This window comes from Mechercharimyces sp. CAU 1602 (assembly GCF_024753565.1).
Classification (GTDB): Bacteria; Bacillota; Bacilli; order Thermoactinomycetales; family JANTPT01; genus Mechercharimyces.
This window is the reverse complement of sequence record NZ_JANTPT010000001.1, coordinates 1,323,861-1,554,546: the sequence shown is the minus strand read 5'-3', so window position 1 is coordinate 1,554,546 and position 230,686 is coordinate 1,323,861. Positions and strand designations below refer to the sequence as shown.

Annotated in this window: 227 protein-coding genes, 1 tRNA gene, 3 pseudogenes and 2 other annotated features (2 of these 233 only partly in view); of the genes and pseudogenes, 177 read left to right on the top strand and 54 right to left on the bottom strand. The window is 43.8% G+C overall.

Annotated features, from left to right (window positions below; genetic code table 11):
* The 6 genes from NXZ84_RS08090 to trxA all read left to right on the top strand — a co-directional run.
* On the top strand, positions 1–831 hold the 3' portion of the coding sequence (locus NXZ84_RS08090; protein WP_258840366.1) for a spore germination protein. It extends 612 nt beyond the left edge of the window; only the last 831 of its 1,443 coding nucleotides appear in the window; its start codon lies beyond the left edge, outside the window; its stop codon occupies positions 829–831.
* 223 nt (positions 832–1,054) lie between these two features.
* The gene (locus NXZ84_RS08085) at positions 1,055–2,791 is read left to right on the top strand and encodes an AMP-binding protein (RefSeq protein WP_309495813.1); all 1,737 of its coding nucleotides are present in this window, start codon (positions 1,055–1,057) and stop codon (positions 2,789–2,791) included.
* Between the two features lie 155 nt (positions 2,792–2,946).
* Complete coding sequence (locus NXZ84_RS08080) at positions 2,947–3,573, top strand: fatty acid metabolism transcriptional regulator FadR (RefSeq protein ID WP_258839756.1); 627 nt, start codon at positions 2,947–2,949, stop codon at positions 3,571–3,573.
* A complete protein-coding gene (locus NXZ84_RS08075) occupies positions 3,570–4,343 on the top strand; it encodes an electron transfer flavoprotein subunit beta/FixA family protein (protein WP_258839755.1) in 774 nt (257 codons plus the stop codon). The genes NXZ84_RS08080 and NXZ84_RS08075 overlap by 4 nt, the downstream gene beginning before the upstream one ends.
* A gap of 20 nt (positions 4,344–4,363) precedes the next feature.
* Positions 4,364–5,347, top strand: coding sequence for an electron transfer flavoprotein subunit alpha/FixB family protein (locus NXZ84_RS08070; protein ID WP_258839754.1), 984 nt, complete (start codon positions 4,364–4,366; stop codon positions 5,345–5,347).
* Positions 5,348–5,516: 169 nt separating this feature from the next.
* Complete coding sequence (gene trxA / locus NXZ84_RS08065; protein ID WP_258839753.1) at positions 5,517–5,840, top strand: thioredoxin; 324 nt, start codon at positions 5,517–5,519, stop codon at positions 5,838–5,840.
* 61 nt (positions 5,841–5,901) lie between these two features.
* On the opposite strand, the gene NXZ84_RS08060 is transcribed toward trxA, so the two are convergent.
* Positions 5,902–6,789 carry a hypothetical protein gene (locus tag NXZ84_RS08060; protein ID WP_258839752.1) on the bottom strand — a complete coding sequence of 296 codons (888 nt, stop codon included), beginning with the start codon at positions 6,787–6,789 and terminating at the stop codon, positions 5,902–5,904.
* 66 nt (positions 6,790–6,855) lie between these two features.
* Positions 6,856–8,199, bottom strand: a complete 1,344-nt coding sequence (locus tag NXZ84_RS08055) for a hypothetical protein (RefSeq protein WP_258839751.1) — start codon at positions 8,197–8,199, stop codon at positions 6,856–6,858.
* Between the two features lie 119 nt (positions 8,200–8,318).
* Here NXZ84_RS08055 and uvrC point away from each other — a divergent pair, with 119 nt between their 5' ends.
* Positions 8,319–10,091 (top strand): excinuclease ABC subunit UvrC, encoded by a 1,773-nt coding sequence (gene uvrC, locus NXZ84_RS08050; RefSeq protein ID WP_258839750.1) that lies wholly within the window; start codon positions 8,319–8,321, stop codon positions 10,089–10,091.
* 39 nt (positions 10,092–10,130) lie between these two features.
* On the opposite strand, the gene NXZ84_RS08045 is transcribed toward uvrC, so the two are convergent.
* Positions 10,131–10,325, bottom strand: coding sequence for a twin-arginine translocase TatA/TatE family subunit (locus tag NXZ84_RS08045; protein ID WP_258839749.1), 195 nt, complete (start codon positions 10,323–10,325; stop codon positions 10,131–10,133).
* A 309-nt stretch (positions 10,326–10,634) separates the two neighbouring features.
* Here NXZ84_RS08045 and NXZ84_RS08040 point away from each other — a divergent pair, with 309 nt between their 5' ends.
* The 4 genes from NXZ84_RS08040 to sdhB all read left to right on the top strand — a co-directional run bounded on the left by NXZ84_RS08040 (position 10,635) and on the right by sdhB (position 14,472).
* A complete protein-coding gene (locus NXZ84_RS08040; protein WP_258839748.1) occupies positions 10,635–10,994 on the top strand; it encodes an SCP2 sterol-binding domain-containing protein in 360 nt (119 codons plus the stop codon).
* Between the two features lie 303 nt (positions 10,995–11,297).
* Positions 11,298–11,948: a succinate dehydrogenase cytochrome b558 subunit gene (locus tag NXZ84_RS08035; RefSeq protein WP_258839747.1), complete on the top strand. Its 651-nt coding sequence runs from the start codon at positions 11,298–11,300 to the stop codon at positions 11,946–11,948.
* Between the two features lie 17 nt (positions 11,949–11,965).
* Positions 11,966–13,726: a succinate dehydrogenase flavoprotein subunit gene (gene sdhA, locus NXZ84_RS08030; protein ID WP_258839746.1), complete on the top strand. Its 1,761-nt coding sequence runs from the start codon at positions 11,966–11,968 to the stop codon at positions 13,724–13,726.
* Positions 13,723–14,472, top strand: a complete 750-nt coding sequence (gene sdhB / locus NXZ84_RS08025; RefSeq protein WP_258839745.1) for a succinate dehydrogenase iron-sulfur subunit — start codon at positions 13,723–13,725, stop codon at positions 14,470–14,472. Before sdhA ends, sdhB begins: the two co-directional genes overlap by 4 nt.
* A 104-nt stretch (positions 14,473–14,576) precedes the next feature.
* Here the strand turns inward: sdhB and NXZ84_RS08020 are convergent, their stop codons facing one another.
* The 3 genes from NXZ84_RS08020 to NXZ84_RS08010 all read right to left on the bottom strand — a co-directional run bounded on the left by NXZ84_RS08020 (position 14,577) and on the right by NXZ84_RS08010 (position 18,063).
* The gene (locus tag NXZ84_RS08020; protein ID WP_258839744.1) at positions 14,577–15,458 is read right to left on the bottom strand and encodes a DUF1002 domain-containing protein; all 882 of its coding nucleotides are present in this window, start codon (positions 15,456–15,458) and stop codon (positions 14,577–14,579) included.
* Between the two features lie 56 nt (positions 15,459–15,514).
* Positions 15,515–17,512, bottom strand: a complete 1,998-nt coding sequence (locus NXZ84_RS08015; RefSeq protein WP_258839743.1) for a penicillin-binding transpeptidase domain-containing protein — start codon at positions 17,510–17,512, stop codon at positions 15,515–15,517.
* A 293-nt stretch (positions 17,513–17,805) separates the two neighbouring features.
* Positions 17,806–18,063: a DNA alkylation repair protein gene (locus tag NXZ84_RS08010; RefSeq protein WP_258839742.1), complete on the bottom strand. Its 258-nt coding sequence runs from the start codon at positions 18,061–18,063 to the stop codon at positions 17,806–17,808.
* A gap of 165 nt (positions 18,064–18,228) precedes the next feature.
* On the opposite strand from NXZ84_RS08010, the gene NXZ84_RS08005 reads away from it, so the two are divergent.
* On the top strand, positions 18,229–19,869 hold the full coding sequence (locus NXZ84_RS08005) for a M2 family metallopeptidase (RefSeq protein WP_258839741.1): 1,641 nt from the start codon (positions 18,229–18,231) through the stop codon (positions 19,867–19,869).
* A gap of 7 nt (positions 19,870–19,876) precedes the next feature.
* On the opposite strand, the gene NXZ84_RS08000 is transcribed toward NXZ84_RS08005, so the two are convergent.
* Entirely contained in the window at positions 19,877–20,629 is a 753-nt protein-coding gene (locus tag NXZ84_RS08000; protein ID WP_258839740.1) for a hypothetical protein, read from the bottom strand.
* A 125-nt stretch (positions 20,630–20,754) separates the two neighbouring features.
* The gene (locus NXZ84_RS07995; RefSeq protein ID WP_258839739.1) at positions 20,755–21,411 is read right to left on the bottom strand and encodes a CAP domain-containing protein; all 657 of its coding nucleotides are present in this window, start codon (positions 21,409–21,411) and stop codon (positions 20,755–20,757) included.
* Between the two features lie 726 nt (positions 21,412–22,137).
* Here NXZ84_RS07995 and NXZ84_RS07990 point away from each other — a divergent pair.
* Positions 22,138–22,575: a peptidylprolyl isomerase gene (locus tag NXZ84_RS07990; RefSeq protein WP_258839738.1), complete on the top strand. Its 438-nt coding sequence runs from the start codon at positions 22,138–22,140 to the stop codon at positions 22,573–22,575.
* A 315-nt stretch (positions 22,576–22,890) separates the two neighbouring features.
* Positions 22,891–23,058 carry a helix-turn-helix domain-containing protein gene (locus NXZ84_RS07985; RefSeq protein ID WP_258839737.1) on the top strand — a complete coding sequence of 56 codons (168 nt, stop codon included), beginning with the start codon at positions 22,891–22,893 and terminating at the stop codon, positions 23,056–23,058.
* Positions 23,059–23,370: 312 nt separating this feature from the next.
* Here the strand turns inward: NXZ84_RS07985 and NXZ84_RS07980 are convergent, their stop codons facing one another.
* The gene (locus tag NXZ84_RS07980; RefSeq protein WP_258839736.1) at positions 23,371–23,931 is read right to left on the bottom strand and encodes a hypothetical protein; all 561 of its coding nucleotides are present in this window, start codon (positions 23,929–23,931) and stop codon (positions 23,371–23,373) included.
* Between the two features lie 377 nt (positions 23,932–24,308).
* Here NXZ84_RS07980 and NXZ84_RS07975 point away from each other — a divergent pair, with 377 nt between their 5' ends.
* The gene (locus NXZ84_RS07975; protein ID WP_258839735.1) at positions 24,309–24,686 is read left to right on the top strand and encodes a hypothetical protein; all 378 of its coding nucleotides are present in this window, start codon (positions 24,309–24,311) and stop codon (positions 24,684–24,686) included.
* A 327-nt stretch (positions 24,687–25,013) separates the two neighbouring features.
* Positions 25,014–26,609, top strand: coding sequence for a DUF3238 domain-containing protein (locus NXZ84_RS07970; protein ID WP_309495811.1), 1,596 nt, complete (start codon positions 25,014–25,016; stop codon positions 26,607–26,609).
* A 1,595-nt stretch (positions 26,610–28,204) separates the two neighbouring features.
* Here the strand turns inward: NXZ84_RS07970 and NXZ84_RS07965 are convergent.
* Together NXZ84_RS07965 and NXZ84_RS07960 are read right to left on the bottom strand one after the other, a co-directional pair.
* Positions 28,205–29,328, bottom strand: a protein-coding gene (locus NXZ84_RS07965; RefSeq protein WP_258839734.1) for an IS3 family transposase whose coding sequence is annotated in 2 segments (ribosomal slippage) — positions 28,205–29,079 and positions 29,079–29,328 — 1,125 coding nt in all. Because the reading frame shifts where the segments join, the coding sequence is not laid out codon by codon here.
* A 198-nt stretch (positions 29,329–29,526) separates the two neighbouring features.
* A complete protein-coding gene (locus NXZ84_RS07960) occupies positions 29,527–29,946 on the bottom strand; it encodes a hypothetical protein (protein ID WP_258839733.1) in 420 nt (139 codons plus the stop codon).
* Between the two features lie 255 nt (positions 29,947–30,201).
* Between NXZ84_RS07960 and NXZ84_RS07955 the strand changes: the two genes are divergently transcribed.
* The 4 genes from NXZ84_RS07955 to NXZ84_RS07940 all read left to right on the top strand — a co-directional run bounded on the left by NXZ84_RS07955 (position 30,202) and on the right by NXZ84_RS07940 (position 32,013).
* On the top strand, positions 30,202–30,885 hold the full coding sequence (locus NXZ84_RS07955; RefSeq protein ID WP_258839732.1) for an IS3 family transposase: 684 nt from the start codon (positions 30,202–30,204) through the stop codon (positions 30,883–30,885).
* Positions 30,855–31,247 carry a DDE-type integrase/transposase/recombinase gene (locus NXZ84_RS07950; protein WP_258839731.1) on the top strand — a complete coding sequence of 131 codons (393 nt, stop codon included), beginning with the start codon at positions 30,855–30,857 and terminating at the stop codon, positions 31,245–31,247. The genes NXZ84_RS07955 and NXZ84_RS07950 overlap by 31 nt, the downstream gene beginning before the upstream one ends.
* A 104-nt stretch (positions 31,248–31,351) precedes the next feature.
* Entirely contained in the window at positions 31,352–31,525 is a 174-nt protein-coding gene (locus tag NXZ84_RS07945; protein ID WP_258839730.1) for a hypothetical protein, read from the top strand.
* A gap of 239 nt (positions 31,526–31,764) precedes the next feature.
* A complete protein-coding gene (locus NXZ84_RS07940) occupies positions 31,765–32,013 on the top strand; it encodes a hypothetical protein (RefSeq protein WP_258839729.1) in 249 nt (82 codons plus the stop codon).
* A gap of 1,243 nt (positions 32,014–33,256) precedes the next feature.
* Here NXZ84_RS07940 and NXZ84_RS15280 read toward each other — a convergent pair.
* Positions 33,257–33,669 (bottom strand): annotated as a pseudogene (locus tag NXZ84_RS15280) (IS3 family transposase); the annotation flags it as partial.
* 58 nt (positions 33,670–33,727) lie between these two features.
* Between NXZ84_RS15280 and NXZ84_RS07930 the strand changes: the two are divergent.
* From NXZ84_RS07930 to NXZ84_RS07870, 13 genes and pseudogenes are all read left to right on the top strand, one after another.
* A complete protein-coding gene (locus tag NXZ84_RS07930; RefSeq protein ID WP_396654014.1) occupies positions 33,728–34,615 on the top strand; it encodes a hypothetical protein in 888 nt (295 codons plus the stop codon).
* Between the two features lie 3 nt (positions 34,616–34,618).
* Positions 34,619–35,284 (top strand): VanZ family protein, encoded by a 666-nt coding sequence (locus NXZ84_RS07925; protein WP_258839726.1) that lies wholly within the window; start codon positions 34,619–34,621, stop codon positions 35,282–35,284.
* A gap of 521 nt (positions 35,285–35,805) precedes the next feature.
* On the top strand, positions 35,806–36,021 hold the full coding sequence (locus NXZ84_RS07920) for a hypothetical protein (protein ID WP_258839725.1): 216 nt from the start codon (positions 35,806–35,808) through the stop codon (positions 36,019–36,021).
* 118 nt (positions 36,022–36,139) lie between these two features.
* Positions 36,140–37,615 carry a recombinase family protein gene (locus NXZ84_RS07915; RefSeq protein WP_258839724.1) on the top strand — a complete coding sequence of 492 codons (1,476 nt, stop codon included), beginning with the start codon at positions 36,140–36,142 and terminating at the stop codon, positions 37,613–37,615.
* Positions 37,616–37,696: 81 nt separating this feature from the next.
* Positions 37,697–37,783 (top strand): annotated as a pseudogene (locus NXZ84_RS07910) (helix-turn-helix domain-containing protein); the annotation flags it as partial.
* Positions 37,784–38,281: 498 nt separating this feature from the next.
* On the top strand, positions 38,282–38,596 hold the full coding sequence (locus NXZ84_RS07905; protein ID WP_258839723.1) for an antibiotic biosynthesis monooxygenase family protein: 315 nt from the start codon (positions 38,282–38,284) through the stop codon (positions 38,594–38,596).
* A gap of 312 nt (positions 38,597–38,908) precedes the next feature.
* Positions 38,909–39,460: an alpha/beta fold hydrolase gene (locus NXZ84_RS07900; RefSeq protein WP_258839722.1), complete on the top strand. Its 552-nt coding sequence runs from the start codon at positions 38,909–38,911 to the stop codon at positions 39,458–39,460.
* Between the two features lie 126 nt (positions 39,461–39,586).
* Positions 39,587–40,021 (top strand): SRPBCC family protein, encoded by a 435-nt coding sequence (locus NXZ84_RS07895; RefSeq protein WP_258839721.1) that lies wholly within the window; start codon positions 39,587–39,589, stop codon positions 40,019–40,021.
* A 406-nt stretch (positions 40,022–40,427) separates the two neighbouring features.
* Entirely contained in the window at positions 40,428–40,904 is a 477-nt protein-coding gene (locus NXZ84_RS07890) for a GNAT family N-acetyltransferase (protein ID WP_258839720.1), read from the top strand.
* Between the two features lie 84 nt (positions 40,905–40,988).
* Entirely contained in the window at positions 40,989–41,639 is a 651-nt protein-coding gene (locus tag NXZ84_RS07885) for a Dph6-related ATP pyrophosphatase (protein WP_258839719.1), read from the top strand.
* Between the two features lie 231 nt (positions 41,640–41,870).
* Complete coding sequence (locus tag NXZ84_RS07880; RefSeq protein WP_258839718.1) at positions 41,871–42,164, top strand: metal-sensitive transcriptional regulator; 294 nt, start codon at positions 41,871–41,873, stop codon at positions 42,162–42,164.
* Positions 42,165–42,181: 17 nt separating this feature from the next.
* Positions 42,182–42,388, top strand: a complete 207-nt coding sequence (copZ, locus tag NXZ84_RS07875; protein ID WP_258839717.1) for a copper chaperone CopZ — start codon at positions 42,182–42,184, stop codon at positions 42,386–42,388.
* An 87-nt stretch (positions 42,389–42,475) separates the two neighbouring features.
* A complete protein-coding gene (locus NXZ84_RS07870; protein WP_258839716.1) occupies positions 42,476–44,893 on the top strand; it encodes a heavy metal translocating P-type ATPase in 2,418 nt (805 codons plus the stop codon).
* Positions 44,894–45,321: 428 nt separating this feature from the next.
* On the opposite strand, the gene NXZ84_RS07865 is transcribed toward NXZ84_RS07870, so the two are convergent.
* Both NXZ84_RS07865 and NXZ84_RS07860 read right to left on the bottom strand, forming a co-directional pair.
* Positions 45,322–45,864, bottom strand: coding sequence for a DUF6143 family protein (locus tag NXZ84_RS07865; protein WP_258839715.1), 543 nt, complete (start codon positions 45,862–45,864; stop codon positions 45,322–45,324).
* Positions 45,865–46,186: 322 nt separating this feature from the next.
* Positions 46,187–47,053, bottom strand: coding sequence for a glycerophosphodiester phosphodiesterase (locus tag NXZ84_RS07860; protein WP_258839714.1), 867 nt, complete (start codon positions 47,051–47,053; stop codon positions 46,187–46,189).
* Positions 47,054–47,305: 252 nt separating this feature from the next.
* Between NXZ84_RS07860 and NXZ84_RS07855 the strand changes: the two genes are divergently transcribed.
* Positions 47,306–48,076, top strand: coding sequence for an NAD-dependent epimerase/dehydratase family protein (locus tag NXZ84_RS07855; protein ID WP_258839713.1), 771 nt, complete (start codon positions 47,306–47,308; stop codon positions 48,074–48,076).
* A gap of 93 nt (positions 48,077–48,169) precedes the next feature.
* Positions 48,170–48,982 carry a YwqG family protein gene (locus tag NXZ84_RS07850; RefSeq protein WP_258840364.1) on the top strand — a complete coding sequence of 271 codons (813 nt, stop codon included), beginning with the start codon at positions 48,170–48,172 and terminating at the stop codon, positions 48,980–48,982.
* A gap of 77 nt (positions 48,983–49,059) precedes the next feature.
* Here NXZ84_RS07850 and NXZ84_RS07845 read toward each other — a convergent pair whose 3' ends face one another.
* Entirely contained in the window at positions 49,060–49,485 is a 426-nt protein-coding gene (locus tag NXZ84_RS07845) for a VOC family protein (RefSeq protein WP_258839712.1), read from the bottom strand.
* Between the two features lie 166 nt (positions 49,486–49,651).
* On the opposite strand from NXZ84_RS07845, the gene rarD reads away from it, so the two are divergent.
* A complete protein-coding gene (gene rarD / locus NXZ84_RS07840) occupies positions 49,652–50,572 on the top strand; it encodes an EamA family transporter RarD (RefSeq protein WP_396654013.1) in 921 nt (306 codons plus the stop codon).
* A 46-nt stretch (positions 50,573–50,618) separates the two neighbouring features.
* Here the strand turns inward: rarD and NXZ84_RS07835 are convergent, their stop codons facing one another.
* From NXZ84_RS07835 to NXZ84_RS07825, 3 genes are all read right to left on the bottom strand, one after another.
* Complete coding sequence (locus NXZ84_RS07835) at positions 50,619–51,833, bottom strand: MDR family MFS transporter (RefSeq protein WP_258839710.1); 1,215 nt, start codon at positions 51,831–51,833, stop codon at positions 50,619–50,621.
* Between the two features lie 290 nt (positions 51,834–52,123).
* Positions 52,124–52,624: a DinB family protein gene (locus NXZ84_RS07830; RefSeq protein ID WP_258839709.1), complete on the bottom strand. Its 501-nt coding sequence runs from the start codon at positions 52,622–52,624 to the stop codon at positions 52,124–52,126.
* A 147-nt stretch (positions 52,625–52,771) separates the two neighbouring features.
* The gene (locus NXZ84_RS07825; RefSeq protein ID WP_258839708.1) at positions 52,772–53,719 is read right to left on the bottom strand and encodes a helix-turn-helix transcriptional regulator; all 948 of its coding nucleotides are present in this window, start codon (positions 53,717–53,719) and stop codon (positions 52,772–52,774) included.
* A gap of 36 nt (positions 53,720–53,755) precedes the next feature.
* Here NXZ84_RS07825 and NXZ84_RS15225 point away from each other — a divergent pair, with 36 nt between their 5' ends.
* Complete coding sequence (locus NXZ84_RS15225; protein WP_396654012.1) at positions 53,756–53,986, top strand: cysteine-rich CWC family protein; 231 nt, start codon at positions 53,756–53,758, stop codon at positions 53,984–53,986.
* 45 nt (positions 53,987–54,031) lie between these two features.
* On the opposite strand, the gene NXZ84_RS07820 is transcribed toward NXZ84_RS15225, so the two are convergent.
* Positions 54,032–54,580 carry a DinB family protein gene (locus NXZ84_RS07820; protein WP_258839707.1) on the bottom strand — a complete coding sequence of 183 codons (549 nt, stop codon included), beginning with the start codon at positions 54,578–54,580 and terminating at the stop codon, positions 54,032–54,034.
* A 324-nt stretch (positions 54,581–54,904) separates the two neighbouring features.
* Between NXZ84_RS07820 and NXZ84_RS07815 the strand changes: the two genes are divergently transcribed.
* The 15 genes from NXZ84_RS07815 (at position 54,905) to NXZ84_RS07745 (ending at position 70,237) form a co-directional block, all read left to right on the top strand.
* The gene (locus tag NXZ84_RS07815) at positions 54,905–55,354 is read left to right on the top strand and encodes a MarR family winged helix-turn-helix transcriptional regulator (protein ID WP_258839706.1); all 450 of its coding nucleotides are present in this window, start codon (positions 54,905–54,907) and stop codon (positions 55,352–55,354) included.
* Between the two features lie 277 nt (positions 55,355–55,631).
* Positions 55,632–56,471 carry a glutamate racemase gene (gene racE, locus NXZ84_RS07810; protein ID WP_258839705.1) on the top strand — a complete coding sequence of 280 codons (840 nt, stop codon included), beginning with the start codon at positions 55,632–55,634 and terminating at the stop codon, positions 56,469–56,471.
* A gap of 212 nt (positions 56,472–56,683) precedes the next feature.
* Positions 56,684–57,736, top strand: a complete 1,053-nt coding sequence (locus NXZ84_RS07805) for a GerMN domain-containing protein (protein ID WP_258839704.1) — start codon at positions 56,684–56,686, stop codon at positions 57,734–57,736.
* A 109-nt stretch (positions 57,737–57,845) separates the two neighbouring features.
* Positions 57,846–58,637, top strand: coding sequence for a ribonuclease PH (gene rph / locus NXZ84_RS07800; RefSeq protein ID WP_258839703.1), 792 nt, complete (start codon positions 57,846–57,848; stop codon positions 58,635–58,637).
* Positions 58,588–59,211, top strand: a complete 624-nt coding sequence (locus tag NXZ84_RS07795) for an XTP/dITP diphosphatase (RefSeq protein ID WP_258839702.1) — start codon at positions 58,588–58,590, stop codon at positions 59,209–59,211. Before rph ends, NXZ84_RS07795 begins: the two co-directional genes overlap by 50 nt.
* A 20-nt stretch (positions 59,212–59,231) precedes the next feature.
* A complete protein-coding gene (locus NXZ84_RS07790; RefSeq protein WP_258839701.1) occupies positions 59,232–59,738 on the top strand; it encodes a metallophosphoesterase family protein in 507 nt (168 codons plus the stop codon).
* A 95-nt stretch (positions 59,739–59,833) separates the two neighbouring features.
* Positions 59,834–59,909, top strand: a tRNA-Arg gene (locus NXZ84_RS07785).
* A 94-nt stretch (positions 59,910–60,003) separates the two neighbouring features.
* Positions 60,004–61,296 carry a trigger factor gene (gene tig, locus NXZ84_RS07780; RefSeq protein ID WP_258839700.1) on the top strand — a complete coding sequence of 431 codons (1,293 nt, stop codon included), beginning with the start codon at positions 60,004–60,006 and terminating at the stop codon, positions 61,294–61,296.
* Between the two features lie 102 nt (positions 61,297–61,398).
* On the top strand, positions 61,399–61,602 hold the full coding sequence (locus NXZ84_RS07775) for a hypothetical protein (protein WP_258839699.1): 204 nt from the start codon (positions 61,399–61,401) through the stop codon (positions 61,600–61,602).
* A gap of 37 nt (positions 61,603–61,639) precedes the next feature.
* A complete protein-coding gene (clpX, locus tag NXZ84_RS07770; protein ID WP_258839698.1) occupies positions 61,640–62,905 on the top strand; it encodes an ATP-dependent protease ATP-binding subunit ClpX in 1,266 nt (421 codons plus the stop codon).
* A gap of 209 nt (positions 62,906–63,114) precedes the next feature.
* On the top strand, positions 63,115–64,236 hold the full coding sequence (locus NXZ84_RS07765) for a lipid II:glycine glycyltransferase FemX (RefSeq protein ID WP_258839697.1): 1,122 nt from the start codon (positions 63,115–63,117) through the stop codon (positions 64,234–64,236).
* Between the two features lie 116 nt (positions 64,237–64,352).
* Positions 64,353–66,041, top strand: coding sequence for an ATP-dependent protease LonB (gene lonB / locus NXZ84_RS07760; RefSeq protein ID WP_258839696.1), 1,689 nt, complete (start codon positions 64,353–64,355; stop codon positions 66,039–66,041).
* Between the two features lie 131 nt (positions 66,042–66,172).
* Positions 66,173–68,518, top strand: a complete 2,346-nt coding sequence (gene lon, locus NXZ84_RS07755; protein WP_258839695.1) for an endopeptidase La — start codon at positions 66,173–66,175, stop codon at positions 68,516–68,518.
* Complete coding sequence (gene yihA, locus NXZ84_RS07750; RefSeq protein ID WP_258839694.1) at positions 68,499–69,092, top strand: ribosome biogenesis GTP-binding protein YihA/YsxC; 594 nt, start codon at positions 68,499–68,501, stop codon at positions 69,090–69,092. The genes lon and yihA overlap by 20 nt, the downstream gene beginning before the upstream one ends.
* A gap of 35 nt (positions 69,093–69,127) precedes the next feature.
* Complete coding sequence (locus NXZ84_RS07745; RefSeq protein WP_258839693.1) at positions 69,128–70,237, top strand: D-alanine--D-alanine ligase; 1,110 nt, start codon at positions 69,128–69,130, stop codon at positions 70,235–70,237.
* A gap of 57 nt (positions 70,238–70,294) precedes the next feature.
* On the opposite strand, the gene NXZ84_RS07740 is transcribed toward NXZ84_RS07745, so the two are convergent.
* From NXZ84_RS07740 to NXZ84_RS07715, 6 genes are all read right to left on the bottom strand, one after another.
* Positions 70,295–70,642, bottom strand: coding sequence for a ribonuclease G (locus NXZ84_RS07740; protein WP_258839692.1), 348 nt, complete (start codon positions 70,640–70,642; stop codon positions 70,295–70,297).
* 131 nt (positions 70,643–70,773) lie between these two features.
* On the bottom strand, positions 70,774–71,526 hold the full coding sequence (gene map / locus NXZ84_RS07735; RefSeq protein WP_258839691.1) for a type I methionyl aminopeptidase: 753 nt from the start codon (positions 71,524–71,526) through the stop codon (positions 70,774–70,776).
* Positions 71,527–71,542: 16 nt separating this feature from the next.
* The gene (locus tag NXZ84_RS07730) at positions 71,543–72,016 is read right to left on the bottom strand and encodes a hypothetical protein (RefSeq protein WP_258839690.1); all 474 of its coding nucleotides are present in this window, start codon (positions 72,014–72,016) and stop codon (positions 71,543–71,545) included.
* A gap of 67 nt (positions 72,017–72,083) precedes the next feature.
* Positions 72,084–72,905 (bottom strand): ABC transporter permease, encoded by an 822-nt coding sequence (locus tag NXZ84_RS07725; RefSeq protein WP_258839689.1) that lies wholly within the window; start codon positions 72,903–72,905, stop codon positions 72,084–72,086.
* On the bottom strand, positions 72,902–73,681 hold the full coding sequence (locus tag NXZ84_RS07720; protein WP_258839688.1) for an ABC transporter ATP-binding protein: 780 nt from the start codon (positions 73,679–73,681) through the stop codon (positions 72,902–72,904). Before NXZ84_RS07720 ends, NXZ84_RS07725 begins: the two co-directional genes overlap by 4 nt.
* A 38-nt stretch (positions 73,682–73,719) precedes the next feature.
* Positions 73,720–74,730: an ABC transporter substrate-binding protein gene (locus NXZ84_RS07715; RefSeq protein WP_258839687.1), complete on the bottom strand. Its 1,011-nt coding sequence runs from the start codon at positions 74,728–74,730 to the stop codon at positions 73,720–73,722.
* A 294-nt stretch (positions 74,731–75,024) separates the two neighbouring features.
* Here NXZ84_RS07715 and hemA point away from each other — a divergent pair, with 294 nt between their 5' ends.
* From hemA to hemB, 5 genes are read left to right on the top strand one after another with little or no spacing between them, the layout of a single operon-like run.
* A complete protein-coding gene (gene hemA / locus NXZ84_RS07710) occupies positions 75,025–76,392 on the top strand; it encodes a glutamyl-tRNA reductase (RefSeq protein WP_258840362.1) in 1,368 nt (455 codons plus the stop codon).
* A gap of 20 nt (positions 76,393–76,412) precedes the next feature.
* Positions 76,413–77,219 (top strand): cytochrome C assembly family protein, encoded by an 807-nt coding sequence (locus NXZ84_RS07705; RefSeq protein WP_258839686.1) that lies wholly within the window; start codon positions 76,413–76,415, stop codon positions 77,217–77,219.
* Between the two features lie 36 nt (positions 77,220–77,255).
* Positions 77,256–78,182, top strand: a complete 927-nt coding sequence (hemC, locus tag NXZ84_RS07700; RefSeq protein ID WP_258839685.1) for a hydroxymethylbilane synthase — start codon at positions 77,256–77,258, stop codon at positions 78,180–78,182.
* Positions 78,179–78,979: a uroporphyrinogen-III synthase gene (locus NXZ84_RS07695; protein WP_258839684.1), complete on the top strand. Its 801-nt coding sequence runs from the start codon at positions 78,179–78,181 to the stop codon at positions 78,977–78,979. Before hemC ends, NXZ84_RS07695 begins: the two co-directional genes overlap by 4 nt.
* Positions 78,980–78,999: 20 nt before the next feature.
* A complete protein-coding gene (gene hemB / locus NXZ84_RS07690) occupies positions 79,000–79,971 on the top strand; it encodes a porphobilinogen synthase (RefSeq protein WP_258839683.1) in 972 nt (323 codons plus the stop codon).
* A 138-nt stretch (positions 79,972–80,109) separates the two neighbouring features.
* On the opposite strand, the gene NXZ84_RS07685 is transcribed toward hemB, so the two are convergent.
* Together NXZ84_RS07685 and NXZ84_RS07680 are read right to left on the bottom strand one after the other, a co-directional pair.
* Positions 80,110–80,496, bottom strand: a complete 387-nt coding sequence (locus NXZ84_RS07685; protein WP_258839682.1) for a VOC family protein — start codon at positions 80,494–80,496, stop codon at positions 80,110–80,112.
* 118 nt (positions 80,497–80,614) lie between these two features.
* Positions 80,615–81,916, bottom strand: a complete 1,302-nt coding sequence (locus NXZ84_RS07680) for an amidohydrolase (protein ID WP_258839681.1) — start codon at positions 81,914–81,916, stop codon at positions 80,615–80,617.
* Positions 81,917–82,182: 266 nt separating this feature from the next.
* On the opposite strand from NXZ84_RS07680, the gene hemL reads away from it, so the two are divergent.
* The 7 genes from hemL to murC all read left to right on the top strand — a co-directional run bounded on the left by hemL (position 82,183) and on the right by murC (position 92,323).
* Entirely contained in the window at positions 82,183–83,472 is a 1,290-nt protein-coding gene (gene hemL, locus NXZ84_RS07675) for a glutamate-1-semialdehyde 2,1-aminomutase (RefSeq protein ID WP_258839680.1), read from the top strand.
* A 282-nt stretch (positions 83,473–83,754) separates the two neighbouring features.
* A complete protein-coding gene (locus tag NXZ84_RS07670; protein WP_258839679.1) occupies positions 83,755–84,924 on the top strand; it encodes a LysM peptidoglycan-binding domain-containing protein in 1,170 nt (389 codons plus the stop codon).
* A gap of 104 nt (positions 84,925–85,028) precedes the next feature.
* A complete protein-coding gene (locus tag NXZ84_RS07665; protein WP_258839678.1) occupies positions 85,029–86,153 on the top strand; it encodes a phosphotransferase in 1,125 nt (374 codons plus the stop codon).
* A gap of 173 nt (positions 86,154–86,326) precedes the next feature.
* Complete coding sequence (locus NXZ84_RS07660; RefSeq protein ID WP_258839677.1) at positions 86,327–86,485, top strand: hypothetical protein; 159 nt, start codon at positions 86,327–86,329, stop codon at positions 86,483–86,485.
* A gap of 105 nt (positions 86,486–86,590) precedes the next feature.
* Positions 86,591–86,822, top strand: a binding site (T-box leader).
* Positions 86,823–86,862: 40 nt separating this feature from the next.
* Positions 86,863–89,523 carry a valine--tRNA ligase gene (locus NXZ84_RS07655; RefSeq protein WP_258839676.1) on the top strand — a complete coding sequence of 887 codons (2,661 nt, stop codon included), beginning with the start codon at positions 86,863–86,865 and terminating at the stop codon, positions 89,521–89,523.
* A gap of 81 nt (positions 89,524–89,604) precedes the next feature.
* A complete protein-coding gene (locus NXZ84_RS07650; protein WP_258839675.1) occupies positions 89,605–90,909 on the top strand; it encodes a bifunctional folylpolyglutamate synthase/dihydrofolate synthase in 1,305 nt (434 codons plus the stop codon).
* Between the two features lie 34 nt (positions 90,910–90,943).
* The gene (murC, locus tag NXZ84_RS07645; RefSeq protein ID WP_258839674.1) at positions 90,944–92,323 is read left to right on the top strand and encodes a UDP-N-acetylmuramate--L-alanine ligase; all 1,380 of its coding nucleotides are present in this window, start codon (positions 90,944–90,946) and stop codon (positions 92,321–92,323) included.
* Positions 92,324–92,392: 69 nt separating this feature from the next.
* On the opposite strand, the gene NXZ84_RS07640 is transcribed toward murC, so the two are convergent.
* Genes NXZ84_RS07640 through NXZ84_RS07630 form a run of 3 tightly spaced genes read right to left on the bottom strand, consistent with a single transcriptional unit; the run spans position 92,393 to position 95,249 of the window.
* Positions 92,393–93,235: an SDR family oxidoreductase gene (locus NXZ84_RS07640; protein ID WP_258839673.1), complete on the bottom strand. Its 843-nt coding sequence runs from the start codon at positions 93,233–93,235 to the stop codon at positions 92,393–92,395.
* A gap of 59 nt (positions 93,236–93,294) precedes the next feature.
* Positions 93,295–94,509, bottom strand: a complete 1,215-nt coding sequence (locus NXZ84_RS07635) for an ABC transporter permease (RefSeq protein WP_258839672.1) — start codon at positions 94,507–94,509, stop codon at positions 93,295–93,297.
* 8 nt (positions 94,510–94,517) lie between these two features.
* Positions 94,518–95,249: an ABC transporter ATP-binding protein gene (locus tag NXZ84_RS07630; protein WP_258839671.1), complete on the bottom strand. Its 732-nt coding sequence runs from the start codon at positions 95,247–95,249 to the stop codon at positions 94,518–94,520.
* A gap of 205 nt (positions 95,250–95,454) precedes the next feature.
* Between NXZ84_RS07630 and NXZ84_RS07625 the strand changes: the two genes are divergently transcribed.
* Complete coding sequence (locus tag NXZ84_RS07625; RefSeq protein WP_258839670.1) at positions 95,455–96,225, top strand: TSUP family transporter; 771 nt, start codon at positions 95,455–95,457, stop codon at positions 96,223–96,225.
* Positions 96,226–96,265: 40 nt separating this feature from the next.
* Here NXZ84_RS07625 and NXZ84_RS07620 read toward each other — a convergent pair whose 3' ends face one another.
* Positions 96,266–96,739 (bottom strand): DinB family protein, encoded by a 474-nt coding sequence (locus tag NXZ84_RS07620; RefSeq protein WP_258839669.1) that lies wholly within the window; start codon positions 96,737–96,739, stop codon positions 96,266–96,268.
* A 69-nt stretch (positions 96,740–96,808) separates the two neighbouring features.
* Here NXZ84_RS07620 and NXZ84_RS07615 point away from each other — a divergent pair, with 69 nt between their 5' ends.
* Positions 96,809–97,498 carry an ArsR/SmtB family transcription factor gene (locus tag NXZ84_RS07615; RefSeq protein ID WP_258839668.1) on the top strand — a complete coding sequence of 230 codons (690 nt, stop codon included), beginning with the start codon at positions 96,809–96,811 and terminating at the stop codon, positions 97,496–97,498.
* Positions 97,499–97,592: 94 nt separating this feature from the next.
* On the opposite strand, the gene NXZ84_RS07610 is transcribed toward NXZ84_RS07615, so the two are convergent.
* The gene (locus NXZ84_RS07610) at positions 97,593–98,621 is read right to left on the bottom strand and encodes a ketopantoate reductase family protein (RefSeq protein WP_258839667.1); all 1,029 of its coding nucleotides are present in this window, start codon (positions 98,619–98,621) and stop codon (positions 97,593–97,595) included.
* 488 nt (positions 98,622–99,109) lie between these two features.
* Here NXZ84_RS07610 and NXZ84_RS07605 point away from each other — a divergent pair, with 488 nt between their 5' ends.
* From NXZ84_RS07605 to NXZ84_RS07495, 23 genes and pseudogenes are all read left to right on the top strand, one after another.
* A complete protein-coding gene (locus NXZ84_RS07605; RefSeq protein ID WP_258839666.1) occupies positions 99,110–99,631 on the top strand; it encodes a prepilin peptidase in 522 nt (173 codons plus the stop codon).
* 39 nt (positions 99,632–99,670) lie between these two features.
* Positions 99,671–100,672, top strand: a complete 1,002-nt coding sequence (gene pilM / locus NXZ84_RS07600; RefSeq protein WP_258839665.1) for a type IV pilus biogenesis protein PilM — start codon at positions 99,671–99,673, stop codon at positions 100,670–100,672.
* Positions 100,672–101,262 (top strand): hypothetical protein, encoded by a 591-nt coding sequence (locus tag NXZ84_RS07595; protein WP_258839664.1) that lies wholly within the window; start codon positions 100,672–100,674, stop codon positions 101,260–101,262. The genes pilM and NXZ84_RS07595 overlap by 1 nt, the downstream gene beginning before the upstream one ends.
* Positions 101,262–102,119 carry a hypothetical protein gene (locus NXZ84_RS07590; protein WP_258839663.1) on the top strand — a complete coding sequence of 286 codons (858 nt, stop codon included), beginning with the start codon at positions 101,262–101,264 and terminating at the stop codon, positions 102,117–102,119. Before NXZ84_RS07595 ends, NXZ84_RS07590 begins: the two co-directional genes overlap by 1 nt.
* Positions 102,120–102,219: 100 nt before the next feature.
* Complete coding sequence (locus NXZ84_RS07585; RefSeq protein WP_258839662.1) at positions 102,220–103,284, top strand: hypothetical protein; 1,065 nt, start codon at positions 102,220–102,222, stop codon at positions 103,282–103,284.
* Between the two features lie 253 nt (positions 103,285–103,537).
* A pseudogene (locus NXZ84_RS15275) lies at positions 103,538–103,687 on the top strand (IS200/IS605 family element RNA-guided endonuclease TnpB); the annotation flags it as partial.
* Positions 103,688–103,737: 50 nt separating this feature from the next.
* Entirely contained in the window at positions 103,738–103,932 is a 195-nt protein-coding gene (locus NXZ84_RS15270) for a zinc ribbon domain-containing protein (RefSeq protein WP_483869632.1), read from the top strand.
* Positions 103,933–104,112: 180 nt separating this feature from the next.
* Complete coding sequence (gene radC, locus NXZ84_RS07570; protein ID WP_258840361.1) at positions 104,113–104,790, top strand: RadC family protein; 678 nt, start codon at positions 104,113–104,115, stop codon at positions 104,788–104,790.
* A gap of 106 nt (positions 104,791–104,896) precedes the next feature.
* Positions 104,897–105,571, top strand: coding sequence for a septum site-determining protein MinC (locus NXZ84_RS07565; protein ID WP_258839660.1), 675 nt, complete (start codon positions 104,897–104,899; stop codon positions 105,569–105,571).
* A gap of 20 nt (positions 105,572–105,591) precedes the next feature.
* Complete coding sequence (gene minD / locus NXZ84_RS07560; protein WP_258839659.1) at positions 105,592–106,386, top strand: septum site-determining protein MinD; 795 nt, start codon at positions 105,592–105,594, stop codon at positions 106,384–106,386.
* Positions 106,387–106,567: 181 nt separating this feature from the next.
* On the top strand, positions 106,568–107,350 hold the full coding sequence (locus NXZ84_RS07555; protein WP_258839658.1) for a M23 family metallopeptidase: 783 nt from the start codon (positions 106,568–106,570) through the stop codon (positions 107,348–107,350).
* Positions 107,340–108,212, top strand: coding sequence for a M50 family metallopeptidase (locus tag NXZ84_RS07550; RefSeq protein WP_258839657.1), 873 nt, complete (start codon positions 107,340–107,342; stop codon positions 108,210–108,212). Before NXZ84_RS07555 ends, NXZ84_RS07550 begins: the two co-directional genes overlap by 11 nt.
* Before the next feature lie 113 nt (positions 108,213–108,325).
* Positions 108,326–108,403 (top strand) — a sequence feature (ribosomal protein L21 leader region).
* A gap of 14 nt (positions 108,404–108,417) precedes the next feature.
* Positions 108,418–108,729: a 50S ribosomal protein L21 gene (rplU, locus tag NXZ84_RS07545; protein WP_258839656.1), complete on the top strand. Its 312-nt coding sequence runs from the start codon at positions 108,418–108,420 to the stop codon at positions 108,727–108,729.
* 6 nt (positions 108,730–108,735) lie between these two features.
* Positions 108,736–109,071 carry a ribosomal-processing cysteine protease Prp gene (locus NXZ84_RS07540; protein WP_258839655.1) on the top strand — a complete coding sequence of 112 codons (336 nt, stop codon included), beginning with the start codon at positions 108,736–108,738 and terminating at the stop codon, positions 109,069–109,071.
* A gap of 12 nt (positions 109,072–109,083) precedes the next feature.
* Complete coding sequence (gene rpmA, locus NXZ84_RS07535; RefSeq protein ID WP_258839654.1) at positions 109,084–109,374, top strand: 50S ribosomal protein L27; 291 nt, start codon at positions 109,084–109,086, stop codon at positions 109,372–109,374.
* A gap of 81 nt (positions 109,375–109,455) precedes the next feature.
* The gene (locus tag NXZ84_RS07530) at positions 109,456–110,205 is read left to right on the top strand and encodes a Spo0B domain-containing protein (RefSeq protein WP_258839653.1); all 750 of its coding nucleotides are present in this window, start codon (positions 109,456–109,458) and stop codon (positions 110,203–110,205) included.
* A 24-nt stretch (positions 110,206–110,229) separates the two neighbouring features.
* Complete coding sequence (gene obgE / locus NXZ84_RS07525; protein WP_258839652.1) at positions 110,230–111,507, top strand: GTPase ObgE; 1,278 nt, start codon at positions 110,230–110,232, stop codon at positions 111,505–111,507.
* Positions 111,508–111,840: 333 nt separating this feature from the next.
* A complete protein-coding gene (locus NXZ84_RS07520) occupies positions 111,841–112,293 on the top strand; it encodes an ACT domain-containing protein (RefSeq protein ID WP_258839651.1) in 453 nt (150 codons plus the stop codon).
* A 94-nt stretch (positions 112,294–112,387) separates the two neighbouring features.
* A complete protein-coding gene (locus NXZ84_RS07515; protein WP_258839650.1) occupies positions 112,388–113,605 on the top strand; it encodes a LysM peptidoglycan-binding domain-containing protein in 1,218 nt (405 codons plus the stop codon).
* 3 nt (positions 113,606–113,608) lie between these two features.
* Positions 113,609–114,556: a phosphotransferase gene (locus tag NXZ84_RS07510; protein ID WP_258839649.1), complete on the top strand. Its 948-nt coding sequence runs from the start codon at positions 113,609–113,611 to the stop codon at positions 114,554–114,556.
* 138 nt (positions 114,557–114,694) lie between these two features.
* On the top strand, positions 114,695–115,546 hold the full coding sequence (locus tag NXZ84_RS07505) for an NAD+ synthase (protein WP_258839648.1): 852 nt from the start codon (positions 114,695–114,697) through the stop codon (positions 115,544–115,546).
* 135 nt (positions 115,547–115,681) lie between these two features.
* Positions 115,682–116,425: a YebC/PmpR family DNA-binding transcriptional regulator gene (locus tag NXZ84_RS07500; protein ID WP_258839647.1), complete on the top strand. Its 744-nt coding sequence runs from the start codon at positions 115,682–115,684 to the stop codon at positions 116,423–116,425.
* A 1-nt stretch (position 116,426) separates the two neighbouring features.
* On the top strand, positions 116,427–116,969 hold the full coding sequence (locus NXZ84_RS07495; RefSeq protein WP_258839646.1) for a GNAT family N-acetyltransferase: 543 nt from the start codon (positions 116,427–116,429) through the stop codon (positions 116,967–116,969).
* A gap of 51 nt (positions 116,970–117,020) precedes the next feature.
* Here the strand turns inward: NXZ84_RS07495 and NXZ84_RS07490 are convergent, their stop codons facing one another.
* Complete coding sequence (locus tag NXZ84_RS07490) at positions 117,021–117,494, bottom strand: DUF1499 domain-containing protein (RefSeq protein ID WP_258839645.1); 474 nt, start codon at positions 117,492–117,494, stop codon at positions 117,021–117,023.
* A complete protein-coding gene (locus tag NXZ84_RS07485; protein ID WP_258839644.1) occupies positions 117,494–119,137 on the bottom strand; it encodes a peptide ABC transporter substrate-binding protein in 1,644 nt (547 codons plus the stop codon). Before NXZ84_RS07485 ends, NXZ84_RS07490 begins: the two co-directional genes overlap by 1 nt.
* 270 nt (positions 119,138–119,407) lie before the next feature.
* On the opposite strand from NXZ84_RS07485, the gene NXZ84_RS07480 reads away from it, so the two are divergent.
* Positions 119,408–120,400 (top strand): polysaccharide deacetylase family protein, encoded by a 993-nt coding sequence (locus NXZ84_RS07480; protein ID WP_258839643.1) that lies wholly within the window; start codon positions 119,408–119,410, stop codon positions 120,398–120,400.
* A gap of 42 nt (positions 120,401–120,442) precedes the next feature.
* On the opposite strand, the gene NXZ84_RS07475 is transcribed toward NXZ84_RS07480, so the two are convergent.
* From NXZ84_RS07475 to NXZ84_RS07460, 4 genes are all read right to left on the bottom strand, one after another.
* Entirely contained in the window at positions 120,443–120,928 is a 486-nt protein-coding gene (locus tag NXZ84_RS07475; protein ID WP_258839642.1) for a hypothetical protein, read from the bottom strand.
* Between the two features lie 46 nt (positions 120,929–120,974).
* The gene (locus tag NXZ84_RS07470) at positions 120,975–122,081 is read right to left on the bottom strand and encodes a GerAB/ArcD/ProY family transporter (protein WP_258839641.1); all 1,107 of its coding nucleotides are present in this window, start codon (positions 122,079–122,081) and stop codon (positions 120,975–120,977) included.
* Between the two features lie 175 nt (positions 122,082–122,256).
* Positions 122,257–123,507: a Ger(x)C family spore germination protein gene (locus NXZ84_RS07465; RefSeq protein ID WP_258839640.1), complete on the bottom strand. Its 1,251-nt coding sequence runs from the start codon at positions 123,505–123,507 to the stop codon at positions 122,257–122,259.
* Positions 123,507–125,024: a spore germination protein gene (locus NXZ84_RS07460; protein WP_258839639.1), complete on the bottom strand. Its 1,518-nt coding sequence runs from the start codon at positions 125,022–125,024 to the stop codon at positions 123,507–123,509. Before NXZ84_RS07460 ends, NXZ84_RS07465 begins: the two co-directional genes overlap by 1 nt.
* A gap of 218 nt (positions 125,025–125,242) precedes the next feature.
* On the opposite strand from NXZ84_RS07460, the gene ruvC reads away from it, so the two are divergent.
* From ruvC to NXZ84_RS07410, 10 genes are all read left to right on the top strand, one after another.
* Complete coding sequence (gene ruvC / locus NXZ84_RS07455; protein WP_258839638.1) at positions 125,243–125,755, top strand: crossover junction endodeoxyribonuclease RuvC; 513 nt, start codon at positions 125,243–125,245, stop codon at positions 125,753–125,755.
* On the top strand, positions 125,752–126,369 hold the full coding sequence (ruvA, locus tag NXZ84_RS07450) for a Holliday junction branch migration protein RuvA (protein ID WP_258839637.1): 618 nt from the start codon (positions 125,752–125,754) through the stop codon (positions 126,367–126,369). The genes ruvC and ruvA overlap by 4 nt, the downstream gene beginning before the upstream one ends.
* Positions 126,370–126,381: 12 nt before the next feature.
* Positions 126,382–127,380, top strand: a complete 999-nt coding sequence (ruvB, locus tag NXZ84_RS07445; RefSeq protein ID WP_258839636.1) for a Holliday junction branch migration DNA helicase RuvB — start codon at positions 126,382–126,384, stop codon at positions 127,378–127,380.
* Positions 127,377–127,589: a DUF2905 domain-containing protein gene (locus NXZ84_RS07440; protein ID WP_258840360.1), complete on the top strand. Its 213-nt coding sequence runs from the start codon at positions 127,377–127,379 to the stop codon at positions 127,587–127,589. Before ruvB ends, NXZ84_RS07440 begins: the two co-directional genes overlap by 4 nt.
* Positions 127,590–127,627: 38 nt before the next feature.
* A complete protein-coding gene (queA, locus tag NXZ84_RS07435) occupies positions 127,628–128,659 on the top strand; it encodes a tRNA preQ1(34) S-adenosylmethionine ribosyltransferase-isomerase QueA (RefSeq protein WP_258839635.1) in 1,032 nt (343 codons plus the stop codon).
* 1,030 nt (positions 128,660–129,689) lie between these two features.
* Positions 129,690–129,815, top strand: coding sequence for a hypothetical protein (locus NXZ84_RS07430; RefSeq protein WP_258839634.1), 126 nt, complete (start codon positions 129,690–129,692; stop codon positions 129,813–129,815).
* On the top strand, positions 129,779–130,249 hold the full coding sequence (locus NXZ84_RS07425) for an SMI1/KNR4 family protein (protein WP_258839633.1): 471 nt from the start codon (positions 129,779–129,781) through the stop codon (positions 130,247–130,249). The genes NXZ84_RS07430 and NXZ84_RS07425 overlap by 37 nt, the downstream gene beginning before the upstream one ends.
* A gap of 706 nt (positions 130,250–130,955) precedes the next feature.
* On the top strand, positions 130,956–131,213 hold the full coding sequence (locus NXZ84_RS07420; RefSeq protein WP_258839632.1) for a hypothetical protein: 258 nt from the start codon (positions 130,956–130,958) through the stop codon (positions 131,211–131,213).
* 748 nt (positions 131,214–131,961) lie between these two features.
* The gene (locus NXZ84_RS07415; RefSeq protein WP_258839631.1) at positions 131,962–132,255 is read left to right on the top strand and encodes a hypothetical protein; all 294 of its coding nucleotides are present in this window, start codon (positions 131,962–131,964) and stop codon (positions 132,253–132,255) included.
* Between the two features lie 333 nt (positions 132,256–132,588).
* Positions 132,589–134,682, top strand: a complete 2,094-nt coding sequence (locus tag NXZ84_RS07410) for an SBBP repeat-containing protein (protein WP_309495676.1) — start codon at positions 132,589–132,591, stop codon at positions 134,680–134,682.
* A gap of 225 nt (positions 134,683–134,907) precedes the next feature.
* Here the strand turns inward: NXZ84_RS07410 and NXZ84_RS07400 are convergent, their stop codons facing one another.
* On the bottom strand, positions 134,908–136,566 hold the full coding sequence (locus tag NXZ84_RS07400) for a putative polysaccharide biosynthesis protein (RefSeq protein WP_258839630.1): 1,659 nt from the start codon (positions 136,564–136,566) through the stop codon (positions 134,908–134,910).
* A gap of 158 nt (positions 136,567–136,724) precedes the next feature.
* On the opposite strand from NXZ84_RS07400, the gene NXZ84_RS07395 reads away from it, so the two are divergent.
* From NXZ84_RS07395 to spoVM, 19 genes are all read left to right on the top strand, one after another.
* A complete protein-coding gene (locus NXZ84_RS07395; RefSeq protein ID WP_258839629.1) occupies positions 136,725–137,609 on the top strand; it encodes a YicC/YloC family endoribonuclease in 885 nt (294 codons plus the stop codon).
* 111 nt (positions 137,610–137,720) lie between these two features.
* Positions 137,721–138,314, top strand: coding sequence for a guanylate kinase (gene gmk / locus NXZ84_RS07390; RefSeq protein WP_258839628.1), 594 nt, complete (start codon positions 137,721–137,723; stop codon positions 138,312–138,314).
* 54 nt (positions 138,315–138,368) lie between these two features.
* Entirely contained in the window at positions 138,369–138,578 is a 210-nt protein-coding gene (gene rpoZ, locus NXZ84_RS07385) for a DNA-directed RNA polymerase subunit omega (RefSeq protein ID WP_258839627.1), read from the top strand.
* Between the two features lie 44 nt (positions 138,579–138,622).
* A complete protein-coding gene (gene coaBC / locus NXZ84_RS07380; protein ID WP_258839626.1) occupies positions 138,623–139,816 on the top strand; it encodes a bifunctional phosphopantothenoylcysteine decarboxylase/phosphopantothenate--cysteine ligase CoaBC in 1,194 nt (397 codons plus the stop codon).
* On the top strand, positions 139,813–142,257 hold the full coding sequence (priA, locus tag NXZ84_RS07375) for a primosomal protein N' (protein WP_258839625.1): 2,445 nt from the start codon (positions 139,813–139,815) through the stop codon (positions 142,255–142,257). The genes coaBC and priA overlap by 4 nt, the downstream gene beginning before the upstream one ends.
* Positions 142,258–142,281: 24 nt before the next feature.
* On the top strand, positions 142,282–142,746 hold the full coding sequence (gene def / locus NXZ84_RS07370) for a peptide deformylase (RefSeq protein ID WP_258839624.1): 465 nt from the start codon (positions 142,282–142,284) through the stop codon (positions 142,744–142,746).
* Between the two features lie 2 nt (positions 142,747–142,748).
* On the top strand, positions 142,749–143,699 hold the full coding sequence (fmt, locus tag NXZ84_RS07365; RefSeq protein WP_258839623.1) for a methionyl-tRNA formyltransferase: 951 nt from the start codon (positions 142,749–142,751) through the stop codon (positions 143,697–143,699).
* Entirely contained in the window at positions 143,700–145,064 is a 1,365-nt protein-coding gene (rsmB, locus tag NXZ84_RS07360; protein WP_258839622.1) for a 16S rRNA (cytosine(967)-C(5))-methyltransferase RsmB, read from the top strand.
* Positions 145,065–145,186: 122 nt separating this feature from the next.
* Positions 145,187–147,211, top strand: coding sequence for a DUF7948 domain-containing protein (locus tag NXZ84_RS07355; protein WP_258839621.1), 2,025 nt, complete (start codon positions 145,187–145,189; stop codon positions 147,209–147,211).
* Positions 147,212–147,317: 106 nt separating this feature from the next.
* Positions 147,318–148,895 (top strand): spore germination protein, encoded by a 1,578-nt coding sequence (locus tag NXZ84_RS07350; protein WP_258839620.1) that lies wholly within the window; start codon positions 147,318–147,320, stop codon positions 148,893–148,895.
* Positions 148,892–150,067, top strand: a complete 1,176-nt coding sequence (locus NXZ84_RS07345; RefSeq protein WP_258839619.1) for a GerAB/ArcD/ProY family transporter — start codon at positions 148,892–148,894, stop codon at positions 150,065–150,067. Before NXZ84_RS07350 ends, NXZ84_RS07345 begins: the two co-directional genes overlap by 4 nt.
* Positions 150,051–151,160, top strand: a complete 1,110-nt coding sequence (locus NXZ84_RS07340; RefSeq protein WP_258839618.1) for a Ger(x)C family spore germination protein — start codon at positions 150,051–150,053, stop codon at positions 151,158–151,160. Before NXZ84_RS07345 ends, NXZ84_RS07340 begins: the two co-directional genes overlap by 17 nt.
* 115 nt (positions 151,161–151,275) lie before the next feature.
* The gene (gene rlmN, locus NXZ84_RS07335) at positions 151,276–152,331 is read left to right on the top strand and encodes a dual-specificity RNA methyltransferase RlmN (protein WP_258840359.1); all 1,056 of its coding nucleotides are present in this window, start codon (positions 151,276–151,278) and stop codon (positions 152,329–152,331) included.
* A 248-nt stretch (positions 152,332–152,579) separates the two neighbouring features.
* Positions 152,580–153,335: a Stp1/IreP family PP2C-type Ser/Thr phosphatase gene (locus NXZ84_RS07330; RefSeq protein WP_258839617.1), complete on the top strand. Its 756-nt coding sequence runs from the start codon at positions 152,580–152,582 to the stop codon at positions 153,333–153,335.
* A gap of 5 nt (positions 153,336–153,340) precedes the next feature.
* Positions 153,341–155,032 (top strand): Stk1 family PASTA domain-containing Ser/Thr kinase, encoded by a 1,692-nt coding sequence (gene pknB / locus NXZ84_RS07325; RefSeq protein ID WP_258839616.1) that lies wholly within the window; start codon positions 153,341–153,343, stop codon positions 155,030–155,032.
* Positions 155,033–155,080: 48 nt separating this feature from the next.
* Complete coding sequence (gene rsgA / locus NXZ84_RS07320) at positions 155,081–155,971, top strand: ribosome small subunit-dependent GTPase A (protein WP_258839615.1); 891 nt, start codon at positions 155,081–155,083, stop codon at positions 155,969–155,971.
* Positions 155,965–156,630: a ribulose-phosphate 3-epimerase gene (rpe, locus tag NXZ84_RS07315; protein ID WP_258839614.1), complete on the top strand. Its 666-nt coding sequence runs from the start codon at positions 155,965–155,967 to the stop codon at positions 156,628–156,630. The genes rsgA and rpe overlap by 7 nt, the downstream gene beginning before the upstream one ends.
* A complete protein-coding gene (locus NXZ84_RS07310; protein WP_258839613.1) occupies positions 156,630–157,322 on the top strand; it encodes a thiamine diphosphokinase in 693 nt (230 codons plus the stop codon). The genes rpe and NXZ84_RS07310 overlap by 1 nt, the downstream gene beginning before the upstream one ends.
* A 150-nt stretch (positions 157,323–157,472) precedes the next feature.
* Entirely contained in the window at positions 157,473–157,583 is a 111-nt protein-coding gene (gene spoVM, locus NXZ84_RS07305; protein ID WP_258839612.1) for a stage V sporulation protein SpoVM, read from the top strand.
* A 27-nt stretch (positions 157,584–157,610) separates the two neighbouring features.
* Here the strand turns inward: spoVM and rpmB are convergent, their stop codons facing one another.
* Positions 157,611–157,799 (bottom strand): 50S ribosomal protein L28, encoded by a 189-nt coding sequence (rpmB, locus tag NXZ84_RS07300; RefSeq protein WP_258839611.1) that lies wholly within the window; start codon positions 157,797–157,799, stop codon positions 157,611–157,613.
* A 217-nt stretch (positions 157,800–158,016) separates the two neighbouring features.
* On the opposite strand from rpmB, the gene NXZ84_RS07295 reads away from it, so the two are divergent.
* The 9 genes from NXZ84_RS07295 (at position 158,017) to coaD (ending at position 166,911) form a co-directional block, all read left to right on the top strand.
* On the top strand, positions 158,017–158,382 hold the full coding sequence (locus NXZ84_RS07295) for an Asp23/Gls24 family envelope stress response protein (RefSeq protein WP_258839610.1): 366 nt from the start codon (positions 158,017–158,019) through the stop codon (positions 158,380–158,382).
* 12 nt (positions 158,383–158,394) lie between these two features.
* Positions 158,395–160,095: a DAK2 domain-containing protein gene (locus NXZ84_RS07290; RefSeq protein WP_258839609.1), complete on the top strand. Its 1,701-nt coding sequence runs from the start codon at positions 158,395–158,397 to the stop codon at positions 160,093–160,095.
* Between the two features lie 13 nt (positions 160,096–160,108).
* Positions 160,109–160,975 (top strand): DegV family protein, encoded by an 867-nt coding sequence (locus NXZ84_RS07285; protein WP_258839608.1) that lies wholly within the window; start codon positions 160,109–160,111, stop codon positions 160,973–160,975.
* A 4-nt stretch (positions 160,976–160,979) separates the two neighbouring features.
* Positions 160,980–161,636 (top strand): L-serine ammonia-lyase, iron-sulfur-dependent subunit beta, encoded by a 657-nt coding sequence (sdaAB, locus tag NXZ84_RS07280; protein WP_258839607.1) that lies wholly within the window; start codon positions 160,980–160,982, stop codon positions 161,634–161,636.
* A gap of 18 nt (positions 161,637–161,654) precedes the next feature.
* Positions 161,655–162,557, top strand: a complete 903-nt coding sequence (gene sdaAA / locus NXZ84_RS07275) for an L-serine ammonia-lyase, iron-sulfur-dependent, subunit alpha (protein WP_258839606.1) — start codon at positions 161,655–161,657, stop codon at positions 162,555–162,557.
* Positions 162,547–164,595, top strand: coding sequence for an ATP-dependent DNA helicase RecG (gene recG / locus NXZ84_RS07270; RefSeq protein WP_258839605.1), 2,049 nt, complete (start codon positions 162,547–162,549; stop codon positions 164,593–164,595). The genes sdaAA and recG overlap by 11 nt, the downstream gene beginning before the upstream one ends.
* A 647-nt stretch (positions 164,596–165,242) precedes the next feature.
* Positions 165,243–165,554, top strand: coding sequence for a hypothetical protein (locus tag NXZ84_RS07265; RefSeq protein ID WP_258839604.1), 312 nt, complete (start codon positions 165,243–165,245; stop codon positions 165,552–165,554).
* Between the two features lie 304 nt (positions 165,555–165,858).
* Positions 165,859–166,422, top strand: a complete 564-nt coding sequence (gene rsmD, locus NXZ84_RS07260; RefSeq protein WP_258839603.1) for a 16S rRNA (guanine(966)-N(2))-methyltransferase RsmD — start codon at positions 165,859–165,861, stop codon at positions 166,420–166,422.
* A 3-nt stretch (positions 166,423–166,425) separates the two neighbouring features.
* Positions 166,426–166,911, top strand: a complete 486-nt coding sequence (gene coaD / locus NXZ84_RS07255) for a pantetheine-phosphate adenylyltransferase (protein ID WP_258839602.1) — start codon at positions 166,426–166,428, stop codon at positions 166,909–166,911.
* Between the two features lie 26 nt (positions 166,912–166,937).
* On the opposite strand, the gene ylbJ is transcribed toward coaD, so the two are convergent.
* Entirely contained in the window at positions 166,938–168,206 is a 1,269-nt protein-coding gene (ylbJ, locus tag NXZ84_RS07250) for a sporulation integral membrane protein YlbJ (protein ID WP_258839601.1), read from the bottom strand.
* 165 nt (positions 168,207–168,371) lie between these two features.
* Between ylbJ and NXZ84_RS07245 the strand changes: the two genes are divergently transcribed.
* The 24 genes from NXZ84_RS07245 (at position 168,372) to NXZ84_RS07130 (ending at position 189,609) form a co-directional block, all read left to right on the top strand.
* The gene (locus tag NXZ84_RS07245) at positions 168,372–169,184 is read left to right on the top strand and encodes a patatin-like phospholipase family protein (RefSeq protein ID WP_258839600.1); all 813 of its coding nucleotides are present in this window, start codon (positions 168,372–168,374) and stop codon (positions 169,182–169,184) included.
* Positions 169,185–169,209: 25 nt separating this feature from the next.
* Positions 169,210–170,238, top strand: coding sequence for a YlbL family protein (locus tag NXZ84_RS07240; RefSeq protein WP_258839599.1), 1,029 nt, complete (start codon positions 169,210–169,212; stop codon positions 170,236–170,238).
* A gap of 28 nt (positions 170,239–170,266) precedes the next feature.
* The gene (locus NXZ84_RS07235) at positions 170,267–170,794 is read left to right on the top strand and encodes a YceD family protein (protein WP_258839598.1); all 528 of its coding nucleotides are present in this window, start codon (positions 170,267–170,269) and stop codon (positions 170,792–170,794) included.
* A gap of 250 nt (positions 170,795–171,044) precedes the next feature.
* A complete protein-coding gene (gene rpmF / locus NXZ84_RS07230; protein WP_258839597.1) occupies positions 171,045–171,221 on the top strand; it encodes a 50S ribosomal protein L32 in 177 nt (58 codons plus the stop codon).
* A gap of 144 nt (positions 171,222–171,365) precedes the next feature.
* Positions 171,366–171,953 carry a transcription factor FapR gene (gene fapR / locus NXZ84_RS07225; RefSeq protein WP_258839596.1) on the top strand — a complete coding sequence of 196 codons (588 nt, stop codon included), beginning with the start codon at positions 171,366–171,368 and terminating at the stop codon, positions 171,951–171,953.
* Positions 171,950–172,939 (top strand): phosphate acyltransferase PlsX, encoded by a 990-nt coding sequence (plsX, locus tag NXZ84_RS07220; protein ID WP_258839595.1) that lies wholly within the window; start codon positions 171,950–171,952, stop codon positions 172,937–172,939. Before fapR ends, plsX begins: the two co-directional genes overlap by 4 nt.
* 17 nt (positions 172,940–172,956) lie before the next feature.
* Complete coding sequence (locus NXZ84_RS07215; protein WP_258839594.1) at positions 172,957–173,955, top strand: beta-ketoacyl-ACP synthase III; 999 nt, start codon at positions 172,957–172,959, stop codon at positions 173,953–173,955.
* The gene (fabD, locus tag NXZ84_RS07210) at positions 173,955–174,914 is read left to right on the top strand and encodes an ACP S-malonyltransferase (RefSeq protein WP_258839593.1); all 960 of its coding nucleotides are present in this window, start codon (positions 173,955–173,957) and stop codon (positions 174,912–174,914) included. The genes NXZ84_RS07215 and fabD overlap by 1 nt, the downstream gene beginning before the upstream one ends.
* A 7-nt stretch (positions 174,915–174,921) precedes the next feature.
* Positions 174,922–175,665, top strand: coding sequence for a 3-oxoacyl-[acyl-carrier-protein] reductase (gene fabG / locus NXZ84_RS07205; RefSeq protein WP_258840358.1), 744 nt, complete (start codon positions 174,922–174,924; stop codon positions 175,663–175,665).
* A gap of 93 nt (positions 175,666–175,758) precedes the next feature.
* Positions 175,759–175,995: an acyl carrier protein gene (acpP, locus tag NXZ84_RS07200; RefSeq protein WP_258839592.1), complete on the top strand. Its 237-nt coding sequence runs from the start codon at positions 175,759–175,761 to the stop codon at positions 175,993–175,995.
* Between the two features lie 87 nt (positions 175,996–176,082).
* Positions 176,083–177,342 carry a beta-ketoacyl-ACP synthase II gene (gene fabF / locus NXZ84_RS07195; RefSeq protein WP_258839591.1) on the top strand — a complete coding sequence of 420 codons (1,260 nt, stop codon included), beginning with the start codon at positions 176,083–176,085 and terminating at the stop codon, positions 177,340–177,342.
* Positions 177,343–177,348: 6 nt separating this feature from the next.
* The gene (rnc, locus tag NXZ84_RS07190) at positions 177,349–178,044 is read left to right on the top strand and encodes a ribonuclease III (protein WP_258839590.1); all 696 of its coding nucleotides are present in this window, start codon (positions 177,349–177,351) and stop codon (positions 178,042–178,044) included.
* 157 nt (positions 178,045–178,201) lie between these two features.
* The gene (gene smc, locus NXZ84_RS07185) at positions 178,202–181,792 is read left to right on the top strand and encodes a chromosome segregation protein SMC (RefSeq protein ID WP_258839589.1); all 3,591 of its coding nucleotides are present in this window, start codon (positions 178,202–178,204) and stop codon (positions 181,790–181,792) included.
* Positions 181,793–181,805: 13 nt separating this feature from the next.
* Positions 181,806–182,789 (top strand): signal recognition particle-docking protein FtsY, encoded by a 984-nt coding sequence (gene ftsY, locus NXZ84_RS07180; protein ID WP_258839588.1) that lies wholly within the window; start codon positions 181,806–181,808, stop codon positions 182,787–182,789.
* 98 nt (positions 182,790–182,887) lie between these two features.
* Positions 182,888–183,220: a putative DNA-binding protein gene (locus NXZ84_RS07175; protein WP_258839587.1), complete on the top strand. Its 333-nt coding sequence runs from the start codon at positions 182,888–182,890 to the stop codon at positions 183,218–183,220.
* Positions 183,221–183,272: 52 nt separating this feature from the next.
* Positions 183,273–184,628: a signal recognition particle protein gene (ffh, locus tag NXZ84_RS07170; protein WP_258839586.1), complete on the top strand. Its 1,356-nt coding sequence runs from the start codon at positions 183,273–183,275 to the stop codon at positions 184,626–184,628.
* A gap of 51 nt (positions 184,629–184,679) precedes the next feature.
* Positions 184,680–184,952, top strand: coding sequence for a 30S ribosomal protein S16 (rpsP, locus tag NXZ84_RS07165; protein WP_258839585.1), 273 nt, complete (start codon positions 184,680–184,682; stop codon positions 184,950–184,952).
* 77 nt (positions 184,953–185,029) lie between these two features.
* On the top strand, positions 185,030–185,554 hold the full coding sequence (gene rimM, locus NXZ84_RS07160; RefSeq protein WP_258839584.1) for a ribosome maturation factor RimM: 525 nt from the start codon (positions 185,030–185,032) through the stop codon (positions 185,552–185,554).
* Between the two features lie 11 nt (positions 185,555–185,565).
* Positions 185,566–186,315 (top strand): tRNA (guanosine(37)-N1)-methyltransferase TrmD, encoded by a 750-nt coding sequence (gene trmD / locus NXZ84_RS07155; protein ID WP_258839583.1) that lies wholly within the window; start codon positions 185,566–185,568, stop codon positions 186,313–186,315.
* Between the two features lie 96 nt (positions 186,316–186,411).
* Positions 186,412–186,762, top strand: coding sequence for a 50S ribosomal protein L19 (gene rplS, locus NXZ84_RS07150; protein ID WP_258839582.1), 351 nt, complete (start codon positions 186,412–186,414; stop codon positions 186,760–186,762).
* 59 nt (positions 186,763–186,821) lie between these two features.
* Positions 186,822–187,379 carry a signal peptidase I gene (gene lepB / locus NXZ84_RS07145; RefSeq protein WP_258839581.1) on the top strand — a complete coding sequence of 186 codons (558 nt, stop codon included), beginning with the start codon at positions 186,822–186,824 and terminating at the stop codon, positions 187,377–187,379.
* A 14-nt stretch (positions 187,380–187,393) separates the two neighbouring features.
* On the top strand, positions 187,394–188,263 hold the full coding sequence (ylqF, locus tag NXZ84_RS07140) for a ribosome biogenesis GTPase YlqF (protein ID WP_258839580.1): 870 nt from the start codon (positions 187,394–187,396) through the stop codon (positions 188,261–188,263).
* Positions 188,263–189,075, top strand: a complete 813-nt coding sequence (locus tag NXZ84_RS07135; protein WP_258839579.1) for a ribonuclease HII — start codon at positions 188,263–188,265, stop codon at positions 189,073–189,075. The genes ylqF and NXZ84_RS07135 overlap by 1 nt, the downstream gene beginning before the upstream one ends.
* A gap of 159 nt (positions 189,076–189,234) precedes the next feature.
* Positions 189,235–189,609, top strand: a complete 375-nt coding sequence (locus NXZ84_RS07130; RefSeq protein ID WP_258839578.1) for a YraN family protein — start codon at positions 189,235–189,237, stop codon at positions 189,607–189,609.
* An 88-nt stretch (positions 189,610–189,697) separates the two neighbouring features.
* Here NXZ84_RS07130 and NXZ84_RS07125 read toward each other — a convergent pair whose 3' ends face one another.
* A complete protein-coding gene (locus NXZ84_RS07125) occupies positions 189,698–190,327 on the bottom strand; it encodes a type 1 glutamine amidotransferase family protein (RefSeq protein WP_258839577.1) in 630 nt (209 codons plus the stop codon).
* A gap of 251 nt (positions 190,328–190,578) precedes the next feature.
* Here NXZ84_RS07125 and NXZ84_RS07120 point away from each other — a divergent pair, with 251 nt between their 5' ends.
* Positions 190,579–191,487: an alpha/beta fold hydrolase gene (locus tag NXZ84_RS07120; protein WP_258839576.1), complete on the top strand. Its 909-nt coding sequence runs from the start codon at positions 190,579–190,581 to the stop codon at positions 191,485–191,487.
* A 52-nt stretch (positions 191,488–191,539) separates the two neighbouring features.
* Here the strand turns inward: NXZ84_RS07120 and NXZ84_RS07115 are convergent, their stop codons facing one another.
* The gene (locus NXZ84_RS07115; RefSeq protein ID WP_258839575.1) at positions 191,540–191,962 is read right to left on the bottom strand and encodes a PH domain-containing protein; all 423 of its coding nucleotides are present in this window, start codon (positions 191,960–191,962) and stop codon (positions 191,540–191,542) included.
* Positions 191,963–192,067: 105 nt separating this feature from the next.
* Positions 192,068–194,050, bottom strand: a complete 1,983-nt coding sequence (locus NXZ84_RS07110) for an SBBP repeat-containing protein (protein WP_258839574.1) — start codon at positions 194,048–194,050, stop codon at positions 192,068–192,070.
* A gap of 279 nt (positions 194,051–194,329) precedes the next feature.
* On the opposite strand from NXZ84_RS07110, the gene NXZ84_RS07105 reads away from it, so the two are divergent.
* A complete protein-coding gene (locus NXZ84_RS07105; protein ID WP_258839573.1) occupies positions 194,330–195,085 on the top strand; it encodes a M10 family metallopeptidase domain-containing protein in 756 nt (251 codons plus the stop codon).
* Positions 195,086–195,931: 846 nt separating this feature from the next.
* On the opposite strand, the gene NXZ84_RS07100 is transcribed toward NXZ84_RS07105, so the two are convergent.
* The gene (locus NXZ84_RS07100; RefSeq protein WP_258839572.1) at positions 195,932–196,492 is read right to left on the bottom strand and encodes a hypothetical protein; all 561 of its coding nucleotides are present in this window, start codon (positions 196,490–196,492) and stop codon (positions 195,932–195,934) included.
* 255 nt (positions 196,493–196,747) lie between these two features.
* Here NXZ84_RS07100 and NXZ84_RS07095 point away from each other — a divergent pair, with 255 nt between their 5' ends.
* Positions 196,748–198,277 carry a YifB family Mg chelatase-like AAA ATPase gene (locus NXZ84_RS07095; RefSeq protein WP_258839571.1) on the top strand — a complete coding sequence of 510 codons (1,530 nt, stop codon included), beginning with the start codon at positions 196,748–196,750 and terminating at the stop codon, positions 198,275–198,277.
* Between the two features lie 134 nt (positions 198,278–198,411).
* Positions 198,412–199,221, top strand: coding sequence for an IS3 family transposase (locus tag NXZ84_RS07090; RefSeq protein WP_258839570.1), 810 nt, complete (start codon positions 198,412–198,414; stop codon positions 199,219–199,221).
* A gap of 308 nt (positions 199,222–199,529) precedes the next feature.
* On the opposite strand, the gene NXZ84_RS07085 is transcribed toward NXZ84_RS07090, so the two are convergent.
* Complete coding sequence (locus NXZ84_RS07085; protein ID WP_258839569.1) at positions 199,530–199,775, bottom strand: hypothetical protein; 246 nt, start codon at positions 199,773–199,775, stop codon at positions 199,530–199,532.
* A 16-nt stretch (positions 199,776–199,791) separates the two neighbouring features.
* Between NXZ84_RS07085 and NXZ84_RS07080 the strand changes: the two genes are divergently transcribed.
* The 3 genes from NXZ84_RS07080 to NXZ84_RS07070 all read left to right on the top strand — a co-directional run bounded on the left by NXZ84_RS07080 (position 199,792) and on the right by NXZ84_RS07070 (position 202,905).
* On the top strand, positions 199,792–200,040 hold the full coding sequence (locus tag NXZ84_RS07080; RefSeq protein WP_258839568.1) for a hypothetical protein: 249 nt from the start codon (positions 199,792–199,794) through the stop codon (positions 200,038–200,040).
* Between the two features lie 119 nt (positions 200,041–200,159).
* Positions 200,160–200,702 (top strand): hypothetical protein, encoded by a 543-nt coding sequence (locus tag NXZ84_RS07075; RefSeq protein ID WP_258839567.1) that lies wholly within the window; start codon positions 200,160–200,162, stop codon positions 200,700–200,702.
* A 181-nt stretch (positions 200,703–200,883) separates the two neighbouring features.
* Entirely contained in the window at positions 200,884–202,905 is a 2,022-nt protein-coding gene (locus tag NXZ84_RS07070) for a DUF7948 domain-containing protein (protein WP_258839566.1), read from the top strand.
* Between the two features lie 580 nt (positions 202,906–203,485).
* Here NXZ84_RS07070 and NXZ84_RS07065 read toward each other — a convergent pair.
* Positions 203,486–204,316, bottom strand: a complete 831-nt coding sequence (locus NXZ84_RS07065; protein ID WP_258839565.1) for a DUF1259 domain-containing protein — start codon at positions 204,314–204,316, stop codon at positions 203,486–203,488.
* Positions 204,317–204,715: 399 nt separating this feature from the next.
* Here NXZ84_RS07065 and NXZ84_RS07060 point away from each other — a divergent pair, with 399 nt between their 5' ends.
* The 6 genes from NXZ84_RS07060 (at position 204,716) to NXZ84_RS07035 (ending at position 208,867) form a co-directional block, all read left to right on the top strand.
* Positions 204,716–204,904, top strand: a complete 189-nt coding sequence (locus NXZ84_RS07060; protein WP_258839564.1) for a DUF7948 domain-containing protein — start codon at positions 204,716–204,718, stop codon at positions 204,902–204,904.
* A 34-nt stretch (positions 204,905–204,938) separates the two neighbouring features.
* Complete coding sequence (locus NXZ84_RS15100) at positions 204,939–205,121, top strand: hypothetical protein (RefSeq protein WP_309495662.1); 183 nt, start codon at positions 204,939–204,941, stop codon at positions 205,119–205,121.
* Between the two features lie 220 nt (positions 205,122–205,341).
* A complete protein-coding gene (locus tag NXZ84_RS07050) occupies positions 205,342–206,559 on the top strand; it encodes a stalk domain-containing protein (protein ID WP_258839563.1) in 1,218 nt (405 codons plus the stop codon).
* A gap of 225 nt (positions 206,560–206,784) precedes the next feature.
* Entirely contained in the window at positions 206,785–207,003 is a 219-nt protein-coding gene (locus NXZ84_RS07045) for a hypothetical protein (protein ID WP_258839562.1), read from the top strand.
* 55 nt (positions 207,004–207,058) lie between these two features.
* The gene (locus NXZ84_RS07040; RefSeq protein ID WP_258839561.1) at positions 207,059–207,814 is read left to right on the top strand and encodes an amidohydrolase family protein; all 756 of its coding nucleotides are present in this window, start codon (positions 207,059–207,061) and stop codon (positions 207,812–207,814) included.
* A gap of 183 nt (positions 207,815–207,997) precedes the next feature.
* Positions 207,998–208,867: a hypothetical protein gene (locus tag NXZ84_RS07035; protein ID WP_258839560.1), complete on the top strand. Its 870-nt coding sequence runs from the start codon at positions 207,998–208,000 to the stop codon at positions 208,865–208,867.
* A 61-nt stretch (positions 208,868–208,928) separates the two neighbouring features.
* On the opposite strand, the gene NXZ84_RS07030 is transcribed toward NXZ84_RS07035, so the two are convergent.
* Complete coding sequence (locus NXZ84_RS07030; RefSeq protein ID WP_258839559.1) at positions 208,929–209,489, bottom strand: GNAT family N-acetyltransferase; 561 nt, start codon at positions 209,487–209,489, stop codon at positions 208,929–208,931.
* A gap of 61 nt (positions 209,490–209,550) precedes the next feature.
* On the opposite strand from NXZ84_RS07030, the gene NXZ84_RS07025 reads away from it, so the two are divergent.
* Both NXZ84_RS07025 and NXZ84_RS07020 read left to right on the top strand, forming a co-directional pair.
* Positions 209,551–210,534, top strand: a complete 984-nt coding sequence (locus NXZ84_RS07025; RefSeq protein WP_258839558.1) for a quinone oxidoreductase family protein — start codon at positions 209,551–209,553, stop codon at positions 210,532–210,534.
* Positions 210,535–210,548: 14 nt separating this feature from the next.
* Positions 210,549–210,713, top strand: coding sequence for a hypothetical protein (locus tag NXZ84_RS07020; protein WP_258839557.1), 165 nt, complete (start codon positions 210,549–210,551; stop codon positions 210,711–210,713).
* 6 nt (positions 210,714–210,719) lie between these two features.
* On the opposite strand, the gene NXZ84_RS07015 is transcribed toward NXZ84_RS07020, so the two are convergent.
* From NXZ84_RS07015 to NXZ84_RS07005, 3 genes are all read right to left on the bottom strand, one after another.
* On the bottom strand, positions 210,720–212,354 hold the full coding sequence (locus NXZ84_RS07015; RefSeq protein WP_258839556.1) for an esterase/lipase family protein: 1,635 nt from the start codon (positions 212,352–212,354) through the stop codon (positions 210,720–210,722).
* A 286-nt stretch (positions 212,355–212,640) separates the two neighbouring features.
* Positions 212,641–213,528: a MerR family transcriptional regulator gene (locus NXZ84_RS07010; RefSeq protein WP_258839555.1), complete on the bottom strand. Its 888-nt coding sequence runs from the start codon at positions 213,526–213,528 to the stop codon at positions 212,641–212,643.
* A 99-nt stretch (positions 213,529–213,627) separates the two neighbouring features.
* Positions 213,628–214,446 (bottom strand): DUF1295 domain-containing protein, encoded by an 819-nt coding sequence (locus NXZ84_RS07005; protein ID WP_258839554.1) that lies wholly within the window; start codon positions 214,444–214,446, stop codon positions 213,628–213,630.
* A 202-nt stretch (positions 214,447–214,648) separates the two neighbouring features.
* Between NXZ84_RS07005 and NXZ84_RS07000 the strand changes: the two genes are divergently transcribed.
* From NXZ84_RS07000 to NXZ84_RS06965, 8 genes are all read left to right on the top strand, one after another.
* A complete protein-coding gene (locus NXZ84_RS07000) occupies positions 214,649–215,494 on the top strand; it encodes a DegV family protein (RefSeq protein ID WP_258839553.1) in 846 nt (281 codons plus the stop codon).
* Positions 215,495–215,592: 98 nt separating this feature from the next.
* Positions 215,593–216,246 (top strand): PAQR family membrane homeostasis protein TrhA, encoded by a 654-nt coding sequence (gene trhA / locus NXZ84_RS06995; RefSeq protein ID WP_258839552.1) that lies wholly within the window; start codon positions 215,593–215,595, stop codon positions 216,244–216,246.
* A gap of 136 nt (positions 216,247–216,382) precedes the next feature.
* Positions 216,383–217,699 (top strand): anti-phage deoxyguanosine triphosphatase, encoded by a 1,317-nt coding sequence (locus NXZ84_RS06990; RefSeq protein ID WP_258839551.1) that lies wholly within the window; start codon positions 216,383–216,385, stop codon positions 217,697–217,699.
* 41 nt (positions 217,700–217,740) lie between these two features.
* Positions 217,741–221,388: a dynamin family protein gene (locus tag NXZ84_RS06985; protein WP_258839550.1), complete on the top strand. Its 3,648-nt coding sequence runs from the start codon at positions 217,741–217,743 to the stop codon at positions 221,386–221,388.
* 354 nt (positions 221,389–221,742) lie between these two features.
* The gene (locus NXZ84_RS06980) at positions 221,743–224,178 is read left to right on the top strand and encodes a M4 family metallopeptidase (RefSeq protein ID WP_258839549.1); all 2,436 of its coding nucleotides are present in this window, start codon (positions 221,743–221,745) and stop codon (positions 224,176–224,178) included.
* Positions 224,179–224,384: 206 nt separating this feature from the next.
* Positions 224,385–226,106, top strand: coding sequence for an esterase/lipase family protein (locus NXZ84_RS06975; RefSeq protein ID WP_258839548.1), 1,722 nt, complete (start codon positions 224,385–224,387; stop codon positions 226,104–226,106).
* A 128-nt stretch (positions 226,107–226,234) separates the two neighbouring features.
* On the top strand, positions 226,235–226,471 hold the full coding sequence (locus tag NXZ84_RS06970; protein WP_258839547.1) for a hypothetical protein: 237 nt from the start codon (positions 226,235–226,237) through the stop codon (positions 226,469–226,471).
* 93 nt (positions 226,472–226,564) lie between these two features.
* Positions 226,565–227,209 (top strand): SDR family oxidoreductase, encoded by a 645-nt coding sequence (locus tag NXZ84_RS06965; protein ID WP_258839546.1) that lies wholly within the window; start codon positions 226,565–226,567, stop codon positions 227,207–227,209.
* A 47-nt stretch (positions 227,210–227,256) separates the two neighbouring features.
* Here NXZ84_RS06965 and NXZ84_RS06960 read toward each other — a convergent pair whose 3' ends face one another.
* The 3 genes from NXZ84_RS06960 to NXZ84_RS06950 form a co-directional block, all read right to left on the bottom strand.
* The gene (locus tag NXZ84_RS06960) at positions 227,257–228,537 is read right to left on the bottom strand and encodes a glycoside hydrolase family 18 protein (RefSeq protein ID WP_258839545.1); all 1,281 of its coding nucleotides are present in this window, start codon (positions 228,535–228,537) and stop codon (positions 227,257–227,259) included.
* A gap of 82 nt (positions 228,538–228,619) precedes the next feature.
* The gene (locus tag NXZ84_RS06955; protein ID WP_258839544.1) at positions 228,620–229,036 is read right to left on the bottom strand and encodes a hypothetical protein; all 417 of its coding nucleotides are present in this window, start codon (positions 229,034–229,036) and stop codon (positions 228,620–228,622) included.
* Positions 229,037–229,173: 137 nt separating this feature from the next.
* Positions 229,174–229,644, bottom strand: coding sequence for a cupredoxin domain-containing protein (locus NXZ84_RS06950; RefSeq protein WP_258839543.1), 471 nt, complete (start codon positions 229,642–229,644; stop codon positions 229,174–229,176).
* A 212-nt stretch (positions 229,645–229,856) separates the two neighbouring features.
* Here NXZ84_RS06950 and NXZ84_RS06945 point away from each other — a divergent pair, with 212 nt between their 5' ends.
* Complete coding sequence (locus tag NXZ84_RS06945; protein WP_258839542.1) at positions 229,857–229,988, top strand: hypothetical protein; 132 nt, start codon at positions 229,857–229,859, stop codon at positions 229,986–229,988.
* Between the two features lie 74 nt (positions 229,989–230,062).
* Positions 230,063–230,686: the 5' portion of a hypothetical protein gene (locus NXZ84_RS06940; protein WP_258839541.1), read on the top strand. Its footprint extends 480 nt past the window's final position; 624 of the gene's 1,104 nt are visible here — the first part of the coding sequence; the start codon lies at positions 230,063–230,065; its stop codon lies beyond the right edge, outside the window.

The following is a 230,686-nucleotide window of genomic DNA, read 5'->3' as shown; positions in this document are numbered from 1 at the left end:
GGGTTGCCGATGGCCGAAAAAAGTGTGGAAGAGTATTTGTTTGGGCATTATTGGAATCCATATCCGATGGTTCGTTATACAGAGCGTCCGGATGTGGCAGCTGTGCACCTGTTTGAAGGGCACGTGCTGGTCTATGTAGATACCTCTCCCAGCGTTATGATCACACCAACTACTTTTTTTCATCATGTTCAGCATGCAGAGGAATATCGACAGAAGCCGGCAGTAGGTGCATTTTTACGATGGGTGCGGTTTCTGGCTATGTTTGCCTCTCTTTTTTTGTTACCACTTTGGTATTTGCTCGCTATTCAGCCTGATTTGACCCCTGGTGCACTGCAATTTTTAGGACCTGAGAAAATGGGCCAGCTTCCACTAATCGTACAAATTATTATTGCTGAGTTGGGTATTGAAATATTGCGGATGGCCTCTGTTCACACTCCTTCCGCTTTGGCGACGGCTTTGGGGTTAATTGCTGCTATCTTACTAGGGGAAATGGCGATCAAAGTAGGGTTGTTTATACCAGAGGTGATTTTATATATTTCGGTGGCGGCGATCGGTACGTTTGCGACGCCCAGTTATGAGCTAGGATTGGCAAATAAGATGATGCGACTCCTATTTTTGCTGGCGGTAGCCATCTTTAAAACACCTGGATTAATAGTAGCGGTATTAGCATGGTTTATCTATTTGGCTCGTGCCAAATCAATAAATACGCCGTATCTGTGGCCACTTATTCCATTTAACGGAAAAGCATTAATCGATGTGTTGGTTCGTTCCCCTATCCCCATTAAAGACAAACGACCACAAGCATTATCTACGCAAGATCCAGATCGCTAAACGTGATTATGAAGATTTGATGAAAATATTTTTTCGTTTTTGTGTCGCGAAAAGCCGATCTTATCAAGGGTTTCCTTGATTTGCATCGGCTTTTCTTACAGTGAGGAAGAAAAAAGTGATTTAAAAACGGAAGAAAGTTCGTTAAAATAGCGAAGAGGGAACCTAGATTAAATGATCGAATCATAGATTGCGAGACTATGGTTTGAAATACGGTTATAACGGAATGGTGCATATATTTCTCAAGGGGGAACAGATATTGGTGAATAAGGAAAAGAAGTGGCTTGCCTCATATCCTGCGGAGGTGCCAGCAGAACTGGACATTCCAGATGTACCACTTACCCGCTTTTTAGAAGATGCTGTACGCGACTTTCCAGATCGTGAAGTCATTCATTTTATGGGAAAACGCATGACATATAGCCAATTGCAAGATCATGTATATCGGTTGGCTAATGCATTGCGAGGGTTAGGTATTAAGAAAGGGGATCGTATCTCTTTGATGCTACCCAACTCTCCACAAGCAGTGATCGCCTACTATGCCAGCCTATATTTGGGTGCTGTCGTCGTACAAACAAATCCGCTGTATATGGAGCGCGAGTTGGAGCACCAGTTAAATGATTCTGAGGCGGAGACAATCATCTGCTTGGACCTGGTCTATCCGAAAGTGGCCAACGTAAAGGCACAGACGAAGTTGAAGCAAGTGATTGTCACTAGTATAAAGGATTACCTTCCATTCCCGAAAAACGTGGCGTATCCGCTAAAAGTAAAATTTGTTGACAAGATTAAGGTAAACATACCTTATGAAGATAAAAATATATACCGTTTCTCTGACCTAATTAAGAAAGCGCTTGCAGATCCAGTGGAGTCTGCAGTGGAGTCTCCAGAAGAATTGGCACTGTTGCAATACACAGGGGGGACGACAGGTCTTGCGAAAGGGGCGATGCTCACACATCGTAACTTGGCAACCAACGCGGCTCAATGTGCAGCCTGGGTATATAAAACGGAGCGCGGTAAAGAAAAAGTGCTTGGGTTATTGCCGTTTTTTCACGTATATGGGATGACCACAGTAATGAATTACTCTATTTACATGGCGTCAACGATGATTTTAATTCCAAAATTTGATGCAGATCAACTTTTGAAAACCTTTGCTAAAGAGAAACCGACGATGTTTCCCGGGGCACCTACCATGTACGTCGCACTGATTAATCATCCAAAGGCGGCGATGCACGATTTATCATCGGTGGATGCGTGTATTAGTGGATCAGCTCCGCTTCCGGTCGATGTGCAAAAAACTTTTGAAGAACTGACTGGTGGGAACTTAGTCGAAGGGTACGGCTTAACAGAGGCTTCACCTGTTACGCACTGTAATATTGTGTGGGGAGAGCGCACTCCCGGAAGCATTGGTCTACCATGGCCCAATACAGACTGCCGGATCGTAAACCCGGAAACGGGTGAAGAGGTGGCTGCGGGCGAGATCGGTGAGATGCAGGTAAAAGGCCCACAGGTGATGACAGGTTATTGGAATCGTCCAGAGGAAACAGCGAAGGTATTAAAAGATGGTTGGCTCTCCACTGGAGATATGGCACGCATGGATGAAAAAGGCGCCTTTTACATTATGGATCGTAAAAAGGATATGATCATCGCTAGTGGTTACAATATTTATCCACGCGAAGTAGAAGAAGTCTTGTATACACATGAGGCAATTCAAGAAGCAGCTGTAGTAGGTGTTCAACATGCTTATCGGGGCGAGACCGTAAAGGCATATGTGGTCTTAAAAGAAGGAGCTACTTTGTCGGAAGAAGAGCTTGATCAGTTTTGTCGGGGGCAAATGGCTAAATATAAAGTACCTCGCTTGTATGAGTTCCGGACAGACTTACCAAAGAGTTCTGTAGGAAAAATCTTGCGCCGCGAATTGGTACGGGAAGAGAAAGAGAAACTTGAACGAGAAGCCGTCACACAATAACGATGAGCGACTTTAAAGAAACGACTCAGTGGGTCGTTTCTTTAATGCGGTGTTCACTAGTTGACAGAGGGTAAAAAGCGTACTAAACTAGAGGTTGAATGAATGACCATTCATTTTTGTTTGTGCGCACTGGATGAGGGAAAGGAAGCGAATCTATGGCCAAACGAACTGGAGGGAAATACGAAGCGATTCTTGACGCAGCTGTGCGTGTGATCGCTCAATACGGGTACCATAATACACAAGTCTCCAAAATTGCTCGTGAGGCCAAAGTGGCTGATGGGACGATCTATCTCTATTTTAAAAATAAAGATGATGTATTGATCTCTGTTTTTAATGAGAAGATGGGCGCGTTTATTAACGATGTAGAGAAAGCGCTTTCCGTTATCGAAGATCCATCGAACCAGTTGAGGGAACTGATTCGGCTTCACTTTGCTCACTTGGAGCGCGATCATCAACTCGCTATGGTGACACAGATTGAACTTCGTCAATCTAATCCTGAAGTGCGACAAGGGATCGCCCAAATATTAAAACGGTACCTCGATGTTATGGATGCAGTGGTAGATGCAGGTATTAAAAATGGGGTGTTTCGCTCCGATATCGCTCATCGAATCACACGGAAGATGATTTTTGGTACCATAGATGAGACTGTCTCATCTTGGATTATGAATGATTTTAAGTACAACTTACTGGACCAGGTGGATTCGATCCACAGTCTCTTCTTGCGAGGCATTGGTAATGCAGTAACAGAGAATTCCCATTCGAAGGAGGAAATCGGTACATGAATATTTTGGTGTGCTTAAAGCAAACGTTTGACACCGAAGAACAGATTGTCATTGAAGACGGTAAGATCAGTGAGGAAGGTGCCGAGTTTGTCATCAATCCTTACGACGAGTATGCCGTTGAGGAAGCCATTAAGTTGAAAGAGGAGCACGGTGGTGAAGTAACGGTTATCACTATTGGTCCTGAGCGCGCAGAGCAGGCATTGCGTACTGCGATGGCAATGGGAGCAGACAAAGGGTTTATCGTTGATACCGATGATTTCGTAGGTGATGAATTCTCGTATGCTCACTTGATTAAAGGGTTAATCGAGGAAGAAGATTTAGAATATGATATGATTCTCTGCGGTTATATGGCTGTTGACGACGGTTCAGCCCAAGTAGGTCCTCGTTTGGCTGAATTGCTAGATATTCCTCATATCTCAACAATTACCAAGTTGACTGTTTCGGGTGACAAAGTAGAAGTGGAGAAAGACGTAGAAGGCGATATTGAATATGTTGAGTCGACACTTCCGATTTTGTTGACAGCACAACAAGGATTAAACGATCCTCGTTACCCTTCTTTGCAAGGGATTATGAAAGCGAAAAAGAAACCGCTTGAAAGTGTCGATTGGGATGAATTAGATCTTGATGAAGACGAAGTGGCGGCTAAAACGGAAATCCTGGAAATTTCATTACCACCAGAAAAAGGCGAAGGAAAGATACTGGAAGGTGAATTGAACGATCAAGTAAATGAATTGGTTCAATTGTTGCGCACGGAAGCAAAAGTGATATAAAAATAGGGGGACCAGAACCGATGAGCAAAAACGTACTGGTATTAGCAGATGTTCGTGATGGGGGCTTACGGAACGTAACCCTAGAATCTTTGGCGGCCGCAACGCAAGCAGCAGCGGGCGGAACCGTAACCGCTACTGTATTTGGTACCAAAGGTAAAGAATTAGTTGACCAACTGGCACATTACGGTGCAGATAAAGTGGTTGTAGTTGAAAATGAAATTCTTGATCAGTATACGACGGATGCATATTTTCAAGCTTTGCGCGAAGTGATTGAGCATGTGAAGCCAGATATGATTTTGACTGGACATACCGCAGTTGGTCGTGACGTGAGTCCACGGATCGCAGCTCGTCTTAACTTGGGATTGATGTCCGACTGCACAGGAATGGAAGTGGAGGGAGACAAAGTTGTCTTCACTCGTCCAATCTATGCTGGGAAAGCATTCATGAAGAAAGCAGCGAAAGAAGGAATCATTTTCGCTACGTTGCGCCCTAACAATATCGCCGCTGGCGAACCAGACACGAGCCGTAGCGCAGAAGTGGAAGAGCTATCTGTCACGATCGCTGCAGAATCTCTTCGTACCATCGTGAAAGAGGTTGTGCGTAAGTCTACCGATGGTGTAGATCTTTCCGAAGCGCGTGTGATCGTCTCGGGTGGTCGTGGGGTAAAAAGCGAAGATGGTTTTAAGCCACTACAAGAGTTAGCAGATGTACTGGGTGGCGCTGTAGGTGCATCCCGTGGTGCAGCTGACGCTGGTTATTGTGACTATGCCTTGCAAATTGGACAAACAGGGAAAGTAGTTACCCCGGATCTTTATATAGCTTGCGGAATTTCCGGTGCGATTCAACACTTGGCAGGGATGTCCAATTCGAAAATTATTGTTGCCATCAACAAAGATCCAGAAGCTACTATCTTCAATGTAGCTGACTACGGGATTGTAGGTGACCTTTTCGATGTAGTGCCTATGCTGACTGAAGAGCTAAAAAAAGTATTAGCAGATAGCTAAGTCCATAAGGATTGATTCTCTTCGATGAAGGGAAAAACGAAGGGGCACCATTTTGCTCCTTCGTTTTTTTGATTACCTATTATTTCGTGTCACGAAGTACTTGGAACTTTTATGTTATCAGTGGTATACTGAGGATGCGGTAAGCGATTGACTTGAAGGAGGATGGAGAATGGCTATTATTGAAGTGACAGATCAATCCTTTAATGAACAAGTTGAATCGGCAGGTACAGGTGCTGTGCTCGTCGATTTTTGGGCACCATGGTGTGGTCCGTGTAAGATGTTGGCGCCAGTCTTGGAAGAACTGGATGCTGAGATGGGGAATCAATTAACCATCGCTAAGATCAATGTGGATGAAAACCCAGATATTTCTGGTCGTTATGGTGTGATGAGCATTCCAACCTTGATGCTCTTTAAAGACGGTCAAATGGTTAATAAAATGTCCGGTTTCCTACCAAAAGAGCAGCTGCAAGAATGGATTAACGATCATATCTAAATATAGTTGTTACGTTTAAGGCTACAAAAAGACGCTTCCAGAGTGAGGAAGCGTCTTTTTGTTAGGATTTAGTCAGATATAATTTGTAGCGGAGAACGATAGCGAGGGTAGTCATCACCTGCATGAAAGGGATGACAGTATATTGATAAAGCATGGAGATCATTTGTATGAGTAAATTACCTATGCCCATCGCTTCCTCAGAGGAAGTGCTCAATAGAATGGATAAAACAACGGTGATGATAAGAAGCGGAAGCATAAATAGCACGGAAATCCCGATGACTGAAAGAACGGAGCCGAAAACTTTACCCATCGAGCGGAAAAAAAGAGAGAATGAGCCTTTGATAGCTGTCCATGGAGATACGTCTTCCGCTATCATCATAATGGGCGCATGCATAAGCCCGATCCACATCATTAGCTGGATGAAAAAAATCATTAAGAAGAGAAGGATAGGGGCGGCGATGGCTCCTCCGATAATAAGAAAGATGGGAACAAGTGAGAACAAAAACAAGGGAAGATATAATAGAAAAATTAGTAGCCCTTGTAGCACCATGTGCCAAACCCATTTTATTCCTTGAGCAAAAAAAGTGTTTATATTTGCTTTCTCCCCGTTTACAGTCTTGTTGACCAAGCCATACATTCCAGCCTTTAAAAAGCTGGAAGGGATGAGCGAGATCGCACTTAATACCAGGATGAAAATAATAATCGTGATTATAAATGAGGGGGTACTTACAAGAAAGTTAACCAATGCATCTATGGTGAGGCGAAGATCTGAGTTATTGAAGATCTCTTCAAAATCAGAAGCATAGGCGAAGCCGATTGTCATGACTCCTAAAACACCGATGAAAATGAATGCAATACTGAGGATCACCTGCGTAGCAATGCTCCCTAGTAGGAAGCTGAGCCATAAATGAAGGCCCTGGCGGCGTAGTAGATTAAAATAAGTGTTCATTAGAGCATATCTCCTTCTTAAAGTGTAATGCTTATTATAGTACGTATGAGAGGTTTTTAAATCGTGTTAGTCATTTTGATTCTCCTCCTTACTGGCAGCAGACTCATCGTATGAAAAGGTGGGAAAGGATGTTTCAGCTGAGGTTGACTCTCTTTTCTCCACCGGTTTATTTGGGTGTACGGGTGCTTGCTCCACCTCTTTTTTAACGTGCGCTTCATTCTCATCTGGATAATGGAAGTGCTGGAATGTAGGAATGTTAGGCTGTGATGATCCTTGCGCTTGTTCGGAATGATTTTCTTTCCGTTGTTGCTGCGGTGCGGGAGCTGGTGGAACTGGAGTTTGTGGTGAAGGGCTTCCCGACCGTTCGTCCGCACTTTGTATTCTGATGTGAGGAGAAAAGGAAGGAGCTGCTTCTTGATCCTGTATAAATCCTTGTACAGGAGGTGCGACAGGCTCTCGTTGTTGTAATGATGGTGTTGATGGTGTTGATGGTGTTGATGGATTTGACGGTGTTTGTAGAGGGACCTGTACCTGAGAGGTATTCGGTCCATTTGTTGGACCGCTGATAATGGGGCTCAATTTATAACGGTAGCGGTAAATGAGTGCCATATAAGCGGCCACATGGAAGAATAGCAAGACCAATAGTTGAGTAAAAGCAATTAGAAAAACAATTGCTAGCGCGTCTTTAAGGAGAGTGGCGATAAGTTCAAATAGGAATGATACAATAAATGCACATAGTGCTATTGCGAGCATGGTAAGATAGGAAAGGAATACCTGACCAAAAGAGTTGAAAAAGAGGCGGCTAGATAATACGATTGACTGCCACATTCCTTTCCGATCTGCCATCATAATAATGGGTGCATGCATGATCATCAAAACATATAAGAAAATGACAATCGTAAAGATGAACGTGACGAGTATAGCCAGCATAGTAGGACCTTGCCACGTTAAAGTAACGATTATATAAAATAGAAATATGGGCAAGGAGATAAGGATATTCTGGAATAATATTTTAAAAAAGTAGCGGAATCCATACGAAAAATAGGCTCCAAAGCGAGATTGATTGGTATAGACGGGCTCTGTGATCATCCCAATAGTGCCAGCTGAGTTAAAGGTAGATACAATAGTGATCCCCAGTGCTGCAAAGAGGATGAATACGAGCAAACCAGTGATAAATCCTGGACTTACACTTTGTGTGAGTGCAAGCGTATCTAAATTTTGTCCTGTGCTAGTAGCGGTATTAATAGCCTCTCCTAATTCAACCGCCGTGGTAGCAGCACCTGCTCCAAATGCTAATCCTCCAATGAGTAAAAAAATGGCTAATATGATGCCACCAATGATAGAGCCGACAAATAAGCTAGCCCATATTTTAAAACCATGCTTTCCTAACAATCGAAAGTATGTAGACATTGAGAGAATCTCCTCCTCGTTTATGTAAAATAGACAAAAAACAGTTTTTCCTGTTTCCATGGTATAGAATAAATAGGGGTTTGTAAACGCATATACGTTCGGTTAAGGAGGAATTTACGATGGTTGACCAATTGAAGCATAAATTGTCACTACTACCTGATCAGCCAGGGTGTTATTTAATGAAAAATAAGGAACGGGAGATCATTTATGTGGGGAAAGCGAAATCGTTACGTAGCCGTGTTCGTTCCTATTTTACAGGCAGCCATGATGCGAAGACACAGCGGATGGTGATAGATATTGTCGATTTTGAATATATTGTTACTGCTAGTAACTTAGATGCGCTTCTTTTAGAGTGTAATTTAATTAAAAAACATCGACCCCGATATAACGTGATGCTAAAAGATGATAAATCGTATCCGTATATTCGATTAACCAAAGAAAAACATCCCCGTTTAGAAGTGACCCGTAAAGTAAAAAAAGATGGCTCGCGATATTTTGGACCATACCCGAACGCCGGGGCAGCACAACAGACAAAAAAGTTACTAGACCGCTTGTATCCTCTACGCAAATGCCGCACATTACCGAAGCGAGTTTGTTTGTATTATCATCTGGAGCAATGTGTGGCCCCATGTGAATTTCCTGTGGCAGAGGAAACCTATGAAGAGATGACAAGTCAAATTATTCGCTTCCTTAATGGTGGTTATAAAGAGGTACAGCAAGATTTACAAACCAAAATGGAGGAAGCCGCTGCAGGGTTGCAGTATGAACAGGCAAAGGAGTATCGTGATACGATTTCGCATATTGAAGCGATTATGCATAAGCAACACATGGATTTTGCTGATCGAGTGGATCGGGATGCATTTGGGTATGCTTCAGCCAAAGGGTGGATGTGTGTACAAGTTTTTTTCAGTAGACAGGGGAAATTGATCGAGCGTGATGTTTCTATCTTCCCGCACTACAATGAGCCGGAGGAAGATTTTCTTTCTTATGTTACACAGTTTTATCATAGTGCTCCCTCATTACCTCGAGAAATTCATCTTCCGCAAGGGGTAGATCATTCGTTGCTCTCAGCGTGGTTAGACACGGTGAAAGTGCATGTCCCTCAACGAGGTCTAAAGAAACAACTGGTGGAAATGGCGACGCAAAATGCCCAAATCGCGCTTGAAGAGCGTTTTCAACTGATGGAGAAAGATCAAGCACGAACAGAGCAAGCGATGCAGGAATTGGCGGAGTCAATCAGCATTGGTCTACCTCGTCGGATTGAGGCTTTTGACAACTCCAATATCCAAGGAACATCGCCGGTGTCTGCGATGATTACTTTTTTAGATGGGAAGCCAGCTAAAAAAGAATATCGGAAATTTAAAATCCGTTCAGAAAGAAAAGCGGATGATGTAGATACGATGAGGGAAGTGATTCGCCGGCGTTACACACGTGTTTTGAAAGAAGACCTTCCCTTGCCTGATTTGATATTGATTGATGGAGGAAAAGGACAGATGGGGGCAGCGTTAGATGTATTGGAAAATGAACTTGGTTTATACATTCCGGTTGGGGGCATGGTAAAGGATGATCGCCATCAGACGGCACGTCTTCTCTTTGGGGATCCTCCAGAGCCTGTAGCATTAAAGCGGGGGTCACAAGGGTTTTATTTGCTGCAACGAGTGCAGGAAGAAGTACATCGGTTTGCTATATCTTTCCACCGTCAAACCCGCAGCAAAGCGATGATCACCTCTCAATTAGACTCCATTCCAGGTATAGGGGAAAAACGAAAGCGCCTCCTCTTTCAACACTTTGGTTCTATTGAAAAGATGGCTAAAGGGAGTATAAACGAGTATCGCGAAGCTGGAATCGGAGATAAATTAGCACGTGAGATTATTGCGACACTTAATAAATAAAAAACACCCACAGCCCTTTTAAAGCTGTGGGTGCTTGTTTTATGATTTGACTTTCTTCGTATCGTCTGCTTGACTCTCAGATTTATCTTCAGAGAGTCCGGAGACGGAGTCTTTAAACTCTTTTAATGTCCGACCTGTAGCACGACCCAATTCAGGGAGCTTACTGGGACCGAAAATGATGAGGGCAACGACCAAGATAAGGATCAGCCCTGGTACTCCAATGTTTGGTAACATATAAAAGACCTCCTACATAGCATCTGATCTCATATTTGTAGATGAGATTCATGATTTACCTGCTATTGTACCCATTATATCGGGAACTTCTTGCAAATGCTAGTTAAGATTTGATGGATAAGGTTTGAAGAACGGTTGGGCGTAAAATCACTCTCACTAAAAATGAAGTGCAATCAGACCGAATTTTTAGTATAATGGTTGTGGGTTCGGTTTGTCTTTATAATGGATCCGATGGGCGTTGATCCTTGACAACGAGGATTTTTTCGCCATATCATTAGTTGAAGTGAAGGACGGTTCATTGCTTTGGGGATGGACGAAGTCCAAGCTAAGGGAGGATACATAGATATGGAGATTAGCAGTGTATTTGCTGAACTGACACAAAAAGTAAACGAAAATCCAGAAGGTATTCAAGGGGTAAATGCAATTTATCAATTTGATCTGGATGAGGGAGGTACCTATCAAATCCAATTTGCCGACGGTAAGGCAGAGCAATATGAAGGAACTCCCCTCGATGCGCAGTGTACGATGCGTTTATCGGAGAAGAACTTTGCTAAGTTGGTGCAAGGAGAGTTAAACCCAACGATGGCATTTATGAGTGGAAAGCTGAAGATTGATGGTGACTTGTCATTGGCCATGAAATTGCAATCTATCTTGAAAAATTACCAGTAGTTCATATGCGAAACTGGCAAAAAGCTGAGATCAAACCTGATCTCAGCTTTTTGCTGAGGAGAAGAATCAAGAAAAGAATAGAAAGGATACGGTTCGAACAGGCTAGAAACAAGTACTTTTTAAGGGTGTGGGAACTGCTTTGTCGATGCTTGACGCTTTTGTCGAATTGGGAGTACAATTGATGTTGTGGAATATAGTAGTCTCCCTTGTAGTACAGTGGAATCCTGTAACAAGTGGATATGGACGGGTTTCGCTTATGAGGGTATAACGATGACATTTTAATTGGGTTATGGGGGGCGTTTCATGAGTAAGCAAGTTAGTTTTTTTAGTCGTCGGCTACATTCATTGTTGGGTGTGATTCCGGTCGGCTTTTTTTTGGTGGAGCATTTACTGACGAACTGGTATGCAACCCGTGGTGCGGACGTGTTCGTAGAGAAGGTGAATAGCCTGTGGGAAATTCCTTTTTTATGGGTGTTTGAGGTCTTTTTCATCTTTTTACCATTGTTGTATCATGGGGTATATGGGCTTTATATCGCATTTACAGCGAAAAACAACGTTACCAATTACGGATACTTTCGCAATGTAATGTTTATGTTGCAACGGGTAACAGGCGTTATTACCTTGGTTTTTGTGAGTTGGCACGTCTGGGAGACACGCATACAATTACTACTCCAAGGTTTTACAGCGAGTGAATTGGCAGGACATACAGCAGAGCTTTTAAGTAATGATCTCACATTTATTTTATACATTATTGGTTTGATCGCGGCTGTCTTCCACTTTAGTAATGGCATGTGGTCATTCTTAGTTAGCTGGGGCATTACAGTGGGACCGCGTTCGCAACGGGTTTCGACCTTCGTATGGATTGCGGTATTTTTCGTTGTCTCCTACTTAGGGGTGAGCGCCCTGTTTGCCTTCGTCGATCCAGAATTCACAAAACAATTGGCGCAGCGATAAAAGGAGGGCACTGCTAGATGAGTGAAAAAATTATTGTCGTCGGTGGCGGACTCGCCGGCTTGATGGCAACAGTGAAAGCAGCCGAGGCAGGTGCAGATGTAGAGCTATTTTCCTTGGTGCCCGTACGACGCTCACACTCAGTGTGTGCACAAGGCGGCATCAATGGAGCGGTTAATACCAAAGGAGAAGGAGATTCTCCTTGGGAACATTTTGACGATACCATATATGGTGGAGACTTTCTTGCAAACCAACCGCCTGTTAAAGCGATGGCAGAGGCGGCACCTGGTATTATCTATTTGATGGATCGTATGGGTGTACCTTTTAGCCGTACACCTGAGGGATTGCTTGATTTTCGACGTTTTGGTGGAACAAAGCATCATCGCACCGCTTTTGCAGGTGCTACGACCGGACAACAACTCCTGTATGCATTGGACGAGCAAGCCCGCCGCTGGGAAGTAGAGGGGCGTGTGACGAAATATGAACATTGGGATTTCCTTGAAGCTATTTTAGACGATGAAGGTCGCTGTCGTGGGATTTTGGCGCAAGATATGCGTTCAAGCGAAATTCATTCATTCCCTGCGGATGCGGTTATCATGGCTACAGGTGGACCAGGGATTATTTTCGGTAAGACAACCAACTCTATGATTAACACAGGGACGGCAGCGAGTGCACTTTATCAGCAAGGAGTGTACTATGCTAACGGTGAATTTATTCAGGTTCATCCTACAGCTATTCCTGGTGATGATAAGCTTCGTCTCATGTCAGAGTCAGCTCGGGGTGAAGGTGGACGAGTTTGGACATATAAAGATGGAAAACCATGGTACTTCCTAGAGGAGATGTATCCATCCTATGGAAACCTGGTTCCTCGTGATATCGCCACACGTGCTATCTTTAGCGTTTGTGTGGATCAAAAATTAGGGGTAAACGGAGAAAATGTGGTTTTCCTCGACCTTTCACATAAGGATCCAAAAGAGCTAGACATCAAGTTAGGTGGCATTATTGAGATTTATGAAAAATTCATGGGTGAAGATCCCCGGAAAGTACCGATGAAAATCTTCCCTGCTGTACATTACTCCATGGGTGGTCTGTGGGTAGACTACGATCAGCAAACCAATATTCCAGGGCTGTTTGCAGCTGGAGAGTGTGAGTACCAGTACCATGGTGGGAACCGCCTTGGTGCCAACTCGCTGCTTTCTTGTATATATGGTGGGATGGTAGCAGGGCCGAAAGCGATCGAATACGCGCGTGGGCTAGATAAATCTTCACAAGATCTCCCATCTACTCTTTTTGAAGGGAAAGCAAAAGAGCATCAAGCTAAATTTGCAGACCTCTTGAAGATGGACGGAGATGAAAATGCTTATAAAATTCATAAAGAGCTAGGCGAATGGATGACGGATAATGTGACGGTTGTGCGTCATAATGACCGCTTACAGAAGACGGATGAAAAGATTCAAGAGTTGATGCAACGGTATAAGCGTATCAATATGACTGATACCACTCGCTGGAGCAACCAAGGGGCCCAGTTTACACGCCACTTATGGAATATGTTAGAGTTGGCTCGTGTGGTTACGTTGGGTGCGCTTAATCGAAATGAAAGTCGTGGTGCACACTATAAGCCAGAATTCCCAGAGCGCGATGACGAAAACTTCCTCAAGACGACGAAAGCGAAGTGGACTGCTGCGGGACCAGACCTTTCTTATGAAGATGTAGATACGTCGCTCATCAAACCACGTCCACGTCGTTATGATGTGGCGAAAGAGGGGGCGAAAACAAAATGAGCACGCAAACCGTAGAAGTGATCATTACTCGTCAAGATGAACCGGAACAAAAGCCATACCAAGAGCGCTTTGTGCTCCCCTATCGACAAAACATGAACGTGATTTCGGCTCTAATGGAGATTCAGCGCAATCCTGTGACGGCTGATGGGAAAGAGACGACGCCGATAGCATGGGAATCTAACTGCTTGGAAGAAGTTTGTGGTGCTTGTTCGATGGTAATCAATGGGAAGCCACGCCAGGCGTGTTCCGCTTTGATCGATCAATTAGAACAACCAGTGCGGGTAGAGCCGATGAAAACTTTTCCTGTGTTACGTGACCTCATTATTGATCGCAGTCAAATGTTTGATACGCTGAAGCGCGTGAAAGCATGGATTCCGATTGATGGTACGTATGATTTAGGTCCAGGACCACGATTACCGGAGAATAAACGGCAATGGCGTTATGAGCTCTCCAAATGTATGACTTGTGGAGTATGCTTACAAGCATGTCCAAATGTAAATTCTAATTCTAACTTTGTGGGTCCATTTGCTGCTGGTCAAGTTAACCTTTTTAATGAGCATCCAACGGGCGCGATGAATAGAGACGAACGCCTGGAAGCGATCTTTGACGATGGCGGAGTTCAGGAGTGCGGAAACTCACAAAACTGCGTGCAGTCTTGTCCTAAAGGAATTCCGCTCACGACTGCGATCGGTGCTCTTAACTGGGAAGGAACAAAGTATATCTTCCGCAAGTGGTTGAAAAAATAAGAGTGCAAAGATGATTGTTGATTATATAAAAAGAGCGCGGCCATTACGGCCGCGCTCTTTTTTCTGTGAAAACGAAAGCGCCCTTTAGTAAAGGGCGCTTAGTGTTATGAAAATATACTCGTCAAGGAATCCAAGAGGTTAGAGAGCCAGTTGATTAATTTATCAAAGAACCCTTTAGCTTCTTCAGCGGACTGGAGCGCATCGCCCCATTTCTCTTTAAATTGATCCAACTGGGAGGAGAGCTGATCCCAGTCAATATCAAGTTGGGAGAACTTATCCATTAAGTTTGTAAGGTCATTAATATTTTGTTCTGTCAGATTGATATTCAAGTCACCTGCGACATTAATGATAATCTGCTTAATTTCTTCGGGAGATTGGGGTTGTTGTTCAGCAATCTCCTCTTTGACGCGCATGATGAGTTCAGCTGCTTTTTCAGTATCTCCGATTTGTTCCCCAATTTCTGAGGTGCGAACCATCTCTTCATTCGCCACTTGTTTCTGTTCTTCACTAATCTTTTTATCTGTTGCGGATTCAAATGCTTTAATGACACCGGTAAGTCCTGCGGTTCCCGATACGGGGAACGGGGCTGTAACATAAACATCAGCATCTTTTACACCAGCAGTAATCAGAGCGTTCGAATACATCATTTCAGTGATGGTGCTGATGTTTTTTGTTTCTACCGTAATTCCTGTACCTGTTTCAGCTAATGTAATTTTGGCGGAGGAGAGCGCTCTTGTTCCGATTGTAGCCTTGCTCATGTAGTCACCTAAATATTGATGTTCTTCAGCATTGGTAACCTCAATCACTTGGACATCTTTTTCATTCACACCCATCTCTTGGAGCATGGCACTTCTTTGCTCTTGCGTTAAGTTTTGTCCCAAGGTTACAACGGTTTCACCTACAACTGCATCAGCATGTACAATTGTGGGAACAAAAGTGAAGACCATAGCTAGGGTGAGTAAAGCTGAAATCCATTTCTTCTTCATAAGATGTTAGCCTCCCTTAGAGTAGGCGGATGGAAGTGAAGATCGCTTATTTCATATTATTGGTACCGTTTTTGTAATAGTGGTCTCAATTTGGATGAATTATAGTGACTTCCACCGCGATTTTGCACGCCTTCAAACATGGTTGTAATGAGGAGATCCGGCTCCTTATCCTTCTTACCTGCAATTACGGTTAACCACCCATATTCTATCGAATTTTTGTCGTCGCGACTAGCTTTTAATTCAGCGGTGCCTGTTTTAGCAGCGATGGTGGCTCCTGATATATTTAAATCGTGTGCAGTTCCAGAAGGTTTGGTAACGACTTCTTTTAAAGCGGAGTAGACTGAAGCTGCATTCTCTTTTGAGATTAGTTGTTCCTGCCAAGCTTGCGGCTCAATTTGTTCATTCTCTCCTTCTATTAATACTTGTGGTTTGAGCAGATTTCCTTCGTTTACGAAGGGTGTATAAGTAAGCGCAAGATGATAGGGGCTTATGAGCAATTGTCCTTGTCCATAAGAGGTGTCAGCTAATAAGATTTCATTATCTAGTTGTCCACTATTGGAGAACTGTGATTGATCAACAAAAAGATCAGAAGGGATTTTTTGTCCAAAGCCAAACAGTCGTAGATATTTCTCCATTTCTTCTGCTCCTACTTTGACGCCTGTGCGTGCAAAGTAGATATTATCAGACCAAGCCATACCTTCGTTTAAGTCGACACCACCGCCAGGATTGGATACACGCCGAATGAAATATCCGCCCCAAGATGAGTCTTTTTGCCACTTACCTGCATTTGTATTAAACGTGGTATCTGGCTTTATCGCTTCCGTCTCTAAACCGATGGCGGCGGTTAAGGGTTTCATAGTAGAGCCAGGTACGGCTGCCGCGGCAAAGCGACGACGTTGGTTCCAATTACGTATTTCTACGTTCGGATCAAACGAAGGGTAACTGACGGCAGCAAGTAAAGCACCCGTCTTAGGATGGAAGGCGACAGCAGAAGCTGCGTCTCCTTTAATCATGTTGTAAAGCTCTTTTTGTAACTTTAAATCGAGTGTGACGACAACATCTTCTCCATCTTTAGGTGTGGTGGCAGCCAGCTCCTTCTTACTTCTTCCTTCATGATCTAATATTAAAAGTCGTGTGGAAGCCACACCACGCAGACGGGCGTCAGTAGATTCTTCCAAGCCAGAATGTCCGACCCAGTCGCCTTCACGGTATCCTTTTTCTTTCCAAGTTTTTAGCTGTTCATCGGTAATTGTGTCCATATAGCCTGTAAAGTGAGCAGTAACTTCGGCATAAGGGTAATGACGCTTGCTACTCTCTCGTGCGCTTACCCCTGAAATAGCGATGGCATTTTCGATCGTTTTACTATCTTCAGCATCCACCTGTGCGATTGGAATGAAATGATAAGGTTTTACCCACTTAGCTTCCAGCTTCTCTTTAATGTCCTCTTTTTTAAGAGAGAATTGGGTGGCAAGCTGTTTAAGCAGGTCATCTTCTTTTTCAATTTGTTGGGGAATTACTCCGATTTGGGTAATTTTTTTATTATCAGCCAAGATCTCGCCAGCACTCGTTCGTATTTGTCCACGTTCTCCCCATACACCGCGGACTTCTTCAACGGAATCATCAGCGGTTAGATCAGGGAAGAGGAGGGAGTGTTTCCATTGGATGCGCCATCCTTCTTCGCTTTCCGTAAAAGTGACCTTACCTGAGAAGGATAGCTCTTTATATGTGGTGGATGATATGTTCCACTCGTAAGGGATGCCCTCAGTCGGCTCGTACTGTTTATCATCTTCCTCTGTTTTTAATGTAAGTGCAACGGAGGTTAGTTTCACTTTATCCACTATCATTTTGTGTTTTTGAATAAAGTCTTTCTTTTTTATATGTTGTTTTGATTCGGGGCTAATGAGACCATACATTTCTTCGTAGTTTTGCTTATTCCAGTGTGTGAAGTAAGTGGTAAGTACTTCTTCCGCTGTAGGTTTTGATTCACAAGCGGGTAAAAATAAAAACGTACACACAAGTATAAGTGGGATCACCCAGCGGAGATAAACTTTCATTTCTCCCATCCTTCTCTAAATAGATTATGTCGGAACAACCTTTATCTTACACTAGTAAACGTTCTTTTGTCGATGAGAAGGTTCATTCTACGAGTACTTAAAATGTAATGATGTAGTTTTAGTAGATTAATATTGTTGGTCAGTATCGCACCTGTTAAAAATATTGGAGACGTAATGAGATTTTTGAAAGAAGATTAAGATATTTATAGCAATCCCTTGTGCCGGACGAGGAATTTGTAGTCGTTCATCCGGCAACAATGGCACATGGTGTAATACTGGAGAGCTATGTGGAGCTAGGAGTAGAGAAAAGGCATGGGTTGGGCTTGGGCTGATTTAATGAATCGTTCCTCTGTTTCCACTTGTCCACATACTCCACATTGGACAAGATAAGAAGCCCCTTGATAAAAGATATGAAGTGGATCTGGAGCTATGATCGTTTCTGTGATATCCCCGGTTTGAGGATCTTTTTTAACCGACTGGGCTACTTGTTCGATAAGATTAAAGCGAGTACGGTTGGTTCCACAAGTGGGGCATAGGTAGGGTGTTGCCATCAACTACTCAACTCCTTGTTTATGTTGTTAGATGATAGTGTATCCTTTCTTAAGTAGATCATGTGTCGAGAGTGGTTTGATGAAGGAGCAGGAGTGAGAACAGATAAGGCGAAAGGTGTAAGGGATAACCGAAAAACTTTTATAGGGTGCAAAGGAGAGGATGAGATGGATGAACAGGCACAATTGTTTATAGATGAAGTGATTCCTAAAGTGGCTACTTTGGAGCGAGAACTTGCGGAAGCGAATTGGGAAGCAATTACCAGCGGTAAAAAGAAATATGGGGAGAAAGTTGCACGTAAGCGTGAAGCATTGATTCAGTTATTTGCTGATCCTAAGCGTTATGAGCAGTTTTGTGCCATTGAGTGGGAGAAGATAGAAGATCACTTACTTAAGCGGCAGTTTCAATTATTAGAGCTGAGGTTTTTGCGTTATCAAATGAATGAAGAAGATCGGACCGAATGGGTAGCGTTGGAGATGGAAATCAAAGAGATATTTGCTCACTTCCGTGCACAGGTGGGAGGAAAATCATATACAGATAATGATCTTAAAGAAGCGCTAAAGCTGGAAAAGACGAATAAGAAACGTAAAGAGCTGTGGCGTGCGAGCAAGCAGATCGGAGTAGAAGTAGAAAAGAAACTATTAAAGTTGGTGAAGGTGCGTAATCGGATTGCGCAGGCAAAAGGATATCGGGATTATTATCAGCTATCACTGGCAGTTGGAGAGATGGAAGAAGATCAGTTATTTGCAGTACTGCAAGAGGTGAAGGATTTTACTGATGAGCCTTATCTGAAGATGAAGAAAGAGATGGATAAGCGAATTGCGAAGGAGTATCCTCATCTGCGTCCTGAAGGGGTGCGTTCATGGCATTATGACGATTTCTTCTTTCAGGAGGTGCCCACGAGCGCAGCAGTAGATGTCAATTCGCTGTTTGCAGAAGAGAATCTGGTTGCATTAGCGGAAAAGACGTTTTTAGAAATGGGCTGGGATGTTACACAGATCTTATCTAAAAGTGATTTGTATGAGCGAGAAGGCAAGAGCCAACATGCCTATTCTTTTGATATTGATCGTGAACGAGATGTACGCATTTTGTGTAATCTACGCTCAAATCAGTACTGGATGCACACCTTATTGCACGAATTGGGGCATGCAGTATATGATACCTATCGAGATGACGGCTTGCCCTATTTATTAAGGACTCACGCTCATATATGTATGACGGAAGCGATGGCGATGACAATGGGCCGACTCGCTTCAGATCCTGCTTGGTTATTACATGTATTGAAGGTTTCCAATGAGGAGATGGATGAGTACAAGGAAATGTTAAAAAAACAACAAGCACATGCCATGCTTATTCTTGCACGTTGGTGCTTAGTAATGACACACTTTGAGCGTGACCTTTATGCTGATCCAGAACAAGATTTAAACTCCTTATGGTGGGAATATGTAGAGAGGTTTCAGTATGTACCGAAGCCTGAAGGGCGTGATGCTCCCGATTGGGCAGCTAAAATTCATTTTAGTATCGCCCCCGCATATTACCATAATTACTTGTTAGGAGAGTTAATTGTATCGCAATGGTGGTCTTATTTGGAGCATCATACCGAGGGACATCCACTTATCTTAAATCAAAGAGCGGGAGAGTTCTTTAATAAGGAGATCTTTTCAATGGGTGCAGCATTACCCTGGCAGGACTTGTTACAAAGGGCGACCGGTGAAAAGTTAAATCCAATATATTTTTACCAACAATTCTGCGTGTCAAAAGAAGAGGAGTCAGCTGACTCCACAAATAAATCATCTGCTAATGTTTAGCAGGTGATTAGGATGGCTCCTCCTCTATTTTCGGCACGATCAAAGCATAATGAGCCTCTATTTGTGTGCGAATTTGCTGAAAATGTTCTCGAATACGACCATTACTCCATCCCTTTTCTTCATAATGAAGAAGATGATCTAATAGTGAGGGATACCAAGAAATTCCCAAAGCGTGCTGAGTAAAGGCATGAGCGGCAATTTCTCTCGTTCGTTCAACATAGGCGCGCTGCTTGAAGGGTCCCCACTTGTGTACGATTATTTTGGGTAAAGAGCGATCGGTACGTCCTAATCGAGTTACTTCGAGGTGATGGAACCATTCATGATATAAGTGAAGAGCGATCAGGTCATCGGGAGAAACATTAAAATGTGCTCGCGCAAAAAATTGTCGCAACTGTTCTAATGAAGAGCGGTATATGACAATCTGCTTCTCCTTCGGTTTATACTGTGCTCGAACCCAATGTGACTGAGAGGAAGTTCCATCATCGAAACGAACTGCTGCCCCTGATCGGAGCACGACATTTAGCAGTTCATCTAACCCTGATGAAGTGGGAAGAGCGATTTTCTGAGCGGCTTGTTTTCCGTAGTGAAGTGATCGATCGATATATGTTGTAATATCAGCTGAGGAAAAAAGAGAGAAGTAAGAATCTTGTTCTAATTCCATATAGGCTAGGCTCACCTCATCTAAGGTAGGCCATGTACGAGCAAAAGAGAGTGCAGTTAATCTGAGTGGGGGAGAAGAGCCTTTGTGGATACGAGTCACTGTGGCGTCCTCCTTCCCTGAGCAATTGATATACCCCATCCTATGTCTATGTCAGCTTGACCCATTCGTATCCAATAAAAAGAGCCTTCTACTATTCTTAGTAGAAGGCAGGTGTTAAATATAATTTAACGAGTAATAAACATTTGAGTCCACATCGTTCCCCAGCTGCCACCTTCTACATACCCTACTCCAATCGTTGTTAAGTTAGGATCCAGAATATTTTTACGGTGGCCGTCACTATTCATCCAGCTTTTCATAACACTTTGTGCACTTTGTTGACCAGCGGCAATATTTTCTGCTGCTTTGCTATAGGAAACCCCAAATTGGGTCATCATATCGAATGGAGAGCCATAGGTGGGGGAATCATGGGAAAAATATTCTTTGTCCCGCATGTCAGCAGATTTTGTACGTGCAACTTTACTTAACTTGGAGTCACCTTGTAACGGTTGAAGCCCACGTTGGGTACGTTCTTTATTAACAAGTTGGATCACTTCCTGTTCTATAGGAAGGATGCCCTCCTGTTTTTTCTTGGAGGAATCATCGTTATTTTCATTTGCGGGAGGTGTAGTAGTCTCTGCTTGGGCAGATTCTTTTTCTTTTTTCGCTTTTACTAAGCGTTCGTGCTCATCTTGGACGAAGGCGAGCTGTACGCCAAACAAATAACTGGAGGCGTGCTCGTCTAGTGTCATAGGCTGAATTTCTTCACTTGCTAAACTATCGGATAAGGGGAAGAAAAGAGATGCAAACAGGGTAATCACAACCCCTATGCGGATTAATTTCATTAAGATTCCTCCATTGAATAGGATGAACATTCTTCTACAATTATATCAAATGAGGTAACAATTCGCTATATTCCTGAAGTGATGATACAGCTTTCTATAAGATGAAGTGCAGGGAGGTAGAGAAGTGTATTTTCATGGAATTCCTTTTATCCATCTCAAACGACAATATCCCGTCTTCCAATCTACTGATGAGTGTTGGCAACGGACTCGTCTGCAACGAAAGGACGCACGACATCTGATGAAGAAAGTAGGCTTTGAACCTGTACACTTACTGAAATCCTCACCATCATATCCGATAAGAACGTGCCTAGACGAATGCCTTCATTATGGTGATGTGGTCTTTGCTTTTCCTACTTTGCCGTTTCCAAGAATTCAATTAAGTCCGCATGAGTGGGGAGTAAGGAGCCTTCCAATGGACACGGCCCGCTGGGTTTTTTGCAATCAATCGTTACATGTGGCTTGGCTAAACGATCATTTTCCCCTGATACCCATCGTAACCCCTCCCTACAAAAGTAATAGGAAAAGGGGAGTAATATATAGGAATAAAAATGATGGAGAGACTTACAACAATTATTAATGAAGTGAGTTTTGTTATATGAAGGCTTTTTGCGACCAATATCATAGACTGGTATGGAGAAAGGGATTGTGGTAAATTGGACATGGTGCTTTCCTAAGGGACTAAGGACGATGGAAAGCGTGATACATACCTAAAGGAGCTGAATGAAGATGTCTAAAAAAGGACAGATCGTAATGGAAAACGGAGAAACCATTCATTTTGAGCTTTATCCCAACGAAGCCCCTAACACAGTTGCTAACTTTGAGAAACTAGCAAATGAAGGCTTCTATAACGGTGTTACTTTCCACCGTGTGATTCCTGGTTTTGTTAGCCAAGGTGGGGATCCCACTGGAACGGGAGCCGGAGGAAGCGGGACGACGATCAAGTGTGAAACAGCGGGCAACCCACATAAACATGAAGCAGGAACTTTCTCTATGGCTCATGCGGGTAAAGATACGGGCTCTAGCCAATTCTTTATCGTACATGAACCTCAACCTCATCTCGATGGTGTACACACTGTTTTTGGCAAAGTAACATCTGGTTTAGAAGCAGTTCGTGCAATGAAGAATGGTGATGTGATGAAAGAGGTACGTGTAGATAGCGAGTAGAGATGGGAAACAACCCCTACTCACTCCTATTAATCTGAAGGAATGAATTGAAAAACCTTATTTCGACCGTTAAATCGAAATAAGGTTTTTGTTTGGAAATAGACCTTGCTGATTTAGGGCTGTTATTGTACAAGTCACACCTTCTTTTACTTCATCATAAGATAACCCGAGTCACGAGTCACTCATGCACCTGAACATCATCGATCGCCTATTTTCCCCTCTAAAGCTCACCGATAAAAAAGCCCGTTCATACAATAATCTGACTGAGTCCCTGACCCTTGTGCACTAAGAGCTCGAGCAAGGAGGGGTAGACATTTGACTCACAAACAGAATGGGAAGCCCTTGTTGACGAATAGGGAGAGGGAAGTATTTGAATTACTAGTACAGGATAAGACCACCAAAGAAATTGCTCAGGATTTATTCATCAGCGAAAAAACCGTTCGCAATCATATTTCAAATGTGATGCGTACCTTTTGCAAATAGGTGGAGTTAATTCAGGGGGAGCGGATTTGTATTACTTCATTTCCGCTCCCCCAACTCGTTTATCACATACTCAAATTAAATTTGGAATTATGATATAATTCAAGTCAGAACAATCGGATATGGGTCTGAGGCGGCGACTGGCCCCCGAAAGGGGGTGACGCTATGACAGTCGGAGAAACAATTATGCTTTTCATGCTAATTGTTACCGTCGGCTACTACGCGTACAATGTCGGGCCAGGCACGGTGTTATAATTGCCTGGCCTGTTAGGTATATTTTAGTTCATCGCAGTTTAACGTGGCTCTTAATGCCACTTAACTCCTGTTGAATATCTTAATAAGAAGACAATCTGTTAGCCAAAAAAACAAAGCCCCTGTAATGTTATAAAGAACTAAAAATATAATTGGGGAATACTCAGTGGGATCTATAAGCATGAATACTAAACTGGGGATAAGAATCACTAAAAAGGGGATGAACCAAAAGAAAATCCATACTCTTTTTTTTGCAATAAGTCTTTTTTTTGTTATTACTGTTACCGCAATCCCATAGATCATGATACTCCCGATTAAAATTAAAAAAAGATCAAGCTGCTCTAGGGCAATGGCTTCTACTAAAATGAATGCTAGATAGAAAATAAACATTGACCCGAAGATATGTAACAAGAAAGATTTCCACTGATCACCTTGAGATATTCGTTCAGTTAAATAAGAAGCTCCTACTCCGTAAATTAAAAAGATCGGAGTGAAAACACAAACATAAAAGAGAAAATCTTCATATGAATTAAAAAAATAGAAATCGTTAATCAACGAAATGCACAAAGTGAAAAAAATGAAAGATAAAGATCCTGCAATGAATTTTCTTTTAATAACACTCATTTTTTATCCCCCTATTTATTATCATACTGATGACATTGATAAGGCTTTAATATATTCTATAATAAGTAAAATATTGAATTAAAAAGTTAAATTGAAAATAAATAACTAGATAATGTTTACGGTTTATCCAATAATTATATACTATATCAGTATATTTGAAAATCATTTTCAACACAGGAAAATTAGTGTGTTAGTATCGGTTTTCAGTGATTCATGATTTTTATTAAGAAAAAGAAAGGTAGATGTTCTAGCATGAAAAAACGTTCTCTAAAACTTTTTTTTATGTCTCTTGTACTGGTCTTTGTCCTTCCAGCTAACTTAAGTTATAGCTTCGCGGAAGGAGAAACTTCAAGCAAAGATGAAGTAGCAAAGATGAAATGGACATAGGAATAGAATCAGATACTAGTTCCATTAGTGTGACCTGGAGCGATATTGGAGAAATTTATGTACATAAATTAATTGAAAAAAATCATGATAAAAACATTATATATACTGGTGTTGCGAACAAGTATGAAATAGGAGATTTGGAGGCAGGGCAATCTTATAAATATCAATTAATTGTGTATGATATTGAAGGAAATGTCATAGAATATCAAATATCAATACTTCAACAAAAAAGTCGAAGGAGCAGATTTCCGAAAGAAAGGAAAGTGATAACAACGAGAAGGGAGAAAGGGAAGGTATTGCATCAGAGGAAATACAGTATTCAATGCAAGAGAGTCGAATCAACTCTATTATCACAGAGGATAAAATAATCCTTGAATGGTTTGATCTACCTGATGATGATAATAATTACGATATATATAAAAATGAGGAATTAATCGGGGAGGTTGAAGGGAATATTTATGTGATAATGATATAGAAAATAATAAGAGTGATAAACAAACAAAGTACAGCATCCACGCAAAAAAGAGGCTATCTTCTGAAATTGTTAGCATTAAAAAGAATGAACTTGAAGAAAGTGGAATTGAAGTATCTGCTGAAATGGAGCAGGAGCTTTCATATGAAAAGAAAGAATTAGAAACAATTATTCTCAATTCATCTGAGGAAGGTACACAAACAAACAGTAGTGAAAAAATGTCATAGAAAAATCTCCTGAACTAACCCCCCCAGATATAAGTGGAGAGGGATGGCTAATAAGATATACTACATTTATTCCGTTAGAGACCGCTCCTAATCCTTGGTGTGATTGGTTGGGTGTTTGCGAATTTGATAGTTTTCATGGCGATAACAGGGAGTTTGACATGTGGTCGGATGATTTTCGAACAAGATCAGACGTCTATGTAACATGGGATTATAGAAGTGGTGAGCCTAATGGTCTGCATCATGACCCCCAGACAGGGGTAACGATCGGTTATCTAGATGGTGAGGAAGTTGCTACAGATAAAGCGCCAACATCCGATATGAAAATTGAAAATGAGGAGTTTCACACAGATTGGATCTCATATAGTATGGACTTAGCGTCCAATATCCCAATATTGAAGGCATTTGATAAACCGATTGCACCAGCCATAGACGCGGAGTATGACGCTAAAGTTTATAAGAATGGAGATTTTGAATTTTCAGGTACTCACGACCAAGCCCCTTCCCATGAAATGTATATGATGCAATATAGTTCGGATTGGGGATTTCCTATCCATCAGCATGAACACCAAGATTTCAAATATTTATTCCCACCATTTCCTAATTGCGAATGGAAGATCAGTGTAATTAATAATGAATTGGTAGAGAATACTCAATCTATTAGTGATGATGGAGAATGGGAAAGGATTGGTGAAGATCTGAAGTTTACACACATAAGTGATCAAGTTAGTTATTCAGGTGGCGATTTTAAGGCGCAAATTTGGGGATTATCAGCAAATGATACCAATAAAACGTTCAAGCTATACGAATATGATCCAGATAACGATGATGATTATGTAGGAGAATGTACTGTAACGACTAATGCGTATGATTGCATATGGGAAGGAATAGATGATGCGACAGATGGACCAAATGAAAAGGCAGAACTTTATTTGAAAACAGAAGCTGGTACAAATGTTTTTGCGGCGGTCTTTTATGAGGATGGATGGAGTAAAGTTGGCTCTAGCTCAGAGTTCACTGATGAAAGTGACCGAATTAGTGTAGCTGAGGGACAGCTTAAAGCCAGTATCTCTGGTAATCTTTCTGGTAAGAAAACGACATTCTACTTGTACGAATATGATCCAGATAATAGTGACGATTATGTTGGTCGATGTACAGTTTCAAATGACCCCTACGAGTGTGTATGGGAAATAAATGATAGCAATACAGATGGACCTAATGAACTTGCAGAATTGTATCTTCTAACATACTCTACAGATGGACCCTTCTCAGTCTCATTCCAACAAAAAGGAGACTCGTGGGAGAAGATTGGCGAAGACTTGGAATTCACCACTACAAGTGATCGTGTGAGTTCCAATGGAGGAAACGTTAAAGTGAACTTTTCGGGTTATGATGCATCCAGCACGATAACCTTCCAGTTATATGAGTATGATCCAGATAACGGGGATGACCATATTGGCGAATGTACTGTAACTGGCACTAAAAATAGCTGTAATTGGAAAGGTATTGACGTCGATGGATCCAATAACAAAGCAGAACTTTACATTCTGACGAACTCTACAGATTGTCCGTTCTCAGCGGTGTTTTTCGACTAAGACTTCAATAAAAAGTGACATCAGATGACATTATATGATAATCGTAGAATAGTTTATGTTACTAACTATTCTACGATTATTCCTTTTTACCCCATACTCTTCCCGCGAGAAGATACAAGCTTGTTCTACAACAATCTTCCGCAAACCGCCCCTAAAGAATGTAATGCATACCTTTTGAAAAGGGGTGGGATTACTTAAGAGTGAATGGACTTATTTCCTTCAATTCCGCTCACCCAGCTTTTTTATCATACACTCTATTAAATTTGGAATTATGATATAATTCAAGTCAGGACAATCGGATAAGGGCCAGAGGCGGCGACTAGCCCCCGAAAGGGGGTGACGCTATGACAGTCGGAGAAACAATTATGCTCTTCATGCTAATTGTTACCGTCGGCTACTACGCGTACAACGTCGGAAAGAAAAAGTAATCCGCCTGGTCCCCAAAACCTAGTGGCGGATTACTTTTGAGATCTTAAACTGGGATTAGTCAGTCGTTTTGACGGTTGACCATCCGATTGTTCCGTATCTACGGCGGGTGTTAATGCACCTGCTACTTCTTATTATATGACTCTTGCCTCAATTGTATACAAATGATGGAGAGGGTGCAAGTACCCGATCTGTCCTCGATCTTCAGTAGTGTCGTAATTCGGGGGATCGACGACATTGAGGTGGATTTTTGAAGATTTTAAGTATGTTCTTTCTATAGAGAAAGCAAAAAAAAGCCCAATTGGATATCGACAAGAGATCCTAGAGTAAAAAAAGCCGCCCGTGGGTGACTTTTTTACTCACTCTTTTTGTACAGTACCCTAGATAATAGATATGCAGCCACGATAGTAAAAATAAAAGTAGCAGCTAAAATTATTTGGAAAATAGTTGTTCCCATTTTCATCACCTCTTGTTTTCACCAATTATCAGTAACCCAGGCTTGATTACCTCCAATTATATATTTTTTTTGTTTATTGAATGATAGATTGTAAAATAGATGTTTTTGCACAACCCCCCTTCGAAAAGGAATCGAGTGTGTCATACTCAGTGTTATTTTCCTTTTTGTCCATATAGCAGGATGGATATATATATTTATATTACATTTAAGAAGCAAACGTGAAATGCTAGTGCAAAATACGATATTTCATTAGTTTATACCTACTATTGCATTTTATAACGGTTTGATACTCTATTTAATAACCATGAATTGTATTATATAGACTAAGATGATGATCGATATCTGAAATATGGATAAAAAACAGGCTGGGTTGTGAATCAGTCAGTAACGAATTAAATTTCGCTGGGAGGAGTTCTAAGATGTATGACTGGCTTTTTCACAATAATTTTGGGAACATGTTTCTCATAGATTTGTCTACTCTAACTCTTATCAACCTTGGCTGTATTACTGTAATTTATATATGGAAGAAACAATTTATCTACATTCCTAATATCGTTCTACTATTAATTATGTTCCATATGATATTATGGATGGCTATGGAAGAAAAATGCTTTGAACTAGCAGTGATAGGCTGTTTTATGATTGTATTATCTTTTATTCTAGCTCAAGTAATCGGATGGATATACGTAGGTATTGGATTGTCAACAGCAAACTAGACAGATTTTTTAAGGTGTCTCTGTTTGTACTCTACCGGTGTTAAATAATCGAGAGTACTGTGGATTCGAATGTGATTAAACCAGTGAACATAATCGAATAATTCTAACTCTAGTTGTTGCAGGCTTTCAAAATGCGCAGATTTAACAAACTCTGTCTTAATCACCTTGAACATGGCCTCGGCTACGGCATTGTCATAAGGGGACCCTTTTAGACTCAAGGATCGCTGAATCTCAAAGGTTTCAAGAGCTTCGTCAATCAGCCTATTCTTAAATTCATTTCCCCGGTCAGTATGAAAGAGTTCGATTTTCGATAGGTCTTGTTGAATGGAAGAAAGGGCACGGTATACCAGCAGGGCGTCCTTTTTCGCTCCGGTACTATATCCAATGATCTCACGGTTAAAGAGGTCGACAAAAACACAGATGTAATGCCACTTTTGCTGAACACGTACGTAAGTTAAGTCGCTTACAACCACTTTCAGCTCTTGATCTTGATGAAACTCACGATTGAGTCGATTGGCTAGATTGGACTCATTACACGTGCTTTTACTCGGTCGAAACTGAGCAACGGTGTACTTGGATACCAGACCTTGCTCTTTCATGATTCGTCCAATTCGCCTTCTAGATACCGTCCAGCCTGCTTTCCTTAATTCCACTTTAATTTTCCGTGTACCGTAGGTTTGACGGCTTTTATGAAAGATCTCTTCGATAATCACCGCAAGCTCTTCCTCTTGTGATGGCTCACTTTTCTTCTCATAGTAGTACGAACTTCTTGGGATCTGTAGGACGTCACACATTGCTGATACCGAGTATTTGTGCCGATTATTTCGGATCACATTTACTTTCGTCCCATGATCAGCGCGGCTTGCTTTAAAATATCATTCTCCATCAGGAGACGTTGGTTTTCTTTTCTTAGTCGGACTAACTCCGTTTCCTCAGGACTTCGGTTATCCTTTTCTTTAAACGAACCGCTACTCTGGCTTTGTCTTACCCACTTGTCGAAGGCGGATGCTGTCATCTCATATTCTTCAATGATTTCTCTTCTCGGCTTTCCATTCTCGTGCAGTCGCACCATCTGCTGTTTAAATTCGTGAGTAAACGTACGTCGCTTTCTTTTCGTCATGATCGGTTCGCCCCTCTTCAGTAATTGAACTCAGTCTACCTGACCTTAATTTTTCTGTCCAATCTACTGTAGCCGATCCATATTTTATATAAAAGGATGCGGGGTTAATTTGCCCCACATCCTTTCAACTATTATAGAGTATAATATCCGGGAAACAGTGGATGAATTCTTAGAACTCACCTGTAGACCATTTCTTCATTAACGTTTTTTCGAACCTTCAAAGCTTATCTTTTCACCTTCTGCAGAATAGTAATCACTTTGAATGTACAACTCCGCTTTACCATTGCCACCATCTGCGAAGGCATCTACATTAGTCCAATAACAATGGGTTGATGTGGTTCCTACCTTACAAGACCCTACATATTCATCCTCATTACTAGGATCATACTCATACATTTTTATTGTATATTCCTTGTTGGTCGGGCTTGCAATTGTAGCTACATGCGGGCTAGATGTACTTATTTGATCATTTGAAGACTCCGCCTCACCTATGGTATCCCAATTAATATTTTCTTTGAATTGGACATCAAATGTAACATCTGAATCCCCTTTTAAATATATTTCAGCCTTCTGGGGTTTTCCTGAGGGTCCATCTGTAAACTCATGAATATTGGACATATAGCAACTTCGACTTTTCAAATTCACAATACATTCCCCTACATAATCATCAGGGTCAGAAGGATCGTATTCATATACATCGAATGACAATTCTCTTTCGGGAGAAATTGACATGATATAGTGAAGTTGTAACACCACGTAGAATAAAAACGATATACTAGAGAAAGAAAGTGGTGTTGCAAAATGGGAAGAAAGCATGATGATTCGTCGTTCAAAGAAAAGCTTATTCGTTTACATTTGGAAGAGGGACGATCGATGAGCAGTTTGATAAAAGAATATCGCTTGGGACAAGGAAGCTTAAATCATTGGGTGAAGCAGTACCGCGAAGAATGCCGAAAATCGAATGCAAATAACGGATCTATCATAGGAGACAAAGATGTCTACGATCAACTTGCTCGCCTCCGAAAGGAAAAAAGAGGAGTTAGAAAAGGAGAACCGTTTTTTAAAAAAGGCAGCAGCATTCTTTGCGAAGGAAACCAAAAAGTAATGTACTCATTCATAGAAGAGCATGCCTTCGAGTTCGGTGTTCGATGGCTTCTCAAGCGGTTTCAATTATCCCCTCATGCGTACTACAACAACCGAAAAAAACGAAAAGCGAGCTACTATAAGCGAAAAGAAGCTGTGCTTGGCGTAATCAAAGACATTTATCATCGTTATCAAGGCAAGATGGGTTACCGGATGATTCAACAGCAATTGACGTATGAAGGGTATCGGTATAGCCGTTTAACGGTGTATAAATACATGAAAGAGCTGGGTCTCCGTTCGATTGTATATAAAAGGAAACCACCGCACCTGAAAGGAAAGCCTCATAAGACCTTTCCTAATATTCTTAACAGAGACTTTTCTGCTAAGGGATCAACCAGCGGTGGTGTACCGATTTCACCTACGTTCCTTTATCGAATGGGCGAATGCGTTACAATTGCTCCATCTTGGATTTAAGCGACCGAAGCATTGTAGCAACGAAAACGGCTTCTTATATGACAGCGGAGTTAGCGATCAAAACCCTTCAAGAGGCCCTAAACCAACACTCTCCAAGGGAAGGGTTGATTTTACATAGTGATCAAGGAGTCCAGTTCACTTCAAAAGCCTTTATTCAATTCTGTGAGCAAAACGGGATTCAACAAAGTATGAGCAAAGCTGGCTCTCCTTTTGATAATGCTCCGATGGAATCCTTTTTTGGTAAGTTAAAGAATGAACAGCTACATTCTCTAATTACCGATTATATTTTTCTATACTACCATCATGTAAGACCTCATAGTGCTCTAGATGGGAAAATTCCGATGGAAGCAAGGTATCTTTAATATATTCTACTATCCGTTACAACTTTGCTTGACCAGGTCAGTGTTTTCTTCGCTCAGAATGGTGGCAAAGACAGATTAAGTAGTCAGCAGAGACATTAAATAGATTGCAAATTGATTTTATTGTATTATTTCGGGTTCATAAATGTTTGGATGCCATCACTGAAATTGCTGCTACCCTTATTTCCTGTACCGTAGGTCAAAAAACAGCGGCTGTCTTTGAAAAGATGACCACAAGTCGTTATCAGGCAGAGAATCTTCGAATCGGGAAAGAGAAGTAAATGCGTCTTCACAATCATCGGCAAGCGCATTGAATACCCAGCGACCGCAAACCTTTCGTTTTGCAGGGAAACTAGATGGGATAGAAAAAGGAAGGTAAGACCGATCGGGCAAGGTACCAAGAATTACGGACGATCATCCACCCCGATGCGAAACTAGTGCTGGAAGGTCAACGTACTGGATCGAATATGATGACAAGTCTGAGCGAGAGAAGAGACTGAGAAAAAAATTAAGTAACTATGTGTACACCTTTGCTCCCTTCCCAGAAGATGCTGGGGTCCGTGCTCCTATTGTCTGGATAGCGCCGGATTCGAAAAGAACACAAAGGCTGAGCGAGATTTGGCGAATGGTCGAATGGGAACCAGAGGTGCAAGAAACTGTGAAGTATCAAGGATATATGCCAGAGATGCTCTTCTTCACGGCTGGTGAAGAGACTTCGTATTTGTTATCCCGAAATGGATGGCCTCAAGCGGAAAAAATGTTGGTGTAAGCGTCGGTTTAGATTTCGGTCTAATTGTCGGCGTTACTGTCGTAGTAAGTGGTGGTATAGCAGTCGTGTAGCAAAGTCGTAATACAATTTATTACAAATGAAGAGAAACACCTTGATAATAATACCTTAAATAAATACACTCAAAGTGCAACTTGATAGTTACGGAGGTACTTCCTCCGTCCTATCATCTTCACCGCACCCCGGATGGCTTTCGGTCGATCGGCCGGTGTTCTTAACTCTTTATATTAACTTAGGTTCATTTTTTTAGGGAGAGGGGTCAGTTGCTAACGGGCTTCAATTCCAAGATGGATGCAAGTGAAACCGGATAGCGGTGAGAGCGGGACATGAGGTGTGGTATAGTTATTTATGAAAGGTTTCTGCACTTATTTTGATAGGTGAGCTGTTCAACGGAGATGCTTTTTTATCGCAGGGGTGTGTTTTCATGGGAATTTAGGATTTAGAATGGTACAATAAAATTGTTTTTAGGAATTCTGAGTCATATGAAAGATGGAGAGTATATAATGTATGATTTCATTTTTGAAGTTTTAGGTGATAAAATTGATGGATCACTATCGGGATCAATGTTTGTATTCTTTACTTCATTAGCTGTTCTTCTTATTTTCATCACTCTATCTTTTTTATGGAAAAAAGAGTATATGTACATAGCTAATGCATTATTTTTTCTATTTATAATTACCTTTACCTTTTGGGAAGCCTGGTCGGGGAGATGTTTAGATATAGCAGGAATTAGGTGTGTCATACTCAGTGTTATTTTCCTTTTTGTCCATATAGTAGGATGGATATATATATTTATATTACATTTAAGAAGTAAAGAAAGGTGAAGAGTTAGTGAAAGTAGCTTATGCTTACTTTTTTCATTTTAAAACTATTCATTCTCCTATTGAAAAACCATGCAATGTACAATCTGGTTAAAGATGATGACTAAGACTAACCGTTGTTTGCTCTTTCTTATCAACCTTAGCTTTAGTACTTATTTGCATATGGAACAAGTCATTTATCTACACTCTTAACATCGTTCTGCTATTAACCCCGCTTCATACTATATCAAGAATTACAGTGGAAGAGATATGTTTTGAACTATCAGGAATGGAGAGTTTTATGATTATGTTATCTTAAACTCTCGTTCAATTAATTGGATGGATATACGTAGGTATTATATACAAAAGGATGTGGGGTTAATTTGGTATTAGGTCAATAGATTGGACACAAGAAATCTAGAATGTTATGCGACTGGGGACAGAGATTCGTAGAAAAGTTGTTCATACTCACATGGTGTACAATAGTCAATCGATGAGTGAACCCTCCTCTTGTTATAGAAACATTCGATATATTTAAAGATGCTTTGTTGAGCCTGTTTTCGGGTTTCGAAGCGAGAAAGATAAACGAGCTCTCGTTTGATGATGCTATGGAAGGACTCAATACAAGCGTTGTCGTAGCAGTTTCCCTTTCGGCTCATGCTCCCTTGCATCGCGTATTGTTTGAGTCGGCTTGGTATTCATGAGAAGCGTACTGGCCCCCGCGATCGGAGTGATGAAGAACGGATTCTTTCGGTCTTTGTTGGTCATAAGCGCGATCTAAGGCTTTCAGGACAAGTTCTTTGGTCATCCGACAATCTGTATACCATGATATTGGACGAAAAGTAGGACAAGGTTCTCTATACTTTGTAAGCCCTACATTCTCTACAAAGTTATTAATGATAAATGAAGACATTTTAAAGGATGCTCATATAAAAAAGCCAGAGAAAGACCTTAACTGGGAAGATTTCGAAAATTTAGCGGAGAAAGTAGATCACTATATTGTACAGAATGATTCTAAAGAAGACTTATACGCTATATCTTTGGGGCCAGGTGGTAAAGAAGGGTTATTTATGGATGCTGAACTCTTAACTCTTGCTAAAGAGCGACCTTTTGTGGAGTCTGGGGAAGTTTTCTCAGACAAAGAACTACTTAATTCATGGACCTTCTTCATTGAAATGTATAAGAAGTACGGGATCAAAGAGGAGGAATCACTGGAATACGAGGCTTTTTATCAAGGTAAGATTCCGTTAAGAATAAGTCAAGGGCATGAATTAGATTTCATCTATAATAAAAAAGGTGGTGAGGAAATTCTCGGAACGAAGATAAAAGACTTTGATTTTTCTATCTCACCTATCCCTGTTTTCTCAGAAAATGATGAATTAGCAAATATAGATGTTAATATGAGTAACATTGCAATTTCTACCAGCTCGCGCAAAAAGGATACAGCTTTAAAAGTTATTGAATATGCAATGAGTAAAAGCTATGCTGAGCATATGATAAAAACAGATCGTAAATCATTCGAGGGTAACTTTGTGACTTACTATGATAAAGATACCCTAAACTCATATGAACACAAATACCCAGGCATTGATATTGAAAAAGTTTTTTATTTTGGGAGCACAGGACCATACAATGGGTATGCATTCCAAAAAGAAAGCGACTACGCATTGTTCCACGAGCTTTGTAGAAAATATTTCCCTTTAATATTGGATGGTGACTTGTCAGTCGAAGAGGGGCTAAGGAAAATCAAACATGACCATATTAAAGGATCAAAAGGTGATTAAAGTATGAAGCGTATAATTTTGCTATTCATCTCAGTTATCCCATTTTTCTTTTTTCTATCTCGTGATGCATTTGATAATTACAGTTATCGAGTTGATGTGGGAAATATTATAGAGTTATTGCTAAATATATCACCAATTATTATTTATGTTTTATGGGATGCTATGAGGAAGAAGGAATCAACAATAAAGATTTATCTAATCAAATCTTTGTACTATGTGTATATATATCATGTTTTATTTTATGTGCTACTATATATACCGTTTTATCAATTTATTTCACAGCCCTTACTCCCTGAATTAGATCAAGAGCCAATTAGATATAATCTTGTTTTATTCCAGACAATTTCCGGAAGTATCACCTTTATAAATATATATGGTAACCTACTTCTCATGCTTCCTCTAGGGATACTATTACCTTTAATTTACGATGGGAAGTTGAACAAAAGTAAAAAAACTATACCTATATTATTTTTCATCATTTTATCAATAGAGGTAATCCAGTTGATTGTCTCTTATATAGATGCTAAATTTAGTGAATGGCCGTACTCCCGCAGCTTTGATGTTGATGATTTAATGTTGAATTTCGCCGGAGCGATATTAGGATATTTCATATACAGAGTCATTATAGTCCCTGTTTCTAATAAGGTTAAACGGAGACGTGTGAAATAAAAAAACCAGGATAACTAAAGCATACTTCAATCCCCATTTGACTAATAGGTGGGTATTATTTGACGAGCTAGTGAAAACTAGAAATTAACCAGACTAAACAAAGTATTATTGTGTGGGTCGTTGGCACAGTCTTGACCTCCAGTGCTGTAATTGTTGGAATCATTAAAGTTATATCGGAACCTATTTTTTACTGTAGTGCATTATCATGCATGCTCTTTCATGACATACGGTAAACAGTTTTAGTCAGGGTATATTCTGCCGATTCTCTGCGCGAATAACGTCGACGGCAATGTAGCTCATTAAAGTTCTCTTTTTCAAGGCAGTCTCTAGCCGGAAAAACTCCGGAAAACCTATAGACCACTTATCTTCTTCTCACGGAACATTAATAGTAGGTAGCAATTAAGCAACATGAATTACTCTTCTTAAGACATCCATCTCACATAGTTGGGTGTCTTTTCATTTCCACTCATAAGACAACCTGACAGACGAATAAGGTGAAATACGATCTGGAGTTGATGGAGATGGAGAGAGTGGCAATGGACGAGCGAACGGCTCTGAGGTTAGGTCAATTAACTTATGGAGAGAAGGACAGAGAGAAAGCTTTCCAAGAAGCATTTGCTCCATACTTTCATCAAATGACTGACACAACAACTGGGAAAGAAAAAGAGAGTAAATCCTCTCAGGAAGTACTAAAGGTAATCCCTTGGCAGGGACGAAATATCGATGGATCAAGATAACCTCACAATGGCTGCTAGGAGAAAACAGACTATGGAGCGTACAGAGCCACCACATGGTGGCTATTTCATTTGAACATAACAAAGTGCTAACAACGGGCTATAGAGAGGTGGTGCCAGGATGAACTACGGGGTATATGTACGTGTGTCCACCGATCGGGATGAACAAATATCCTCGGTGGAAAACCAAATCGATATCTGTCGTAATTGGCTGGAGCGCAGCGGCTTTGAATGGAATGAGACGAGAGTATATAAGGACGAAGGCATCAGTGGGACTCTCCTATTAGATCGTCCAGCCATCCAACTTATATTAACTAAAGCGAAAAACAAGGAAATAGATACAGTGATATTTAAATCAATCAGCCGTTTGGCTCGAGATCTGAAAGATTCCTTAGAGATTCGTGAGATTTTCCTCTCACACAATGTCCGCATTATTTCGGTGGAAGAAGGATATGATTCGAACAAAGCGGGGAAGAATGACATGGCCTTTGAACTATGGTCGCTCTTTTCCGCACAATATAGTCGTACCCTTTCAGCCGGTATATCTGCTGCATTAGCCGCCAAGGTGCGGCGGGGGGAGCATATTGGAAAAACTCCTTATGGATATGAGAAAAAAGAAGGATTATTAGTGCCCCTTCAGGAAGAAGCAGATATCGTACGTCAAATCTATCAATGGTATAACCAAGGCTGGGGATTTAAACGGATTACATTAGAGCTCAATTCCCGAGGTTGCAAGCCGAAAATGAAGAGTAAGTGGCAGGTAACCTCAGTACAGCGTTTGATCCGTAACCCGATATACTGCGGAGATTTTGTGATGAACAAGTACACCAATATCAAAGTGAGTGGGAAGAAGAAGCAGATTCAGAATCCAGAAGAAAAGTGGATTTATTTTCGTGACCATCACCCAGCAATTGTTTCAAGAGAGGTTTGGGATATGGCGAATAAAAAAAAGACAACACAGGGGAAAACGAAGATTACTCCATGGAATGAGTTCCGAGGATTATTAAAATGTAGTGTCTGTGGATTTAATATGGTTATCCTGCAAAGCTGGAATAAGCGCAAAGATGGGACAAAGAAGAGCTGGAAGTACTTGAAATGTAGTAGTCGGCGTCGGGCTGGGGAGTATGGGTGTGTCAACCATGAGCCGATTACATATGAAGAGCTACGTGCCTTCGTCTTGGATCAGTTAATGAAAGAAGGAGAGACGATTGCTCCTTTTCACTATCTTAATCAGTTTGAGGAGCAACGGCAGAAGGAAGTGTGCCAATACGAAAAGGGTATTACCCAGCTTAAAAAGAAGAAAGAAGGGCTCGTCGATCTTTATTTGGATGAGTTGATTAGCAAGCAGGAATTTGAGGAGAAGAGAGAGGAACTGGAGAATGAGATTAGAGAAGGAGAGGACCACTTATTTCTCATACAGCGGAAGGAGCACATAGGGAAGAAGGTAGAGACGGTGAGAGAAGCATTTGCATCACTCAGCGATCAAAATCAAGATTTGTTTCAGGCTTTGAATACTTTGATTGACAGAATCGTCATCCATCCCGATCGCACGATCGATATTCATTTAGCCATTCAGGCACCTGTAGATGAGAAATGACGAGAAAATATAGTCCTGAATTACGAAGACACGAGTCTGTATAGACTTCCTGTACCTGATGATGATTTGCAAAAGGTACGCATTACAAATGTGATGCAGAAGCTGAATGTAAAAGGACGGTCACAAGCAGTCGTTGAACTTGTTCGTCTTGAAGAGCTTAAAATCTGACCTTATCCGTGAAAAACCCTACTATTTCGGTAGGGTTTTTTGTGTGAGAGGAGTGGGGATATAAGTAGGAATTAGAAGAGATAGTGGTCATGATAGAGACTTAGGTTGGGAGACGAGATAGCCAATATGAAATATCGAAAATGACCCTTTACAAAATGTGCGAGTGAGAAAATCTACTCCCGTCTGTCTGAAATGAAGCGAGCATTGCAAGGTATCGCCTGAAATAATCCCTATTCCTATAAATGGGATTTTATTTTTGGGAATGCGTTTAAGTACCGAGAGGATAGGGAAGGAACGAAGATATAAGTGCTTAGTGGCAGTTTCATAAACGATTGTTTTCGGTTTTTTCTTAAATAGGGGAAGCAGAAGTGAAAGGGGAGTGGATGGAACGGATAATTGGGCTAAATGACGTTAGGGAAATGGTTGCAATGCCGGAGGATCAGGGAACTTTGGAGTTGGTCAAGTTTTATACGTCGTTAGATCAAAGGGGTAATTTGAATGAAATCTAATCAATCCATTGTATGGATTAATATATTTACTGCGAAACCAGGCAAACTAGATGAATTGGTCGATATTCAAGCTGAAGAATTACTTAATTTTAAGGATAGTGACGTTCCTGGTTGGATAAGTAGTCGTTGGCATCGTTCTGTAGATAATAACAAAGCAATTATGCTAACTACTTTTGAGAATGCGGAATTTCATAAAAGTTGGTTAGAAAAAACTGATTTCTCAGAACATCTAAACAAGATTCAACATCTAATCGAAGAGGCAGAGGGTGGGTATTACACGTTGGTGACAAGCATTGACAACTAATAAATCGCTAGTTTCTGAATAGAGAAAAGGGGCCTCTTATGCTCCGCAAAAGGGCGCTTTTTTCATTAAAGCGTCCAAGAACGGAAGACTCGTTCTATGATCTTTGATGAACCTCCCTCTAATAGATCAAGAAACACTTATGATGAAAGATAAAGATGGTGGGGATCTGTTCATATTCACTCTCTGGTATCGAAGGGCTACATCAAGGAGTTATCAAGCAATCATACGAACTTTAATGAAATGATTTCAGATTATTCATGAGGTAAGGTGGCTTCTTTTCAAACGTATCTAGAAGAAAAGGGAGTTTATAATATGAGGAAACAAGTATTATTTATTCATAGTGCGGGCTCCCAGAACCTTCACCAAGGAAGTAGCGATCTAAAGGCATATTTACAAAAGGCGTTCAGTGATGAATACATCTTATTAGACCCCGATATGCCTGATCCAGAAAACCCTAAGTACACGCTTTGGAAAGATCAACTTGATAAAGTATTCGCTTCATTGGACAGTGGAGTAATTCTTATCGGCCATTCTTTGGGTGGTTCGGTTTTGTTGAAATATCTCTCTGAGGAAGTATGTACACAAACCGTGGCCGGTTTGTTTATGATTGCAGCACCATACTGGGGAGAGGATAATGATTGGTTGGCTGAGGAGTATACTTTGTCGGAAGATTTCGCCTTAAAACTTCCTCCGATATCGCAGATCTTTCTTTATCACAGCTGTTACGATGAAATAGTGCCGCCTGTACACCTTGAACACTATATGAGAAAACTTCCACAGGCAAATATTCGCATGCTCGATGGATCTGAGCATGCATTTAGTGATGGAGTTCCTGAACTTATAGATGATATCAAAGAATTGTAACTTGTTGGTTTGTAAGGTTGACTAGCATCAGCTTGGGTTGAGAAGCACCACCGCGAGTGGAACCAGTGCTTCGATGTATTGGAAGACCACCTTAAGACTATAACAAATAGAAGGAGGATGATGAATATGACGACACCTGTGCCGGAGTTTACCATTACTCGCACCCTGAACGCCAGTCGCGAACTCGTGTGGTGTGCCTGGACCGAGGAGAAAGAACTCTGTAACTGGTTGCCTTCTACACCTCTGGAGTCCATCTCTTTCGATGTCCAAAAGGGCGGTCGCTATTGTTACACGATGGTCAACAATGAGACCAGCGAGGAGTATCCTACCGGAGGTGTGTTCCTCGACGTGGTACCTTTCGAACGGCTCGTTTTCACCTGGGGATACCCCAACGATCCCATTGAAAAATCCCCTGTTGTAACTTTAACTCTTACGGGTCACGGTGATTGCACTGAGATGATTTTCCACCTACGCGGATTCGCCGGTCACCCCGGTGATAAGTATGTGTATGATGGCTGGTCTGGCGCATTTGACGATCTGATGAAGCACTTGCGCGACTGAGATATTAACTAAGTGGTTAATTAGTAGGTTTTTTTGTGTACACATTTCCACTAACTCCATTTTGAGGAGTGACTCGATTTAGAGTAGATAGTACTTTAATGAGGCGTTAAATCACGTGTACTCCATAACCCAGATTTAAATATATTATTTGATTATTACATAATTTAATCAAGAGAATCGGACAGGGTCTAGGGAGCGATTAACTTCCTGAAGGGCAGATGCTATGACAGTCGTAGAAATAATTTTTGGTTCAGTTTAACATGGAGTAAGGGTCACTATGACTATATGAAAAAGTGGAAGGAGAAGGCAGTTCTATGCTGTCGTTGTTTAAAATCCTCTGCAAGGGATGCTGTTTATTTTTCTGACAAGAATTAGTCTCGGTGTTTCGAGTATTGGAGGAGTATCCATGATAAATCTAGTTCGAATGAATGAAGAACAATTTTCAAGTTTCTTCGAAGAGACAGTGAGAGAGTATGCCGAAGAATATGTAAAGGAAGGTAGATGGACACCATCGGAATCGATTGAACGAGCGACCAAAGAAGCAAATGAACTATTACCTAAAGGGATTCAAACGAATGGACATTTTCTGTGTTCATTGCATCACGAAGTAGTAGGTATAATAGGCACGCTTTGGTATGCAGTCAAAACAAACATGGACGAGATATCAGCTTTTATATACAGCATTCAGATAAACGAAGAATTTCAAGGTAAGGGATATGGAAAGCAGGCACTTATTGCACTTGAAACTGAACTGGCTCCGATGAATGTAAGTTCAATCGGGCTACATGTTTTCGGGCACAACAAACGTGCGCATCAGTTATATACCAAGATGGGGTATATCCCAACAAGCATTAAGATGAAAAAACATCTTAGAGGCATGTGAAAGCTAACTCGTATCTCTTGTCTTTAATAGAATGATAGATGGGATGAATACCATTATAATAGGCGCAAAAAAGGAGCACCCGAAATGAAAGAAAAGATTGTTGTCGCCTTTAGTGGTGGCAAAGATTCTGTGATGATGCTACACCGTTTGCAGAATCAGCACTTTGAAGTTGCCTACCTTCTCGTCACCATGACAGCAGATGGGCGAGCAACCAGCCATCAAATTCGAATCGAATTAATTGAACGACAAGCACGTGCTCTTGGCATCCCGCTGAAGAAGCTAGTCTTTTCCCATTTTACGGTGAAGCAATTTGAGGATGGCTTTAAAGAGATGATGAAAGAATTGAAGCAAGAAGGGATTACAAAAATCGCTTATGGTGATCTGTTCCTTGAAGAAGTTAAAGAGTACAAAGAGCAACTGTTTCAAACAGAGGGTTTTCAAATGCTACTACCTCTTTGGCAAGAGAGTAGTGAAACCTTGTATCAAGAGTTTGTTAGCTTGGGCTATCGAGCAATCGTCATCTGTGTAAGAACAACGGATTTGCCTGCTTCCTTTTTAGGTCGAGTGCTGGATAAAGAGTTCATATATGATCTAGGAACATCAGATGCCTGTGGCGAATATGGGGAATACCATACCTTCGTTTATGACGGTCCATTATTTTCTAACCACGTCTCCTTTCTTCTCGGGGAAAAGTATACGATTCAAGAACACTGGTACTATCAAGATCTCCTCTAGTTCTTTACTTACAAACAATCTCTAGGGATTTTTGGTCGAAGGTCTCCCGTGAATGAAGGGGTAAGTCCCCGATCTTCTTCACTCCAACCGGGATTTTTCGATCCTCTGCCTGTGATATTGTGTGTCTGCACAGCTATCTATGTTTTAGGGATAAGCCTATTTTTTATTCAATAAACCACACTTGACATACCCAAGGGGGGTATAATATGATGTGAACAAGGAGGGCTCAATATGGATTCAATACACGAGAGGAAAAGTCACCATTCAGCTGAAATTAAAAATAATTTAGTTACCCGATTGAATAGGATCGAGGGGCAGATTAGAGGAGTAAAAGGATTAATAGAAAAAGACACCTACTGTGATGATGTCTTGACCCAAATCTCTGCGATCCAATCTGCTCTAAACAGTGTAGGAAGAATTCTACTAGAGGGACACATGAAAAGTTGTGTTGTAGAACGTATTCAAGAGGGTGAAACAGAAGTAATCGATGAATTACTAATTACAGTTAAGAAAATGATGAAATAAAATAAGGGGGGATTTACATGGAAAAAGCAACCTTAAATGTGGTTGGGATGTCTTGCAACCATTGTGTAAAAGCGATTGAAGAGAGCGTAGGTAAATTAGAAGGTGTCGACCAAGTGAAGGTTCATCTAAGTGAAAAGAAAGTAGACGTTGAATTTGACTCTAATAAAGTAACTTTGAAACAAATCAAAGAAACCATAGACGAACAAGGATATGAGGCTGTTTAACTGTTTATAACCAAATAATGTGCTTACAATTGCACATTATTTTTCTTAAAAATATACCCTATATAGGTATATGAGGAGGGGATCATTATGAGTGGAAAAATAAGAGAAGCAACGATGCAAATATCAGGTATGACTTGTGCTTCCTGCGCGATTCGCACTGAGAAAGGTCTTAAAAAGGTTAATGGGGTTCAAGATGTCAGCGTTAACTTTGCTTTAGAAAACGCTAAAATTACTTACGACTCTTCTTTAACTAGTGAAGGGGAATTTCAAAAAGAGATAGAAGGTTTAGGGTATGAGGTTGTTACGGAAAAGAAAGAATTCGATATTACTGGCATGACATGTGCTGCATGTGCCACTAGAATTGAAAAAGGGCTAAATCAACTATCAGGGACAACAAAAGTAAATGTTAATTTTGCAGTAGAAAAAGCAACAGTCGAATACCAACCGAGTGAGGTCAGTGTGTTAGATATAGCGAATAAAGTAAAAAGTTTAGGGTATGAAGCCGTATTGCAGGAGGATCTTGTAGAAGAGACAGATGATATTCGCTCCAGAGAGATGAATAATCAGAAACGAAGATTCTTCATTTCACTTATCCTTTCGCTTCCATTATTGTGGTCCATGGTAAGCCACTTTGAATTTATGTCCTTCATTTATTTGCCCAATATTTTGATGAATCCTTGGGTTCAGATGGCACTAGCAACCCCAGTTCAATTTATTATAGGGAAACCTTTTTATGTCGGTGCATTCAAAGCATTAAAAAATAAAAGTGCCAATATGGATGTTCTTGTGGCACTTGGAACATCAGCAGCTTATTTTTATAGTGTGTACTTGTCTTTTAAAACCATTGGTTCTAATGCTCACATGGTCGATCTATATTTTGAGACGTCGGCTGTCTTGATTACCTTGATCATCTTAGGAAAACTGTTTGAAGCTAGAGCTAAGGGACGTTCATCAGAGGCGATCAAGAAGTTAATCGGTTTACAATCTAAGACAGCTATCGTAGATCGTGATGGTATGGAAAAAGAAATATCCATTGAAGAGGTTTTGGTTGGAGATATCGTATATATTAAACCTGGAGAAAAAGTACCTGTTGATGGTGAGATCATAGAAGGTCGATCTAGCATTGATGAATCCATGATTACAGGGGAGAGTATACCTAATGATAAAACTATTGGGGATTTAGTCATAGGTGCTTCTATCAATAAAAATGGATTTTTGAAAGTTAGAGCTACGAAAGTTGGAAAAGATACGGCTCTCGCTCAAATCATTAAAGTAGTTGAAGAGGCTCAAGGATTAAAAGCACCTATTCAGCGACTGGCGGATCGTATTTCAGCTGTGTTTGTTCCCATTGTTATTGGGATTGCTATCGTAACTTTCTTGATTTGGTATCTAGTCGTTAGTCCAGAAGAATTTCCAGTGGCTTTAGAAAAACTCATTGCTGTTCTGGTTATTGCCTGCCCGTGTGCATTAGGTTTGGCTACTCCTACTTCGATCATGGCGGGCTCTGGACGATCTGCTGAATTTGGTATTTTATTCAAAGGCGGCGAACATATAGAAGTTACACACCTTATTGATACTGTTGTATTAGATAAAACAGGGACGGTTACACATGGTACTCCTACACTTACAGATGTTATTTTACATGAAAGGATAGATGAAGATTCATTTTTACGATGGGTTGGTTCTTCAGAAAGAAATTCTGAACATCCCTTAGCCCAGGCTATTGTAGAAGGTGTAGTAGAAAAAGGGATCGAACTATCCAAGCCTACTGACTTTGAAGCTATACCTGGCTATGGAATTAAAGCTGTAGTGAATAATAAAACAATCTTGATAGGGACAAGGAAGTTGATGTTAGAAAATCAAATCCATATCGACCCATATATGCCCCAGATGACTCAGCTGGAGCAAGATGGGAAAACTGCCATGTTGGTTGCCGTAGATCATCAATATGCTGGGATCATTGCGGTTGCGGATACATTGAAAGATACATCGAAAACAGCGATTTCTCGCTTGAAGGATATGGGTATTAACGTCATCATGATTACAGGCGACAATGAACAGACGGCCAAGGCTATAGCAAGTCAAGTTGGTATTGATCATGTCATAGCTGAAGTATTACCAGAAGGTAAAGCCGATGAAGTGAAGAGATTGCAGAAACAAGGGAATAAAGTGACCATGGTTGGGGATGGGATTAACGATGCACCAGCTCTCGCGGTTGCAGATATTGGTATGGCCATTGGAACAGGAACGGATATTGCCATGGAAACAGCAGACATTACCCTTATCCGTGGGGATTTAAATAGCATAGCAGATGCCATCTACATGAGTAAGAAAACGATTCGTAACATTAAGCAGAACTTGTTCTGGGCATTTGCCTACAATACTTTGGGAATCCCGATTGCTGCATTTGGATTTCTCGCTCCCTGGTTAGCAGGAGCAGCGATGGCATTTAGTTCGGTTTCTGTTGTTTTAAATTCACTTCGACTACAAAAGGTGAAGTTGTAGTTAGGAGTGATTGATTGTGATGGATTTGTCCAATGTCTCTACACACATTCGGACATTGATTAACACACCCGAGGATTAATAAACCAAATTCACACCTTCCTTGCCTAACAATGATCTAAAGATGGGTCTGCTGTTGTTGTATACTCTAAAGGAGATTGGAATCAAAAAATGTGATACCCCACTTAGGTTCTAAGAATCACCGTTTCCATACTTATCTGGAGAATAATAGTTATATTTAATACACGCAATACCCTTGGTGGTATTCACGGGTATTGCGTGTATAGCGTCAGGAAACAGTTGTCCATACAACAAACCCTACCGGATTAGTAGAGTTTGTTGTATAAGGAGCGTGAGGGTACTTTGATGAGTCTGTAGAAACATTGAATTCAATTGAATTCTCTGATAGCCATCGGAAGAGAAACAGTTAGTTATAGTTTAGAAGAGATAGGACTTTCCCACCAAACAAATTCTACTGAGGCTCTAGTCAGAGACTGATTTATTAAAAAGAACAGAAATGATTTTCCAGGGGTGATTAATACATTTCCTTCCAGTGAAATATCAAATGTATTATTTGGAGGGACCCTTCTAAGCGCAACCAGTGATCCTCCAACGGGAATTCTAGTAACAAACGAACTAAACTGAACTTTTCCTACTGGTATGTTTGTTGAATTTAATTTTAAATTACCCGTAAGGGGAGAGGTGAATACTTTTCCTGGAGGAAATGGGTTCAAAAATAATCTTGCTGTACACGGAGTTGGGGAAAAATTAGCGATGGAAAATAATTGCACAGTTAAGTTTCTATTAGATCCCAAAGGGTTGAACAGGCGTCCCCACGCAAATCGACCCTCTCCAAATAATAACGTTCCTGTTGTGCCTATAAAAAGGTTTCCTCGTGATGCTCGAAATGCACTTTGAGTGACTTCAACGACGGATGCTAAACTTTTCCCAATAATTATTGAGTCAACCTCCAATCCAGAGGGTTCTTAAGCTATAGGTATAGTATTCTAATCGTTATTTAATGTGATAGTTATAAGTGGAATCTTAAAGTGGATATGGAAGATGGTAAATTTTGGATCATAACAGCAGGAGTGGTAAATTAAGAGTGGGAGTGAGGTTGTAAGGTAGATCAGATTTTTTCACTTCCTTTACTGCTTTGTTCTTTAAATGGTGTAAACGGTAGATATGTAAGTTATATTGTTATATCTACCGTTTTCTTTGGAAATATATGTTCTAACGAATTGGTCTAATATCTTTAGTTGTAGCTGGGTTTGGTCGAGCAGTGAGATACACGCATCAATAATTTTCGGCGCTAAGTAGGTCTGGAAAGTTGGTGAAGATTCCTGTTGCCCCCCATTGAAGCATCTTGTCAATTTCATCTTTTTTGTTGACGGTATAGGCATGAACCCATAATTGATGATCTCGCGCCTTTTGGATATAAGACTGATCAACCAGATCATAGTTCATTCCAATACCGATAGCGTACTGTTTAATATTGACTAGCTCTTGATTCGAAATTTTAGCGGGTTCCGTGTACCAGAGGAGCTGGATAAGAGAAATATCCGGATCTAGTTGATGGACTTTCTGCAAGCTCTCTTTGCTAAAGGACTGGATTAAGAGCTGATCTTTGCGTGCTTGGGGACCAGTCAGATCGTGACGAGCTAGGATTTGTAATAGTTTTTCTTCCATTCCGGGATAAACCTCTGGAGACTTTGTTTCAATGTAATAGTTGGCCTCACTTCCGAACTTGTCTAGTACTTCATTAAGTGTAGGCACCTGTAGACCCTGAAACTGGGACTTTGCTTTCTCAGGGTTTTCTTGGTTAAACCAAGAGCCTGCATCTAACTTCTTAATCTCGGCTAGTGTATGGTCTTTGACCAAACCGGATCCATTGGTGGTACGGTCGAGTGTTTCATCATGAAAAGCAATTAGCTCCCCATCTTTTGTCATCTGCAAATCAATTTCAATATAGTCAGCACCTAGCTCTTGCCCTAAAGTGTACGAGATCATGGTATGTTCCGGTGCATACCCTGATGCTCCTCGATGAGCGATATTTAAAATAGGATAGGCGATGTCTGGCTGCGAAAGAGTAGTATCTGTTCCAGTAAGGGCAGACCCTGTTAGTAGTAAAATGGTGAGAACGGTTGATTTCCAAAGTTTCATTATAAAACACCTTCTTACTCTTATATTTATCTAGCTTAATAAAATAATCTATCCATTTATAACTTAAATATCCATTCGTTTTATGATAAGCATACTAGCAGATATACCAAAATACTCTTTGGTGATTGTATAGGGTTTCTTGGGTTAACTATCTATATCTTATGCTTATGTAAATATATTTAAACTAATTTATATATGTGATATAATCTGAACAATCGTTCGTATGATTATATAAATATAGGGAGGGGTTTGATGAGGAAAATTCTAGTGACTGGGGCGGCAGGAAAGATAGGAAGAGATGTTGTATCGGTGTTGGGGAGGATGGAAGAGTACCAATTAAGGTTAGCCGACATTAACTACCCAGGCTTGGAACCATTTAGAGGTACTCACGAAGTTATTGAGCTAGATGTTGCGGATATGAAAGGGTGTCAGGCGGTGTGTGAGGGTGTTGATGTGGTGATTCATCTTGCAGGTGACCCTTCACCAGATGGGGATTTTTATAGCTCACTTTTAGATGGCCATATAAAAGGAACATACAATATCTTACGATCAGCTAAAGATAACCGTGTGTCAAGAGTGATCGTAGCCTCGAGTGCGCAAACGATAGAAAATTATCCACTCGATCATCAGATACAGCATCAATCACCTGTTAGGCCGAAAAATATGTATGGGGTAAGCAAGTGCTTTGTGGAAGCGGTAGCTTCTTACTTTGGTTATTCAGAGGGCTTACAAACCATTGCACTGCGTATTGGAGCATATGATGATCTTGATGCGCAAGAGGGGAAGCTATCAGCCCGTGATATGAGTGCTTACTTAAGCCCAGCTGATTTTGCTGATTTACTGCTCAAGACAATCACAGCTGAGCAATTGCCTCCCTTTTGCACTTTGCACGCTATCTCAGATAACCGCTTTAAACGTTTAAACCTTGATGAAACGAAAAAGTTGGTTGGCTACGAGCCGACGGCGGATGCATTTGCTTTGAGTGAGATCCCACTTTTTGACCGAGAGGAAACCGTTAAGTAGTATGAAAGACGAACCCGGGATATGAAGTCATTTGGATTCACTATATTTATAAAATTATAATACTACTATCAAGGGGGGAGTTAATTGTCAGATATGATGAAAATTCCTGATGTCCTTAAACCACTTGAGAAGGAAATATTAAGTTCAATAAGGCCTTACATATCTATCTCACTTGATACCAGCCAGTCACCAATGATTTATCAAAGTAAGGTAGGTGGAAATCCTTATTTACCCATAGGAGCAACATTTCCAACCGATGAAAAGGGGAAGCCAATGAAGTTATTAGCGCAAATCAATTTTGCTGAAGTGCCATTCTTGGAAGATTTCCCTCAAACTGGAATTTTGCAATTTTATTTATCTATGCGGGATGATTTATATGGATGTGATTTTGACGATCCTTGTGCACAAAGAAACTTTCGTATCATGTATCATCCAGAAGTGATAACCAGGATTACTGAGCTCACGTCTGACTTTCCTGATCCACAAATGGAGCAAGGTGAAGAGTATCTTTTTCCACTGGGGGAAGATGATGAAATGAGGATGATGTTTACGGCCACTCATGGAGTACTTTCTTATTCAGATTATCGTTATGATGAATTTGAGGAAGAATATGATTTAGATAGAAATAAAGATGGAGATGAAAATAACAGCCTGGATGAGGTGTATAGAAGTAACTTTAGTGGTGAGGGGCATAAGATTGGTGGGTATGCTTTTTTTACACAAACTGATCCCCGGATGGATGAGGAAGAAAGGCAAAAATATGATGTACTGTTGTTTCAATTAGATTCTGACTCCGCTTTTAATGTTATGTGGGGGGATATGGGTGTTGGTAACTTCTTTATCACGAAAGAGGATCTTCAACAGTGTAACTTTGCAAATGTCATGTATAATTGGGATTGCGGTTAATGCCTATAAGAAAAAGACCCTACCTTAGCACTAAGGCCAGTGGGGTCTTTTTCTTAAGTAAAATACTCTTCATTACTCTACTTCGCACCCTCGGTATATATTTGGAAAGTAACGCCGAACTTATCGACCACGATACCATAGGCGGGGCTGAAAAAAGTTTCTTGTAGGGGCATTTCTACTTCGCCCTCTTCTTGCAAAGTGGCAAATATTTTTTCTGATTTCTCTTTATCAGTTGACGAGATACAGAGGGTGACTTGGTTTCCTATCTGATGGGGCAGTCCAGGAAAAGTATCAGAGAACATTAAGTTGGTATCACCTACTTCGAGGGTAGCATGGGAGATCCGTTCTTTCGCTTCTGCAGGGATAGGGTGATCAGGGTCTTCCGGCATTTCTCCAAACGTTTGTGAGAAGGTGCACTTCGCTTGTAAAGCTTCTTCATAAAACTGAATGGCTTCTTTGCAGTTTCCATCCATCACTAGGTACGGGAATATTTTCGAAGACATCTTCACCAGCTCCATATCATAAATTGTCAGTCAGAAATAGTTTACCATAATTATCTTCAAAATTATATGAATTAGCAGAGTATAAATCCTACATTTATACTAAATTTCCTGTATCCACATCATGAGGGGTATGGTAGCTTAGTAGGGGAACGGGAGGTAGGCTATGATGGGGATTGATCGACGAGGTGCTATAAATACAGCTTTAGCTTATGTGTTATGGGGATTATTGCCGGTTTATTGGAAATTGATCGAACACGTTTCCTCAACCGAGATATTGCTTCACCGTGTAATCTGGTCGTTTTTGTTTGTGCTTCTTCTACTTGGATTCACCAGTGGACTTCCTCAGTTTTTAAGTGAGGCGCGTCAATATATGAAAGTGGGGCGCACTTGGATCTATTTAGCACTGGCATCCACCTTGATATCAATAAACTGGTTTGTTTTCATCTATGCAGTTAATCATGAGGCGATATTACAAACGAGCTTGGGATATTATATGAATCCACTGATTGCGGTTTTATTAGGATATATATTTTTGAAAGAAAGAATGACGTTGTTACAGTCGATTGCTACGATAGTAGCGGCGTTGGCTGTACTGTACTCCACCCTCTCACATGGTCAAATCCCATGGATTGCACTCATATTAGCGTTCTCCTTTGGATTGTATGCACTAACAAAGAAACTCCTTCAAATCAAGCCTTTATATGGGTTAGCATTGGAAACGCTCTTTATGCTCCCCTGCGCTCTTATCTATTGGTTCTACCTCATGGTGGGAGGGAATAGTTCGTTTGTAGGGGTGAGCTGGTTTACTACTTTGGTGCTGTGTGGAGCGGGGGTGATTACAGCAGTGCCGCTCCTTCTGTTTGCTAGAGGGGCACAGCGTATTCCGTTGTACATGATTGGATTTTTACAATACATCGCACCGTCGCTCGCTTTTATTCTTGGAGTTTTTGTATATGATGAGTCGTTTAGCAGAACACAGGTAATCACGTTTAGTTTGATCTGGATAGCCCTCTTTTTGTTTTCGTTTAGTTATACTAAATGGGGAAGTAAGGTTCGAATGCGGCAAGTAGCACTAAAAAAATATTAAAGCAAAAAAGAAGGAACCACTCTCTTTGGTGGTTCCTTTTTGTTGATTAACTGGCTATTTTTAATGACTGATTATCCCGAGCGCGACTTCCTAGAGAGAAGAAAAGGATGCCTGTCAATGAAAGCAGACTGACTGCCAGAAATAAGAACTGGCCATCAATAAATTGAAGCAGTGATCCACCGGCGATGGGGCCGATGAAGAAACCGAGAGAGCGGAAGGAGCTTGCTCCAAAGTAGGCGCCACGTAAATGGGAGGGTGCTAGTTGGTCGATATAGACACTACTTAAGGGAAACAACAGAATCTCTCCTAAGGTGACCAACGTGATGCCGACTAAAAATATAGACCAATGACTGCCGATGGAAAAGCTGAGAAAGCCAGAGGAGAAGAGAATAAGCCCTATATTCATACTTGATGTAATCGTCTTTTTCTCTGCCCAACGTGTGAGTGGTAATTGTAAGGCGACGACAAGAAGGGCGTTCCCTGTCAAAATGGCAGGATATAGCCATGTTGCCTCGGATAAGTTTTCACCTATGTAAAGGGGTAAATTGGAGGTAATTTGTGCATAAGCCACATTGACTAAAGTCATACCCAAAAGAAAATAGAGCAAAGCTGCATCTTGGCGGATGACGGTAAAAGAAGAACGTAACGTGGCAGGAGGAGTGACTGCGTTAGCCTCTTCTTCGATGGGATACAGTAATACTAGGCTGAGTAAGACGATGAAATATAGGATGTAGATGATACCAGTGATAAAGAAAGCGATCGTTCCAGAGGTAAGTGCGAGATAGGCCCCTAAAATAGGTCCGAGGGAAGCCCCTACATTTAGAGCGAAGTAGCGATAACTAAACACAAGCATGCGTTGCTCGGGCGGAGTAATATCTGCGATAAAGGCTTGACTGATCGGTTCGAAAAAGGAGCGACACATTCCGTTTAAAGCATTGAGGAAAACGAAAAGGAGCATATGTTGCGCGAACGAAAAACTGATGAAGACGAAGGACCAAAGGAGAAGGGTGGAGAGCATTACAACTTTTCTCCCCCAACGGTCTGATAAATGTCCCCCTAAGAAACCTGTAAAAGAGCCAGTTAATGGGCCCATGCCAATGATAAGCCCGATCATGAGAGGAGAGAGATCAGCTTGTTGATGCAAGTATATGACTAAGAATGGCAAGCTCATAAAGGAGGCAGCACGTGAAAACATGCTACCGAATAAAATACCCCATACTAAAGGGTGATATTGTTTGAATAACAGTCTAACTCGATTCATTTTTTGTTCCTTCTTCCGTCAGTAGTTGATAGCGCTCAGTTTTTGTTCATAGTTAAATCATAAGAGATGAGATAGATGGGTACGACGATAACAAGGATGATTTTAGTCTCATACTTTGGTCGGAGAGGCAAAAAAGTACCCTCAACTATTAGACCTAATAGTTGAGGGTAGTGGGAAATTATCTACCTCTTCTAGAGTGGGTTTATCCCCTTATTTCTAGAAGAGCTTTTCCTATTAGGGGTGTCAAAGCTCCACCCCTTCAATTTAAATCGAACCGAGTTAGATTGGGATTACCGATGGGGCTCCATTCCTCCTGCAATCCAACTATCTCGGGTAGGTCCGAAGATGTCGGGAACGGGTAACCCTGCCTGGCGCATTAAGATTGACAATTGACCGCGGTGGTGAATTTCATGTTGGATCAGAATGCGCAATGTTAATCCATTTGTCCACTGTTGACCATACATATTTACTTCTTTCAAAAGAGTTTGGTCGCTCCATTGTGATTGAATGGCTTCCAACATAGCGTGGACACTTTCATTATAAGTGGTATGGATGAGCTTGGCAGACGAAGGGAAAGCATCGTGCGGAAGCGAGATTGAAAAGGAGAGTCCTGTATTTGATAGCATCTCGTGTCCAGAGATTGCGATATGCCAAGCGATGTCACCTAGTGAGCGCTGATTGGTGCTCACTTTTTGTTTTAATGACTCATCGGTTAAGGTTTCTAATACACTGTTGGTGATACCGGCTTGGGTTTGATATTCTGTGACAAAATCCTCGATTCTTGTAAACATCTAAATCTCCTCCTTAAGTGTGTGTGAAGTGATGTACAATTCTTATTGTAGTCAACGCTTACTGACAACATTATGTCAGTGAGAATGCGAAACAATTATATTGAATAAGAGAGGATTATCTTCTATTCATTCTCCCAATGATATTTTTTATTTTAATTTGTGGTCGTAGTGGTGCACAATCTCTTGTGCCGTGCTTCGTAGCTGAAGGGCTACTTCACGAGGAGCGAGGACAGTCACATTGGTGCCAAAGCTAAGGAGATGGTGATAGAGCGAAGGCTCATTGGGATGATTTACACGGACATGCAAGTAACCATCGGGTTGAATCTCGATGTGTTCCTCTTGGTACTGATCCATTACTCTTACTTTGACTTGAGGATGGAAGCGGAGCTCTAGGGAAAAGAATTGCTCGTTCTCAGTGGGAAAGATAGAGAAGTCTAGTTTTTCGAGAGTGAATGGGCGGCGAGCAAACGTTTTTTGTTCAACTCGTAGATCGCGAATGCGGGATAGACGAAATAGGCGTAAGTTTTCACGCAGATGACAGTACCCATACATATACCAGATCTGTTCTTTTAAAATAAGCTGCATCGGTTCACATGTCCGTGTATGTTCCTGCCCAGTAGTATTGGTGTAGGAAAACGTGACAAGAAAAGAGTCTTGAATTGCTCGTCGTAGATCGCTCAGTCGCTCTTTGATCTCTGCACGGTTGCTCCATGCTTGATGGTCAATTAACACATGTTGAGTAAAGCTATGAGGAGAGTTTTGCTCAGAGTTTGTTAGTAATGCTCCTACTTTATCGAGAATGCTTGTAATACTTTCATCCTCCCAGGATTGATGAATGCCCTTTAAAGCGACTAATATCGATTGGATTTCCTCCGGTGATAAGTATTGTCGATCAAGACGAAATTGCTCCATGACTTCATAGCCACCATCTACGCCTGCATAGGATACAATAGGAATTCCGGCGGCGTTGATCGCCTCCATATCGCGATAGATCGTGCGGAGGGATACTTCAAACCGATCCGCCAACTCTTGTGCTCCTATACGTTTTCGATTGAGTAAAATCATGGTGATGGCGAGTAAGCGTACTAATTTCATGGATACCCCCAGTAGTGAGATTCTTACTTTATTGTAATGGATATAAGCATCATTTTTAAGAGAGGAGAGAAAATTTTGGAAGGTAACCACTGTCCACTGTGTGGGCAAGAAAATCAATGCACGAAAGCACAGGGAGAGGAAGAAGGGCTTTCTTGTTGGTGTTACCACGTGCAATTTTCGTCTGAATTGCTAGAAAAGATACCAGAGAAAAGGAGAGGACGAGCCTGTATATGTAAAGCGTGTTGGCAGAAGTGGTGTGATAAATGAGTATAGGGAGGGGTGTTAGCAGTTGCTGTATCTGATTTTTCCACTCTATTCGCGTGGGTGAATAGAGTGGAAATCTTCCCGTACAGATCCATATAGCCCGGGTACACGAAGCCCTGCTTGTCTCATCAGGATGAGAACTTGTCCGCGGTGATGGATTTCATGTTGAATAAGAATACGAAGAGTGAGAGCGTGAGGCCATTTTTCTCCATAGGGGGAGGAGGTATGGGAAAGTGAATGATCATCCCATGTATTCTTAACAGCGTCATACACAGATTGAGCTGTTTTAAGATATGTGTCTAGAATATTACTAGCAGTATGGGGAAGGTCATGGGGAGAATCAACAAAGTCGATTTTTAGTCCAGTTGGGGTTAACATTTCATGCATGGTATAGGGGAGATGCCAAGCGATATCTCCTAGAGACCAATGTAAAGGAGCTACTTGTTGGGTTAAGGACTCATCGGTTAATCTTTTTAACACACTGGCCGTACGATGAAATTCACGCCGCCATTCCAATAGAAAATCCTCTACTTTGTAAAACATATTGATTCCTCCAGTTGATAATGATTGTTCACTATTCTCATTCCCTATTACCAAGAAATATCCTGCTCACAGTACAGTTTTACGATCGATGGATTACAATTTGTTATCAGGATACGTCAATTTGACAAAAAACCCGCCTTGATTAGGTGGTTCCTATATTTTTACTAAACTAATACTATGATATATTGCAAAGAAGTAATAGCCAATATAAAATTTAGAATTGAACAAAAGGATATCTAAAATTTTACAGGTGTGAGTAAGTATGGCGTCAGTGATAAGGATTAAGTGGTTGTCGCATAATTGAAATAACGATAAAATGATCACAATTGATAAGACTAGGGGAGAAGGAATGTTTACAATAGAAGGAGCGCACTTAACATGACTAATGAGTCTACAATACCATCTACGGCATGGGTGGGGGAAATTGAACAATTGCTGCGGGAAGTAAGTGTGATTGTAAAGCGAAAAGGACGAGAAATTCTGCATCACTTTCCAATCACTCCGCCTCAATTTACAGCATTACTGTGGCTGGATGAAAACGGTGATATGACGATTGGAGAACTTAGTCAAAAAATGTTTTTGGCGTGTAGTACCATGACCGATCTCATCGACCGCATGGAGAATAATGGGTTGGTAGAGCGTGTGCGGGACAGTCGTGACCGTCGAGTTGTTCGGATTCATTTATTAGATGAAGGGTCGAAAATCATTAAAGAGGTGATGGAAGCGCGCAGAGGCTACCTTGCTGAAATTTTGTCTCACTTAGACAAAACGGAGATTGATCAAATTCGTAAAAGCTTAACTATCCTTAATGAAGAGATGAAGAAATAAGGGGAGATCCTTACGCTTATAGCAAAAAGCTATTCATGGGCTGCCTACTCTGGTACAATAGCAACAAAAATAATTTGGGTAATACCAAATGCTTGACCGCAACATAAGATATTGAGACAAATACAAGTAGCAACCACCAGCTGCGCATACTATCTCATACTCTGGGCACGCGTGGTTGTAGATAGTGTTTTTGCATGTTAGCATAGTCCAACGGCAGTTTCATAATGAAAGCAATAGAATAATGAAAAGAAAATAAAGGACTGGGTACGCTGTGATCATGAATCGGGAGAGTCGTAAAGCGATTGGAATTTTAGATTCTGGTGTGGGTGGTTTAACCGTTGCTAAAGAAGTGATTCGTCAATTACCGCGGGAACATATTTTATACTTTGGTGATACGAAGCGTTGTCCATATGGACCACGTGAGCCACAAGAAGTGATCGCCTTCACCAAGCAAATTGTAGATTTTTTATCGCGGTTTCCGTTAAAAGCATTGGTGATTGCATGTAACACGGCAACGGCAGTGGCATTAGATATCGTTAAAGAGGAATTAAACATCCCTGTGTTAGGAGTAGTTGATCCAGGAGCTCGTGCAGCTATCAATATGTCACGACATGGACGTATTGGTGTGATCGGTACACAGGGTACGATTAAGAGTGCGGCTTATGAACGGGCTCTCAAGTCGATTCATCCCGGAGTGTCCGTTTACTCACATGCGTGTCCTACGCTAGTTCCGCTGGCAGAGGGCGGATTTAAAGATCCACTGGCAGCGCGTCAAATAGTACGTGCAGCTCTAGATCCAATGAAAAGTAAAGATCTGGATTCTTTGATTTTAGGATGTACGCATTATCCGCTTTTATCAAATTATATTGGCGAAGTGATGGGTTCATCTGTAAAGCTCATCAGCTCAGCAGAAGAGACAGCGCGTGAACTTAGTACCATTCTTCATCATAAGGGATTATTAGATCGGGAAATCGGAAATCTTCATATCATCCGCCACCGCTTTTTTACCAGCGGAAATCCCCGTGTTTTTCATGAGATCGCGGAAGATTGGTTGGATCATCCGCTGGAAGTGGAACGTGTAAATTTAGAGCAAACACTAACACGAGTTACAGGCTAAATCACAAAAGAGGAGCTACTCTATGGGGTAGCTCCTCTTTTGTGTTTAGCTGTTTGCAATGTAGAGGATATAACGATGTGTCGACCTTTTTATTTTCTTTAAGAAGTAGAGAGGGCCAGCATACTTTTTATCTCTAAACATAATTGAGAGTGATAAATTTTGTGACGGCTCGTATACATATAAAGAAAAAGTTGTCCAAGGAGGGGAAAGGGATGGGTGCATATTTACGATCACTACGAATGATCACGTTGTTGATCGCTCTAGCAATGGTGTTCGTCGGTTGTTCGTTAGGAGCAGATACAGGAGAGAATAAGTCAATTGATCCACCACCGGAGAAGATGGAGTCAGAACAAAAAGAAGAGAGTGAAGCAAAATCTGATGAAGAGAAAGAGGAGAAGAAAACCACAAGTGGTATTGAATTATACTATTTAGATGAGTATGGGTACTTGGTTCCCTATGCGATGGGTATTCCTAAAGTTGAAGGGATCGCAAAAGAAGCATTGATGTATATGGTGGAATCAGGTCCTGCTGCTGATAGTATCCCAGCAGGGTTTCGTGCGATTCTTCCCAAAGGCACACAAGTGAAAGGATTAAACATCGATGGCCGGGTAGCGACTGTCGACTTATCAAAAGAGTTTTTAACGTATGATGCTGAGATGGAAGAGAAGATTTTGAACGCGATTACATGGACATTAACAGGATTTGAATCAGTAGAAGAAGTTAATATTTGGGTTGAAGGAAAGCCTCTAGCGGCTATGCCAGAGAAGAAAAGTCCAGCTCAAAAATTGTCCCGTTCCAGTGGGATCAATGTAGAAGTGAGCAGAGGGATCGATGTGACAAAAAGTATGCCTGTGACGCTTTATTTCCTCGGACAAACGAGTGAGGATCAAGTCTATTATGTGCCAGTGACGAGGATGATTGACCGGAAAGAAAAAGTGGCTGAAGCGGCATTAGCCGAGTTGATACAAGGACCTACTCACGGAGATGCTTTGGTTAGTGCATTATCCGATACAACCAAGGTGAATAGTGTTGATGTAAGCAAAGATCTGATTTCCGCTGACTTTAGTAAAGAGCTGCTCGATTACGCTGAGAGTAAATCGGCATCCAAGGAAGCGATTCAAGCGATTGTCCTCTCCTTAACGGAGAATGCAGAGGCTAAAAAAGTGAAAATAACGGTAGATGGTGAGGCGCAAGTGAAGGCGGATGGAGAATTGCTCGGTAAGCCCGTATCTAGACCTAAGCAGGTTAATCCCAATTCATTATAGAATCATAATGCCACCAAATAGTGCCCTCCTGCCTTAATGGAAGGAGGAATTTTTTCTTTTTCGCTTCTATGTTATCATTAGGGAATGAAAGAAAATGGAGGGTAGCGATATGCGAGTAGATGGACGAGGATATGATGAACTGCGCCCTATTGAGATGGTGCGTCATTTTACGAAGCATGCAGAAGGATCGGTATACATAAAAGTAGGCGACACTCATGTGTTATGTAATGCTTCCGTCGAGGAGCGCGTGCCCCCCTTTCTGCGAGGAAGTGGGAAGGGATGGATTACAGCAGAGTATTCCATGCTGCCTCGTGCGACACAGACAAGAACAATCCGTGAAGCGAGTAAAGGGAAATTAGGCGGAAGGACGATGGAAATCCAACGGCTAATTGGGCGTGCCCTCCGCTCGGTTGTCGATTTGAATCAACTTGGAGAACGTACGTTGTGGGTTGACTGTGATGTGATCCAGGCGGATGGCGGAACACGAACGGCATCGATTACGGGTGCATTTGTGGCTGTGGTGGATGCTCTGTATGATTTGGCCAAAAAGAAAGGCTTTCCTGCCATCCCGATCCATGATTATTTGGCCGCAACTAGCGTAGGTATTTTAGACGGTACACCGATGTTAGATTTGTGCTATCGAGAGGATTCATCTGCGCAAGTGGATATGAACATCGTGATGACAGGTGCGGGTAAATTTGTAGAATTACAGGGGACAGGGGAGGAAGCGCCTTTTTCACCACAAGAATTGACTCAGTTAATTCAACTGGGAGAGCAAGGGGTGTCTCAGCTAATTGCTATCCAGCGTGAAGTACTACAAGAAGCAGGAGCAAATATTGGAGGAGGAACGAATGTCGAAACAGCGGTGGATGGGCAAACAAGTCGTTCTAGCCACACGTAATAAAAATAAGGTTCGTGAATTAAATACGCTTTTGCAACAGGAGTTGGGTCTATCTGTTATTGGATTGGATTCGTTTCCGTCTCTTCCAGAAGTAGTGGAGGATCGGGATACCTTTCAAGGTAATGCAGAAAAGAAGGCAGAGGTGATTGCTCAACTTTTGCATATTCCTGTTATGGCAGACGATTCAGGCTTAGAAGTGAGAGCGTTGGCAGGTGCGCCGGGAGTATATTCTGCGCGCTATGCAGGCGAAAAGGCGAACGATCGTATGAATGTGGAGAAGTTACTAATGGAATTGCAGGGAGTCCCACTGGAGGAGCGTTCTGCTCGATTTGTGTGTGTACTCTCATTGGCTGTCCCTGGGGTAGAGACGATTTCAGTAGAGGGTACATGTGCAGGAGTGATTGCGGAACAACCCCAAGGTGAAGGTGGATTTGGTTATGACCCCATTTTTTATCTTCCCGATATGAAAAAAACAATGGCTCAAGTGGGGACAGAAGTGAAAAATAAACGAAGCCATCGCGCAGAGGCTGCACGGAAAATGGTTGCTCAGCTTTATGAGAGGTTTACTTTTTAGGCAGGGGTGGAGTAGACGAAATGCGAATCCTGGTGGTTAGTGATTCACATGGAAACCAACAACTTTTATCTGAAGTGGTTGGAAGGGAAGCTTGTGATGAAGTGATCCATTGTGGAGATTTTTGCACGGATGAAAATGCTTTGCCTGCAGTTAACTTGACGGCAGTTCGTGGGAATTGCGATTGGGAACTAGTGCCGGAGGAACGAACGGTAGTGATAGATGAGGAGATGCGCATTCTGGTCACACATGGGCATCGTTATCATGTGGAGCGCTCTTTGCTCATGCTTAGATATCGAGCTCAGGAGATGGGAGTCCACATAGTTTGCTTTGGTCATACGCACCGTCCTTTGTGTATGCTAAATTCGGATCTCCTATTGCTTAATCCGGGTAGTTTAACCCAACCCCGTGGAGTTCGATATCCTAGTTACGCGATTGTTACGACGAGGGCGAAACGAACAGTCGAAGTTGCTTTTTATGAGCCAAATGGAGAGGAAATAGTTGAGCATGGAGGACGTTTCCAGTTGTAGTGCCTGTTATACCGGAAACGTCCCACCAATTCGACGAATCCCTTGACAGTTCATCGAGGTTCAGCATATAATATGCTAAGTGTTTTGCCCTATATGTCCCAGTAGCACAGTGGATAGTGCAACGGTCTTCTAAACCGTAGGTCGGGGGTTCAAATCCCTCCTGGGACGCCATGATTGTCTTAATGGACATGATGAAGAAAAAGATAAAGTGACCATCCAGCCGGATGGTCAGATTTATGTAAATAGAGCTTGGAGGGAACGTGTAATGAGCGCCAAATGGGAAAAAACAGAAACAAATAAAGGAATATTAACGGTAGAAGTCGAAGCTGAAAAAGTAAATGAAGCTTTGGATCAAGCTTTTACTAAAGTGATTAAGAAAGTAAGTGTACCAGGTTTCCGTAAAGGGAAAGTTCCACGTCCAATTTTTGAAAAGCGTTTCGGTGTGGAATCTCTTTATCAAGATGCACTTGATATCTTGTTGCCAGAAGCATACGGCTCCGCTGTTGAAGAAGCTGGGATCGAACCAGTGGATCAACCAGAGATTGATTTAGAGCAGATCGAAAAAGGCGCTCCACTTATCTTCAAAGCTACGGTTACGGTGAAACCAGAAGTGAAGCTGGGACAATATAAAGAGCTAGAGATCGAAGAAAAAGACTTTAGTGTAAGTGATGAAGATATTGAGGCGGAACTGAAGAAGATGCAAGAACAACAAGGTCAGCTCGAAGTAGTAGAAGAGGGCGAAGTTGCCGAAGGCGATCGCGTCATTTTAGACTTTGATGGGATGATCGACGGAGAGCGCTTTGAAGGCGGTCAAGCAGAACAGTACAACCTCGAAGTAGGATCTGGTCAGTTCATTCCTGGATTTGAAGAACAGTTGGTAGGCATGAAAGTAGGAGATGAGAAAGATGTACTAGTATCTTTTCCAGAGGAGTACCACGCAGAAAACTTGGCGGGTAAAGAAGCTACTTTCCATGTGAAGATGCATGAAATCAAGCGTCTGTCTCTACCTGTTCTAGATGATGAATTTGCACAAGATGTGAGTGACTTTGATACACTTGCTGAGCTACAAGCAGATACTCGTAAGAATTTAGAAGAGAAAGCAAAGCGTGAGCAAGAAGATTATATTCGTAATTCGCTTGTTGAAAAAGCAACAGAAAATGCTGAAATTGAACTGCCAGCAGTAATGATTGAAAGCCAAGTAGATCACATGGTGCAACAATTTGAACAACAACTTCGCTATCAAGGGATTACATTAGAGCAATATCAGCAACTATTGGGTCAAGATGATGACGCTATCCGCTCTCAATTCCGCGAAGATGCGGAGAAGAAAGTGCGCGCTGATTTAGTTCTTGAACAAATCGGTATTGAAGAGAGCATTGAGGTCTCTGATGAAGATTTGGAAGCGGAATTGAAAGAATTGGCAAGTGAAATGGATCGCGACTTAGAAGAAGTTCGTCAAATCCTAAATAGCCAAGGGAATATTGAGGCATTTAAAGATCAAGTGAAAGTAAAGAAAACGGTTGACCTACTTGTATCCAACAGCAAAAATGCGGCATAATGGAAGTAAGAAGAGAAACAAGGCACGTGTGCTTATCGCGTGCCTTCTTTTTCAAAGTATCGGAGGAGGTGTTGTTCTTCCGCTTACAGCTGGAATGAAACCATGTTCACCGAACCGATTGTACATATCCGTTTGCGGTTGGGCTGCGAGTATGGACGTCACCTACTTGCGGCTGAGGCGATAGGTGTTAGATTGAGCCTTGACGGAGACAGGCCAACCGCTAGCATGATCTTGAAGTGCGATGAAATCGCGCAAGCTGTTTTATGGGTGCACGGAAAACCAAAGCGTATGGCTTGGTCGATGTAGTGATCACCCGGCCAGACCTTCACAAGGGGTGATTCGCATGTTTAAGTTTAATGAAGAAAAAGGGCAATTAAAGTGCTCGTTTTGTGGAAAGTCGCAGGATCAAGTGAGAAAGTTAGTCGCAGGTCCTGGCGTATACATTTGCGACGAATGTATTGAACTATGTAATGAAATTGTTGAAGAAGAGCTTGGTGGCGACGAGGAGATGGATCTGCAAAGTCTTCCAAAACCTCATGAGATAAATGAGGTGCTCAATGAATATGTCATCGGGCAGGAAACAGCGAAAAAATCTCTATCTGTTGCAGTATACAATCACTATAAACGAATTAATTCTGCCATCAAGACAGAAGAAGTGGAACTATCTAAGAGTAACATCATCATGATTGGACCGACGGGTAGCGGAAAGACATTGCTCGCTCAGACGTTGGCGCGGATTCTTAACGTTCCGTTTGCAATTGCAGATGCTACTTCACTTACAGAGGCAGGGTATGTGGGTGAAGATGTAGAAAACATCTTACTTAAATTGATTCAAGCAGCAGATTATGATGTAGAGAAGGCAGAACGTGGCATTATCTACATTGATGAAATTGATAAAGTAGCCCGCAAATCAGAAAACCCATCCATTACGCGTGACGTCTCTGGTGAAGGGGTACAGCAAGCGCTATTGAAAATATTAGAAGGTAGCGTTGCAAGTGTTCCTCCGCAAGGAGGACGGAAACACCCACATCAAGAGTTCATCCAGATTGATACGGGTAACATCCTGTTTATCTGTGGTGGAGCCTTTGATGGCCTGGAGCAGATTATTAAGCGCCGCATAGGGAAAAAAGTGATCGGATTTGGAACCGAAAGCGAAAGCGGTACTGATTTGAAAGCAGGCGAGTATCTAAAATTGGCTTTACCGGAGGATTTACTACGCTTTGGACTCATACCTGAGTTTGTGGGTCGATTACCGGTAGTTTCAACGCTGGAGCCTTTAGATGAAGAAGCGCTTGTTCGGATCTTGACAGAACCTAAAAATGCTTTGATGAAACAATATCAGAAGCTGTTTGAGATGGATGATGTGGAGCTAGTCTTTGAAGAAGATGCGCTCAAAGCGATTGCAAGCGAAGCCATTCGCCGGAAGACAGGGGCTCGTGGATTACGTGCAATTATTGAGTCGATCATGTTGGATGTGATGTATGACTTACCGTCCCGTGATGATGTGACGAAGTGCGTAGTTACGGAAGACACCGTTTTGAAAAGAGTAGCACCTCGTCTTAATACACGTAAAGGTCGCAGTCGCGATAAGAAAGAAGAAAGTGCATAAAAGATCTCTCCTCTCTAACACTTACTACTTTTAAAGTAGTAAGTGTTTTTTTCGACTCGTCTAGATGTGTCAAAACAGTAGATTATGTTTTCCTGTGTGATGGATAAAAAGTTATGATAGAATAGTAGCGTTGCTCGACTTAGATGTTCCTTGTGTAAGTGTGAATGTAAGAATGAAGAAAATTTATAAAAAGTGGAGTGTACGAGAGAATGTTACAGCTAGCTCAAGTGGACCAAGTCACCTATCAGTCGTACTTAAAGCAGCATGCAGCCAGTTTTATGCAAGCCCCTGTTTGGGCGCAGGTAAAACCTGAATGGTCTTCAGAATATGTAGGTTGGTATTCACAAGAAAGCCAACTTGTAGGTGTAGCCATGATCTTGTATCGTAAGATGCCAGGTTTGAAGAAACATTTGGCATACATACCTCGTGGTCCTGTTATCGACTGGAATTCACGACAATTGGAACAGTGGTTCCAGCCATTATTCGCATATTTGTTAAAGCAAGATGCTTTTACAGTTAAGATGGACCCCCCAGTTCCGCTAGCGCATTGGAGGGCGGCCGCAATTGAGGCGTATTTGGATAAAGTTCAAGAGTATGGATTAAGAAATAAAGAGTTGCGCGACATTGCTATGGATCAAGTGGATCCGCAGTCAGAGTATATACAACAAGCACTAACGGAGATGGGTTGGAGTAGAAAGGAAAGGGAAGAGGAGAATACGGTTCAACCTCAGTATACTTTCCGCATACCGCTACAAGGACGAACAGCGAAGCAGTTGCGACAGGGGTTATCGCCCTCGTGGGAGAAAAATTTACAGATAGCTTCCCAACAAGGAGTCCTCGTCCGTTCAGGAAACGCATCCGACTTGCCAACTTTTTATAGTTTACTGAAAGAGAAAGCAGAAAAGGAAGGAAAAGGGATACGTGAGTTTGCTTATTTTGAGAGGATGTTTCGAGCATTATCTGCTGAAAGTGAAGCGGACTCTCCACTCCAGCTAGCGGAGCAAGAGGGAATCATTCAGGCAGGGGCGATAAAAGTGAGCATGGGTGAGCAGGTATGGAGTTTGTACGCTGCGAGTAAGGTAAATCCGGTTCATCTACCTGCGAAGGTTCTTCTTTTCTGGGAGATGATATCCGATGCACATGAGAAGGGGGCAACTGTATTTGATTTTCGCAGTATGTCACCTGTTCTAGATCCAGCTACTTCCTCTTACGACGAATTAACCTTTCTATTGGGTGCTGGGGGCGTTGCGTGTGAGTATATCGGGGAGTGGGATTATCCACTTCATCCAATGTTACATTGGGCCTTTGAAATGTATATGAAGAAACGGTAGGCTCTTTTCATTACCTCCAGGCTTGTCAGATAAGGAAAGCGATTCCTTGATTAGTGCTGTCTGTCCTCGGTCATACTTTGATTAAACGGAATCAAGGGGTATGGGAGGACGAACAGATGAACATCACAGGATTGTTACTTCTGCTACAAATATTTTTTTCAATGGTTATTGGACTTTATTTTTGGAACTTGTTTCGTAATCAACAATCGAGTCGGCATGCAGTCGATCGTGAATCGAAGAAAGAACTAGAAAAGCTTAATAAACTGCGGATGATTTCACTGACAGAACCATTAGCTGAGAAGACGCGTCCTACTTCTTTTGCTGATATCGTCGGACAAGAAGAAGGGTTACGAGCGCTAAAAGCGGCACTATGCGGTCCAAACCCCCAACATGTTATTATTTATGGCCCTCCGGGAGTGGGAAAGACAGCGGCGGCACGTGTAGTGTTAGAGGAGGCAAAACGAAATTCTGATTCGCCCTTTAACGCGGCCTCCCGTTTCGTAGAACTGGATGCGACCACAGCCCGTTTCGATGAACGTGGCATTGCGGATCCATTGATTGGCTCTGTTCATGATCCTATTTATCAAGGGGCAGGGGCAATGGGGGTAGCAGGAATTCCTCAGCCAAAACAAGGAGCAGTTACAAAAGCTCACGGTGGTTTGCTCTTCATCGATGAGATAGGCGAGTTACATTCCATTCAGATGAACAAGCTGTTAAAAGTGTTAGAAGATCGTAAGGTGTTTTTGGAAAGTGCCTATTATAGCGCAGAAGATCCGCAGACACCAAAGCATATTCACGATATATTTCAAAATGGCTTGCCGGCTGACTTTCGCTTGGTAGGGGCGACAACAAGAACTGCAGATGAAATTCCGCCTGCGATTCGATCGCGTTGTATGGAAATTTTTTTCCGTCCATTACTACCGCGCGAAATTAGTTTGGTTGCGCAGCGAGCACTTAGCCGGATTGGTTTTAAATATGCTGAAGGTGCCTTAGAAGTGATAAAGCGTTATGCCACCAATGGACGAGAAGCGATTAATATTGTGCAGACGGCCGTGGGAATTGCTATCACGGAAAAGCGGGAGTGCATGGAAGTGGCCGATGTGGAATGGGTCATTCATAGCAGTCAATTAACACCTAGACCGGATAAACAAATTCCAACATCTCCACAGGTGGGGCTAGCCAACGGACTTGCAGTGTATGGTCCCAACATTGGGGCGTTACTGGAGATTGAAGTGACGGCTATACCTACTCGTGAGCACGGCAAAGGAAAGTTGACGATTACAGGTTTGGTGGAGGAAGAGGAGTTGGGCTCTGCCAGTCGAAAATTGCGCCGTAAAAGTATGGCGCGGGGCTCAATCGAAAATGTACTCACTGTATTAGCTCGTACAAATCTCAATCCGTATGACTACGATCTTCATGTCAATTTCCCCGGAGGAATTCCTCTGGATGGACCTTCTGCAGGAATTACAATGGCAACAGCAATATACTCGGCCATTCGAGATGAGCCGATAGACAATCGGGTAGCAATGACAGGTGAAGTAGGTATCCATGGCTCAGTAAAACCTGTAGGTGGTGTTATTGCTAAAGTAAAAGCAGCCAAACAGGCAGGAGCTACCCGAGTGATAATCCCACATGATAATATGCAACGAGCGCTTGAAGATATTGAGGGGATTCAAGTGATTCCCGTCGAACATGTAAAAGATGTTTTTCACGCAGCGATTATTGGTTTGGAGGAAGAAAAGAGTGGAGAGCAGATCATCCCTTCACCTGTGGAGATATTGTCCGCTTCTTCCGCACCTGTATAATAGCTGGTTAAATGTTTTAGACCGGTAGCCAATTGGCTACCGGTCTACGATCATGGACAAAAGGAAGCGAATAAGATAAAATCGTACAAAGTTAAAAGGAAATTCAAGCAGCAAGTATTGGAGGTGGATTCATGGCAATAAAAGAAGAGACTCGTCAACTTCCTCTTCTTCCGCTTCGGGGAATCTTGGTTTACCCCAGTATGGTAATCCATCTTGATGTGGGGCGAGAACGCTCTATTCAAGCGTTGGATCAGGCCATGATTGATGACAACCTGATCATGCTTTCTACACAAAAAGAAGTGGATATTGAGGAGCCTAAAGAAGAGGAGATCTATTCACTCGGAACCATTGCGAAAGTAAGGCAAATGCTAAAATTGCCCAATGGGACTATTCGCGTATTGGTAGAGGGTTTACATCGAGCGCGTATCGTAGAGTATGAAGATTCCGATTCGCATTATAGTGTGCGGGTAGAGGAACTAAGCCATGAAGAAGAAGATGTAGAGTTAGACTTGGAAGCATTGATGCGTACAGTATTAGATCATTTTGAAGAATATTTACGCCTGTCAAAGAAAGTATCGCCGGAGACATATTCGGCTGTTTCGGATATAGATGAGCCAGGACGATTAGCAGATGTGATTGCAGCTCACTTGCCGCTTAAAATACCTGAAAAGCAGAAGCTCTTAGAGACACTGGATATTGAGAAGAGATTGGAACTTTTGTTAGATACATTAAATGATGAACGCGAAGTGTTGGAACTAGAGAAAAAGATTAGTCAGCGTGTAAAGAAGCAGATGGAGAAAACACAAAAGGAATATTATCTGCGGGAACAGATGAAAGCGATCCAACGGGAGTTGGGTGATAAAGAAGGCCGTACAGGCGAGGCAGAGGAATTAAGAAAACAATTGGCTGAGCTTGAAGCTCCAGACGCAGTTAAAGAAAAAGTGGAGAAAGAGATTGTTCGATTGGAGAAAACACCAACCTCCTCAGCTGAAGGTGGTGTGATTCGTAGTTATGTAGAATGGCTTCTCAGTCTGCCATGGTCGGAAGAAACGAAAGACGATCTAGATCTGAAGAAAGCGGAGCAGATCTTAGATGAGGATCACTATGGTTTGGAAAAAGCAAAAGAACGGGTACTCGAATATCTGGCTGTGCAAAGCATGGTTAAACAACAAAAAGGGCCGATCTTATGTTTAGTCGGACCTCCTGGAGTGGGGAAAACGTCCCTAGCACGTTCGATAGCGCGTTCTCTTAATCGTGAGTTTGTCCGTATCTCACTAGGTGGTGTGCGGGATGAAGCTGAAATTAGAGGACACAGACGGACGTATGTTGGAGCCATGCCAGGACGAATTATCCAAGGAATGAAGACTGCCGGTAAAGCAAATCCGGTCTTCTTGTTGGATGAAATTGATAAGATGGCGATGGACTTTCGCGGAGACCCTGCGTCAGCGTTATTAGAAGTACTAGATCCAGAGCAGAATAAAACCTTCAGTGATCACTATATTGAGACACCATTTGACTTGTCAAAAGTGATGTTCATCACGACAGCCAATGTAGTGCATAACATTCCTCGCCCACTTTTGGATCGGATGGAAGTGTTGTCGATTTCCGGATATACGGAATTGGAAAAAGAGAAGATTGCTAAGGAATACTTATTGCCTAAACAGCTAGCCGAACATGGTTTGACGAAAGAGAAGTTTCAGTTGCAAGCGGAAGCGATATTAAAAGTGATCAGGCGCTATACCCGGGAAGCGGGAGTACGTAATTTGGAACGCACTATTGGTAAATTGTGCCGCAAAGGCGTGAAATTGCTTGTTTCGGGAGAAAAGAAACGTGTGGTTGTTACAGCCAAAAATCTCTCCCAATTCTTAGGGCCAGAAAAATATCGTTACGGTCGAGCTGAAGAGAGTGATCAAACTGGGATGGCGACGGGCTTAGCCTGGACGGAAGTAGGAGGGGATACGCTTAGCATAGAGGTATCTTTGCTCCCCGGAAAAGGAAAGCTGACGTTGACCGGAAAATTGGGCGATGTGATGAAGGAGTCAGCGCAAGCTGCTTTTAGTTATATACGTTCGCGTTCAGATCGCCTCAAATTGGAAAAAGATTTTCATGAGAAGCAAGATATTCATATTCATGTACCCGAAGGAGCTATACCAAAAGATGGTCCTTCAGCGGGGATTACCATGGCTACTGCTTTGCTATCTGCACTTACAGATATTCCAGTAAGTAAAGACGTGGCGATGACTGGCGAGATTACTTTACGTGGTCGTGTCCTGCCTATTGGTGGTTTGAAAGAGAAATCATTAAGTGCTCATCGGGCAGGAATTCGACGTGTGATTATCCCGAAAGAAAATGAAAAAGACTTGGTTGACATACCAGAAAGTGTACGTAATGATCTCACCTTCTTCCCAGTGAGCCATATGGATGAAGTTCTCGAGATCGCGTTGGTGGAGGACCCTTATGAGCAAAGTAAAAGCTGAATTTATTATAAGTGCAGTAGGTCCCGATCAATATCCAGATGATGCCCTGCCAGAAATAGCTCTGGCTGGGCGTTCCAATGTGGGGAAATCGTCGCTAATTAACCGACTGATCCATCGCAAAAATCTGGCGCGGACAAGTTCTAGACCGGGAAAGACTCAAACCATTAATTTTTATCTTATCGAAGAGCAGATACAATTTTATTTTGCCGATATGCCTGGTTACGGATTTGCAAAAGTGTCGAAATCGATTCGGGCACAATGGGGTAAGATGGTGGAGCGATACTTACATGAACGACAAGAGTGCCAAGCGGTTATTCAGCTTATTGATGTGCGTCACCCGCCAACCCGTGATGATAAGCAGATGTATGAGTGGTTAAAGCATTATGAAAAGCCGACGATTGTGGTAGCAACGAAAGCTGATAAGATCTCGCGAAACCACCGACAGAAGCATTTGAAAGTGATTCGTCAAGAGCTGGACATAGCAGCAGGAGATGAATTGATCTTGTTCTCAGCGGAAACCGGTGAGGGAAAAGACCAACTTTGGCACGCAATTAAAGAGAAGGCTGTAAAATAAGATATCGGTTCTTTTAATAAAGGTGGGAGTAGGAAGTGAACAAGAAAATTCGCGTAGCTGTACTGTTCGGTGGAAAATCTGGAGAGCATGAGGTTTCGTTGCATTCTGCGGCTTCTGTTTTACAAGCGATTGACCGTGATCGGTTTGAGGTTGTACCGATTGCGATTACGCAAACAGGTGAATGGCATAGGGGGAGTGAAGCATTACCCTTGTTAGAAAAGTCGCTGAATCGTGGTGCTTTAAAAGAGATGAAAGAGGTGCTTGAGCGCGAGACAGCCATTAGTGCATCTTCAATATCGGGTGATATTACTGGATTAAAAGAACAGGTGGATGTGGTTTTTCCTGTTTTGCATGGCACCTTTGGAGAAGATGGTACAATGCAAGGATTATTGGAAATTGCAGACATTCCTTATGTGGGAGCAGGTGTGCTCGCTTCCGCAGTTGGGATGGATAAGGTGATGATGAAGAAGGTATTTGCCCACGAAGGGTTGCCACAGGGAGACTTCACCTATTATATGCGCTTTCAGATTGAAAAAGATTTGGAACAGGTGATGGATGAAGTTGAGGCACGCTTTGGCTATCCATGCTTCATTAAACCAGCCAATCTAGGCTCTAGTGTTGGGATTTCCAAAGCAGATGATCGTGATCGTTTACACAAAGGTCTCAAGGAGGCAGCTCGCTTCGATCGTAAGGTTGTCGTAGAGGAATATATTAACGCTCGTGAAGTGGAAGTGGCGGTGTTGGGTAACGATGAGCCAGAAGCTTCCGTACCTGGCGAAATCGTCTCTTCCAATGATTTTTATGATTATCGTGCTAAATATATTGATGGCAAATCAGAAATGCAGATCCCCGCACAACTACCAGCAGAAACGTTAGAAGAGATACGTCACTTGGCGCTTCAATGTTACCGTGCGATCGACTGCACTGGCTTATCACGGGTCGATTTTTTTGTGCGTCATGATGATCGTAAAATCTTTGTTAATGAAATAAATACGATGCCAGGATTTACACCGTACAGCATGTACGCAAATCTATGGAAACACTCTGGACTTACGTATGCAAGTGTGGTTACTAAATTAATCGAGTTAGCAATGCAGCGATACGAAGAAAAGAAAAAGACAATCACGACGTTTGAAGTTAATTAATAAAGAGCCGGCCCTTCATAAAGAGGAGCCGGCTCTTTAAATTGTTGTTACGATGGTTTACATAGATGAACCAGTGTTAGCAGCCGCGATCATGGCAAATATCATTAAGATAAATACAAGAGCTAAGAACACGATCGAGATCAGAAAAATTACTAGACCCCAAATCGCCCACTTTTTTTGTACTCGCTTAAAGTGATCTACACTCTCCCACGATTTATTTTGCCACGCCCACTCGCTTCCTTTATATCCTAGAACGAAAGGCATAGCGATATTTACAAACGGGACAAAGCATAATAATGAGATCCAGACGCTATTACCTATTCCCCAGATCCAGCCCAGAAAAAAAGCGCCCCAGTTCCATTTTTTAATTTCTGCAGGCGTTGCGTAAACCGATTCCTGTTCCATATGTGATTGCATAAAAATTAAACAACTCCCTAATAGAATATATAAGCACGTTTTGTACAGGGTAATTATATAATAGGAAACTGGTATGTTAAAGAGGAATGTGAAAAAATATTGAAATAGTGTATGTTGGTTTATGATAGCCGAGTTAAAAGGAGCGGTTCGTTGGAGGTGATTGCGATCGTGTGCTCATATTGAGCGCCTAAACTCCCATCAACAGTTCGCGCGCTCCAGCCATCTTTTTTATCTATCTTTATTTGATCACTCCCTAAAGTGAGGATCGGTTCAATCGTGATGACCATCCCTTCTTTCAGAAGCTCTCCCTTTCCTGCGGGTCCAGTATGAGGAACAGCGGGATCTTCGTGAATGCGTTGACCGATCCCATGGCCCACGAAATGCTGTACGATACTATATCCTTTTTGTTGCGCAAACGATTGAATGGCATGGGAGATATCTCCGATACGATTCCCTGCATATGCCTGCTCAATCCCGATGTACAATGCTTTTTTAGTGTCCTGAAGTAGTTTTTTAGCAGCAGACGAAACAGGTTTAATCTCATAAGACCAGGCGGAGTCTGCCAACCAGCCGTCTAGGTTTACCACCATATCAATGGTGAAGATATCTCCTTCTTGTAAAGGAGTGGCCGTAGGGAAACCGTGGCATACGCATTCATTAACTGAAGCACAAGTGGCATAAGGATACCCTAAAAATCCTTTCTGTTCGGGAGTGGCACCATGCTGGTGTAGATATCGTTCGACAAAGCGATCTATCTCTAGCGTGGATACACCGGGACGAAGGCGACGTGCAATTTCTTGATGACAGCGGGCTAAAAGTTGACCTGCTTTATACATCTTGCCGATTTCTTTTGCCGACTTGATGATACTCATCACATCATCACACTTTCTACTTTTTTCTCCAGAGCAAGAAGATCCCAATAGCTATGAGAGCTAGGGGCCAATATTCGAGGAACACGTATCGGATTTTAGCGATGAGCGAGAAGGATGGAGCGAGCGGCCACCATATAAATCCAAAAGCGAGGGCAGCGATCCCGCTTCCTATATAAAATTTCATTTTTTGTAAAATGCCGACTATAAAGATGGCGCTTCCTAATATTACAACATAGTTGCTCCAATGATTGGGCCAGTAATGCAAGTGAGATTCTCCCCAGAGCTGTAGTCCAATGGCAGTTACGATTGCACCATGTAACATCATTTTGCGATAAGGGGAGCGTAAAGATATAGCAATGATCATGATGCCGGAGAGGAGCACGATCAGTTCCCAGGATAGCCATCCTTGAAATAATTCCCATTGTTCCTGATAGGAAAAGAACATGAATCCCGCGAAGATGAGTACAATTCCTAGTACTTTAGTGCGCATGGAAACCTCCTGTACCTTTCGATAGTAGATCGTTCGATGTAATGTTTATCCTAGTTTATCATATAACTTATTTCGATTGATGGTGCTGGAGGCGGTTTTCTAGCCAAGCGATTGCTTGGTACATGATTGTTGCCAGGATTGCAACCAGGATGAGACTAAGCATGACGAGGCTGAGATGAAAAACCTGAAAGCCATAGATCATCAAATGTCCTAATCCAGATTCAGAAACGAGGAATTCACCTACTATAACACCTACCCAGGCTAAACCTACATTTACTTTTAAAGTGGAGATCATGTCGGGGACAGCATGGGGGAAGATAATGAGACGAAAAATGGTAAGACGGGAGGCACCCAGACTTTTGGCTAATTGAATAGGTTGCTGGGGTGTACTCTGAAAACGGGTATAGATGACGAGTGTAGTAATAATAATGGTGATGGCGACTGCCATTGCTACAATCGATAGAAATCCGGCACCCATGGTAACAATAAATAGAGGTCCGAGAGCGACTTTGGGCATGCTATTTGCGATTACAAGATAGGGGTCAAGAACGCGCGCGAGGAAAGGAGACCACCAGATGAGAGTAGCTAAAAAGATTCCTCCGCATGTACCGAGAATGAAGCCTGTAATGGTTTCTAAGGAAGTAACTCCCATATGATAAAACAAATCCCCGGAGGCACTCATCTCTAAGAAAAGGGAGTAGATACGACTGGGACTGCTAAAGAGAAAGGGATCAATGGTTCGAGTACGAGCCCCCCACTCCCATCCGCCTATCAGTGTGAGGAGAAGGAGCAACTGCATGAAATGAACCGTTATGTTCTTCAGACGCTCTTTACGTAAATATTCACCGTGTTCTTGGGATTTAGCTCCACGAGCAAGCCATTTTCTCACTCTTTTCCCCCCTTTAGTTCCCGCCATAATTCTTCAAACAGCGAACGGAATTGAGGATGTCCTCGTGCTTGTAAGGGAGCTGTTTGGCGCAAGTCGTCAGGGAGGTTTATTTCTTTCGTTATGCGGCTAGGTTGACCACCCATAATAAGGATACGATCAGAGACTGCAAGCGCTTCTTCAAGATCATGAGTAACGAGTAAGGCTGTCTGTCCTTGTTGTTGGAGGACAGCAGTAAGTAGCTCTTCTAATTCGCATTTCGTCTGAAAATCGACGGCAGAAAAAGGTTCATCTAATAACAGGACGGAAGGACGCAGAACGAGGGTACGAACGAGAGCTACACGTTGACGCATCCCTCCAGAGAGTTGTGCAGGATAACGGAAGCGCACATGACTTAATCCAAGCTCATGGAGCAGTTGCTGTGCCAGCTCTTTGTTTTCGGTCGTAAGTTGTTTGCGAATTTCTAAACCCAGCATGATATTTTCATCGACGGTTCGCCATGGAAGGAGGCAATCACGCTGTAACATATAGCCGAGGGAGCGTGAAGGAGTAGCCACTTTCTTTCCATGGACAAAGATATTACCTGAACTTGGCTGAATGAGACCGGCGATGAGCGAGAGGATTGTACTTTTTCCGCATCCACTCGGTCCGATTAAACTGACAAACTCCCTCGGAGCAATCGTAAAGTTAATCCCAGCAATCGCTTGTTCAACGTCGCTTCGTTGTAAGTATGTTTTGCTTACCTTTACTAACTGAAGTGCTGGGACATGGTTCTCCATAGATGGTGCCTCCTTTCTTCAGTACCAGGAAGTGTAAGTTATTTTTTAATCACTTCTTCTGCAATTTCAGAGTTAGTTACAGATTCATATGGAACCGCCTTTGGAAGTTCACCAGCTTCATTCATTATCTTAATCATATGATCATACTCTTCTTTTTCGATGACGGGTGTTGGCGCCCATACATCTTGAAGCTTGTATCGTTGGATCACTTTTTCTACAATGGTTGGATCCGTTTCAGGGAATTGAGGAGCAACGATATCTGCTATCTCTTCAGCGGAGTGTTTTGTCATCCATTGTTGGGCGCGATAAAGGGCTCGAGTAAAGCCAACGGCAAGTTCTCGCTCGCTCTGTAGCCAGGATTGTTTGCTCAAATATACAGTGTACGGTAGATATTGGGTCTCCTCTCCGAAGGAGGCGACTACATATCCTTTGCCTTCTTCTTCAAGCTGAGAGGCGATGGGTTCAAATAGTTGTACGTAATCGCCTGTACCGGAAGCAAAGGCAGTTCCTAGATGTTGAAACTCTATATTTTGGATGATGGAAACATCTTTGTGTGGATGAAGTCCATTTATTCGTTGGACATGTTCACTAACCATTTGTGGCATGCCGCCTTTTCGTTGACCCAATAAGGTTTGATTTCGCAGATCACTCCAATTGAAAGTGGATGTCTGTGTGCGGGCGACAAGAAAGCTACCGTCACGTTGGGTTAGTTGGGCAAAAGCGACAATAGGCTCATTCGCTTCACGAGCGGTAACATAGACAGCTCCTTCCTGACCCATTAAAATAATATCGGCCTCTCCTGAGAGAAGGGTTGTCATTGTCTTATCTCCACCCGCACCATTAAGAAGCTCAATCTGTATGCCCTCATCTTGAAAAAATCCTTTTTCCATAGCAATATATTGTGGTGCATAAAACAAAGAGTGTGTCACTTCAACTACTCGAATCGTTTGAATTTCATCTTGATCGGTGGGAGAGCAGGCAAAGAGTGAAAGCGCGAGTAGACAAAGAATAGTAAGGGTGATTGCCCAGCGTAATGGTCTTGTTATCATTTGAGATAGGGGCAGGATTGCTTGTGCATCCGTCCCTGCCCGTGCCTCCTTTCATATTAAGGATTCTTGGGGTTTCTTTTCACGGGAAAGCGTAGAACTGGGGTTTGAAGTTGAAAGTTCAGGGTAGGATATTTAACAGAAGAAAGAAGAGGATAGGAGCCCAATTACCTCCTGTATCGTATGCATGAACTTCAAATTCTGTTCACAGGAGTGTCAGTCTTAGGGGACAAGGAGTTATGTTATAATGGGATGGAGATTTTAGTGAGTGGTCCTAGGTAGATCGGGGTGAAGACGATGCATATCATGGTAGCAGGGATCAATCATCAAACAGCTCCTGTTGAACTTCGTGAACGGATGGCATTTTCTGCCGATGAAATCAGCGAAGCAGTCACGCGGTTGCAAGCACAAAAGGGCGTCTTGGAGTGTGTGGTATTGAGCACGTGCAATCGTATGGAGTTGTATGCGGTCTGTGATCAATTGCACACAGGAGCTTATTATCTGCGTTCATTTCTCGCAGACTGGTTTAACATACCTTTCGATGATTTTATTGATCACCTATACATTAAGCAGCAAGATGAGGCTGTTGACCATCTCATGCAGGTTGTCTGTGGACTCGATTCGCTTGTTCCAGGAGAAACACAGATCTTAGGACAGGTGAAATCAGCTTTCTTTACGGCACAAGCTGAGAAGACGACCGGCACGCTCTTTAATCACTTGTTTAAGCAGGCGATTACGTTCGGAAAGCGTGTGCATGCAGAGACGGAAATTGGACAAAACGCCGTATCAGTTAGCTATGCGGCAGTTGAATTAGGGAAGAAGATGTTTACCACTTTTACCAACAAAACAGTGCTGTTGGTGGGAGCGGGAAAGACGGGGGAACTTACAGCTCAACATTTACAGGCTAACGGAGCCAAGCAGATGATCGTTCTCAATCGTACATTGGAGAAAGCACAGAGCTTAGCGGATCGCTTTCAAGGCGAGGCAGGGACGTTGTGTGAGTTACCAATGCGATTGGCGCAAGCTGATATTGTAATTAGTTCTACGGGTGCATCGGGCACAGTAATCACATGTGAAATGGTAGAGCCCATTATAAAGACGAGATCGTTTCCACTCTTCTTTATCGATATTGCTGTGCCACGGGATATTGATGCGGGTGTGCATCAACTGGAGAATGCTTATCTTTATGATATCGATGACTTAAAGGATATTGTGGAGAGCAATGTACGTTTGCGACGGCAGGAAGCAGAGAAGGTTGAGGCTTGGATTCATGACGAAGTTGAACAGTTTTTGGAGTGGATGGGTACGCTGGGCGTGGTGCCAGTCATTAGTGCTTTGCGGGGAAAAGCGCTGACGATTCAAGAAGAAGCTATGGATCGAATTGAGCGCAAACTACCAGATTTGAGTGATTACGAAAAACGATTGATCCGAAAACAGACGAAAAGTATTATCAATCAGATGATTCGTGACCCGATTACGCGTATTAAAGAATCAGCGGCAGATTCCAAACGGGATGAGTATCTTGATATGTTTGTCCACCTGTTTGCGTTGGAAGATGAAGTGGAAGCGCTGCAACAACAACAAATGCAGAGTGTGAAGCGTTGTCCGACTGCGGTGTCCTTTCAAGCAAAATGGGTTTCAAAAGATGTTTCGGTTCGATCATAGTGTGAAGGGGGCTTTGCACCGTGTTTGCAGAGCATTGGGTATCTGACTTTATTATCTATTCCTATGCTTTAAGTCTCTTGTTTGCATTTGCAAATCTTATGCATAAAAACCCTCTTTCCAAGCGAATGGCTCAGGGATTACTCGTGTTGGTATGGTTCATGCAGGCCAGTTTCTTTGCTGTGCGTGTGTTTACCTCCCCTGTATTAACGCCGTTTGACTCGCTCTTCTTTTATTCGTGGGCGTTGGTCACTTTTACTCTAGTGATCAATGCCCTTTATAAAATGGATTTGCTCGTTTTTTTGACAAATGTGATCGGGTTTGCAGTGGCATCGTCTAGTCTCTTTTTTGTCAGTGACGATACAGGACTTTCCGGTCCACTTTTAACTGAACTAGTTTTTGTTCATGTTTCGATGGCACTTGTTTCGTATGCGGCTTTTTCGCTCTCTGCAGTTTCTGCAGGATTATACTTATTGGTTAGCTACCTGTTGAAGCGTAAGAAGTGGAATTTACTACGGGGACTACCCAGCTTGGATCAATTACAATCTTTTTCTAATCGCCTTGTTGTTATTGGCGTTCCTTTTTTATTGACGGCGCTCATACTGGGTTCTCTCTGGGCATATCAGACATTAGGGGCGCTCTTTTGGGTGGATGCTAAGATATTTGGCTCGCTCCTCGTATTATTGGTGTATAGTTTCCATCTGTATCAACGCTATTCCAATCGTTGGCCTGCACGGCAATTAGCATGGTGGAATTTAGCTGTTTTTATGACGATCTGGATCAATTATTTTATTTCTAATACGGGCTTATCGTTTCATCAGTGGTTGTAGTAATAAATAGAACAAGAGTTTAAAGGAGTTTTCATGGTGCGGACAGTGATTGCAGGGACACGTAAGAGTGCACTCGCTCTTACACAGACTGAATGGGTGATGGAAAAATTAAAGCCGTATGTATCGACATGGCAGATGGAGACGGAGAAAATTGTCACCAAGGGCGATAAGATTTTACATGTGACTTTATCCAAGGTGGGCGGTAAGGGCTTATTTGTTAAAGAGATCGAGCAAGCCCTCTTAGATAAGCGTGTTGATTTTGCCGTCCATAGTATGAAAGACTTACCCGGTGTGATGCCAGAAGGTTTACAGATTGCGGCTGTTACGAAACGTGAAGATCCTCATGATGTGATGGTATCTGAGAAGTATCGTACGATAAAAGAACTACCGAGCGGAGCACGTGTGGGGACAAGTAGTTTGCGTCGCCAAGCTCAATTATTAGCCTTGCGTCCGGATGTGGTGGTAGAACCGGTACGCGGAAATATCAATACGCGGTTGGCCAAGCTTGAGGACGGTCAGTTTGATGCCATTTTATTAGCGGCGGCAGGAATGCGACGGATGGGATGGAATGAGCGGATTCAGGAAGTGATCTCTACTGATATGATGTTACCAGCAGTGGGACAAGGTGCTCTCGCTATACAATGCCGCACGGATGATATAGAAGTGAGGGATAAATTACAAAACTTGAACGATGAGTCAACAGCACGTTGTGTACGTGCGGAACGTGCATTTCTACATGCTTTTGAAGGCGGCTGTCATCTACCGATCGCAGGTTATGCCGTTGAGGTAGGGGATCAAATTAGATTAGTAGGGTTGGTTACTTCACCAGATGGGAAAACGATCTTCAAAGGTGAACGACTAGGGAGAGATGAGATAGAGATGGGTCAGCAATTAGCGTTACAGTTGAAGGAAGAAGGAGCTGGCGCATTGTTAAATGATGTTCGTAAGGAGCTTGACAAGTGAATTCCTTATCTCCGCTCGCAGGTGTACACATTTTAGTTACACAACCGGAGGAGAAGAATCAAGCATTTATAGGAAAAATAGAAGCGCATGGAGGGACGGCTTTCACGTACCCTGCTATTTGTGTGAAACCCACACGAAATATGGAACCGCTCGATCATGCCTTGCAAGAGTTGCCTCACTATGATTGGTTAATTTTTACTAGTTCTAATGGTGTTCGCTTTTTCGCACAGCGCTTAGAGCAGCTGGGGATAAAGTGGAAAACCGAAGTGGAAGGGCCTAAAATCGCTGTGGTAGGCCCTCAGACAAAAGCAGCAGTGGAACAGCGGGGTTGGAAAGTATCCCTCGCGCCGAGGAAGGAATATCGTCAAGAGGGGTTGTTTCAAATACTCTCCTCACAGGCACAAGTAGGGGAACGCCTGCTGTTCCCCCGCTCGCAGTTGGCACGACCTTGGCTAATAGAAGAACTAGCTGGAGCGGGTTTTCAAGTGACGGATGTGATTGCTTACGAGACAGTGCCAGCTCCTGGTGATATTACTGAGGTCATTCGCTTGTTAGAAACAGGTCAATTACATATTGTCACCTTTACCAGCCCCTCTTCCGTTCATCATGTTGTACATGCGCTTCGCTCCTCGACAAGGGAGGCGGATCGGTTGTTGGAACAAGTGAGTCTCGCCTGCATTGGTCCTGTTACAGCCGCCGCTGTGGAACAAGCAGGATTGACGGCGGAGTTGGTTGCGGAAGAGTCAACCTTAGATGGTTTGATAGCCGCTATGTCGAAGTATCAAAGAAATAGCTGAAGAGGAGAGGAGTGCTCGAGATGGAAAATTTTAAACGGCACCGCCGTTTACGAGCAAATAGTGCGATTCGTCAAATGGTGCGTGAACATGAACTTCAACTGACTGATCTCATTTATCCGCTTTTTGTGGTAGAAGGGAAGCAGGTGAAAAAAGAGATTCCTTCGATGCCAGGTGTATATCATTATTCGCTCGATCAATTAGAGGAAGAAATCGACGAAATTGTGGGTTTAGGGATACGCTCCATCATCTTATTTGGGGTACCGTCTGAAAAGGATGCTGTAGGAAAATGCGCGGATGATGAGTTTGGTATCGTGCAACGGGCGACGGCTCTAGTAAAAGAACGGCACCCTGCATTGTATGTGATTGCTGATACGTGTTTGTGCCAATATACTGATCATGGTCACTGTGGCGTAGTGGAAGAGGGGATTGTCCTCAACGATGCCTCACTAGAGAGATTAGCACAGACGGCAGTGTCGCAGGCACGTGCAGGAGCTGATATGATTGCACCTTCGAATATGATGGACGGATTTGTTACAGCGATTCGGCGGGGGTTGGATGAGGAAGGATTTAGTCATATTCCTATTATGTCGTATGCGGTCAAGTATGCTTCGGCTTTTTATGGGCCATTCCGTGATGCGGCTGATTCCTCGCCGCAGTTTGGTGATCGACGGACGTATCAGATGGATCCAGCTAATGCGCGTGAAGCACTGCGTGAAGCCGCTTCTGATGTGGACGAGGGTGCCGATATGCTGATGGTAAAGCCAGGACTGGCTTATATGGATATTATTGTGCGCTTGAAACAACAGTTTGATCTTCCGCTGGCGGTGTATAACGTAAGTGGGGAGTACTCGATGATAAAAGCAGCAGCACAAAACGGATGGATCGACGAGCAAGCGGTAGTTATGGAGATGCTAACAGGAATGAAGCGAGCCGGAGTTGATTTAATTCTTACCTATCACGCAAAAGATGCCGCGCGGTGGTTAAAGAATTAAAAGGCGGATCAAGCCTGTGCTCAAGCTGTAACATCAGGAAATCAGATGTAGCCACCATCTGAAAGTTGACTTTATAAAAAGTGGGCTAGATATACAGGCAGGCGGACTTCTATATAATGAGAAGTCCGCCTGCCTGTGTTATTGTTCATTTTGAATTTGAATAATGTTTCCTACAGTATCATCAAATCTTGCGTAAGTTCCCCAGGCTTCGTTTGTGGGAGCTATCGTAAATTTGACTCCAGCCTTTTCTAATCTTTGGCACTTATGTTGGACATCTTCGACAAAAAAAGTTGTGAAGGGTATTCCTTGTTCATATAGAGCTTGTTGATATGTTTTGGCTGCAGGGTTATCGTTAGGTTCAAGAAGTAACTCAATCTCCCCTGCTCCATTAGGAGATACTAGAGTTAGCCATTTGAACTGGCCTACGGGAATGTCATGTTTTTTTGTAAAGCCAAGTTTACCGGTATAGAAATTAAGAGCCTTCTCTTGATTATCGACCAAAACACTCGTTAGTTTTATTTTCATGAATGATCCTCCTTTATAATCGAAAATTCTACTCCATCGTCTTTATTGAATAACCCCAGTGAAATTAGCTTCTCTCCTTTGTTCTAACTATCCTTCTTAAGCAGTTCGAATCGTTACATTAAATAGTGACTAGTCTTTGTGCTCGTTCCTGAACCTCTTGTAATAGTCCTTCTTCATCTATCGTTTGCAACTTTCGTCCACGCATAAGAATTTGTCCATTTACGATGGAAGTATCGACGTCGGCACCAGTAGCAGCATAGGCGAGTAAGGAGTAGAGATCATGCTGGGGTGTAAGGTGGGGTTGGTTAAGGTTAATAAGGATGAGATCTGCCTTTTTACCTGTTTCTAACTTGCCAATTTGATGTTCCAGACCGAGTACACGTGCCCCATTCACGGTTGCCATTGAAAGGATATCGAAGGCACTGACAGCAAGAGGATCTGATGCTTGTGCTTTTTGTAAGCCCGCAGCTATTTTCATTTCCTTAAAAAGGTCAAGAGAAGAAGCGCTCCCCGCTCCATCGGTTCCCAGCGCAACAGTGATGTGCTGTTCCCGAAAGTGTGTGATAGGAGCAAATCCACATCCTAGTTTGAGGTTACTCATAGGATTGTGAGCGATGCCTCCCTTGATCTTAGTCAATAGAGGAATCTCATTTTCATTCACGTGAACGCAGTGAGCGAGTAGAAGATGATGGGTCCCGTCTAACATTCCGAGTTGATGTAGATATTGAGTAGATGAGCGTTTATATCGGTGTTGCATCCATTCGCTTTCTTCCAAGGTTTCGGCTAGGTGAATATGGATGGCAACATCCAGGTCCGTTGCATACTGCATCACCCGTTTTAGCGAAGTGGGATCGCAGGTATAGGGAGCGTGCGGACCCAGCATAGTAGTGATTCGACCATCTGCTTTTCCAGACCAGTGGTGAATAAGCTCTAATCCTTCTTGAAGGCGTTTCTCGCTCTGTAAATCATTGTTAAAGACGAGTCCACGTGTTAAGGATGCTCGAATTCCAGATAATGAAGCGGCGGCGGCTACCTGATCCATATGAATGTACATATCGGCAAATGTAGTTGTACCAGAACGAATCATTTCTGCAATTCCAAGTAAGGAGCCATAATAGATATCTTCTTCCGTCATACGAGCTTCAGCTGGCAAAATCTTTTGTCGTAGCCAATCCATCAATCTGAGGTCATCGTTATATGAGCGAAATAATGACATAGGTGAGTGTTGATGAGTATTGATGAGACCGGGGAGGGCAATCATGCCGGTAGCATCGATTAGGGTAGTATGCAAAGGGATAGGTTTATATGAGCCGCGGCTAATGGCTACAATCTCTTCATTTTCAATAAAGATATCTCCTTGAAAAGGCATTTCTTCTTTTATCATCGTTATAATGGTTGCATTTTGAATGAGTAGACTCATATGAATCATTCCCTCTTGTTTGGTAGATAGTTTGAAATAGCTTTCATGATCGATGATAAGGGTTTACGTAGCGAGAAGGTCAAGGGGGAGGTATAACGGATGACAGCACGGATTAAACTTATGCGGCAACGTTGTGAGGGAAGAATAGGTCCCTGATGCAGTATGGTGCTATACTTCTCCGCAAAGTTGTCACTTCATTGGGTGTGTACGATTTTTATCGATTTGCGGTACAATACGAAGGAAGGTTGAACGAAGGGGTGAATTAGATGCATAAAGGATTTGAACAATCTGCACGCAATTTTACGGAAGCGCGCAAAGTGATTCCTGGGGGGGTGAATAGTCCCGTCCGAGCTTTTAAATCTGTGGGAATGACTCCGGTATACATAGAGCGTGGTGAAGGGTCTCGTGTCTTTGATGTGGATGGGAACCAATATATTGATTATGTAGGATCTTGGGGACCACTAATCTTAGGGCATGCTCATCCACGTGTCGTACAAGCTGTACAAGAGATGGCAGCCAAAGGAACAAGTTTTGGTGCGCCGACGGAGATGGAGACGAGATTGGCACAGTTGGTTACCGAACGGGTAGACTCGGTCGATGTGGTGCGGATGGTAAACTCAGGTACAGAGGCGACGATGAGTGCACTGCGGTTGGCTCGTGCCTACACGAAGCGTAATAAGATATTAAAGTTTGAAGGCTGCTATCACGGTCATTCAGATAGCTTGCTTATCAAAGCGGGTTCCGGTGTGGCGACATTAGGTCTACCCGATAGTCCTGGTGTCCCTGAAAACACAGGGCAGCATACGTTGACGGTGCCGTATAACGATGTAGAAAGTTTGCGCCTCGCCTTCCAGAAATATGGGCATGATATCGCTGCGGTAATTATGGAACCTGTAGCGGGGAATATGGGGGTTGTGCCTCCTCAGGCAGGTTATTTGGAGGAAGTGCGTCACTTGTGTACGCATCATGAAACCGTGCTCATCTTCGACGAAGTAATGACGGGCTTTCGTGTACATAAACACTGCGCACAAGGCTTATATGGCGTACAACCTGACCTAACCACCTTTGGTAAAGTGATCGGGGGTGGGCTTCCGGTCGGAGCTTATGGAGGGAAACGTGAAATCATGTCTCTCATGGCACCTGAAGGCCCTGTATACCAAGCAGGAACTTTATCGGGGAATCCGCTTGCGATGGCAGCTGGATATACAACATTGGCTGAACTGGGACAAGAAGGTGTATATGAACAGCTGGATGAACGGGCACAGCGCTTAGAGAGTGGTCTGCGGAAAAACGCTGAGGAAGCAGGTATTCCTTATCATATAAACCGCGTGGGTTCGATGGTTTGTCTCTTTTTCACAGGAGATGAAGTGATCTCATATGAGCAAGCGAGCGGGGCAGATCGTGAACGATTTGCAGCTTACTTTAAATTGATGTTGGAGCAGGGGATATCGCTCCCGCCGTCTCAATTTGAAGGGATGTTTGTGTCTACTGCCCACTCTATTGAAGATATTGATCGTACGATTGAAGCGAACCGCATTGCACTAGCACAATTATAAGGATTAGGGGATTCACCTTAAACAAGGGGTGAGTCCTTTTTTTATGGCACATGGAACCCAGCTAGAAGGAACATTTCGTTCTCTTTCATTTCCCGCGTGTAACATTGTAAGTCTGCCAGTTCTCCCATTCGGACAGGGTTATATCCGTCGAAAGAGCGCATATAGATACAGTACAGTCGAAAATCTGTGATGTTAAGTGCGTAGGATCGACGTTCGGCGTTTCTCTCGCATTATACCCACCCAGGTTTTCGGATGATATTTTCGATGCGAGGAGGGAGCACAGTGGCGGACAACGAGTATAAACAGTTACGTTTCGATATTTCTGAAAAGGTGCGACTTCATCCCCATCAGCCGGGAATGGATACCCTCCTGGAGCTGGACCTTTACCCGGATGTCGAGATTGAAGAACAAGATACTCATCTAAAAATTCATGGCTACTTGCGTCTTAATGGTGCTTATCGCAGCAATGATCAAGCGACATCGGCTCAGATGCAAGCGGAGGTGAATGAAGAGAAGCAAGAAGAGATCGCTTACGTCATCCCGGTTGAGATCTCTTTACCCACAGACAAAGCCGATCTAGAATTGTTAGCTGCCGAGGTGGAGGCATTTGATTATCAAGTATTATCACCATTCGAACTGCAAATTGAGGCTTTGCTCACTATTGATGGGTTAATTGATGACGGCAATCAGGCTCCAGCGACAAGGGAGGAAGCTCCGGAAGCCTCATTTGCAGGAGCGCGTGCGCAAGAAGATGAGGGGAGAGAAGAGCTTACTACTTCACAAACGGAAGAGGCTGAGGAAGCAGACAGTGTGTCAGCAGAGTCTGACTTACCACGATCGGAAGCACAGGAGTTAATGATGGCAACATCTCAGCTCGATTCACAAGAAAGAGATGTACCTGATTCATATGAATTTAGAGCTGAACAAGATCATGAGTATGATAAAAAAGATACAGAACGCCTGGAAGAAGAGGAAAGGGAAATCCGGGCGAGCCATTTAGAAAAGAAGCGGCAGAGACTGACACCATCTGATATTGCTGATTATGGAGAAGAGGAATTTGAATCATCAACGGAACTAATTGGAAATAAGTATGAAAGAAGTAATGTTCATCCAATTCGCCCGGAAATAGAAGAGGTTTCCCTATCCTCCGTTTCTGCTGATTCTTCGGCAGAAGAAAGCAGTTCGACGACAACTGAAGTAGCAGCGGAAGCTAGAGCGGGGACAAGAGCAGAGAAATCAAGTGGGACTTCATTGGAATGGGCACGGCGCTTGGTTCGTGAAGAAGAACCAAGCTTTGTCCGTATGCGCATGGTGATTGCTCAAAAAAATGATTCCGTGGATACGATAGCCGACCGTTACAATTTGGCTTCGAGTAGAATTATGAAGCTAAATAGCCTAGATAGTCATGCGCTGGAAGAAGGACAGATCGTCTATATTCCACGTGAAGCGTAACCGTGGTGATAACCGTTGAAGAAGGAGTAAGCGTAACGGGGATGGCCGCTTTCTGTATAGAGGTCGTTCCCTTATCCTCTTCATAACGAAGGGAGGAAAGCATAGTGAAGCAACAAAATATGAGCCGGCAAGAATTACAACAAGTTTTCACTCAGTATGGATTTACTCCCCATAAAGTGACACAGATCAATAGAATCTTTCGTGTGGAAACAGACCAGGGTACATATGCGCTAAAGTGGACGAAGCAACCGGCAGAAAAACTAATGATGATATATGATATCCTACAGCATGCGTGTGAAAAAGGATATCGGCATGTAATTCCATGGGTGAAGACCGAGTCGGATGAAGCATATGTAATGACAACAAGTGGGAATTGGTATGCGACTCCATGGATAGAGTCAGCCGAACAAGAGTTGTTTGCACCATCAACAGATGCGTTGCTTGAATCACTGGCTCAGTTGCATCAATTATCGGCACCCCTTGTTAAGCGATACCCTAAGTTTAAGAATCAACTAAATGAACCCTTTATTGAAAGGTGGAAGGAAAGGAAAGAGAAGACGGCGGAGTATTTTCATTTTGCTAGAAAACGCGACATCCCATCGCCATTGGATCATTCTTTTCTAGAGCAAGCATCTTATTTAGAAAAAGCGTTTGACTTTTCCATTCGTGGGGTTGAGCGCTTTCTACAAGCAGAGCGGGGCAAAGCTCCTCGTTACACCTTATGCCATGCTCGTATTCATCCAAAGCACGTCCTAATCAGTGAAAGTGGCTGGTATTGGATTGATTTTGACCATGCCGTGATTGATACTCCTGTACGTGATATAGCGACGTTTTATCGTCAATTTGGTGATCCGGATCGGGAAGATATTTCTACTTACCTTAGTCACTATGAAGAAGAATCATCGTTAAAACGGATCGAAGAGAAGTTATTAGCAGTATACTTGGCTTACCCCCTGCGACCTTATCAAGTGTTAAAATCGTATTACGGTGATGAATCATCTGTAAACGAATCGTATTCGGTCGGAGAATTTGATCGTGCGATAGCACAGTTGGGCCGGTTTCAAGAAGTGATTCAAACTTTGTGGCAGAAAAGAGATAAAGTGCAGTTACAAGAAAGAAAGAATAAGCGGTTTAGTCGTGAGCAGGAAGGGTTGCAGGAGACTGAGCTGGGGCTAGCTGACGAGCCTGTCCAATTTCCCATCTTCCCTCATAGCCCTCCTGATTCGTAACCATACCTCATTGTAAGAAATAAAGCTGATGAGGAGAACAGCTTCCTCATCAGCTTTTTATGTGCGATTAATGACCGGATCATTCCATATTTTTTGATAGAGACTGGACAAGCAGAAAAGAAAAGAGCAAAATAGAGAAGAGACTTTTTTGAAACGACAGGAGGTTTTTGCCTGTGAGTGCAGTAAAATCAATGGCGAAAAGCATGTATCGTGGTTTTTTCTTTCTGTTATTATTAAGTTTATTATTATTGGGGGCCACGTTACTATTGGCTGTATTAGCTGACCCGCCTTTGATGTATGAAAGTGTGCAAAAAGCGTTTGGAATGAACTGATGAGAAAAACGGTATGGAACGAACAAGAAGAGGCGACGGGTGCATTCATATTTGACCTGTTGCCTTTTCCATTGTACAATATGAAAAACATGACATGGTCGCGTCAGTGAGGCTGTGAGAGGGAAGAGTTGTTGGGTATTTCACTATAAAGAGAATAGCACCCATAGGCTGAAAGGTGCTTTAGTTGAATCCAATGACGGGTCGCCCTGGAGCTATCTGCCTGAACAGTGGAGTAAGGTAGGTCGTCTGCCCGCGTTAAGGGTTGTAAGGGCACGAATCGGGACAGTGGGTTTGTGAACAAAGGTGGTACCGCGAAGATGCTTCTTTCGTCCTTTGGATGAGAGGGCTTTTTTTATGTGCTAAAGGAGATGAAAATTATGGTTAAATCAGAAATGCCATCCGCTTATGATCCTAAAAAAGCGGAAGAGAAATGGTACGATTTTTGGATGGAAAAAGGATTTTTTACCGCTGGTCAAGACCAGAGTAAGAAGCCGTATACAATTGTAATCCCGCCGCCAAATGTAACAGGGAACTTACACATTGGTCATGCATTAAATAACGCATTGCAAGATCTACTCATTCGTTTTAAACGGATGCAAGGGTACGATGCATTATGGCTCCCAGGTACGGACCATGCTGGGATTGCGACGCAGACAAAAGTAGAAGAGCGTTTGCGTGAAGAAGGGTTGACGCGCCATGATCTAGGAAGGGAGAAATTTTTAGAGCAAGTATGGGAATGGAAAGAAAAATATGCAAATGTGATTCATAGTCAATGGAAAAAGATGGGCTTGTCGCTCGATTATTCGCGAGAACGCTTTACGATGGATGAAGGGTTATCGAAAGCCGTGCGAGAAGTTTTTGTACGTCTGTACGAAAAAGGGTTTATCTATCGCGGGAAGTATATTATTAACTGGGATCCGGCGGCACGGACCGCTCTTTCAGATATTGAGGTTATCTATAAAGACGTACAGGGAGCGCTTTATCATTTAGAGTATCCGCTACAGGATGGATCAGGCTCAATTCGGGTGGCGACGACTCGCCCAGAGACGATGCTAGGGGATACAGGCATTGCCGTTCATCCCGAAGATGAGCGCTATAAGTCATTGATCGGAAAAAGAGCGATTCTCCCTATTATTGGACGTGAAATTCCAATTGTAGCAGATGAGCATGTAGATCCTGAGTTTGGAAGTGGCGCGGTAAAAATAACACCAGCGCACGATCCAAATGATTTTGAAATTGGTCAGCGTCATCAATTGCCTCAGGTATTAATCATGGATGAGAGCGGTGTGATGAATAAAGAGGCAGGTCCATATCAGGGACTGGATCGATTCCAATGTCGTAAACAGATTGTAAAAGATCTGCAGGATGCAGGGGTACTAATTGAAATTGAAGAACATATGCATTCAGTGGGGCATAGTGAACGGTCGGGAGCTGTTGTAGAACCGTATTTGTCTACGCAATGGTTTGTACGGATGGAGCCATTAGCGGAACAAGCGATAAAAGATACGAAAAGTGGAGAAAGTGCTCAGTTTGTACCCGATCGCTTTGAGAAGATTTACTTGCATTGGATTGAAAATATCCGTGATTGGTGTATTTCACGGCAGCTTTGGTGGGGGCACCGTATCCCAGCATGGTATTGTGAGGACTGTGGAGAAGTAACCGTGAAGCGTGAAGATGCTACTTCCTGTGAGCATTGTCAAAGTGATAAAATCAAGCAGGATAACGATGTATTGGATACGTGGTTTAGTTCAGCGCTATGGCCATTTTCTACTCTGGGGTGGCCTGCGGAAAGTGAAGATTTTAAGCGCTATTTCCCAACAGACGTATTGATAACTGGCTATGACATCATCTATTTCTGGGTTGCACGCATGATTTTCACCTCTCTTGAATTTACAGAGCAAAAGCCTTTTCAAGATGTGCTGATTACAGGATTGATTCGCGACGCTGAGGGCCGGAAAATGTCTAAGTCACTGGGGAACGGAATTGATCCACTGGAAGTGATTGAAAAGTACGGAGTTGATGCGATGCGCTTTATGCTATCGACTGGCTGTACTCCGGGGAATGATCAACGCTTCCGCTGGGAGCGTGTGGAAGCGGCACGCAATTTCTCTAATAAGATTTGGAATGCATCCCGCTTTGCTCTTATGCATGTAGAGTCCCAACAGCCAGCAGATTTACAACTGACAGCAGAGCGTATAAAGCAGCTATCGACGGCGGATCGTTGGATCTTACACCGCCTAAACGAAACGATTGCCGATGTGACACGTCTTTTAGAGCGCTACGACTTCGGTGAAGTGGGTCGCCTTCTTTACAATTTCGTATGGGACGATGTGTGTGATTGGTATATTGAATTCGCCAAGTTACCTCTTTACGGTGAAAATGAAGAGGCCAAACAGCGCACCCGCGCGGTGCTCGTATACGTATTGGATCAGTCGCTCCGTCTTCTTCACCCGTTTATGCCATTTGTGACAGAGGAGATATGGCAACACTTACCGCTAGAAGAAGGGGAAAGCATTACAATTGCTAGCTGGCCGACAGCAAGGGAGTCATTTTCCTTCTCTGATGCGGAAGGGGAGATGAATCTTCTTATCGATTTGATCCGCTCAGTACGTAATATTCGTGCGGAAGAGGAAGTGGAGCCAGGTCATAAAGTGGATCTTCTAATTAAGGCAGATGAGAGTGCGATTGAGACGATTGAAAACAGTCGCGAAGCGATTCAACGCTTGTGTCAAACGAAAAAATTGGAAATCGGGACACAGATCGAGCAACCTGCTCGTGCTATGAGTGCTGTTGTAACAGGTGCGGAGATATTCTTACCTCTGGAAGGGCTGATCGATATTTCACAAACGATCGCCCGTTTGGAGGCTGAGAAGAAGAAGTTGGATCAAGAGGTTTTGCGTGTAGAAAAGAAACTGAGCAATAAAGGGTTTGTCAGCAAAGCACCTGCTCATGTTGTGGAGGAAGAGAAACGAAAAGGGGAAGAATATGCGGAAAAGCGGAGTAAGGTAATCGCTCGCCTGCAAGAGTTACAAGACTAAAGTTGTAGATGGCCCGCTCAGATTTGGAGGGGGGCCATCTCTCACGGTGTTTAAAGATAAAGTGGAGGGAATAGATCAATCATGAGTGAACAGCAACGATTTCATTCAGCAGATGAGGTCTTAACATGGATGGATTCATATTGTGCCAAAAAAATACAACCGGGCTTGGAACGAATGCAGAGCGTTCTTACCCAATTGGATCATCCGGAACGAAGATTAAAATGCATTCATATCGCTGGAACCAACGGGAAAGGTTCCACAGCAGCGATGATAGCTAGTTCATTGCAACATGCGGGGTATCCGGTGGGTTTATTTACTTCACCCTATATTCAACACTGGAGTGAGCGTATCGTGGTGGATGGAGAGCCTATCGCGGACGCCTCCTTGGTTAACTGGGCGAACCATCTCTATCCTTACGTTATACAGTTAGAAAAGGAAACAGGTGAGCGCGTTTCACCGTTTGAATGGTGGACGTTGATTGCTATTTGTTATTTTGTTTATGAAGCCTCCCCTTGGTTTGTCGTGTGGGAGACGGGTATGGGAGGACGACTGGATTCGACGAATGTGGTGTATCCGCTCGTGTCGGTTATTCCTCATATCGGTATAGACCATACTCAATTCCTAGGCTCATCATTAACAGAAATCGCCCATGAAAAAGCGGGGATTATTAAGCGGGGCGTACCTACTGTTATCGGTGAAATGGATGAAGAGGCGTTGGTGGAAATTGCACACGTAGCGCAAGCGCAAAAGAGTCGACTCTATCAGTGGGATAAAGAGTACACGATGACAGGGCAAGGAGATCAGTATGATTTTGTGAGCCCGTTTCGCACCATTGCTGGAGTGAAGATTCCGCTGTTGGGTGAGCATCAGGTTAGAAACGCAGCGACAGCATTGATGACGTTGGAAGTGTTACGCCAATTTTATGCAACTGTCTTGGAGGAGGATGAAGTGCGAGTGGGTTTAGAAAAGACTTCATGGCCAGGGCGCTGTGAAGTGATTTCTTCGCAACCGCCTATTCTCTTAGATGGTGCTCATAATGAAACAGGCGCCCGTGCACTTGCTCATACGATTCATAAGCACTTTCCAAATCGACGCATCGCCATGTTGATCGCTATGATGAAAGAGAAAGAGGTTGAAGCTATTTTACAGCCGATATTACCGTTTGTAGAGAAGGTAGTCGTGACACAAGTGGACGATGTACGTGCACTTCCTCCATCAGTCTTAAAAGATAAGATAACTTCTTTGGCACCCGAGCTTATGGTAACAGTAGCTGGAAACGCAGAAGAGGGGATGGCAGAGTTGCGCACATCAGGGACGCCTGAGGAGTTGATCTTGGTGACGGGATCGCTCTACCTAGTAGCGGAAGTTAGAAGGATGATACAGTAATAGGATTTATCAATAAAGGAAGTGGGTGCATCCGATGAAAGCGAACGAACATATTCATTTTATTGGGATAGGTGGCTATGGCATGAGTGCTATCGCCCGTGTATTGGTAGAGATGGGTCATCCTGTGACGGGCTCTGACTTATCTGCAAATAAGTTGACGGAAAGTTTGGCAGCACGAGGCGCAACAGTACATTATAAACATGATGCAAAATGGGTGGAGGGAGCAGACCGGGTAGTTTATTCCTCCAGTATTCCTGAGCACAATGTAGAGATGATGGCGGCTCGTGAATGGGGGATTCCTGTGATGCATCGCTCTGAGATGTTGGCGTTATTGTTAAATGATAAACAGGGAATAGCAGTAGCAGGTGCCCATGGTAAGACAACGACCTCTTCTATGATTGCCCAAGTGATGGAGCTGGGTGAGGCTGATCCCACTTATATTATTGGTGGAGAAGTGGTAGGGTTAGACGGTAATGCTAAGGCAGGGAGTAGTCCTTATGTTGTGGCCGAAGCAGATGAAAGTGATGGCACATTCTTGGAGTATTTTCCTTACATAGGTATTGTGACCAATATCGAACCGGATCATTTAGAAAACTACGATGGTGACTTTAAAAATCTGAAACAAGCATATAAGCAATTCTTATCCCAAATTCAGAGCGAAGGCTCAGCTATTTTGTCTGTTGATGATCCCTATCTACGCGAGATGAAGGAAGAGGTGGATGCAAATGTCATTACCTATGGCCTGCATCCAGAGGCTGATTACCGTGCAATCAATATTCGTGCGCAGGAGCGGGAAGTACGGTTTGAGATCCAGTATCGTGGGGAGGTGCTAGGAGAAATCCATCTGTTTGTACCGGGTCATCATAATGTTTCTAATGCTTTAGCCGCAGTAATCACTTGTTTACAAGTAGGTTTATCTTTTGCACAAATTGCAGATGCGCTTACCCATTTTCGTGGTGCGAAGCGCCGCTTTCAAGTGATCGGTGAGGTGAACGGAATCATGGTAGTAGATGATTATGCTCATCACCCGACTGAAATCCGTTCCACAATTGAAGGTGTAAAGGCGATGAACAAGCGGATCGTTACGGTGTTCCAACCACAACGCTATTCACGGACACACTTGTTGATGCAGGAGTTTAGCGAGGCTTTTGCTGATGCGGATGAAGTTGTTATTACCAGTATTTACTCGCCAGCAGGTGAGAAACCAATCGAAGGCGTTACATCGGAGCGTTTAACACAAATGGTTAAAGAGAGTGGACAGCTAAATGTCCAATTTTGTAACACGCAAGAAGAGGCGAAGGCATATTTGCTGGAGATGTTACGACAAGATGATCTTGTGCTGACGATGGGAGCAGGAGACATCTGGCAGTTGGCTCATAGTCTCGTGCCAGCATTGGAAAAAAGGGAAGCATAATAATAGAAGGCGATAAAAACCCCTAAATGGTTGTCTTAACCATTTAGGGGTTTTGTTTACAAGGTAGTATTACATTTTCAGATATTTTTTTATCACATAGCGTTCGATCCATGCCCAAGGGAGGAGGGATTTTAGGCGCAGGGTGGATTTTGCCTCTTTTCCGATAGGATAGCGTAGCTTAGGATTAGGGTGCTGGGCAACTCGGACGATAAGGTCAGCCACATCTTGAGGGTCAGCAGCGTGTTGTTTGATTTGAATCGCTTCATTCATAATCATTTCCATCTCTTTGGGATAGTTGCTATTTCTTTTACCTTGGTCCGTTTGGGCAAAGCTTTTATCCCAGATAGAAGTTTGATATGAACCTGGCTCAATCAACGAGACATAGACCCCATAAGGGAGCATTTCAAGACGGAGTGATTCGCTAAACCCTTCGACAGCATATTTAGAGGAAGAATAAGGGCTGAGAGCAGGGAAGGCGATGCGACCGCTCACACTACTCATATTGATAATTCGTCCCTGTTGGCGTTGGCGCATGGAAGGAAGGACTGCTTGTGTAACAGCGATGAGTCCAAAAAAGTTTGTCTCAAATTGTTCGCGAAAAGTAGTTAATGATAGATCCTCTACGTATCCATTGGCAGCATAACCAGCGTTATTGATGAGCAGATCAATCTGTCCATATCGTTCGAGGACAGATTGAATCGTCGTAGAGATGGAATCATGATCGGTTACATCCAGTGGAAGGATCTCGATCGAAGTGAGCTTCTCCTTTTCGATCGCTTTTTCTAAGGCAGTCTTTTTTTCTAAAGCACGCATGGTGGCAATGACCTGATAGCCTTCTTTGGCTAGTGATAAAGCGGTAAGAAGACCAAATCCGCTAGACGATCCCGTAATCAGTGCAATTTCTTTACTCATCATAACCATCCTTTCTAAAGCTGCTAGCTAAAAAAGAGAGAAGAGGAGACAAGGATGTGTTAGGGTCGAGCATCTTGTAGATGACGTTTAGGCAACCAGTGAAAACTGAGTACATAGCTTAACGCGAGTCCAATGCCACCAAGGGCAGCTACGTGCAGAAGAGGTAGCTTGCCTTCGAACAATTGAAAAAGAGCTAACACGAGTGCTTGCCCACCGAGTGCGAGATAGGAAAACCATGCAAAACTGTTGCGCTTTTCCGTTGTTAGTACAGGGTAGAGGTGGATCATGATCTGTTCTCGATAAGGACGAATGACGGTAGGAAGTTGTAAGCTAGTCGCATACAGACTGAGGAGATAGATCGTAATTACTAAATACGGATGATCTAACCACCACAAGAGTAGACCGGTCACAATAACAAGACGTAGATACATGTCCCATAGTTCATTAGTACGGAAAAACGTACGTAGGTAGAGATATAGAAAAGGTCGTTTAAATAGAGGTAGCCATCCGATAAGGGCAATCAGCCATTTTCGGTGCTTTACTTTTGCATGTACGTGCGGGATGTCAACAAAGAGAGCAGCAAGACTATAGTTACGAGCTGTCATCTTCTCCTCTTTTTGTAACAATGTACGCCAGGGAAAACGTTTTTTGCGATTTCGCAGCTCAAGCCAAATGGTGAGGGCGAGTAGCGGAATCGAAACAATGAGACCTAGATAGATTTGATAAAAAAGAAGGGCGGTAAAGAGTAGATTGATAACCACTCTGTGTGGACGAAACCATGGAGAATGAAGGTGTTGTAAGTCTTCTCCATACTGATAAAAATTCCACCCTTTTAAGAGCAAGATCCATAAGAGAACAAACCACATATTTATGGTATCGCTGATGTATTGTAGGTAAAGTGGGGAGAGCAATAAGCTGATGACAACCGTTACAATCATATGTATGGTTGCACTATAAGTAATACTGGAACGGTAGTAGTGACGCATACGATCTTCTGCAGGCAATAAGAAAGTAAGATCTGGTTGGAGCAGGAAAGTACGGATAGGAACATAGCTTAACCATAAAGTATAAAGCAGTGTAAGGAAGAGCGGTACGGTTAAGAAAGGTGGAAAAACGTCCGGTAGATAAAGGAGTGGATGTTTTTCAGGTAGGGTGAACAGTAGCATAGCACCTAAGAGAAGGACGCCGAGTCCTTGTGCGATCAAGCGAAAGTAGCCAAGCCGCTTATTCCAAGCTTGGAGGAGTCGTTGGCGGTAAAGAGCGTTAATATTCATGGTTGCGTTCACCCCTCACCCTGTGTGACCATGCGAAAGAGCTCGTCTAAGCTTGCATTAGTTCGGCCGGCTTGAGCTTGCATTTGAGCTAATGTTCCATGCAACTGAACCCGACCCTCATGCAGGAGAACGAAGCGATCACAATATTTTTCTGCTGTAGAAAGGATGTGAGTGGAAAGAAGAATTCCTGCTCCGGCTTCTTTCATCGCGACAAAATGATCGAGCAGAGCTTGTGTCGCCAGGGGATCTAGTCCGACAAAAGGTTCATCGGCAATTAGGAGTGAAGGTTGTACAAGAAATGCACACAAGATCATAACTTTTTGCTGCATGCCTTTTGAAAAAACTCCTGGGAACCATTTGGCTTGCTTGGTCATGCGAAAGGTTTCAAGGAGAGCAGGGATACGCTCAGCAAAAGCTTGTTGATCTATTTGATATGCTTGAGCTGTTAGTTCCAAGTGTTCCATCAAGGTGAGCTCGTCATATAGTTGGGGCGTTTCAGGTATATAGGCCATGCTGGAGCGATATCGTACAGGATCTTCTCCAAGCGCCACATTGTCGAGGGTTATTTCTCCAGAAGAAGGATTGAGAAGTCCCAATATGTGTTTGATCGTTGTACTTTTACCGGCACCATTAAGACCGATGATTCCGACCATTTCATGGGGACGTACTGTAAATGAAATGTCATGAATTACAGGCTTATGTAATTGGTAGCCTCCTACCAATTGATTTACGTGTAACATCAGATGCACCCTTTCTCTCTCTGTGTGGGAACAGATTCCATACTGTGTTTATTGTATGCGATGAAAGGAGGGCTTGTCTAGGGAGGTTCAAATCATAGATTATAACCTAGTGGGCAAACAGCAACTAGGTTATAATCTAACCATATTTAGACTAACTGAGAGAATACAACAAACTTGGATTTCAACTAGAGAGGAAGCAGCATAAATGGAAAATATGAGCCTGGAGATTTTACTGTTTCTTATTGCCGCAGGGTTTTTAGCCGCCTTTGTGGATTCGGTCGTGGGGGGTGGTGGGCTCGTGTCTATTCCCGCTTTACTTTTTACCGGTCTGCCGCCATCTCTTGCTTTAGGAACCAATAAGTTAGCGAGTACGATGGGGGCATTAACGAGTACCCTCTCATTCTTAAAATCAGGAAAGATTAATAAAAAATTGGTTCTTATGCTTTTTCCACTGGCTGTGGTCGGCTCTGCAGTCGGTGTTTATGTTGTTCAATTAATCTCTTCTGCAGTTTTAAAGCCATTAATTTTGGTTCTGCTAGTAGGTGTCACTATTTATACAGTGATGAGCAAGCGCTGGGGGAGTGAATCTACCTTTACAGTGATGACGAGGAAACTAGCCATCTTTATCGGCTTGGCAGCAATGATAATCGGATTTTATGATGGTTTTTTGGGGGCCGGAACAGGTTCATTTTTGATTTTTTCTTTTTTGTTACTCGGGTTTGACTTTGTAGAAGCGGCGGGGAATGCAAAGGTTTTAAACTTTGGTAGTAACCTGGCAGCGTTGATCGCTTTTATCTACTTTGATTCGGTTCATTTCGGTTATGGCGTTCCCATGGGGATAGCGATGGTGATAGGAGCAGCGATTGGTTCCAATCTTGCCATTCGAAAGGGTGCGGCATATGTGAAAGCGTTGTTTGTCTCGGTAACAGTCATTTTTATTGGAAAAGGCTTATGGGATTATCTAACAAGCATGTAAAGCGTGAGAGGGTTTAGAATTAAACTCTCCCACGCTAATATTAATCCCAAATGCGGGGGCGCTCTAAACCAGCCATCCGGAGGTATTGTAAAAACTGTCCTGTATGAACAGAATCATGATAAGCAATACGTAATATCATATCGCCGAGGTGACGTTCATAACCTGCGTCTTCACGTTTGATTAGGATACTGTTTAGGTCGCTTTCAGAGAGTGAACGAACATAGGTAAGAAATTCTTGAAAATAAGGTTGTGACAGGGCGATTTCTCCCTCGACAGATTGAATCGGCTGCTGATCAAAGGGAGGGTCGCCCGCATTTATAGGTGAGCCGCCATGAAGCAAGATACGATGATAATTATAACTGGCTCGCCATACATGACGGATCATCTCTCCAAAAGAGAAGGCACCTTGATCAGGTCTCCAGCCAAGCCATTCATCAGGTAACGAGCGCCATAGTTTGTGTGATCTCCTTCTCGTTTCCTCCAGATTCAGTATACATACATCGATAGCATTCATACTCATTCTCCTTTGTTAAGTGGCTATAAGTAAATTGTAGATCAAGTTGATTTAGGGTATCATCGAAATATGAATGTATATCCTGATATTGCTTATATAGCAAAATTAATTGCTGAACCGACACGAGCTATCATCTTGGATTGTTTATTAGACGGGAGATCATTACCAGCCAGTCAACTGGCCTATCATGCGCGCGTTTCACATCCTACAATGAGCTCTCATTTATCTAAATTGGTTGAAGGTAAATTATTGAGAGTGGAAAAGAGGGGGAGGCATCGCTATTATTCTCTCGCGGGAATTGAGATTGCAGAAGTGTTAGAGAAATTGGGGACGATTGCACCACCTGTAGAAATCCGCTCCTTGCATCAATCGGACAAAATGAAAAAAATTTGCTATGCCAGGACATGTTATGACCATCTTGCAGGTGAATTAGGAGTGAAGATTTTCGATTCTCTGTTAGGTCTAAAAAGGATAGAGAGAAGGGAAGAAGAGTACGTTTTGACCCCGGCGGGAACAAAGTGGTGTTTACAGCTCGGGATCCAGTGGGAAGAAGGGCACAAGAGCAGGCGTATATTTTTAAAGCCGTGCTTGGATTGGAGTGAACGTCGTGAACATATGGCAGGATGGTTCGGATGGGCAATAGCTGAACACTGCTTTTCACAAAAGTGGTTGGTTAAATGTGAAAACACTCGAGCAGTAGTGGTGACAGAGAGAGGGAAGATAGAGTTGCAGCGCTTCTTTCATATTGAAACCAACTGACCAAAAGAAGAGAGACCAACCAGCTAGTGATGTGGGGCTGATTGGTCTCTCTTTGAAGAGGTGCTCATCTTAATGAAAGCGGTTTCTATTTTTCTTATGCCTTCTGAAAGCTTTGGAGATACTCCCATACTTGTTCTTCGCTCAGTGGTTTAAAGGAAGGCTTACTAAACTCTTCTTTACAAAGTGCATAGATGGCGCGATTATAGGGAGCCGCCAACTGTTTGCGATCGGCGAGTTGAATCATGTAGCCATTGATAGACTCTAACTCGGAATCTGAGTTGCCACGCACGAGGATATCTTGTCCCATACTACTAATAACCATTTTTTTCATGTTCCTACGAAAGATTCCGTTAGTCAATATTTGTGGAAGTTGTACGGTTGCCTTCATCTTTCGCCACGAAGGCATATCGCCAAGCTGACATTCTTTGTAGCCATTCGCTTGAACAATTTCAATTCCTTCAACGAGAATGTTTGTTAGTATTTTCTTAAAAAGTTTAAAATCAGATATTTCTCTATGTTTATGGCCAACTAGGGTAGTGAAGGAATTGGTTAAGTTGAGTATGATTTTAGAGTGGACAGCATCTTGTAAATGTGTGGTAATGATCGTTTCGACACCTTGATTAAAAAGGGTAGAGACTTCATTCAGCTCGAGTCGTAGGTCATTGGTAGGGGTACCGAGAATGAAAGGTCCCTTATGCTGATAGCCGATGGTGCCGGGCTGATCTAACCATGCGTTATAACCGATTACTCCGTATAGGATGCGCTTAAAGTAGCGTGGAAGAATGTCCTGATTTTCTATCCCATTTTGGAGGGCAACTACAATAGGCTCCCCTTCGATTTTTTCTCTAATAGCTTGACAGACAGCCTCCAAGCTGTAGGTTTTGACGGCGATGATGAGAATATCAATCGCTTCTATCTGTGAAAGATCATCGATGCTGTTTACCCGTACGGTCTGTTTTTCAGCTTCTTTTCCACCCAGATAAGTGGTGATACCATTTGTTTTGATTGCTTCTGCCACAACTCCGCGGTCTAATACATAGGTAGAGGGATGGTGTGGACTGATCCAAGCTGCTAATGTACCTCCGATAGCACCTGCTCCCACGATAACAACATTTTTATTCATAGGTTTAGTCTCTACACTCCTTTATAACGAATGTGATCATTGCGATATGGGTTGATTATATCGCAATGATCACACTCTTGCATTAGACACGAATAAATGAATATAGGAATTTGCAACTTTTGGAGGGAGGTATACGTCAGTAAAGATATGAGGTTAAAATATTTATTTTTCGTGTCCTATTTTCCTGCACACCCTTTTTTAGTAAAGTAGAGAGAGAGGATGACACAACAGTTTCCAACGTATGGTATGAACCAAAATGGATGCGAAGGGGTGTGATTGTGTCTATCACCACTTTATACTTCGGTTTACTATGGGGAGTGATTGTGGGAGTTTTTCTTCCATCTCTTTCATTCATTATGTTACAATCACGAGAGTATGGAGGGGTCTGCCGTCACTGTAATGTTAGTTTGGGGGAGAGTAAACATTTGCTCGTATCGACCCGGTGTGCAAAGTGTGTACATGTTCGATCTCCCAGTGGAGGCATGATCATGATACTAATGGTGGGTAGTAGTATGATGGTCTCTTATTATACAACCTCCATTTATGAATTAGTGATCTCATTATGCTTTGTTACTTTTTTAATGACATGTGTATGTACGGATTGTTGGTCGGGTTTCATTCCTAACCGGCTTACAGCGAGTGGGTTGTTAGTATTAATAAGTGTTCGTCTTCTCTATCCCGAATCTACCTGGGGATCCTATCTACTAGGAATGCTTGCAGGGTTCTGCATCATTGTGATCATTATTGTACTCAGTGATGGAGGAATGGGATGGGGGGATGCGAAAATGATGGGGGTAGCAGGGTTTGCTATTGGATGGCCATCTATCACTGTAGCGATAATGACTGCTGTAATATGCGGAGGGTTGTGGAGTATTTATCTGATGATAGGGAGCGTGCACGAAGCTCCCCGCACTATTCCTTTTGCCCCCCATCTCGCCGCAGGCTCTCTACTTGCTTATATATGGGGAGAGTTTTTGTTGCAAGCTTATTGGCGCTTATTAGTGGGGTAATAGAATGAAAGATAATTTTACGAAAGAAGGAGTATGAGCATGGGGTGGTTTACACGCAACATGCTAGCGATGGAGCTTTCAGATTCGTTGGTTAAAATTGTAGAAGTGAAAGTAAAGAGAAAACGCTTAAAATCTCGGATGATCGAGTATATGGCACACCCATTTCCATCTACATGGATAGATGGGGGCGATTTGCAAGAACGTGAAGCATTCATTCAGACAATGCGTGAAGGGATGAAAGAGAAAAAGTTTCGCACGCGCAAAGCAGTGCTTTCTCTTAATTGTTCGGATGTATATATAGTGAAGCAAAGCATTCCAGAGTTGCGAAACCGACGTTTGCGTAAATGGTTCCAAAATGAAATATTACCAGAATTATCTCTTCCTTTTGATAACCCTACCTTTGATTTTCATCGGATTGGACATGTATGGGAAGATGGTGGTGAGCAGGAAGCGATCTTTGTAATGACATCGAAAGAGAAAGTAGAGCAGTGGGTAGAAGTGGCGGGCTGGTTAGGTTTAGAACCAGTAGGTGTGCAGTTAGCGCCACTAGGTCTTTATCGCTGGTTAGATCTACATATGCAACTGGCGGAAAATGTCATGTTACTGCAGATCGCTAAGACTAGAGTAGAAATAAGTCTGGTCATACAGGGTAATTTGATCGAATGGAAGTCAATCCCTCTTTCGGTGAGCATGGACGATGACCAGATTTATCGTCCACAAATGGATTCGCTTAAACCTGTGGTAAGAGATGAGGAAGAGATCTCAGTTTATGGAGAAAGATTATTGATTCAACTGGAAGAGATAGTGGATGGGTGGAAGGCGAATCATAGTATAGACATAATGGAATGGGTTCTTAGCGGAGAAGGAATTGATTTTTCTCTACTGCAACAATACCTGAATGAACAGGTGGATACAAAGGTATCGGTCAGTCCGTCACCAGAAAATATGATGAGTAAAAGAGTAGCGAAGAAAGCCTCGCAGTGGATCGGACCAACACTGTCGGTCCCGCTGGGATTGGCGCTGGGAAGGAGGAAGCGATAATGAGGATCGATCTAATGCCCCCTATTCCTTTGGCGCGGCGTTGGTATAAGTTATGGATCAGCCTCATCGTCCTCTTCCTAGCTACGATTCTTGTCTTGAGCGGCTGGATTTATTATAAACAAATGGTAGCTATACAAGAAGTAGAGGCGGAGAATAAAGTGATCGAAGCTGACTATAAAGTTGTGCGAGAGATCGTCAATGATGAAGAGATGATTACCAGTGATCCTTCGTATCTCTATGGTGAGCGAGTAGAGCAATTGATGAAAGAGCGCATAGATTGGACAGAAGGTCTTGAATTGATTGATTCTGCCCTTCCATCAGGAGCAAATCTCTTTCAGCTGCAGGTTGTGGAGAATGAATTGAAAGGATGGGCTGCTTTTCATTCCTATTCGGATGCCGCTTCTTTTACAGAGAAGATGAAGTTAAATAATACTGTGACATCTTTCTCTCTTGAGGCAGTTGAGTCAGCAGAAGTGTACAAACATCTAAAATTAGATCCAGAAGATGTGAAAATTGTACGTTTCCACTTTCGTTTTCAACCTTTGATCGATGAGCTTCAGGGAGTATCGACAGAGGGGGAGGGTGAATGATGATGAAGCGCTGGCGTAATCGACATCCACTTTGGTGGAAGTCTAGTGGATTCTTATTCTGCTTTTTTTTCTTTAGTACGCTTGTTGTGCTAGGAGTATCCCTCTTTTTCTTATATGAACAACGAATGGTGCTTGATCAAGCTAAGGATAATTATCACAAGAGGAGTCGTTTCATTCAAACCCACCAAGAGGTGTTGTCAGCTAGCTATAGCGATGCGCCGCAAAAGTTAGGGGAAAGCGAATTGGAACGCTTACAAACTCAGGTGCCCTTAGAGGAGCAAGTATCTTACTTCTTGGTGGAGTTAGAGCAGCGAACAGCAGCAGCTGGTGTGACGATGACAGGTGTTCGGTTTGCAGATTCTCCAGAAGAGCTAGAAGAGATGCGTTTTTCTGCACAAGAAGCAAAAGAAAAGGGTGACAAAAGGACAGAGGATCTCATTCGTCTCCCTCTATTACCCAAGGGGATGAAGGCGCTATGGGCAGATATGTTTATAGAGGCGGATGAGGAAGAGCTAGATGATCTTTTTCAGCAACTACATTATTCTATGGATCGTCTTGTAACGGTAAGAGGTTGGGATTATCTTGTATCCAGTGAAGAAGAAGGTCATGGAAGCATGCGGATTCGCCTCACTTTTTATGTGTACAAAGATGATCAATTACTTGATCTACCTAAGTTAGAATTGCAGGAGATTGAGACGGAAGCGGGAAAAAAGATTGAGGTAGAGGAGAAAGAAAAGCAGATAGAAAGAGATGAGGATAAGAAAGAGAAAAAAGAGAAAGATGTGTCTTCATCTGACCTTGATGTGTCTGCTACCGAGGAAAAAGAGGATTTGACAGATGAAAAAGATGAAGACTAGGGGGCTGTACCCAAGGTACAGCTTCTTTTTTTTGGTTCTAGCTCCTCTATTAAATCATATAGTAATAGAGAATAGCTGATAGAAGGGGAGAGAGGAACAAATGGCTCAACCAAGAGTAACAGTTGGCACGAAGAAAAAACGGGAACAGAAGGAAAGAGAGAGACGACCGATTCAAACACCATCCCCAAAAATAGTGAAGAGAATAGATAATGATAAAAGAGATGTAAAGAAATCTCCTTCATCCGTTTCAAAGCAAAAGAAACCGCCGTTTCCATTGGTATATCAGCAACAAACTGAGGAGGCGGATAGTGTAGAGTGGGGAGGGCCACGACACTCACTTTCGTATCCCAAGAAACAAGCAGTGACACAACGTCCGTTTGTTACGTTACTGCTCGCTGTAGTGAGTGCTATTTTGTTGGGGGTAGTATTAGGTTATTCCATTTTGGTTCTTTTTTTTACTGACTCTTCCTCTTCCTCATCTCAGAGTATCGATGCTCACTTGCAAAATGAGCCTAAGAATATAACAACGGATAAGAAAGAGGCGGGGGGAGCCATGGCCTCACTCCCTACTTTTCAAGTGACGCTATTACAGGCGGGGTCATTTAATGAAGTTGCGGGAGCGCAGGAGAAAGTAGAAGATTATCGCAGTCGTGGACGGGCAGCGGTGATGACGGATCAAAAACCATATCGTATCTATCTGGGGGTTTCAGTGAAGCGTGATGATGCGCTAAAACTTTCAGCATATTATCAGAAAGATGAAGTCGATGTTTATCTAAAGGATTTATCTTTGAAAGGCTCTGCTACGAAAGAGTTGACACAAAAAGTAGAGCCGGTGCTCCTTACTGGAATTGAATTGTTTACGATGTTAGAAGAGGTTACCGTAGCTGGGATGGGGGGGAGAGAGGAAGCGGTTGCGAGCAAATTAGCAGAAGAGAAGTTACAAAAGGGTTATCAATCTCTGATCCAACAACAAGAAGATACTCTTAAGGCATTAAATGAGGAACAGACGGAGTATATGAAGACGATGACACAAGCATTGGATCAAGCGGTTCAGTCCGCTTTTGTATTAAAAAAATCGCCCAGTGAGGCAATCTTATGGCAGATGCAAGAGGGTTTATTACGGTATGCGATTGCTTATAATCAATTTGTCAGCTCTGTGAAGTAATGTGGTAAGTTGCTTGTTTCACACGATGGAAATTGATAAAATGACGCTAGAAGCTCATTTTCTACTCATCTACATGAATGGAGCATCTAGCATACATAAAAATGATCTATTCGTTGTAGATGTTGTGAGAACCTTTATATCTTTGCGAGCAGGAAAACCTCTGGCTTTAGCTGTGGGGATGAAAGCGAGCGTCAGACAAGGGAGGATTCATCCCTCTCGCAAGTCCGACCCACCCCGTATATAATAGTGGCAAAAGGGGCTTTCCTATCCCGCCTGCTCGCGTCAATTGACGCAATTGAAAAAAGAGTTGGAATGGCTAAGGGAAGTGGATTCAACCTTTCTGCAAAGATCCCTTAAGAACCTAGCGGATGCCTTTTCCCGCTACTTCAAAAAGCAAACGGATCGACTGTCACCCTGCTCGGGTATCAAGCCAAGTGGTATGGGAGAAGCGTTGTGAAGGTGGGGAAATCCTATCCTTCGAGTCAGCTATGCTCTTCCTGTGGTTACCGAAACAAAGAGGTGAAGAACCTCAATGTAAGGGAGTGGACTTGTCCAGAATGTCGCGCTCATCATGACCGAGACATTAACGCCTCCCTGAACATTTTGAAAGAAGGACTGCGATTAACTGCGGTCGGGCAGACCGTCTAAGCTTGGAGTCGATCCTATTACTAGACGGGAGCTTCCAAGAATCCCCCGCATACATGCGTGGGGAGTGTCAAATAATTTCGTGGTCATGGGAGCCGCACAACTTAAGGAACACCCACCTACGACTGGAACCTAGAGGGCCTTCAAGGAGGAGCATTGTCAGTGTATGAACACGATCCGATCATGGTGCGTGATCTCCCAATGGAAGAACGTCCGCGTGAGCGTATCTTAGCAATAGGAACGAGTCAAGCCTCCCATGCGGACTTGATTGCGATTCTCTTACGTACCGGCACAACAAATGAATCTGTGCTGAGTCTGGCGGATCGAGTGTTGGTGCAAACGGGAGGAATTCGGGGATTGGCAGAGATGACGCTAGATGAACTGATAGGGATTCATGGGATTGGTCCAGCTAAAGCAGTTCAGCTTTTAGCCGGTGTTGAGTTGGGTCGTCGCATTGCACGTATTCAACCGGAAGAGCGTTATAAAATTCGCTGCCCACACGATGCGGCAGATTATGTGATGGAAGAGATGAGGTATCTTAAGCAGGAGCATTTCGTCTGTTTGTTACTAGATACCAAGCATCAGATATTGGGAAAGAAGACCATTTTCGTAGGAACATTAAATGCATCCATTGTGCACCCGCGTGAAGTTTTTCGAGAAGGGATACGCCGCGGTGTAGCAGCTGTGATCTGTTTGCATAATCATCCTAGTGGTGATCCCACTCCCAGTCGCGAGGATATTCAGATTACACACCGCTTGGCGGAGGCAGGGGAGGTATTGGGAATACCCTTGTTGGACCATGTGGTTATTGGAGATCAAACTTATTATAGTATGAAAGAAAAAGGGATATTATCCTCATAAGGGGTGCCACCCTTTTATTTTTTTGTACGAATCGGCTGAGAGAAGCGTTTGTGGCAGGAAAAAAGGTAGAGATAGAGAATTTATTGGGTGAGACGAGGTGACGCGTATGGGACAAGTGTTAAAACCAGCAGTAGTGATAAAGGGAACAAAAGATGGTCTTCATTTTCTGCTGGATGATTCACGACCTTTCCCTGCGATATTAGAGGAAATCAAATATAAATTAGAGCAAAGTGCCAATTTATGGAACGGACCCGATATGCATGTGATGTTAAAATTAGGTCGACGTCAAATTACGAAGGAAGAAGAAATAGAGCTACGCTCTCTGTTTGCCATTAGAAAAAATTTAATCATCCGCTCGATTGAAGCGATCGGCCGCCCATATCTATTAGAGCCGGGAGCAGGCCTTCACATTTTGACGGGAACAGTGCGTTCTGGTCAGTTATTGCAACATCACGGGGATGTGATGTTACTCGGGGATGTGAACCCTGGGGGAAGCATTAAAGCTGAAGGTAGTATTTATGTTATGGGTGCTTTGAGGGGATTGGCTCATGCAGGAACGATAGGTGATGGAACAAGCATTATTGCCGCCTCACAATTACGACCGACACAATTACGAATTGCCGATGTGATTTCAAGACCCCCAGACCAATGGGAGGATACAGAGACAGGGATGCACTTCGCACATCTGCAGGATCAGCAGATTGCCGTTGATAAGATGCCACAATTGGCTCGATTGCGACCCGACTGGGAATGGAAGGAAAGTCGTTATCGACAATTATGATGAGAGGGAGGGAGGGAATGATGGGAGAAGCGATCGTTATTACGTCTGGCAAAGGTGGTGTAGGTAAATCTACCACGACGGCAAACATCGGGACGGCATTAGCGTTAACGGGCAAAAGCGTCTGTTTGGTAGATACGGATATCGGTCTACGTAATTTAGATGTCTTGATGGGTTTGGAGAATCGGATTATCTACGACCTGGTTGATGTATTAGAGAAAAAATGTACAGCAGAGCAAGCGCTGATTCGGGACAAGCGCTGTGAAAATCTTTACTTGTTGCCGGCGGCACAATCGAAGGACAAGTCGGCGATTACATCTAGCCAATTGCGTTGGCTAAATGGAGAATTAAAAGAACAGTTTGATTATGTACTAGTCGACTGTCCCGCCGGCATTGAAAATGGCTTTAAAAGCGCTGTATCTGGTGTCGACCAAGCGATTGTAGTGGCAACTCCTGAGAATGCCTCTGTGCGAGATGCAGATCGAGTGATCGGGCTACTGGAGAAAGAGTCGATTCAACCTCCAAAGTTGATCATTAATCGTTATCGGGAACATATGGCAAAAGATGGAGGCATGATGAGTGTCGATGAAGTGGTTTCTGTACTTGCCGTTGATCTTTTAGGGGTTGTGCCTGATGATGAGAATATCATTCGAGCTGGTAATGTAGGAGAACCGGTTGTATTAAAAAATGGAAGTGTGTCCGCACGTGCCTATCATAATATCGCGCGCCGGATCCAGGGAGAAACCGTACCTTTACTCATGATGGAGAAACGAAAAAAAATGATGTCCCGTATGAAGCGATGGTTTGGGTTTGCTTGAAAAGAGCGACCATAAATGATCTAAGATAAAAAGTACCCGTTTAAGGGTGCTTTTTTTTATGGTTCCAATGTGAGCGGATGGGAGTGTCTTGCTTCACCTGTTAACCGTAGTAGAGTCCAAGTCATACCTTTATTCGTACAAGCATAAGTTTGTACAAATGAAGGACAGGCAGGTGATAAAGATGAGTGAATTTAAAGAAAGTATTCGAAAACGGAGAGAACAGCGAATTCAACAGATACAACAAGGGCGTCATCATCGTTTTATAGAAGATAAACCAGACCGTGGCTGGGAGTCTACAGGGAAAAGAAATGAGATTGCACCCTGGAATCAAGGGGTGCGTCCGCCAAATCATGGAAGATCAAAAGTATACAAACGGTTCTTTATACAAGTCGTGCTTTCGTCGATGTTGTTTCTATTAACGTATATGATTTTCACTACTTCTACGACTGCGAGTATGCAGGCGCAGATGGCGATTGAGAAGACGATGGAGCGCCCTTTTGACTTTACTGGCGTGGCTAGATGGTATCATGAGAATTTGGAAGGAAATTCTGCGCTAATCCCCGCTTTTTCAGGGGGAGATCAGAAAGAGCAACCACAGGGATTAGCTTGGGGGAAGCCATTAAATGGAGAGATCGAAGTGGTTCGCCCCTTTGCATCTGATGAGCCGATGCTCGTTTTGCGTGCACAATCAATAGAGTCAGTGATTGCAGTTGAAAGAGGGTGGGTCATTTTTGCTGGTGAGAAGGAGGGTTTGGGTAAAACCGTCATTTTACGTCATTTAGATGGACAAGAGACATGGTATGCACATTTAGAAGAGATTGTTGTTGAAGAACGGGATTGGATACAAAAGGAAGAGAAGGTGGGTGTGATAGGGGAAAAGGAGGGTGACTCCCTTCTGTATTTTGGATATCGAAAAGAAGACCAGTTTCAAAACCCATCGGGTGTGATCCCTTTTGAACAATAAATGGCCCTGGTCCAATGTGCGGATACGTATTCACTTTTTATTTTGGGTGGTCATCCTGTCTGCAGTGGTGACGGGTCGATTTCTCGAGATTATCACCTTATTTGTGCTTGTAATTATCCATGAGATGGGTCATATTACGGCGGCGTGGTCATTTGGCTGGCGCGTGGAGTCATTGGAATTACTTCCATTTGGCGGAGTAGCGAAGACAGATGAGTGGGGGACGGTTTCGACTCAAGAAGAGCTAATTGTGGCTTTAGCGGGTCCATTTCACAATGTAATGATGATCTTGGTCGGGTTTATCTTTTATTATGCCAGTTGGTGGTCGGCAGAGTGGACTTCTTACTTTATCTACTGTAATGCTCTCATAGCAGGGTTTAATCTTTTGCCGATTTATCCGTTGGATGGGGGGCGTGTTTTCCAGGGAGTGCTCAGTTATTATCTACCTTATCGCAAATCAATCGTCTATTCGATTCTGATTGGCTTTGCTCTCTCTGTTGCTTTGCTCGGTGTTAGTGTGATGATAGGAGGGATTCATCTCAATTTGCTAGTAATTGCATTATTCCTCGGTCTCTCCAACTGGATGGCATACAGACAAAAGGATTTTCAATTTATCCGTCACTTGATGCACCGCTACAATTGTCGTCGCAGCAAACGAACGCCTTTGGTGTGGGTAGATGTGAAACAAGATGAGAAGTTGCTTTCGGTGGTGAAAAGATGGAAAAAAGAAGGGTATCATTGTATGCGAATTACAGATGGAGACGATCCCGGCAAAGTGACGATACCAGAGGAAGTACTTTTAACACATTATTTTCAAGAGAAAAATCCGCGGGCGACGATGAAAGATTTGATTTTTCTCCGTTAGTGAAGAGATAGTTTTACCTCTGTTTTTTTGACATTTTCCGTGCTATATGCTAAAATTCATTTGTTATTGCTGCTTGATGCTCTCAAGGTATCATAAGCAGTCAACCAGGGGTTACCCGGCAATAACCGCTCAGTCAAGGTTGTAAGAGGAGACAAACTCCCACCTGGAGGCTGGCGAGACTGAAGATGAAGGAGGGACCCGGACGATGTATGCACTGATTCAAACTGGCGGAAAACAGTACCGTGTTCAAGAAGGTGACACACTGTATATTGAAAAATTAACCGCAGACGCAGAAGAATCCGTAGTTTTTGACCATGTATTGCTTGTAAATAAAGATGGTGAAACGACAGTAGGTAGCCCGCTCGTAGAAGGCGCTAAAGTTTCAGCGAAAGTGATCGAGCATGGCAAAGGTAAGAAAATTACGGTATTTAAGTATAAGCCGAAAAAAAATTACAAACGTAAAAAAGGCCATCGCCAACCGTTCACCAAAGTACGGATTGAATCGATTGAGGCTTAATTTGCGATGATACACATTACGGTGTATCGCGATCGTCAGGAGCGTTTACAGCGCGTGTTGGTTACAGGACATGCTGAGTATGCCGAGTACGGAAGTGATATTGTGTGTGCAGCTGTGTCAGCTGTCACCATTGGATTGGCTAATGCGTGCGAGGAGTTGCTGGGGGTTCCTGTTCACCAAGACGATGATGGTGATGGTCATGTCGATTGTCGAATACCGCAAACGGTGGATGAAGAAGTGGTGGATTCTGTTCGATTACTGATGGAGGCGATGGTTTCATCCCTTGTTTCCATTGCAGAATCGTATCCAACATACATTCAACTTTCTAATGAACGATGGTAGGAGGTGGATACCATGCTAAAAATGAATCTTCAATTGTTCGCACAGAAAAAAGGAGTTGGCTCGACAAAGAACGGTCGGGATAGTATCTCCAAACGTCTAGGTGTGAAGCGTGCAGATGGACAAACTGTAACTGCAGGTAGCATTTTGGTTCGTCAGCGCGGAACCAAGATTCACCCAGGTGTGGGTGTAGGTCGCGGTGGTGACGATACGTTATATGCGAAAGCGGACGGTGTTGTACGCTTTGAACGTCTCGGCAGCAAGAAAAAACAAGTGAGCATCTACCCAGTTAGCGTAGAAGCTTAAATGGTAGGATGAATGGAAATCCCCGGTTCGTTTCCGGGGATTTTTTATTAATAGAGAAATTGGGAGGAAGGGAGCGTTTCGATGGGGATAGGGTGGAAAAAATGGACGTATGTGAGTGGTCCAGCTTGGTTCTTCCTCGTTCTTTTTTGTATCAGAGACTGGAACTTGACAGGACAAGCGTTGATTGCGGTCGCATTATTATTCAGTTTTCTCAATGGTGCGTGGCTATTGAGTCGATACATAAGAAATGACCAAGCGGTAAAGCAAGCAGAACAGGCGGTAAATCTTATTCGGAGAATGCGGCATGATTGGATGAATCATGTACAGGTGTTGATGGGATATGCATCTTTAAAGAAGATGGAACGCATTCTTCCCTATCTGCAGCGACTGGCTGGACTTGCGATGGAAGAACGTGAAGTGCGCCGTGCTACCTATCCCCCCTTGGTTCTTTTTCTGATGGGGATGTGTGAGCAATACTCACAATTTCGTTGGAGTGTGGAGATTGACCCTCATTTCCGTCTAACAGAAGAGAAGCAAGGAACGTGGTTACTTGAAGTAATCGAAGAAACGATCTCTTTTTTATCACATTCATCGTCAATCGAGAGCGAGACACCAAGAATTTTCTTGCATATAAAAGAGGTGGCTAAAGGGAGTGGTCAGCTTGTGATTCTCTTCTCACTACATGAGACCAATTTTGCAGAATTGGGCTTGTCGGATGCGGAGTGGAGGAGATTGAGGCAGATATTACGCAGAAAGAAAGCAAAGATGGAAATTATAAACGGGGCAACAGATATTCGTATATGCTCTATTAAGGCGAGAAGTTATGGATAAAATAGATAGAGGCAGGTGAAGTAAATGTTTGTCGATAAGGTAAAGGTATTTGTGCGTGCCGGTTCCGGGGGAAACGGGATGGTAGGCTTTCGGCGAGAAAAATATGTCCCAAACGGCGGTCCTGCAGGTGGTGACGGGGGTCGTGGGGCTGATGTGATATTTCGTGTAGAAGAAGGCTTACGTACATTGATGGATTTTCGCTATCAAAAACACTTTAAAGCTGCACACGGTGAACATGGACGTGGGAAATCCCAGCATGGAAAAGGGGCGGAACCATTGGTTGTGCTCGTTCCACCAGGTACTGTGGTGCGAGATGCAGAGACAGGGGAAAAAGTGGCTGACTTGACGAAACAAGGAGAGCAACGCGTTGTTGCTCGCGGAGGGAAAGGTGGACGAGGAAATATCCACTTTGCGACTCCAAGTAATCCAGCCCCCGAAATATCAGAAAATGGGGAGCCGGGACAAGAACGATGGCTGGAGTTGGAACTGAAATTACTAGCAGATATTGGATTAGTCGGCTACCCGAGTGTGGGTAAATCGACCTTGCTAGCAGCGGTTTCGGCAGCAAAACCGAAGATTGGAGCATATCATTTTACGACGTTGGCTCCCAATTTGGGTGTAGTGGAAGTAGAAGATGGCCGTAGCTTTGTGATGGCAGACCTACCAGGTTTGATCGAAGGAGCTCATGAGGGGATAGGATTGGGCCATCAATTTTTGCGCCATGTGGAGCGAACGAGGGTAATCATCCATGTGATCGATATGTCAGGCATGGAGGGACGCGATCCCTTTGAGGATTATGAGCAGATTAATAAGGAATTACGACTATATAACGAAAAGCTAGCACAGCGACCGCAAATTATCGCCGCAAATAAAATGGATTTGCCGGATGCAGAAGATCAATTGGAATTGTTTCGTGAGCAGATAGGAGAAGATGTATCCATTATCCCGATCTCGTCGGCGACACGACAAGGTTTGCGTGAACTATTATATCGCGCAGCTGATTTATTAGATCAGGCACCACAGATCGAACTGGAAGAAGAGGGTGTGGATCATAAGCTGTATCAGACTCGTCCAGATGAAGATGATTCCTTCACCATTCATCGTGACAATGAAGTATACGTGGTTGAGGGTGAGAAGGTAGAGCGATTGCTTCTGCGTACCAACTTTCATTATTACGATGCACAACTGCGGTTTGCACGAATTTTAAAGAGCATGGGTGTTGATGATGCGCTCCGGGAAAAAGGAGCGCAGGAAGGTGATACGGTTCGTATCGGTGAGATGGAGTTTGAGTTCTACAGTTAAGGAGTAAGGGAGATTGCCGACTGCGGTAATCTCCCTTATTCAAAGTTCAATTTACTCCATTTGTGACCAAAATTATCTCGTGGAGGAACGGTTGTGCCAGACGAAGCAGATTTTCCAAAACGTACATTATCACGCTAGGCACCTCATTTCTTTCTTTTTTCGAAACGTCGCGTAATCTATCAGATCACTCTACCCTCTCATGTATAACATTGGCAAAATTAACGGTGTGGCTTCCCTGAGGGATAACAGATAAATTATGATATAATGACGGCGGGTTGTGAAAGATGGAGCGGCTTAGGTTATCAAATTTGCAAAAGAGAAGGGGTGAAGCGAATGAGTGGGCATGATGAGACGTATTATTTAGTACGGGCGGACTGTTTGCCTGAAGCTTTAAAAAAAACAGCCGAGGTGAAACAGCAACTACTTACTGATGAGACTCTCTCTGTGCAAGAGGCCGTGAATAAGGCAGGAATGAGCCGTAGTTCGTTTTATAAGTATCGCGATGCAATCTTCCCCTTTAATGCCATGATGAAGGAAAAAATCTTAACACTTTCCTTACGGCTGGAGCATCGGTCTGGTTTGTTATCGCAAGTGTTAGCGTCAATCGCACAGGTAGGGGCAAATGTACTTACTATTCATCAGACGATTCCCTTGCAGGGAATGGCAAGCATTGTTTTATCCATGGATACGTCTTCGCTTCATAAAGAAACCATGGAATTCCTCCATATGCTACAACAGATTGACGGCGTGGTACGTGTAGAGTTACTAGGACGAAGTGATCGGTAAAATGGATTTTATGGGTCTTTTTTGCGAAGAAAGGAAGCAAATATTTATCATATGCATACGATAAGGTAAGTGCTTCTATTGAGGAGGGAAAAAAGTGAAAATTCACATTGCAAAAGAGAAGGAAACGATGTGGAAAATTGCTGATAAGTACGATATTTCCGTACAAAAGTTGATGGAAGCTAACCCCAATATAGAGGATCCAGATGAACTTGGAGAAGGAGTAAAAATTCGTGTTCCTAGCGGTAAGGTAAGAATTAATGTAGCACGGGAGAAAGATGAGAATGCCGGGGACGGTTACCCTCAATATCATTCATTCCAACCACAAGGACCAACATTTCCTACTCAACCTTATAGCCAATTACCCCCGATTCCAGATATGCCAATTCCACAACCACCTACTCATTATTATAGTGAGCCCCCAGCACAACCACCGATTCAACCAGCTTACGAAGAAGTCCAATCTTCCGCATTGGCAGGTTCTCCTTACTCGCCTTCTCCTGAGTATGGATATCCCGTACCGCCCTCTGATTGCTGTGGGGATTCTTATTATTCAGCTTCCACATCCAGATGGATGGAACAGCCGTATTCTCCTGTTGCCACACAGCAGTTTCCGATTCCAGGGATGCCGGGGATGCCAGGAATGCCAGGAATGCCAGGAATGCCGGTAGCACCAGGAATGCCAGGAGCACCAGGAGGGTATTCGTGGGGATATGATGGTTTTGGTGCTCAAGGAAGGCCGCCTTGGAACGGGTACTCCGATTATGGCCCAGTGCCGGGCAGGGGAGGAGCCCCTTTCTATGGCGAAATGCCTGGAGGGAATTTTTATGGTAATTATCCGCAAGTTCCTGGAGGATTTGGCGGTTATGGAATGCCCGGGATGGGCTTTGGGGGATATGGCATGGGATACGGAGCGCCGACAATGCCAGCACCCTCATATTATCCAAATAGCACGAACACAGCGAGTATAGCGGGAAACTATGAGGGACATGAGATGAGGCCGTGGGAGAATTCAAATCAATACAGCAGGCAGGATTACAATGGGCAGGAATACAATGGACAGGAATACAATGGACATGGATATAATGGGCAGAGTCAATATGATACTTACGCTGATGAAGCCTATGCAAGGCAAGAGACGGCAGGGGATGAAAGAGAGGAAGTGAGTGAAGTATCGGAAGGAAACCAGCATTTATCCATGTATCCTCAATGGCACCAGGCCCCATCAGCCGAAGAGCATGAGCAAGATGATGGTTCATTCACCTTAGATATTCAGAGTGATTGGGAGAGCAGCTCAACGGTAGATGAGTGGTAGGAAATGGCCAAAGAGGATAGAAAACACTGGGGTAAGATGGTGGGGTCGCCCGTTATACGTGTGCAGCGGTTGGGGTCTTATCGGACCATAATTACGGAAAATGGAAAATGGATGGTTAAGGAGATTCATAGCTTAGATCGAAGTAAGTGGTGGATTAACGTAGATCAGGAGATGCGGAAACGTGGATATCGATGGATGCCTCGGATCGTATCTGATCATGATCGCTGGATACTTACCCATTGGATAGAGGGACGAAAAGCCGATTATCGAAATAAAAGAGATGCAGAAGACTGTATTCGGATGTTAGCGCTTTTTCATCGATTGGGTCAAAAGTTGCCGGTTCATTGGCAGGGGAGAGAGGCAGACTTATTTCATCAGCGCTTAACTCGCCGCTTGAAAAAATTTCACACCGTGGTGATGGAACGTGAAGATGTATCGGGGAAAGCAGGTGAAATTTTAAAAAAGTATGGTCCTTCTCTTTATGTGCAGGGGCTACATGTCTTACACCAATTAGAAGATGTGGGGTTGGCAAAATATACGGCTGCTGCACGAGCGGAAAGGAAAGTAGCACACCGTGATTTGGCTAATCACAATTGGGTGGTGGATAAACGAAGTGTTCCCTGGTTGATTGACTTTGAAACGGCTAGTTATGATTGTCAATTAGGCGATTTGTGGCAGTTCCTGGCACGTGTTATGTCCGAGAATAAGTGGGATGTACATTTTTGGTATCGCTTGCTGAAGATGTACGATGCCATTCATCCTTTGACGAAATATGAAAAGGAAGTGCTCCGTCTATTATTTGCTTTCCCAAATGAGTTTTATCGTGAGATGATCGGTGTAGTCACAATGAAGTCTGGATACAAACCAGAGTATACGCTCCCTTATATAAAGCAGTTGGTAGGTACTTTCCCCCAATGGCGCCACTTTCTCCGTACGGTTGCTAAGTGGTAACGAACTTAAGGCTTGTGGTATGATAAAGATATACTAGAGTTACTTTTGTAGCAGGTAATGCAACTAAACATGATCCATCCTAATCTACGTCAATCATCATAGTACATATCATTTAGCGATGGAAGATGAGGGGTATATATGCGAATAATTGAAGAAATGTTGGAACAGGCTCCTTTTTTGCGTCTTGATGCAAACCAGACAGTAAGCCATCTCTCGAATAAATTGAAACAGGCGATAAAAGCAGCAGGGTTCGATAAAGCGATTGTCGGGTTATCTGGTGGTATTGATTCAGCACTTACGTTATATTTGTCGGTACACGCCTTGGGAAAAGATAATGTAGTTGCTGTCAAGATGCCATATAAACACAGCAGCCCCTCAAGTTTAGAAGATGCGCAGAAAGCCATCGATGCTCTGGGGGTTGAGTCATTAACAGTAGACATTACTCCTCAAATCGATGCGTATTTTAAACGTTTTCCCGACGCGACAGCATTGCGTAAAGGGAACAAAATGGCACGTGAACGTATGAGTATTTTATATGATCTATCGGCACAGCACGATGCGCTCGTGATTGGAACAGGTAACAAATCAGAGATGTTCCTAGGATATGGCACGCAGTTTGGAGATCTCGCCTGTGCAATTAATCCGGTAGCTGATCTCTATAAGACCCAAGTACGCCAGTTGTCAGCACACCTGGGGATTCCAGAGTCTATCATCACTAAAGCACCCAGTGCTGACTTGTGGCAAGATCAAACAGATGAAGGTGAGTTAGGATACACGTACCTTGAAGCTGATGTGCTTTTGCACTATATGGTAGATCGTCGATTTACGCGTGCAGAGCTGATACAACAGGGATTTGCTCCTGAATTTATCGATTCTGTTATTCGTCGGATTCAGCAAAATCACTTTAAGAGACACTTACCGGTGACATTCCCGATCAGCGAACGTAGTATGACGATTGATTATGAGTACCTACGCGGGTTAGGATTGTAACGGCAGGAAAGAGAGTAGTAGTGGATGTTGTTTCCGGCATGGGCTCCATCATTTGTAGTATTGAGATGATGGATAGCCTTCATGCCGGTTTGTTGTTTAGGCAAGGGATAATGAAGAGGACGAGGTGAAACGATCATGGCTGGTCACTCCAAGTGGAAAAATATTCAACATAGGAAAGGTCGTCAAGATGCGATTCGGGGAAAAATATTTGCTAAGTTAGCTCGAGAAATCTATGTTGCTGCACGTATGGGAGGAATAGATCCAGAGACCAATCATTCATTGCGGCTGGCGATCAGTCGGGCGAAAGCAAATAATATGCCGAATGATAATATTGATCGTGCCCTTAAAAAGGCAGCGGGAACGCAGGGTGGACAAGAGTACGAGCGTATCGTATACGAGGGATATTCTCCAGGTGGAGCAGCAGTATTAGTTGAAACCCTGACAGACAATCGTAATCGAACGGCTGCTGATATGCGCCATCTCTTCTCAAAGAGGGGTGGCAATCTGGGGGAAGCAGGATGTGTAGCATGGATGTTTGAACGCAAAGGGCGCTTCACAATTAAACGAGATGAGACGGGGATGGATGAAGAAGAAGTAATGCTATTGGCGATTGAACTGGGAGCTGAAGATGTGGTTACGACAGAGGAGATGTTTGAGATCACAACTTCGCCTGAGCTTTTTTTGGAAGTGAAAAGTGGGCTCGAACAAGCGGATCTAAATTTATATGAGCAGGAAGTTACGATGGTTCCAGAAAGCATGATTTTGCTGTCGGGGGATGAAGCGGTAAAAAGTATAGAATTAATGGAAGCATTAGAAGAGCATGATGACGTACAACAGGTATATGCCAACTTTGATTTGGAGGATGGGGAGCTGGAATAGGTTGAGTGATGTAAGGCAGTTATTACGTGGGGAGAGAGTTCGCCTGGCAGCGATGGAGGAAAAGGATGCTAAGGTTATTGCTAGCTGGTACGATGATCCTCGTTTTTGGAGGTACTACGATGCGATTGCTTACCCCCGCACGGAAGAACAGTGTCGGAGGTGGCTGTTATCGCAACAGGAACAGAATAACGCTTTTTTATTTGCTATCCGCACACAAGCTGAGGATCAACTGATCGGGATGGTGGAATTAAGTGGGATCTTGTGGCCCCATCGAAGTTCGTGGATCGCGATTGGAATCGGTGAGCAAGCGGAACATCATCGTGGCTTAGGAACAGAAGCGCTACAACTTCTGATAGATTTTGCTTTTCAGGAGTGTAATTTGTATCGGTTGCAACTTAATGTATTTTCATATAATAAACGTGCTATAGCATTATATGAAAGATTGGGCTTTCAGCGTGAAGGAACATACCGCGGTTTTATTGAACGAGATGGACAACGCTATGATGCTTATTTATACGGTTTGTTACGTGATGACCGCGAATAAGAATAAAGAGCTGAGAGAAGAAGGATCCTTCTTCTCTCAGCTCTTTTACGTTTAGTTCTTTACAAACTCAGCTCGAATCGATTCCATTCGTTTGCGATTGACGCCCATGTCGGAATAGCCGACACGGGAGGCAGAGCGAAAGTGAATCACTTTGGTATCATCATCAAAGTAAAATTCCAGATCATCTACGTATCGCATCAGGAGGCTGGTTGATTCGACATGGACATATCCCTGCTGGTGAGTAATAATCTCCATTCGTTTCATGGCATGCAAGACTTTGAGCAGTCGTTCTTCCGCCTCTTGCTGTGAGGAGGAATATGGGATTGGTTTGATAGCATGGGAATCCTCCTCTGCTTGGGTAGAAACGCAGTTTGGCTTGTTGGGACATGGTGCAAGTTGCCCATTTTTAACACCCAAGTTCGGAGGGCGTTTTCCTAAGCCTGTCTGATACAGGATTAGCCAACCGATCGCGAGCAGTACGAGGAGAGTGACGATAACAGTAAGCACTTTGTTTCCTCCTCTCATCATTTGATCTCTTTGGCGATATACCCCCACTTGAGTGAGTAGGCGGAGCCAAAGGGATGCCGAATGATCTTCATTACATTGCGGCGAACAACATAAGATTCACCTACATAATATAAGGGAATGACAGCAGAATCCTCTTTGATCAACTTGGTTTCTGCCTTTTTGATTAACTCTACTTGTTTCTCATCTGTACTTTGATAAGCTTGGCCAATCAAGCTATTAAACTCATCACTTTTGTAATGGCCAAAGTTCATTGTGCTGTTGCTCGTCCAAATATCCAAGAAGGTCATCGGGTTGTTATAGAAGGCAAACCACCCGGATAGGGTAAGGTCAAATTCTCCCCGTGCTTCTTTTTCAATCTTTTGTTCACGCGGTAAGGCATTTAGTTGGACTTCTAAACCTAGATTTTTCTTTAGCATTCCTTTGATGCCGACGCACATCTCTTTGCGTTCATCATCATAACAAAGCATCTCAATACGTGTAGGGATATCGTCTGCACGCATATTAAGCTCATTCATCCCTTTTTCTAGATATTCACGAGCTTTTTGGCTTGAATCTTCGGGGATTAGTTTCTCATTTGCAAAGGAGCGGTAGCTTTTACCGTTATACATGGTTACGGTGGGAGGTACAAGTCCATAAGCAGCTTGCGAGCCGTTGGACATGGCAGCGACCAGCTGTTGACGGTCAATGGCATAGCTAATTGCTTTACGGATGTTTGCGTTTTGGAAAAATGGCTTACTGCTATGGTTTACTTGTAAAAACTCAGTAGCAGCAATTTGTGTTGAGTCAAATTCATCGGAATCCTCATATGCTTCAACGAAATCACTGTTTAATCGTGTAACGTCGACTTCGCCGGAGTTAAACTGATTAATTCCTAATGCTGTATCCTTTACTACTTGAATGTCGACACTATCTAGCTGGACATTATCTTTATCCCAATATTGCTCATTCTTTCTCAGTTTAACCACTTGGTTTTCGGAGACATCGGTAAGCGTAAAAGGTCCGTTGTAGATCATCGTTTCTGCACTTTGTCCATATTCTTTTCCGTGCTCTTCTATTATGTCCTGACGCAAGGGTGAAAAAGTAGGTAGAGTAATTCGGCTTAAGAAATCGGAAACGGGCCGCTCTAATTCTACTTGAAATGTTTTATCGTCCAGTGCTTTAATGCCGACATCATCTGCAGTAGCTTTATCTGTGTGGTAATCACGAGCATTTTTGATAGGGAAGAAGACAAAGGCGGTATGTGATCCGATTTTAGGATTTAATGCCCGCTTCCAAGCGTATTCAAAGTCATGTGCGGTAACTTCTTTGCCATCACTCCATTTGCTATCGCGCAATTTAAAAGTATAAGTAAGCTTGTCGACATTGTAGGATTCAGCCATGCCGAGTGTTGGTTTATTATCTTCATCTAAGCGAAGTAAACCCTCAAATGCATTGTTTAAAATGCTTATGGATAAGGTGTCGCGTGCTGTAGAGAGATCCAGATCGGAAATAGCGGCAGGCACGTTGATAACGACATGATCGGGTGAATCGTCTCCTTCACCTTTTTTTCCTTCTTCTTCTCCAAATAATCCACACGCTGTCGTAGTAAACGCAAGTGCGAACACGAGCATAAGTGTGAGAAATTTACGTGAAAACAACATACTATATCCTCCCTAAGTAACATATGAGATAATTCCAGTGCTATTTTTTCTTTTCAACTAGCTTTATTATAGCATATTGTCAATGAAAGAAGGGATAAAGGCTGAGGAGCGCTAAATAATGGGTTTATTCGACAATGATTCTATTTTTACTGTCAATTTTCGCGGGAAATATGGTAGAATGGTGCGTATAAGTTACATATTCCTTATGGACGGTTTAAAAAGAAGAGCAGTGTTTGATGATTGAAGTTGGGAAGGGCGGAGGGAAACAGAGTGAAATGGTTAAAAATAACAGGAGCGATGCTATTAACACCTGCTCTACTATATGGTTGTCAGACAGAACAAATTCAACGTCAAGTTGAGATACAGGCAGATGAAGTAAAGAAAAAAGAAGCTAGTACAGTGGTAGGCCAAGAAGAGAAGGTGAGTAGCCCACTATTAAAAGAAGAGGCTAGAATAACAGAAGAGCGCAATGAGCAGGTAGAAGCAGCCAAAGTAGCTGAAAAGACACAACAAGAAGCGATAGAGGCCAAGGAAAAACGGAATAAACTAGCTAGTAAAGAGAAGACGACACCCGCTGAAGAACAAAAACCTCCTGCTACAGACGTAAAAGAGGAGGCCACTAATCAAAATCAGCAAGAAGAAGGACAAAAACCGAAAAAAACGTTGATACATTATAACGGACATTCTGAGCAGATGGAGGTTGCGCTTACCTTTGATGATGGACCAGATGAAATATATACACCGCAAATTTTAAAGATCTTACGGGATAATGGGGTGCGGGCTACCTTTTATATCGTTGGCAGTGAGGCGCGTCGGCACCCTGAGATGGTAAAGCTTATCAAGGCTGAAGGACATGTAATTGCAAACCATTCATGGAATCACACTGATTTTCGTAAACTCTCTAATGAACAGTTATTGAAACAGATCAAAAAGACAGACAAATTGCTCCAGGAGATTGTAGGAGGAGAAGTATCCCCTTATTTCCGCCCACCCTACGGTGCACTTCGTCCCGAGCAGGCGGAAGTGATTCGTCAACACGGATACATTGTTACCAATTGGAGCGTGGATACACGTGATTGGTCCGGAATATCGAGTAATCAGATCGTGCAAAAAGTGAGAGAACAGACAGCACCGGGTGGGATCGTACTTCAACACTTTGCAGGTGGTGACCGCTCAGCTACAGTAAGAGCACTACCAGAAATCATAAGTTACTTGCAGGAAAAGGGATACAACTTAACCACAGTAGAAGAAGTACTGAGGTGATCCTTATTACATGGTGAACGGCGCTGGTGTAGTGCCGTTTTTTTATGGATTTTCTATTGTTTTCCATTTCATTTTTCCGGAATTCTCTTGACTGAGACGTTCGTAATTTTCCTTGCTAATATAGCCGCCTTTTTTGAGACTATATGTTTGCTTATAATCTTTTACCTTCCACTTCCTATCGTTGTACTGCATGCTCACTTTGTAATCACGCTTATCAGGGCGATGAATGAGAAAGGTTTTACTATAACCTGTTTGTACATCGAGAGGAGAGATAGCAATTTGAATAGAGGTATTGGTAGGGGGATCTTTCTTGGTTTCCTCTACTCGCCACGATAATTTTTCGCTTTGATTGGCATCGAGTAACATCGAGCTTGCTCTCTCAAAATCGCCTTCTACCCAAGTAGATTTATAAAACTGAATGGCTGCTTCTTCCGCGTTCGATTCATCCCCGCCGCAACCTGCGCTCAGGCCGAGGAAGAGGGTAAAGATGAGGATAGGGGTTACGCGTCGATACACATATGCGTACATACAAGTTATCATCCTCTCAAAAAAGTAATGTTACGTCTAGGGTTAGCTATTTTGAACGGATTGATACCTTTTGTTGATGTTTCTTTCTCCCTATTCCCCAGAGTAGGATACATACGATGATGACATACATGGTAAAGGCGACAAGAGTCCAGACCGTACTAGCAAAATAGATCACTTCAACAATGTTCTCATTGAGGAAGTTGCTCATCGCCCAGATCCAGACAGCTAAAGGGATAAGGATAGCATGGTAGTTGGAGCGCTTGCTAATATGCTGGAGCCCGTGACATCCAACTAGAAAGCAGATCGTAATTTTGACGAAAATACCCACCATAAACAGGAGACCAAAAAATACTTCCGTCCGTTCAAAAACGCGTCCGATCGAAATGTCCCGCATAACTGTGTAAGTGGGAAATGTATAGCGCTGGATCATAAACGCACCCTCTTCTCCAATCGCCGCAATGACAGCGATGATAAGAATGACACCGGCAAAGAAGAGTCCAACAAAAAAGGAGCGGACTACTTTTTTCGTCGGTTTGACATAGGTAATCAGTGCACTTAAGACAAGGACTTCTAAAAAGGGAAAGCCGATCGGAGCATATGTTCCTTTCCATACAGGTGACCAACCTTGCTCAAGAACAGGTTGAAGATTGGACAAATCTATTTTGTCGAGTAGTAAGGCGGTACCACCGAGGAAGGCAAAGACGAGGAGAGGAGTCATGAACTCGTTCACCCGACCAATATTGGTTAATCCTTTGCTAGCAGAATAGACGACCAGTAATAGAATCATGCTCTGCGATAGCCAAGGATGGGTTTCCTCGATCATATACGTGATGAGAAAGTCACTGATATCGCGTACTACCAGGGCACAAATATAAGAGCTGTAGAAGACGAGCAAGAGGTTTAAGATGGTGCCGATCCATTTTCCGCAAACCTTCTCCACCACCGAGTAAATGGAAAGGTAATGGTACTTACTTAAAAGAAATAACCAGACCCCATTGAGGAGCAGACCACATCCGGTTGCTATCGCCATCGAGATCCAAGCATCTTGGTTGGCTTCAACCGAAACCATTGCGGGTGCGATTAACAGGGAGCTGCCGATGGTAAAGGTGAAAATGAGTAAAGTAAACTGCTTAATGGTTAATGACTGCTCCATGAGATCCTCCTCTCTTTACGATGTACTTCCTCCACCCATCAGCCATTGATAGAGAGGAAGATAAAGCTGTTCTAGAGCTTTGGAAAAGTTGAAGATCGTAATATTATTAAGATAGGCATAGGCGTAAAAGAAAGAAAAGGCCCAGAAAATATATAGAAAACAAGTGGAGTAGAAGTTATTTCTCTTCTTTTTCGCGCTCTTCCTCTGTGACACTCTGCATGCGCTCCTCTGTAGATTCAAGTTCCATGTTCAAATTGATGCTGATTTTGGCCTCTACAAAAGCTTCACCCCAGTTCTCTTCATAGCGGCGCCATAAGGAGGGTTTTTCTTTATGTAAAATTTCTCCAAAGCCAAAGACATCGCTTTTCACTTCCTGTGCTTTCGAGATCGCACTTTCAACCTGTTCTTTTAATTGCGCAGAAACAAGCTGTTCTATCTGGTGAATCACTTGTGGGTCTTCAATTTTAGCAGGGCAAGTAGATTCTTTTAGATTGATGCGGCCTTTAGCATCAACCTGAAACCGAGGAGTTCCCATGCTTTCAAGTGGCGTAATTTTTGCAGAAATACTTTTGATCAGCACACCGATACTGCCTTGATCATCGGATTGGTTGGGCTGCCCAGGGCATTGGTTAATATTGTAAACAAATTCTTTGTCCATTTGATTGGTTAGAATGGACCATCCCTGTGATTGAGGGAGATCAAACCAGGCGACGAGTCGATCCTGACAGAAAAGAGGAAATCCAGTTAATTGATAACTGGAGGGATTGGCGTTCATTTTTCCTGATACTTGATCGATAAACGAGTTGTCGGCTTGTGGTTCTAGTGGCGTCATACCTAGTGCGACTGCTTCTCTTCCTTTGGCAAACTGCCACTTGATCAGATCGGTTAAGGTGATACCTTCAATGTTACCCATTGAACCAGAAGTGATACGGGAACGGTTGCGAACAGCATACCCCGGATTTTTTTCTAATGGATCATAGGAAAGGAGCAGTTTTTTAGCTTTGCTCTCTTTGGTGACGTAGACCAAGGTGCCGCTTCTCATCTCAGGATCGCGTTCCATCACATCGTACAAAAGGCTTAGTCCACGTTCACGGGCAAATTCTTCGCTGACAGCAATATAAAAAAGATGTGAGAAAAAAAGCTTGCGCGGGATGATGTTGCGGGCATGTTCATATGCCTCCAACAAGGTGTGTCCCGAGGTGGAGTATGTATAAGTAGCACTTTTTTCTGTTCCTGATCCTCCTCCTTGCTGCGAGGAGCTGCCTCCAGGATTGACGATTTGAAAATGAACCGTAATCTTATCCTCGTCTTTCTTATCTACACCAATCGCAGTTACAATTGCTAACTCATTAATTTCATTTTTGCCGGCACAGCCACAGAGGAGGAGCAGAAGTAGAGCTATTGCGATATGCATACCTATTTTCATCAGGGCACCAGCTTTCTCAACGATTTGAGGGGATGGATGTTCTGCCACCACAGGGGAAAGCGAAGTAAGGTATCCTTCTGCTGCTTGATATGGAAAGGGGCCATGGGTGAAAAATATGGTTGACCAAAGGATTGAAGAGAGCAAAGATGAATCAATAAGCCGAGCATAAAAAACATCATCCCAAAGAGGCCGATTGTGGCGGCAAATCCAAGCATGGCAAAACGGAGGAGACGAGCCGCATTGGAGATCTCGTAATAGGGAGAGACAAAACTAGCGATTGCGGTGAGAGCGACCACCATGACCATCGCAGGCGAAACTAGACCAGCGTTTACCGCAGACTCACCGATTACAATTGCCCCGACGATAGAGATTGCAGGTCCGATGGGGCGTGGCATGCGTACACCAGCCTCGCGCAGCATTTCGAAGATGATCTCCATCAATACTGCTTCCATCAGGGCAGGGAAAGGCACTCCTTCACGTTGCGCAGCTAAATTGATTAGCAATCCCGTTTCAATGACTTCCTGATGATAGGTGGTAATTGCGACATAAAAGGATGGCAACGAGAGCGTGACAAAGAAAGCAGCAATCCGTAGGAATCGAACAAAGGTAGACATGTCAAAGTGCTGATAGTAATCCTCAGCTGCTTGAAAAAAAGAAAAGAAAGTAACAGGTAAGATGATGCAAAAAGGACTGCCTTCTAACATGATGACAATCCTTCCTTCCATGAGCGCAGCGGCACTTACATCAGGGCGTTCGGTTGCTCGTGAGCGCGGGAAGGGGCTATAGCCACCTGTATGTAATAATTCTTCTACCATGTTGCTTTCCAGCACGTTATGTGACTGAATCTGTTTCAGGCGATCCTTCACTTCGCTTAGGATATGGGGATGAACTTGACCCTCAATATAAAGGAGGCGCAACTCGACTTCGGATAACCTTCCCATGCGGTATGCTTGGATACGTAAAGAAGGATTTTTGATTCGTTCGCGCACCAGAGATAAATTGGTATTCAAATTCTCTACAAATCCATCGCGGGGTCCGCGAATCATGGTTTGTGTCTGTGGTTCATTTACAGAGCGTGAAGCGCCGTTAAAGAGGGGGAGCAGGTATGCCTTCGTAGAACCTTCGAGAAAGAGTACTGCGCTCCCACCTGTTAAGCCGCTGGCAATGTGATCGAAACTGGTGGCTGTTTTGATTTGAGAGAGCTCAAGGTGATTTATTACATCAGGTAAGGGTAAGGATTCTGTTGAAACGTCTATTTTCGTTTGCCAGTCGAGCAGAGGGGAGATGACTGCTCGATTTAACTGTTTTTCATCTGTTAGAGTATCGAGATAAAAGAGTGTGAACGGAAAAGAGAGCTCTGTAAAGGTGCGTTCCACCAAGTCACTGCTTTTTCCTAAGATCGTGTAGACGTGCTCACTGTTAACGGTAAGTGACGAGGAGACAGCAATCTGCTTAAACGACGTAAATCCAGCTTGATTTTTATTGGGTTGGGCGTGTGGGGAGTGCAACGATGGCATCGGTTTCCTCCTAAGGATGGGCACATCCCTGGCATATGAGATTGCAATTATATTATTGGAAAAAACAAGGGTACTTATGTATCATTTCCAAAATAGATAGGAAGAAAGGTTCTTACGCATGTCGAGATCGCGTCGTCCTTGAGAGAAGATGTAGTTCTTAGTCAATACGCATGTGATATAATCGAGTAGAATAAATGTTCGAATGGGGAGAGAAAGATATGCGGGTATGTGGGATTGACCCTGGATTTGCAATCGTAGGTTTTGGCATTGTTGACCAAGAGGGAAGTCAACTAAAGCCGATTCAATATGGAAGTATTGAGACAGAGGCAGGGCTTCCAGTGCCAACGAGGCTAAAGCAGATTTACGATGCTTGTCAAACATTATTTTCTAACTATCAACCGGATGTGGTGGCAATTGAAAAATTATTTTTTAACCGTAATGTGACGACGGCGTTTACCGTAGCCGAAGCGAGGGGGGTGATGATGCTCGCAGCTGAAGAGGCAGGAGTAGAGATTCGTGAGTATACACCTTTACAAGTAAAGATGGCGGTTGTAGGGTATGGACAGGCGGAGAAACGGCAAGTGCAGGAAATGGTGAAGATGTTGCTATCCTTACCGAAGGTTCCAAAGCCTGATGATGTAGCGGATGCGCTGGCGATTGCTATTTGTGAAGCCCATTCTGCTACACCCATACAGATTAAAGGAGAAGAAGGAGGGAGAAGAGGACGATGATTGAATTTGTACGTGGGACGATTGCTTACATAAAAGAGGAATACGTAGCGGTGGCAACTGGTTCACTTGGATATCAGGTATACTGCAAAAATCCTTATCGCTATGAAGAGCGTGAAGACGTTCTCTTCTATACTCATTTTGTCGTACGGGAAGATGCTCACCTTCTTTATGGTTTTAGCGAACAAGAAGAACGTGACCTCTTTCGTCTGCTCTTAGCTGTCTCACGCGTAGGGCCGAAGGCAGCACTCGGGATTTTGTCGGGAGGCTCTCCCCAAGAGGTAGTGGCGGCCATTGAAAATGAAGACATCGCTTTTCTAACACGCTTACCTGGGATTGGGAAGAAGACAGCGCAACGCATGATTCTCGACTTAAAGGATAAGTTGGAGAAAGAGGGATGGAATACGTTGTTCCCGCCAGACACTTATGAACAGGCGGAGAATGTGTCGCAACCACCCCATGAGCGGACCAAGAGCGATGCCATTGAAGCGTTGGTGGCACTGGGATATAATGAGGGGGAAGCGAAGCAGGCGGTTACTCAAGTAAGCCGCGAACGGACAGATCAGGCAGTCGATGAATGGATTAAGCAGGCACTCACCCTGCTGATGAAAGGATAAGGAGGTCTGCAAGTGGAGGATAGAATTATATCCGCCCAGATGGCAACAGAAGATGAGGCGGTCGAATTTAGCTTGCGCCCTCGCTATCTACGAGAATATATTGGACAATCGCAAGTAAAAGAGAACCTACATATTTATATAGAGGCGGCAAAAGGACGAGGGGAAGCGTTGGATCATGTATTGCTATATGGTCCTCCAGGACTGGGGAAAACCACTCTTTCCTGTATTATTGCCAACGAACTAGGGGTAAGCATACGTACCACATCAGGTCCTGCGATTGAACGAGCGGGTGATCTCGCAGCGATTTTAACCAATTTGCAGGAGGGGGATCTCTTATTTATTGATGAGATTCATCGCCTTAGTCGTTCGGTGGAAGAAGTCTTATACTCTGCAATGGAGGATTTTGCGCTCGATATTATGATAGGGAAGGGACCTAGTGCACGCTCGGTGCGACTTGATCTTCCTCCCTTTACGTTAGTGGGTGCTACTACGCGAGCCGGGTCACTCTCCTCACCTTTGCGCGATCGATTTGGCGTGGTTAGTCGATTAGAGTATTACACGACGGAAGAGCTAATCTTGATTGTGCAACGAGCGGCAGACTTGTTGCAAGTGACCATCTTTGAAGAGGGAGCGGTGGAAATCGCTTCACGGGCACGTGGCACCCCCCGAGTGGCTAACCGCTTATTAAAACGGGTAAGGGACTTTGTACAAGTACAAGGTGATGGTGTGATTACAGCAGAGGCGGCACGGGATGCATTGGATCGCATCCAAGTGGATAAACTGGGCTTGGATCAGGTAGACCAACAGTTGCTGTATGCGATAAAGGAAAACTACCAAGGTGGACCGGTCGGCTTAGAGACGATTGCAGCTACCATCGGGGAAGAAGCTCATACAGTAGAAGATGTATATGAACCTTACCTATTGCAGATGGGCTTTTTACAGCGGACTCCGCGAGGGCGACAGTTGACACAGCGATGTTACGATCACTTTGGTTGGGAGCGACGGACATGAATCCGATGGCAAAGCTACTTGTTATCGCAGGAGTGATTTTGATTGTGGTGGGAGTGATGTGGCAAGTAGGTGGCCGCTGGCTTGGCCGTTTGCCTGGGGATATTTTGATCGAACGTGAAAATATGAAGATTTATTTTCCGCTAGTTACCTCATTATTGATCAGTGTAGTCATATCGTTATTGTTTTATGTGATCAACCTGTTCCGCTAGGGAACGGGTTCTTTTTACCGAGAAATGGAGAGAAGAACATGGATGTATCACTATTTGATTTTCAACTACCAGAAGAACTGATTGCTCAAACCCCGATTGCAGATCGATCGCGTGCGCGCATGATGGTATTAAACCGAGAAAGTGGAGCTATTGAACATAAGCATTTTACCGACCTTCTCTCATACTTACAGGCAGGTGATGTGCTCGTCCTAAACGATTCCCGGGTGCGTCCAGCACGGCTGCTTGGGATAAAGGCGGAAACAGGCGCACAGATGGAGGTGCTTCTTCTTAAACCATTAGGCGATGATCGCTGGGAAGCTTTGGTGAAGCCTGCCAAACGTGTGAAGCCGGGCACTGTCATTCACTTTGGGGAAGGGTTGTTACGCGCAGTAGCGGAAGCAACGGCAGATATGCCAGGAGGGTGGCACTTTCAATTGCAGTATGAAGCTGAGAATTTGGATCACCTTTTGGAAGAGTTGGGTGAAATGCCGCTTCCGCCCTATATTCGAGAGCGGCTCGACGATGCTGATCGTTACCAGACAGTGTATGCCCGCCAGATAGGATCAGCTGCGGCCCCCACAGCAGGCCTTCACTTTACTCCGGACATCTTACAACAGATTGAGCAAAAAGGAGTTAAAATCGCTCCGCTCACCTTACATGTGGGTTTAGGCACCTTTCGTCCGGTAACAGCTGGTAAAGTGGAGGAGCATACCATGCATGCCGAGTATTATGAACTAGGTGAAGAGTCAGCTGCTATGATCCAAGAGGCACAAGCGACAGGAGGACGAATTATTGCAGTGGGTACCACATCTGTCCGCACCCTTGAAAGTGTAGTACAGCAACGGGGAAAGATCGAGCCATCTTCAGGCTGGACAGATATCTTTATCTACCCTGGATATAACTTTCAAGCTGTCGACGCAATGGTAACCAACTTCCATCTCCCTCGTTCGAGTCTCTTGATGCTGATCAGTGCTTTCGCCTCACGGGAACACGTGTTATCTGCCTACCAAGCGGCTGTAGAAGAACAGTATCGCTTTTTTAGCTTTGGCGATGCGATGTTGATATTGTAAGTGGAGGCAGGCTTGTTGATTAACCATAATATGTAAATATGAAGACGGCACTATACAATTTATTTACGGATTGAAAAAACCGATCTCCCTATAGAATGATTTGTGACTAGCAAACTTCTAAAGGAGAGAGCGATCCTATGACAAATACTACACGATTCAACTCCATCCACACCGTCAACTACTCCACCTTTTCCACTGTTTGCTCACTGGGAGTACTAAGATGACTGAACGATAAGAGTCGTATGACGAGAGATTGTCATGTAGGGATCCGTGAGAGCATAGGGGTGAAACTCCCCTGTGCTACTCGATTGGGCGCGTTCTATAGGGTGAAAGTCCTGAACGAGGAAGGTAGCAGTAGTCGTTATCCTAAGGCAAGGGTGTCCACCGCGAGATGGAATCTGAAGGAAGCCGGCGGCAAACCTCCGGCCTGACGAACAGAAACCTCATAGGGGTAGAACCAGCAACTGACGACTGAGGGCAACGCACCCATATAATGTAATCATAAGCCCTGGGGGATACAACATTATTCCAAATTAGCTTCTACACTTTTGTTTTTGTGTTTCTTAGAAGAGCGAACTTTGACAGAAATAAAGTAAATGCTATTTCTGTGAATGTAAATAATATAATCGAATAATATTAATATTTTCATTCCAAATCAAATCGAACCTTATAAGGGAGCTATAGCACAGGAGAGGCATTGCATTTCTACAGCTGGGGAAAGGAATAGGTGGTTTGAGATATGATCTACCTCGAATCTCCTCTTTCTTTTTTACCTGAAAAGAGCAACTGTCCCTTGGTATGTAGTCGGAGGGGGTTGCTCTATGAATTTGTAGAAAACCCGTTCTCTTTGGGATGAAAATGCTTCTCCCCCACCTCATTAAGTTTACTTGTCTTCCTATCCTCTCTGTAGGGTTTATTATATGGGAACGATCTTAGTTATCGAAGACAGTCCACTTTCGTTTATCCGCACAAAAATTGTCTGGCGCCATAGGATAAAATAACATAGGCACGTTCAATGGAGGGATATGGAGTGAAACATGTGTCCAACGAAGTACCACCATTGCGATGGTTTCAACCCGATGAAGCAAGGGCAAGGGAAGTAGAAATGGAGGCATTTTCATGGAACTACTCGAAGGAAAAAAAGGTAAAGTTTTGAGGTTAATTAGTCGTGCAAAAGGGGATTGTGATTTTGGAGGAGAAGTTGGGGGGAAATGGATTTTATTTATAGAAAAACAATTGGATGTAAGTTTATCTGAGGGTTACAAGTGGTATGTTCGTAAGTTTGGGTCAGGAGGAATAGGTGGTATAGACATTTTAGGAATAGATCCATACTACGAAGTTTCTACGTGTGTGCGTGAGACTGAACGTGTAAGGAAAAGTGGACTTCCTAAACACTATGTAGTGATACAAAGTCTAGATGAATCTAGGGTATGTTTAGACACAAGCAAAATGAAGAATGGGGAATGTCCAGTTGTTTTTTGGGACGGGATAGAAGGAAGTCATGATGGATTTGATGATTTCTTAGATTTCTTGATTGTATCATTTGAAAGTATTCTCGAAGATATAGAATATGAAAATGAGATCAATTGACGGATAAACCCGCGTTGCTTCTTTTAAAGAGAGTGGACAAAGTGTAGCCAATTGGTGCAAAATTCACGAGATCGGGTGATATTGATTTCTATAAAGAAACTCGTTTGATTTTACGAAACCCTATTTAGAAGGGTGAAAATAAGTAGGAAGTACGCCTGGTATTGAAGAGATGAGCATTGGATCTGAGCCTATAGATTGGATATAGATGCTCTTGGGTCACGGGCCAATCGGTTCGAAAATGAAGTAGCGAATATGGACTATCGGAAGTGACCATTTACCATTGAATCAAAGCATTTACTCCTATGGAATGAGCAGGAAGGAGAAAATGACACCCGTAGACTACCAGCAGATGGAAGGAAATGTTGAGGCTAACGGAAGATAACGAAATCCTAAAAAAGGCTATGGCCATAATCGCAAAAAAGTAGACCAGAACGATATTTTAACGGTTATTCAAGAAATTAAGAAGCAACATGCTGTACAAACAGTGTGTGAGACTCTCGACGTGCCAAGAAGTACCGTACTACCTATTGTTGGATCAAAAGCCATCCTCTCATGACCGAGAGGTAATAACCTATTAAACCATGAGTATAGTATTTTGAATCGAGATTTGAAAGTCTGTTTAAAACATCTTATGAAGATGCACACGATGCAGTAGTGAGATCTGGGTGTGACTAGAATTCATTCGATTAAAAATTGGGGGAGAGACATGGCTATTTCAGTAGCTCTTGTAAAAGAGAAAGAAGATGAAGAAGTGGTAATCTATAGGTATGGACCGTTTGATCGAGTGCAGGGCCGATTAGAATATAATAAAAAAAGCCGCTTGCTATATCAACTAAATCCTGTATCTGAAAAAAATGAAGAAGATCATTTTTATTATAGAAGGGCGGGACAGCGTTTAGCGAGAGAACTTAGAGAAATGAAAGATGGTAGTAACTTTCCTGATGAAATGGTTCATTTTGCATGAGTGGAATATAAACAGAGGGAGTTTGGATGAATAGTGAAAAATTATCTGAATCTACGAATAGTAAAAAGATTGATCCTCGAGAGAGAATCCACAGTGAAGAATGAAGGGACAAATCCATGAAAACTTATGATGATAAAAAACGGATGATTTTAAACTTCATTGATCAAGCGAGGGAGAGGAGGATTTTGCTGGAGGGGTCGAGGGAGATAGAGTCATACAAATAGAGAAACAATTAGGAGTTCATCCGCCGGAGAGCTATGTGTGGTTTGGACAGCAAGATCACACCTAAACCTACGCAGTATGGGGGTAACGTCTTTCATGACTTGTTATGAACAATGAGGACTTCTTACTAAGCACCAACGCTAAAGGCGGGATAGAGCTCAGGATGAAGAGAAGGGGATCGCATAGCTTATATGACGATGATGAAGACTAACTAAGAGTCTTCACTGAAGTAGATAATCTAATTCCCACAACGACAAGTATGTAGGACGCCAGGCTTTGACAAGGTAGAGATGTAGCGTTTTTACTGGTAGGAATGATTAAATTGTTGATCCCACCCTAAGATACCGAGGTGATGTAGATGTTGAAGTTAGAGACTGTAAATTTCATATCTGATCCTGGAAATAATATGTGTAGATTATATTTCGGAAAAGTATTATTATATGACGGCTATATAGATGATTTGTTGACATCCGAAAATGATCGATTGGAAATTAAGATAAATTCGTATTTACCCTATAAGAGACATATGAGCGTTATTGTAAAACAGTTAAATGATCGTTTTATATGGGTTCCTGCTACAAAGGGGAACGTACGATGGGAGTCAGATATGACTATTATCTTAGAATATGAGGAAATGGACAAAATTTGGTCTTTACTAGGCTATGACTTCTCTATGGAATTAGATGAGATAGGTTCATTTGAATATATAGATTTAGAGCGGATGTGGTTGTTAAATAGTGGGGCATTAATTGATTTCACTTCTTCATCAGTTAAGAAAGCTATTTATGAGATGTGTTTTGAATTCACACGCAACCGGTGATGTTTTGACAAAAACATTTGAGTCCTTATTACTAGGGAATTCGAAGATCCAGTATAAAGGGATAAAGAGAGTCGAGAATACTAATATTGATGAAAGGTTATCTATTTATTTAGATGATGGAGACTTGATTAGATGGGAGCCCCTTTTTAAAAGAAAAAACTGAATTATATTTAAACTTAGGAAACAAGTGGGCTGCAATAATTTGATACTTTCTTTTCGTTTTGCGCGTCTGGAGACACGAAGCAAATGAGGGGTTAGTAATAGGATGATTTTACATGAGACAAGAGGATCGAATCATAAGTTAGATTAACTTGGTTCGATGGAGGGTGCTACATGAAGGGTGTGAAAAGGGTGGGATCAAAATCGCTGTTGTTTAAACAGTGTAACGGGAGTGGAAGTACACAAGAGGTCTACGTTATGGAAAGTCAAGGGATACAGTTTACGTTTTTACCAGAGGGAGTACGGTTGACGCTGGGTGAATCTGATGAGTTAATGTTGCGTTTTTTACGTGCACGTCAGGGTGTTATCGTAAGAGATGTGAAGGAAGAGGGACTGGAATCTGTGCGGGTTGTCTACAAGGAGGTTTGGCAAGGGATTGATGTGATTTTCTCTGGAGATGAACGGCGTCTAAAATATGATGTGGTGGTTCATCCAAATGGGAATCTTAAGGATGTTCGACTGAAATATGAGGGGGCAGATGAGACAATAGTAAGCGAGTGTGGTGATTTGTTCGTTTACACTGATAAAGGAATACTCCGAGAAGAAAAGCCGGTCAGCTTTCAAGAGAAAGGATGCGCCTTAATTGAAACTGTCTTCTCTTTGCGATCGGATAGCAGCTTTGGCTTTCATCTTGAAGATGATTACAATAAGCAAGCGCCTTTGATCATTGATCCCAATGTTATTTATTCCACCTACATCGGGGGCACAAATACAGATTTTGCTCTAGACCTAGCTATCGATACTTCTGGGAATGCGTATACTGTGGGATCTACTAGATCATCTGACTTTCCCGTAACCAGTGGAGCTTTTCAAACCATGCTTGCAGGAGACTTATTCAATGTATTTGTGACCAAATTAAATGCAACGGGAAGCTCACTTATTTATTCCACTTATCTCGGTGGTACTGAAAATAATCAGGGGGATGGGATAGCTGTTGATGCGTTTAATAATGCGTATGTAACGGGGTTTACAACCTCATCCAATTTCCCTGTTACTTCAGGAGCCTTCCAAACCTTGAATGCTGGCACCGCAGATGCATTTGTTACGAAATTAAATCCTACAGGTTCGAGTTTGGTTTATTCTACCTTTTTGGGAGGCTCCTCTTCAGATTCAGGGTTTGCCATTACTGTGAATACTGATAACAATGCTTACATTGTGGGCGCAACAAGTTCAAGTGACTTCCCTGTAACGACTGGATCGTTTCAAACCATGTTTGGTGGGGATCGTGACGCCTTTGTGACTAAACTGAATCCACCCGGCTCAGCACTCGTCTATTCTACATTTGTAGGTGGCAGTGCTCCTGATGCTGGATTTGGAATTGCGCTAGATGATGGTAATAATGCCTATATTACCGGGACTACAGAATCTACTGATTTTCCGACGACAACGGGAGCGTTTCAAACGGTGCTACGGGGAACAGATAGTGCGTTTGTTAGCAAGTTAAACGCGATGGGATCTTCTCTTGTCTATTCCACCTATCTAGGTGGAAACGGGAGTATTGAGAGTGGCTTAGATATTGCGGTCGATTCCTTTGGACTTGCTTACGTTATAGGGCAAACAAATTCAATGACCAATTTTCCCGTTACCAGTACGGCCTTTCAAACGTTATACGGAGGGGGATCAAGGGATGCCTTTGTGACTAAGTTTAATGCAACGGGCTCTGCGCTCCTCTTTTCTACTTACCTTGGAGGAGCTGGGCTTGATATAGGCTCCTCTATTTCTTTGGACTCCTTCTTCAATGTCTGGGTTACAGGAAATACAAGATCGACGAACTTTCCACTAACTTCGGATGCCTATCAAGCCAATCTTGGCTCCCTATCGGGTAATGCCTTTGTGACGCAACTTAGCTCCTCGGGACGGGGGATTCAATATTCCACCTATCTAGGTGGAGGGGAGTCTGGCGGAAGTGGGGTTTCGGTGGATCAAAGCAGCCAGAATGATGTTTATGTAAACGGGTTTGCAACAAATGGATTTCCTACTCTTCCTGGAGCTTTTCAAACCATGAATCCTTCTGCAGCAGATAATTTAAGCAGTACTTACGTTGTAAAACTTTCTCCGTTAACAGGGGTTGGGGCGACGGGACCCACGGGTGCAACGGGAGTAACAGGACCAACGGGGGCGCAAGGACCTAGAGGCCCGAGAGGGAGACGCGGTCCAAGAGGGCCGAGAGGGCCACGTGGTATGGGAGGAGGGGAGACGGGATTGTAAGGTGTGAAGTGGGAAGGAATATTGAGCAAATAGGTAGGCGTATCTATTATGATGAGGTCTTCAAAACATAGTAGCATGAACTCCAGAATCGCTATAAATGAAAGTAACGTGCTAAGGGATTATAAATAAATGCAACAGCCTGACACTGTCCATACAGTGTCAGGCTGTTTTGCTGCAGTCTATCCATTAAGAGCTATCTTAGCATAAAAAGGAGCTTTATCACTTTTAGGTACGTAGTAAATGTAAGCGTGTAAACAACTTTACTAGCTTTGCGCCTTTAGGTAGCATCAATAGTTCGCGTTCACCCATCGCTCCGGATAGGAGTAGCGCGATAAGATAGATTCCTATTCCGATAATCGTCAAGCTGATACTAATCCACATATAACTAATACGAGCGAAGGTTTCGACTGCGAATAGCCATTCTATCCCACCGAGGATCAGATACAAGGTAACCCCCATCAAGAGTGCAGAGAGAAGAGGTTTTAAGGCCATGGCAAACGGGAACGAGATATTGGCTTTGCGTGTCACCATCCATACATTAAGGACACAGACGACGATATACGCGATGACGAGGGAAATGGCGCCCCCTTTTAAACCATATAGCGGAACCAGGATAATATTTCCTATTACCTTTACTACTGCCCCGATCATCAGATGGCGTACAGGTAAGCGGTTAAAGCCCATTCCTTGTAAGATACCCGAACTAGATACAGTAAGGGAATTAAAGAGAGCGGCAATACCAAACAAGGCAATAACCCATGTACCGGCAGATAAGGCAGCCAGGGCAGAAACGCCTTCGTGATCACTGTGAGCGTACATCATTATGTTGACTGGACGAGCTAGTACGATCAAGCCTACACATGCGGGTAGGCTGACGAGGAACGTCATAAACCAGGCTTGTTTAATTTTATGTTGAATAGCGGCCCACTCGGCTTTGGCTGTGTGCGCTGATATAGCAGGAATGAGGGCAAGCCCTAGCGCAGTGGAAAAGGTGGCGATTAGGCTTGCATAAGGTGTGCCACGGCTGTAGATTCCAAATAATGCTGTTGCTTCACTCTGAGTATAATGAAGGCTTTCTTCAAGTAGGCGTGGGATTGTTGTTGTATCTAAAAGATTGATCAGCGGCATTACCATCGTGCCAAGCGAGATGGGAATAGCATAGAGTAAGATCTTTTTCGATAACGAGAAAAAAGATTCTCTGCCGTTGGTGGATGTCGCTGTGGCTGGATGCTTAGAGCTTTCTTCGCGATCACGGGAGCGGAAGAAGAGCATGACCACCAGTCCAGCTAGTGCACCGACAGATGCTCCCATGGTGGCACCAGCAGCCACCCATGAGTCAGGATAGTTAGCGATAACTAGCCAGTAGATAAGGATGAGAGCGGTTGTGACGCGTAATAGTTGCTCGATCACTTGGGAGAGAGCGGTAGGGATCATTTGTTGGTGACCCTGGAAGTAGCCACGGATAACAGCCATTATTGGGACTATTAAAAGTGCGAATGCGAGTGCCTTAATAGAAGGTTCTGCGTTAGCGTTACCAATCATGACATTGGAGATCCAGCCACTACTCAAGTAGAGAAGACAAAAACCAATAAAGCCTGTGAAGGACAGGATAATAAGTCCGGTGCGCAACACGAGTTGGGCGCCTTGTTTATCTCCGAGAGATAGCCTTTCGGCGACAAATTTGGAGACTGTAATTGGAATTCCAGCAATCGCTATCATGAGCAGGATCGAATAGTAAGGGAATGCTTCCATATAGATGCCCATTACTTCGTCGCCAGCGATGTTCTGCAGTGGAATGGTAAATAGTGTGCCTAGTATTTTGGAGATGAAAGTAGCCGCACTAAGGATTAATGTGCCTCTAATCAGTGTATTTTTTTTATTCATCTTTAACATCCTTCTATAATTGTAATAGGTACGATTGTTCTCATAGTTACAAATGCGCTTCTTCTATTCTAGCAGGTTGTCTCGGCTGGCGCATGCTCTAATTTTATTTACACAGTGAGAATTGGACAAGATAGGGATTCATCTTTTAAAATAAGTCCATGGATACAGGAATCATATGCAGTATGACCGGTTATGGACATGGAGAATCGACGACAGAGGATCACCAGTATAGGGTGGAGATTCGCGCAGTAAACCACCGCTATCTCGACGTGAAGATTCGTCTTCCTCAGGGGTGGCTCGCATTAGAAGAAGGTGTAAAGAAAGAGATTAAACAGATCATTAATCGGGGGCACCTAGATGTGACGATCGCTCTTCAGGGCGGGACGGCTGCGCCACAAGAAGCGGTATTTGACTGGGATTTGGTGCGATCGATTCAAACACAACTTTCGCGCCTCCCATCCGAGGGGGAGAAAAGGTTAACTCCAGCGCAATGGCTTGCATTGCCCGGAGTATGGTCAATTAAAGAGAATCTGGCGCATCCTGAGGAGCATCGTACTCCGATGGTTGCGGCAGTGCGAGCGGCATTAACTTCACTGCAGCAGTCACGAATACAAGAGGGGAGGGTATTGCAGGAGGAACTAGAGGCATACCAAGCTCAGTTACGCGAATGCATGGGGAAGATGGTAACGCGTACTCCCAAGGTAGAAAAGGAATATCGTAATCGCATCGAGAAACGTTTAGCTGAGGAACTTGGCGACTATGAACTGGATAGGAGTCGTCTCGTGACAGAAGTTGCCCTATTGGTCGAACGAGCAGATATAAGTGAGGAATTGACAAGGCTGCGGAGTCATGTCGATCAGTTTGCCAAGCAAATGAATGCCGGGAGCCCAGTCGGACGACGCTTAGATTTTCTTGTACAGGAAATGAATCGGGAAGTAAACACCATCGGCTCTAAAGCAAATGATGCCGAGTTGGGGGAATTGGTGGTAGAAGCGAAGAGTATCTTGGAAAAAATGCGAGAACAAGTGCAAAACATTGAGTAATGAGGTTATAATGGTAAGGTGTGTGAAAGAACTCAAACAAAACGATTATTTCTAGTTGAGACATGAATGGGTTATAGGATACAGGCTGGTTGGGTAGAAAGGGTTGGTTTTTTGTTGCATCAGGAAAAAAGAGGGATACTATTTGTTTTGTCAGGTCCGTCTGGAGCAGGCAAAGGCACGGTGTGTGCGGCTTTGCGTGAACATATGCCGGAGCTGACGCTTTCCATTTCCGCAACAACACGTGTTCCGCGTGCTGGGGAGAAGGAAGGGGTAAACTACTTTTTTAAAAGCCGTGCACAATTCGAAGAAATGATTCGTCATGACGACGTATTGGAATGGGCTGAATATGTGGGGAACTATTATGGGACTCCACGACGCTTTGTCGAAGAAAGGTTGGCACAAGGGGAAAATGTTTTGCTTGAAATAGAGGTGCAGGGTGCACTCCAAGTGAAAGAAAAATTTCCAGATGCAGTTTTTATCTTTTTAATGCCTCCCTCGCTCGATACGTTGCGGGAACGCATTCAAGGTAGAGGAACAGAAGATGAGGAAGGATTGACTCATCGGCTGGAAGCTGCACGGGGAGAGATGAATCAAGTGCAGCAGTACGATTATGCGGTAGTAAATGATCGGGTGGAAAATGCTTGTCACGCGATTGAAGCGATTATGACTGCCGAGAGTTGTCGTGTGGATCGACTGGTCATTTAACGGGTACCACTACGTAAATCAGGAAGAATATCAGCAGGTTGGGAGAATGAAAAGATGCTATATCCATCGATTGATGAGCTAATGACGAAAGCAGATAGTAAGTATACCCTTGTCTCACTTGCCTCCAAGCGGGCACGCAAATTGTTGGAAGGCTCCACCCCGAAAGTGAAGCCATATTCCAACAAATATGTAGGCGTAGCGCTAGAAGAGCTAGTAAGTGGCGCAATTGATCCCGTACGAAACACAGATCCTGATAAAAAATAACAACCTCCAGGTTGTTATTTTTTATCTTATTGAGGGAGGAAGGGATGAAGATGCAGGGGAAAAAGATTGTCGTCGGAGTTACAGGAGGAATTGCCGCCTTTAAGTCTGCTTCATTGGTAAGTAAACTGGCACAGGCCGGGGCAGAGGTGCGTGTGATTATGTCGCGCGGGGCAACCCAATTTGTGACTCCACTCACTTTTCAGGCATTATCTCATCACGAGGTATTTACCGATATATTTGAAGAGCGCAATCCTGATGGGGTGGCACATATTGATCTGGCGGATGAAGCCGATTTAATTGTCGTTGCCCCTGCTACCGCACATCTGTTGGCCAAAATTGCAAACGGGATGGCAGACGATATGTTATCTGCTACCCTATTAGCTACACGTGCCCCGATACTACTCGCTCCTGCGATGAATGGGAAGATGTATACACACCCGGCCGTGGAAGAAAATCGAAAGAAAGTGCTCAGCATGGGTGTACATCTAGTGGAACCAGAGGAGGGGCAGCTTGCGTGTGGCTATGTGGGAAAAGGGCGCATGGCAGAACCGGAGGAGATCTTCGCTCGGGTAGAATCGTTCTTCCAGCGTCCACTTCTTCAAGGGAAACGCGTGTTGATCACCGCAGGGCCCACTCGTGAACCGGTCGATCCTGTTCGTTACTTTACGAACTACTCTTCCGGTAAAATGGGGTATGCGCTGGCACAGGCGGCTCGTCAAGCTGGGGCAGAGGTGCTGTTGGTAAGCGGCCCAACGTCTTTGACCACGCCTGACGGGGTTTTGCGCATTGATGTTGGTTCGGCAGCAGAGATGAAAGAAGCGGTTCTACGCGAAATCCCGCAAGTGGATATTGTTATTAAAGCGGCGGCAGTCGCAGATTATCGACCCATAGAAGTGCATGATCATAAATTGAAGAAAAAGAGCGATGAACTGATCATACGGATGGAGCGAACGGAAGATATCGCACAACTGATCGGAGAACAGAAGAAAAAACCATTTTTTGTTGGGTTTGCAGCTGAGACTGACGATGTCGCCCACTATGCACTAGGGAAACTGGAGCGTAAAAACATGGACTTAATTGTAGCCAATCCTGTAAATGTACCTGATTCGGGTTTTGAGTCCGATTATAACACGGTAACGATATATGATCGTGGTGGTGAGGTTGCTGCCTTTCCTAAGATGGAAAAGGAAAGGCTGGCGCATTCTCTCATCGAGTTGATTGGTGAACGACTTTTATGAGGGAAGAAGAACGGATCGCTTCTGTAATTGTTGATGTCCCAACCAATCAGACAGATCGTCCTTTTGATTACATCATTCCCGAAGAATTGAAGATGGATGTTCAGGTAGGCTCTCGAGTCCACGTGCCTTTTGGGAGGCGACAATTACTGGGGTATGTTGTCTCAATTTCGCACCACTCTGAAGTAAAAAAACTAAAAGCGATCGCACATGTTATGGATGTTACTCCCCCACTTACTCCAGAATTGGTACGATTGGCGCATTGGATGGCAGAAAAGTATCTGTGTCCGACGATAATGGCACTCCATGCAATGGTGCCAGCTGTCTTAAAAGGAAAATATGAACGTGTGGTTCGTCTTCCCCTCTCTAGTGGAGTCTCTTTAAAGGAGCCTCAAGCGTATCCAGCAGCGGCTCGTCCGTTATTGCAGTTGCTTCTAAAAAAAGAAGTGATCAAACAGGATGAGGCATTAAAACAGGGAGGGGTTACAGAAAAGCAGTTGCGGCAGTGGGTGCGAGCAGGTTGGTTTATCTTAAGTGATGAAGTGAGTGATCGGATTACAAAGAAGAAAGTAACCTGGCTAAAGCCAGCGCTGGATCGCACAAATCTTGCTACCGCAATAGAAGAATTGCCTGTACAAGCGGCACGGCAACGAGAAATACTGCAGTTTTTTTATGAACATCCAGCAGAAATACCATTAACCTCATTACTTACGACGCTTGAGTTGAATCGGTCGTCGATTAAAAGTTTGGTGGATAAAGGGTGGTTAGTGACAGAAGAGCGGGAGGAAAAACGTGATCCCTATGAGGGACGTTCGTTTGCGCCTAGTACTCCACTAGCGCTCACAGCAGAGCAGCAATCAGCTTTTGAGGCGATTATTACGCCACTTAAAGAGTATCGGACGCACTCAATTTTGTTACAGGGCGTAACTGGAAGCGGGAAAACAGAAATTTATTTACAAGCAATCGAGCAGTGTCTGCAACAAGGGCGGGAAGCGATTGTGCTCGTACCCGAGATTTCGCTGACACCACAGATGGTGAGTCGCTTTAAAAGTCGGTTTGGTGCGCGAGTGGCTGTACTTCACAGTGGATTGTCCAATGGGGAGCGGTATGATGAGTGGCGTAAAATTCGTGCAGGTGAAGTAGAAGTGGCGATTGGAGCGCGGTCTGCTATTTTTGCTCCTTTTGAGAAGATTGGCTTGGTCATAATCGACGAGGAGCATGAGAGTTCATATCAGCAGGAAGAAAATCCGCGCTATCATGCGCGTGAAGCGGCATTAACACGGGCGGCAGAACATCAGGCGGTCGTGGTGCTAGGTACGGCTACACCAGCTGTGGCTACTTATTTTGATGCACGTGTAGGGAAATATGAGTGGGTGCAACTACACGAGCGCGTCCACGGTCGACCCTTTCCCCCCGTTCATATTGCAGATATGAGAGAAGAATTACGGCAGGGGAATCGCTCCATGTTTAGTCGTACGTTGAGTGAAAAATTAACTCGTTGTGTGGAGCGGGGGGAACAAGCTGTTTTTTTCCTCAATCGCCGTGGTTACTCTACGTTTGTCATGTGCCGTGACTGTGGCAAGGTTGTGGAGTGTCCTAACTGTGATATATCACTTACCTATCATCATACAAATCAGAGCTTACGCTGCCATTACTGTGGGCATGAAGCACCCGTCCCTTCTTCATGTCCTGATTGTGCAAGTGAACACATTCGTTACTTCGGCACTGGAACCCAACGTGTGGAAGCGGAGCTAGCGAAACGCTTTCCCGGTTTGCGTGTGATTCGCATGGACGTGGATACTACCAGTCGCAAAGGAGCGCACGAACGGTTGTTGACTCGCTTTGGCAATGGAGAAGCGGATGTGCTATTGGGAACTCAGATGATTGCGAAAGGACTTGACTTCCCACGGGTGACACTGGTGGGGGTGATTGCTGCCGATACGATGTTACGTTTACCTCATTATCAGGCGGCAGAGCGTACGTATCAATTGCTCACGCAAGTGAGTGGACGCGCGGGACGACATGAAGCTCCTGGAGAGGTCGTTGTACAAACGTATACGCCGGATCACTATAGTATTGAATTAGCTTCTCAGTACGAAGTAGAATCATTTTATCGAGAGGAATGCCTAACACGTAAGACACATCGATACCCGCCTTTTTGTGGCTTATTTACTCTCTTATTTAGCCATCCAGATCAACTGGTTGTATTAAAACACGCACAGCAGACGGTGCAGACATTTGGCAATAAATTACCGGAACAGACGCAAGTACTAGGACCTGTTCCTGCTCCAATCCCCCGTATCAAAGATCGTTATCGCATGAATGTCATGATTAAATGCGCGCGGGAGGAGCAGGCACAAGCACAAGTGCGCCAGCTATTGCGTTCGCTACGGCCACAGTGGGAGGACCCACAGTTACGGGTAAGTATAGAATACCAACAGTAAAGAGTGGAAATGGAGGAGATGATGATGGCAATTCGCCGTATTGTGCAATACCCTGATCCGATTTTAAAGAAAAAAGCAAAGCATGTTACCAAGTTCCACGATCGTCTTCATAAACTATTAGATGATATGGCCGATACGATGTATGATGCTCCAGGCGTAGGCTTAGCTGGACCGCAAGTGGCGATTTTAAAGCGGGTCATCGTCGTAGATATTGGTGATGGTCTGATCGAAGCAGTAAATCCAGAACTATACGATATGGAGGGTGAGCAAATCCTCCCACCAGAAGGGTGTTTAAGTATCCCGAGGTTACTAGGCAATGTTCGCCGAGCTGAGCGACTAACCTTAAAAGCACAAGACCGCTATGGTGAGCCGTTCGAGTTGGAAGCGGACGGTTACCTGGCGCGTGCGCTTCAACATGAAGTAGACCACTTAAACGGAATCCTCTTTATCGATATTGCAGAAAACGTTTTCGAACCAGAGGAGGGATAGGGATGGGTACACAGCCACGTATTATTTTTATGGGTACACCTGACTTTGCCGTGCCCTCTTTCCGTGCGCTAATCGATCATGGTTATCATGTGGTTGCGGTCGTCACTCAACCTGATCGTCCGAAAGGGCGCAAACGAATCTTAACCCCCCCTCCGGTAAAAGAGGCGGCCCTTGCCGCGGGGATTCCAGTATTACAGCCGGAAAAACTTCGTGAAGAAGAGGCAGTGACAACTGTTTTGGAGTATGCACCCGACTTGGTGGTGACAGCTGCTTATGGTCAGTTGTTACCGCAAGCGCTTTTAAAAGCACCTACGTATGGATGTATTAATGTTCATGCGTCGCTCTTACCGAAGTATCGCGGAGGTGCACCCATTCATCATGCGCTGATACAAGGTGAGGAAATGACGGGGATTACCATCATGTACATGGTAAAAGCACTGGATGCTGGAGATATGCTAGCGCAAGCAACACTTCCTATCGCTGCCGATGATCACGTTGGCACCCTCCACGATCGTTTGAGCAAAGTAGGCGCGGAGCTGTTAGTAGAGACACTGCCTCCTTTATTGACGGACAAACTAACTCCTCGTCCACAAGCAGAAGAGCTGGTCACCTATGCACCTAACATTCGGCGTGAAGATGAACAAGTGGATTGGAAGCAACCCGTGCGTGCAATCTATAATCAAGTAAGAGGACTACATCCGTGGCCGGTCGCCTTTACTCACTGGCGAGGCAAACCCTTAAAGTTATGGTGGGCAGAAGTGGCAGATGAATCTAGCGACGATGTTGCACCAGGTACGATTACAAAAGTAGCACATGAGGGAATCTGGATTGCTTGTGGGAAGGGGCACTTACGTTTAACAGAGGTTCAACCTGCGGGCAAAAAACGGATGGATGTTGCTTCGTTTGTGCGGGGTCATGAGGTCCAGGTTGGAGAAAAGCTAGGGGATGAATAAATGAAGAAAGTAAGTACTGCCCGTGAAGTAGCTCTTGATGTTCTAATCGGTGTAGAAGAGAAGAACGCATACAGTAATCTGTTGTTAAATGAAGCGTTACAGACACACCCACTCTCAGGGCGTGATCGCGGGCTTGTTACTGAGTTGGTTTATGGCAGTATCCAACGTCTCAACACGTTGGACTGGCTGTTAAACCACTATGTAAAAAAAGGTGTAGACTCATTGGAGGGATGGGTACGCCAACTTCTGCGGATGGGAATGTATCAACTTCATTATCTCGAACGGATTCCGGAACGTGCTGCAGTAAACGAAGCGGTTCATATAGCAAAAAAACGTGGACATAAAGGGGTTGCAGGGTTGGTAAATGGAGTGTTGCGCTCTTACTTGCGACAGCCTCCAGATACGACACGGCTAACCCAGCCTCAATCCATCCAGGATTGGGCTTTAGCCACGTCTCATCCAGAGTGGATGGTGCGTCGTTTCCAATCCTTATATGGGATTGAAGAGACAGCCACGATGTTAAAGGTAAACAATCTTCCACCTGCTGTCGGTATTCGTGCGAACGCTTTAAAAAAAGAACGGGACGTGTTGTTGGATGAGATGAAGGAGGCGTATCCAGAAGCCACAATCTTGACTACGCCCCTTTCTCCAGAAGGGATTGTGTTTACTGGGGGAGGCAATCCTGCACATACTGATTGGTTTAAAGCGGGTGAGTGTACCATCCAAAACCCTAGTTCGATGTTGGTGACGGAGCTTCTGCAACCTCAGCCGGGTCAATTGGGATTAGATGCGTGTGCTGCTCCTGGGGGTAAGACGACTCATATAGCCGAGAAGATGGGAGGGGAAGGGAAGGTATATGCTACGGATTTGCACCGACATAAAGTTGAACTTATTCGTAAAAATGCAATGCGGTTAGGCTTGAGCAATATCGAAGCGGTGCAAGCAGATGCTCGGGAGCTCCCGCAAGCACTACCTACTCTCTTTGACTTCATTTTGTTGGATGCTCCTTGTTCTGGTTTAGGGGTCATACGGAGAAAACCGGATTTGAAATGGCAGAAAAGCGGTGCTGAACTGAAGAAGTTGTGCCGTCTTCAAGCTCAATTGCTTGAAGAAACAGCTACTCGTGTGCGCCCTGGAGGAGTGTTGCTTTACAGCACGTGTACGCTGGAAGCAAGTGAAAATGAAGAACAAGTACGCCATTTCTTAGAGAATCATCCGGAATTTACACTGGATACGGGGATGAATGAATTACTTCCGCGAGAAGTGAGGGAGAAGGGAAGTATTGAACCAGGAATGGTACGGATTCTGCCACATCAATTTGCAAGTGATGGCTTTTTTATCGCTCGGATGGTGAAACATAAATAATCTTCAAGAGGGCAGCTGTCACAGGCTGTCCTTTTGTTTGGTGATAAATATATATAAAAAATCATACACCTGCTGCAACATACATATTTTACCCTATAAAGGTATTAGAGGGGGAATGGTGGGTGGAAGTTTGTTTGATGGAACAGGTGGGTATGCCTTTTTTGTTTATGCAAAATCGAGGGCAAAGAAGGTCGGATTGTCTCTATTACGCCCAGGGGGAGTACACCTCGTTTTTTTCGTTTTTTCAGGATCACATGAGCTTTTCTGTGTATGAGCCCACGATTAAAGAGGAAGAGAATGGAGAGACGGCACTGAGAGGGCATTCAGTTCGGCTCTCTTTTGTTGATGCGCGCACAGACCTACAAGTAGAGGGACGAGAGCTGGGTGAAGGAAGAGTACATTATTATAGGGGACGGGAGGCGAGTGAGTGGATTCAAGATGTGCCGACGTTTTCCCAAGTGTGGTATCACGAGGTATGGCCTGGGGTATCAGCAGTGTTTAAAAGCCACCAAGAACGACTAAAATATGAGTTCTTGGTGGAGAAAGCCTCTTTGTTGTCTACTATTCGCTTACGCTATGAGGGGGTAGACAAACTAGCTTTAGACGACTGTGGCAATCTGCACGTGCATACACCTCTAGGAACGCTGGTAGAAGAGAAACCGATAAGTTTTCAAGAGACAGAGGCAGGAAGAGCGGCGCTAGCGACACAGTTTGTGCTTTATGAGGGAATGGAAGTCGGCTTTCATGTAGAGGGAGTGGACGAAGATAAAGCGCTCATCATTGATCCGATCCTCCTAAACTCTACGTACGTAGGGGAAGGGAAGGAATCGGAGGGGACAGCGATTGATGTTGATGAAAATGGGAACTTGTATGTAACGGGGTATATGTCCCAAGTAGAGATCCCCGATCGCGTAGGCCCATATCTTATTACGGCTGAAGAGGAGAAGTACGCTTTTATAAGTAAGCTGAACAGTAAGCGTCAAATGGAATATACCGCTTACTTAGGGGGAGATAAAGCCAACTTTGGCAATGGAATAGCGGTTGATAGTGAGCAGCATGTGTATGTAACCGGACAAACTTTTTCTGCCGATTTCCCCGTTACTGCGGGGGCACTGCAATCGGATTTTACAGCAGAGTATAGTGGGTTTCTTACGAAGTTGAATCACGATGGCTCGGAGCTACTTTTTTCTACTTATTTAGGCGGAAGTGGGGGGACGTTTTGTAACGATTTAGCTCTTACTCCAAAAGGGGAAGTAGTTGTGACAGGTGGAACAAATAGTGATAACTTTCCAGTCACACCTCATGCAGTGCAGAAGAGGTTGAATGGTGAGCAGAATGCATTTATCTGTAAGTTAAGTTCAGATGGGAATCATTTGCTGTGTTCCACTTTTCTAGGTGGTAGTGGGGTTGATGATGGGAATCAAGTGGTAGTAGATGGAGAAGGGAATATTTTTGTTACCGGTTCTACAGATTCTGCTGACTTTCCTGTAAATAGACGCGCTTTTCAAACTCAGTTGTTGGGAGAGTGCAATACGTTTGTCGTTAAGTTGGATGGGGTTCTCTCCACACTGTTATTTTCCACTTATCTAGGTGGAGAGGGATCCGATATGGGGCATGCGCTTACGGTAGGGAAGTGTGGTCACGTTTATGTCGTCGGGGAGACGACATCAGCCAACTTTCCGGTGACAAAAGGGGCATGGTTACGTAAAGGGAAAGGGGGATACCATGCGTTTGTAACTAAAATTCACCGTTCGGGCGCTCGCTTGCTCTACTCTACATTATTGGGTGGAAGTGGTTCCGACCTCGCTTTTGGGGTAGAAGTAGATGCCCAAGGGCAAGCATGGGTGGTGGGTGAAACCTATTCCCATGATTTTCCGACGACAGAAGGGGCGTTGGAGCGGAAGCGAAGCGGATATAAAAAATCTTTCATTACGCAGTTAAACGTGTCGGGTACGGGTATACTTTATTCTACTTATCTGGGGGGAAGAAAAGCAGAGTATGCCAATGCAATTGCCATCGGTGAAAAGCATAACATATATGTGGTGGGTACGACAGAATCGGAGGATTATCCTGTAACAGAAGAGGCTTATCAAGAACAACTAATGGGATGTTCATCTGCGTTTGTGTGCCATATTGCTAACCGTTAAATTAAGTCAGGGGGTGCGAAGACGATCGTTTCAGGTCTTCGTATTCCCTTTTTTTGTGGTATGAGAGAACGGATTGCGGGGCACGGTAATGGCAGGGTGATGTGAGATGGCAAATCGATTTATACGGCCAATAAAATTAAAGGATAAAAGAAAAAAAGAAGAATTACAGCGACGGTCGGAACAGAAGATCGAGCGAAGAGTGAAGGACCGTGCTGTGTCCAAACAGGTAAAAGAGAACACTGATTTTATCACTCATTTGCTTGGAGACGGGGCAGATGTCATTGTACGTTCTTTTACGATCCAGTATCAACCGGATCGAAAAGCGGCACTCGTCTACCTGGATGGGATGGCAGATGTACCGCTAGTGGACAAGTTTGTATTGAGTACATTGATGACAAAAGCGGCTGAAGTAAAGTCGGACGAAGATCTGGAAACATTGATTGCCGAAAGTTTGGTGCAAACTGGGGAGACACAATCGTCTCCTAAAATGAAAGATATGATGGAAGCGATTTTATCAGGAGATGCGGCTCTTTTTATAGATGAGTATGAAGAGGGCATTGTTGTAGGAGCAAAGGGATTTCCAGTACGTTCGGTTTCCGAACCTTCGACGGAAGCAGTAGTTCGAGGGCCGCGGGAAGCGTTTACGGAATCCATTCGAGTAAATACGGCACTCATACGTCGACGTCTTAAAGACCCAGACTTACGCATCAAAGATGTAAAGGTGGGTAAGCGTACACGAACCAACGTAGAGATTCTATATCTGGATGGGGTGACGGATAAAGGTTTGCTAGATGAAGTGCTTACTCGAATTGAAAATATTGAGATCGATGGCATATTAGAAAGTGGGTACATTGAGGAGCTGATACAAGATGATATTTGGACTCCGTTTCCTCAATTGCAAAATACACAACGTCCGGATGGCGTTGTAAGCCATTTGTTGGAGGGGAAAGTTGCTATTGTGGTGGATGGTACCCCCCATGTGTTGATTGCTCCCGCAGTGTTTTCGCAGTTTTACTATAGTCCAGAGGATTACTATGAACGGTATCTCATCTCCTCGTTTTTACGTGGGTTACGCTTGATCAGTCTCTTTATTGCTATGTTGCTGCCTTCACTGTACATTGCTTTTGTCTCTTTTCATCCGGAGATGATTCCGACTCGCTTGGGAATTGCGATGGCCGCGGGAAGAGCAACAGTACCATTCCCCTCCATTGTAGAGGCACTAGCGATGGAGATTAGTGTGGAGATATTACGAGAAGCTAGTATTCGTCTGCCAGGTCCGATCGGACCTACGATTGGGATTGTCGGTGCACTAGTAATTGGAGATGCAGCAGTTTCTGCAGGTGTGGTAAGCCCGATCATGGTTATCGTAGTCGGTTTAACGACGATTAGCTCCTATGCTAATCCAAGTTATAATGCAGCTATCTCTGTTCGGCTGCTCCGTTTTCCATTTATGCTAGCAGCAGCGGTTCTAGGATTGTACGGGATTATTCTCGCTTTAATGGTGACACTTTTACACTTAGTGAAGCTACGCTCTTTTGGTGTTCCATATATGGCGCCATTTGCCCCTTTTAGGTGGGAAGATGTTAAAGATAGTTTAGTGCGGGTGCCGTGGCCATGGATGAAGAAGCGACCAACGATGTATAAGCCACAAGATCAAAACAGAGAAGGAGAGCATCCGAAATGAAGGGAAACCCAAACTTGCGCGAGGGTGGTGGCGCCTCTATTACAGGGTATCAAGCCTTCGCTCTTCTGTTTAATTCTATTCTGGGTATCACGATCTTTCTTTTGCCATATGAGATGGTGCAATATGCAAAAGAAGATGGGGTTACGGCTTTAATTCTCTCAGCGTTGGTGGTAATGATGATCGTGATGATCATTACACTGCTGTGTGTGCGCTATCCGCGAAAAAATCTGGTGCAGTTAACAAGAGAGGCGTTGGGCACAAAATCAATGCCTTGGTTGGGCTCTGTGTTAGGCATGGTCGTTGTGCTTCCCTTTGCTTTATACTGGTTGTTTGCAACAGCGATTTCAGCACGCTTATTTACGGAGTTAGTGGTTAGTGCTGTTTATATTCGTACGCCTGTCCCCTTTATCCTCGGGATATTAATCATCGTGGCAACCATGGTAGCTTCCAATCCACCCCACGTGGTCGCCCGTTTTAACGAATTAATTTTGTGGCTGCTATTTGTAACCGTGCCATTAAGCATTGCAACGGGGTTTTCTAGTGGGTCGCTCAATAATATGCTCCCTCTTTTGCAAACTACAGGGTGGGATCTTTTTATGGGGGTGATTGCGGGAGCCTCGATGTACGGAGGATATTCAGTCGTGCTGATGTTTAGTTCCTACTATCAGGAACCTCGGCGTGCATGGCGGGTACATATTGCCGTCATTATTGTAATCACTTTTTTTTACCTGCAAGGTTTATTATCTACACTGGCTGTCTTTGGAGCGCCTGAAGTAGTGAAGTTGATGTGGCCAGTGTTGGAACTGATTAAGTCGGCAGAGTTTAAAGTGCTTATCTTTGAACGTCTTGAATCTCTTGTCATCGCAATCTGGGTAACAGCTGTCTTTTCAACGATGATCAACTATTTGTCGGCGCTCTTCTCGCTTGTGATACAATTTTTACACTTGAAAGCAGAGTATCGGAAAGGGCTGGCATGGGGAATAGCCCCAGTTTTATTTGGATTGGCGATGAGACCGCAAAATATCCAAGATGTTTTTGCTGCCGCACGCTGGATCGGCGTGTTTGGTCTGGGGATTACGGTTGTGTTTCCTATTCTTCTTCTTTGTCTCTCGTTTGTGCGCAAACAAAACGGGAGTAAGGAAAGGAGGAGACAACATGAGGCGAAGGCTTAGATGGATGAGCGTGGTGCTGTGTATCGTTTTGGCATGTACGGGCTGTTGGGATGCGCGTGAATTGGAAGAACGAACCTCTGCTATGGCCATAGGGATTGATAAGCTGGAGAAGGGGTATCAGGTATCGGTACAAGTTCCTATTCCCTCTATGATTGGTGGAGAAGGGGGAGGAGATGGGGGCGCGGTTGAACTTTTTTATGGGCAGGGAGATACGTTAAACACAGCTTTTAGTGATATTCAGAAGCAAACCAATCAGAATTTGTTTTTGGGGCATGCACAGTTGCTCGTGTTTGGAGAAGAAGTAGCGAAAGACGGGATACAGGAGTTGATGGACGGCTTACGTCGTCATCCTGATATTCGCAGGCGCATGTGGCCAATGGTAGTGCGAGGTAAGGCGAAAGAGGTATTGGAATTAAAACCAAAGTTAGATCTGGTGCCTTCCATGTATATTCGTGATTTGATCGAGGCGGGGGTAAGAGAAGGGTGGATGGGTGATGTTACGTTAGGTGATGTGTATAATCGTATTTCCAATCCGGCAACCAATCCGCTCATCAATCAGTTTGAGATAAAGGAAGGCAAGATAAAGTGGACAGGTCTTGCCTTATTTAACCCGCAAAGCAAAGTGGTGGGTACGCTAGATAGTATAGAGAGTGCCATTTTGATTCAGATTCGCAGTCATCGAACAGGTGAGGTAATCGAGGTTCCTTATCAAGATGGTAAAGTGATTTTCCGGGCGGATCGTATTGATAGTAAGTCGAAGATGGGTCTAAAGAAGAAACAAGTGACAATTAAAGATCATGTAATCGTGGAAGGCGTTATACTGGAAAAAACATGTACGACCGATCTAGAGAAAACAGCTGTATTAAGTGATGTAGAAAAGAAAATTTCCGAAAAATATCATGAAGTTAGCACTGGCCTCATGACAAAACTTCAGCGGGAATTTCGTAGTGATGGTTATATTTATGGGGATACGATTCGCGCTCGCTATCCGCGGATATGGAGGCAGATTGTGTGGGAAAAAGCATTTACAGAAGCTGATATCGATATTCACTTCGATGTTAAAGTGAAACGAATCGGATTGGAGAATCGTTAGTGTGGCAAAGGTACAAGCAGATGGTGGCTTTTCATCTCTTAGTAAGCTTGATATAATAAGAAAAGTTTTGAAGATGAATTAATGAACTTATACACTGTGGAAAGTTGTGGTAGCAATGCGTATGGCATACGACCTACGGCATAAAGATTGGTATGCCTGGATGAAAGAGAATAACCAGCCTGCTTTTCGGGCGGATCAAATGATGGATTGGCTTTATCAAAAACGGGTTTCTTCATTTGCAGACATGAGTAACCTGCCTAAGAAGATGAGAGAAACCTTAAGTGAGCAATTTCGCCTTGAGCCATTAAAAACATTGACGCAACAAACATCGTCCGATGGCACGATTAAATTTTTATTTGCTCTTCATGATGGGCATGCGATTGAAACCGTGTTGATGCGCCATAATTATGGAATAAGTGTGTGTGTTACCACCCAGGTGGGATGCCGTGTCGGTTGTACGTTTTGTGCATCGACTTTGGGAGGGCTAAAGCGAAATCTGACTGCGGGTGAAATCGTGGCACAGGTGATGAAAGCGCAGATAGCTCTAGATGAAATCGGGGAAGAAAGGGTAAAATCAATTGTTATTATGGGAATTGGAGAGCCGTTTGAAAACTATGAAGCTACCCTGCAGTTTTTGCGCATCATGAACGAAGAGCATGGTCTCCATATCGGTCAACGGCATATTACGGTTTCTACAAGTGGGATTGTACCAGCAATCTATCGGTTTGCTGATGAGAAGTTGCAGGTGGGACTGGCGATTTCGTTGCATGCCCCTAACCAGGAATTGCGCAAGAGCTTGATGCCAGTAAGTTATCGTCATCCTTTAAGTGAGTTGATGGAAGCGTGCCACTATTATATTGAAACCACTGGAAGGCGTCTCACTTTTGAATACCTCCTGATTAAAGACAGAAATGATCAAGATCAGCACGCACATCAGCTGGGGCAACTTTTATCCAATCTAAATTGCTATGTAAACCTAATCCCTATCAATACGGTGGTGGAACGGGATATGGAGCGAACACCGCGCAATCAAATCTTCCAATTTCAGCGGATTGTTGAATCCTATGGTATTAAGGCGACTATTAGGCGTGAGCATGGAACAGATATTGATGCGGCTTGCGGTCAATTGCGTGCCAAACATTTAGATAAGAAGAGTGAGCAACCTTCGTAGAGGGGATTAGGCGATGATGAAGTGAAGTGAGTACTCTTCTCCTCTGATTGTGCAAGGGAATAGAACTGCTTGATTAAGAGCGGTTCCGCTAGCTACCCCTCATCATAAAGATCCATTGTTCCCGCACACTCTATAAGGTGCGGGTGTCTGTGCGAGTCGTACTATTTTTGCACGTAAGTGGGTGGAAGCGATGAGGATGACGTATAATAGAGAGAAGAGAGTCTGTTAGCGGGAAAGGGGAACGCGATATGGAGATGGCTTGGCGTACACACACGGGAAAAGTAAGGGATCATAACGAGGACCGTGTGGGGTTGTTTGAAACGCAGAAGGGCTTACTGGTTGCAGTTGTCGCCGACGGGATGGGTGGACATCAAGCGGGTGAAATTGCTAGCCAGCAAGTGGTGGATGTGGTAAAACGAGAACTTGCCGAACTGACGCTCGATGCTCCAACCGTGCAAATCAAACGTCGGCTCGAAGAGGCAGTAAAGTTGGCTAACCGTGAAGTGTACCAGATGGCAGAGGCGGATGATTCGTTAAAGGGCATGGGAACAACAGCTATCGTAGCAGTTGTCCGTGAAAAGGAAATTGTGCTCGCCCATGTTGGGGATAGCCGTGCTTATCTACTGCACCGAGGAGGGTTATACCAACTGACCGAAGACCATACTTTAGTAAATGAATTAAAGAAACATGGAGAGATCACCGAGGAAGAAGCACTTCATCATCCGCAAAAAAATATTATAGTGAAAGCGATTGGTACGGATAGCAGTGTAGAACCAGATCTGGTTACAACACCGTGGTCACACGGGGATACATTACTTCTCTGTTCAGATGGCTTAGTGGATATGGTTAAAGTTAATCAAATCGGGAAGACGATGACATCGGAGCGCTCCATCGCGGCACAAGCGGATCACTTGTTAGAGCATGCATTGGCGGCGGGCGGTGTTGATAATATCTCTCTGATCTTAGTAAATTACAAAGAGAACATTGATCGGAGGGGGGAATAAGACCGATGATTGGGAGAAAATTAGGAGATCGTTATGAAGTTGTGAGCCGTGTGGGCGGGGGCGGAATGGCGGTTGTATATAAGGCAAAAGATATTATGCTTAATCGCTATGTTGCATTAAAAGTGTTAAATGAATCGCTTAGTAATGATCGTGAATTTTTACGCCGATTTAGTCGGGAAGCACAAGCAGCTGCTAGTTTGTCACACCCCAATGTCGTTAGTGTTTACGATGTAGGACGGGATGGTTATACACACTATATCGTGATGGAATATATAGAAGGGCCTACTCTAAAAGAAATGATTGAAGAACATGGCCCTGTACCACCGACGGAGGCAGCTCATTTAGCCGCACAAATTTGTGATGGGTTAGCGCATGCACACGATAACGGCATTGTCCACCGCGATATTAAGCCACACAATATTTTGATCGGTGCGGCAGGACGAGTAAAGGTAACAGATTTTGGGATTGCGCGTGCAACGACCTCGTCTACCATTACGCAGACAGGGTCTGTGATGGGTTCTGTTCACTACTTTTCACCGGAGCAAGCACGGGGCGGATTTATCGGTCAAAAGTCGGACATCTACTCTTTAGGTGTTGTTATGTATGAGATGGTGACAGGTCAACTCCCTTTTGATGGAGAATCGGCAATCAGTATCGCTTTAAAACATCTACAAGAAGATCCAGTCAACATCAAACAGTTGGCTCCCGATATTCCAGATAGCTTGCAGCACATTATTCGTAAGGCGATGGAAAAAGAGCCGGATATGCGGTTTGAATCTGCACGCGAGCTGATGAAGGAACTGCGCATCGCCTTCCCTCCTAAGTGGGGTGAAGAACCGCAGTGGACACCGATGTTAAAGCAACGAGAGATAGAAGAAGAGCCTCTCCCTCCACGAGGAAATACAACACGCGAATTCGTAGCAGCTGCGGCAGATGAGCAGGAGAACGAGCCATCTATGAACGATGCTGGTCCAACCTCCACGGGAAGGCAGCATACGGCGGTCGGGCAAGAGACGATGACGAAGTTGGAACGGTTGCGCGGGGTATCGGCTGATAAAGATAAAACGGTGTTTCAAAAGACTGTCGTCTGGTTGGAAAATGCACAAGCAAATATGCCATTTTGGCAAAAGACCGTTTTTTTTCTCTTTACGATAAGTGTCATTTTAGTACTTGCATTTACAATTTTTAATGTGATCTTGAGTTTGAACTCAAATTCGTTTTTCAGTTCTGATGATGGAAGCGGTACGAGTGCACAAGAACAGTCTGCTGCTGTCGAGCTTATTGATCTAGAAGGAAAGTCACGAGAGGAAGCGCGCTCGTGGCTGGAAGATAAGGGATTTAATGTTCAGGTAGAAGAGCAAATGAATCATGACTTTGGAGCAGGTGAAGTGCACGGACAAGAGCCGGCGGCGGGGACGGAATTAAAAACAGGAGAGACGGTCACTTTATATGCCAATGCGGCAGAAGGTGACCTAGTAGAAGTTCCTGAGTTTATTGGTGACTATGAGTCCTCACCTCAAAAAGGTCCTGATGGTGGGGTTAAACAGTGGATTGCCGCAAACGATGAGTTACAAATTAAGATAGAGCGGGTGAAAAGTGGGTCTGGTAAAATGTGGACGGTTGTGGATCAAGACCCAAAACCAGGGACAATGGTGGAGCGGGGAACGGAAGTTACTGTCTACATCAAGTCCAAATAACGTTTTGCATAAGCGAAAACAGTACATTTATATAAAAGGAGGGGTGATATGCCAGCAGGACAGATCGTGTGCGCCATAAGTGGCTTTTACTATGTACGAACGCCGGAGTCTGGAAAGGATATTCAGTGTCGTGCTCGCGGTCTCTTTAAGAAGAAGAAGCTCTCCCCGCTCGTAGGGGATCGCGTGATGTACGAGGAGACGAATGATGGTGAAGGGATAATTACAGAAGTGTACCCCCGTCAGACACAGTTGATTCGTCCCCCGATTGCCAATGTTGAGCAGGCGATCGTGGTGTGTTCTTTGCGGGAACCTGATTTTCAGTCTACTTTGCTCGATCGTTTTCTTGTACATTGTGAACGCGAAGGGTTGAAGGTAGTCATCTGTTTAACCAAGTCGGACCTTCTGACTGAGGAAGAGGGTTTGCAACAAATCCTTAAAACATATGAACAAGCCGGGTATCCGTTAGTGGTATCCAGTATACGAGACGAAGATGGTGCACAGGACCTCATCCCATATTTACAAGGGGTGCTCTCTGTGTTTGCTGGTCAATCAGGGGTAGGGAAATCATCCCTTCTTAATATGCTCGTTCCACAGTGGAAATTGGAGACAGGTGAAGTTAGTCATAAATTAGGGCGTGGGAAGCATACCACACGCCAGGTGAATATTTTGGATTTACCTATGGGCGGACAAGTTGCAGATACACCTGGTTTTAGTCAACTTGACTTTACGGGTATGGAAGCGGAGCAGTTAGGAGCTTATTTTCCTGAGATTGAAGCTTTATCGGTGTCATGTCGCTTCCGTGGGTGTTTACACCATCAAGAGCCTGGATGTGCAGTGCGAGCGGCAGAAGAAGCAAGTGAATTAAGTGGAGAGCGCTACGCTCATTATGTACAATTCTTAGAAGAGATCCAAGAGCAATGGAGGTATAAGAAATGGTGAAATTAGCCCCGTCGATTTTGTCGGCGGATTTTGCTTGTCTAAAAGAGGAGATTGCAGACGTAGAGCGAGCAGGAGCCGATTGGATTCATGTGGATGTAATGGACGGACACTTTGTACCCAATCTGACTCTTGGACCAGTTATAGTAGAAGCGATTCGTCCACATACTCGCCTCCCGCTAGATGTGCACCTGATGATGGAAAATCCAGATGCACTCATCCCAGCCTTCGCAAAAAGCGGAGCGGATTATATTACCGTGCATCAAGAGGCATGCCCTCACTTGGCACGTACTCTTTCCCTCATCAAAGAGCACGGTGTGCGCGCGGGGGTTGTGTTAAACCCGGCTACACCAGCGATGGTGTTGGAACCGATTATACAGGAACTGGATTTGATCTTGCTAATGACCGTGAATCCCGGGTTTGGTGGACAAGCGTTTTTGCCTTCCGTTCTGCCAAAAATTAAGCAAGTGAGACAGATGTGCATCCAACAAGGTCACCCTGATATTCTGATCCAAGTAGATGGTGGTATTTCACCGATAACGGCTGCTGACGTCGTGCTAAACGGTGCGGATGTATTGGTAGCGGGATCGGCTATCTTCGCCCAAGAGGATCGCGCTGCGGCCATGAAAGCCATTCGCGATGCTGTAGGGACATTGGCTTAATGAAAAAAAAGACGCTAAGTGGTGAGGTTTGGGAGCGATTGATTGATCGGCATCGGATCGTCATCGTCGCGGCAGGTGACATAGCAGCGTGTGATTGGAACGGGGTAAAGCAAGAAAACGATGTGATTATCACGGTTGATGGTGGTACTTGGAGTGCGCTGGACTATGGCTGGCGGCCGGATCTGGTGGTAGGTGATTTCGATAGTGCTGGTGAGCGGTTGCTAAACTATGTGACAGCAGAAGAGATTGCCTACCTTAAACTGCCTACGGAAAAAGATTTGACTGATACACACTATGCGCTTGAAGTAAGTGTCAATCTTCGTCCTCGGGAGGTTTTGCTCCTGGGGGCGTTAGGTGGAGGACGGCTGGATCACGCACTTGCCAACGTCTACTTGTTGGAGTGGCTCGCACACACAGGAGTGAAGGGGCGACTTATTCATCGTACCAATCAGGTGCGTCTGTTGACGGGAGCAGAAGAGTTGACGGTGAGAAAAGAGCACAGCTACCTCTCTCTTCTGCCTTTAACAGCGAAGGTGACAGGAGTAACTTTAACGGGGGTTCGCTATCCCTTGACACAGGCTACCCTGCAGCGGGGGCAATCGCTTGCGATAAGTAATGAAGTAGTAGACCAGATGGGGATTATTCGTATCTCCAGCGGAAAACTTTTAGTGATCGAAAGTTCGGATAATTAAAGGGATTACGTTGCCTTTTGTGTAAGGTGTTCTAGGCACCCTTACTCCTCTATAGAATATATATAACGATAGGGCCTGATATGGATGAGGATATAGAAAAAGACATTGGGCTTATTCACTAGACTATGTGGCAAGGAGGAGGGGTTAGGGGTGAAATTTTACACGATAAAGCTCCCGAAAATCCTCGGCGGAGTGGTAAAAGTGATCCTTAATACAAGTAAAAAAGAGAGCAAAGTTAAGCGTGAAAAACCAAAAAAATAACCCGTAAACGGGAAAAACCCGCGATCATTAGACGCGGGTTACTTTTCCGGACTTTAACGCCTTGGTGCTTACATAAACGCGCTTTGGTTTGCCATCGACAAGAATGCGCACTTTTTGCACATTGGCGCCCCACTTACGGCGTGTTTTACGATTGGAGTGGCTGACTTTATTGCCAGCGTGCCCCTTTTTACCAGTTACGTAACATTGGCGGGCCATGAGTTTACCTCCTTGCAAAAACCTGCTACTTTCTTGAAAAAACGATTTCAAGAAAAGGACTTCATCATTCTAGCACATCCGGCTAGGGCTTGCAAGAAAGAGACGCGGTTTAGTAAGATTAGTGGGGCCACCTTTTTTTCTTGATGGGGATGTTGTACAATAGCCGTAATTGAAAGTGATAGATATTGATACCCTAGAATATTGGGGAGGCAAAAATATGAGCCTAGAAATAACAAGTACACTTGGTCAGATTGATGTTTCCAATGAAGTGATCGCCAACATTGCTGGTGTAGCGGCAATGGATTGCTATGGTCTCGTTGGAATGGCCTCAAGGAGTCAGCTGAAAGATGGAATCAGCGAACTGCTTAAGAGGGAGAATTGGAGTAAAGGCATTGAAGTACGCTCCATCGACGATGACATCCTACTCGATATGTACATCATCGTCGGCTATGGCACGAAAATTTCAGAAGTGGCCTCCAATGTGCAAGCAAAAGTGAAGTATACATTGGATCAGATGATTGGTTTGAAGGTAAAGGAAGTTAATATCATAGTTCAAGGTGTTCGAATGGTGAACGAAGAGTAAGGAGGAGCACTGTTGGCACACCAGCAGATTGACGGGATAAAACTAGTTGAAATGATGCAGGCAGGTTCACAAAGTTTAAGCAGCAACGTAGAGATGGTAAATGCTCTCAATGTATTCCCTGTCCCTGATGGGGATACAGGTACCAACATGAATTTGACATTAACCTCAGGTGTAGAAGAGATGAGAAGAAATAGCTCTTCACACATTGGACAGAGTGCGGCAGCCCTGGCGAAAGGTCTTTTGATGGGCGCACGTGGCAACTCAGGTGTTATTTTGTCGCAGTTGTTTCGTGGTTTCTCCAAAGCGATGCAAGATGAGGAGAGTATTACAGGCATCAAATTGGCCGATGCATTCAAAAAGGGTGTCGACACCGCTTATAAAGCAGTCATGAAGCCGGTGGAAGGCACGGTACTGACTGTGGCTCGTGAAGCGGCTGAACATGCGAATTCGGTTGCTAAAGACGGTGGCGACGTGATCGCGGTGATGGAAGCTGTCTTAGAAGAAGGAAACGCTTCACTTCAACGCACTCCTAAATTGCTGCCTGTGTTGGCACAGGCGGGCGTGGTGGATGCTGGAGGGAAGGGATTATTGGTCATCTATGAAGGGATGTTAGCAGCACTCAAAGGCGAGGCTGTGACACTCTCAGACTCGTCACAAAAGACGGAGTCCCTTTCTATGGAATCGCTTTCAGAAGTTGCACATGAACATGTACAAGCTTCGATGGATCCGGCTGATATTGAGTTTGGGTACTGTACGGAGTTTATGATTATGCTTAACCCTGAGCGCCGGCAGACCAAGTACTTTAACGAAGATGTCTTCCGCCAAGATTTAAGTCGTTTAGGTGACTCTCTTCTTGTCGTTTCAGACGAAGATTTGGTTAAAGTCCACATCCATGCAGAAAATCCTGGGGACGCCCTTAATATGGCGAGTGAGTATGGCGATCTTACTCGTATTAAGATTGATAATATGCGGGAACAGCACAGTGAGATTGTTCGCCGTGAAGGACAAGCTCCGCAGGCGGTAGCCACTCCGGCTGCTCCACAAAGTCAAGAAGAGAAGAAGTATGGCATCGTTGCGGTCGTTTCGGGTAGCGGTGTTGCAGATATCTTCCGCAGTGTAGGTGTGGATAAGGTGATCGAGGGTGGTCAAACGATGAACCCGAGCACTGAGGATATCGTCAACGCGGTGGAAGAGCTTCACGCTGAACATGTGATCATCTTGCCAAACAATAAAAACATCATTCTCGCTGCTGAACAGGTGGCACATGTAATTGATAAGCCGATTACGGTATTGCCGACGAAAACAATCCCACAAGGATTAGCAGCTATGCTCTCTTTCCGCCCCGATGTGGAAGCGGATAAGAACAAAGAGCAAATGACCGATAGTTTGATGCATGTGCGTTCAGGTGAAGTAACGTATGCTGTACGCGATTCTTCGTATAATGGGGAGGAGATCAAGGAAGGTGACTTCCTTGGGATTAACGAGGGGAAAATCGAAACCGTATATCGTGATCTCTTATCCACTTCCACAACTTTGCTCGCTAACATGATGGATGAGGATGCTGAAATTATTACAGTCATCTATGGAGAAGAAACAAGTGCAGAGCAAGTGAAGGAATTGTCATCGTACATCGAAGAAAATTATCCAGAAATGGAATTAGAAGTTCATCAGGGAAATCAGCCATTGTATTTCTTCATTTTTGCAGTAGAGTGAGGAGGGATTGGGGATGGCTCAGGTACGTATCGTTACGGATAGTACTGCAGATATACCAGCAGAGATGATAGAAAAGCTCGGTATTGGTGTCGTTCCTCTTAAAGTGCATTTTGGCGAAGAGACCTATTTGGACGGGGTGACGATTTCCCCTGACGCATTTTACCAAAAATTAATGGAAGATGAGCGGCTTCCTACAACCTCGCAACCTTCACCAATGGATTTTGTGGAAATTTATCGTCAGGCTGCAGCTGAAGGTGTAACACAGATCTTATCTATCCATTTATCATCAGCGATGAGCGGCACGTATCAGTCGGCGATGTTGGCAAAGTCCATGGTGGAAGGGGAGATCGAGGTTGAGGTGATTGACTCGAAGAAACCTTCCTATGTTTATGGAATGATCGTGATCGCAGCGGCACGGGCAGCGCAGGCAGGTCAATCCTTGGCTCAATGTACGCAGCTTGTATATCGGATGCGCGATCACGTTAAGGTATATTTTCTCGTAGATACGTTGGAATACTTGCAGAAAAATGGGCGGATTGCGAAAGCCTCCGCACTGGTAGGTACGCTTCTTAACATTAAGCCCATCCTCTCGGTTAACGAGGATGGGGAAGTATGTCCTGTGGAAAAAGTACGTGGAAAGAATCGTGCCGTTGGCCGCATTTTTGAGCTTTTGCAAACAGAACTAACCTCACCCATTCAAGCGGCTGTCATTCACGCTTGCGATGATGAACAGGCGAACAAAGTGGAAGGGAAGTTGAAAGAAGCTTTTGAAGTACATGAGTTGGTACGTACGTATGTGGGCCCTGTCATCGGTGCACACGCTGGACCAAAGGCGATTGCGATTGCTGCGATTGAAGAAAAGGTAATTTGGGGGGAGTAAAAAGATGAAGTATAGGTCCGTATTTGATATTATCGGTCCTGTCATGATTGGTCCCTCTAGCTCGCATACAGCGGGTGCTGCACGGATTGGACGTGCTGCCCGCTCCCTTTTTGGGAGGAAGCCGACCAAAGCGACGATCACATTTTATGGATCGTTTGCTAAGACGTATCGCGGGCATGGAACCGATGTGGCCATTGTGGGTGGCATCTTAAATTATGATACGTATGATAAGCGCATTGTGAAGGCATTAGAATTAGCGGAAGAAGCAGGCATAACCATTGAGATCCACGAATCAGACGAACTTACAGACCACCCTAACACTGCCCGGTTACAGTTGTCTGATGGGCGAGGGAATATGGAAATTGTGGGGATCTCCATTGGAGGTGGCAAGATGGAGATTACAGAGTTGGATGGATTTGATTTGAAATTATCGGGAAACGCCCCTGCGTTGTTGGTCATGCACCAAGATCAGTATGGAGCGATTGCGCGTGTAGCGACGGTTTTGGCTCATCACCGTATTAATGTAAGCTATATGCAGGTTTCTCGCAAGAATAAAGGCTCACAAGCATTAATGACCATTGAGACAGATCAAACCGTGAAGGAACGGGTTACAGAAGAGATTACAAAATTACCAGGAATTACAGGAGTGACGATTCTCTAACAGAAAGGAGCGTCTAAGATGCAGTTTCGCACAATCGCAGAATTAGTTGAATTAAGTGAATCAGAAGGGATCCCTATCTCAGAAGTAATGATTCGTCAAGAGATGGAGGCGACGGATAAAACAAAAGATGAAGTGTTTGCCGAAATGGCACGTAATTGGTCTGTGATGGAAGAAGCTGTGGAACGGGGAATATCAGAAGATATTCGGTCGCACAGTGGCTTGACAGGTGGAGATGCACGAAAACTGGAAAATTACCGTAAAACGGCCCCGGTATTATTATCAGGTTCTCACGTTTTGGAAGCGGTTTCAAAAGCGACCGCAGTCTCAGAAGTAAATGCCGCAATGGGTACGATCGTGGCAACACCTACCGCGGGGGCATGTGGGATTTTACCAGGAACAGTTGCTTCTGCAGGAGAGCGACTACAGTCTGATGAAGAACAAAAAGTACGAGCTTTATTTGTGGCAGGAGCGATCGGCTACTGTATCGCTAATAATGCATGTATCTCAGGTGCGGCAGGTGGTTGCCAAGCAGAAGTTGGTTCGGCGACAGCTATGGCAGCAGCAGCAGTAGTAGAAATGGCTGGGGGTAGCGCTTCGCAATCAGCGCAAGCATTAGCCATTGCATTAAAAAATATGTTGGGCTTGGTATGTGATCCTGTTGCTGGGCTTGTAGAAGCTCCTTGTGTAAAACGAAATGCCATGGGAGCAGCGATTGCGATGGTAGCCGCAGATATGGCACTGGCAGGGGTAGAAAGTGTCATTCCACCGGATGAAGTGATTGAAGCGATGTACAAGATCGGACGTGATATGCCTGTCTCCTTGAGAGAAACGGCTTTGGGCGGATTGGCTGCTACCCCAACAGCACGAGCGCTCGAACGCGAGATTTTTAAAACTCCTTGTAGACGATCGGATGAATCCTGAACAAGTTCCCATTACAAGGTTAGAGGGTGTGGGGGAAGCAAGAGCCCAAGACCTAGCGAAGATGGGGATCAAGTCCATGCTGGATCTAATGATGTACTTTCCATATCGCTATGAAGATTATCGGATACAACCCATCCATACGTTGGAACACGATCAGCGCGCTACCGTTAGAGGTACGATCTATGGTCCTGTCAGTTTGGCTTGGTTTGGTAAGAAGAAATCACGAATCAGTGCGAAACTGGAAGTAGAAGGGATTCAGCTAACGTTAGTCTGGTTTAATCAACCGTATTTAAAAAATAAACTACATGCTGGAATGTCTATCGTCCTTTCTGGAAAGTGGGATCGGCACCGGTTGCAGTTGACTGTGGAACGAACGTTTCTGACGGCTGAAGAACAGAAGCGAGCACAGGGTCAACTGGAACCGGTGTATTCTGTTTCAGGAGCGATCAAAAGCTATTCTCTGCGCAAATGGATTAAGCAAGCTTTTGTGCAATACGGGCGAAGTGTAAAGGAAGTGCTACCGACAGAGTTGGTGGATCGCTATAAGTTAATGGGTCGAGCAGAAGCGATGTATCGTCTACACTTTCCTAAGGATCAATATATAGGTGAACTGGGTAGACGACGGATGGTGTATGAGGAACTTTTTCTGTATCAATTGAAACTGGTAGCCTGGCGTGAGCAGAACCGAACAGTTTCAACTGGAATTGAGCATCAATTTACCGATGAGTTACTCAAACCACTAATAGACGGGTTACCGTTTCCATTGACAGGGGCGCAAAACCGTGTTGTTAAAGAGATCTTACGCGATATGAGAGCAGTGGGGGCGATGAATCGCCTAGTCCAAGGAGATGTAGGTTCGGGTAAAACCGTTGTGGCGGCGATTGCTTTGTATGCATCTTATCTGAGTGGTTACCAGGGAGCAATGATGGTACCTACCGAGATTTTAGCGGAACAACACCTACAATCCCTCACGGAGCTGTTGGCCCCTCTAGGTGTAACTCTGGTGCCGCTCACGGGAAGGATGACAGTGGGTGAGAAGAGGGAGGCACTTGCCAGCATAGCAGATGGCTTAGCTGATATTGTCGTTGGAACGCATGCGTTGATTCAGGAAGGAGTCGATTACGCCAAGTTGGGCCTGGTAATTACCGATGAACAACATCGCTTCGGTGTGAAACAGCGTGCGCACTTACGTGCCAAAGGTGAGACGCCTGATGTATTGTATATGACGGCTACCCCTATTCCGCGTACTCTATCTATCACTGCATTTGGTGATATGGATGTTTCTGTTATCGATGAGATGCCGCGCGGGCGCCAGCCGGTTCAGACTCACTGGGTCAAACCGAGTACGTGGGAGAAGGTCATCTCGTTTATTGATCAAGCGTGCAGTACTGGACATCAAGCTTATGTGATCTGTCCTTTGATCGAGGAATCGGAAAAAGTGGATCTTGCCAATGCACACGAAATTTATGAACAGCTCAAAGTAGTACTTTCCCAATATCAGATTGGTCTTCTCCACGGTAAGATGGCAGCCCGGGAAAAAGATGAAGTGATGCGTGCATATGCTGCAAACGATGTGCAGGTGCTCGTCTCTACCACGGTCGTGGAGGTAGGGGTAAATGTTCCGAATGCCACAGTGATGGTGATCTATGATGCCAACAGATTTGGTTTAGCCCAGCTGCATCAATTGCGTGGACGTGTAGGGCGTGGGAGCGCAGCCGCTACATGTATCTTGGTGGCAGATCCTAACTCAGAAAACGGTGTCGAACGGATGCGAGTGATGACGGAGACGACAGACGGATTTGAAATTGCTCGTCGCGATCTAGAATTGCGTGGCCCAGGTGATTTTTTCGGCTTTAAACAAAGTGGGCTGCCGGAGTTTAAAGTGGCTGATTTGATGGAGGATGTACAGATCTTGGAGACCGCTCGCAATGACGCTGCTACATTGCTGCGTGCAGACGATTTTTGGCAGCGAACGGATCTGGCCGACCTGCATCAGTGGTTGCAAGCGGAAGAGGCAAAACGTGAGAATGTTGACTAGACAAGTCGAAATTTGTGTAGACAAGTTTTAAATGTTCCGAAGGTGCATAGGATAGGTGATGTGACGGAAAAAACCTAGAGAGATTTCCTCTAGGTTTGTGGCGAATGATGCTCCCTTAGAAGGGGGCTTTTTTTCTACATTTTCGTTTGGCGCGCCTACCATATCGATGAAAAAGGTGCGACAATGTTTCGACCAGCCTGACAACGGTTGAGAAGAGGAGTATCCATTTCTCCACGCTCGTCCCCCCCTTTCCACTAGATGCTGACGACGGTCTAGTTTGTGGCCAACTCCGTCATACTTGGATGTCAATCGGAAGAGCGTGCTGGGCTGGTCGAAAGTGTCATAAGTGTGCAAGACGCGGAGCCGTAGAGTGAATAATGATAATTTTATAAAAATGAGAGAGATTTGTATCTGTGGTTGGAGTAAAAAGAAGGGAATGGCCTACCCTTAATATACCAAATATAAACAGCCTTGTAAATAGAAGAAGGGAAAAAAGTAAGGTAAACTTCTTTCATTCAATAATTATTTTTAATTTTTTCTTTATCATTGATTTTATGGAAAAGAAAGAAGGTTAAACAAGACAGTTCCCTTTTTCAGCATGAGGGCATAGAGATAAGGTGAACACCTTAGAAAAAGGAGGAGTACGAATGGGGAATGCAGATCAGTTATATAAAGAGCTGGTACAGATCATTAATCAAACAGTCGGTCGACAAGCGGTGACAGAACAGACGTTGAGACAATTGATGGAGGAAGCTCGTGAGGTGAAAAATACTAGAGGCACAATGGGATTGCTTCAATTTTCTAAAAGTGTGAGCGAACGTCTTTTTACACCCGCAGAGAGAGAAAAATTAGAAAACTCCCCCTATCGAAAGGAATATGGATCCCGGATTATTGATTTGATGGTTGCAGAACGGATTGTTACCCCTATTCAGGGAATGTGGATGAAGCAATCCTTGTAAAGTGTAAAAGGTAGAGAAAAAAAGGACCCGCCTAGATAGCGGGTCTATGTACCTGCGAAAGGAAGCAGATACTGAATGGGAGAGGAGAAACCGGAGGAAGAGCTTATGGGGAAACGTAAGTCTTCTCCGCGGTTGACAGCACTCAGTCTTACTGAATGCTGTCATTTGTTATTTTCTCCTTATCCTCACCTTTTATTCAACCCTGGTTAAATTATTTCCTGATACGGGATGTGGGAGGGATGTTTGGATCTTTTTTGGTTTGTGGTAGGATGATATAGATAAGAAAAGAGGGGGGAGGACCGCTATGCGAGTGATTGCAGGGGATTACAGAGGGGCGCGTTTGAAAGCAGTGGCCGGAAATCGCGTACGTCCAACGACGGATCGTGTAAAAGAGTCACTCTTTCAAGTGATCGGTCCATTTTTTACAGGGGGACGTGTGCTAGATTTATTTGCAGGCACGGGTGCATTGGGTATCGAGGCACTGAGCCGAGGTTGTACTGAAGCGATCTTTGTGGATGTAGCTAGAACTAGTCTTGATGTAGTGAGAAAGAACTTAGAAGTGGTACGAGCTCCCGAGCAGAAAGTGATACGAGGAGACGCACGAATGGTATTGCGTAAGCTGGGCAAAGAGCAGAAGGGGTTTGACCTTATTTTTATGGATCCCCCCTATGGGGATGACGTTGCGCTAGAGCTATTAGAACTAGTCTCTGTTGCACAGTTGCTCACGACTGAGGGCATGATCGTCTTAGAACAACCTACAGTTCGTCAGATGCCAGCAGAGCTAGGTGAGCTGGAGCGAGTACGGATCCTTTCCTATGGTGATACGACGATACATTTATACGAACGTAAAAGAGATAAAGGAGAATGATGCATGAAAATCGCCGTCTACTCAGGCAGTTTTGATCCTATTACATATGGACACCTCGATTTGATCGAACGAGGAGCACAAGTTTTTGACAAGCTTATTATTGCTGTTTTTCATAATGCAGAAAAAAAACCCTTATTTACGGTGGAAGAACGGACAGCTTTGATTAGGCAAGCGACACAGCATCTTCCCCATGTAGAAGTGGATTCGTTTGATGGATTGGTCGTTGATTATATGCGCGCGAAACAAGCGAAAGTAATCTTGCGTGGATTGCGGGCGATCTCGGATTTTGAATATGAATTACAAATTGCTTCTATCAATCGAAAAATGGCACCTGATATTGAAACGATGTTTCTGATGACAAATAATAACCACTCCTTTATCAGTTCCCGGATGGTGAAAGAAGTGGCTCGTCATGGAGCAGATGTATCTGAGTTAGTTCCCCCAGTGGCGGAAGAAGCATTGAAAGAAAAATATTTCGGCTCTTTGTAAGGATCGGGCTGCAAGTGATGGACAGGCTAGCGAATACTGCTATTCCTAATCATCAGTTGCAGCTTTCGCATACTATGAAGAAAGAGCGAAAACAAAATCATAGTCAGGATTAGTAAACTTATACTGCTCGCGATCAATTGCCACCAGTTCCAGGGCTGAAACTGTACTCCAGCGGAGGCAGTAGGGAAAAAAACGGGCAAGAGGGCAGGAGTTGAGCTAATCCATTGGTGTAACGGGCTCCATAGTAAAAAAGTAAGCACACCGGCGAGCAAGGAGTGAATGGAGCGAGCGACGAGGTAAGGGGAGTAGCGAATATCCGTACGACTTAGGATACTAGCGACTTGCGCATGAACAGAAAGTCCGCTCCATGCGATAATTCCACTTACGATCATCGCTTTGTATACTAAGGGGATTTGACGAGCTGCTTCAGAAGTCATCTGTGAGCCCAACGTGATTTCAAAAGCACCTGAGATGAGCGGAGGGGCTAACGCTTCTGGAAGGTGTACGACCGCTAAGAGTGTACCGATCAAAGAAGCGAATAAATGAGTGATACCTACTTGTTGGAGCAATTCGATCAAGACGGAGAAAAGAATAATAAAGCCGCCAATAGTAAGCAGGGATTGAATGGATGTGCTGATTGATTCACCAAGAAGTTTCCCTAAAGTACGACCATCAGCAAGTCGAGCACGGTGCATCGCTTGCAGAGATCGCAAAAGAAGACCGTGGGAATCGTGATGGGTGGTAGGTGGTGTGACTGGGCCGTGTGGGTCGTGAAAACGCATCAGAAAACCTAGAATAAAGCTAGAGAGATAATGAATGATGGTCATAATGATTCCTAGAGTAACATCATGAAAGAAACCAACGGCTACAGCGCCGATAATAAAGAGAGGATCAGCCGTGTTGGCAAAAGAGACCAGACGTTCCCCTTCTGAGCGTGAGATCAGTTCTTGTTCACGTAAGCGAGCCGTTAACTGAGCACCGATTGGATAGCCAGAGGCTAAGCCCATGGCGAGGACAAAACCACCGGTACCTGGGATACGAAAGAAGGGACGCATCAATGGCTCCAGTAATACGCCGAGCAAGTGAACCACGCCAAAGCCCATCAATATTTCAGCAGCGACGAAGAAGGGGAGAAGGGCAGGGAATACGACCTCCCACCAGATTTTAAGTCCTTTCAGCGATGATTGAAACGAAGCTTCGGGAAAAGAGATGAGGGAGAGCGCGAGCAGAAGGGATGCCAGTCCAAGCACAGCGGTCTGTAAGCGATGTGAGAAGATGGAGTTAGATGTTTGCATGGAAGGCCTCCTAACACTAATCTTTGTCCCAAGTGTACGCACACGTTGTCCAAATTAGACCGCTATTAGCGACAGGTGCTTAAATTTCTTGAATCGTGGGAACGGATAAGGTGAGGGGATCCTAAATTTTGTATTCGCCCTCAGCATGAGAGGGGAGAGAGGGAAGTGTCACGACCGAAAGTGGGATTAGCATTAGGTGCGGGCGGAGCTAGAGGGTTGGCTCATATTGGGGTTATTAAGGTGTTAGTAGATGCAGGTATCCCCATCGACTATATTGCAGGAAGTAGTATGGGAAGTTTGGTGGGAAGCATTTATGCTAGTGGGTTTCCTATTCATATGGCAGAACAATTGGCAGTAAACTTGAAGCGTAAAGTTTGGCTTGACTTTACCATTCCAAAAAAGGGTTTGTTAAGCGGAGAAAAAGCACGGGAATTGGTTCGTCTTTTAACAAAGAAAAAGCGGTTAGAAGAGTTAGATATTCCGACTGCAGTAGTGGCAACTGATTTAACTCAGGGAAAACGTGTTGTCTTCACTCATGGTCCTACCGACGAGGCTGTTCGAGCCAGTATTTCTATCCCAGGTATATTTGAGCCGGTTCGACAAGGGGAGCAAGTTCTTGTTGATGGGGGTGTGATTGACCGTGTCCCCATTTCAGTTGTGCGGGAAATGGGGGCGGATCTGGTGATCGCAGTCGATGTACATCCTCGTTCTCCGTCTACGCAAATTAACACAATATTTGATGTGATTTTGGAGTCCATTATTTTGATGGAACGTGAAATCTTAAGCGAGCGGATTTTGGATGCAGATGTAATCATTCACCCTGATATGGATAGAATTAGTGCTACAGCTTTTACAGAAGCAAAAACATGTATTGCTCGTGGAGTGGAGGCAGCTACGATCCAAGTGGAACGCATTCAGCATTTGATAGATCACTGGGGGGAAGAAGGTTCAGATGAGGAGTCAAAGGAACTGGACTAGAAAAATACCTTATAAAAGCATCCTCATGGTGTTTTTTATGTTGTCCATCTTGCTGGTTCCGGTACCGTACTATGTGATGAAACCAGGTTCAGCACAGGATGTGGGTTCAATGATGTCGATTGCAGGAGAAGAAGACATCTATCATCGCTTTTATTTAACGACGATTTCACTGGTGAAAGGAAATATCTTTTGGTACGTGTATGCCAATGTAGACCGAGATTCTGAATTGATCGCGGAGGAAGAAGTAGTGATAAAAGGGGAAGACCCGCAGGAGTATCGGGTGCGACAAGAGGAGATGATGGAGTCCTCGCAAGAAGCGGCCATTATTGCTGCCTATACATTTGCGGAGAAAGATGTCACAGTGGATAACCGCGGGTTAAAAATTTTGCGTGTAGTGGAGGGGATGGGAGCAACCAGGGAGTTAATGCCCGGTGATGTCCTGGTTGCTGTCGATGGAGAGAGGGTGAATAGTGTTGAGCAATTAGGGGAGTTATTGGATGAAAAAAAAACAGGGGATAAGGTAGATATCGTGTATGAACGGCAAAGAGAAAGAAGGAAAGGGACGATTACCCTACGTCCGCTATCTGAGGATCCAAGTGCTAACGTGGGGATGGGGATCGTTCCTGTCGTCGACCGTGAAGTTGAAACAAAGCCAGAAGTTGAGATAGCGGTAGAGGAGATTGGTGGTCCTTCGGCAGGGTTGTTGTTTGCTTTGCAGATGGTGGACCTTTTAAGCGAAGGGGATTTGTCTAAGGGATATAAAGTTGCTGGGACTGGCACGCTATCGACAACGGGAGAAGTAGGTCAGATCGGAGGTGCTTCATATAAGGTATTAGCGGCTGAGCAAGCTGGAGCGGAGCTCTTTTTCGTGCCGCGAGACCGTACAGAAACGGAGCGTAATACACATGATGCGAGGGAGAGAGTCAAAAGAGATGGATTAGATATTAGAGTCGTTCCTGTTTCTTCTTTGGAGGAAGCGGTAATGTATTTAGAGACCTTGCCAGAAAAGCGACAAGCTAAAAACCTTGACACAAGCCAAGTACTTATCTTATAATGTTTTTTGTTTTGAAGGAGTGAACAGGTTGCAAATTTCCTTAATTGAACTTCATCAGATGGACGAAACACGGGTATGGAAAGCGACGGTAGAATTGAAGAGAGAAGATTGGGCACAGATATCTCAATTGCAAAGTTTGAGTCCGTTACAGGTGGAAGTGAAAGCTGAGCGGGAAGAGGGATTGTATCGTCTTACTGGGAAACAAACGGCGGAAGCGGTGTTTGACTGTTCACGCTGTGTAGAGCGTTATACGACGACGCTAACGATGAGGTGGTCACAGTTAATCACCGATCAAGCGCATCGTATTGAAAAAGATGCGGAGACAGAAGTCCACTTGATTCAAGGGGCGGAGGTAGATGTGTTGCCTTATATACGGGAAGCGCTCCTCCTCGGTTTACCGCTGGCACCGCTCTGCGCTGAGGATTGTAAGGGATTATGTGCAAAATGTGGCAGCAATCAAAATGAGCAGCCGTGTAATTGTAATGTGGATCGAATTGACCCTCGTCTACAGGACTTGGAGCTCCTACTTAAAAACGATGGGGAATCATCATCTTAAGATGGATAACTTTTACGCTACGATAGAGAATATACCGCTCTAATGGAGTGGAAGGTGATCAGAACATTGATGGACGAGCCTATAACCTTGATCTTTAAGCCTAGGCTAGGTGTCTTATGCATCGCCTCAATATCGGTGTGTGCCCTGGAGGGCGTAAGGTTTTCATAAATATCTTATGTTCTGAAGCGGATAGTATGGTAAAATAGAAGCACTGTGTCGCGATAGGAACTTTATTAGAGGGGGTGAAAACATGGCAGTACCGTTTAGACGTACTTCAAAAACGCGGAAAAACAAACGTCGCACTCATTACAAACTTTCCGTACCAGGTATGGTTCGTTGCCCACAATGTGATGCGATGAAGTTGGCTCACCGTGTATGTAAAGAGTGTGGTTACTACAAAGGTGCAGAGGTCGTGAACAACGACTGATGAGCGGATAAAAAACAGGAGCCGGAAGAACTCTTTCGGTTCTTGTTTTTTTTTATGCTCTCCGCTATACTGTATTTAATACTTGGTCTTAATAGGTGGTCTTAAAAAAATAGAATGCAAATATAGAAGGTGGTGGGGTGCGCCGTGCGTTCGTCTAAAAAAGAAAGACAACAACGGCTTGCTCACTTGTTACAGTCAGATCCGTTTCTCACAGATGAAGAAGTGGCGCGTTTGTTCCAGGTAAGCATTCAGACGATCCGCCTGGATCGTATGGAATTAAAGATTCCGGAATTGCGGGAGCGAATTAAACAAGTGGCAGAAGAATCCCTTGAGGATGTGCGTTCGCTAGCTCCTGACGAGGTGATTGGAGAAATAGTGGAAATCCAACTGGGTTTTAGTGGGGTTTCGCTATTTGAAGTGAAGAAAGAGCATGTGTTTGCGCGCACGCATATTGCACGCGGACATCATCTGTTTGCGCAAGCGAATTCGCTGGCGATTGCTCTGATGGATGCAGAAGTAGCATTAACTGCAACGGCGGGGATCTCATTTGTACGGCCCGTGCGGCTGGGGGAAAAATGTACTGCACGAGCCCATGTGGTAAGGGAATCGGGTAGTCGAACCCAAGTAGATGTGATTACCTCGGTAGAGGGTGAAACTGTTTTTCAAGGAGTACTAGATCTGTATCGTTCGGAAGATGGAGAAGCATGGATGAGGGGAGGAAAAGAAGAGTGAGAATTGCACTTGATGCGATGGGCGGCGATCATGCTCCCGCTGAAATTGTAGCAGGCGCCGTGCGTGCCGCACGTGCGTGGCCAGATACTCACTTTATTCTCGTGGGAAAGGAGGATCAGGTAACGGCGTTGCTGGAGGAAGAGAGGCTAACCAACATCAGTTATCGGGCGACCACAGAGGTGATTGAAGCGACGGATGAGCCTGTGCGTTCCGTACGTCGGAAAAAGGATTCATCGATGGTGGTTGGATGTCAAATGGTGAGAGCGGGAGAGGCAGATGCATTTGTTAGTGCAGGAAATACAGGAGCTTTGATGGCGGCTGGACTTTTTTATACAGGTCGTCTTAAAGGCATTGATCGTCCCGCTTTGGCGCCCATGTTTCCAACAGTAGATGGTAGAGGGATTCTTGTTTTGGATGTAGGCGCTAATATTGACCCTCGTCCGCAACATTTACAACAGTATGCATTGATGGGCAGTATCTATATGGAGAAAGCGCGTGGAGTGGCAAATCCTCGCATTGGACTATTAAATATTGGAGCAGAAGCTGGCAAGGGGAATGAGTTAACAAAACAAACATATGAATTGCTCGAGCAGGAAGAGAAGATTCGCTTCGTGGGTAACGTGGAGGCACGTGAGGTACTGCAAGGTCCGTGTGAAGTGGTTGTTTGTGATGGTTTTAGTGGAAACATCTTACTTAAGAGCGCAGAGGGCATGGGTTCTATTCTACTCAAAGGTATTACGCAAGAGTTTACGCGTAACGCTTTAACAAAAGGAGCCGCTTTTATCTTAAAAAAGGGATTAAAAAGATTCCTGAAGGAAATGGATTATAGAGAGTATAATGGTGCGATGCTGATGGGGCTCAAGGGTGTGGTTGTGAAAGCGCACGGTTCATCAGATGCGCATGAATTTATGATTGCCATTCGGCGTACGCGGGAAATTGTCCAAGGTCAAGTCGTAAGTAAAATCTCTGAATCGTTAGCGACGTAAGAGAGGGGTTATGAGAGATGAGATCGGTCAGCATCATCGGTACAGGTTCCCATCTGCCGGATCGGGTTCTAACTAACGCCGATTTGGAAAAGATGGTAGATACTAATGATGAATGGATTGTGAGTAGAACGGGAATTCGTGAGCGTCATATTGCCAGTGAGGATGAAGCTTCCTCGGATTTAGCTGTACGAGCAGGGGAAAAGGCAATAGCTGCTGCTGGCATCAATAAAGATGAGATCGATCTCATCATTGTAGCGACGGTAACACCAGATACGATGTTTCCGGCTACGGCTTGTCTTGTGCAAGATCGATTAGGTATTCCGCAAGCGGCAACGTTTGATTTATCAGCCGCATGCACCGGATTTTTATATGGAATCGCGACCGCCTCTCAATTTATTGCGACGGGGATGTATACGCACGCTCTTGTTATCGGTGTGGAGTGTTTGTCTAAGATCGTCAACTGGGATGATCGTGACACTTGTGTGCTCTTTGGTGACGGAGCAGGAGCTGCTGTGTTAGGTCCTGTAGAAACGGGCGGATTCCAATCATTTGAACTAGGTGCTGATGGGGCAGGAAGTAACCTGTTAAGTCTGCCGGCGGGTGGATCACGGTTACCCGCCTCGCCATTGACGGTAGAAAAACAGCTCCATACTCTTCATATGGCAGGAAGAGAAGTGTTTAAGTTTGCGGTGCGTGTGATGGAGAGTGCGACGGATGCGGTGCTGGAAAAAGCGGGTCTTAAGCGCGAAGATATTGATTTCCTCGTTCCACATCAAGCTAATATTCGTATTATCGAATCAGCAGCAAAGCGTCTTGGCTTAAGTCGTGATACATTTATCGTTAATTTGGATCGCTACGGTAATATGTCTTCTGCTTCCATCCCCATCGCTCTTGATGAAGCAGTGCGGAGTGGACGGATACAGGTGGGGGATCAGCTTGTGCTCGTTGGATTCGGTGGAGGGCTTACATGGGGGGCTTGTGTGCTTCAATGGACGATGGAAGGAGGGGCAGATTGATGAGTATGCGAGTAGCTGCTATTTTTCCTGGACAAGGGGCGCAACAAGTAGGAATGGGGAAGGCGCTTGCCGAAAAAAGTGTACGAGCTCGACATCTGTTCCAAGAAGCAGATGATGCACTCGGCTTCTCTTTAACCCAGCTGATGTTTGCAGGTCCGCAAGAGAAATTGACACTAACCTATCATGCACAGCCAGCAATATTAGCGGTTAGCTATGCGCTTTATCTGGAGTGGCAAGAGTACGGGATCACGCCCGCAGCAGTAGCAGGCCATAGTTTAGGGGAATATACGGCATTGGTGGCAAGCGGCGCGCTCTCTTTTACAGATGCGATCCGACTTGTGCATCAGCGAGGGCTTTACATGGAAGAAGCTGTACCTGTAGGACTAGGGTCGATGGCGGCAGTCATAGGCCTGGATGGATCTGAAGTGGAAGCGATGTGTCAGGCGTTTTCGCAAAAGGAAAAAGTAGTAGAGGCTGCCAACTTTAATTCTCCGGGTCAGGTGGTGCTCTCTGGTCATCGCATGGCGGTGGAAGCGATGGGGGTGCAGATGAAAGAACAGGGAGCGAGACGAGTCTTGCCATTAGATGTGAGCGGTCCTTTTCATTCGAGCCTGATGAAACCAGCGGCAGATAAATTAGAGGCGAGTTTGGAACAAGTGTCTTTATCTGAGTTAACTATCCCTGTGATAAGCAACGTAACTGCACGTCCGCATAAGAACGAGGCCTCCTCGATTAAACACCTGCTAGTGGAGCAAGTGACTTCGCCTGTTCGATGGGAAGAATCGGTCAGCTATATGGCATCAGAAGGAATAAATGCTTTTGTGGAGTTAGGCCCAGGAAAAGTGCTTACTGGTTTGGTAAAACGGACTGCGCGTGGGGCGGATGCCTTCTCGGTTCAAGACCCGTCATCGCTGGAGCAAGCTCAAGCATGGTCATCTTCAACACAAACAGGGGGTTGATCTCATGATGCTGCAAGGGAAAAAAGCGATTGTAACTGGAGGATCACGTGGCATTGGTAAGGCGATTGCACTTGCTCTAGCGCGGGCTGGGGCAGATGTGGCTATTGTTTATGCCGGTAATCATGAAGCGGCGGAACAGACAGTAAAGCAGATTAGGGAAACAGGGCAAGAAGGTATCTCACTACAAGCCAATGTAGCTGAGGCTCACGAGGTGACTGCCGCGGTAAAACAAGTTCACGACCACTTTGGGCGTATTGATGTGTTGGTTAATAACGCTGGAATCACTAAGGACAACCTACTTTTGCGCCTCAAAGAAGATGAGTGGGATCAAGTGATTGATACCAACTTAAAAGGGGCTTTTCTTTTTACCAAGGCGGTGATGCGCCCGATGATTAAACAGCGGAGTGGAAGAATTATCAATATAAGCTCTGTAGTGGGGGTGATTGGTAACCCAGGACAAAGTAATTATGTGGCAGCAAAATCAGGCATGATTGGATTGACGAAAGCGACGGCGAAAGAGGTAGCTAGCCGCAACATTACCGTTAATGCGATTGCCCCTGGCTTTATCGAGACAGAGATGACGGCGGTATTGGCAGATGAAGTTCGTGCTGGTCTGTTAGCACAAATCCCACTGCAGCGCTTAGGCTGCCCTGAAGAGGTAGCCGATGTTGTACTATTTTTCGCTTCTGATCAGGCGCGTTATATTACAGGGCAGACATTAAATGTAGATGGGGGCATGGTGACTGGTTAACGGAAGAGTGAGGATAAAGATTTCATGAAACCGTTTTCATCCTAGTTTTTTTCAATCTTTTTTCGTATAATGACGGAGGGGAGGTGAACGTCGATGGCAGAAACACTAGAGCGTGTAAAGCGCATCATCGTCGATCGCTTAGATGTTGATGCTTCTGAAGTAACCCTAGAAGCATCCGTCAAAGATGATTTGGATGCAGATTCCTTAGATATTACAGATTTAATGTTAGAGTTAGAAGATGAGTTTGGTTTGGAAATCTCCGATGAAGAAGCGGAGAAGATTGAAACTGTTGGTGATATCGTTACCTATATCAATAGCAAGGTGAAGTAATGATTGGAGATAAAAGTCCCGTCCATTTGCGGGGCTTTCTCCACTTTTACTTACACGAATGTTTCTAATAAAAGGGCGGTGAACCTTTTGACAAATAGAGTCGTAATCTCAGGCGTAGGCGTTGTTTCGCCGATTGGAATAGGGAAAGATCGCTTTTGGGAATCTTTAATCGCAGGGAAGTCCGGAGTGGGATCTATTTCACACTTTGACCCCAGTGGCTATTCTACTACGATTGCAGCAGAAGTAAATGATTTTGATCCATTACAATATATGCAAAAGAAGGAAGCTCGCCGTATGGATCGCTTTGTACAGTTTGCCGTGGCGTCTTCGCAACTTGCACTGGCGGATGCAGGGGTGAAGATGGATGAAGTGGATCCGTATCGTGTGGGAGTCTATATCGGTTCAGGGATTGGCGGGTTAGGTACACTTGAAGATCAGCACAAGACATTGCTTGAACGTGGACCTCGTCGGGTCAGTCCTTTCTTTATTCCGATGATGATTGCTAACATCGCATCAGGGCAGGTCTCTATCTTAACGGGTGCCAAGGGCCCCAACAGCGCTCCCATTTCCGCGTGTGCGACGGGTACACATGCTATTGGTGACGCTTTCCGTATGGTACAACGCGGAGACGCCGATATCATGATCGCTGGAGGAACTGAAGCCACCATTACACCGATGGCCATAGCGGGTTTTGCTTCGATGCATGCACTTTCTAAGCGTAATGACGAGCCAGAAAGAGCTAGTCGCCCCTTTGACCAGGAACGAGACGGTTTTGTGATGGGAGAGGGTGCGGGTGTGCTGGTTTTGGAATCGCTAGAGCATGCTCAAAAGCGTGGAGCCAATATTATTGCTGAAGTAGTTGGGTATGGAATGACGGCAGATGCGTATCATTTGACCAGCCCCTCCCCAGAAGGAGAAGGAGCTGGTAGAGCGATGAAATTGGCAATCCAAGATGCTGGACTGGAGCCAGCACAAATTGATTACATCAATGCACATGGTACTTCGACGGAGCTGAATGATCAGTTTGAGACCATGGCCATTAAAACGACCTTGGGAGAACACGCCAAACGAGTAGCGATCAGCTCCAACAAGTCGATGATGGGTCATCTGTTGGGAGCAGCAGGTGGGGTAGAGGCGATTGCTACGGCGCTTACTTTGCAGCAACAATGGATTCCGCCAACCATCAATTATGATCATCCTGATCCCAACTGTGATCTGGATTATGTACCCAACGAAGCACGGCAAGCAGATATTAGGGCGGCTCTCTCCAACTCATTAGGTTTTGGTGGACATAATGCAACGATCGCGTTAAAACAATATAGTGAAGGTTCGTCAGTAGAGGAGTGATGAGGGATGGATTTATCCGGGCTGGAGGAGAAAATCGGCCAAACGCTTCATAATAAAGAGCTATATGCACAAGCGTTTACTCACACTTCTTATGTGCATGAAAATAAGGGGAAACAAGTGGAATTGGATAATGAGCGCTTAGAGTATTTGGGGGATGCTGTCCTCGAATTGATTGTTTCTGAGCATTTATATCATCGCTTTCCTGATATGAGTGAGGGAGAGTTGACGCGCCTGCGTTCTCGAATCGTATGCGAACCATCGCTCGCCGCTTTTGCCAAAGGACTTCATTTTGGAGAGTATGTGTTTTTAGGCAAGGGAGAAGAGATGGCGGGGGGGCGCAACCGACCCGCACTATTAGCAGATGTATTTGAAGCTTTCATCGGTGCTCTCTTTCTTGACCAGGGGGTAGAGGTGGCGAAGCAATTTTTAGCGAAAATCGTGTTCCCACATATCGACGATGAGAACTGGCTGGTACAGATTACAGATGCTAAAAGCATGCTACAAGAAGTGGTTCAACAGAAGGGGCAAGGAACCGTCGAATATCGGATCGTGGATGTGAAGGGTCCTGCCCACGATCGGCAATTTGACGCAGAAGTGTGGCTGCTCGATCGGCGCATGGGGCATGGAACGGGTCGCTCCAAAAAGGAAGCGGAACAGGCAGCCGCTTCAATGGCATTAAAGCAATTCCAGACTCAGAACTAAAAACACGGGTGAAAAAGACCACTGGTTGTACCATGGACCAGTGGTCTTTGTGTGTTGTTTGGTTCATGACGAGTAAGATTGAGACAGGGAAGTTCAAGGTGTCGGGATTATGGTAAACTAGAAGAGTTCATCGAGCGAAGAGAAGGGGGGAAAACGCGTGTATTTAAAGCGATTAGAGATGATCGGGTTTAAGTCTTTTGCTGATCGTACTGAGATGACTTTTACTAATGGAGTCAGCGGGGTGGTTGGCCCTAATGGTAGTGGGAAAAGTAATGTGACCGATGCGATTCGCTGGGTGTTGGGGGAACAGAGTGCCAAGTCTTTACGCGGAGTGAAGATGGAGGATGTTATCTTCGCAGGTAGTGATACGCGTAAGCCGGTTGGTTACTGTGAAGTCGGATTAACCTTGGATAATACCGATCAGTCTCTACCGTTGGATTACGATGAAGTTCGCATCAGTCGTCGTGTCTACCGCAGTGGTGAGAGCCATTACTATATCAATAATCAAACCTGCCGTTTAAAGGATTTGACTGAGTTGTTTATGGACACTGGGATCGGTAAAGAAGCATATTCCATGATCGGTCAAGGGCGAATTGACGACATTTTAAGCACCAAGTCAGAAGATCGACGGGCGATCTTTGAGGAAGCGGCGGGGATCGTAAAGTATAAAACGCGTAAACGTGAAGCAGAGAAGAAGTTGGAGGCGACGGAACAAAATCTAGAACGTCTCTATGACTTGATTATTGAGATACGCGATCAGATTGAACCATTGGTCGAGCAAGCGGAAAGCGCAAAAAAGTACAAGGCATATAAAGAACAGCTGACAAAAGTAGAAATTGGTTTGTATGTACATAAGATCGATCAGCTGCATGCAGAGTGGAACCAATCCCTCAAGGGAATGGAGAAGTTAAAAGATGATTACGCACGCTTTGCGGCTGAAGTTCGTGGTCAAGAGGCAGAGCTGGAGTCATTTGTTCTCACCTTGACGGAACAGGAGCAGAAGGTAGAAGCACTACAAGCTCGTCTGCTTGAAGTAAGTGAGGAAGTAGAGAAAGCAGAGGGGCAAAAAGATGTATTGGCAGAGCGAATACAGGCAAGGAAAACATGGATTGAGGAGTCATTTGAACGTGAGCGTCAATTGTTAGAAACGGATGGGCGGTTGGCGATAGAGATTGATTCGTTGACGGGACGGAAGGGGGAAGAGGAGAAAAAACAAATAGAGATTGCCGATGAAGTGCGCAGTTGTGAGGAACGATTACAGATGACAGGAGAGAATGCTGCTGGTTATTTGGAAGCGCAACAAGAGCGCTGGCAGGAGCTAGGGAATCAACTAGCGGGAGTAGTAAGTGAAAATAGTATGCTAGCGCAACAACGAGAGCAACTTCTTGCTACGCAGAAAAGAGTGCAACAGGATCAAGAGGAAGTATCGAAAGAGCTGACACAGGCACAGCGGCGCCTGCAGGAATTGTATTCTGAGAAGACGAATATGGAGCATCTGCAACAGAACGTCATCTCGCAGGTAGAAGAGCATACACGGGAATGGCAGCGCCATGTGGAACAGTTTCATGATTTGGAACGAGAGGTGAAGGTGGCAGAACAGGAGCATCATAAAGTGCGCTCCCGCTTTGATCTTAATAAAGAGTTGGAAGCAGAACATGCTGGCTTTTTTCAAGGAGTAAAAATGCTCCTTAAGGCGCGCGATCGTGGAGAAGAACGTCTACAAGCGGTGCATGGTGCTGTTGCTCAGTTGATTCGGGTGCCGGAGAAAGTTGAGGCCGCGATGGAGATCGCTCTGGGAGGAGCGATGCAGCATCTGGTTGTCACCGATGAGGCAGCTGGGCGAAATGGGATCGAATGGTTGAAGCGACAACGGGCAGGTCGCGCCACCTTTTTACCCTTAGATGTGATCCGAGCGCGCGCCCTGTCTGCACAAGAACTTGAGCGGGTACGTCATCACGAGGGTTTTATCGGGATTGCGGCGGATTTGATCGAAACAGAACCTCAGTATCAATCCCTGGTCTCCTATCTTCTCGGTCATGTTATTGTGGCTCGTCAATTAGAAGAAGCGCATCGCTTGGCATCCATCCTTCGTTATCGTTATCGCATCGTCACCTTAGAAGGGGAAGTAGTTAATCCAGGTGGCTCGATGTCGGGAGGAAGCCGCGCACAGGCAAAGAATGCGTTATTAAGCCGTGCACGCGAGATTGAGAAATTGGAAGAAGCTGTTGTTGCATGTGAGCGGAGAGAAAAAGAGCTGCGGGAGCAGTTAGAACGACTCGATGAAAAGGGGCGTATTCACCAACAGCGGCTGCACCAGTGCGAAACAGAAAAGGAGCAACTTCGTCAACGTCAGCAAGAGCTGTATGTACAAGTACGTGAACAAGAGATGGCCTGCCGTACATTAACAGAGAAGGTAGATCACATGGGGTCAGAAGAAAGAACGCTTGATACCCGTATAGATAAGCTGGTTGCCCAGCACGAGCAAAATGAAGAGCGTGCCCACAAGGTAGAGGAAGAGCGAGCGGAACTGAGTGCACGGATTCGTTTAGCACAAACATCGGCGCAGGAGCAAGCGTCCGCACGTGAAGAGACGGTACAAGCACTGACAGAGTGGAAAGTGAAGGCAGCACATGTGGAGCAGTCGTTAGCGCACCTCTTATCCAATCTAGAGCGGGCGGAGGAAGAACAAGGACGTATTCGAGCGCAACTGCATACTGTGCTCACCCAGCGACGTGAAGCAGAAGTAGAGCTGTCACAGAGCCAACAAGAGATGGAGGAATGGGGGAAGTTGGCGTTTGGTTCGCGCAAAGGGAAAGAAGAAGTAGCACAAGCCTTAGAAGAAGGAAAACGCGAGCGCAATCGTATGCAGTCGGAGCGAAAGATGCGTGAAGAGGTGGTACGTAGGCAGTCCAAAGAGTTGCGTCAACAAGAAGAAGCGCTTTCCAAAGAAGAGATTCGGGCCACTCGGCTGGATGTAGAATTAAATCACTTGCTGGAAAAGCTAGCGGAAGAGTATGAGCTTAGCTTTGAATTGGCACGCCAGAGGTACCCTGTTCCTGAACAGGCAGAGCAAGCGGAGCGTGGAGTGCGTTCACTTAAAACGAAGATTCAAGCGTTAGGAGATGTGAACATTGGAGCGATAGAGGAACACCAACGGTTATCGGAACGGCTCTTTTTTCTCGAATCCCAGCGTGATGATCTGATGGAAGCGAAGCAAAAGCTATATGAAGTGATTCAACGCATGGAAGATGAGATGTCCACCCGCTTCATAGAAAACTTCGAAGCGATTCGGGCCCACTTTGGCGATGTGTTTGTCAAAATGTTTGGAGGCGGTCGTGCAGATCTTGTCTTAACAGAACCGGAAAATCTGTTGACGACCGGTATCGAAATTATGGCGCAGCCGCCCGGGAAAAAGCTACAGAACTTAGCGCTGTTGTCAGGGGGCGAGCGGGCACTGACGGCAATTGCGCTCTTGTTTGCGGTACTATGTATTAAACCTGTGCCCTTCTGTGTATTGGATGAGGTGGATGCTGCACTGGATGAGGCTAACTTGACCCGCTTTACGCGCTACCTGAAAGAGTTCTCGCAAGAAACGCAGTTTATTATTATTACACACCGCAAGCGGACGATGGAGGGAGCAGATGTCTTATATGGGATTACTATGCAGGAATCAGGTGTTTCTACTCCCGTCTCGATTCGCTTGGAAGATTACGATGAAAAAAGAGAAGTAGCTGCTACTCATATGTAGGAGGAGATGAAGAATGAGTATTTTTAAACGCTTAAAGGAGAAAGTATCGAAAACAACAGATTCTGTTACGCAAAAGTTTGTAACTGGGCTGAGCAAAACCAGTTCTTCGATGGTGGGAGCGATGGATGATCTATTCCGTCGCAGCCGTATTGATGAAGAGTTGTACGAAGAGCTAGAAGATATCTTGATCAGTGCGGATGTAGGTGTAAATACGACGATGGAATTGGTCGATCGTTTGCGCACCCAGGTAAAAGAAAGGAAAATTAAGGAACCACAAGAATTACAGCCTCTGATGTCGGAGCTTATATTAGATATCTTGGAGCAGGATGATCAAGGGAGTCAGCTTAAGATGAACGAAGAGGATCTTACTGTGATCCTCTTCGTAGGTGTGAATGGTGTGGGAAAAACAACTTCCATCGGAAAGCTAGCACATAAGTTAAAAGGTGAAGGAAAAAAAGTGGTGATGGCGGCAGGGGATACATTCCGAGCCGGAGCGATCGAGCAGTTAGAAATTTGGGGCGAGCGCGTCGGTGTGGATGTGATTAAACATCAATCGGGAGCAGATCCAGCAGCCGTTATCTATGATGGGATTCAAGCAGCACGAGCACGCGGGGCAGATGTGTTGCTCTGTGATACAGCAGGTCGTTTGCACAGCCAAGTTAATTTGATGGCAGAACTGAAAAAAGTGCGGCGGGTGGTGGAACGTGAAATTGCCGGTGGGCCTCACGAAGTATTGCTTGCGCTCGATGCAACCACAGGGCAAAATGCGTTACAGCAGGCGAAACTCTTTGGCGAAGCCGTCGATGTGAGCGGGATTGTACTGACGAAAATGGATGGCACTGCCAAGGGCGGCATCGTGGTAGCGATTGCACACGAGCAAGGTGTACCAGTTAAAATGATAGGTTTAGGGGAGCAAATGGACGATCTGCAACCGTTCTCGGCGGAGCAGTATATACACGCTCTATTTGGGACAGTGCTTGAAAAAGACGAAAAATAGAGTATCAAGGAAAAAGACTTGACACATGAAGTGGGATTGGGTATCATGGGTTACGGTTGTTGTGATTGCGACTCACCTGAAGCCAAGGAGTGACGCTCGTGTTAGAAAAGACAACGCGTGTCAATCTACTATGCGATTTTTATGCTCCACTCTTAACAGAGAAACAGCGAAGTATGTTGGAGCTGTATTTTCATGAAGACTGGTCACTAGGTGAAATCGCTGCGGAATATGAAGTTTCTCGCCAAGCGGTTTTTGAAGCGATCAAACGTGCGCAAGGGGTATTGGAGGAGACGGAGTCGCATTTGATGCTCCTCGATAAGCATCAGAAGCGGCGGCGGATTACAGGTGAAATAGCGGAGGCTGTTTCGTCTGACCCAGAGCTGAAGCTGAAGATCACCCCCTTGCTGGAAGAACTACTGCAACTCGATTAGCCCCACAGGGAGTCAAGCACAGCTTGCGAGATAGAGTTGGGAGGCTTTCGCTATGGCATTAGATGGGTTATCTGAACGGTTACAGGCCGCCCTCAATAAATTAAAGCGTAAAGGGAAAGTGACAGAAGCGGATGTAAAGGAAGCGATGCGTGAAGTGCGACTCGCCCTTTTGGAAGCGGATGTTAACTTTAAAGTGGTAAAAGAGTTTGTGTCCAAAGTACGGGAACGTTCGATTGGACAAGAAGTGTTGGATAGTCTTACCCCCGGTCAGCAAGTGATCAAGGTGGTTAATGACGAGCTGACACAGCTAATGGGCGGAGAACAGAGCAAATTAGCACAAGCGTCAAAGTCACCTACTGTAATCATGATGGTGGGCTTACAGGGTGCTGGTAAAACGACGACAGCAGGTAAGTTGTCGCGTCACTTGAGCAAGCAGAATAAGCGACCTTACTTAGTAGCAGGGGATGTGTATCGCCCGGCAGCGATTCGTCAGTTGGAAGTGATCGGTGAGCAAGTGGATGTACCGGTCTTCTCGCTGGGTGACAAAGAGAATCCTGTACGAATTGCGACTGAGGGATTGGCGCAGGCCAAAGAGAGCGGTGCTGATTACTGTATTATCGATACTGCTGGTCGCCTTCACATCGATGAGACGATGATGGATGAGTTAAAAGCAGTGCGTGCGGCAGTGAATCCAGATGAAATTTTACTCGTTGTCGATGCGATGACGGGACAAGATGCGGTAAATGTGGCAGAGAGCTTTAATAGCGATCTTGGTTTGACTGGAGTTGTACTCACGAAGCTCGATGGGGATACACGTGGTGGGGCAGCACTCTCTGTTAAGGCAGTGACAGATTGTCCGATAAAATTCGTCGGTCTCGGCGAAAAGATGGATGCATTGGAGCCTTTTTATCCTGATCGGATGGCCTCGCGTATTTTGGGGATGGGGGATGTATTAAGCCTCATTGAAAAAGCGCAAGCCAATGTAGATGCAGATAGAGCAAAAGAGCTAGAACGCAAAATGCGGACGCAACAGTTTACCTTTGATGACTTTATCGACCAATTACAGCAGGTGCGTAACATGGGGCCGCTGGATGAAATACTTGGCATGATGCCAGGGATGGGTCAGATGAAGGGGCTTAAAAATTTGAAGGTGGATGAGAGTCATTTAACGCGTGTCGAAGCGATTATCCGTTCGATGACAAAGCAGGAGAAAACACATCCTGAGGTGATTAATGCGAGTCGTCGACGGCGCATCGCGCAGGGGAGTGGAACTTCCGTTCAGGATGTTAACCGCTTAATCAAGCAATTTGATGATATGAAGAAAATGATGAAACAGTTCTCAGGGATGCAAAAAAGTGGCGGTAAGAAGAAACGTCGTGGCGCATTTAAGTTTCCGTTTATGCAATAAGGTATGAAGATACCTAGAAGCAGTTATCCTGGATAGGGAGGTGAAATAAACATGGCAGTGAAAATTCGTCTGAAGCGGATGGGTGCTAAGAAAGTACCATTCTACCGTTTGGTAGCTACTGATTCCCGTTCTCCACGTGATGGTCGCTTTATCGAAGAAATCGGTTACTATAACCCATTGAAAGACCCAGTGGTCTTGAAAATTGATAAAGAGAAGGCAATGAAGTGGTTGGAAAATGGTGCTCAACCGTCGGATACGGTGAAAAACCTTTTCCGTCAAGAAGGGATCATGAAAGAATTCCATGAAAAGAAATTACAAAAGTAGGGCCTTGGTAGGGGAAGGAACCTTTATGTTTGACGTATTTGCCCCTTCCCTTCAGGTAGATGAGAGGAGAGGGTTATATGACCTCATCTGAATCTCTCTTATGTGTAGGCCAGATTGGCACGACTCATGGCCTGAGAGGGGATGTCAATGTAAAGGCGCGAACGGATTTCCCTGAGGTGCGCTTTGCCAAAGGAAAATCCCTCTTCGTTCAAGATTCCTCGGGTGCGATTTCTTCCCTGACTGTTGAAAGTGCTCGACCGCATAAGAACGCTTATCTTGTACGGTTTCGTGAGTGGAATCGGATTGAAGAGGCGGAGCCATTTAAAGGCTCTCTCTTGTATGTCCGTCGCGAGGATACGGTTGACTCTGGAGTAGATGAGTATTATTTTCATGAGATCGTGGGTTGTCAGGTGGAAACCTTGACAGGCGAACCCGTGGGAACCGTTAAAGAAATCTTGCCATTAGGTGCGAACGATGTGTGGGTTATTCGCCGTGACCACGATAGCGATTTATTGATTCCTTTTATTGAGGAGATTGTAAAAGAGGTCGATATCGCCAAGCAGATCGTTCGGATTAAGTGGATGGAAGGTTTGGGAGAGTAGAGGTGCAGGCGATGCGAATTGATGTACTATCGCTCTTCCCAGAGATGTTCACAGGATTTCTTCATACGAGCATCATCAAGCGTGCACAGGAAAAAGGGCAAGTATCGATCGGTGTGACTAATTTTCGGTCGTATAGCACTGATAAGCATCATACAGTAGATGATGAGCCTTATGGCGGCGGCGGTGGAATGGTTCTGAAGCCAGAGCCCATTTTCAAGGCAGTCGATGACTTGTTGGCAGATGATGCTTCTCAAGATATCCCGATTGTGCTCATGAGTCCACAGGGAGAGCGATTTACGCAGAAAAAGGCAGAAGAGCTGGCGGCGCATTCGCGCCTGATGCTACTATGTGGTCACTATGAAGGGTTTGATGAGCGAATTCGGCAACAGGTAGTTACTGAGGAGTTGTCTATCGGGGACTATGTGCTGACCGGAGGCGAATTGCCAGCGATGGTAGTGATGGATAGTGTAATTAGGCTCCTTCCAGGAGTGCTGGGCAATCATGATTCGGCTGTGGATGACTCGTTTTCCACCGGTTTGCTAGAGTATCCTCACTATACGCGCCCGGCGGAGTATCGAGGATATAAGGTGCCGGATATATTACTGTCAGGTCATCACGCTAACATCGCTACCTGGCGCAGACAAGAATCGCTTCGTCGTACCTTCGAGCGTCGTCCTGATTTATTGCAATCAGCGCCGTTGAGTGAAGAAGATCGTGCTTATTTGCGCACTCTTTTCCACCCACTCGATGGGATAGATTGAGTTTTAGGATCATGCTGTGATAAAATATTTTCTGCGCTTATTATACGGATTGTGAAGGAAAAGCGAATGAAACTTTAAGAAGGGAGGATATTAACAATGAAACCATTGGTTCAGGATTTTGCAAACGAACAGTTGCGTCAAGATATTCCTCGTTTTCGTGCAGGAGACACCTTACGTGTACACGTGAAAGTTGTTGAAGGACAGCGTGAGCGTATTCAGCTATTCGAAGGTGTTGTGATTCAACGTCGTGGTGGTAATATCTCCGAAACTTTCACCATTCGTAAGGTATCTTACGGTATCGGTGTAGAGCGGACATTTCCTCTACATTCCCCACGGATCGAAAAGATCGAAGTGATTCGTCGCGGGAAAGTACGTCGTGCAAAACTATACTACTTGCGCAAATTGCGTGGGAAGGCGGCGCGCATCAAAGAAGCACACCGTCGGTAATCAAAAAGGGCTTGTCTGCAAGCCCTTTTCCTTTATTACAAAGAAAGAGGAGGGGCTTCATGAGCGAAGATATCTCCCGGTCACAGAGAAAGAAGGAGAGAAATCAAAGAGAGACGCGCGAGTGGGCATATGCTATCTTGATCGCGGTCGTCCTTTTTTTCGTTATTCGTATTTTTATTTTTCAGCCTTTTAATGTATCCGGTCCCTCTATGCAAGAAACCTTATATACTAAAGATAAGGTGATGGTTAATAAACTTTTATATCGCTTTCAGGAACCAGAACGTGGAGATGTGGTGGTTCTTCATGCACCAGAACCTGAGGATGCAGGTAAGGAATTTATTAAAAGAGTGATTGCTGTAGCGGGAGAAACCGTGTCAGCAGAGAATAATCATATTTATATTAATGGCGAACGGATAGAGGAAGACTATATCCCAGACACCAAACGTGTTAATGACTTTGGTCCGGTTGCGGTTCCTGATGGCAGTGTCTTCGTAATCGGGGATAATCGGATTAACAGCAAGGATAGTCGTGAGTTTGGTCCTGTGGAAACAGATCATATTGTGGGACGGGCGGAGGTAATCTTTTGGCCCTTTGACCGTATAGAGCTCCTTTGGTAGGTGACAAATAACTGATGACCATTCAATGGTATCCGGGACATATGGCAAAAGCCCGGAGAGAAGTAACGGAGAAAGTAAAATTAGTAGATGTATTGATTGAGCTATTAGATGCCCGACTGCCGCTATCTAGTCGCAATCCTTTTATTGAAGAACTTGCTCATAAACCACGAATTATTGTTTTGACTAAAAGCGATATGGCTGATGCAAAGGCGACTGCAGACTGGATTGAATTTTTCCAGTCGACGCAGACGAAAGTGATTGCTTTAGATACGCGTTCAGGGAAGGGAATTCAAAAGATCCAGACGTTAGCGCGCGATCTTTTAGCGGATAAGATTGCTCAAAATGAGAGCAAGGGCATTCAAGCACGGCGTATTCGAGCAATGATCTTAGGGATTCCCAATGTGGGTAAATCATCGTTGATTAATCGCTTGGCGGGTAAGAGTGCAGCTAAGACAGGGGATCGACCAGGGGTGACGAAGGCGCAACAATGGATACGAGTGGGACAAGAGATGGAACTATTAGATACGCCAGGTATCTTGTGGCCTAAGTTTGATGATCCCAAAGTAGGGTTGCGCTTAGCCTCAAGTGGTGCCATTCGTGAAGATATTCTACCCGCAGATGATATTGCGCTCTACTTATTGGAGTGGCTCTCGAGGCGATACCCAGAGCTACTGAGTCAGCGATATCAGGTAGAAGAAACAGATCAAACTCCTCTAGCCTTATTGGAAGAGGTGGGACGTCGTCGTGGCTGTATGCGACGTGGAGGCGAGATTGATTATGAAAAAGCTGCATCGATCGTTTTAAGCGATGTTCGTTCGGGACGAATTGGACTCATCTCTTTGGAGTGGCCACGAGATTGGGAAGAAGTTATGGAGGACGCGTGATGAGCTGGCAAGGGACGATTGCAGAGCTAAAAGCGTGGCTGGCTACACAAGAACAGATCAGTTTAGAGGATCTTGCTTTGCTACAAAGTGATACACGTACAGGCGTTCAGCGTTTGTTGTTACAGTGGCAAAGGCAGCAGGAGATGGAACGTAAAGAGGCGGAGCGAGTAGCCATGATGTGGAACTACGAGCGTACATATCGGGATAGAGGCTACGAAGCGATCGTGGGAGTTGATGAGGCAGGGCGGGGTCCATTGGCGGGCCCTGTCGTCGCAGCAGCAGTCGTGTTACCACCTGATTTTGAGGGCACGGGTTTAGATGATTCTAAGCGGCTGACAGAGGAGAAGCGTTTACTTTTACGTACCCGAATTGAACAGTATGCTCGCGGGTGGGGAGTAGGAATAGTGGATGCTGCTTATATCGACGAGCACAATATCTTAAAAGCAACACACGAAGCCATGAGACGGGCAATAATGGAACTAAAGATTACTCCAGACGTCCTTCTTATCGACGCTGTGAAGTTAGCGGACACAGAAGTGAAACAGGAATCGATCATTAAGGGAGATCAGTTAAGTGTCTCGATTGCAGCAGCTTCAATCATAGCAAAAACGACCCGCGATGCGCTGATGAAAGAGGCAGCGCTGAGCTATCCCCAGTATGGATTGGATAAGCATATGGGGTACGGTACAGCAGAACATTTGGCAGCTATCCGGAAGTGGGGTCCTACTCCACTTCATCGTATGAGTTTTGCTCCGGTAGCAGAGTGGGCAGATCATACTCAGCATGTGAAAGCGAAGTCAGCAGGTGAATGAGTGACTCATTTAGAGTATCATTTTTGTGTAAGGGGAAGAAATCTCCTCTGACATGAAAGGTACTCTTTTTTGTAGTGTTAATTCGAAGTTGTTAAACGATTCCTTCTTTGATAAGCTTTTAATAGAATAGAAGAAGAGCGAGTGAAAGAGGGGAGTAACGTGCCTGGACAAGGGGATATACGTAAACGAGTGGGGAGTAGGGGAGAGGAGTGTGCCCGCGCATACTTGCTCGCCCATGGTTATGTGATTAAGTCGATGAATTGGCACACGAAAGTAGGGGAGATTGATATCGTTGCTTTAAAGGAGAGAAAATGGGTTTTTGTAGAGGTGAGAAGTACGAGAGGTGCTTCCTTTGGATTGGGATTTCAATCTGTCGATCAACGTAAACAGCAGCAAGTTCGTCGCTTGGCCCAACTCTACTTACAGCAGAATCAGTTAATAGATGCGCCCATACGGTTCGATGTTATTTCCATATGGTTTAAAAATGGTATAGAGAGAGAACCAGAATTATACCACTTACAAGGAGCTTTTTAATCATCAAAAAATAATGTATATCATGTGCTATCATGCATATCTAGAAAGAGCCAATAGGGATATCTCTTCGGCTCTTTCCGATCGTTGCTTATTGTATAGAATCCATTAATCGAAAAAAGTACTCGGATTTCTGTGTTTTATAGAGGTTATACCATGAGTCTAATGTATCTGGTGTAAATACATCCAGAATCTTCAGTACTTCCCTTGTAAATTCCAGAGGAGCTACTCCTGAAGCTGTAACCAAATTTTTATCGGATACTACAGGCTCTATTTCGTAATAAGTTTCACCATCATAATGAGGGCAGACCAGCTTTAAATACGATAAGTCATTACTTGTATGCTTTCTAGAATCTAGCAACCCGATTTTTCCTAACCCTTCAGTTGCACCACAAATTGCGGCAACGACAGTACCCAGTTCCAATGCTTCTTCAACTTTCTCTAAGATAGGTTGATGGAAGCTCTCTCCCCAAGTATTTCCCCCAGGCAAAATGATAAGATCTTTGTTTTCGAGTTTACATTCATCAACAGTCATATCTGGCTGTATATGTAGTCCGCCCATGGTAGTAACCATTTCTTTAGTGGCTCCTACTGTAAGCACTTTTATAGGAGCTACTCCTTTCTTGAAATACCTTCCTGAGTTTAGTTCAGCAATCAAATATCCATATTCCCAATCGGACATCGTATTAAATACATAAAGGTATACCTGTTTTGTAAGCATTAAATACCACTCCAATAACATTAATAGGGTTCGACTATCTTTATATTATATAGGAACATAAGTTCTGTGTATAGAGAAATTTATAAAGTGTGTATGTAAAAAACGAGTTCAAAATTCCAACCTCATATTGATCTCGCCATCTATTTAGAGAGTTAAATGACAATTTGGACCTGTTTTAAGTCAGCGATGGTGAGCACTTTCTATCTCCTCCTTACGTAATATAGTGAGAAGATATCTATTGGGGGTGTAATATGAATAAATGTAATCTTAAGATCGAAAGATGCCCTGAGTCACCCATTCTCAATACAAATAATATTCAAAAGTTATTTGTTAGAGGAGGGAATAATTTTCGTATTTCTGTAAAAGTTTCTGGAAATCCACATGGTATTCCAGTTGTATTTATTCATGGATATAGTGAAGCGTGGCTACTTTGGAATTTCCAATTTGCTAGCCCCCTGCTGCTAAGAAAATACCGACTAATTGCCATTGATATGAGAGGGCAAGGAGAATCTCAGCCCAAGTCATTTAATCCTCAAGATTATATCAAAGGAACACTTTATGCAAACGATATTGCTTCCGTATTTAAACGGTTGCAATTAAAAAACGCAATTGTGGTCGCACATTCCAGAGGAGGGACATGGCTTACAACATATTTAAAATATTTTGGTCCCAACCGGATCAGTGGCATTATTCTAGTCTCCTCACGTGTAGAAATCAACACGCCTTTTGCCAATGAAGTCTTAACACCACAAGCGCGAAGTGTAATCCCTCTTCTGACGAATCCTTGTTTACAAGTAACTGCCGAGGGAGTGAAACAATTTGTTTCACTTTTGACCAATTGCACATTGTCAAGAAGTGATGTGCAAACCGTTCTTTCCTATATTGCATTGGTTCCTTCACAAGTTAGGGGTCTCTTAAATTTAGAAGAACCTGTTACTCTACAAGAGGTATGGCCTCAAATCAAGCTACCCGTTTTGATAATTCAAAGTAAAGATGATGCTATAATAAAATTTAAAGCAGCAATAGCAATTAACCGTGTGATCCCTAATTCGAAAATATTGGCCTTGCGTACAGTCGGACATAGTCCGTTTGCTGAAATTCCTGTTGCTTTTAACCTTATTGTAGATGCATTTATAAAAAATATTTCATGCTATAGATGAGTAAATGAGCAGTAAAAAAATTTGTTATAGGAGATTTATGGGTGTGATTTTCTCATCTAGGATTATCTTTTACTTCTATATTGGGATTTCTCTTTCTTATAGTAGAAATAAATTCTGCTTTATGTTTAGGCGATATCATCACATAGCCTCTTTTATATGTGAGTCCCAATCTGTTGAAAGAAAGAGAAGGGCTAGACATAAAGCTTCTAACTTCTTCTATTCTTTCAATGGAGTGATAAGGAATTTTCCATTGGAATACACAAGATTTGATCAAAAGATGGGTATCATCTGTTTCATAGTATGTTCTAAACCATGTTAAAAGGATAAAGGTATCGGATAGCGATAGGATAATCAGAGGAGCGACTTCAAAATCAACGATCAACAAAGCTGCAAAGAAAATATGGAAAATAAGCAATGGTATAAATAAAACCATCGCTAGGAGACGGCTTTTTTCAGAAGGAAATCTCTTTCTCATCATGACACTTCCTTAGATCCTGTAGTTTGTAGTAAGGGTTATTCGTGACAGTGAGTCAACAGACCTGCTTCCTGAATATAGTTTATCGACCAAATTTCCATTAACTTAACCACTAAACTCACCACCGCCACCACGGGGACCACGTGCGCCACGAGGGCCTCTTGATCCTGGTGGACCGGTTGGACCGGTTGCTCCCTCTACGATTGGCTGTCCGATTTTAGTAACGAAAACATTGCATTCACCGAGTAATTGACGCTGAAACGCACCTGGTGTTGTGGGGAAATTGGTCGAATCAGTCAATCCTGTCACATATGCATTACTTACTTCATCGACTGCGATACCACCACTATCATCGAAGCCATTCCCGCCTAAATAAGAAGAGAATATCAGGTTTGCACCTGTTAGACTCACTTGTGAAACAAAGGCACTTTGTGTTCCCGTCAATCTAGGACTAAAGGCATTTGGAGAAATAGGGAAGTCGGATGATTCTGTAAATCCAGTTACCCAAGCGTTGCCGAAGGGGTCTACACCAATCCCGATACCTCCATCCAAATTACTGCCGCCGATAAAGGTGGAATATATTAATTGTGAGGCCGCATCATTGATTTTTGTCACGAACGCCTCAGCTTCACCTGCAAATTTTGTCTGGAACGCACCGATTGTCACTGGAAAGTTAAGCGAAGTTGCTGTCCCTATAACATACGCCTCCTTTGAGACGTCTACGTCTACACAGAGAATGACATCAGAAAAGCTTCCACCTAGATAGGTAGAATAAAGTAAAGAGTTTCCTGTCGCATTTATTTTGCTGATGAAGCCATTGCTCGCACCATTGTTCATGGACTGGAACACACCAGAGGTAACTGGAAAATCTGTTGACGATGTTTCACCTACTACATACGAGTGATTGACTTCATCTACAACAATACCATTTCCTAAGTCTCGTTGCTTCCCGCCTAGATATGAGGAATAAACGATGGCCGTCGCACTATTATTTATTTTGGAAACAAAGGCATTCAAGTCTCCACGAAGCCTTGTTTGAAACGCGTCTGTACTGATGGGGAAATTGGTAGAGCTGGTCGCACCAGTCACAAATGCTTCATTGGAGGCATTTACGGTAATTCCACGGGCAAGGTCGTTCGATGAGCCCCCTAAATAGGTAGAGTAGAGAAGGTCATTTCCACTAGCATTTAATTTAGAGATGAATGCATCCGTCGCTCCGCCAAAGATACTTTGCAGAGCCCCCAACGTTATGGGGAAGTTGGTGGAACGAGTAAATCCAGTGACATAGGCATTATCCTCTCGGTCAAGTGCAATTCCTCGACCCTCGTCTGTCTGATTCCCCCCTAGGAATGTTGAATAAAGCAATGATGTACCAGTATTATTTATTTTTGATATAAAAAGATCATTATTACTCGCTTTCGTTTGTTGAAATGATCCACTCGTAATAGGAAAATTACTCGAGTTGGTTTGCCCTGTCACATAAGCATTTCCGCTTGAATCAACAACGATCCCCTGTCCAATATCCATTCTATTACCCCCGAGATAAGTGGAGTAAAGAATAAATGGATCTACAAGTAGGGGATATCTGGGGTCATATCCTTCACGAAAGGAAAAGCCGATGGTGCCGTCTTCTCTTAGGATAAAGTTTGTGGGAATTTCTTCAATAGTGTCTCCGTTTCGTTGTTGGAAGCTAGTCGGAGCTTTCTCTATAAGACAGCCACTAGGAGTTGAGACGATCAAGTCGCCCATCTTGGTTAGTGATAGATCGTGCACACCGCAATAATTGAGTGAAATCTTCCCTGGTGGGATACCTGGTCGTACAAGAAAATCATATTTTAGTCCGCTTCCTCTTTCATAGAAGTAGGCATCCACACCCTCCCATAGATTAGAGTAATATATTCCTTCTCCTCTATCTCCCGAGAAATACGAGATGTTTGTACGGAGGTTCGCTCCTTTAAAAAGTAATGAAATGGGCTTTTCGTGTAATAAACCTCTTTTCGCAAAAGATAACTGCATCCGATTCCAAAAAAAGTGAAGGAAGACTTTTTCTCCGTTTAACGCAATCACAATCCTCTTGTTTTCCTTCACCAGCGGAATCAATTTACATCATCCTCTCCCTTTTTTATATAAGGTATGCTCTATTCTGGGGTTCGATGATCATTCTAACGATACAGTTGCTTAACCCTGAGCTTTACATGGATAGAAAATCATAAAGAGGGTAGTCCCCATTAGATTTTTTTTCATGTGTAGTTTAATAATAGAGAGAGTATATTTTTAAAATTTCATATTTTTGATGAATCTCTGAGGAAGTGCTTGTATATCATGATATTGTAGACAAAATTAGATTGAATAAGGGAGATGGTTGTTTTGGCAGGTCCAACATTTGATGGTACAAAAGTGGGTAAATTTCCGATTGGAATAACGGTTTCACCGTTTTCTGCAACACTAAAATCAATTTACCAAAAAGCAAACTATAATATTAATTACACTGATTTAGAGAGTATTCTTAATAGTATAACAGAAGAAGCGGTGGAGCATTGGAATAAGAGGCTAGAGGTGAAGGCTTTTGAACTACGTGTGCCCTCAATCCAAAATAACGGGGGTGCCTTTGACTGCGCTTTGGGCGAAAACAATATCGTGGTATACCCTTACATTTATGCAGAAACACCCCTTTCAATGGGGGGGACACTTAAGTGGTTTAAAAATGAAAGTGGAGATCAGTATTCCCCGACTCCATCCAATTTCTCTTCCACTCCGAGCAAGTTTCCATTCCCAATAAACAGTGGCACAGTAAAAATTAACTTCTTTGCACTAGACAAGAAGTTTTCAGAAATGGTTGTTCAGCACACAGTAAATAGTGTGAAATCAGTTCCCCATTCTACTGTCAATGTAGATGGAATCAAAAAAGCAATAGGTACAGATGATTTCACGGTTAACGGTTGGAGTTACCTTTTTACAGTTATTCATGAATTGGGTCATGTGTTGGGCTTAGATCATACCGACGATACTCGCTCAGTCATGTACAAAGGGTTTAATCATCTAGTGCATAAACCGTATTCTGAAAAGAAATTAGAACTTAGTAGTATAGATATTGGTCCTGTAAAAGAGTTATATCAACTGTAGAATGGATTAAACATGTGGAAGCGCTAACCATATGGTTAGCGCTTCTTCTGTTTCTGGGTATCACTTAAGATATTAGGATTTCTTTATATTCATAAACGGATCCATTTCATCCATGTGGTGGCGATCGTGCTCCTATCTTCAGAAAGAAGCTGAGACTTTGTCACCCCGGATGCGGCATATGTAACGGCTTTACGATTTACTTCTTCTACATAGACGGGGTTTCACTAATCTTAATTTACCCAAAATAGATGTTGAATCATAGGATAAAACATTATGATTTATCCTATGGACGGGTATGGAATGAAGAGCATAAAGATGGTTGATTGTAGTTTAAGGGATGTGACAGAAGAAATGATGAAGACATGTATGTTGCGAAGAGTAGGGAATCTAGATACGTTTGTGCCAGAGGGAGTCGATATACACTAGATGAGGTTTCTGAGTTGATGCTACTTTCCTGTCACATTCAATGCGTTTCAAGGCTGCCACGCAGGAGCTGATGATGCCTTTGTGACGCAGATGAGCTTTTCTGGTCAAGGAATTCCTTTTGGGAGCAGATAGGTGCAACGGGTTCGACTGGAGCTATCGGATCGTAAAGGCAAGGTCCACGGAGGAGCGGGAGGAGAGTTTAGCGGGTAGAGAATGCATTATGTGGCAAGAGGATGGGTGTGTGTATCTATTAAAAATGCGAAGTGGTGATAGAGGAAGATAGCGAGGTATCATCCCTCAAGAGAGGGTTTTCATATAGTAGGTTTTATTATAAAAGGATGCGGAACTAATTTGCCCCGTATCCTTTTAAGCTTTAACAATGAAAGAGTGGATCATTATTTTTGGATGCTGGAGAATGGATTAACCGGCTTGTTGGTGATTTTCTAACAGTTCTTGGTGTAATTCATCGCCCCCAACATGGATGCGTAAGGAGACCTTATCGGAGCTATTTTCCTGCCACGCACGCAATTGATGAAAAAGCAGATAGATGCTCTTTTTCACTTCCACTTGGGGAAATGATTTAATATTGACGAAAAAGCTATATAGCGCAGGTTCGTTTACAGCGTGGTACGTAATTTTTAATGATGTAAATGTATCTTCTAACCCTTGCACCATATATTTAACGGGGCTAGGACAAGGAGATTTTTCATCGAGGGCATGCAAAGTAAATCCCATCATGGGATAGCGATTTAGGTCGGACTCGGAGTAAGCAGCATTTTCCCGATTATGAGGATCATAGAGGAAGAATTCGATATGTATTTTCCGCGGCTCCGCTTTCTTTTTCTCTTTAGCAAACATTTTCTGCCTCAACTTATCATTTTCTTTTTTTAACGCTTGTAATTCGTTATACCATAGCTCCCGCTCTTCACTCTTTTCTTGTGGAGGAGTAGATTGAAATAGTTGTTTGATAAAGGAAAACATGAAGTTCCCTCCTTGCTAAGTTACATAGTGACTTGGACAATGCCTTCTATCCTTCTTATCCTATCTTATATGGAAGCGGTTTGTACAGTTCTTTCGTTGAATACACGCTCATTTTTCCATTTGTGAGTAAGCTCATTTGGAAAGAGAGTGAGAAACTTCTAGAGAGGAAGGAATTTTTACGTAAGAAATGGAAGCTCTATTGTATGGAGTAGCCTTAAATGAGGTTTGTTCGCTTGGGGTAGGGGGAAAGCAATCATGTATGCAAAATTGTATAGCTGTTCGATACATGGATTAGATGGAGTAGTGGTTGAAGTGGAAGTGGATATTAGTAATGGCCTGCCTGCATTTGATGTCGTGGGCTTGCCTGACTCTGCAGTACGGGAAGCGCGAGATCGTGTACGTGCCGCTATCAAAAATAGCGGATATTCATTCCCATTACAGCGCATCACGACGAATTTAGCCCCTGCAGCTTTACGTAAGGAAGGGTCAGGTTTTGATCTTGCAATCGCATTGGGTGTGCTGTTTGCAAGTGAGCAATTGATATGGAAAGAGAGTGATTCGTGGTTGTTGTTAGGGGAGATGGCGCTCGATGGTGGTTTGCGCCCGTTGGCAGGTGTGTTACCGATGGTGATTGCCGGCAAAGCGGGAGGGTTTCGTAAAGTAATCGTCCCTGCTAGCAATGCAGAAGAGGCGGGTCTGGTTGCTGGTATGATCGTATTTGCAGCTAATACGATACAGGAAGCGGCGGCGATTTTACGTCACGAAGAAGCACCTCCGGTTCCGCTCACCTCTATCACAGCAGCAACTACGAAAGATGTTCCCGCAGACTTTGCTGATGTCCGAGGTCAACGCCATGTTAAGCGGACCATGGAAGTAGCGGCGGCAGGTATGCACAATCTTCTTCTGATTGGACCACCTGGATCGGGAAAAACGATGTTGGCACGTCGGATACCCTCTATCCTTACTCCGATGCAGGCGAGTGAATCGCTTGAAGTCACAAAGATACGTAGCATTGGGGGTCTTTTAACTCAGAAGGGGAAGCGAGAAGTTCATCGGCCGTTTCGCGCCCCGCATCACACGATCTCTCCAGCAGGTTTGATCGGCGGTGGCTCCATCCCTAAACCGGGCGAAGTAAGTCTCGCCCATCGTGGCGTCTTATTCTTAGATGAGCTTCCTGAATTTTCGAAGGGAGCATTGGAAGTATTACGCCAGCCTTTAGAAGACCACCATGTTACCGTTAGCCGAGCTCGTGCTACTTTTTCTTTTCCAGCTAACTTTATGTTAATCGCTTCGATGAACCCTTGCCCGTGTGGGTTTTATGGCTATGAACAAGACCGGGCTTGCACCTGCACCCCCCTACAAGTTCAGCGCTATCGCTCTAAAATCTCTGGCCCTTTGTTGGATAGGATGGACATTCACGTGGAAGTCCCACGAGTGGATTATCAGACTTTATCTGAGGGAACAAAAGAAGAATCCTCAATCAGCATTCGTCAGCGTGTTGTACAAGCCCGCAAACGGCAAGCCGAACGCTTTGACGGTACCACCATTTTACACAACGAAGCGATGCCCCCTGCATATATCCGCCGCTATTGTAAGATAAACAAAGAGACAGACCAACTCCTAAAGCAATCTTTTGATGCCTTAGGGTTAAGTGCCCGTGCCCATGACCGCATCCTAAAAGTGGCCCGTACCATCGCTGATTTAGGAGGGGAGCCAGAAATTCAACTGCCACACGTAGCCGAAGCGATCCAGTATCGGACATTGGATCGAAAGTGGTGGGGGTGAAGAAGACGAAACCCTGGTTTGTATTTCTCTCTCTAATTTTTGCAAACATAGGGGAATATGACGTGTAGTAAAAGGAAGTGACACTATGAAGAGAAGTATGGTCGTCATACTTACTATAATCGCGACTATTCGGTGTGCGATGGCTACTCAAACGGTTCCAACTATCTCCCCATGCCTACTACAACTACCGAAAGGAACGAAAAGCGGCGTACTACAAGCGGAAGGAAGAGACTCAATCGGTAATCAAGGATATTTACCATCGTTATAACGGAAAAATGGGCTACCGAATGGTTCAGCGTCAATTTTCCAAAGAAGGTCAATCGTTTAGTCTGATCACCGTTCATAAATATATGAAAGAACTCAGCCTACGTTCGATTGTCTATAAAAGGAAACCATCTTATCTAAGGGGAAAGCCCCACAAAGTATTTCCCAATATTCTTAACCAGGATTTCTCTCCTTCTCACACCGGTCAGCGGTGGTGTGCGGATTTTACTTATATCCGCCTGTCAAATGGACGGATGAGATACAATTGTTCCATTCTGGATTTGAAGGATCGTAGCATTGTAGCAACGAAAACCGCCTCGTATATTACATCAGACTTAGCCATCGAAACCCTGCAACAAGCTCTCGATCAACACTCCCCAACGACAGGACTGATTTTACATAGTGATCAAGGGGTTCAGTTCACTTCCAAAGCTTTTATCCATTATTGTGAGCAGAACGGCATCAAACAAAGCATGAGTAAGGCGGGATGTCCTTACGATAATGCACCCATGGAGTTTTTCTTTGGCAAGCTGAAAAATGGGCACCTTCATCATTACGTCATCAAGAACGATGAACATCTCAATAATCTCATCACAGATTATATCTTTCGTTATTACCAGCATGTAAGACCCCACAGTGCTTTAGGTGGAAAAGCCCCTATGGAGGCACGTTTAGCTTAATCTTATTCTAATGACCTTTACAACTTTGCTTGACCAGGTCAACTCAATCTCTGTCAGCTTAGACTTAACTTTTTACTGTCTCACTTATTGACTCAAGTCCACTATCTATTATTCAGGAGGTTCCTTAACGGTTATACCTTAGGTTACAATAAGATATACATGAATACTTAGGAGTGGAGCCAAATGCAACACTATTTCAATCCTTTCTGGCTTATAGTTTTGATAATTGGATTAATCGGATTATTTTTTGCGATTAAGTCATTTATAGACTACATTAAAAAATAACAATACTTAAGTAGAAAAGAACATTAGCGTTTTTTTGATGTTTTGATCTCTGTATTCCGATAATAGGAGCGGGATTTGTAACGACCACTCGGTAGTAGCTCTGTAGATACTCTATACTCACTTTTCGTTGTGAGCATGGAGCCTTCTACTAAGTTACCATCTATGAAGCCGTCTAACCTACCATCTGCTGGAGTAAAAAGGGAATGATGAACCCCTTGATATGAAAGGGCTAAGCCCGCAGGAGTGGATAGCGGTGAATCTCCTTTCAAAAGGAGATTCACCGCTATGAAATGGTTTCTTTGGCTGGTAAAAGCCTTTTACTATGCATTAGGAGCCCTTACCTCATTGATAAGGTTCTTGCATGGTCGAAAAGGCCGTAAACAGGTAAGAAGCATCCTGCTCGTGGTACCGAGCGGGATGCTGACGAATAGCAGTCCGCAAAACCGCCATTTAATCGGCGGAGATCGAAAACCGTGTGACGGGTGGTATACACTCGTCACTTTCATGAATATTTGCACTTGTCATTTGTCATAATCCTATACAATTATATCGTAATAACTCAACTTAAGATGATGGAAATGCTATGAGAGTCACCGTTTATAATAGTGGCACTCGGGTCAAACTGCAAGCTTTGATATAAAAGGAGAGCCCACATGGATATTTATGATTACTTAACAGAGATGCAGGCGAACTTATTTCAAATGTCCTATGTTGAAATAAACAATAGGTACTACAATATATGTAAGGAATTAGCTGGTGTATCACAAGCGAATGCAATTAACAACATTAACATGGACAACTATGTTAGAGAATTGAGGTCTGGAATAATAAAATCATTGGCATTAGGTGAAAGAAGTCGATCGAAGGCTGTTTATTTTGAGTATGATTTAGATAACGATTGGAGCAGTAATTTTTATATATGTGATGATTACAATACGTTGGAATTGGAAGAGGATGAGTGGGCTTGTGACTGGACGAAAACTATAGAAGGTCCAGAGCTAGAGGAGTTTGGTGTTTTATATCTGAAGAACGGCTTTGACACGACGAAAAGTGCACTGGGTTCTACTCTTTATCTAGTGGCAAGAACAGTAGTATCTTTTAAAAAGGCTTGTGGGGGTATTGAAAGTTTTGTTCCTATATGTATTGCGTTTCACGACCAGGACCCGATAATGAGAATAAAGAGAGAATCCATGTGAATAAATGGTGTATAGTTGTTCTTTGTCCGAGCGGCTGGTGATGGATCAAGGTTGTTTGAGTGAAAATATGAGTACGCCAAGAGTGGCCGATTAATGCGCATCAGTATAATTTAGTTCCAATTTTTTCTGAGTACACATATATATAACTATCAATAGGTGAGATTATTGGGGGAATGCCAAAGTGCATCAAATTGATTTACGCCCGATGGTTTTTGTTCCTGGAGATAGAAGGACGAAGACGGAATTTTTATATCAGGGAGAAGGGGAAGGATGTAGTTTTTTCTTTTATCGGGATAGAGTCGATTTTCAGTTTTCCACAGATGAAAAGGATGCGAGCCTTTCTTTGCAGTTTATAGACGCTTATCCGCAAGTGGATATGGAGCTAGATTCACTTGAAAATAAGGTTATATATAGAGAAGTATGGAAAGGTATCGATATTATTTTTTCTGGAACTAACGAACAGTTGAAGTATGACGTGATGGTCTATGCAGGTGCTGAGGTAGATAATATTCGTTTAAGGTACGAAGGTAGTGACGCTATTACACTAAACGAGCATGGTGATCTCTTGATCCAAACTTCATGCGGAGTCCTTCGTGAAGAAAAACCGATCAGCTTTCAGTGGGTTCACGGAGAGAAACGATCAATTTCCACCGCATTTCGCCTCTTTGACGATTCTTCAATTGGATTTTCTCTAACTTCTTATAATGTTACCTTGCCGCTCTTGATCGATCCTGTAGTTTTTTACTCTACTTATATCGGAGGAAATGATTTTGATAGGGCAAGGGGGATTGCGGTTAACGCAAAAGGTGAAGCTTATATTAAAGGAATTACGAATTCTGCGAATTTTCCTATCACAACTGGAGCATTTAAAACGATATTGGTAGGAGACTTTGATGCTTTTATCACTCGACTGAATGCTACCGGGACTTCCCTTATTTATTCGACCTACCTGGGGGGAAGTAGCTCAGAATTTTCTAGTATCGTTGTTGGTGGGATTGCTGTCGACTCGCGTGACCAGGCTTTTGTCACAGGAAGCACAACATCTACTGATTTCCCCGTTACGTCCGGCGCGTTTCAAACACTATTCGGTGGGGGAACTGACGCCTTTGTGACGCGTCTTAACGCGACTGGTTCTTCCCTCCTCTATTCCACTTACCTTGGGGGAAGTAGTGTAGACTCTGGTTTTGATATTGCGATCAACGAAAATGGAAATGCTTATGTAATTGGAGGAACAGTCTCAACGGATTTTCCGATAACGGGCGGAGCATTTCAAACGATCTTCAGAGGAAACGTTGAAGTTTTTGTAACACAATTAAGCCCAGCGGGAAGCAGCTTGATTTATTCAACCTTTTTAGGTGGAGATAGAGATGATGTTGGTCTTGGTATTACGTTGGATAAATTAACGAATGCTTATGTAACCGGACAGACAGATTCAACGAATTTTCCAACCACGAATGGGGCTTTTCAAACGATGTTAGGGGGATTAAATGATGCGTTTGTTACTAAAATAAATGCAGCAGGCAATGATCTCATTTATTCGACCTATTTAGGGGGAAGTCAAGATGATAATGGTGTAGGGATTGCTTTAGATGGTGCGACCAACGCCTATGTGACAGGATTTACCCGCTCAACCAACTTTCCTATCTTACCTGATTCTTTTCAGACGGTATTTGGAGGCGGTGAAATTGATGCCTTTGTTACCAAGATCAATGAAGAAGGGAGCTCGTTGGTATACTCTACGTTTTTGGGAGGGGATGCCCTGGATGCTAGTTTTAGAATCGCAGTCGATGCCTTCGGATCGGCTTGGGTTATTGGAGAAACATTCTCGAGCAATTTTCCGATCACCTCAGATGCTTTTCAAAATAGATTGGACGGACCTTCTGATGCATTTATCACACAATTAAGTTTTTCAGGACGAGGGATTTCTTTTTCATCTTTTCTAGGTGGCAGTGATGACGAAAGGGGGTTTGGTGTCGCTTTAGATGCAATAGGAAGTACCTATTTAACAGGGGAAACTTTTTCTAGTAATTTTCCCGTCACTTTTCAAGCGTTTCAAAAACAATTCGGGGGAAATGCTGATGCTTTTGTTATGAAACTGGGTCAGCTAACCGGTGCGATCGGCGCGACCGGCCCACAGGGTCCTCGTGGACAGAGAGGCGCAAGAGGTCCGCGTGGAGTAGAGGGAGGGGAGTCTGGCCTATAGATTTATCAAGTACCGTAAGCGTCGACCCATGTAAAAACAATGAGGTAGCAAATGGTTGATGCATGTGCATGTAAGAAAGTTGACAGGGCGTTACCGGAGAGATCAAGCGCAAGGAAAGCTGTAAACAGACAGTAAGAAGCATCCTGCTCATGGCACCGAGCGGGATGCTGACGAATGGCGGTTCACGACAACAAGTACATAGGACGATGTAAACACTTTAGTGAGAACTACTTCGATTTTACATCTACTGGATGGATATATAATAAGGTGAAGGTTATTAACTACCTATGTGGCAAACTTACATAAATATGGATTGAAGAAGTCACGGAATTAATGGAGTCTGACGTGGATAGATTGGATGACTGCTTACAGGAACGACATCGTAGTTCAGATCTTGTCTATTAGCTGACATCCGCGTTGAACCAGGTGAGCGAGCTCCAGCGTCAAGAGAAAATGACTTTACTCTGGATCATCGAAGTTGTACTAGTGGCTGCTTTATTTTCGTCATGATCGGCTGAGTCTAATCTATTGTCACTGACCCAGTCTAGTCTACCTCGTTTCCTTGTAGTAAAGTCTCATATTAAAGCCCAATTGATCTTAGTGCCCTACTGGTTTTTTGAGCAAACACAATGGGGTTTTCACAAGCGATATAGGTGAAATAATTTAGATCCGGCTGAGTAAAGTAGCGCCCATTGATTGAAACATCAATTAATCCTCCTTGTCGGCGAATTGCATTTAAAAATGTAAGCACTTCGCTTCGTAATAGAACTACAGTTCCTTGGCATAGTGCTCTTCCATCTGATCCAAGAGATTCAAATAAAAACCTCCTTGGGAGAACAAGGGAAGTAGTCGCTAGCTGCCCATCAATAGTTGTGGGTATTCTACGGACAGCGATTGTTTCACAAAATCCTGAGGTTACATTGATTACGTCAGTTGCTCGCACAATCTGTGCAAATGTGCTACATAATCTTTCAAACGCAGGTGTAGGAGGTACACGCGGAGGAAAAACCGTTCCTAACGTGTTCATAATTCTTCTCAACTTTACTGCGGTTACAAATGGATTTTCTATCACTTGATAATATACTAAGATCACTCGTGGAGAGGTGAATAAAGAGAAATCTCTCGATTGAGTTACGGTAATGTTTTGAGCAGATAACATATTCATTAATGGGGTTACTTCATTCTCTAGTACAGCTATCCAACCAAGGTTCAATGTTTGACCGCTAATGTTAGTTTGTTGAAATGAATAGAGACATTCCCGAATTTCTGTTGAGTTTTTATCTAGAATGGTAGCCGAAAAGGGTCTCAGATTTCGAACAATACAAAAGGAAGGGCCTGGTTGTGAAACAGCAACAACTCTAGCATCAAGGATTCTTCCTAATTGTTCACAGACTACTGGGGTAATATTCATGAGTTAATCAACTCCTTCTTCTTTTTTACTTATATTCTGCTTCTATATATATTCAGAAATTAGTTATAGTGTATAGTATTTACGTATTGATATATTTGATAGTAATAGATAACTATATTTCGTGCCTTTTTATTGCTAACAGGGTTAATAAAGTTTGTTATACCACCGCTATCGAAAGCTGGGATAAAGTTAAAGTTTTGTTGATTTAAATTTTTCGAGAGGGAGTTCATCGTCTGAGGCAAGGGGATCGAATCATAAATTTAAATTAACATGATTCGAGGAGTGAGACGGGATGGCGGAGGTTTTAGAGGGGGCGCAAGCTCCTCTGTTCAGAAAAGATAAGGAGGGCTTTTTTGTAGCAGAGGGACGGAGGGTAAAGCTTATGTTTCAGTCAGGGTATTGAATGGATCTGATGAACTGATGTTGCGTTTTGTGGACACATGCAATGAAGTGCTGCCTGCAGGGTTAACGCAAAGTGGGCATGGGTATGAGCAAGTCATTTTTAAAGGGGTATGGCCAGGGATTGATGTGGTGTTCTCAGGGATTGAGGAGCAGTTAAAATCAGATGTGATCGTCCATCCCATCTGATTTCCCCGTTTCCTTAGCGGCTTTCCAGAGTCAATTGGGTGGAGCCCAGGATGCTTTCGTCTTAAAAGTAGGATCACTAACCTCTGTTGGTGCCACGGGGGCTACGGGAGCCACGGATCCAATTGGTGAAGTAGCTCATACGAGAGCTACTGGATCACAAGGCCCAATAGGGCCAAGAGGAAGGCGTGGTATAGGAGGAGGAGAGACTGGTTTTTAACTTTGGATCAAAGCCCTACTTCTTTTCATAACAACCCCTTTCCAAGAGTAGGACGTGCCACAAAAACCCTAAAAATCTCCCCAGTATAGTATATTATTTTCAAAATTTTACCTATATACGTGAGTATTGTATTTATATATAATATATAAGTTCTGTCTAGTAATTTTTTCTTTTTCTTTGCAAAGATAATGTAAAAATCGAAAAAAGAAAGGTGATTTAATTGTTTAAGAGATCATTACTTACAGTCATCACGATTCTATTATTTCTATCTCAAATTGCTCCTATCGCCCCAGTAAATGCCGCAACATCTACAAAATTATCTGTAAATGGGAAGTATAAAGTGCTTGAAGGGGAGATTGTAATTAAAAACGGTGTATCTTATGCTCCGTTTAGGGAAATATTTGAGGCATTAGGCGCGTATGTATACTGGGACTCTTCGACACAACAAGCGGTTGCGAAAACGAATGGAAGAGAATTGAAAGTGAAAAGTAATAGGTCTTATGCTTATTTAATAATGGGTACATCTACTAAAACCGTAGGTATTGATCCTCCCTATATCGAAAACGGTAGTACTTATGTACCTATTAGAGACGTGGCTGAGGCTCTGGGGTTTGAAGTGAATTGGATAAGCGCCACTCAAACAATTGAGATTAATGTTGTGCCAACGGTCTTTGTTCATGGACTCAATTCATCTAGCAACACTTTTAATACAGCTGTTAAAGAGTTGTCCAATGAATTCTCTCAAATCACTCATCGAATTAGAATTGCAGCAAATGGGACTTTAAGTTCTGAGAAGGTAGTGAGTGGAACAGTAGCTTCGCCTCTTATTTCATTAGAATTTGAAGATAACAAGGCATCTTTCTATAAACAAGGAGTCTGGGTGAATAGAGCAGCTATATACATTTCAAATGAATTCGGTGCTAAAAATATGAGTTTTGTCACTCATAGCATGGGTGGGCTCGCTCTAACTAGACATATTGTTGATACGAATGGAAAGTATGTGAAAAAATTAGTTACTTTAGGTAGTCCACTAAACGGAGCACCTCTTGCTAATTTGGCGCAGTTATATAAGGAAGGGGATGCTTATAGGGATTTGGCGATAGGTTCTGATGCAATCAAATATCATTATAGTAGAAGAGGTAATTTTCCGGGAAATATAAGTGTACTCTCTTATGCAGGAAGACAAGAAATAGTACATCCATGGATCACAGGGAAGTACACTCATACCGATGGTGTGGTCAGTGTTGAAAGCGCATTTTATCTAAGCAAGTATACAAGTAATATTCAATGTAAAAGAGCATACGGCTCAGGTCATTCAGAAATTCAAAAAGAAGCAGCTGTTCTTGAAGATGTTAAGAGTTTTCTTATTGGAGAAACAGTAGCATCTGATGGTCGAGGGTGTACCCTGCTCTCAGATGATAAGGAAACTGAGATTTAGTCATATGGGCTATAGTAAGATATTACAGGAGTTTAGAGTTAGCTCTGTTTGAACCATATTTATAGCCCGCGACACATATAAGTGTTAGGGCTATTTTATTACTTTAGGGATCGTACTGGGAGCACGATTAACTGAGATTGTAGGAGTTAATTACTAGTATTTTGAATAGATGTGTGATAGAGTAATTTATATTTTCATTTATGTTACATAGGGGGGATTATTTTGTTGAGTAGAAAAAAGGGGAAGCAGTCTAGAGAGAAATCTAATCTTAAAAAAATAAACTATTTTGATGTTTCATTGATAATCTTAATTGTTATCACCGCAATTTCTTATATTTTCGTGTTTTATAATATCCAAAAACAAGAGGAGTACGAACGACAGCAACTAGAATCAAGTGTCGGTGAAAACGGAATCTCTGAGCAAGAACAGATTTATTCCATATAGGATAATAGCTTTCATCGTACATAATCGTTGGATTTCATACAGTGGAGGGTAACTGATGGGAATATTTGATGCTCATTTTCATATAATTGATCCCCGTTTTCCTCTAATTAAAAATCAAGAGTATCTACCACCCTCATATACAGTGAAAGATTACTGCAAGCGGACAGATCACCTTGACATTGTGGGGGGAGCGGTTGTTTCTGGTTCGTTTCAAGCGTTTGATCAAAGCTATCTTCTCGATGCTTTATCTCGATTAGGCGAGATGTTCGTCGGAGTAACCCAGTTGCCATTTTCGGCTACAGATGAAGAGATTACCTATCTACATCGGAATAGGGTGAGAGCTGTTCGGTTTAATGTTAGACGAGGAGGATCAGAATCTATATTAAACCTAGAGGCTTTAGCGAAGCGAGTGTATGAGTTAGCAGGTTGGCATGTCGAATTGTATATAGAATCTCGTTTTCTCCCAGAGATAGCTTCCGTGATCAAGCGACTGCCAGCAGTTTCAATAGATCACCTTGGTTTAACTCGAGCGGGGTTCCCCACTTTACTCCAGTTAGTAGATCGAGGCATGAGGGTAAAAGCGACAGGATTTGGTAGAACAGAGGTAGATATTAAGGAATCATTACGTACAATTGTAGCTGTTAATCCTAATGCTCTTCTTTTTGGGACTGATTTACCATCTACGCGTGCTGCCCGCCCATTTCGGGATTTGGATATTCAATGGATCACGGAGACTGTGGGCGAAGGTATGGCTCAGAAGGTTCTTTTTCAAAATGCGGTGGAGTGGTATGGAGTGGATGGGAAGGGTTAATCGCTTACCATTGTACATAAGAGATTCTGAGCGCGGTGATTACTCTTAAGTTTGTGTATAGAAAGAACTAGATGAAAAGCCTTACCCCTCCCTCTTTAGTTTTAATTATATCTTAACCTATGACCGAAAATACTAGAGGTGCATAGGATATGAAGAGTGCAGCTAATATAAGGGAGTGGGATGATGAAACGAGTAGTAGAGAGGTCTCCTGCCGCAATTGTGTGGGAGATAGTTTTTTGGTCAAACCAATTAGTAGGAAATACGAATATTCAGATATGGAATCCTGGACTGGAGACTAGTATTGAGACGCAATTGGTGCGTTTTCGAACCATTTTTAAAGGGATTGAAAGTCAAGCGGTTGCATTGATGGAGACACTTGCCCGTTCACAGCACGAGACGAATGGAACGGCGTTGTGGAGAAAAATTGAGCGATTAGTTAAGGTTTCTACAAATGAAACAAAAAGATTTCTTCGTTTTTATATAGAGATATCTGCTACTAGTAAAGTGATACGTACGGATGCGAGGTTATTAGGAATTATAAATAATATTAATAAAGAATCGGATTATTTCCTCGGTATTTTAGATTCGTTTGCGAAAGAAAGTAAACACCAACATGAGCAGAAAAGAGTAACCCCACCTTCTTCTGCAGTACAGAAAGCGTGGGAGATTTGTTTTTGGAAAAATCAAGAGATCGGAAATACAATTATATATACATGGAAGCCTACATTGGGCGAAAAGGATGTAGAAAAACTGTTACGGTTTAGAGCGGAATTTACGGCCGTTAAAAATGTGTCTCAACAATTGTTGGAATCTTTACTTCGCAAGAAAGATCAAGCGGATCCTTTTGTGGAAAGAACAGTGAATAAGCTGGCTGTGGTTTCATTAGAGCAAAGTAAAGCGTTTGTCGCTTTTTTGGAGAAGTTGTTAAAGAGAAATGAAACCGTACTGCAAGATTCGATATTACAGGCATTAATTCAAAACTTGAAAAGCGAGTCGGATTATTTTATTGGGGTGATCACTTCGTTGTTGAGAGAGTGTGTGTATAAAAAATGAGACCACTTCGAGGAGCGGTCATTTTTTTGATATGCTAGGAGTGGATAGAAGTGGTTCTTTGTTATTCGGAGTATATCTTATCGTTAGACGCGATTTCCGATGGTAAATCTTCCTCATGGGGAGGATGAAAAGATAGTTGATAGTGGAGAAATTGTATAGACTCCCCCTCGCAGTCGAGTGTTTCAGTGTGAGTGCACGTAAAGTTATTACGGGTGAGCACTCGCTGAGAAGGGATGTTGGTGGTTGTGGTTTTGGCGTATAAGGTATGGATGAGCTTCAGTTTACGCGTATGTGAGATTAAAAGAGTGAGTGCGTTAGTTGCGATTCCCTTTCCTACGTGGTGTTCTCCAATCCGGTAGCCGATATGGGCACAGTGATGGTGGATGTCAACCAAGTTGATACGACCTATGATTCTTTTATGCTCGTCGAGAATAAGATGAAAGGTTGAAAGACCGTCTGCTTGCTCAGTTAGTAAAGCATCGTGGCGCTGGAGAAAAGTGGGGTAATGGTAATAATCATCCCCGCGTCCAGGGATCATGCTTTCAAAATAGATGCGGTTTTGGCATTCGAATTCGAAAAGCTGGGGCGCATCTTCCTGAGTTAGCTGTTTGAGTGAAATCATGGTATCCTCCTTGTCGCTTTTTGTAAGTATATCATAGGCTAAAACGAAAGGAAGTTCATGAATGAAGGCAATTGTGATAGAGCAGTTTGGTGGTCCAGAAGTGTTACGAGTTTGTGAAATCGAGAAGCCGCAGGTGGGTGCAGGTGAAGTATTGATTCGGGTGGCTAATACAAGTGTTAACTTTGCTGATATTAAAAATCGGACAGGAAAAAAAGCAAGAGGATTGTTTCCACTAATTTTAGGACTGGATGTTGCAGGTGTGGTTGAAGAACTTGGAGAAGGCGTGGTAGGGATTAAAAGGGGACAGCGCGTTGTCGCTTTTCCTAAGGAAGGTGCGTATGCGGAGTATGTTGTAGCAGAGGCGGTTTTAACCTTTCCAATACCCGACCAGGTATCGATGAGAGTAGCGGCGGCGTGTCCAACAGTCTCTTTTTTATCACTTGCACTACTGCGTGATGTGGCTCGAATAGAGCCAGGTGAAAGTGTATTGATCCATGCGGCATCGGGTGGGGTGGGAACAACAGCGATTCAACTAGCAAAATACTTGGGAGCTAGAAAAGTGATAGGGACAGTGAGCAATTTGGGTAAAGCGGCTGTAGTTAGGGAATCAGGAGCAGATCATGTTTGTACATATGATAACTTTTCTGAGAGCGTAAATAAGTGGACTGAGGGAAAAGGAGTTGATATTGTCCTCGACTCGATCGCAGGAAGTGTGACGGAAGAGAGTATGGAGTGTGTGGCTCCTTATGGAAGAATCGTTCATTTTGGTAATTCCGGTGGAGAGGCAGGAAAAATACAAACGAATCAGCTTCATGCTAGTTGCCGCTCGATCCTTGGATTTAGTCTGGGGACAACACGAAAGAAAAGGCCACACCTGCTGAGAAAGGTTGCGGATGAGGTATTCACACTACTTATTAAAGGTGCGTTAGAGATAAGGGTGGGGAATGAATATCCACTAGAAGATATAGCTGACGCCCATCGCTTGATCGAGGAAAGGAAGCATATTGGGAAGGTATTGCTACGAGTCGATGAAACGATAGCATAAGGAAGAGAGATAGTATGTTACTAGCAAATAGATTGTGGTGCGGCTGTGAGCTGTTACTTATTTCTGCTTTTTCCTATGGAGATACCTTCTTGATGGTAGAAGGTGGCTATAGTGCGGGGCATCCCTTTGGTATCAGTATGCATAAAGGAAACTTTGACAGCCCCTCCATTGGGGCATAAGGGCTGTCAAGGCGATTGCACATATACCGAACTTACAAGGGTGCGCTGAAAGGGTTGCCCGTTGTTTCGCTTTCCACTGATATCGACCGTGATATTGTAGATTGAGGTGGGACTTGTATCGTTAAAAACCCCTGTAAACTGATGAGGCTGTGATGCATGCTGCTTTAAAGTAGACAGATGATGATTGGTGGAGAAGTTAGGCTCCTTCTCATCCATAGGGAGCACCCTCATGGTCATCTTCATGCTATCTAAGTCGTATTTTTCTGGGGTGCGTATCTTTACAGTTACAGGAACCTCACCTTGATCACTTTTATCAACTTCAACGGTGGCGATTTCGGGTTTATCGAAGGTAGTGATGAGGAGGTAGGCATCTTTGTGATCTGCCTCAAGAGTAACTTTCCATGTTCCTGTCTCAGGTTGTTTGAGCTGAAATGCTTGAATACGCGCATCGGCGAAATATTGTTTCCCTTGACCAAAGGTATACTCTTCGCTCTGCTTTGTATATGTCTGTCCAGTAGGTGAGACGAGGTGGATGTTTACCTCACCTTTGGTCAATATTTGAATAACCACATTTTCTTCTCCTGTCTGCACGGCTACTTCTTTCTCTAGTGTGCGGTTGGGGAGAAGTTCCCCTCCATGTAGATATTTGTCATTATCACCGTGGGTTTGCGACGGGGGTGGGTTTTGTGATGGTGAGTTGGAAGCGGTTAAAGCTTTTTCGATACGGGGGAATACCTTTTTCCCAGCAGTGATCGTATCATGGTTTAACGTGTCAGCGGTAAAGAGATGGTCGGCGTAAGACAATTGGGTGCTCCACACATTGACGACGCCGTCACTTTCCCCATAGGTGCTGAGGTAGACACCTCCCATCCAGAGGTAACTGCCAACCTCACCCCAATCGGTGCCTGCGGCGGTGAAATAATCATGTAAATTTACTTTTTTGTGATTGTCTGTTTGGTGGCGGTATCTATCCATCTGTCCGGTCTGCATGGCATAGGTACCAGCGCTTTTTTGTCCAAGCAGTTTGCCTAACCAACCGGCGTACCAGCTGTGGGTCAAATTTGCGAGGTTGGAGCCGTAGTGCGGGGACCCAAGGGTGATTACATTATTTACATAAGCATCTGCCCCGTTATAAATGAGGGCGGTTTGTGTATCTACACCCCCCTTACTATGGGCGATCACATTTACTTTTTGTCCATAGTGTTGAGATATTTTTTGTAGCTGTTTGGCCAATACTTTTCCATTATCCCATTGGCTACCGGCAAATTCTCTTCCCGCAGCGTCATATAGTTGCACAAAAGCGGTCTGGTAACCAGCTTTGTAAACCGTTTGATATAGGTTGTCGGAGCCTTTCACCCACGTGCTCGTATTGGATCCTAGCCCTTGAACAAAGACGAGTGGAAGCTTTTCTTTGACCTGTTTTTTTGGCATTTCTCCTACATACCATGTGCCAGGGATAAGCCCTGTCTCACTCTTTTTTTTCCATTCGGCTTGCTCTTTCTTGGAAAGAACATTGCCCATTTCTACTATACCTGCAGGTGCAGCGAGTCGCTGTTTACATCCGTGTAGAATAGCAAGTGGTAATATTCCTACGATGGAGCACAAAATCAACAATGTCGAGCGGCGTACGATGAAATTCAAGTGAGTCACCCTCTCGCAGGGAATTTTATACTACAATCAATTCGGTACTCATCGTGTGAACCCTTTTCGAGAAGGTTTGTTCTTCCACATTCACCAACCTGATTTACTCGGCATATAGTGGTAGTAATGAGAAAGAGGAAGGTGAAAAAGTATGATCAAAAAAGTGATACTCAATTTTAAAAAAGAGATGAAGCTGGGGAAAAAAAGGGCAAAAAGCTTTTTTAAGAAGAAGATTAAGTAGCAAACAAAGGGGGCTCACTCTGGTGAGTCTCCCTTTGTTTGTGCTCTAACGAAAAATGTTTTGTTTGTACCACTGTTCCCATGCATCTATTTCTTCTGAAAGCACCCATTGATCGTACGGCGAAGGAATGCGTTTTATCCCTTTTCCTCCGAGGACAAATTGAAGTTTAGGATGATGGAGAAGTAACTCATTAATGAGGTGGATAAGTTGCTTTTGCCGTTCCGTTTGAGAGATGGAGAGACATACATGGGAGATTTTTTGTTGAGAAATTATGGGTGTTAACCCAGCAGAGGGGGTGTTGGGACCGAGATAAATTACGGACACGCCTTTTTTGCGTAAGAAGAGCGTAAAGAAAAGAAGCCCCATCTGATGATGCTCGCCTTCGGGACAGAGTGCGAGCATATGAGGGAGGTGGGGTTGTGTTGTAAATATTTCCATGAGGCGATAACAACGCTGTAGTAACAGTTGTGTAGCGTGATGTTCTTGTGCCACACTGATTTCTCCTTTTTCCCACGCATCTCCCACTCGCTGTGCAATCGGGAGTAGGAGATAGTGAAAAACGTGTTCGTGGGAGTAGAGGGAAAAACCGTAATCAAGAAGGGAGTGGGCTTGATTTCCTTGAAAGGAGATGAGTGCTTCATATAGTGCCTCTTGTAGATCTGTGTTGGTGGATATTGGTGATGGGGTTGCTGCAGGCGAAGAGAAAGAAACTGCTTTTTGCACGGATAGTTTCTTTATCGCCCGAGATATGGTTAGCCCTTGTTCCTCTATCTGTTTTTTTAGCCAGGTAAGGGTAGCAATATCTTCTTCAGAATAGAGGCGATGCCCCCCTGTAGTACGACCTGAAGGGGATAAACCATAACGACGTTCCCAGGCACGCAGAGTCCCTGCTGATACACCTGTCTTTTCTGCTGCTGCACGAATATTATACATTTGTTATTTCACTCTTTCGCGAGAAAAAAATAGTACAATCTATACATATACTATACAAGAAGTGTACAAAAAGAAAAAGTGGTGAGCACGGTCTTCGTCTTACTGATGAAGGGAGTTAGAGGAATCACCCTTGGTTTCTTGTTTGGGGAACCAGGGAATAAAGCGGTTTGTTCGCTTCGAGTAAGCACGATAAGCTGGCTTTTTCATCGCTTTTTTTTCTAGAGGTGGTACCCCTGACACCTTGAGAAGCGAAAAGTGAAGAATAGCAGGGGCAAAAAAAGTAGTCCAACCATAAGGAACGGAGCAGACAATTAGATAGATTCCCCACCAAAGTGTAGCTTCACCGAAATAGTTGGGATGGCGGGTGTATTTCCATAAACCTGACATCATTACTTTCCCCTTATTATGCTTCTTTTCTTTAAACTTCTCTAATTGGTAATCGCCAATTACTTCGAAGAGGAAACCGATGATCCAAAGGAGGAGCCCAATTCCATCTAATATCCCAAAAGATGAGCCGTCGTCCCAGGCATGAACGGCTACAAGGGGATATGCAATAAGGAGCATGACGACACCTTGTAGGAGATAGACTCGAATATAGCTAGTCAACGCGACACTTTTTCCTTTGGCTAACCAGCGCTTGCGCATAGCGGTATAGCGGTAATCTTCTCCTGCTCCTCGATTGCGGCGATACAAATAGTTCATTAAACGCACACCCCAGAGAGTGACCAAGGTAGTGATAAGAAGCTGACGAAAAGTATACTCGTCTTGGAGAAAGAGCAAAGAGGTGGTGATAACGACAAAACCACCGCCCCAGGCAATGTCGACGATAGACAGATCTTGTTTCCACTGTGCCACTAGCCAAAAAAGTGTCATATACATAAATACAGATAGTGTTGCTACAAGTAGGAAAGAAAACATGGTTATTCACTCCTTTAGATGTATGAGCCTTACGTTGACTAAAGAGTATAGGATCGTATTTAGTATACTATTTGCACATGTTTTGTACAACTAATTTTTATATATTGTACAATTTTGTATTAAGTGATACAGTGAAAAAAGAGCAGAGACACATGATCATTGCCATGAGAGAAGAAGCGTTCCTAGAGGGAGAGAAGTTGAAATGAAAAAAAAGATTGCATGGGTGACGGATAGCTCGATTTATCTTCCAAACTCGTTACAAACGCACGCAGATGTATATGTGGTGCCATTGTCAATTATTTTTCATGGGCAGATATATAAGGATGGTATTGATCTTACTCCATCTGAATTATACGATAAAATAGATAAATCAGAAAAGTGTCCGACGACGTCACAGCCCCCGTTGGCAACGTTTATGAATGTATATGAAGAGTTGAAAAAGGAGTATGATGGGGCGATCGCTGTTCATCTGTCCAGTGACCTTAGTGGAACTTGTTCCACAAGTGGTATCGCCGCGTCGATGGTCGATTTTCCGGTGGAAGTAGTCGATTCACGCTTGTTATCTTATCCGATGGCGCACATGATAATGAAAGGAATGATGTTGGCAGAGGAGGGGTTAGAACAGGCCCAGATCGCAAAAATATTGCGGACAGAGCATAAAAAAGTGAGTAACTATATTCTTGTAGGGGATTTACAGCAATTATACAAGGGCGGGAGGATCAATGGAATTCAACGTTTAGTGGGAACGCTTTTGCAAATTCATCCCATCCTGCAGATCAAAGAAGGAGCAGTCCATATCTTCGGCAAGTTTCGCACCAAAAGAAGAGCGCTTGCTGCGATATTAACGCAGTTGGAGGAGGCAAGTAAGATTCATGTTATACAGAGCATCCAAATCTTACATGCGGATGTTATAGAAGAAGCGGAAGCGTTAAAAGAGCGCATCAAAAAAGCATACAGAGACGTTGATGTGCTGGTTGGCCCGTTAAGTAGCACGATTGGAGTCCATGGTGGTAAAGGGAGTATGGTGTTGGTTTGGAGAATAGAGTAGGAAATGATATAGAGAGATTCTTTGTTTAGGCGAGTGAGGAAGTGACGGTGTGAATTGTGATATGATAGAGCAAAGAAGATAGAAGTGAGGCTGAAAAGATGAAATTTTTACGAATGAAAGAGCCTGTAAACACATTAACCCATTTCATCACTTTTCTGGCGGGAATTGTGGGCTTAGTGTTCCTCATTCTCCTGAGTAGAGAAAATGTATCCACCCTGATTACGATGACAATCTATGGTGTTAGCATTATCTTACTGTATGGAGCAAGCTCCTTATATCATTGGGTGCGGACAACTCCAGAAAAAGAGAAGTTTTTGCGCAAGCTAGATCACATTGCGATCTACCTTCTTATCGCAGGTTCCTACACCCCGGTCTTTTACCACGGATTAGAGGGTGGTTGGAGATGGACGATGCTGACAGCAGTATGGGTATTGGCTGTGGTAGGGATGATCTTGAAAATCTGGTTTGTACACGCACCGCGTTATATTACGACGGCTTTCTATTTGACTCTTGGCTGGATTGCCGTTGTTCCTTTTGTACAATTGATTCATTCCTTGCCTATGGGAGCGATTATACTCATGTTTGCAGGCGGCGTTGCTTATACGGTAGGAGCCATTATCTATGCAACGAAGTGGCTCGATTTTTTTCCAAACCGCTTCGGTTTTCATGAGATCTTCCACCTATTTATTATGGCGGGTACGGGCTTTCATTTTGCTATGATGGTAGGCTATATTTTGCCACTTGGATTATAGAGGGGAAAGGAGACCATATGCTGGTCTCCTTTTTTGTTATTTCAATTAGGGCGGTTAGTTGTCATGCTATATTGAGGTAAGATATGATCAAATAAGGAGAAATCATGACGAGTGCAATGAGTAAGGAGGGAATCAATTGTTATTAAAGGATGAACGAAATCCGTTTTATCGGAATGAAGATCGTCATAGACGATATGAAGAGGGGACGCGCTCCCCTTTGGAAGTGCGGGATGCTTTTGAGCGTGATTATGGCCGCATTATTCATAGCTTCGCTTTTCGTCGATTGCAAGCAAAAAAACAAGTTATTGGGACTGATGCAGGTGATTTGCACCGTACCCGTCTTACTCATTCGATGGAAGTGGCGCAGATTGCACGTGGAATTGCACTCTTTCTAAATCGAACGGCAACGGAGTTGCCTGAGGGAGAGAAAATCGATATATCCTTGGTGGAGGCGGCCGGACTGGCACATGATCTTGGTCATCCCCCATTCGGGCATGAGGGGGAGCAATCTCTTAACCGTGCGATGGCACATTACGGTGGATTTGAAGGGAATGCACAAACGTTTCGTATTCTCACTCGCCTTGAAGGGAAAAAAGGTGAGGGGCTTAACTTGACGAGGGGATTATTACTTGCTGTTATGAAATATCCAATCTTGTACGAAGAGGCAAGGGGGAAAAAAATTAACTCTCAGGCGAGCCATCCTCCGAAGACAAGTGCTTATGGTAATGATCACGAAGCTTATAGTTGGGCACTTTCTCCCTTCACAAAACAGGAGAAGCGCTTCTTGATGGAGACCATGTCTTGGGAAGATGGGTATCGGCGTACAGTGCGGAAACCATTTGAGTGTTCCATTATTGAGCTTGCAGATGATATTGCATATTCTACCCATGACTTAGAAGATGCTGTTAACCTTAAGCTGGTTGATTTACATGAACTATGTGAGATCTTGTCACAAGAGCCGTGGGCTCATTCTTATGCTGAGATTAAAGATGCTTTGCGATTGGCTCAACAACTAAAATACGGACAAGATTCATTTCTTCACCAATTAAAGCAGGTGTTTGCTTTGCTGATCTCTGTATTTGTTAATCATATTACCGTTGAAAAAATGGGAGAGGAGATCTTTTCAAAGCGCCTACGCTTTCAGGCTGTACTCCCTCCTGAATTAAAAAAGTTGAATCAACATTTAAAGCAGATTGTGCACGAGCGTGTCATTCAGTCTACACCGGTACGTGTATTAGCATGGAAAGCGGACCGAGTGGTACGTCTAATTTTTGAAGCGATGATGAACGATAAACGCTTATTACCTGTACCTGATCGGCGACGGATTACAGAGCATAACGAGGATGAAGCTTTTCATGCACGTGTAGTGTGTGACTATATTGCAGGGATGACGGATCCCTATGCTCTCAAGGTGTACGATAGTTTGTATGGAACAGGGAAGGTGTCATATTAGGTTTACTGAGGCAACTGAAGAAGAGAAGGAGAACACGATTCATGATTGAAATAGAGCAGGAAGCATTATTGGAGCGGATTTCCTATTTTTATGAACAGATGAAAGCACGAGGAGATCACGAATACGCACACAAGATGTTAGATCTATTGCGTAAAGTGCATCGTCAAGAATTGATGATCGGATTTTGCGGACATTTCTCAGCAGGAAAATCGACGTTGCTAAATCATGTGCTGGGCGAAGAACTTCTTCCTACTAGTCCTATTCCTACTAGTGCCAATGTGGTGCGGATACAAAAAGGACCTGCCCAAGTCATTCTTCATACACGCCAAGGCGAGAAACAAGTGTACCGGGGAACCTATACAGATAAACAGTTGAAGCAGTTGTGTAAAAACGGCGATGAAGTGATTGCCATTGATGTGATGCAAGAAGCAAACAGGTTACCTGAAGGGGTAGTTCTTTTAGATACACCAGGGATTGATTCAACTGATGATCGTCATCAATCGGCAACAGAAGCAGCTCTTCACTTGGCCGATATTGTGTTTTATGTTGTGGATTACAATCATGTGCAGTCGGAAACCAACCTGCAATTTTTAAAAAATGTAACCCAAAGAGGAAAGCATGTTTATTTAGTGGTAAATCAAATAGATAAGCATCAGGAAAGTGAACTTTCCTTTGTGCGCTTTCAAGAGGGCTTGACACAATCATTGACGAGATGGGAATTAAATTTGAAAGGGATTTTATATACTTCATTACGTAACCCAGATCATATACACAATGAATGGGATCAGTTATTAGTTTTGTTGGATCAGTGCATGGAGGAACGCCTCATGATGTTGACCCAGCAGGCTAAGCGAGAAGTGGCATATTTGTTGGAGCAACATGTAGAAGGGCGGCGCAAGCATGAGCGTGAGGAACAAAGGCAGGAATTGGCTAAGCGTACGCGCCCCCTTTTGGAGTTGGCCCCCTTGAATGAGAACGTGCAAGAGTTACGGGAGAGCCTGGCAGAACATATTGCGGAACGTGCCAATATCGAGGTTCGCTTTAATCAAGGGCTCGATGATTTGTTGCAAAATACGTACCTTATGCCATATGACGTTCGTGAGCTGGCTCATCAGTATTTAGAAACAATGCTGACGGATTTTAAGGTTGGCTTTATTCGACGCCGAAGTAAAACGGAAGCCGAGCGACAAAAGCGGTTGTTCACTTTTTATGAGAAGTGGATGCAAACGGTGGAGACGCAAGTAGATTTCCATGTAAAACGTTATGTTTTGCAGTTCTTTGAAGAGAATGGTATTTATAGAGAGGCCGACCGTGAAGTGATTTTGCAGTGGGAGCATACCCTTTCAGCTAGTGATGTTGGTGAGCGCGTGAAAGAAGGAGCGTCGCTTTCGGGATCGTACCTATTAAAGTATACCGATGATCTGGTAAACATGGTAAAACGTCTGTATCGCCAGCAGGCGGGACAGTGGTTTAACCAATTTCAGACTGAATTGATGCAAAGGTTGGATTCGCAGATAGCAGAAATGAAGACAAAATTAAAGAAGCTGGAAGAAGATCTGATTTTGCGACAAAAATGGGTGAATCGAGCAGAGGAAGAAGAAGCGTACCGCTCTCAGTTAGAAGCTATTTTTAAAGGAACGAAAGAAGTAGGGTATATGCCGGACATCGATCACTATGTAACAAAAGAGGAAGGAGAGGTAGTTCTTTCTTCGATTTTGTCTGAGGAGTTTATGCCTACCCAAGTAAAGAAGGAGATTCCACAGTTAGTGGAAGGTAGACAAGGAGTAGATCAGTCGGATGAAGATCGTCTATCTCATCGATTACGTCGAATAAAGCAGATTGAGAAGGTGATGACCGGGATTTCCAGTGTGGAGCGAATTCGGTCATCTCTTTCTCAGATGCGGGCTCGCGCGGAAAATCAACAGTGGACAGTGGCGTTGTTTGGAGCGTTTAGTGCAGGCAAATCATCATTTGCTAACGCATTGATTGGGGAAGATGTGTTACCCGTTTCGCCTCATCCGACGACGGCAACGATTAATCGTATTGTGGCACCTACAGCGGAATTTCCACATCAACATGTGCGTATTCGCCTTAAGTCAGAAGAACAACTACAAGCGGAAATAGAACGAATTTGGCATTTAATCTTCCCGGACAGCCAGCCACAAGGGGAACTAGTAGATATGCTAAGGGTGTTGACGGCAGAGCGGGAAGGAAAGAGCAGTAACGAAAAGCTCCTTCTCCCCTTTTTACAAGCACTTTATCGCGGTTATCCCACGATGAAAGCTAGATTGGGCGATTGGGAAAGCGCTCATGTTCGTACGTTTTCACCCTATGTTGCCGAGGAAGAGACAGCATGTTTCGTACAAGAGGTAGAGGTCTATTTTGATTGTGAATTAACGCGACAGGGGATTATGTTGGTCGATACACCTGGGGCAGATTCTGTGCATGCCCGTCATACAGACGTAGCGTTTCGTTATTTGAAAGAGGCAGATGCGTTGCTCTTTGTAATGTATTACAATCACGCTTTCTCTCGTGCAGATCGGGAATTTCTCTTGCAGTTAGGGAGAGTAAAAGATACTTTTGCCATGGATAAGATGTTTTTCCTGATGAATGCAGCAGATTTAGCTACATCGACAGAAGAACAGGACGCTGTACTGATGTATTTACAAGAACAACTTCAAGAGTACGGGATTCGCTTTCCTCGACTTTTTCCGATTTCAAGCTTGTATGCTCGCAGTCACCTGGAGAAGGAGCGTGCTGCTTCAGGAATGGAAGCTTTTGTACGTGCGTTTCGTTCCTTTTTCCGCGATGATTTGATGCAGGTGGCGATTACCAGTATGAAAGAAGAGGCGCGTCGGGCCGAGCAAATCGTTCGACAACAGGCGGCAACTGCGCACAGTCTGACGGAAGAACGAGACGAAAAGATGGAGCAGCTTGTAAGCGAACGAGCTAAGATAGAGGCATACTTGAACAATTACCGTGCAGAGGCAGAAGAGCATGCACTAAAACAAGAGATAGAGGAGTTGTTTTACTACGTAGAACAACGAGTGATGTTGCGCTACCGCGACGCGTTTACAGAGATTTTCCACCCTTCGACTTTACGCAAGGGTGAAAGCAACAGTAAAAAGGTACTCTATCGCTGTACGATGGACTTGATTGATTTTATCCGTCGTGATGTTGTGCAGGAGTTGCAAGCAACTAGCCTTCGTTTAGAGAAATGGTTGCGGGAGCAATGTGTGATCCACGGTGAACGAATGATGTTGGGAAGTGTAGCGCTGACAAAAGAATGGCGTCCACCGCAACAGATACGAACAGAATGGACTTTTGCAGAGTGGGAGATCGCATCTCCCCTTATGAATCTCACACCGACATCGTTTAAAAAAGCATTAGGTTTATTTAAAAATAGTAAGCACTTTTTTGAACAGGGTGGGAAGATGGTGATGATGGAACAGATGGCGGTTCAGTGGAAGTTAGTTCTTGCCACAGTGATTAGAGAAGAACAAAGCCGTTGTTACAGCCATTATGAGCAACAGTGGAGGCAGGCCGTTCAAGTGATGAAAGAAGAGCAATGGGAAAACACGGATCACTTTTATGCAAGTGTGGAGGAGAGTTTGTCTGGGTATATTGATGCACATCAGTATGAAGAATGTGCAGATGAGATCGCTTCATTGCTTTCTAGCATGTCATAAAGGATTATCGATTTGCCCCCCAGCATAAGTAGAATTGTTGGGGGGCTTTTTCTATCAACTAAAAATTCAGATTTAGATAACAGTGGAGATTTATAACAAGTTATGAAAAATAGTAAGGGATAAATTTTAGATGACTGAGGAGTGTATGCGCTTTCTTCAAAAATATAGATTAAAAAACGAAAAAATAATCAATAAAATTTATATTTTTTATTGACAATCTCATATTTAAAGATTAATATAAATTAACAGACAGAAACGAAGTATTTACATAGGAACACTGGGGATTAATATTTTTAGTGTGTTCCCTTCGTTTTTGATCTATTTTCGAAAGAAGAGAAAGGTAGTGATAGATGAATGAATATCCAGTGGAAAAAGATCGCCTATTCTGTGGTGGCCACTAGTGTGATCCTGACATCACTCTCTCCGGCTGCGTTGGCGCAAGAGGGAGAAAAGGCGAAGCAGGGGAAACAACTTGAAAAACTATCCAAAATATCAGTAAATTCTAAAGGAAAAGAAAAAGTTTCGTGGGATGAAGAAACAAAGGTGCCTTCTTATGTAAAAGGTAAAATTTCCTCAGAAAAACTTAAAAATAAAGAAGATGCTCTTGAGGTAATGGAAGAAAATAAAGAGCTCTATCTAATGGATTCAGCATCTTCTGAACTTAAATTGTTGGAAGAATCAAAAGATGATCTCGGGTTTTCAAAGTACAAGTACCAGCAGCAGTATAAAGGAGTGCCAGTCTACGGGCGAGAGTTGATCATTCACGCAGACAAGGAGGGGAAAGCATCCTCCATTATTGGTAAATTTGATCCCGAGGTAAAAGAGAAAAAACCGAAGACAAAAGCGAAGTTTTCTGCAAAAGAGGCAATAGCGAAAGCGAAAAAGACGATTGGCTTCGAGAAAAAGACAAAGTTTTCGATCGAAAAGTCGGATAAGGTGATTTATCAGGATGATAAGGGTAAGTATCACCTTGCTTACATCGTAACCTTATCGACGTTAGAAGGAAAAAACCCTGGGTATTATGATGTGGTGGTAAGTGCACGTACGCTCGATGTGATTCATCAAGTGAATAAAAGCAATCACGCGGCTGAGACAGGTACGGGCGTAGGTGTTAACGGTGATCGCAAATCACTAAATACGTATAGTTCTTCCGGCACTTATTATCTCTATGATACGACCAAACCGATGTACAGTTCCAACAATGGTGTGATCAAGACGTATACCGCTAATCAAGGTTCTAATCTACCTGGCTCCTATGTTACGGACAGTGACAATTATTGGACCGATGGAGCGGCGGTAGATGCTCATAACTATGCAGGTAAGGTATACGACTATTATTATCAAAAGCATGGACGCAACTCGTTCGACGGTAATGGTGGAAGTCTGATTTCAACCGTTCACTATTACAGCTCGGAAGCTTGTCCGAATAATGCGTTTTGGGATGGAACCCAAATGGCTTATTGTGATGGGGACGGCTCTCAGTCAAAAGATTTGTCCGGTGCACTTGATGTAGTAGGTCATGAGATTACACATGCAGTGACAGAGAGAACGGCAGGGCTCATTTATCAAAACCAATCCGGCGCGCTGAATGAATCATGGTCCGATGTGTTGGGGAACTTGATTGAGAATAAGAGCGACGAACGGTGGTTAGTTGGTGAAGATGTGTGGACACCAAACATTGCGAATGATGGTTTGCGCTCGATGTCGAATCCGGAAAGTAATGGTTATCCGTCACATATGAATGACTATCGGAATCTCCCTAATACCAGAGCAGGCGATTGGGGTGGGGTGCATATCAACTCTAGCATTCCAAATAAAGCATTTTACAATTTTGTTACCTCCTCTGGAGTGACACGGGATGAAGCAGGGAAAGTATGGTATCGTGCCTTAACACAATATCTTACCTCCAGCTCTGAATTTATGGACGCACGCAATGCGACCATTCAAGCATCGACAGATCTGTACGGTGCGTCTGCACAAGAAACAATTGCACTAACCAATGCCTGGGCAGCTGTAGGATTGGGCTCTCAGTTTGCGGGTGGAGATGATAATCAGAGCGAAGGCGATGCGTATGAAGCGAATAACACGCTAGCGACCGCTTATGGTCCGATTACTTCAGGGAAAACGTATAAGGCACAGATCGGGAGCAGTACTGATCAAGATTGGTTCTCCTTTACCACAGGTGGGAAAGGAACCATAAGTATTGACCTGGGCAATTTACCAGCAGACTACGATTTATATCTATACAACGCATCTGGCACGGAGTTGAAGTCATCTGAAAACGGAAATACTTCAGCGGAGTCGATTTCGTACAGCAATGCAGCAGCAGGGAAGTATTATGTATTGGTTGTAGGGTATAATGGCGCGAAGTCTTCACAGTCTTACGAATTGAGGGCGACTTACCCTGGGTCTTCGTCAGAAGAGAGTGCGCAATGGTACTATGAAGAAAAAAGTTTTTCCAGCCCTCACCCATACGCCAATAACAGCAACACGAAGGTGAGCTACAGTAAGGCAGGGGCACAAAAAGTAGCTTTACATTTTAGCAAATTTGATACTGAAGCTCGTTATGATGTGGTGAAGATCTTGGATGGTTCAGGTAAAGTGATCGAGACACATGATGGAGAGAAAGAAGGCTTCTGGGCTATTGTGGACTCAGATAAGATCACGGCTAATCTTGTTACAGATTCCTCTGTTACGAAATATGGCTATGATATTGATCAAGTAGCATACTATGCAAGCAAACAATTGGTAAGTAGCAGTAAATCTGAATCCAAGACTCCTGTTCGCTAGAATAGGGACCAAACATTATATCGATCTAGAGAGAGAGAAAAGCCATCCGTATAAAAGATATATACGGATGGCTTTTTATGCAGCTGATGTTAACTTGCAATTTTTTGTGTTATGTCAAAAAATACTCTAGTATTTTTATAAAATATCTAATATAATAGAGTTTGTACTAACAAACTTTGCGATTATGTTTAAAGGAGTGGGTCGTTTTGAGACAGGCGTCACGTCTGCTGCTAGCTTTGGTAATTTTATTTGTGGTAGCGCTTCCATCCCCGGTAGCATGGGCAGGTAAAGGGAGCGACAAGATCGACTTTTCACTGTTAGAGCAATTGGTTGAAAAAGGGAACGTTTTGTCAGCAGATGAGATTGCTTCTTGGGAAAATAAAACGGAGACAGGATTAATTCCAGGAACGTGGTACGTAGGAGAGTCACCAAATAATGTGGATGAAAAGAAATCGCCAATCGTTTTTGTTCAAGGATTGGGATCGAACGCCACTACTTGGTTAGAAGGTTCAGGGAATATGTATGATGTGGCGCGGGAAGAGGGTTACCAAACAGCCTTTGTACAGTTGTATGATGCTGCAGGCGATAAGTATGCTGCGGCTCAATGGGATAATGGACGCATTCTTGCAGAGCAATTGCAACAGATCTCTGATTTTTATGGAAAAAAAGTAAATATTGTTGCTCACAGTAAGGGCGGGATCGATTCGCAGACTGCTTTAATTCATTATAATGCTGATTACTATGTTGATAACGTCGTTACTTTGGCATCCCCGCATAAAGGTTCTCACTTAGCCAATCTTTCGTATAGCTGGTATGCAGGTTGGTTGGCAGATGTTATCGGGATGCAGTCAGATGGAACTTACTCTTTGCAAACAGCGGAAATGGATCAATTTCGTAAGCGTACAGACGTTGATGAAGATGTGAACGAAAATGAGTATTTCACTGTAGCAGGTAAAGATTGGGGTTCCTTTGGAAGTTCGCTATGGTTGGCAGGAGCTTACTTACGCTCCTATGGTTCCAATGATGGCGCTGTAAACGTGTGGAGTACAAAACTGATGAATGGTAAGCATCTCTTTACTGATGATGATCTAAATCATTACTCTATCACGGAAGGTAAGAAGGTATTTTCTCGTATTGAGTCCGTTGTTGATGATCCAGCTTCTCTCGTATCTTTTGATAATGCCATGCAATGGAAGGCAGAAAAGAAAGTTATGAGCTTGGCAGGCAGCAAGGCGTCTGCAAATGAGGTGAGTTCAGAGTCTGCAACGGGGATGGAAGAACGTGGCGAGCAGTATCTACAAGGTGGGGAATTGAAAAAGAAAGCCACGGTAGTAGAAGAAGTGGCTGTTCAATCTGATGTTGATGAAGCCGTTTTCCAGGTGATGAGTAAGAATAAGGTGAAAATCAAGTTGATTTCACCATCAGGTAAAGTATATACCAAGAAGAGTAGCGTCTATTCTGCCGGTGAAGGGAAAGAGTTCTTTAACGAAGCTACTATTCAGGCCTTTAAGGTAGCCAAGCCTGAGGCAGGGGCGTGGAAGGTGCAGATGAAGAGCAAATCAGATGATGCATACTTCATGATGGTCGCATTTGATGGTGAAGAAACAGCTTCAGTTGATATTGCTACTTCTGAAGGAGAAGGGGATATCCCAGTCGAAATAGAATTGAAGAATCCAGAGAAGTTTGATCAAGACTCTATTAAGATAGATATGAAGATTGTGGATGTTGATCAGAATAAGCAGCAATCTAAACAGAAGAAAGAAGAAAAAAAGCTGAAGAAAAATCGCAAGCAGGGAAGCTATGATGGTACGTTTACTGCGAAGAAGAAATCTGGCTCTTATAACGTTACAATTAACATCGAAGGCAAACTTAAAAATGGTGAACCGTTTAAGCGGACACTTGTTCGTTCTGTTGGTGTGAGTAAATAAGAAAGTTTTCTATAGTTAAATCACAAAAGCCCCTCGCGATGCGAGGGGCTTTTGTGATGGGGGAGGGGGACAACTTTTACTTAGAAGACGCATATGATTAATAGACACAGGTAGAAAGGGTGAAGAGCATGACTAAGAAAAAGAAACAAACCCCCTCAAAAGCCCAAGGTTCCCCAAAAAAGAAGATGATAAAGGAAAGTGATTGGTATTTTAGTAATCATGTAGCTCCATTGAAAAAAGAATTGCGACGCGCGCAGGAGGCAGGTCACTATGAGGCGATCCCTTCTCAGTGGATGTTACTCCAGGAACATCTTAGGAAGCACAGGAGGCTTGTGCGGGAAGCCAACTTTATACAACGTCCGTAGGAAGGGGCATTAGGGCATACGTGTTTAACCAATATACGGGTAGGGAAAAACGAAAGGGAGTGAAGCAAACACAGAGAAAGGGGTAGAATGATCTTGAACATCACTGTAATTGGTGCCAATGGGAATATTGGTCGAGAGATTGTGAGAACATTACTTGAACGAAATCATGAGGTACGGGCGATGATCCGTAAAGAAGAACAGGCCTCTTTTTTTATAAATTTGGGAGCGACACCGGTAATAGCTGATTTGGAGCAGGATTTTAGTCATGCTATTGATGGGGCAGATGCAATCATTTTTACGGCTGGCTCGGGTGCTCATACCGGTTTAGATAAAACGACGGCTATTGATCAGGAAGGGGCGAAGAAAGCAGCAGATTTAGCGGAGCAATATGGGGTGGATCGCTTTATTATGATTAGCTCTATTAAAGCAGACCAGCCAGAAGCGGCAACTTCTGATGCGATGAAGCATTATTTGCGCGCTAAATCGGCGGCCGATAAGCACTTACGAACAAAAGGGATCAATTATACGATCCTTCGCCCCGGACGCCTTTCGGACGAGAAGGGTACGGGTAAGATTGTGATTGCTCCCTCGTTGGAGTATCGTACAGATTCGATTCCACGGGCTGATGTGGCCCTGACGGCAGTAGAATCCTTGGAGGCTCCGGGTACTTTCCGCCATTCGTTTGACTTATTTTCTGGAAATGAAGAAGTGCAGACCGCACTGGCAAAATTAGCTTAACGAACCACTACACCCCCTAGTCTGGGTCGACTAGGGGGTGTAGTGGTTTAGCGTAACTTTTTAATGTTAAATTCGCTTTGGAGAAGAGCCCAGCTTTGAGGGAAGTCGTTTCCTAGTACCCAGTAGCTGATACCACGCAGCTTCCATTGTTTGATCAGTTTATACTTGGCTTGGATACTGCGTGCATCTTCAAACCATACGACATGTTTCTTACCAGCGTCATCGTAGTAGTTATAATAAGGCGCTTGCGCTTCGGTGTCGTATTGGATGACAGCTCCTCGTTTCCAGGCGATTTGGATTGCTTCTTGTGGATCGACAAGAGGCGCAAAGTCCCCCCCTTTTTTATAAGGGAGTGTCCAGTCATATCCATAGAGGGGGGCGCTCATCATAATTTTATCGGCGGGCATGACAGAAAGTGCATACTTTACTACCTCCTCTACTTGTGGAAGAGGGGAGACTGCCATGGGAGGTCCTCCAGACCAGCCCCATTCATATGTCATTAGAATAACGAAATCTACGATTTGTCCATGGGCTGCATAGTCATGTGCACTATACCATGGACCTGTTTGTTCTGCGCTTTTTTTCGGTGCAAGTGCGGTGGAGATCAAGTAGCCAGCTTGACGAACTCGCGTGGCGATTTTGCGTAAAAAGGCATTGTAAAGTTCACGGTCATCTGGATAAATGCGTTCAAAGTCAATATTGAGAGCTCCATATCCTTTGCTTTTCATCGTGGCTAAGACAGAGTCGATTAACTTGTTGATGCGCTCGTTATCGGTAAAGATGGAGCGGGTAATATCAGGAGAAAAATTACCTTCGGTGAAGTTGGTGAGCACCATCATAGGCATTGAGTTCGTTTCCTGAATGGCGCTTAGGGCTTTTTCATCTTTAGGTGGAGTAAGGCTACCATCTTTTTTTACTTGATAGCTGAACAGACTAAAGTAAGTGAGTGCAGATGCATCTTCTTTTACAATTTTAGCGTCTCGCTCAGTGCCTTTTGGCTCGAGATAACCGTTCGTTTCGATGGTGGGTTTGGGTTCTGAAGGTATTTTTATACGGGTGCCTACGGTTAGTTGCATCGGATTAATTTCCGGATTAGCTTGTAATAGTTGATCGACGGTCACACCGTATCTTCCAGCTAAAGCCCAAATACTTTCGCCTGATTGAATAATGTGATATCCAGTCGAGTTAGGAATGACGAGCGCTTGGCCTGGTACCAATCTCGTTGAATCTGCTAGTTGATTAATGTCAATGATCACATTGGGGGAAACACCGAAACGATTGGCAATCGCCCAGATCGATTCCCCGGGACGGACAACCACTATCTGCATAAAAGAGCCTCCTGTCAGCAAGTTTCTTATATAGGCTATTCAGCTATGGAGCAGATAGTGTCTGTACATAAATACGAGAAAGTTAGGCGTATTCAGGGAATTTGTTTAGAAAAGCTTGGGCCACTGGTTCATACTCGTGCTCGGGAATATCGATTAATACTCCATCTTCAATGTAGAAAAAGGAGATGGTGGGGTGATCCACGTTGCGTTCATAGTACATACCAACAAGATGTCCTTCAAAGTGGAAAGTAGCTCCTAAAACCGCTTGAATTGCTTTATCAGTGGTTATAAGAGTTTGAAAAAAGAGTGAATCGAGGTCATCTAGTACCATCTCTTCGTACAGTTGTCCCGGGTGTGTTAGCGTGAGATCGCCATCGTGGTCTTCTTCAATCACAATAAATAGCTGTTTTTTCGTCTCCTTTTCCCATATGAGGAGTAAATGTTTTACATTTTCATGTATAAATACATATTGATGACTTGTACCAAATCGTATATTCATACAAACCTCCCTAGTAAACTGGTTTATTGAAATTGTATTAAAAAAAGATTATTTCTGTCAATGTATGATGATTTCATTTTTTCTTACACTATGGAAGGCAGCAGGAAACGGATGTTCCCTGCTATTGAAGGAGGTGGCTATTTTTTTACTACGGTAATATAGCTGACCATGGGAATTTGGTTTGCTGATGTGTGGGTGTGGCATGTTAATCGAAAGGTACCAGGTGTGTCTGCAGTAAAAGAGATAGTGGTTTCCTTTCCTTTTGTGACTGTTCCATCAATGTTGTAATGTTCGAGCGTAAACTCGTGCTGTTTACCATGAATGCCGTGCAGGCGAAGAACAACCTCGTCTCCTTGATTGACGACGATTGTTCCAGGTTCAAAGCGATAAACCTCCACTTTTTTCTCATCGATATAGGTTGTATATTCGACTGTTGTCAAATGATATTCTTGTTGGTCGTCAAGTGAAGTCGTACTTGCTTCTTCTGTCATCTGTTCCATTACGGTTTCACCGCCGAGCCACGGTATGGGAAGGAGAATACACATTCCTAGTAATACACAGGTAAAGGCGAACAGGAGATAAAGCCATTGTTTAGAACGAGTAGTCATCGGAAGAACCTCCTTGAGTGAGATCCACTTTTCTTACGATTATTTACAATAAGTGAGAAATGATACCTGAGCGGGGTGGGTAAGTGCGAATGTGGAGGCAATTTGACACAAAAAGGTGTGGTATTTTCGCGAGCCACAAAGCATGCTATACTTAACCGTGAGAAGGTACAGCAGTCTATAGACGGAGTATGGGACAGCGAGGAGGGGTACCAGTGGCAGTGAATAATACGAAGACAAAAGAGCATGAAAATGATTTTCTCGATATGGTTAAATTCACGGTTTTATGGTTCGCCGTATTTTTTGGCATGGCAGTCGTTGCTACCGTGCTGGAATTTTTCGTATAAACCGTGTGTTAAAAATCAAGGGCTGAGCTTTTAGGTCAGCCCTTTGGTTTGCACGTGCGAAGGGATGAGATAGGGTGTTTAAGCGGTATCGAATGTTTTGGGTGTTGATTGGCGTGCTCATTGTGACATCGATCATTTCGTTTACCGTTCAATGGGACCCTGTTTTTCGACCAAAGACAGAACCTACAAACCCTAAGACCAGTGTTTCAATCGACTCACTTACCCTTTCACCTGAAGAGGGACAAGCTTTGATGGTGGAATCGGTTCACATGGTGACGCGTACGGGTGGGGAAGTTCCATTGGACGGGGCTGCCTACATAAGTTTGATTGAAGAGCTGTTGGTTAGTGAGGATCAACGTAGCGTGGAGCAAACGGATCTTTCTTCCGACTATCCTTATATTCTCATCGTGAGACTGAAGGATGAAGAGCCATTACTCTTTCGTGTGGGTCAAAGCGGGGTCATTTATGAACATACTCTTTTTATGGGCGAGCCGGCACGTTCTCTATACCAAAACTTACGCGAGGTTGCAGCAAGAAGCTTTTTGGATGTATTGCAGGCTCAATCACTGACGATGGAAGTTAGAGCAGAGGATATTGGTGAAAAAAAAGAACTTTCTAAGGGTGAAAGTAAGCGGCTGCTTGAGCGGCTACAGACCGCGATTGTGAAGGAGGAGACTAAAAACGTGGATCAGCCTTCT

Bases quoted from the DNA above. Each gene is read 5' to 3' on its own strand.
- NXZ84_RS08085 (WP_309495813.1), top strand. From the start codon at position 1,055: ATGGTGCATATATTTCTCAAGGGGGAACAGATATTGGTGAATAAGGAA.
- NXZ84_RS08080 (WP_258839756.1), top strand. From the start codon at position 2,947: ATGGCCAAACGAACTGGAGGGAAATACGAAGCGATTCTTGACGCAGCT.
- NXZ84_RS08075 (WP_258839755.1), top strand. From the start codon at position 3,570: ATGAATATTTTGGTGTGCTTAAAGCAAACGTTTGACACCGAAGAACAG.
- NXZ84_RS08070 (WP_258839754.1), top strand. From the start codon at position 4,364: ATGAGCAAAAACGTACTGGTATTAGCAGATGTTCGTGATGGGGGCTTA.
- trxA (WP_258839753.1), top strand. From the start codon at position 5,517: ATGGCTATTATTGAAGTGACAGATCAATCCTTTAATGAACAAGTTGAA.
- NXZ84_RS08060 (WP_258839752.1), bottom strand. From the start codon at position 6,789: ATGAACACTTATTTTAATCTACTACGCCGCCAGGGCCTTCATTTATGG.
- NXZ84_RS08055 (WP_258839751.1), bottom strand. From the start codon at position 8,199: ATGTCTACATACTTTCGATTGTTAGGAAAGCATGGTTTTAAAATATGG.
- uvrC (WP_258839750.1), top strand. From the start codon at position 8,319: ATGGTTGACCAATTGAAGCATAAATTGTCACTACTACCTGATCAGCCA.
- NXZ84_RS08045 (WP_258839749.1), bottom strand. From the start codon at position 10,325: ATGTTACCAAACATTGGAGTACCAGGGCTGATCCTTATCTTGGTCGTT.
- NXZ84_RS08040 (WP_258839748.1), top strand. From the start codon at position 10,635: ATGGACGAAGTCCAAGCTAAGGGAGGATACATAGATATGGAGATTAGC.
- NXZ84_RS08035 (WP_258839747.1), top strand. From the start codon at position 11,298: ATGAGTAAGCAAGTTAGTTTTTTTAGTCGTCGGCTACATTCATTGTTG.
- sdhA (WP_258839746.1), top strand. From the start codon at position 11,966: ATGAGTGAAAAAATTATTGTCGTCGGTGGCGGACTCGCCGGCTTGATG.
- sdhB (WP_258839745.1), top strand. From the start codon at position 13,723: ATGAGCACGCAAACCGTAGAAGTGATCATTACTCGTCAAGATGAACCG.
- NXZ84_RS08020 (WP_258839744.1), bottom strand. From the start codon at position 15,458: ATGAAGAAGAAATGGATTTCAGCTTTACTCACCCTAGCTATGGTCTTC.
- NXZ84_RS08015 (WP_258839743.1), bottom strand. From the start codon at position 17,512: ATGAAAGTTTATCTCCGCTGGGTGATCCCACTTATACTTGTGTGTACG.
- NXZ84_RS08010 (WP_258839742.1), bottom strand. From the start codon at position 18,063: ATGGCAACACCCTACCTATGCCCCACTTGTGGAACCAACCGTACTCGC.
- NXZ84_RS08005 (WP_258839741.1), top strand. From the start codon at position 18,229: ATGGATGAACAGGCACAATTGTTTATAGATGAAGTGATTCCTAAAGTG.
- NXZ84_RS07995 (WP_258839739.1), bottom strand. From the start codon at position 21,411: ATGAAATTAATCCGCATAGGGGTTGTGATTACCCTGTTTGCATCTCTT.
- NXZ84_RS07990 (WP_258839738.1), top strand. From the start codon at position 22,138: ATGTCTAAAAAAGGACAGATCGTAATGGAAAACGGAGAAACCATTCAT.
- NXZ84_RS07980 (WP_258839736.1), bottom strand. From the start codon at position 23,931: ATGAGTGTTATTAAAAGAAAATTCATTGCAGGATCTTTATCTTTCATT.
- NXZ84_RS07975 (WP_258839735.1), top strand. From the start codon at position 24,309: ATGGACATAGGAATAGAATCAGATACTAGTTCCATTAGTGTGACCTGG.
- NXZ84_RS07960 (WP_258839733.1), bottom strand. From the start codon at position 29,946: ATGTCCAATATTCATGAGTTTACAGATGGACCCTCAGGAAAACCCCAG.
- NXZ84_RS07955 (WP_258839732.1), top strand. From the start codon at position 30,202: ATGAGCAGTTTGATAAAAGAATATCGCTTGGGACAAGGAAGCTTAAAT.
- NXZ84_RS07950 (WP_258839731.1), top strand. From the start codon at position 30,855: ATGCGTTACAATTGCTCCATCTTGGATTTAAGCGACCGAAGCATTGTA.
- NXZ84_RS07930 (WP_396654014.1), top strand. From the start codon at position 33,728: ATGATAAATGAAGACATTTTAAAGGATGCTCATATAAAAAAGCCAGAG.
- NXZ84_RS07925 (WP_258839726.1), top strand. From the start codon at position 34,619: ATGAAGCGTATAATTTTGCTATTCATCTCAGTTATCCCATTTTTCTTT.
- NXZ84_RS07920 (WP_258839725.1), top strand. From the start codon at position 35,806: ATGGAGAGAGTGGCAATGGACGAGCGAACGGCTCTGAGGTTAGGTCAA.
- NXZ84_RS07915 (WP_258839724.1), top strand. From the start codon at position 36,140: ATGAACTACGGGGTATATGTACGTGTGTCCACCGATCGGGATGAACAA.
- NXZ84_RS07905 (WP_258839723.1), top strand. From the start codon at position 38,282: ATGAAATCTAATCAATCCATTGTATGGATTAATATATTTACTGCGAAA.
- NXZ84_RS07900 (WP_258839722.1), top strand. From the start codon at position 38,909: ATGAGGAAACAAGTATTATTTATTCATAGTGCGGGCTCCCAGAACCTT.
- NXZ84_RS07895 (WP_258839721.1), top strand. From the start codon at position 39,587: ATGACGACACCTGTGCCGGAGTTTACCATTACTCGCACCCTGAACGCC.
- NXZ84_RS07890 (WP_258839720.1), top strand. From the start codon at position 40,428: ATGATAAATCTAGTTCGAATGAATGAAGAACAATTTTCAAGTTTCTTC.
- NXZ84_RS07885 (WP_258839719.1), top strand. From the start codon at position 40,989: ATGAAAGAAAAGATTGTTGTCGCCTTTAGTGGTGGCAAAGATTCTGTG.
- NXZ84_RS07880 (WP_258839718.1), top strand. From the start codon at position 41,871: ATGGATTCAATACACGAGAGGAAAAGTCACCATTCAGCTGAAATTAAA.
- copZ (WP_258839717.1), top strand. From the start codon at position 42,182: ATGGAAAAAGCAACCTTAAATGTGGTTGGGATGTCTTGCAACCATTGT.
- NXZ84_RS07870 (WP_258839716.1), top strand. From the start codon at position 42,476: ATGAGTGGAAAAATAAGAGAAGCAACGATGCAAATATCAGGTATGACT.
- NXZ84_RS07860 (WP_258839714.1), bottom strand. From the start codon at position 47,053: ATGAAACTTTGGAAATCAACCGTTCTCACCATTTTACTACTAACAGGG.
- NXZ84_RS07855 (WP_258839713.1), top strand. From the start codon at position 47,306: ATGAGGAAAATTCTAGTGACTGGGGCGGCAGGAAAGATAGGAAGAGAT.
- NXZ84_RS07850 (WP_258840364.1), top strand. From the start codon at position 48,170: ATGATGAAAATTCCTGATGTCCTTAAACCACTTGAGAAGGAAATATTA.
- NXZ84_RS07845 (WP_258839712.1), bottom strand. From the start codon at position 49,485: ATGTCTTCGAAAATATTCCCGTACCTAGTGATGGATGGAAACTGCAAA.
- rarD (WP_396654013.1), top strand. From the start codon at position 49,652: ATGGGGATTGATCGACGAGGTGCTATAAATACAGCTTTAGCTTATGTG.
- NXZ84_RS07835 (WP_258839710.1), bottom strand. From the start codon at position 51,833: ATGAATCGAGTTAGACTGTTATTCAAACAATATCACCCTTTAGTATGG.
- NXZ84_RS07830 (WP_258839709.1), bottom strand. From the start codon at position 52,624: ATGTTTACAAGAATCGAGGATTTTGTCACAGAATATCAAACCCAAGCC.
- NXZ84_RS07825 (WP_258839708.1), bottom strand. From the start codon at position 53,719: ATGAAATTAGTACGCTTACTCGCCATCACCATGATTTTACTCAATCGA.
- NXZ84_RS15225 (WP_396654012.1), top strand. From the start codon at position 53,756: ATGGATATAAGCATCATTTTTAAGAGAGGAGAGAAAATTTTGGAAGGT.
- NXZ84_RS07815 (WP_258839706.1), top strand. From the start codon at position 54,905: ATGACTAATGAGTCTACAATACCATCTACGGCATGGGTGGGGGAAATT.
- racE (WP_258839705.1), top strand. From the start codon at position 55,632: ATGAATCGGGAGAGTCGTAAAGCGATTGGAATTTTAGATTCTGGTGTG.
- NXZ84_RS07805 (WP_258839704.1), top strand. From the start codon at position 56,684: ATGGGTGCATATTTACGATCACTACGAATGATCACGTTGTTGATCGCT.
- rph (WP_258839703.1), top strand. From the start codon at position 57,846: ATGCGAGTAGATGGACGAGGATATGATGAACTGCGCCCTATTGAGATG.
- NXZ84_RS07795 (WP_258839702.1), top strand. From the start codon at position 58,588: ATGTCGAAACAGCGGTGGATGGGCAAACAAGTCGTTCTAGCCACACGT.
- NXZ84_RS07790 (WP_258839701.1), top strand. From the start codon at position 59,232: ATGCGAATCCTGGTGGTTAGTGATTCACATGGAAACCAACAACTTTTA.
- tig (WP_258839700.1), top strand. From the start codon at position 60,004: ATGAGCGCCAAATGGGAAAAAACAGAAACAAATAAAGGAATATTAACG.
- NXZ84_RS07775 (WP_258839699.1), top strand. From the start codon at position 61,399: ATGTTCACCGAACCGATTGTACATATCCGTTTGCGGTTGGGCTGCGAG.
- clpX (WP_258839698.1), top strand. From the start codon at position 61,640: ATGTTTAAGTTTAATGAAGAAAAAGGGCAATTAAAGTGCTCGTTTTGT.
- NXZ84_RS07765 (WP_258839697.1), top strand. From the start codon at position 63,115: ATGTTACAGCTAGCTCAAGTGGACCAAGTCACCTATCAGTCGTACTTA.
- lonB (WP_258839696.1), top strand. From the start codon at position 64,353: ATGAACATCACAGGATTGTTACTTCTGCTACAAATATTTTTTTCAATG.
- lon (WP_258839695.1), top strand. From the start codon at position 66,173: ATGGCAATAAAAGAAGAGACTCGTCAACTTCCTCTTCTTCCGCTTCGG.
- yihA (WP_258839694.1), top strand. From the start codon at position 68,499: ATGAGCAAAGTAAAAGCTGAATTTATTATAAGTGCAGTAGGTCCCGAT.
- NXZ84_RS07740 (WP_258839692.1), bottom strand. From the start codon at position 70,642: ATGGAACAGGAATCGGTTTACGCAACGCCTGCAGAAATTAAAAAATGG.
- map (WP_258839691.1), bottom strand. From the start codon at position 71,526: ATGAGTATCATCAAGTCGGCAAAAGAAATCGGCAAGATGTATAAAGCA.
- NXZ84_RS07730 (WP_258839690.1), bottom strand. From the start codon at position 72,016: ATGCGCACTAAAGTACTAGGAATTGTACTCATCTTCGCGGGATTCATG.
- NXZ84_RS07720 (WP_258839688.1), bottom strand. From the start codon at position 73,681: ATGGAGAACCATGTCCCAGCACTTCAGTTAGTAAAGGTAAGCAAAACA.
- NXZ84_RS07715 (WP_258839687.1), bottom strand. From the start codon at position 74,730: ATGATAACAAGACCATTACGCTGGGCAATCACCCTTACTATTCTTTGT.
- hemA (WP_258840362.1), top strand. From the start codon at position 75,025: ATGCATATCATGGTAGCAGGGATCAATCATCAAACAGCTCCTGTTGAA.
- hemB (WP_258839683.1), top strand. From the start codon at position 79,000: ATGGAAAATTTTAAACGGCACCGCCGTTTACGAGCAAATAGTGCGATT.
- NXZ84_RS07685 (WP_258839682.1), bottom strand. From the start codon at position 80,496: ATGAAAATAAAACTAACGAGTGTTTTGGTCGATAATCAAGAGAAGGCT.
- NXZ84_RS07680 (WP_258839681.1), bottom strand. From the start codon at position 81,916: ATGAGTCTACTCATTCAAAATGCAACCATTATAACGATGATAAAAGAA.
- hemL (WP_258839680.1), top strand. From the start codon at position 82,183: ATGCATAAAGGATTTGAACAATCTGCACGCAATTTTACGGAAGCGCGC.
- NXZ84_RS07655 (WP_258839676.1), top strand. From the start codon at position 86,863: ATGGTTAAATCAGAAATGCCATCCGCTTATGATCCTAAAAAAGCGGAA.
- NXZ84_RS07650 (WP_258839675.1), top strand. From the start codon at position 89,605: ATGAGTGAACAGCAACGATTTCATTCAGCAGATGAGGTCTTAACATGG.
- murC (WP_258839674.1), top strand. From the start codon at position 90,944: ATGAAAGCGAACGAACATATTCATTTTATTGGGATAGGTGGCTATGGC.
- NXZ84_RS07640 (WP_258839673.1), bottom strand. From the start codon at position 93,235: ATGAGTAAAGAAATTGCACTGATTACGGGATCGTCTAGCGGATTTGGT.
- NXZ84_RS07635 (WP_258839672.1), bottom strand. From the start codon at position 94,509: ATGAATATTAACGCTCTTTACCGCCAACGACTCCTCCAAGCTTGGAAT.
- NXZ84_RS07630 (WP_258839671.1), bottom strand. From the start codon at position 95,249: ATGTTACACGTAAATCAATTGGTAGGAGGCTACCAATTACATAAGCCT.
- NXZ84_RS07625 (WP_258839670.1), top strand. From the start codon at position 95,455: ATGGAAAATATGAGCCTGGAGATTTTACTGTTTCTTATTGCCGCAGGG.
- NXZ84_RS07620 (WP_258839669.1), bottom strand. From the start codon at position 96,739: ATGAATGCTATCGATGTATGTATACTGAATCTGGAGGAAACGAGAAGG.
- NXZ84_RS07615 (WP_258839668.1), top strand. From the start codon at position 96,809: ATGAATGTATATCCTGATATTGCTTATATAGCAAAATTAATTGCTGAA.
- NXZ84_RS07610 (WP_258839667.1), bottom strand. From the start codon at position 98,621: ATGAATAAAAATGTTGTTATCGTGGGAGCAGGTGCTATCGGAGGTACA.
- NXZ84_RS07605 (WP_258839666.1), top strand. From the start codon at position 99,110: ATGATACTAATGGTGGGTAGTAGTATGATGGTCTCTTATTATACAACC.
- pilM (WP_258839665.1), top strand. From the start codon at position 99,671: ATGGGGTGGTTTACACGCAACATGCTAGCGATGGAGCTTTCAGATTCG.
- NXZ84_RS07595 (WP_258839664.1), top strand. From the start codon at position 100,672: ATGAGGATCGATCTAATGCCCCCTATTCCTTTGGCGCGGCGTTGGTAT.
- NXZ84_RS07590 (WP_258839663.1), top strand. From the start codon at position 101,262: ATGATGAAGCGCTGGCGTAATCGACATCCACTTTGGTGGAAGTCTAGT.
- NXZ84_RS07585 (WP_258839662.1), top strand. From the start codon at position 102,220: ATGGCTCAACCAAGAGTAACAGTTGGCACGAAGAAAAAACGGGAACAG.
- radC (WP_258840361.1), top strand. From the start codon at position 104,113: ATGGTGCGTGATCTCCCAATGGAAGAACGTCCGCGTGAGCGTATCTTA.
- NXZ84_RS07565 (WP_258839660.1), top strand. From the start codon at position 104,897: ATGGGACAAGTGTTAAAACCAGCAGTAGTGATAAAGGGAACAAAAGAT.
- minD (WP_258839659.1), top strand. From the start codon at position 105,592: ATGGGAGAAGCGATCGTTATTACGTCTGGCAAAGGTGGTGTAGGTAAA.
- NXZ84_RS07555 (WP_258839658.1), top strand. From the start codon at position 106,568: ATGAGTGAATTTAAAGAAAGTATTCGAAAACGGAGAGAACAGCGAATT.
- rplU (WP_258839656.1), top strand. From the start codon at position 108,418: ATGTATGCACTGATTCAAACTGGCGGAAAACAGTACCGTGTTCAAGAA.
- NXZ84_RS07540 (WP_258839655.1), top strand. From the start codon at position 108,736: ATGATACACATTACGGTGTATCGCGATCGTCAGGAGCGTTTACAGCGC.
- rpmA (WP_258839654.1), top strand. From the start codon at position 109,084: ATGCTAAAAATGAATCTTCAATTGTTCGCACAGAAAAAAGGAGTTGGC.
- NXZ84_RS07530 (WP_258839653.1), top strand. From the start codon at position 109,456: ATGGGGATAGGGTGGAAAAAATGGACGTATGTGAGTGGTCCAGCTTGG.
- obgE (WP_258839652.1), top strand. From the start codon at position 110,230: ATGTTTGTCGATAAGGTAAAGGTATTTGTGCGTGCCGGTTCCGGGGGA.
- NXZ84_RS07520 (WP_258839651.1), top strand. From the start codon at position 111,841: ATGAGTGGGCATGATGAGACGTATTATTTAGTACGGGCGGACTGTTTG.
- NXZ84_RS07510 (WP_258839649.1), top strand. From the start codon at position 113,609: ATGGCCAAAGAGGATAGAAAACACTGGGGTAAGATGGTGGGGTCGCCC.
- NXZ84_RS07505 (WP_258839648.1), top strand. From the start codon at position 114,695: ATGCGAATAATTGAAGAAATGTTGGAACAGGCTCCTTTTTTGCGTCTT.
- NXZ84_RS07500 (WP_258839647.1), top strand. From the start codon at position 115,682: ATGGCTGGTCACTCCAAGTGGAAAAATATTCAACATAGGAAAGGTCGT.
- NXZ84_RS07490 (WP_258839645.1), bottom strand. From the start codon at position 117,494: ATGAGAGGAGGAAACAAAGTGCTTACTGTTATCGTCACTCTCCTCGTA.
- NXZ84_RS07485 (WP_258839644.1), bottom strand. From the start codon at position 119,137: ATGTTGTTTTCACGTAAATTTCTCACACTTATGCTCGTGTTCGCACTT.
- NXZ84_RS07475 (WP_258839642.1), bottom strand. From the start codon at position 120,928: ATGTACGCATATGTGTATCGACGCGTAACCCCTATCCTCATCTTTACC.
- NXZ84_RS07470 (WP_258839641.1), bottom strand. From the start codon at position 122,081: ATGGAGCAGTCATTAACCATTAAGCAGTTTACTTTACTCATTTTCACC.
- NXZ84_RS07465 (WP_258839640.1), bottom strand. From the start codon at position 123,507: ATGAAAATAGGTATGCATATCGCAATAGCTCTACTTCTGCTCCTCCTC.
- NXZ84_RS07460 (WP_258839639.1), bottom strand. From the start codon at position 125,024: ATGCCATCGTTGCACTCCCCACACGCCCAACCCAATAAAAATCAAGCT.
- ruvC (WP_258839638.1), top strand. From the start codon at position 125,243: ATGCGGGTATGTGGGATTGACCCTGGATTTGCAATCGTAGGTTTTGGC.
- ruvA (WP_258839637.1), top strand. From the start codon at position 125,752: ATGATTGAATTTGTACGTGGGACGATTGCTTACATAAAAGAGGAATAC.
- NXZ84_RS07440 (WP_258840360.1), top strand. From the start codon at position 127,377: ATGAATCCGATGGCAAAGCTACTTGTTATCGCAGGAGTGATTTTGATT.
- queA (WP_258839635.1), top strand. From the start codon at position 127,628: ATGGATGTATCACTATTTGATTTTCAACTACCAGAAGAACTGATTGCT.
- NXZ84_RS07425 (WP_258839633.1), top strand. From the start codon at position 129,779: ATGGAACTACTCGAAGGAAAAAAAGGTAAAGTTTTGAGGTTAATTAGT.
- NXZ84_RS07420 (WP_258839632.1), top strand. From the start codon at position 130,956: ATGGCTATTTCAGTAGCTCTTGTAAAAGAGAAAGAAGATGAAGAAGTG.
- NXZ84_RS07415 (WP_258839631.1), top strand. From the start codon at position 131,962: ATGAGCGTTATTGTAAAACAGTTAAATGATCGTTTTATATGGGTTCCT.
- NXZ84_RS07410 (WP_309495676.1), top strand. From the start codon at position 132,589: ATGAAGGGTGTGAAAAGGGTGGGATCAAAATCGCTGTTGTTTAAACAG.
- NXZ84_RS07400 (WP_258839630.1), bottom strand. From the start codon at position 136,566: ATGAATAAAAAAAATACACTGATTAGAGGCACATTAATCCTTAGTGCG.
- NXZ84_RS07395 (WP_258839629.1), top strand. From the start codon at position 136,725: ATGGATACAGGAATCATATGCAGTATGACCGGTTATGGACATGGAGAA.
- rpoZ (WP_258839627.1), top strand. From the start codon at position 138,369: ATGCTATATCCATCGATTGATGAGCTAATGACGAAAGCAGATAGTAAG.
- coaBC (WP_258839626.1), top strand. From the start codon at position 138,623: ATGAAGATGCAGGGGAAAAAGATTGTCGTCGGAGTTACAGGAGGAATT.
- priA (WP_258839625.1), top strand. From the start codon at position 139,813: ATGAGGGAAGAAGAACGGATCGCTTCTGTAATTGTTGATGTCCCAACC.
- def (WP_258839624.1), top strand. From the start codon at position 142,282: ATGGCAATTCGCCGTATTGTGCAATACCCTGATCCGATTTTAAAGAAA.
- fmt (WP_258839623.1), top strand. From the start codon at position 142,749: ATGGGTACACAGCCACGTATTATTTTTATGGGTACACCTGACTTTGCC.
- rsmB (WP_258839622.1), top strand. From the start codon at position 143,700: ATGAAGAAAGTAAGTACTGCCCGTGAAGTAGCTCTTGATGTTCTAATC.
- NXZ84_RS07350 (WP_258839620.1), top strand. From the start codon at position 147,318: ATGGCAAATCGATTTATACGGCCAATAAAATTAAAGGATAAAAGAAAA.
- NXZ84_RS07345 (WP_258839619.1), top strand. From the start codon at position 148,892: ATGAAGGGAAACCCAAACTTGCGCGAGGGTGGTGGCGCCTCTATTACA.
- NXZ84_RS07340 (WP_258839618.1), top strand. From the start codon at position 150,051: ATGAGGCGAAGGCTTAGATGGATGAGCGTGGTGCTGTGTATCGTTTTG.
- rlmN (WP_258840359.1), top strand. From the start codon at position 151,276: ATGCGTATGGCATACGACCTACGGCATAAAGATTGGTATGCCTGGATG.
- NXZ84_RS07330 (WP_258839617.1), top strand. From the start codon at position 152,580: ATGGAGATGGCTTGGCGTACACACACGGGAAAAGTAAGGGATCATAAC.
- pknB (WP_258839616.1), top strand. From the start codon at position 153,341: ATGATTGGGAGAAAATTAGGAGATCGTTATGAAGTTGTGAGCCGTGTG.
- rsgA (WP_258839615.1), top strand. From the start codon at position 155,081: ATGCCAGCAGGACAGATCGTGTGCGCCATAAGTGGCTTTTACTATGTA.
- rpe (WP_258839614.1), top strand. From the start codon at position 155,965: ATGGTGAAATTAGCCCCGTCGATTTTGTCGGCGGATTTTGCTTGTCTA.
- NXZ84_RS07310 (WP_258839613.1), top strand. From the start codon at position 156,630: ATGAAAAAAAAGACGCTAAGTGGTGAGGTTTGGGAGCGATTGATTGAT.
- rpmB (WP_258839611.1), bottom strand. From the start codon at position 157,799: ATGGCCCGCCAATGTTACGTAACTGGTAAAAAGGGGCACGCTGGCAAT.
- NXZ84_RS07295 (WP_258839610.1), top strand. From the start codon at position 158,017: ATGAGCCTAGAAATAACAAGTACACTTGGTCAGATTGATGTTTCCAAT.
- NXZ84_RS07285 (WP_258839608.1), top strand. From the start codon at position 160,109: ATGGCTCAGGTACGTATCGTTACGGATAGTACTGCAGATATACCAGCA.
- sdaAB (WP_258839607.1), top strand. From the start codon at position 160,980: ATGAAGTATAGGTCCGTATTTGATATTATCGGTCCTGTCATGATTGGT.
- sdaAA (WP_258839606.1), top strand. From the start codon at position 161,655: ATGCAGTTTCGCACAATCGCAGAATTAGTTGAATTAAGTGAATCAGAA.
- recG (WP_258839605.1), top strand. From the start codon at position 162,547: ATGAATCCTGAACAAGTTCCCATTACAAGGTTAGAGGGTGTGGGGGAA.
- NXZ84_RS07265 (WP_258839604.1), top strand. From the start codon at position 165,243: ATGGGGAATGCAGATCAGTTATATAAAGAGCTGGTACAGATCATTAAT.
- rsmD (WP_258839603.1), top strand. From the start codon at position 165,859: ATGCGAGTGATTGCAGGGGATTACAGAGGGGCGCGTTTGAAAGCAGTG.
- coaD (WP_258839602.1), top strand. From the start codon at position 166,426: ATGAAAATCGCCGTCTACTCAGGCAGTTTTGATCCTATTACATATGGA.
- ylbJ (WP_258839601.1), bottom strand. From the start codon at position 168,206: ATGCAAACATCTAACTCCATCTTCTCACATCGCTTACAGACCGCTGTG.
- NXZ84_RS07240 (WP_258839599.1), top strand. From the start codon at position 169,210: ATGGTGTTTTTTATGTTGTCCATCTTGCTGGTTCCGGTACCGTACTAT.
- rpmF (WP_258839597.1), top strand. From the start codon at position 171,045: ATGGCAGTACCGTTTAGACGTACTTCAAAAACGCGGAAAAACAAACGT.
- NXZ84_RS07215 (WP_258839594.1), top strand. From the start codon at position 172,957: ATGAGATCGGTCAGCATCATCGGTACAGGTTCCCATCTGCCGGATCGG.
- fabD (WP_258839593.1), top strand. From the start codon at position 173,955: ATGAGTATGCGAGTAGCTGCTATTTTTCCTGGACAAGGGGCGCAACAA.
- fabG (WP_258840358.1), top strand. From the start codon at position 174,922: ATGCTGCAAGGGAAAAAAGCGATTGTAACTGGAGGATCACGTGGCATT.
- acpP (WP_258839592.1), top strand. From the start codon at position 175,759: ATGGCAGAAACACTAGAGCGTGTAAAGCGCATCATCGTCGATCGCTTA.
- rnc (WP_258839590.1), top strand. From the start codon at position 177,349: ATGGATTTATCCGGGCTGGAGGAGAAAATCGGCCAAACGCTTCATAAT.
- ftsY (WP_258839588.1), top strand. From the start codon at position 181,806: ATGAGTATTTTTAAACGCTTAAAGGAGAAAGTATCGAAAACAACAGAT.
- ffh (WP_258839586.1), top strand. From the start codon at position 183,273: ATGGCATTAGATGGGTTATCTGAACGGTTACAGGCCGCCCTCAATAAA.
- rpsP (WP_258839585.1), top strand. From the start codon at position 184,680: ATGGCAGTGAAAATTCGTCTGAAGCGGATGGGTGCTAAGAAAGTACCA.
- rimM (WP_258839584.1), top strand. From the start codon at position 185,030: ATGACCTCATCTGAATCTCTCTTATGTGTAGGCCAGATTGGCACGACT.
- trmD (WP_258839583.1), top strand. From the start codon at position 185,566: ATGCGAATTGATGTACTATCGCTCTTCCCAGAGATGTTCACAGGATTT.
- rplS (WP_258839582.1), top strand. From the start codon at position 186,412: ATGAAACCATTGGTTCAGGATTTTGCAAACGAACAGTTGCGTCAAGAT.
- lepB (WP_258839581.1), top strand. From the start codon at position 186,822: ATGAGCGAAGATATCTCCCGGTCACAGAGAAAGAAGGAGAGAAATCAA.
- ylqF (WP_258839580.1), top strand. From the start codon at position 187,394: ATGACCATTCAATGGTATCCGGGACATATGGCAAAAGCCCGGAGAGAA.
- NXZ84_RS07135 (WP_258839579.1), top strand. From the start codon at position 188,263: ATGAGCTGGCAAGGGACGATTGCAGAGCTAAAAGCGTGGCTGGCTACA.
- NXZ84_RS07125 (WP_258839577.1), bottom strand. From the start codon at position 190,327: ATGCTTACAAAACAGGTATACCTTTATGTATTTAATACGATGTCCGAT.
- NXZ84_RS07120 (WP_258839576.1), top strand. From the start codon at position 190,579: ATGAATAAATGTAATCTTAAGATCGAAAGATGCCCTGAGTCACCCATT.
- NXZ84_RS07115 (WP_258839575.1), bottom strand. From the start codon at position 191,962: ATGAGAAAGAGATTTCCTTCTGAAAAAAGCCGTCTCCTAGCGATGGTT.
- NXZ84_RS07100 (WP_258839572.1), bottom strand. From the start codon at position 196,492: ATGTTTTCCTTTATCAAACAACTATTTCAATCTACTCCTCCACAAGAA.
- NXZ84_RS07095 (WP_258839571.1), top strand. From the start codon at position 196,748: ATGTATGCAAAATTGTATAGCTGTTCGATACATGGATTAGATGGAGTA.
- NXZ84_RS07080 (WP_258839568.1), top strand. From the start codon at position 199,792: ATGAAATGGTTTCTTTGGCTGGTAAAAGCCTTTTACTATGCATTAGGA.
- NXZ84_RS07075 (WP_258839567.1), top strand. From the start codon at position 200,160: ATGGATATTTATGATTACTTAACAGAGATGCAGGCGAACTTATTTCAA.
- NXZ84_RS07065 (WP_258839565.1), bottom strand. From the start codon at position 204,316: ATGAATATTACCCCAGTAGTCTGTGAACAATTAGGAAGAATCCTTGAT.
- NXZ84_RS07040 (WP_258839561.1), top strand. From the start codon at position 207,059: ATGGGAATATTTGATGCTCATTTTCATATAATTGATCCCCGTTTTCCT.
- NXZ84_RS07035 (WP_258839560.1), top strand. From the start codon at position 207,998: ATGAAACGAGTAGTAGAGAGGTCTCCTGCCGCAATTGTGTGGGAGATA.
- NXZ84_RS07030 (WP_258839559.1), bottom strand. From the start codon at position 209,489: ATGATTTCACTCAAACAGCTAACTCAGGAAGATGCGCCCCAGCTTTTC.
- NXZ84_RS07025 (WP_258839558.1), top strand. From the start codon at position 209,551: ATGAAGGCAATTGTGATAGAGCAGTTTGGTGGTCCAGAAGTGTTACGA.
- NXZ84_RS07020 (WP_258839557.1), top strand. From the start codon at position 210,549: ATGTTACTAGCAAATAGATTGTGGTGCGGCTGTGAGCTGTTACTTATT.
- NXZ84_RS07010 (WP_258839555.1), bottom strand. From the start codon at position 213,528: ATGTATAATATTCGTGCAGCAGCAGAAAAGACAGGTGTATCAGCAGGG.
- NXZ84_RS07005 (WP_258839554.1), bottom strand. From the start codon at position 214,446: ATGTTTTCTTTCCTACTTGTAGCAACACTATCTGTATTTATGTATATG.
- NXZ84_RS07000 (WP_258839553.1), top strand. From the start codon at position 214,649: ATGAAAAAAAAGATTGCATGGGTGACGGATAGCTCGATTTATCTTCCA.
- trhA (WP_258839552.1), top strand. From the start codon at position 215,593: ATGAAATTTTTACGAATGAAAGAGCCTGTAAACACATTAACCCATTTC.
- NXZ84_RS06985 (WP_258839550.1), top strand. From the start codon at position 217,741: ATGATTGAAATAGAGCAGGAAGCATTATTGGAGCGGATTTCCTATTTT.
- NXZ84_RS06980 (WP_258839549.1), top strand. From the start codon at position 221,743: ATGAATATCCAGTGGAAAAAGATCGCCTATTCTGTGGTGGCCACTAGT.
- NXZ84_RS06970 (WP_258839547.1), top strand. From the start codon at position 226,235: ATGACTAAGAAAAAGAAACAAACCCCCTCAAAAGCCCAAGGTTCCCCA.
- NXZ84_RS06960 (WP_258839545.1), bottom strand. From the start codon at position 228,537: ATGCAGATAGTGGTTGTCCGTCCCGGGGAATCGATCTGGGCGATTGCC.
- NXZ84_RS06955 (WP_258839544.1), bottom strand. From the start codon at position 229,036: ATGAATATACGATTTGGTACAAGTCATCAATATGTATTTATACATGAA.
- NXZ84_RS06950 (WP_258839543.1), bottom strand. From the start codon at position 229,644: ATGACTACTCGTTCTAAACAATGGCTTTATCTCCTGTTCGCCTTTACC.